Below are 226,563 nucleotides of genomic sequence, written 5' to 3'. Positions count from 1 at the left end.
GCGGGGGAGTTCACCGCCGTCCCGGGCTGGGGCGGGGTCGCGATGGGGGTCAGCGCGGTCGGCGCCGGCGCCATCGCCGCCCGTCAGCCGAGCGAGGCGCGCTGGCTCGCCGTGTGGACGGCCGAGGCGGTGATCGCCGTCGCGATCGGCGCCGTGGCGACCATCCGGAAGGCCGGGACCGCGACCGGGGCCCTCGACACCGGGCCGGGGCGGCGCTTCGCGCTCGCGTTCGCGCCGCCCGTCGTCGCCGGCGCGGTGCTCACCGCACTGCTGTTTCGTCTACATGCTGGCGCCGCGCTGCCGGCCGTCTGGCTCCTGATGTACGGGGCCGGGGTCGTCTGCGGCGGCGCGTTCTCGGTGCGTCCGGTCCCGCTCATGGGGCTCGCGTTCATGGCCCTCGGCGTCGTCGCGGCGGCGGCGCCGCAGGCGTGGGCGGAATGGTGCCTCGTGGGCGGCTTCGGCGTGCTGCACATCGTCTTCGGGCTGCTCATCGCCCGACGCTACGGAGGCTGACCATGCCCGCACCCAAGCGCCGGCCGACGTCCGACACGCCCGAGCCGACCCCGCGCGTGCGCCGCGCGGACCTGTCCGCCGCGGCCGGCCGCTACGCTGCGCCGTCGCCGCTGCCGCCGATCACCACCGGCGCCCACGCCGCGCCGCCGTCCGCGACGTCCGGCGCCGCGGCCGCGCCGGCGGAGCTCGACCGGCTCGTCCACGAGCGCGTGCGACTCGGCATCCTGAGCGCGCTCGCCGCGCGGCCAAGCGCGACGTTCACCGACCTCAAGGCGCTCCTCGGCGCGACGGACGGCAACGTCAGCGTGCATGCCCGGAAGCTCGAGGAGGCCGGCTACGTCGCGTGCACGAAGTCGTTCGACGGACGCGTCCCGCGTACGGAGTACCGCATCACGCCCGACGGGCGGCTCGCCCTCGACCGCTACCTGGACCACATGGAGGCGCTGATCCGCGCCGCCCGCGGTCGGTAGCGCAGACCCGACAGACCATCGGAGACTTTTCGTGGCTGCTGACTTTGTAGGACAGAGTACTTCGTTCCATGTGGGCGTCATCATGGACGGCAACGGGCGGTGGGCCACCCGGCGCGCGCTCCCCCGGCCCGCCGGCCATCGCGCCGGCGCCCGCGCCGTCCGCCGCATCGTCGAAGCCGCGCCGTCGCTCGGCGTCTCCATGCTCACGCTCTACGCGCTGTCCAGCGACAACCTCCAGCGCCCGGCCGCCGAGGTCACCGCGCTCCTGCGCCTGTTCGCCGAGTACCTCGAGCGCGAGTGCCGCACGCTCGCCGAGCGCGGCGTACGCCTCACCGTCATCGGCCGGCGCGACCGGCTGCCCGCGCCGCTCGTCGCCGCGATCGAGCGGGCCGAGTCGAGCACCGCGGGCGGCACCGCGCTCGCGCTGCGTCTCGCCATCGACTACTCCGCACGCCACGAGATCCAGCGCGCGGCCCTCGACGGCACGCTCGCCTCGTGGCCCGACGTCGACCTCCTCGTCCGCACCGGCGGGGAGCAGCGGCTGAGCGACTTCCTGCTCTGGGAGTCCGCGTACGCCGAGCTGTGGTTCACCGAACGGCTGTGGCCCGACGTCACGGCGCGCGACCTCGCCGCCGCGATCGCCGACTTCCGCCGCCGCGACCGCCGCTTCGGCCGCATCTCCGCCTGAGGCGCCGCCGATGACGCTCCCCCTCCAGCTCCAGGCCCAGCTCCAGGTCCTGACGTTCCTCGGGACGGTGGCGCTGGTCGGCATCGGCATGCTGGCCGCCGTCGCGTTCGCGCTCGTCGACCGCCGGCGCCACGTCGCGCTCGCCGCCGGCGGCACCGTCGCCGTCATCGGCGCCTACGCCGCGGCGCTCGTCGCGCTCGGCGCCGCGGGACGCGACCGCGTGCTCGGCCCGGGCGAGCCGAAGGTGTTCTGCGAGGTCGACTGCCACCTCGCCTACACGGTGACGCGCGTGCGCGTGACGCCGACGGCGGCGGGCGATCGCTACACGGTCACGGTGCGCACCCACTTCGACGAGCACAGCGTCGCGCCGTGGCGCGGCGACGACCCGATCTACCCGAACGCGCGTCGCGTCCGCGTCGTCGACGCCGCGGGGCACGCGTGGAATCCCGGAACGCGCGGCGGCACCGCGCTGAGCGCCCCGCTCCGGCCGGGCGAGTCGCACGAGTCGACGTTCACGTTCGACCTCCCCGCCGGCGTCACCGCGCCGCGCCTGGAGCTCACCGAGGCGGCGGCGATCACCCGGCTGCTCGTCGGACACGAGAACTCGCCGCTGCACGGGAAGACGGTGATGGCGTTAGGCAGGGGGTTCGCGGCGGGCGGGTGAGCCGCGTGTCGTGATCCGGCGCGGAAATACGTCTGCTCGAATGGCGCACCACGCCACGCCTTCGACCACGACTCGCCCGGAGACTCTCATGCGACGCCTCGCTCTGCTACTCCTCTCGCTGATCGCCGCGGCCGCCTGCTCCACCCCCACCGCACCGCCCGACGGCGGCGCGAGCGCGAAGGCGCAGCTCCAGGGCGCCACCGGAGGGAGCGGCGGGACCGCGCCGGGCAAGATCGCCATCAACTGAGGCCACGTGCCGGTGTTCCGCGATCGGACGCACGCCGGACGTGCGCTCGCCGAGTCGCTCGGCGCGTACGCCGGCCGCGACGACGTGCTCGTGCTCGGGATGGCGCGCGGCGGCGTGCCCGTGGCGCGCGTCGTGGCCGATGCGCTCGGCGTGCCGCTCGACGTGGCGGTCGCGCGGAAGCTCGGCGTGCCGGGGATCGAGGAGGTCGCGTTAGGCGCGATCGCGGAGGGGGACACGTGGCGCCCGGTGTGCGACGACGTCGCGTGGTTCATCGGCGTGCCGACGCACGTCGTGGCGTGCGTGGCGGCGCGCGAGCGCGCGGAGCTCGCGCGCCGCGCACGGCTGTACCGCGGTGGCCACGCGGCGCCCGACGTGCGCGGGCGCACGGTGGTCCTGGTGGACGACGGGCTCGCGACCGGGTCGACGCTGCGCGCCGCGGTGCGCGCGCTCCGCGCGGCGACGCCGGCGCGCCTCGTCGCGGCGGTGCCGGCGGCGGACGCCACGCGCGCGCGCGCCCTGGCGACCGAGGTGGACGACCTCGTGGCCGTCCACCGTGTGGAGGCGTTCCGCGCCGTGTCCGACTGGTACGACGCGTTCCCCGACGTGAGCGACGCCGAGGTGCTCGCGCTGCTCGGTCGGGTGCCGGACGGCGCGTCCGTCGTCGCGCCGTCCGGCGCATCGGGCGCCACGCGCATCGCGGTCGACGGCGGCGCGATCGAGGCGGACGTCGAGGCGCCGGCCGGAGCGCGCGGGCTCGTCGTGCTCGCACACGGCGGCGGGAGCAGCCGCGGGAGCTACCGCAACCGGTACGTCGCCGGGCGGCTGCGCCTCGCCGGCTTCGCCACGGCGCGCGTGGACCTGCTCACCGCGGAGGAGCAGGCGGCCGACGCGGCGACCGCGGCGGAGCGGTTCGACGTCGCACGGCTCGCGCGCCGGCTCGTGGCCGTGTGCGACTGGGCGGCGCACGAGGGGCTGCCCGGCGCGCACCGCGTCGCGCTCGTCGGCGCGAGCACGGGCGCGGCGGCGGCGCTCGTCGCGGCGACCGAGCGGACGGCGTGCGTGTCGGCGGTCGTCTCGCGCGGTGGCCGCGTCGATCTCGCCGGCGAGGCGCTGTGGCGCGTGTGCGCTCCGACGCTGCTCCTCGTCGGCGGTGCGGACGAGCCCACGCTGCGGTGCAACGGCGACGCGCTTCCCGCGCTGCCGCGGGGGAGCTGCCTGACGGTGGTGCCAGGCGCCGGCCACACGTTCGAGGAGCCGGGCGCGCTCGGCGCCGCGGCGGAGCACGCCGTGGTCTGGCTCGAGCGGCACGCGCTGGACCGCGGGCCCATACGCCGAGCGTGGGCGAGGATGCGATCGGATTCTCAGCGTTAGGCGCTCCGCTGAACGGCGCTGATCACGACGCGGGCGATACTGCGCGGTCGATACGGCGCGATGAGGCGCAAACGACGCTCAGACCGCGGCACTGCGCCGTGCTGCGCAGTCGAGCGGTGTGAGCGTCGTTTGCGCCTCATCGCGCCTCACCGTCAGCGCCGTATCGCCCGCGTCGTGATCAGCGCGGTCAGAGTCCAGCCTGGTCCTTCTGCGTCTCGTCGAGGCGCAGGCGCATCGGCTGCGCGATGCAGCCGTTCACGTCCGTGCCGCACTGCGCCACCGCGTACTGCTCCACCGCCGCCAGCACCTTGTCCGGGTACGTCTTGCAGTTCGGCGTGTTCGTGCCGTGCACGCAGCCGTTGTAGCGCAGGAGCCCCGTGCGCACCACGTCGGTCGGGTTCTGCGTCGCGTCGTCGGCCTTCTTCGCGGCCGTGTACACGTAGTGGCTGAGAATGTGGACGCCGTAGCGCAGGTTCGTCTCGTCGTCGCGCAGGTTCTTGCCGAAGATCTTGCCGAGCGTCGGCACCCACACCTTCGGGTAGACCTGCATCAGCCCCACCGCGCCGACGTTCGACTTCGCCTTCGACTTGAACGTCGAGTTCTCGGTGAGCAGCACGCCGAAGACGAGCGCCGGCGGCAGGTGCTTCTTGTACGCCTCGCGAACCGCGTACGTCGCGATGTCGTTCGCCCGCGTGCTGTCGATGCGTCCCGTGGCGACGAGGTCGTTCGCGAACGCCTTGCGGTCGCGCTCGAACTGCACCGTCGCCACCGCCGAGTCACCGTCGGCGAGCGCCCACGGGGCGCGGGCCGCGGCCGAATCGCGCCACGACGCGGCCACGAGGCGCTGGACCACCGGCGCCTGCGCGACGAACACCGGCTTCACCTGGCTCGCCGCGACGACGATCGCCGCGACCGAGGCGATGCCGAGCGTGAGCTGACCGATGAGCGACGGCTTCTTGGCCATGGGGTACAACCTCCAAGTCGGCGCGGGTGGGCGCGTATGGCGGGCTCGCACCACAGCGGGGGCGCGAGTGGCAGCGGGGCGCTCGACGGATGAGCGCACTGATGTGGTCGACGGTCGGAACGTTTCCGGGTGAGCGCACCGGATCGTATCCCGCCATCCTTGCTCGACGTCGGCCAGCGTCGCGGCCCGTCGTCGTCGTCACGTCTTTGAAGGTAGCCGTCATCGTGTGACGCATGTCGCATTCGAGCGGCCGATTCGCGGCCCTCTCTGACTAAGCGGTCAGATCCGCCGTGCGCGGCCGTGGCGCCGTGGCACGCACCCCGCGCCAGCGACGGGCGCTAAGATTAGACGGCCCCGGCCCTGACCGGCCCCATCCGTCTCACTCGCGCCGCGCACGTGACGTCTTCCGGCCTCGCTCCAGCCATCACCAGCTCGGATCGGCTCGCGCTCCGCACGCTCCAGGTCGGGGCGGTCGCCGTTCCGCTCGCCGTCACGTCGTACAAGATCTTCGAGCTCGACCGCTTCTTCCTGCCGAAGGAGCTCGTCGTGCACCTGTGCGCGGCGCTCTGCGCGGCGCTGTGCATCGGGCGCCGACCGCTGCCGGCGTCGGTGGCTGGGGCGCGCCCGATCGGCGGCGGGGAGCCGTTCCTGAGCGCGCGCCCGGTGTCGCAGGGGCTCACCTGGGTGGACCTCGCGCTCGTGCTGTTCCTCGCGCTGTCGCTCGCGTCGTGCTTCGCGGCGCCGAACCCGTGGCTCGCGGCGCGCGCGCTGTCGATCTCGCTCGCCGGCGCGGCGCTGTTCTGGTCGGCGCGCCACCTCGCGACGCGCGGCATCGGCGATCAAGTGGTAGCGATCGCGGGCGCTGCGTGCGCGATCGCGGCGGCGACGTCGCTCTTGCAGGCGTACGGCGTGCGCACCGACTTCTTCAGCCTGAACCGCGCGCCGGGCGGCACGTTCGGCAACCGCAACTTCGTCGCGCACCTCTCGGCCATCGGCGGGCCGCTGCTCGTGTACACGGTGCTGCGCGCGCGCGGCGTGCCGGGCGCGCTCGGCGCGGCGCTCGGGCTCGCGGCGACGACGGCGGCGCTCGTGTTGTCGCGCAGCCGCGGCGCGTACCTCGCCACCGCCGCGTCGATCCCGCCGCTCGCGATCGGGCTGTGGCGCGCGGGCAAGCTTCCGGGTGCGCGGCCGGGCGTGATGCGCGCGGCGATGCTGGCCGCGGCGATCGGCGTCGGCGCCGCGGGCGCGCTCACCGTGCCCAACACGCTGAACTGGAAGACGAACAGCGACAACCCGTACCTCGAGTCGGTGCGCGGCGTCGTCGACTACCGCAGCGGCAGCGGGAAGGGACGGCTCAAGCAGTACACGAACTCCGTGAAGATGACCGCGGCGCACCCGCTGCTCGGCGTCGGCACGGGGAACTGGTCGGTGCGCTACCCGCGCTACGCGCCCGACGGCGACCCGTCGCTCGTCGACGGCAACATGACGGCGAACCCGTGGCCGAGCAGCGACTGGGTGGCGGTGCTGAGCGAGCGCGGACCGGCGGCGCTGCTCGCGTTAGGCGGCGTGCTGCTCGGCCTCGCCGTGTGGGCGCACGCCGCGGCGTGGCGCGCGCGTCAGGCGGAGGAAGCGCTTGCCGGCGGCGTGCTCGGCGCGACGCTGCTCGCGACGGTGGTCGTGGGGACGTTCGACGCGGTGATCCTGCTCGCCGCGCCGGCGTTCGTGGCGTGGACCGCGTTCGGCGCGCTCGCCGAGCGATCGGGGTCGCCGACGATGGCGGGACGCGTGCTGCGGCCGCCGCGCGGGCTGCGGCGGTTAGGCGCGCTGGCGCTCGCGCTGCTGCTGATCGCGAGTGCGGTGCGCAGCCTCGGCCAGACGATCGCGATGGGGCTGTTCAGCACGGGGAACGCGAGCGCGATCGCGATGGCGGCGCGGCTCGACCCGGGGAGCTACCGCGTGCGGGTGCGGCAGGCGGAGATCGCGAGCGGACGGCGTCGATGCGAGGCGGCGCTCGCCGCGCGCTCGCTGTACCCGGAGGCGGATGCGGCGCGCCGGCTCGCATCGGGGTGTCGCCGGCCGACGTCGACCGCGCGACGGCGGGCGGGCGGTGCGTAGGACGGTGCGGCTCGGTCTCGCGGCGTCCCTCGCGTTAGGCGCGTGCGGTGGCGACGCGGACGCGCCCGCGGGCCCGGCACACGTCACGCACAAGATGGTCGGCACGTACGCGCTGCGGGCGACGTTCCCGACGTTCGTGCCGGACGTCCGGCGCTCGTCGACGACGGAGCCGTCGGAGGCGACGTTGACGGGAACGCTCGTCGTCGGCGACACGGTCGTGGCGACCGACCCGGCGCACATCGGCTTCCCCGACGTGCGGCTCACCGACGTGCTGTGCACCGCGCCCGGCCGCTGCGACCCGTCGGAGAGCTTCACGTCGTTCACGACGCTGTTCGTGGTCGAGAACTCGGTGACGTTCGGCTTCAGCACGTTCGGCGGCGGCCGGACGCTGCACTTCGACGGGCCGTTCGCCGGCGACAGCGTGGCGGGCACCGCGTGGGTGCAGCTCGGGACGTCGCGGTACGACGGGACGTTCGTGGCCAGAAAGCAGCGTTAGGCCGGTCTCACGCGGAGGCGCGGAGGACGCGGAGAACACCAACAGCAAATACCTGGGGATGAAAGGATCCCAGGACCCCTCAGGATCCTTTCATCCCCAGATCTGTTGCTGTTCGAAGAGGCAGTCCTCTGTGAGACGTCACAGCTTGTGCGTCGACAGCAGCAGACTCGTTTCCGAGCTCGCGACCCCTTTGATGAGCCGGATGCGGCGCAGCACCTCGTCGAACGACGCGAGCGTGTCGGTGCCCAGCTCGGCCACGATGTCCCAGCGCCCGTTCGTCGTGTGGAGCGCGCGGACCTCGGGGAAGCCGCGCAGGGTGTGGAGGATCGCCTCGGAGCGCTCCCCCTCGACGGCGATCATCGTCACCGCGCGCACCCGGTGCGCGGCGGCCTCCGGGGCGGTGCGCACCGTGAAGCCGAGCAGCACGCCGCCGGCGACGAGTCGGTCGACGCGGTTCTGCACCGTGCCGCGCGACACGCCGAGGGCCTCGGCGAGCCGGGCCACCGAGGTGCGGGCGTTGTCGCGCAGCAGGGCGATGAGCCGGTGGTCGACGGCGTCGAGCGAGGGCGGGGTGGGCGGCCGGCGGTCTGACATATCGCCAATCGTCGCTGGCAGATCGCCAGAACGCTAGGACATCCTGCGCACTCGGTGGGCTTGTCGCTGGACGCCGCGCGGCACGATCCTCTCGCTCCCGCTCGTGCCGCGCTCACCCGCACCGCGCCGCCGCACTCCGATGTCGACCACCACGCCGCCCGTCACCATGCCCGTCGCCATGCCCGCCACCGCCCCGTCGCCCGCCGCCGTCGTGCCCCGCAAGGTCGATGCGGTGCGCATCATCGGCGTCCCGATGGACCTCGGGGCGAGCCGCCGCGGGGTCGACATGGGGCCGTCGGCGCTGCGGCTCGCCGGGCTCGCCGACCGGCTCGCGCAGCTCGGCTACACCGTCGAGGACTGTGGCAACGTGCGCGTCCCCGACCGCACGACGCTCGGGCCGGCCGGCGAAGGGGGCACGGGCCGTGACTTCCTGCCGTCGATCGCGCTCGTCTGCGAGGAGCTGGCCGCGCTCACCGCGACGACGGTCCGCCTCGGCGCGGTGCCGCTCGTCCTCGGCGGCGACCATTCGTTAGGCGCGGGATCCGTCGCCGGCGTGGCGACGGCGCTCGGGGAACGCGGGCAGCGGCTCGGCCTCATCTGGCTCGACGCGCACGGCGACCTGCACACGCCGGAGACGAGCCACAGCGGCAACGTGCACGGCATGCCGGTGGCGCACCTGTTAGGCAGCGGCGACCCGCGCCTGTCGCACGTGTCGAGCGTGTACCCGGCCGTGCGCGCGGAGAACCTCGCGTTCGTCGGCCTGCGCGACCTCGACCCGCCCGAGAAGGCGTTCATCCGGCAGGCGGGGATCGCCGCGTTCACGATGCGCGACATCGACGAGCGCGGGCTGCGCGCCGTGATGAGCGACGCGATCGAGATCGCCTCGCGCGGCACGGGCGGGATCCACGTGTCGTGCGACGCGGACTGGGTCGATCCGGCGGAGGCACCGGGGGTCGGCACGCCGGTGCGCGGCGGCGCGACGATGCGCGAGGCGCACCTCGCGATGGAGATGATCAGCGACACCGGCGCGCTGGTCGGGATGGACCTCGTGGAGATCAATCCCATCCTGGACCGGCACAACCACACCGCGGAGCTCGCGGTGGACCTGCTCGCCTCCGCGTTCGGCAGGGGAATTCTCTAGAGGCGCCCAACGAGGTTAGGCAGCTCGGCGAGCCCGTCGATGATTGCGGTGGCGCGCGCGGCGTCGGGGTGGAGCGCGTGCGCGGTGCCCCACGGCCCGCGGCGCAGCAGGATGCCCGCCATGCCGGCGTCGAGCGCGGGGAGCACGTCGTTGTCGAGACGGTCGCCGACGTAGACGATCGCCGACGGCGGGAGGGCGACCGAGCCGGCGAGATGCGCGAAGAACGCGGGCGACGGCTTCTCGACGCCCCACCGCTCGCTGGACGCGACGACGTCGATGCGCGCGTCGAGCCCGCGCAGCATCGCCTCGGTCCACGCCGGCTGGTTGCCCGCGATGCCGACGACGTACCCGCGCTCGGCGAGCGCGCGCAGGCTGGGGACCGCGTCGGGGTAGACGTCGTCGGCGGTGAACCGGTCCTCGGGCCACCCCGCGGCGGCGCGCACGCGGCGGGCCGCGTCGACGTCGAACGGCGCGAGATCGGGGCGCACGACGTCGAACACGCGGCGGTGGTGCTCGCCGCGCGCGATCACCGCGTAGAGCGCGTCGAGGAACGCGTCACGCGGCACGCCGAGCCAGTCGGCCCACAGCCGCCAGAGACGCGACTCGTCGACGAGCGTCTCGCCGACGTCGAAGAAGACGGCCGCGACGCTCAACCGTTAGGCGGCGGCTCGGTGAGCCCCGAGCCCTCGGGCGCCGCGCTGCGGACGGCGACCGGCGCGGCGACGTCGCGGTCGAGCGCGAGCGGGACGAGCCAGCGCAGGTTGTCGATCACGTTGGGCGGCAGCGCCGCGGCGTCGGCGAGGAACACCGCCTGGTCCTCGGCGGTGCGCGCGCCATGGGCGGCCGCGTCGAACGCGCGCACGGCGTGCATGCGGTAGACGGGGTCGTCCCAGACGAGGAACTCCTCCCACGTCGCGACGTCGACCCCGGCCTCCTCGCGCACCTCGCGCCGCGCCGCGTCGAGCGCGCTCTCGCCGGGCAGCAGCTTGCCGCCGAGTGCATTCACGCGGCCGGCCTGCCACGCCGGGCGTGTCTTGTGCATGAGCACCACGCGGCGGCGGTCCTCGGTGAACAGCAGGGCGAGCACGTAGGTGAAGTGCGGCATGCCGGAGCACGGTGACGCGTGGCGCGTGACGTGTGACGCGTGGTACCTAGGTCCCGGGGGGCTCCCCCCCCCACGCCCATAATAGATCCGTCCACTCGGCGCCGCGGTACCATTCGAACGCGCCACGTCTCACCGTCACGGCCTTCGCGATGACCAAGCACCTCGCACCCGTTCCCCTCGGCGAGCGTCCCGACCTCGACGACCGTGACGCCGCGCCGCCGCGTTGGGCGCCCGACCGCGACGACCTGCGCGACGCGACGCACGAGCTGCTCGACCGGCTCGGCGAGCTGCAGGCATCGCTCTACGCCGACGGGCGTCGCGCGCTCATGGTCGTGCTCCAGGGACGCGACGCGTCCGGCAAGGACGGCGTCATCCGGCGCGTGTTCTCCGCGCTCAACCCGCAAGGGTCGCAGGTCGCGCGCTTCGAGGCGCCGACGCCGCTCGACCGGCGCCACGATTTCCTCTGGCGCGTGCACGCGGTGGTGCCGCCGCACGGCATCGTCGGGATCTTCAACCGCTCGCACTACGAGGACGTGCTCGTCGCGCGCGTGCGCGGGCTCGTCCCCGAGTCGACGTGGCGACGACGCTACGCCCACATCAACGCGTTCGAGCAGCTGCTCGCCGACGAGGGCGTCGTGCAGGTGAAGCTGTGCCTCCACATCTCGCGCGAGGAACAGCGGCAGCGACTGCTCGAGCGCGTGGACGACCCGTCGAAGAACTGGAAGTTCCGCGAGGGCGACCTCGACGACCGCGCGCTGTGGAGCGAGTACACCGCCGCGTACCGGGACGCGCTCGCGCAGACGAGCACCACGTGGGCGCCGTGGTACGTCGTGCCGGCGGACGACAAGCGCGCGCGGGACTGGCTCATCGCGGACCTCCTCGTGCGCACGCTCGAGCGGCTCGACTACCGTCCGCCCGTGGCCAGGCCGGAGCTCGTCGCGAAATGGCGGCAGGCGCTCACGGGTGAGGCGTGACGCGCGACCAGAGACATTGAACCGCGGGAGGACGCAGAGGGCGCAGAGCACTGCCTTTGTGTGCGCAGTCCTCTGCGGCACTCTGCGTCCTCCGCGGTTAAAACTCGAATGGCGACAATAGACCGGGCTATCCCTCGGTACCCTCGAAGTCGACGTACCCGCGCTCGGGATCGACGGAGAGCAGCCGCACGCGCACGCGTTCGCCGACGTCCATCCCGGCCTCGCCGCGCACGACGCGTCCCTCGGCCGGCGGATCGAGGAGACGCACGAACGTGCCCTTGCGCGCGGCGCCGGTGACGATCGCGTCGAACGTGTCGCCGATGCGCGACGCGAGCAGCAGCGCGGCGGCCGTCTTGCGCACCGTGCGCTCGACGGCGCGGGCGGCGTCCTCGCGCTCGGTGCAGTGCGCGGCGAGTGACCCGAGCTCGTCGTCGGTGTAGGGCTGCGGCGCGCCGGCGAGCACCGCCTTCACGAGGCGCTGCGTGACGAGATCCGCGTAGCGGCGGTTCGGCGCCGTCGCGTGCGAGTAGTCCTCGGCGGCGAGGCCGAAGTGGCCGCCGGGGTCGTGGCCGGGGCGGTCGAGCGCGTACTCGCCGGGACCCATCAGCTTCACGATCGACAGCGAGAGGTCGGGGAAGCGCAGCGGATCGGCGGCGCGGCGGCGCGCCAGGAACGCGGCGAGCGCGCGCGAGTCGGGCGCGTCGGGGAGCGCGTCGCCGTACCGACGCGCGATCTCGACGATGCGCGCCCACCGCTCCGGCTCGCGCACGACGCGGCGAATGCCGGACGAGCCGTGCGCTTCGAGGAAGCGCGCGATGGCGACGTTCGCGGCGATCATGAAGTCCTCGATCAGCTCGCGCGCGGCGTTCTTGTGCACGACGGCGAGGCCGACGACGGCGCCGCCCTTCGTGACGGGGCGCGCCTCGATCGTCTCGAAGTCGAGCGCGCCGGCGCGGTCGCGCTCCGCCTGCAGCCGTCGCGCGGCGTCGTACTGCAGGAGGATCTGCGCGGAGAGCTCGGGGACGCGCGCCACACTCTCGGGCGGCGCGCCGCCGCGCTCCAGCCACGCGCCGACGTCATCGTAGGCGAGCTTCGCGCGGTTGCGCAGGAGCGCGCGATAGACGTCGGCACGCTCGACGGTGCCGTCGGCGGCGACGCGCAGCTCCACGACGATCGCGAGCCGGTCCTCGCCCTCGAGCAGCGAGGTGCGGTCGGCGGAGAGCGCGAGCGGGAGCATCGGGAACACGTCGGCGCCGGCGTACACCGACGTCGCGTTGTGCGCCGCGTCGGCGTCGACGGCGGACCCGCGCGGCACGAGCGCGTCGACGTCGGCGATGCCGACGAGCACGCGCACCGCGCCGTCGTCGGCGCGCTCGGCCCACTCCACCTGGTCGAGGTCTTTCGACTCCGCGTTGTCGATCGACGACCACGGCAGCTCGCGCAGATCGCGGACCGCAGGAGGCGGCGCGGCAGGCGCCGGCGGCGTCGCGGCGACCTCGCGCAGGGCGGCGTCGCTCGGCGCGACGGCGAACCCGCGCTCGGCCAGCGCGCGCGCGCGGCGGCGGCGTGCAGATCGAAGTCGGACATGAGCGCTCCGTCCGGGGACGCGCGAACGCGACGACGCCCCCCGCGGCGGCCGTGTGACCGTCGCGGGGGGCGTCGTCGCGCGATGCGCTGCGGGTCCGTTAGGCCCGGCGCCCGGTCTTCGCGCCGCCCTTCGACGCGCCGCGCGAGGCCGAACGCGTGCCGCGCGTGCCGGCGCCGCCGGACTTCGCCGCGCCCTTCGTGGCGCCACCCTTCGACGCAGCCTTCGTGGCGCCGCCGCTCGCGGCACCACCGGTCGCACCGCCACCGCCCGCGCGGCGCAGCTTGCGGTACTCGTTCAGCACGCGGTCGAGCACGGCCGCGGCGCCCTCGCCGGGGGAGTTGCGCTCACGGGACAGGAAGTCCGCGGCGGTCTTGCTCACCCAGATCGTGGTCTGGTCTTCCCGGTAACGAGAGTAGCGCTCGGCGGTGGGCATGGGTCGGTCTCCTGTGTGTAGGGCGCGTCGTCGCTTCCGTGCCGGAAAACGTACTCGAATGCGTCCAATTTGCAACGGGGGGGCCTAACAGGTGCCCTACGGGTGCCCAACGGGTGCCCAACGGGTGCCCAACGGCGGCACGCGGTCGGCCCAACTGCGGCATGAACGCCGCCGCACGGGGAGCCGTTGGGCGGTCGTTAGGCGGCGCCCGAGTGCCGCGGGGGCTGCCGCGGCGCGCGGCGCGGCGCGAGCTTGCGGGCGTGCCGCGCGCGCCCCACCTCCTGCGCCTCTCGTGGAAGCCGACCGCGGACGCCGCGCGCGCGTCGGGCGTCTACCCGTTCGACGTGCCCGCCGTCCGCGCGCTCGACGCGCTCGACCTCGACGCGCCGGTCGTCTGCTTCGTCGGCGAGAACGGGTCGGGCAAGTCGACGCTGCTCGAGGCGATCGCGGTCGCCGCGGAGCTGCCGACGTTGGGCGCCGCCGACGCGGTCGACGACGCGACGCTCGCCGGCCCGCGCGCGCTCGCCGCCGTGCTGCGCCTCGCCTGGTCGGTGCGTACGCGGCGCGGCTTCTTCCTCCGGGCCGAGGACTTCTTCGGCCACCTGCGGCGCCGGGCGCTGACGACGGCGCGCGTGGCGCGCGAGGAGCGGGAGCGCCGCGCCCGTGCGCCCGGCGATCGCGACGCGTGGAGCGCCGACGAGCCGGACGCCGACGCCGAGGCCGCGGCGCGTCTGCTCCCGCGCGTCGACGCGCGGTCGCACGGGGAGAGCTTCCTCGACCTCTTCGCGACGCGCATGCACGACGGCCTGTACCTGCTCGACGAGCCGGAAGCGCCGCTCTCCCCGCGCCGCCAGCTCGCGCTCCTCGCCATCGTCGACCGCGCGGTGCGCCACGGCGCGCAGTGCGTGATCGCCACCCACTCACCGATCCTGCTCGCCTATCCCGGCGCGCGCATCTACGCGTTCGACGACCCGCCGGTGCGCGAGGTGCCCTACGCCGAGCTGCCGCACGTGACGTTGACGCGGGCGTTTCTGGAGGCGCCGGAACGGTTCCTCAAACACTTGTGAGCGACGGCGGGACACCTGACGGCGGGACGATCGAGGTCGGGCGCGGTCCCTAGGTCCTAGGGGGGCTCCCCCCCCTTCGCCCAAGGTGCTACACGCGCTGCACGCCACGGTACCGATCCGACGCGGACCGGATCCCACTGGATGCATCGCGGCGCCGGCTCACGACGCCTCCCGAGGGAAGGCTCCTCGCGTTTGGTAAGCGGATCGGCGGATTCGCGCATCCGCTGATCCGCGATCCAAGCCTCCAGGAGGGTGGCCCCTCGGGGAGCCACGCGCCCGCGCGCCGAACGCGCGCCGCGCCGCCGCTCGCCGCAGCGCGATCCCGCGGTCGATCGTCGTTAGGATTCCGCGACATGACCGCCTCCACTCGCCGCCCCACGCGCCCGCCCATCGTCGGCGTCACCGCGACGGTGACCCGCGTGAACGATGGCGGCCCCGCGCCGATCGATGCCGCGGTCGTCGACGCGGCGTACCTCGACGCGCTGCGCGCCGCCGGGATGCTCCCGGTGCTCCTCCCGCCGTCGGACCCGGCCCAGGCGGACGCGGCGCTCGACGCGGTGGACGCGCTGCTGCTCTCCGGCGGCGAGGACATCGACCCCGCGCACTACGGCGAGACGCCGCACGCGGCCGCGGGGCCGTTCGCCGAGCGGCGCGACCGGTGGGAGGTGGCGCTCGCCCGCGCCGCGCAGCGACGCCGCGTGCCGACGCTCGCGATCTGCCGCGGCGCGCAGCTCCTCAACGTCGCGTTGGGCGGCACGCTCGCGCAGCACCTCGGCGACGACGCGGCGTGCGGCGCGCGGCACGACCGCATGGCCGACCGCCGCGCCCGCGTCCACCCGATCACCGTCGCGCCGGCGAGCGCGCTCGCGCGGGTGCTCGACGCGACGTCGCTCGACGTGAACTCCTACCACCACCAGGCGATCGCGCGCGTCGCACCGCCGCTCACCGCCGCCGCGTGGTGCGACGACGGTGTGGTGGAAGCGGTGGAGTCGCACGACCCGGCGTGGCCCGCGTTAGGCGTGCAGTGGCACCCGGAAGATCTCGTGCGCGACGCGGAGCCGTGGGAGCGGCGGATCTTCGACTGGCTGCGACAGCGTGTGACGCGTGACGGGTGACGCGCTCACCGGGGGCAGTGCGGCGCCTCCGCGCCCGGCGGCGGCTCGCCGTCGGCCACGGCGAGCTGCACCTGCACGAGGTCCGGATACGGGTTCGGCTTCCAGAACACGATCGACTGGTGCTGCTTGATCCCCCACAGGATGCCGAGCGCGTAGCGGTGGCGTTTTCCCCAGAAGCACTTCCAGCGCACCGAGTCGGGGCCGGCGTACGACAGCTCCGTCGTCTCCCAGATGCTCGACGCGGAGACGTTAGGCTCGCGGATCTGCATCGAGACGCGCTTGCCGCCGCGGTGGATCACGCGGACGTTCGCTTCGAGCCCGCTCAGGCCGATGCGCTGCCACACGCCGGGCTGCTGCCGCAGCACCACGTTCCACACGCCCTGCACTTGCCCGCGCAGGCTGTCGACGTTCGCGGCGATGCTGTTGCCTAACGTCCGCATGGAGTCGAGCACGTGGCCCGACGCGACGCGCGTGTCGCCGAGGTGGTGACTCAGCGTGTCGACGGAGCGCGTGAGGTCGGCGGTGCGGTTCAGCGCGCTCTGCACGCCGGCCTGCGACGACGAGACCATGTCGCGATACGCCGACGAGAGGCCGTTCATCATGTCGATCGTCGCGCGCTCCTGGTCCTGGCGCTCGCGGCGCGCGCCCTCGGCCTGCTCCGCCGCCTCGCGCAGGTGCGACTGGATGTCCTCGACGTCGTGCTTCGCGCTCGCCTGGAACGCGGCCACCGAGTCGCTGAGCAGGTGGACGCGCGCGGCCTCGGCGCGCAGCGCGGCACCCTGCGTCGTGACGTACGTGTACGCCTTCCACGCGCCGGCGAGGTTCACCGCGCCGATGAACGCGAGCCCGCCGCCGAGCCGCCGCCGCCAGCGCGACTTCCACGCGTCGATGCGCTGCTCGGTCTCCTGGCGCAACGCGATCGATTCGGCGCGCGTGCGCGCCTCCATCTCCTCGAGGCGGCGGTCGAGCACCTCCACGACGCGCCGCAGGAACAGCTCCTCCTGCAGGCTCGCCGCCGCCTCCCATCCCGGTGGCGGGCGGTACCCGTCGGTCATCGGCAGGCCGCGATCCGCGGCAGGCGTGGCATGGCTCATGGGCCCGCCCTCCGGAGCGGGTCGCGACCCGTGTCGCGATGCGTCCAGACTCGGAGTCCCGTGACAACCTGTCAACATCGACCGTACGCGACCTCATCCGCGGATGCCTAACGCGCCGCGCCTCACGGGCGCGTTTCTATGGCTGCTCGCGCTCGCCGCGGGACTCTCGGTCGCGAACCTGTACTACAACCAGCCGCTGCTGCCCGACATCGCGCGCACGTTCGGCGTTTCGGCCGCGCGCGTGAGCGCGGTGGCGACGTCGACCCAGGTCGGCTACGCGGTGGGGCTGCTGCTGTTCGTGCCGCTCGGCGACCTCGTGGAGCGCCGGCGGCTCGTGCTCGCGCTGCTCGCCGCCGTCACGGTCGCACTCGTCGCGGCGAGCGCGGCGCCGACGCTGCCGCTGCTCGCGGCGAGCGGTGCGCTGATCGGTGCGACGACGGTGGTGCCGCAGATCCTCGTGCCGCTCGCGGCGGGACTCGCGCCACCGGCGGCGCGCGGCCGCGTCGTGGGACGCGTCGTGTCGGGGATCCTCGTCGGCATCCTCGCGGCGCGCGTCGTCTCCGGCGCGGTGGGGCGACTCGTCGGCTGGCGCGCGATGTTCCTCGTCGCGGCGGCGCTGATGCTGGCGCTCGCGCTCGCCCTCGCGCGCTGGCTCCCGCGCACGCCTCCGGCCGCGGCACGCGACGCCGACGCGCCGACGTCGTACGGCGCGCTCCTCCGCTCGCTCGTCACGCTCGCGCGCGAGCAGCCGGTGCTGCGCGACGCGGCGTCGCTCGGCGCGCTGTTCTTCGCCGCGTTCAGCGCGTTCTGGACGACGCTCGCGTTCCGTCTCGACACGCCGCCGCTCCACTACGGATCGGCGGTCGCGGGCGCGTTCGGGCTGTTAGGCATCACCGGCGCGCTCGCGGCGCCGATCGCCGGGCGCTTCGCCGACCGCGGCACGCCACGGCGCGCGGTGGGGGCGGCGATCGCGGTGAACGCGGTGGCGTGGGTGCTGTTCCTCCTCGCCGGCGACACGCTGTGGGGGATCGCCGCCGGCGTCGTGCTGCTCGATGCGGGGACGCAGGCGGCGCAGGTGTCGAACCAGTCGCGGATCTACGCGCTGCCGGCGCCGCTGCACTCGCGGCTGAACACGGTGTTCATGGTGACGTACTTCGTGGGCGGGGCGCTCGGCTCGGTGGCGGGCGCGGTGGCGTGGGCGGGGTGGGGGTGGGCAGGGGTGTGCGGCGTGGGGTTCGGGACGCTGGTGGTGGCAGGAGTCATGTACGTGGCCGGACCGAAACGGCGGGACGGCTGACGGGGGACCGTCGACCGGCGGGATCGCGACAGACGCAGGTTCGGCGCGCGGGCGCATTTCTCTCCGGAGGGCCACCCTCCGGGGGTTCTGGGTCGCGGATCAGCGGATTCGCGGATCGCGCCGCGTTCCTCGGATCCGGTGCGCGTCGGATTGGTACCGCGACTCGATCGTCGCCTGGCAACCTTGGGCGAAGGGGGGGGAGCCCCCCTGGTAACTACGATCCCGCGCGAGCGATCCCGCGGTATGTCGTCCCGCAGTACGGCGTCCCGCAGTACGGCGTCCCGCAGTCGATCGTCCCGCCCTCAGACATCCCGCCGTTTCACTCCCCGCCGTACAACTGGGCGTAATACTCCCGCGCCGCCTCCACCGAGCGCGGATTCGTGTACCGCTCGGCCGCGGGGTGCGCGACGAGATCCGCGAACACCTCCGCCACCTCCTCCGCCGTCTGCGCGCGCACGCCGCCGGTCACCGGCGCGATCGGCGTGCCGCGCACGTTCTGCGCGAAGTCCGTCGTCACCACGCCGGGGAGCACGAGCGACACGTGGACGCCGGGGTGACGCTCGGCGAGATCCAGGCGGAGGCTCGTCGTCAGCGACGCGAGCGCCGCCTTCGCCGCGCTGTACGCGGAGCGGAACGGCGAGATCGGCACGCGGCCGAGCGTGGACGACACGTTGATCAGATGACCGGCGCCGCGCTCGACGAAGTGCGGCACCGCGGCCTGCATGCCGTACAGCGCCGACTTCACGTTCACCGCGATCATGTCGTCGACGTCCGCGTCGGTGAGGTCGAGCACCAGACGCGTGATGCCGCGCCCCGCGTTGTTGATCCACACGTCGAACCCGCCGAACGCGTCGAGCGCCGCGTCGCGCAGCCGCAGGACGTCGTCGCGGCGCGTGACATCGGTCGCCACGGCGCGCGCGTCGGGCGCCCCGCGCGAGCGCGCCTCCGCCGCCACGCGTTCGAGCTCCGCCACCCGACGCGCGCCGAGCACGAGCCGGTGCCCGTCCGCGCCCAACCGCCGCGCGACCGCCGCCCCGATGCCACCGCTCGCGCCGGTGATGACGATGACCTTCGACGTCACACCCATTCCGCAGACGACACGGTCGCTCGTGTCGGGTGCCCGTCGCTACGGCTGCCGCGTCGCGTCGGATTGGGCTCCCTGACCGCCGCTCGTGAGCACGGCGCGCACGTCGCTCGCCGAATCGCCGAACACCCAGTGCCCGAACCACGCGAGATTGTGCTCCATCACCGCTCGCTGCTCGCGCGGCTTCGTGACGCCGTGGCCGAACCCCTTGTACACGACCATCTCCACCGGCACGCCGCGGTCGACGAGCGCCTGGCGCAGCTCGTACGCGTTCGCGATCGGCACGCGGCGATCGAGCTCGCCGTGCTGGATGAGCGTCGGCGTCTTCGCGCCCATCGCGTACGAGATCGGCGACGTCTTGCGGTAGATCTCCGCGTCGGCCACCGGGTCGGCGCCGAGGTAGTTGATCGTGAACGGCGTGATGTCGGTGTTGTAGTAGTACGTCGCCCAGTCGCTGATCCCCGCGCCGACGCTGATCGCCTTGAAGCGCGTCGTCGTCGTGGTGAGGAACGCCGAGATGTAGCCGCCCTGGCTCCAGCCCATGGCGCCCATGCGCGTGGAGTCGACCCACCCGCGCGCGATCAGCGTGTCGACGCCGCTCAGCACGTCCCACGCGTCGCCGACGCCGAGGTTGCGCTCGTTCAGCCGGCGGAACGCCGCGCCGTAGCCCGACGAGCCGCGGTAGTTCACCTTCAGCACGAGCGCGCCGCGCGCCGCGAACACGTCGACCGGATAGTTGCGGGTGTCCATGAGCGTCGGCCGGTCGATCCCCGTCGGGCCGCCGTGGATGACGACGAGCAGCGGACGCTTCTCGTTAGGCGCCCACCCCGCCGGCTTCACGAGCACGCCCTCGATCGTCGCGCCGTCCTGGCTCTTCCACGTGATCAGCTCGCGCGTGCCCAACGCGAGGCCGCGCACCTGGTCGCTCATCGCCGTCAGCGTGCGCGGCGCGAACGGCCCGCGCCCGGCGAGATCCACCACCGCCACTTCCGGGAGCGCCGTCGGCGAGGAGACGATCGTCGCCGCGCGCCCGGTCGCCGACACCGTCCATGCGCCGCCCATGAAATCGTTAGGCGCGGAGACGCGCGTCACGCGCGCGGTGGCCGGGTCGACGCGGAACAGGTGCGACGCCGTGCGCTCCGACGCCGCGAAGTAGATCCCCTCCGGCCGCCACGCGACGAACGCCGCGTCCTCGTCGACCCCGTCGGTGATCGATCGCGGCGTCGCGCCCTCCGCGTCGGCCGGCACCACGGCGAGGCGCGAGAGGCGCGCGAAGTAGCGGTCCTGGCCCATCGCCGAGGTGATCACGAGCGAGCGGCCGTCGGGCGACCAGTGCGGGTCGCCGTCGGGCCCCGGCTGCGACACGACTCGGCGCACCCGGTCGTCGCCGAGCGACAGCACGTAGATGTCGGCGGTCGCGCCCTGCACGAGATCGGGGTTCGTCGTCGCCGCGAAGGCGATGCGCGTGCCGTCGGGCGACCACTCGAAGCCCTGCACGCTCATCGTCGTGCCGCGCGTGCGCTGCCGTCCCTTTCGCGGGGCGGCGAGGCCCGCCATCGCGCTGTCGACGTCGGCCGTGAAGAGGTGCGCGTACGCGTACTCGGTGCGCACCACCTCGTAATCGCCGTAGCGCTCGCGCCGCGCCTTCACCGTGTCCGGCGGTGGCGCACTCGTGAACGCGACCGTGCGGCCGTCGGGCGACCACGCGTACCCCTGCACGCCCGCCTCCGCGTCGGTGAGCTGCACCGCCTCGCCGCCGTCGGGGTGGATCGCGAACAGCTGCGACCGGCCGCCCACGCGATCGCTCGTGAAGCCGATCCACCGCGAGTCGGGCGACCAGCGGTACGCGCCGACGCTCCGGTCGCCGCTCGTGAGCTGCCGGCGCGCGCCGGTCGCGACGTCGGCCACCCACAGCCGCGTGACGTACGCGTTCTGCTTCGTGTCGGCGGTCGTCACGCCATACGCGACCCATTTGCCGTCCGGCGAGATCGCCGCGCCGGCGAGCGTCGACATGCCGAGCAGGTCGTCGACGGTGGGGGCGCGGCGCGCCGGCTGTGCAGCGAGGGACGTCGACAGCAGCAGGACGAGCGAGGCGAGCGATGCGGTCGGGCGCATGGACCGGGGGCAGGGGAGGGCGGAGCGTTTCACGGGCTCACGCGCGGAGGATCGCTCACTCCGGGGCCGTGTCGGGCGCGGGTTCGTCCACCGCGCAGCGGAGCGGCAGGAGGGCAGCGCCTCCTCGCCACGTCCAGCTTATAGCCCGCCCCGGGGCTTGCGGCAAGCCCGGGGGGCCCCCGTAGAGTCGCCGGCCTCGGTCGGACGGTCCGGCCGACGTGAGAGCCACGGACATCGGAGGAGCGACGTGATGACCGAGCATGCAGTGGTGATCGCCGGCGGTGGTCCGACGGGGCTGATGCTGGCGGGCGAGCTGGCGGTGGCGGGGATCGACGTCGGCATCGTCGAGCGCCGCGCCAACCAGGGTCTCGCCGGCTCGCGCGCGGGCGGCCTGCAGTCCCGCACGATCGAGATCCTCGACATGCGTGGGATCGCCGACCGGTTCCTCTCGGAGGGACAGGTGGCCCAGGTCGGCGGGTTCGCGCAGATCCGCCTGGACATCAGCGACTTCCCCACGCGGCACCCCTATGGCCTCGGTCTGTGGCAGAACCACATCGAGCGCATCCTGGCCGGCTGGGTCGCCGAGCTGGGCGTGCCGTTCCATCGCGAGCGCGACGTCACCGGCTTCACCCAGGACGACGGCGGCGTGACCGTCGAGCTGTCCGACGGCACCGCGCTGCGGGCGGAGTACCTCGTCGGGTGCGACGGGGGACGCAGCGTGGTCCGCAAGACGGCCGGCATCGACTTCCCCGGCTGGGACGCGACGCAGAGCAGCCTGATCGCCGCGGTCGAGATGACCGAGACGCCCCCGCTCGGCATCCACCGCTCCGCGCTCGGCACCCATGCGTTCGGCCGGGAGCACTACGAGATCCGTGACGGCCAGGTGGTGTTCAAGGACGAGGGACCGATCCGGGTCATGGTCCCCGAGCCGCGCGTCGGGGCGGCCGGTGAGCCGACGCTGCGCGATCTCAGCGAGGCGCTCGTCGCCGCGTGCGGGACCGACTTCGGGGTCCACAGCCTGACCTGGCTCTCCAGGTTCACCGACATGGCCCGGCAGGCCGCGACCTACCGCGACCGGCGCGTGCTGCTCGCCGGCGACGCCGCGCACGTGCACTCCCCGATCGGCGGGCAGGGGCTCAACACCGGCGTGCAGGACGCGGTGAACCTGGGATGGAAGCTCGCCCAGGTCGTCCGGAAGACGTCGCCGGAGAGCCTCCTCGACACCTACCACGCGGAGCGACACCCCGTCGCCGCGCGGGTGCTGCGCCACACCATGGCGCAGGTCGCGCTGCTCCGTCCGGACGACCGCACCGAGGCGCTGCGCGACGTCGTGGCCGAGCTCCTCGCGATGGACGAGCCGCGCAGACGACTCGGCGCGCGGATGTCCGGGCTCGACATTCACTACGACCTCGGCGACGGCCATCCCCTGCTCGGCCGCCGGATGCCCGACCTCGACCTGACGACCGCCGATGGGCCACAGCGGGTCTTCACCCTCCTGCACGATGCCCGGCCGGTGCTGCTCGACCTCGGCGATGCCGACGGCCTGGACATCGCACCGTGGGCGGATCGCGTCCGGTCGATCCGGGGCACGTACGCCGGCCCCTGGGAGCTGCCCGCGATCGGGACGGTCCCGGCGCCCGCGGCCGTGCTCGTGCGGCCCGACGGACACGTGGCGTGGGTCGGAGACCGGACCGCGGCGGGGCTCGTCGACGCGCTGACCACGTGGTTCGGGCCGCCTGCCTAGCGCTACCGGATCCACCGCGGCGCCGACACGGTCACCGCCGACCCGTCGGCGATCGATGCCCCCGACGGCGCGCCGGCGAGCGGCGCCACGAACGCCTCGCCCCACAGCCCGGCGACGTCGGCCGAGAGCCGCGGCGCCTCGGCGCGCCACACCCGCCAGACCGGGTGCCGCACCTCGTACTCGATCGTGCGGCCGTCGCGCTGGCGGGTGTACCCCCAGTGACGCCGCGTGACGAACGCCGCCTGCGACCCCGCCGGCGGCTCCGCCGGCTCGCCACTCGGCGTCGCCGACACCGACTGCCAGAGGCCATCGCTGCGCCACTCGTACGACAGTCGGCCGGTCGTCGAGCTGCGCATCGGCACCGCGCGATAGGGCTCGTTGAACAAAGCCCGCGCGACGAGCGCGATCGCGAGCCGGGGGACGAGCTCGCGCACGAACGTGACGCCGTGGCGCACCTCGCCCCCCGCCAGCTCGCGCCGCACGTAGAACCGCAGGTTCACCTCGTCGAAGTCGCGGTGCAGCGGGATCGGGACGCCGAGCACGCGGGTGCGCAGGAAGCGGAAGCCGACGACGGTGACGAGCGCGCGCCCGTCCAGCAGGTCGAGCGCGACGCCCGCCGGGACCAGCGGCCGCAGGATCCCCGGATCGACGTCGTAGTCGAGCATGACGAGCTGCCGCCACTCGGCCGACAGGAATGTGCGGGACGTACGCCACCTCGGGGTTGCCGTGTCGCTCGCCACAGCGCCACGGGGCGCCGGCACATATGGTGCTACCGAGGCCCCGCCGAACCGTTCGCGGACCTCGTGTTCGCGAGCCGCACCGCCTACCCCCAGCGGCTCCCGTCATGCCGACCACCGCCCACATCTGGAACGATCCGCGGTACCGCCACTTCTTCCGGCGCGCGGCGCAGACCATCGCGCACGCCCGGCAGCTCCAGCTCCAGCCGTGGCTCGGCGAGAGGGAGGAGCGGTTCCACCGCGTGATCCTCGAGATCTGCGGGGCGGAGGTCGACGAGCTGGCGGGCGCGCACTAGGCCGCACTCGGGCGCGATAGGCGCCAGACGCTCCACGGCGCGTAGCTCCGCCGCCCCGGCGCCGCGCGCCACCCGGTGGCGGCGAGCCGGCGCGCCAGCAGCCGGCGAAAGACGCCGTGCGTGACCACGACCACCGTGCCGTCGGCGCCGCACGCGTCGTCGCACCACGCGGCCGCGGCGCGCGCCTGCTCGAGCCACTCGGGCAGCGCGTCGCGGCCGCGCGCGATGTCGATCCCCCAGCGCAGCGAGATGAGCGCGCCCCACACCACGAGCGGCGCCCGCCCGGGGAGCCACGTCGGGATCGGCAGCGGCACCTCGCGGAGCAGCGGCGACGCCGTCACCGCGCGGCCGCCCGCCAGCCGCTCGGCCGACGCCACGGCGCGCGGCATGTCGCTCGCCACGATGCGGTCGGCGAGCGCCGCCTCGTGCACGAGCGCGGCCGGCGGCGCGTCGGCGATCCCCGCCGCGTCGTACGCGGTGCGCCATCGCTCCATCCCCTCCCGGTCGAGCAGCGCTCCGCCGTGCACGTGCGCCGAGCGGCCGTGGCGGACGAGGAGGAGATGCGCGGCCAACGCCGTGCCTAACGAGACGCCGGCGGCAGCGAGGCGATGACCCGCTTCGGCGCGACGGCGCGGAAGCTCTCGTCGATCCACGCGCGGAACGTGTCCAGCGGCGCGTCGCGCCCCGCGTCGACGGTGGCCGTCACCCAGCCGTGCCGCCCGAGCCCGTACCCGGTGGGCTCCACGTACGGCAGCTCGAGCGCCTCGGCCGCGGAGTGCGGGAGCTTCACGGAGAAGCTCACCGTCGGGCCGGCGCCGCGGAGGAACAGGAACGCCTTGCCGCCGACCTTGATGGCGCGCTCCCCCCACGGGAAATCCTCCGTGGCGGTGGGGTAGGCGAGCGCCCACGTGCGGAGCGTTCCCTCGAGCGATCGCGGGTCGGGTGGGGGGAGTGACATGGCGGGCTCACGGTGAATCGTCCGGCGGGTCGATCGGCCGCCGCATGCGCGCGAACGGCACGTCGACGCCGCCGGGGAGTGGGGTGGTCACGCGCTCGACCACCTCGAAGCCGAGCGCGCGGTAGAACGGCTCGCCTGGCAACGTGGCCATGAGCTCGAACGCGCGGAAGCCCGCCGCCCACGCGGCCTCGGCGCACGCGGCGTAGATCGCGCGCGCGAGGCCGCGGCGCGCCCACCGGGGGTGCACGAAGAACGCGCGGATCCGGGCCGGCTCGGTCGCCGGATCGAGCCGCGGGTCCTCGGCCGCCTTCATCTGGTCGCCGCCGTAGAGCGTGCGCCGCGCGCTCCAGCCACCCGCCGCCGCGGGTCCATCGGGCGCGTCGACGACGAAGTACGTGCCGTCGGCGACGAGCTGCGTGTCGACCCCGAACACGTACGTCGCGGCGGCGTCGATCTCCGCGGGCGTGTAGAACCCGACGCTCAGGCCGCGCGCCGAGTCGTCGATGAGCGCACGGAGCGCGGGGACGTCGGCCGCGACGGCGACGCGTGGCGGGGGCAGGTCGGCGTCGCGCACCCTCAGTCCAGGATGGAGCCGACGTAGATCGCGGCGACGCGACCGTTCTTCACGGTCACGCGGACCACGTGCATGCCGGGGTTCGCGGGATCCGTGTACTCCCAGTCGTCGCCGTCCGCCGCCGCGGCGCCGTAGAGCGCACGCACGCGGTCCGCGGGATCACCGACGCGCAGCCCGCGCGCGGTGGCGACGCCGGGCCCGTCGAGCGCGATGCCGTACACCGTCTCGTCCGCGAGCTCGATGGCGACGTCGCGGTAGCGCCACGTACGGAGCTTGCCGCCGGGATCGTACGGGTTGTCCTCGACCTTCACCGAGTCGGGGGCGCCGAGCAGCCGGCGCACCGCGGCGGTGTCGAGCCCTTCGTGCAGCTCCCCGACGGCGAAGTCGCCCTCGCCTAACGGCGCCGGCGCGGCGCCCGACGTCGGGACCACGCGCGTGGCGGGCGTCGGGCGTGCCGAGTCCGTGGCGCGCGGGCGCCGGTCGCCGCCGCACGCCGCGCAGAGAACGGCGAGGATGAAGGCACGGCGCGCGCTCACGTGGCCGGCACCTCGCTCACGTGGCCGCCGACGACGCGCCACGGCCCACCCGCCTCGCGCGCCCAGACGCGCGTGTAGCGATACGTGCCGCGCACGAGCGCGCCGGCCACCTCCACCGCGAGCCGCGCACGGAGCGCGACCACGGCGACGTCGGCGCCGACGCGGCGGATGCGGAGCTCCTCGGGCTCGTGCGCGCGGAAGCGCACGACGCCGGAGCCGTGCGCCGCGAGGTCCTGCGCCTTGGTGCCTAACTGTCCGTCGGGCCCCGTGAACAGCAGCTCCTCGGCGATCAGCAGGTCGAGCGCGGCGACGTCGGCGTCGAGCTGCGCGGCGCGGAGACGCGTCTCGAGCGCGACGATCTCGGGGTCGGCCGAGCCGACGAGGACACGCTCCATGTCGTCGACGCGTGAAGTGGTCATGGGCACGTGAGAATGGGCCGCGCCGGCGCGATCATCCAGGTGTGTCGATTTCGGCGGCTGTCGTTCGACGTGACATGGGGGGCCGCAGCGGCGCCCCCCCCGAGATCCGACGGCCAGGCCACTCCCACGAGGATGCGATGAGAACCGATATCTACGTGAACTACGACGGGACCTGCGAGGACGCGTTCCGATTCTACGAGCAGCACCTCGGCGGCAAGGTGACGGGGCTGACGACGCACGCGAACGGTCCGATGAGCGGGCGACTTCCGGAGGCGTGGCGGGACAAGGTACTGCACGCCCGGCTCGAGCTGGGCAACGCGGTGCTGATGGGCGCCGACATCCCGGGGGCCGAGCCGATGCGGAGCGCGTACGTGACGCTCACGCTGGACACGGCGGCGGAGGCGGAGCGCGTCTACGCCCTGCTCGCCGACGGCGGGCAGATCTTCATGAAGCTGGAGACGACGTTCTTCGCGTCGCGCTTCGCCCAGCTCCGGGACCGGTTCGGCACGTCGTGGATGCTCCTCCACGAGCATCCGGCGCGGTAGCCGGGCACGCATCGTCAGGCGGCGGCGGATTCGTTAGGCATCCGGCGGCCGGCCTCAGTGGCTGCGGGCGCGCGCGACGGCGTCGCGCAGCCGGACGAGGAAGTCGGCGCCGGCGTCGGTCGTGAGCGGCGCGCCGCGCGCGAGATGCCGCCGGCCGTCGGCGAAGACGAGCTGGTAGGGCCGCTCGGCGCCGGCGCCGTTCCGCGTGACGTGCACCGTCACCGAGTCCGAGAGGCGAAGGTCCCGCGTGCTGCGCGCCTGCAATCGCGCCGGCTCGCGCATCAGCCGGTCGACCTCGCCGAGCCAGCGCTCCACCTGCGCGGCCGGCGCCCACCCGCAGACCCGCGTCGGTCCGTCGCGCGGCTCGCAGAGCCCGACCGGTCCGCCGGGCGCCGCCACGATCGACTCCGTCCCCGGGCCGAGGGCCGGCCGAGACGCGGGCGCGCGGGTGCGAGCGCCCGCGGCGCACCCGCCGGCGGCGAGCGCCAGGAGCGCCACGAGCGCCGGGAACGTCAGAAACGCTCTGCGGTCTCGCATCTGCTGGAGCCTCAGCTTCGTGGTGCCGGCGCGCCGTGGCCGAGCTCCTCCGCGAGCCCGATGAGAATTCCTTCGGGTCCGCGAATGTAGCAGAGCCGGTACGCCTGCTCGTACTGAACGACGTCGCCGACGAGCTGCGCGCCGCGCGTGCGGAGCCGGGCGAGCGTGTCGTCGATGTCGTCGACGGTGAACATGACGCGCAGGTAGCCGAGCGCGTTCACCGGCGCGCCGCGGTGATCCGCGACGACGGGTGGGGCGAGGAATCGCGAGAGCTCGAGCCGACCGTGGCCGTCCGGGGTGACCAGCATCGCGATCTCGACGCGCTGGGACCCGAGTCCGGTGACGCGCCCGGCCCACTCGCCTTCGATCATGGCTCGGCCCTCGAGCCTCAGGCCGAGCTCGGAGAAGAACGAGATCGCGGCATCGAGGGATTCGACGACGATGCCCACGTTGTCCATCCGCTTCAGAGTCATGTCCGTCAGGCGTCGGCGCTCAGGCGTTATGGAGCGGATCGTAGTTCGCCGCGCCGAGCCGTTCCGCGGCCCACGCAGCGACGAGACCGAGCATGTGGGTAGGTGTCATGAAAGAAGCAGCTTCAACCAGTCGTCAGGCCGTGGGTGCTGACGCAGCGCGGAAGTTTCGGCATGACCGTGAACTCGATCGCGAGTCCGATCGCGATGACGGCGATCATCCCGGTGACGTACAGCCGCACCTGGCGCGCCGAGTACGTACGCCCCGGCATCGGCTTGGCCACCAGCACGGCGCCGAGGCGTGCGAGCCGTTCTGCCCCGGCGCCGAGCCATACCCATGCCAGCAACCCGCCCCAGGCGAGCGCGGTGAGCGCCCACATGGCCAACGCGCCGGGTGCCGACCACGGCTCCGAATAGAAGCACAGGGGGTTCGGCCACCCGGGCGCCAGGACGATGCCTTCCCCCGCCAGCGAGAACACCGCGACGACGATCGCCACGCCCCTCAGAAATTCGCGCGCCTCCTCGCGGGTCGCTTGCCCCGTCGCCACGACCGCCTTCAGGCGCTGCCGCCAGATCACGAGGTTCACGAGCATCACGGCCAGCACGACGAGCCAGAAGTGACGGAGGATCGGAGTATCCGGCATGCGTTCGACGATGTGGATGGCGGCCTAACGCCGAGCATGACCTGCAGGCGAACACAATAAAATGCGGCGAGGGCGCAGCCGCGCCGCTACCGAGACCCGCCTGTCAGGTTCATGCAACGTTAGGCGCCGCGCGAGGAGGCGTCGATCCCGCGGCGTCCCCGAAAGGCCGAAGCACCACCGTGGCGACGAACGCGAACGCCGCCGCCAACGCGATCCACGTCATCGCGTCGATCCAGAGGATGCCCGCGACATTCGAGACGAGGTGGGTCGGCTGGGCAAACGTCGCCGCGACGGCGGCCCACGATGGCACGACGCGCGTCCGCCAAAGCGCGACGCCGAGTACCGTCCCTCCGATCACGTGAAGCGTCGCGATGATGTTGAGCGCGATCACTGGCGGACTGCTCATGATGTGTCGATACAGTTGCACGATGTCGGGCGACGGAGTGCCGCCGTTGACCATCTGCACGGCAATGACGTCTCCCATCACGACCCCGATGATCGCGATCCAACCGATCAAGTGCAGCGCGCCGCCGATCGCGGCGAGTCTCGGAGACCGTGCGTTGAGGACGCGCATCAGGGCGAGCGTCGCCGGAGCCGCGAGAAACGCGCCGGTGAAAACGAAGACGTCCGCCGTCGCGGTACGCGCGGCGTGTCCGTCGATCGCGCGGAGCGTCGCCACGGAATCGAGCAGACCATAGGCCGGATAAAGCAGCCAGTAGGTCAGGATCGAGAGTGGGAACAGCACCAAGCTGACCGCCAACACGATCTGGCTGACGCGGCTTATCGTCATTGCGGGCTCGTGGTGATGTTCGCTAGCGTCGTGTCGCGCGGCTCCGCGGCGGCGGCAGCGGCTAGCGATCCTGATGAAACGACCCGATCAGGATGTGCGCGTATGGGACGAGCCCAGCGCGCTGAAGCGTTCGCCGTGACGCGGCGTTCGTCGGATCGCACCTCGCTCCGGGCACCGCACCGAGCTCGCGACACAGGCGTTTCAGCTCTTGGACGAGATAGCCGCCGTAGCCCCGGCGCCGATGCGGCTCGTCGACCTCCATATAGATGTCGGCGTACGGCGGGTTGTAGTGAAAGAGGAGTCCACCCTTTCCGACGGCGATTCCAGCCACTTCGAGCGCCCACTCACCGCCGCCGGCACGCTCGCTCATCGCCTCCTGGATTTCCGCTGCAGGTGTGAGGCATCGCAGCGTGGCGCCCGGGATCGTGTGTGACGTCGTCTCATCGTCGCGAAAAACCACCTTCTCGGTTGCGAGCTCTCGGGCGAAGGTGACTGCAAGCGTCGTCAGGAGCAGGTCGTTCGACTGGACTTCGAACCGCCGCGGCTTGGTCGCCTCGAGAAACGCCTCGAAGATCGCGAACGCTCGTGACCGCCGGTCAGGCACGACGTAGAGCTCATAGAGGGTTGGCTCATCGCGCCATGGCCCATCGACGGCAAGCGAGGCGTACGCCACCACGCGATCGCCCTCGGCGATTGCGAACTCGCGTGTCCAGCCGCGACGAGTGTGAATCGAATCGTGGACGACCTGGCAGTCCTGCTCCGCGCGATACGCTTCGCGCATCCCGGAGATCGCCGCCAGCTCCACCTGACGAATGGAAATGGGTGGTGCGGTCATGGTGTCGTGAGCGGTGCGAGAGATTCAGCGGCGACGTTGCCATCGTGCCGTTCGGAGGACCGCCTAACGCCAGAGCTCACCGGGGCCGCACGGTAGTGGTGTTCGGTGAATCGACGCCAGCCCGCCTTCGTCTTGGCCTCCACCACCCAGTGGAACCCGCCGTCCTCCGCGGGCCAGTAGGCCATCCGCGCCCGCCCCGCAGGCATGTCGGCTTCGAAGCCCACGGCTTCCGCGTGCAGGTCCGTGACGTCGGCGAGCGTCCCCTCCGAGCGCTTGCCGTCCGACGTAAACGACCAGAAACCCACGGCCCCGTCGGCGCCCTCGCCGATCAGCGCGCGCTCCTCGTATGCCGCGCCCGCGGTCGCGGACCCGAACTCCCAGCGGACATCGAGCTGCAAGTATTTGCCGCCCAGTACCGGAGCGAGCTGTCGATAGCAGCGCAGTGGCCCACGCGGTGACTCCGCCTCAGCGACCCACGCGCCGTGCAGCGGCGCGAGGACGCCGAGCTTCCCGCGGCCCTTCTTCCAGAGACGTGGCATGGAGTTCTCCTGGTCTGCCGAACGCTCATTGGACTGCGTACGCTGAACCACGGCCTAACGCGGAACCTCACGATACACCGCGTTCCACACATTCGCTTCCCACCCCATCGGCACTGCCGCCTACGGCGCCGGATGATCCGCCGCGCCCCGCGCCGCCACGACGCGCTCGATGCGCTGATCCGGCAGGAGCCACATGAGCGCGACGATCGCGTACAGCGCGCCGGAGATCCGCGGGTCGACGAACGCCGACGGGATCGCCGCGGCGTAGAGCACCGGCGACACCTTGCCCTTGCGATCGCGACCGACCGCCGCGGCGAGCACCGAGTGCGGGCCCTGGCTCCGGATGATCGTGCGCTGCAGCACGAAGTACGCGACCGCCGCGAGCAGCAGCACCGCGCCGTAGACCGCCGTCGGCACCGCCGCGAAGTGGTTCTCGCCCATCCACGCCGTCGTGAACGGGACGAGCGACAGCCAGAACAGCAGGTGAAGGTTCGCCCAGAGGATCGCCCCGTCGATGTGACGGGTCACGTGGAGCATGTGGTGGTGGTTGTTCCAGTAGATCCCGAGGTTCACGAAGCTCAGCACGTAGCTCAGGAACACCGGCCACAGCGGCCGCAGCGCGCTCCACTCGGCGGCGTGCGGGGGGCGCAGCTCCAGCACCATGATCGTGATGATGATGGCGAGCACGCCGTCGCTGAACGCCTCGAGTCGGGTCGGGTTCATGGTGCGGGGCGGCGTCGCGGGGGGGGGCGTCAGGCCGCGCGCGCGCGACGGAGCATCCACCCGTACAGCCACACGACCGCGCCCACGAAGCCCAACGCGCCGAGCCACGGGGCCAGCGCGAAGTCCTCGGGCACGATCCCGATCGGCGCGTCCTTCGACAGGCCGACGATGAGGCCCGCGTTGATCACGCCCCACAGGCTCTCGCCGACGATGAGCCCCGACGCGACGAGGGTGCCTAACCGCTCGGCGCGCTCCGGGTTCGGCGCCGAGCGCACGCGGCCGTCGTACCAGTGGGCGAGCACGGCGCCGATGATGACCGCGAACGTCGCCGACATCGGGAGATAGATGCCGATGCCGACGGCGAGCGGCGGGATGCGCAGCTTGCCGGCGGCCCCCAACGCGGCGTCGATCGCGATGAGCGCCACGCCGACGAGCGCGCCGATGCCGATCATCGTCCACTCGAGGTGCCCGCCGATGACGCCCTGCGCGAGCGCGGAGATGAGCGTCGCCTGCGGCGCCGGGAGCGGGTTCGGCGCGACGACGCCGACGTTCGCCGCGCCGGCGAAGCCGTACGCCTTCGCGAGCAGGTTGAGCACCGACGGGATCACCGCCGCGCCGGCCGCGACGCCGACGATGAGCGCGATCTGCTGCCGCATCGGCGACGCGCCGACGAGCTGCCCCGTCTTCAGGTCCTGCAGGTTGTCGTTCGAGATCGTCGCGCACGCGAACACGATCGCCGTCACGAACAGCGCGAACGCGACGAGCGGCAGCCGCGTCGTGTCCGTCGGCGTGACCGCGAGCACGAGCACCGACGCGCACAGTACGATCGAGAGGATGCCGACGCCGGAGATCGGGCTGTTCGACGCGCCGATGAGCCCCGCCATGTAGCCGCACACGCCGGCGATGAGGAAGCCGGCGACGAGCACGAACGGCACCGCGATGAGCGTCAGCGGTACCGCGCTCGGCGCGAGCACGGTCGCGCGCACGAACGTGTACGCGAGGTACGCGGCGACCACGAGACACCCCGCGGTGAGCGCGAGGATCCACGGCGGCGAGAGGTCGCGGTCGCTGTCGTCGCCGGTCTCCGTCGCGCGCGACGCGCGCAGCGTGCTCACGAGCCCACCGACGACGGGCCGCGCGAGGCGGCCGAGCGTGTAGATCGCGGCGACGGCGATGGTGCCGGCGCCGATGAACCGCACCTGCGTCCGCCAGATCGCCGTCGTGTACGCGGCGAGCGACTGCCCGGCCTCGGGCGCGTGCATCGACGTGAGCACCGGCACCGCGATCACCCACGAGATGATCTGCCCGACGAGCATCGCCATGCCGACCGAGAGCCCGACGAGGTGGCCCGCGCCGAGCAGCGCGAGCGACCACGCGATGTTGTAGCCCGTCGATGCGGTCGCGCCGAGTCGGAAGAAGCCGTTCAGCTCTCCCGCGAGCACGCGCGTGCCGGTGAGCACCGCGAGCCCCGACGACGCGACGGACCCGAGGATGACGGCGACCAGTCCCTCGCGTGCCTCGCCGGTGTCGTCCTTCGTCTCGCCGCGCGTGCCGGATCCGACCTTCAGCACCTCCGCCGCCGCGACGCCCTCGGGATACGGGAGGTCCGACGTCGTGACGAGCGCCCGCCGCAGCGGGATCGTGAACAGCACGCCGAGCACGCCGCCGCTCAGGCAGATGAGGAACGACTGCCAGAACGGGAACTGCGTCCACCAGCCGACGATCACGAGCCCCGGCAGCACGAAGATGATGGCCGAGAGCGTGCCGGCCGCCGAGGCGACGGTCTGCACGATGTTGTTCTCGAGGATCGACGAGTCCTTGACGGCGCTCAGGATCGCCATCGACATCACCGCCGCCGGGATCGACGACGCGAACGTGAGCCCGACCTTCAGGCCGAGGTACACGTTCGCCGCGGTGAAGACGGTCGTGATGAGCGCGCCGAGTATCAGGCCGCGCGCGGTGAGCTCTCTGGGTCGCATGACGTCCGGTGATGGGGAGCGAGACGGCCCGAAGCTACACCCTAGGCCGTCGGCGGGCGACGTCGCACCAGCGGCACCATGAGGTGGGTGTAGAGGAGACACCCCACGCAGACGTTGCCCACGCTCTCCAGCAGCGCGAACACGCACAACACGCCCGCCAGTCCGACCGCGACGAGCGGCCAGACCCAGTGCGTCGCGACCATCCCGAGCGTGAGCACGGCACCGACGCGCGCGGCGAACTGCTTCGGCGCGAGGTCGATGAGCACCGGCGGCCGGCGCGACCGCGTCGCGAGCCACTGCGCGGTGCGGCCGAGGGGACTCCACGCGCGCCGGCCGGAGCCGCGCGCGAGGAAGTCGACGAGAAGGACGACGGGGATCCAGCTCGCCCGCGTGACCAGATAGGCCGCCGCGAGCAGCGCCACGAAGAACGCGGTCAGCCGCACGACGTCCCGTCTCGCCCGCTCGAACGACACCGGGCAGACGAGGCTCGCGAACCAGCTGTCGTCGGTCATCGGCCCGACGCCGGCGCGAGCGTCACGATCCCCACCGGCAGCCGCGCGCGCCACGACTCGGGCGAGTGCGTGCCGCCGGGGACCTCGTGGTACGCGACCGCGTATCCCTTCCGCTCGAGCACCGCGCGCAGACGGCGGTTCGCGTCGAGCAACGCGGGCGCCGCGCCGCCCATGGCACCGACCGTCTCCTCGGATCCGACGTCGAGGAAGAAGCGCACGTCCGCCTTCGGCGACTCGGCGTAGCGCCGCGTGAGCGACTCGTACGGCGGAGCGTTCGAGCCCTCGTCGCCGCGCCAGAACGCGCCGCTCTGCGACAGCACGTTGCCGAACACCGCGGGATACGCGAGCGCGACGTATGCCGCGGCGAGCCCGCCCGCGCTGCTGCCGGCGACGATCGTGCGATCGGCGGCGCGCGTCACCGCGTAGTGCGCGCGCGTCCACGGCACCAGCTCCTCGGCCACGAACGCGGCGAAGCGGCGCGAGTTCGCGAGATCGGCGATGCGGCCGGGCGGCGCGCCGTTGTCGAACAGCACCGCCACCGTCGGCGGCGTGCGTCCCGCGGCGACGAGCGAGTCGAGGATCGCCGGCAGCGGCATCGCGCCGAGGTACATCGCACCGTCGAACGCGACGATCAGATCGCACGCGCCGCGACAGGACGCCGGATAGCCGGCGGGCGTGTACACCCACGCGTGACGGCCGCGCGGGTACGTCGTGCTGGGGACGGTGACCTCCGTCGTGGCACCCGTCGTGGACGACGGCTGCGCAGGCGCGAGTTCGGCGGCGCAGAGCGCCAGCGCGGCGGACAGGATCCTGCTCGTGCCGTTCCTTCGGACAGGATGCACAGGACCGACAGGATGAGAACGAACGACAATAGTGGCTTTGGTGGTTGTCATCCTGTCCATCCTGTGCATCCCGTCCAAACGGAAGGTCGCATTCATTTCCCACGCAGCTTCGCGACCGAGCCGTCGACGCCGTTAGGCAGCTGCACGTCCGCGAGCTGGTCGTCGTCGCGCACGGCGCGCTTGAGCCGCGCCAGCTCCGCCTTCAGCGACGCGGTGAGCGCCTCCTGTCCGGGCTCGCCGTACAGATTGTGCAGCTCGTACGGGTCGTGCACGAGGTCGAACAGCTCCCACTGATCCTTCTTCCAGAAGTAGATCAGCTTGTGCGTCGCCGTGCGCACGCCGTAGTGCGCGCGGGTGTTGTGGTCGCCCGGGTCGTGGTAGTAGCGGTAGTACATCGACGTGCGCCAGTCGCGCGGCGGCCGGCCGCGCAGTACGGGGAGCAGCGACCGCCCCTGCATGTCGGGCGACGGCGGGAGCCCCGCCGCGTCGAGGAACGTCGGCGCGAAGTCGACGTTCAGCGCCATGGCGTCGCTGCGCGTGCCGGCGCGGATGCCGCCCGCCGGCCAGCGCACGAGGAACGGCATGCGGATCGACTCCTCGTACATGAACCGCTTGTCGAACAGCCCGTGGTCGCCGAGGAAGAAGCCCTGGTCGCTCGTGTAGATGACGAGCGTGTTGCGCGCGAGGCCGGCGCGGTCGAGGTACGCGAGCACGCGTCCCACGCTCTCGTCCACCGACTCGACGGTGGCGAGATAGTCCTGCATGTAGCGCTGGTACTTCCACCGCGTGAGCGCGTCGCCGGTGAGCGTGACGGCGCGGCCGTCGCGGGTGACGACGACGGTGTCGGGCCGCGCGGCCCACCACGCGGCGCGCGCCGAATCCGTCAGGCCGGGCGGTGGGGCGCGCTTCAGGTCGCGGTTGGTCAGGTCCGTGGCCACACGCTGCCGGTTCTCGTGCAGCGCGTCGGTGCGCGTCTGATAGCCGTCCCAGAACGTCACCGGCTCGGGGATGTGCCGGTCGGCGAAGTGCGCCGCGTGCGACGCCTCGGGCTCCCACGGCCGGTGCGGCGCCTTGTGGTGCATCATGAGGAAGAACGGCTTCCCACGCGGCCGGTGCGCGAGGAAATCGAGCGCGCGCTCGGTGATGACGTCGGTCGCGTACCGCCCGGTGTACGTCGTCTCCGCGGTCGCGCTGTAGAACACGGGGTCGAAGTACGCGCCCTGCCCGGGGAGGATCTCCCACCGGTCGAAGCCCACGGGGTCGCTGCCGAGGTGCCACTTGCCGATCATCCCCGTGTAGTAGCCGGCCGCCTGCAGCAGCCGCGCGACCGTCATGCGCCCGCTGTCGAAGCGGTTGAACACGGTGACGCCGTTCAGGTGCGAGTACTGCCCGGTGAGGATCGCGGCGCGGCTCGGCGTGCAGATGGAGTTCGTCGCGAAGACGCTCGTGAGCAGCGCCCCCTCGCGCGCGATCCGGTCGAGGTTCGGGGTCTCGTTGACCTTGGACCCGTAGGCGCCGATGGCGTGCGCCGCGTGGTCGTCGGTCATGATGAACAGGATGTTGGGCCGCTCGCGGGGCTGCGCGCGGGCGGCCGAGGACAGGAGCACGGCGGCGAGTGCGGCGACGAGCGTTCGCATGTCTCCTCCGAATCGGATGCCTAACGACTCATGCTTCCCCACCGCCGCCGGATCGCGACGGTCCGCTCCAGCTCGTCCGCCCCCTGTAGCACCTTCCGGCGCAGGTCCGCCGGCAGGTCGCGCCGCGCCGCGAGGAACGCGCGCACGATGCCTAACGACTCGGCGCTCGTCTGCCCCGACAGGAACGCGTCGGTCCACGTGTTGACGTAGAAGATGCGCCGGTTGCGCTGCAGCCACGGCAGCGTGTCGAGCGCGGCGCGCAGGTACGGCTGCGACAGCGCCGCGGCGCGCGGATCGTCGAACGCGCCGAGGCTCCCCGTCGCCCACTCCTCGTTCAGCGACGGATCGTCGAGGTAGCGGGAGAAGTACGCGCGCCGCGCCGCCGCGGTGGGGTGCGCCGCGCCGGCGACGAACGCCGACCGGCGTCCGGGGTCCGTCGTGTCGCGCGCCGTCTCCTCGGCCAGCCGTCGCTCGGCGTCCGACGCGTTCGCGGCCACGAGCCGCGTCACGATCGCCCACCGCGTCGGCGCGCGGAGCGGCGCGCCGGCGGCCTCCGGCCGGTCGAGCAGCGAGTCGAGCGCGGCGAGCGCCGCGGGGGTGCCGGCGACGGCGACGAGCGCGTCGAGATGCGCCTTGCGCACGCCGTAGCTGCGGGCGCCGTCGTCGGCCCCCGCGCGGAGCGCGCGCTCGACGGCGGGCAGCAGCCGGTCGCGGCGCGCCGGCGCGAGGTACGCGTTCACGGCGCGCGTCAGGCGGCCGAGCAGGAACGGCACGATCTCCTCGTCGCGCTCGTCGGGCAGCGCCGCGACGACGGACTCCACGAAGCGCGCGGGGTCGAGCCGCGCGTCGCGCACCTCGTCCCACAGCGTGCCCCACAGCATCGCGCGGAGCAGCGGATCGCCGACGGTCCCCGCAAACGATAACGCCCACCGCGCGCTGGCCGAGTCGAGCACCACGCCCGCGTACGCGAGGTCACCGGCGTTCGCGAAGACGACGTCGGGGCGCGGCACCGCCGCGGGGGTCGGCACGCGCGTCGTCGCCGCGCGCAGCTCCACCGGCACGCGCACCTCGCGCCCGCCGCCGGCGAACAGCACCTCCGTCTTGATCGGCCACGGCGCGGCGCCGGAGAGCGACGGCTGCGACGCGCGCTGCGCGAGCGTCACGCCGTCGGTGCCGCGCGTCTGCGTCACGACCGGCATCCCCGGGCGAAGGAAGTACGCCTCGCCCCACGTGCCTAACGATCGACCGGCCGCGGTGCCGACCGACGCGAGCAGGTCGCGCCACGTCGCGTTCGCGTACGCGTGCGCCGAGAGGAAGTCGTGCAATCCGCGCCGGAACGCGGTGTCGCCGACGAGCGCGTCGAGCTGCTTCAGCACCCCCGGCGCCTTGTTGTAGACGATCGGGCCGTACGCGCTCTTCGCCTGGTCGAGGTTGTCGAGCGCCTGCCACACGGGCACGGTGCCCAACGTGCGATCGACGTTGTACGCGATCGGCTTGTTGCGCAGGTAGAACGTCTTCCACGCGTCGGACGCGGGGTCGAGCCCGGCCTGCACCTTCGCCGCCATGTACGTCGCGAACCCCTCCTTGAGCCACAGGTCGTCGAACCAGCGCATCGTCACGAGGTCGCCGAACCACTGGTGCGCGACCTCGTGATAGATCGTCGACGCCCTGCCCAACAGCTGCGGGCGGGTGGGACGCTCGCGGTAGATGAACGAGTTCTCGTTGTAGAAGATCGCCCCCGGGTGCTCCATGCCCCCGAACGGGAACGCCGGCGCGAGCACGACGTCGAGCTTCGGGAACGGGAACGGCACGCCGAACCACGTCTCGAGCCACCGCGCGGCGCGCGCGTTCGCGGCGATGATGCTGTCGGCGTCGGCGCCGAGCTCCTGGAGGCGCGAGCGGCGCACGTAGAGCGTCACCGGGCGCCCCTCCGCGGTGCGCTCGACGCGCGCCCACGGTCCGGCGGCGAACCCGATGAGGTACGTGCTGATCGGCCGCGACTCGGCGAAGCGGAACGTCGTCGTGCGCTCGTCGGCCGCGCTGTCGGCGAGCGTGCCGTTCGACACCGCGCTCCAGCCGCGCGGCACGACGAGCGTGAGCGTCGTGCGCGCCTTCAGGTCGGGCTGGTCGAAGCAGGGAAAGAGCTGGTTCGCGTCGGCGGGGACGAGGAGCGTGTACAGGTAGTCGCTCCGGTCGGCCGCGTCGTGCACGCGGATGACGCTCGCCCCCGCCGGTGCGGCGAGCGCCGAGAAGTCGAACTCGAGGACGCTCTCGCCGCCGACGGCCGAGCGCAGCGCACGCTCGGGGACGCGCACGTGCGCGCCGTTCGCGGTGTACGCGCCGGTGCCTAACGCGACGCCGTCGGCGCGCACGTTCGCGAGCCGCGGGCCGCGGAAGTCGAGGATGACGTCGCCCGGCGCGGCGCGGCGGAATCGGACGACGACGTGGCCGCGCACCGTGTCGGGCGCGGCGCGCGGCGCGCCGTTCGACGCGCGGGCGGCGTCGCCGGTGGCGCTGACGTCGAGGCGCAGCTCGTAGCGGACCTCGGCGACGCGGACGGCGCGGTAGTCGGCGAGCGCGCGGCTGACGCCGGGCGCCATGAGGGCGGCGGGGGGCGGGAGGGGGGCACGGATCGGGATCTAAACGGCGGGACGACTGACGGCGGGATGACTGACGGCGGGACGACTGACGGCGGGACGATCGACGGCGGGACGATCGACGGCGGGACGACTGACGGCGGGACGATCGACGGCGGGATCCCATCGCGTTCTCAGGGATCGGGTCGGCGTCGGAATGGTACGGCGGCGCGTCCGGCGCCTAGCACCTTGGGCGAAGGGGGGGAGCCCCCCTAGGGACTAGGTACGCGCCGCTGGGGTACCCGCGGTCGATCGTCCCGCCGTCGATCGTCCCGCGGTGGATCGTCCCGCAGTCTAGCGTCCCGCCGTCAGTCGTCCCGCCGTCAGTCGTCCCGCAGTGGATCGTCCCGCAGTGGATCATCCCGCCTCACCGCCGATTCTTATCCACCACCGCGGCCAGGATCAGCAGGAACGCCGCGAGCCGCACCACGTACGGCCACACCACCGACGTCGGCCCCTCCGGCAGCAGCGCGAGCGCCAGCCGCTGCGCCCCCAGCAGCACGAACGCCGCCGCGAACAGCGCGAACAGACGGTCGCGGGACTGCCGCCAGAAGCGCACGAAGAACAGCGCGGCCGTCGCGTACGCCGTCACCATCGCCCCCGCGAGCAGGATCACCGCGCGCTCGTCAGGCATCGGCGTCCCACACCAGGCCGTAGAGCAGCAGCGCCAGCCCGGCCGCCGCCGGCACCGAGCGCCAGAGCGAGAGATCCACGTCCGGCGTCCGCACGTCGACGATGAGCAGCACGTTGTTCAGGCAGAAGCCCCAGAAGCACAGCGAGCTCCAGAGCAGCAGCCGCGCCCGCGACCGCCGGTAGCCGCGCCACAGGAGCACCGCGCACGCCGCGCTCGTGAGGGCGCAGAGCAGGTAGACGACGAGGGCCATCACGGCTCGGACCTCACTCCGCCCTCCGGATCCGGAACGCGTCGGCGAACGAGCGAACCGCCCGCGACGGCCCCTCGTACAGCAGACGCACGAGCGACACGGGACGCGTGTCGTACAGCACGCGCAGCTGCTCCACCGCCGCGTGCAGCGACGGCGAGGCCGGCGCGTAGCGGTACGCCGGCGGGTCGTCCTCCGACTGCAGCAGCCGCCCCGCCACGAGCGCCGCAAGATGACGCGCCGTCGTTCGCGCGTCGACGCGCAGCTCGGCCGCGGCCGCCTCCGCCCGCCACGCACGCTCCGGCGTGCGATGCAGCAGAAGGAGCACCTCGACTTCGGCCAGGGGATCCACCTGCCGGCAGAGCAGCTCGAGCAGCTCGGCCGGGAGGCCCAGATCGGACATCTACGAGCGGGACGGCAGGAGGGCGGGAGGTCAGGAGGGAAGGAGGCTGCCCGCAAACATCAGGCCCCTCCCGCCCTCTCGCCCTCCTGCCCTCTTGCCCTCCTGCCCTCTTGCCCTCTCCGTCAGGCAGCGACCGACGACACCCAGCGGCGCGCCGCGGCGCGCATCGCGGGGTCGCGGTCCTGCCGCAGCTCGCGGAGCATCGGCACCGCCGCCGAGCCGCGCGCGTGCACGAGCGCGTCGAGGGCGGCGAGGCGCGCCGCCAGCGGCTGCGGCGGGTGGGCCGAGCCGCTCACGAGACGCAGCAGCCGCTGGATCGCGTCCGGCGTCCCGACGGCGCCGAGGGCGCGGATCTGCTCCAGGAACGTCTCCGGGTCCGTCTCGCGGTCGAGCGCGGCGATGAGCCGCTGCACCGGCTGGGCGCCCGGCGCGATCGGGCCGCCCGCGCCGTCGGTATCGCCGCCGAACGCGCGCGCCGCGATGCGTCGCACCTCGGGCGACTGGTCGGCGGCCATCGTCTGCAGCGCGGCGCGCGCCGTGACGGTGTCGATCTGCTCCAGCGCCGCCGCGGCGGCCACCTGCACCCGCGTGTCCGCGTGGTGCAGCGTACGCTCCAGCGCCCCGCACGCCTCCTCCGCCCGCAGCTCGCCGAGGAGCTGCGCCGCGTTCCGCACGACGTACCACTGCGCGTCGAACAGCGCGGCGGTGAGCGCCGGCACCGCGCCGCCGACCGCGATCAGTGCGTCGAAGCACCGCCGGCGCTGCCGGATCGTGCTCGCCGACGCGAGCAGCGCGACGAGCCCCTGCGGCCCGGCCGGACCGGCCGCCTCGAACACGGTGCGCGCGTCCTGCCGCGTGCGCTCGTCCGTCGCCACCACGGCGTCCGCGAGCGCGACGAGGATCGGCACCGTCGCCGCCTGTGCGCGCAGCGCCTCGCGCACCGCCTCGCGCGCCACCTCGGGTGCGTCGACGAGCGCGCGGGCGATCGCGTGCGCGACGGTGCGCGCGCGCTGCGCCGGGTCGCGCTTCACCGCGTCGGTGAGCGCGCTCACGAGCGCCTGCACCGCGTCCGACACGGCCGCGCCGTTCACGCCGACGAGCCGCTTCAGCGCCGCCTCCACCGCGTCGGGGAGCGGCGCGTCGCTGGCGTCCTCGGTGGGCACGAGGCGCACGCTCCACAGCCGCAGCTCGTCCAGCTCGCGCACGAGCGCGACGCCGCTCTCCGCGGCGCTCCCCGACGGCTGGCGCGCGAGCAGTCCCGCGAGCTGCGCGATGTCGCGCGCGCCGGCATGGCGCCGCACGACGAGCCGCCGGATCCCGTGCGCCCGCATCGCGCGCATCACCGCGTCCTCGCCGAGCGCGAGGGCGGGCGCGAGCTGACCGTCCACCGTCACCTGGCCGCCGCCGTCGCTGATCTCGAGGCTGCCGTGCCGGGCGGCCCGCGCGGCGGCGCGCAGGGCGGCGACGCGGTCCGGCTGCGTCGCCATCGGATCGGCGAACGCCGCCAGGGTCTCGGTCAGCGCGTGGAGAAGCTCGTGAGCGGCCATCGAGGGCATTGAGGAGTGGGTGACAGCCGACAGTCTCGTCGCGTCTTCCCGCGATCTTGAGATCCGCCCACCGGCGCTCGGCGGCGGCCGTTCGCCGGCGGCCGTTAGGCGGCAGCCCCCGCACTCCACGAGAACGTCACGCCGGGCCGGTCCAGCCGGTGCGATCGCGGCCGATACTCGGGGGTGACGCTCTCCCCGCCGCACGATGTCCGACTCGATGCCCGACGCACCGCTCCAGCCGACCGATCCACCGACGCCCGAGGCGCTCCACGCCGCGCTCGAGCGGCTCGCCGCCCACCTTGCCGCTGCGCGCCAGCCCAACACGGAGCTGATGCGGTCCGCGTTGACGGGGTACGTGCGCGCGGCGGTCGGCGCGGGACTCACGCTCGCCGACACCCGGCAGGTCGCGGGCGCGCTCGTGCGATCGGTCGGGCTGGCGCAGGGGTGGGACACGGAGCGCACCGATGCCGTGCGCTCCGCGCTGGCCCGGCTCGTCCGCGCGAGCTACGTCGTCGAGGCTCGGCGGCCGCGCTCCGAAGTCGCGTGACGCGGCGCGGCCGCCGTCAGGCCGCGTTCTCCGCCGCGTCGAGCACCTGCCGCAGCGCGCGCTGCAGATCCGGCGCGACGAACGGCTTCGCCACGAACCGCTCACCATCGCGCGCCGGCCGCGCGTCGCGCGCGTCGCGCGTGTCGCGCGACGGCTCGGGCTCCGCGTAGCCGGAGACGTACACCACCGGGAGCCCGGGCCGCTCGCGACGCAGCGCGGCGGCGAGCTCGCGCCCGTCGAGCTCCGGCATGCGGATGTCGGTGAGCAGCACGTCGATCTTGCCGCGCGCGCCGCCCTGCTCGCGCCACACGAGCAGCGCGTCGGCGCCGTGGCGCGCCTCGTACACGGTGTAGCCGGCGCGCTCCAGGATGCGGCGCGCGATGCCGCGCACCGCGGCCTCGTCCTCCACGAGCAGCACGGTCTCGCGCCCGCGCGGCGCCGCGGCGCTCTCCGTCGTCGGCGCGCGCTCCACGATCTCGTCGGCCCACGGCAGCAGCGCGCGGAACGTGCTCCCGCGCCCGGGCGCGCTCTCCACGCGCACCGTCCCGCCGGACTGCGTGACGATGCCGTACACCATCGCGAGCCCGAGCCCCGTCCCCCGGCCTAACGGTTTCGTCGTGAAGAACGGCTCGAACGCGTGCTGCCGCGTCGCCTCGTCCATCCCCACGCCGGTGTCGCGCACGGTGAGGCACGCGTAGCGCCCGACCGGGAGGCCGAGCCGCGCGGCGGCGTCGGGGGCGAGCGTCGTCATCGCCGTCTCCACCGTCACCGAGCCGTCGGCGCGGTCGGGGCGCTCGGCCACCGCATCGCGCGCGTTCACCACGAGGTTCACGAGCACCTGCTCGAGCTGCACGGGGTCGGCGCGCACGTGCAGCGGCTGCGGCGCGAGCGAGACGTCGAGCGCGATCCGCTCGCCGACGAGACGGCGCAGCAGCCGCTCGGACTCCGTCACCACCGCGTTGAGGTCGAGCAGCTTCGACTCCATCACCTGCCGCCGGCTGAACGCGAGGAGCTGCCGCGTGAGCTGGCTCGCGCGCATCGCCGCCGTGCGCATCACGTCGATGTCGGCCTGCACGCGGTGCGACCGCGGGAGGTCGGCGCGCACGAGATCGAGCGTGCTGAGGATGACGGTGAGCAGGTTGTTGAAGTCGTGCGCCACGCCGCCGGCGAGCACGCCGAGGCTCTCGATGCGCTGCGCGTGGCGCGCCTGCTCGGCGAGCCGCTCGCGCTCGCGGGCCGCGGCGTCGTGCTCGGTGAGGTCGCGGGCGACGCACGCCACCGCCGCCACCTCGCCGGTGTCCGGATCGCGCACCGTGAACCCGAACGCGTCGATGTGCACCGGCGGCCGGCCGTCGAACGGGCGGAGCCGATAGTCGCCGCGCCACGTGCCCGGCCCCTCCAGCAGGTCGCGACGCGCCTGTTCCACGCGCGCGCGGTCCTCCGGCACCACCAGCTCCTCCGCCGCGAGCCCGCGCACCGCGTCGAGGCTCGCCGCGCCGAGCAGGCGCAGGCCGGCGGGGTTCACGTAGCGCACGCGGCCGTCGGGGTCGAAGATCTTCACGACGTCGGCGCTCGCCTCCACGGTGCGGGCGAGGATCTCGCGCGACTCGGCCGCCTGTCGGCGCGCGGTGACGTCGGTGTGCGTGCCGGTGAGACGCAGCGGTGCGCCCGCGCCGTCGCGCTCCATCACCCGGCCGCGCGCGAGGATCCACCGCCAGCTCCCGTCGGCGTGCAGCATCCGGTGCTCCGACTCGAACGCCGGCGTGCGCGCGGCGAGATGATCGAGCAGCGCGGCGCGCGCACGTGGCAGGTCGTCGGGGTGCATGAAGCGCGTCCACGCCTCGGGATCCTCGCGGAACTCCTCCGGCTTGCGTCCGAGCATCGCGCACAGCTGCCGATCGACCCACAGGCGGCCGGCCGCGAGATCCCAGTCCCAGAACCCCTGCGCCGCGCCCTCGAGCGCGAGGGCGAGCCGCGTCTCGCTGCGACGCGCCGCCGCGTACAGCTGCGCGTTCAGCACCGCCTGCGCGACGCGGTGCGCGAGCTCCTGCACGAGCGCCACCTCCGCCGCCGACGGCGCGTGCGGCGTGGTGCTGGTGAGGCTCATCGCGCCGATCGCGCGTCCGCTCGCGCGGAGCGGCGCCACCACCACGTCGCGCGGGTGGAAGCGGCGCAGCAGCGCGAGCTGCTCGGGCGTGCGCGCCGTGATTCGATAGTGCGCGTCGTCCAGGTCGCGCAGCAGCACCGGCTCGCCGTCGGCGAGGCGGCGCGCACGCTCCGGGTCGAGCTCACCGGCCGGATGACGCGCGAGGTAGTCGCGCACCATCGCCTCCCGCTCGGCGTCGAACGCGCTCGCCATGACGGCGCGGCGCGCGGGCTCGCCGGCGCTGCCGGCCGCGAGGTCGAGCACGCACACGTCGGCGAAGCGCGGGACGGCGAGCCGGCCGACGGCGGCGAGGACGTCGTCGAGCTCGAGCGAGTCGGCGAGCGCGGCGCTCGCGTCGGCGATCACGCGCAGCGCCTCGGCGGGCGTCACGGGCGGGACGGTGCCGGCCGACGGCTCTCCGATGGGCTCCGCGGACGTGGGCAGCGCGCGCGGCCGCTCCACATCGTCCGTCTGACCCGCCGCGGCGGCGGGTGCCTGGCCCGGCGCGGACGCCGGTGACGCGGTCGATTCCTGGTCTGCCTTGCGCATGCGGCACCGCCTGTCGGTCGTGCCGGCGGTAGCACCAACTAGACCACCGGCGCCACGACCGCGGGTCAACCGTCGTCGCGAGTGTGCGGCACGCCACGCGTCGGCGCGCGATCGAGCGCCGCGGCGAGCTCTCCCTCCGCGCGCCGCACGTGGCCGATCGCTTCCTCGGCGAGCGCGTGATGCTCGGCGGCGGTCGCATCGCCGTCGTGGCCGCCCCCGGTGGTGCGCTCGAGCTCCTGCAGCGCGGCGTGGGCGGCGATGAGCGCGCCGCGCGTGACGGCGTACGGCGAGTCGTGCGACGACTCGCGGGCTACGCCGAGCCATCGCAGCGCCGGGCCGATCGTGGCGCCCTGCAGCAGGATCGACAGGATGACGACGCCGAACGTGATGGTGACGAGCGTGTCGCGCGCGCCGACGAGCTCCGGGATCGCGAGCGCGAGCACCATCGACAGCGCGCCGCGCAGCCCGCCCCACGCGAGCAGCGGCGTCCAGCCGCTCGGCAGCTCGAGGCGCTTCGGCAGGAGCCGCGCGAGCGCCCACGTGACGATGCCGCGGCTCGCCGTGACGACGAGATACGCGGCGACGATCGCGCGCCACGACGCGAGCAGCGCGGGCACGCGTACGACGAGTCCGATGAGCAGGAAGACGACGGAGTTCAGCGCGAACGCGACGTACTCCCAGAACGTGACGACGGCGACGCGCGCCGGCGCCGAGAGGCCGCGCCGCCCCACGCGGCTGCCGCCCAGCATGCCGGCGGTGACCGTGGCGATGACGCCCGACGCGCGCAGCTCGTCGGCGGCGATGAACGAGCCGTAGGCGACGATCGTCGTCACCATGATCTCGAGCATCGGCTCGTCGACGCGCCGGATCAGCTCCGCCCCGGCCACGCCGGTCGCCCCGCCGACCACGACGCCGACGCCGACGACGTAGAGGAAGTCGAGCGCGAGCCCGCCTAACGACACCGGTCCGGCGAGCGCGCCTAACGCGAGCGTGAAGAAGATGATCGCCGTGCCGTCGTTCAGCAGGCTCTCCCCCTCCACGACCACGGTGAGCCGGCGCGGCGCGGCAAGCGCGCGGAACAGCGCGACGACGGCGACGGGGTCGGTGGCCGAGATGAGCGCCGCGAACAGCAGCACGGCGTGCGTGCCGAGCGCCGCGGTCGTCCCGCCGTCGACGCCGAGCAGGCGCATCGTCGGCACGAGCGCGACGCCGATGACCGCCATCGCGGCGACGACGCCGGGCACGGCGAGCGCCACGAGCGTCACGCGGTCGTGCCAGAACTCGCGCCACTCGAGGTGGAACGCGGCCTCGAACAGCAGCCCGGGAAGGAACAGCGTGAACAGCAGCTCCTTCGTCAGCGGCGGCGCCTCGATGACGTGCGTGGCGCCGAGCCCGAGCCCGGCGATGACAAGCGCCACGGTGTACGGCACGCGCACGCGTCGCGCGACGAGCGCGACGATGGTCGCGACGACGAACAGCAGGACGAGCGTGACGCCGAGGTGCGGCTCGCCGCTCATGCCCCGACGCCGCTCCGTCGGCGGAGCAGCACCACGCCGGTCACCCCGGCGCCGAGCGAGGCGACGAGCACGCCCGTCTTCGCCGCTTCGAGCAGCGGCGAGTCGGGGAACGCCAGCGCGGCGATGAACAGCGCCATCGTGAAGCCGATCCCGCCGAGGAAGCCGACGCCCGTGAGCGCGCCCCACGTCACCCCCGCCGGCAGCGCCGCGACCCGGGCCCGCACGGCGAGCCACGAGAAGAGCGTGATGCCTAACGGCTTGCCGACGACGAGGCCGAGCGCCGCACCGATGGCCGCGGGGCTCGCGACGGCGGCGCCGAGCGCCGCGGCGTCCAGCGACACGCCGGCGTTGGAGAGCGCGAAGATCGGCATCACGCCGAACGTGACCGGGCCGTGCAGCGCGTGCTCGATGCGGACGAGCGGCGGCTGCGCGTGGTCGCACAGCGTCTCCAGCTCCTCGATCGCAGCGTGGTGCGCGGTGTTGGAGAGCACCGTCGTGTCGGGATCCGCCGCCGTGACCATCGCCGCCGCGTCGAAGTCGTCGAGGGCGCGGCGCGCGCCGGCGAGGAACACCGGCTCGTCGACGCGCGTGCGCGCCGGGATCGTGAGCGCGAGCAGCACGCCGGCGATCGTCGCGTGCACGCCCGAGGCGATCATGGCGCACCAGAGCGTGATGCCGAGCGCACCGTACGCCCACGGCCGTCGCACGCCGGCGCGGTTGCAGGCGAGCGCCGCCACGAGGATCGCCGCCGCGCTGGCGAGCGCGCCCCACGAGACGCCGCCGGAGTAGAAGACGGCGATCACGAGCACCGCGCCGAGGTCGTCGACGACGGCGAGCGCCGCGAGGAACACGCGCAGGCCGGTCGGCAGCCCGCGCCCGATCAGCGCGAGCGCGCCGAGCGCGAAGGCGATGTCGGTGGCCATCGGCACCCCCCAGCCCGCCGCGGCCGGCGTCCCGTGCGCGACGAGCGTGTACAGCGCCGCCGGCACCACCATGCCGCCGAGTGCCGCGATCATCGGCAGCGCCGCGGTGCGCAGCGTCGCGAGCTCGCCGGCGAGCACCTCGCGCTTGATCTCGAGGCCGACGACGAAGAAGAACACGGCCATCAGGCCGTCGTTGATCAGATAGTGCAGCGTCGCGCGGAACGTGTGCGTGCCGAGCGTCAGCGCGATCGGTGTCTCCCACAGGTGGTGGTACGCGCCGGCCCACGGCGAGTTGGCCCATGCGAGCGCGACCGCCGTCACGGCGAGCAGCACGACGCCGCCTCCCGACGCACTTCCGGCGAAGCGTGCGAGCGGCGCGAGCAGGCGCTCCGCGAGCGGTGCGGCCCGCTCGACAGGTGTATCTCGGGAGCTCGTCGTCATCGTCACGTCTCGGCGGGGCTCGCGCTATTTCGCCGGAACGTGAGCCGCACACAAGGGGCGATGTCAGTCCGAGCGCAGCACCACGATCGGGTCGACGTGCGTGGCGTGGCGCGCGGGGAGCCAGCTCGCGACGACCGCGATGAGCACGAGCAGCACGGCGACGCCGGCGTACGTCGCGGCGTCGGTGGGCGTCACGCCGTAGAGCAGCGTCGTCATGAAGCGCGACAGCGCGAGCGCGCCGACCACGCCGAGCCCGAGCCCCGCGAGCACGAGCACGAGTCCCTGGCCGAGCACCATGCGCCGGAGCGCACGCGGCGCGGCGCCCAGCGCCATGCGGATGCCGAGCTCCCGGCGCCGCTGCGCGACGAGGAACGACAGCACGCCGAACACGCCGAGCGCCGCCACCGTCAGCGCGACCGCCGCGAACACGGTCATCAGCATCATCGACCACCGTGCCGGCGCGACCGATTCGGACAGCACGTCGTCGATCGCGCGCACGTCGCGCACCGGCACCGACGGATCCAGCGCGCGGATCGCCGCGCGCGCCGCCGACGCGGCCGTCTCCGGGGCGCCCGCGGTGCGCACCACGAACGAGAACGACGGCCACGCACGCATCACCGCGTGCGGGATGTAGACCGTGGGGAGCGGCGCCGCGCCGAGCCCCGCGTCGTGCGTGTCGCCCACCACGCCGACGATCGGCGCGCGGTCGAACAGCCGGTTGTCCGGCGCGCCGAGGTAGATCTCCTTGCCGATGGGGTCCTCGCCCGGGTAGTACTTCCGCGCCAGCGCCTCGTTGATCACCACCGCGGGCCGGTCGCGCGTGTCGCTCGTGCCTAACGAACGACCGCGCCGCAGCGGCAGCCCGATCGTCGTGAAGTACTCCGGCGACACCACGCGGTACGCCTCGCCCTCCGGCTTGCGGCCGGGAGGCGTCGGCCGGTCCAGGCGGTTGAACCACGCGCCGATGCCGCGGCCCGTCACCGGAAGCTGGCTCACGAGCGCCGCCGCGCGCACGCCGGGGAGCGCGCGCACGCGCTCGAGCGCCGCCGCGAAGAACGCCGCGTTGTCCGCGCGCACGTCGCCGCGCGCCGCGTCGAACGTGAGCAGCCGCGTCGCCGCGAAGCCGGGGTCCACGCGCTGCAGCTGCGCGAAGGAGCGGAGCAGCAGCCCCGCGCCGGTGAGCAGCATCATCGCGAGCGCGAGCTCCGAGACGACGAGCGCGCGCCGCGTCCACTCGCGTCCCGCGCTCCCGCGCGTGCCCTGGCGCAGCGCTTCCAGCGAGCGCGTACGCGCGAGCTGCCACGCGGGCACGGAGCCGAAGCACAGCCCGGCGAGCGCCGACACGCCCAACGTGAACGCCAGCACCGGCAGATCGAGCCGGATCTCGTCGGCCCGCGGCAGGTGCGTCGTCGCGCGCGCGGCGAGCAGCAGCGCGAGGAACGCGCGCCCCACGACCGCGCCGAGCGCGCCGCCGACGAGCGCGAGCAGCAGGCTCTCGGTGAACAGCTGCCGGACGAGTCGCCTCGTCCCCGCGCCGACCGCGCGCCGCACGGCGAACTCGCGGCGCCGCGCGGTGGCGCGCGCGAGCAGCAGGTTGCCGAGGTTCGCGCACGTGATGAGCAGCACGCAGCCGACCGACGCCATGAGCACGAGCAGCCGCGTGCGCGCTCCGGCGACGACGGTGTCGAGCAGCGGCCGCGCGACGATGCGCAGGTCCGCGTCGTACTGCGGCCACGCGCGCCGCTGCCGCGCGGCGATCGTGGCCAGCTCCGCGCGCGCCGTCTCCAGCGTCGCGCCCGGTCGGAGGCGACCGACCACGGCGACGAAGTACTGATCGCGGTTCGCGCGCATCTCCGCCGAGAAGCGCGCCGGCATCCAGTACGCCGTGCCGCCGCTCGGGAAGCGGAAGCTCGGCGGCATCACGCCCACGATCGTGTACGCGGTGCCGTCGAGCACGAGCGCGCGGCCCATCGCGGCGCGGTCGCCGCCGAACAGCCGCTGCCACTCGGCGTGGCTCAGCACGACGACCGGCGCCGCGCCGGGTGCGTCGTCCGCCTCGGTGAGCGCGCGGCCGACGAGCGCCGGGACGCCCAGCAGCTCGAACAGCCCGCCCACCGTGATCGCACCCGGCAGCCGCTCGGCGTCGCCGAGCCCCGTGAGCGTGGCGTCGGCGGTCGAGTAGCCGGCGAGGCGCAGCGACGCGGCCTGCCGTCGCCAGTCCGCGAAGCTGCCCGGCGTCGTCTCCGCGAGGTCGTTCGGGCCGCCGCGCGACTCGGCCACGTCCACGAGCTGCTCCGGCGCGCGCAGCGCGAGCGGCTTGAGCAGCACGCCGCGCACGACGCTGAAGATGGCCGTGTTCGCGCCGACGCCCAACGCCAGCGTGAGCGCCGCGACGAGCGCGAAGCCGGGGCTCCGGCGCAGCGCGCGCCACGCGAAGCGGAGATCCTGCCGCGCGCGGTCGGTCATGGTGGAGTCTCCTCGGTCGGTGGACCGCCACTCGGCGCGGCGCTCGCGCAGCGCGAGCGACAGCAGCGGCGGGAGCTCGGCGGCGAGCGCGCGCAGGCCGCCTAACGGGCCGCGCGACGCCGCGCACAGCTCGGCGAACACGAGCGCCATCTCGTCGCCGAACCGGCGGCGGAAGCGCGCGGGCAGCAGCAGCGCGAGCAGCACCCGATACACGCGCGCGCTCACGTGTCCCCCGGCCGGAGCGGCGGCAGCACGCGCTTCGCCCGCGCCATCGCGGTGAGCCGCTCGAGGCGGCGCGCCTCCGTGCGCACCGCGCGGCGGCCCGACGGCGTGAGGCGGTAGTAGCGGCGCCGCGCGTCGTCGTCCGGCGGCCGCTCGCGCGGCGCGAGCTCCTCGATCCAGTCCGCGTCGAGCAGCCGCTTCACGGCGGCGTAGAGCGTGCTCGCGGTGAGCCGCACGTCGCCATCCGTGCGCGCGGCGACGTCCTGGATGATGGCGTAGCCGTGCAGATCCGCGTCGGCGAGCGACAGCAGGATCTGGAACACCGGCGTGGAGAGCGGCGCGTCGCCCACGGGTCCGCGGGAGCGGGTGAATATACCGTCGCGCGGTATAGTTGGTCCCGCGCCGGGCGCGCCGTCAATCCCCGTTCGTCACCGGATCGCGAGCACGCGGATCAGCGTCACGCTCAGCACCACGAGCACGGCGAGCGATCCCGTCACCGTCAGCACCACCGGCCGCCCCACGCGCGAGACGGCGCGCACGTCGACGCCGAGGCCGAGCGCGGCCATCGCGGCGATCGTGAGCCAGCCGGAGAACGACTTCGCCACGTCCGCCATCGGCGGCGGCACGAGGCCGAGCGCGCGGAGCGCGGCGAGCGCGAGGAAGCCGACGATGAACCACGGCACGAGGCGCCCGAGCTGTCCGATGCGGAGCGTGCCACGCTCGCCGCGCTCGCCGCGGTGGCGCACGGCGAAGAACAGCACCACGGGCCCGAGCATCAGCACGCGCACGAGCTTCACGAGCGTGCCCACCTGCCCCGAGAGCACGCTCACCGGGAACGCCGCGGCGAGCACCTGCGGCACCGCGTACACGGTGAGCCCGGCGAGCACGCCGTACTGGTAGAGCGACAGGCCGAGGGGCCGCACGAGCAGCGGCAGGCCCAGCACCACGCACACGCCGAGCACCGCGGTGAACGCGATCGCCGTCGCGACGTGCTCCGGCTCCGCGTCGATCACCGGCGCCACGGCGGCGATGGCCGAGTTGCCGCAGATCGAGTTGCCGCACGCGACGAGCACCGCGAGCCGCCGCGGGAGGCCGAGCGTGCGGCCGAGCGCGTAGCTGCACGCGAGGCCGAGCACGACGAGCAGCACGATGCCGACGGCGAGCGCGGGCCCCGCGCGCACGAGCAGCGGCAGATCCACCGACGCGCCGAGCAGGAACACCGCCGCCTCGAGCAGCTCCTTGGCGGCGAAGCGCACCCCCGCCGCGGCGCGGGCACTCGGCGCGCGCAGGGTGCGCACCACCATGCCGAGCAGGATCGCGACGACGAGCGCCTCGACGACGGGATGCCCGAACGCGCGCTGCTCGACCCACGCGATCGCCCACGACGCGACGCCGATGGCGGCGGTGAGGGCGAGCCCGGGGAGCAGTGGAGCAGGGTACGACGGCGACTCTTCGGCGACGATGGTGGTCATGGCGGTCCCGAACGATCGCCGGTCGCGGGTCATGAGTCCAAGACATTCGACTCATGGGCGCATTACCATTGGTTATGGCGCTCAACCTCCACTACCTGCGCGTGTTCGCCGCGGTCGCCGACCAGCGCGGGTTCACCAAGGCGGCCGCCGCGCTGCATCTGAGCCAGCCGGCGGTGTCGAAGGCGGTGCGCGGCATCGAGCGGCAGGTCGGCGCGCCGCTCCTCGAGCGCGGCGCGCGCGGCGTGCGCCTCACCGATGCCGGCGCCGTGCTGCACGCCCGCGCGCGCGAGCTGTTCGCCGTCGAGCGGAGCGCGGAGGAGGAGCTGCGCGCGCTGCGCGGGCTCGAGGGGGGCACGCTCCGCATCGGGGCGAGCACGACGATCGCGACGTACCTGCTTCCGCGTCTGCTCGGCCGCTTCCGCGCGCGCCACCCGGGCGTCGAGCTGCGCGTCGCCACGGCGAACACGCGCGCGGTCGCGCGGCGGCTCGTGCAGCGCCGGCTCGACGTCGCGCTCGTCGAGGGGCCCGTCGCGCATCCGCGGATCGAGGTGCTGCCGTGGCGCGACGACGCGCTCGTCGTCGTCGCGCCGGTCGACCACCCGCTCGCGCGTCGGCGGCGCGTCGCGCCCGAGGCGCTCGCCGCGGAGCCCTTCATCGCCCGCGAGCGCGGCTCCGGCACGCGCCGCGTGGCCGAGGCGGCGCTGCGCGCGGCGGGCGTCGCGCCGCGACGGCTCCTCACGCTCGGCAGCACCGCGGCGGTGACGCAGGCGGTCGCTGCGGGGCTCGGCCTCGCGATCGTGTCGCGGCTCGCCGCGGCGGACCAGCTCGCGTTAGGCCGCGTCGCCCTCGTGCGCGTCCCCGACCTCGCCATGCGCCGCGCCCTCACCCGGCTCCGCCTCGTCGGGCGCGAGCCGAGCGCGGCGGCGCGAGCGTTCGACGAGCTGCTGGAGGACGACTAGATCTGCGGAAGCTGCGTCATCCGCGGACGACCGGTTCTTAACAGCGGTCGGCCGCAGATCACGCAGATTACGCAGACTCCTCTTCGCGCGAGCTTCCCTATGAGTCTCTCCGGACCGGCCGAGCAGTTCCGCAAGCTGCACGCACGCGGCGGCGACGTGCTCGTGCTGCCTAACGCGTGGGATGCCGCCAGCGCGCGCGTCATCGCCGAGGCGGGCGCGCGCGCGATCGCGACCACCAGCTCCGGCGCGTCGTGGTCGCTCGGCCGCTCCGATGGCGAGGCGCTGTCGCGCGACGAGATGCTCGCCGTCGTGCGCCGCGTCGCGCGCGCCGTGTCCGTGCCGGTCACCGCCGACGTCGAGCGCGGCTACGGCGACGGCTCGCCACGCGCCGTGGCCGAGACGGTGCGCGCGGTGCTCGACGCCGGCGCGGTCGGCATAAACCTCGAGGACGGTGAGGGCCCGGGCGCCGTCACCGGCCTCGCCGCGCAGACCGCGCGCGTCGCCGCGGCGCGCGACGCCGCCGACGTCGCGGGCGTGCCGCTGTTCCTCAACGCGCGCGTGGATCTGTTCCTGTTCGCCGTCGGCGACCCGGCCACACGGTTCGACGAGACGGTGCGCCGCGCGCGCGCGTACGTCGGCGCCGGCGCCGACGGGATCTTCGTGCCCGGCGTCGGCGACGCGGACACCATCGGTCGTCTCGCCGCGGCGATCGACGCGCCGCTCAACGTCATCGCGCGGCCGGGCATGCCGTCGATCCCGGAGCTCCGCGCGCTCGGCGTCGCCCGCGCGAGCCTCGGCGGCGGCGTGGCGCGCGCGGCGCTCGGCGCGGCGTGGCGCGTGGCGACGGAGGTGCTGGGTGCCGGCACCTACGACGCGCTCGCCGCCGGCGTGCCGATCGCGAACATGAACGCGCTGTTCGCGCAGCGTTAGGCACCATGGACACACCCTTCGATCTCGATGCCTACCTCGCGCGCATCGGCCACGCCGGCGACCGCGCGCCGACGCTCGACACGCTGCGCGCCGTGCATCTCGCGCACGCGCAGACGATCCCGTTCGAGACGCTCGACCCGCTGCTGCGCCGGCCGGTGCCGCTCGACGCCGACGCGCTGCAGGCGAAGCTCGTGCGCGGCGGGCGCGGCGGGTGGTGCTTCGAGCACAACCACCTGCTGCTGCACGCGCTCCGCGCGCTCGGGTTCCGGGTCACGCCGCTCGTCGGGCGCGTGCTGTGGAACGCGAGCGTGTCGGTCGGCGGCGTCACGTCGCGCAGCCACATGCTGCTCCTCGTGCACCTGCGCGAAGGCGACCACATCGCCGACGTCGGCTTCGGCGGGCTGACGCTCACCGCGCCGCTCCGGCTCGTGCCCGACGTCGAGCAGCCGACGCCGCACGAGACGTTCCGGCTCGTGCCGATCGAGGACGGACGCGAGCTCGCGCTGCAGGCGCGCGTGGCCGGCGAGTGGCGGCCGCTCTACCGCTTCGACCTGCAGCCGCAGCACCAGCTCGACTACGAGATGTCGAGCTGGTACCTGTGCACGAACCCGCGGTCGTCGTTCCTCTCCAACCTCCTGGCCGGACGTCCGGAGCCCGGCGGCCGCCGCGTGCTGCGCAACAACGTGCTCACCACGCACCGCCTGGGCGCGCCGTCGGAGTCGCGCACGCTGACGACGGCGGCGGAGATCCGCGACACGCTCGAGCGCACGTTCGGCATCGCGCTCCCCGACTCGCCGGACCTCGAGCCGACGCTCGAGCGCATCGCCGCCACGCCACCGCCGCCGCCGTGAGAGTGGTGCTGACGGGCCCCGAGTCCACCGGCAAGACGGAGCTCGCCGGGATCCTCGCGCGCGCGCTCGACGCGCCGCTGTCCGACGAGTACGCGCGCGAGTACGCGGAATCGCATCCGGCGCTGGGCCCGGACGACGTCGAGCCGATCGCGCGCGGGCAGATCGCGAACGAGGATCGTGCTCGCGCCGAGGCCGAGTCGCGCCGCCGGCCGCTCGTCGTGCACGACACGGATCTCGTGAGCACCGTCGTGTACGCGCGGCACTACTATGGCGACTGTCCGGCATGGATCGTGGCCGCTGCGCGCGCGCGGCGGGCGGACCTCTACCTGCTCTGTGTCCCCGACACCCCGTTCGAGCCCGATGCCGTGCGCGACACGCCCGAGGCGCGCGACGCGCTGTTCACGGAGTTCCGCGCGGCGCTCGACGCGTTAGGCGCGGAGGTGGTCGAGATCAGCGGCGACTGGGCGGCGCGCGAGCGTGCGGCGCGGGCCGCGGTGGAGGCGCGCCATCCTGGGCTCCACGTACGTGTTTCCGGAGGACTGAAGGAGGACTGAAGAAGGACACTTGAAAGGCTCCTTCTTCAGTCCTCCTTCAGTCCTTCTTCAGTCCTATACAAACTCGTACGTGGAGTCCGGCGAAGCGCGAGGCGTCCGTGGGCTGGCCGCCGAGGAAACCCGGCAGCACGAAGAGCGGCGCGAGCAGGAGGCGATGGAGGCGCATGGCGGTGACGATGGGCAGGAGTCCGTCTGGAAGGTGTCATTCCGGACCGAGGCGCCGGAAGGCACTATTGCGGCTCTCCTTCCCCCAACCGAGCCCACCTCGATGCGTCTCCATCGCCTCGCCGCGCTGCTGCTGTTAGGCAGCCCGGTCATCTCCGCCGCACAGGGGGTCGACACGACGAAGGTCGACGCCATCCTCGCGCGCCGCGGCTCCGCGCCGGCGCCGGGCTGCGCGCTCGCCGTGGGACGCGACGGGCGCGTGGCGTACGCGAAGGGCTACGGGCTCGCGTCCATCGAGCACGGCGTCGCGATCGGACCGCGTACCGTGTTCGACATCGGCTCCGTGTCGAAGCAGTTCACCGCCGCGAGCCTGCTCCTGCTCGCGCGCGACGGCACGCTGTCGCTCGACGACGACGTGCGGCGATGGATCCCCGAGCTGCCCGACCTCGGCCACACCACGCTGCGCCAGCTGCTGCACCACACGTCGGGCTGGCGCGACTATCTCGACCTCATGTCGTTCGCCGGATGGGACGACCGCGACCACACGACCGACCGCGACGCGCTGGACGCGCTGCGGCGGGTGCGCGCGCTGAACTTCCCGCCCGACAGCGCGTTCCGGTACAGCAACACCGGCTACTTCCTGCTGAGCGAGGTCGTGCGGCGCGCCGGTGGACGCGGGCTCGACGCGGTCGCCGCGACGGGGCTGTTCGCGCCGTTAGGCATGGCCGACACGCACTACCTCACCGACGCGCGCGAGGTGATCCCGCGCAAGGCCACCGGCTACGCCCGCGCCGACTCCGGCCGGTGGACCATCGCGATGTCCGACTGGGAGCAGATCGGCGACGGCGGCGTGCAGACGACGGTGCTCGATCTGCTGAAGTGGGCCGCGGAGCTCGACCACCCGCGCGTGCTCGGCGACTCGCTCGTGCGGCTCATGGAGACGTCGGGGCGGCTGGGCGACGGCACGCCGACGCACTACGGCTTCGGGCTGTTCGTCGACCAGTACCGCGGCGTGACGCGCGTCGAGCACGGCGGGTCGTGGGCCGGCTACCGCGCATCGATCCTGCGCCTGCCGCGCGTGGACGTCGCGGTCATCTGCAATACCGGTGGCGCCGACAACCCGAGCGCGCTCGCGCTGCGCGTCGCCGACCTGTGGCTCGACGCCGACGGCGTCCCCCCCGCGGCGAGGCCCGGCGCCGCGTTCGTCGCGCGCGCCGTGTCGGCGGAGGGCGCCGACGCGCTCGCCGCGTACGCCGGCACGTTCACCGACGGCGCGCTCGCCCTCACGCGTCTCGCCGCGGTGCCGGGAACGCTCGCGATCGCCCAGCCGGCGACGGGACGCGCCGTGCGCGCGCTCCTGCCGTTAGGCGCCGGCCGCTTCGCCGACACGGTGAGCGGGATCGAGTACCGCGTCTCCGCGTCGGAGCTCACCATGCTCGCGCCCGACGTGCCGCCGGCTCGCCTGACGCGCATGCCGCCCGCCGCGACGCTGGATGCGGCGGCGTTGCGCGCCTATGCCGGCCGCTACGCGAGCGACGAGGCCAACGTCGCGTGGACCGTGGCGGTGCGCGACGGCCGGCTCACCGTGGTCCCGCCGCGCGGCGACCCGATCCCGCTCACGCCGCTGTTCCGCGACGGCTTCGCGGGCCCGGGGCGCGTGCGCTTCCTGCGTGACGCATCGGGGCGGGTGACGGCGCTCACGGTCACGACGCGCGGCGTGCAGGCGATGCGGTTCGAGCGGCGGTGAGGGGACGCATCCTTTGCATTGCGTTACCACCGGTGCCATCGAGCGCGTTTCCAAAGAGCGTTCGATGGAGCTGATGGTAACGCAATGCAAAGGATGCGTCCTCAACTACCCTCGGCACCGTCCTCAAACAGCGTCGATCCCCGCCCGCCCGCGCGTGAGCCGCCACCGCGCCGGCGTCTCGAGCGGCGCGTCGGGGCGGCTCACGTAGGGGACCGTGCGGTACTCCGCGGTCCACGCGTCGGGGTCCACCGTGCACGCCACGTAGCCGCGCCGGTTCGCGTGCCACTTGATGTGCGGGTTCTCGTGCTGGATCTGCGGCAGGTTCGTCACCTCGCCGCCGTCGCCGCCGGACGTGATGCTCGTCCCCACGAACTCGGCGGCCACCACCGGACGGTCGGGGCGCGCGAAGCTCGAGCGCAGCTCGTTCACCCAGTGCGAGTGGATGTCGCCCGTGATCACCACCGTTCGGTTCGGCGCCCGCTCGGCGATCGCGCCCAACAGGCGATCGCGCGCCGCGGGATAGCCGCTCCACTGGTCGAGCGGCAGCCGCACCGGCGCACCGGGATCGCTGTCGAACGGCGCGACCATCACCTGGTTCGCGAGCACCTGCCATCGCGCGCGCGAGGCGGCGAGTCCGTCGTACAGCCACCGTTCCTGGCGCGCGCCGAGCATCGTGCGCGACGGGTCGGCCCACTCGCCGCACGGCACGACCTTCGTGCCGTCGCCGCACGGCTGATCGCTGCGGTACTGGCGACCGTCGAGCACCCACACGCGCGCGAGGGCGCCCCAGTCGAGCGTGCGCGTGATCGTGAGGTCGGCCCACGACCGCGCGCGCGGCACGCGCACGGGCTGATGCTCCCACCACGCCTGGTACGCGGCGGCGCGGCGCACGTGCATCTGCTCCTCCGACTCCATCTCGTTCTCGCCGACGCTGCCCGCGTAGTTGTTGTCGACCTCGTGGTCGTCCCACGTCACGATCCACGGGCACCGCGCGTGCGCGGCCTGCAGCAGCGGGTCGCTCTTGTACTGCGCGTAGCGGCGCCGGTAGCCGTCGATCGTGCGCACCTCGGGCCCCTCGTGGCGACGTACGCGTCCGTCGGCGGCGCCGTACTCGTAGATGTAGTCGCCGAGGTGCGCGACGAGGTCGAGCTCCTCGCGCGCCATGTGGCCGTACGCGGTGAACAGCCCCTGCTCGTAGTGCTGGCACGACGCGAATGCGAAGCGGAGCGGGGCGACCGTGCCCGACGCGGGCGCCGTGCGCAGCCGGCCGATGGGACTCGTCGCGCCGCCGGCGGTGAAGCGGTACGCGTACCAGCGGCCCGGCGCGAGCCCGTCGACGTCGACGTGCACCGCGTAGCCCAGCTCCGGGGCCGCCGTCGCGCGTCCCTGCTTCACGATCGCGCGGAACCCGTCGTCCTCCGCCACCTCCCAGCCGACGGCGACGCGCTGCCCGTCCATGCCGCCGTCGGGATCGAGCGGCCGCGGCGCGAGCTTCGTCCACAGCACGCCGCCCCCCGCCGTCGGATCGCCCGACGCGACGCCGAGCATGAACGGGTCGTCGGCGAGCGTCGGGCGGCGCGTCACGCGCCAGTCGTTAGGCACGGCCGCCGCGAGCGCGGCCCAGCGGGCGAGGTCGAGGAGGAAGTCGCGGCGTTCCATGCTGGGGCTGATGAGGCGGCGCTGGACGAGCGGCGCTGGTGAGGCGGCTCTGGAAGGGCGGCGCTGAAACGGCGGCGGCGCTGAACCTGCGCCCCTGATACCGCGCGTGTCCAGCGCCGCTCCAGCGCCGCCTCAGCAGCGCCGCCCCATCAGCCGTCCCGCAACACCTGCGCTGGCGGCACCCGCGCCGCGCGCCGTGCCGGCGTCCAGCTCGCGAGGGCGATGGTCGCCAGCAGCAGCGCGCCGACGCCGACGAACGTCGCCGGGTCGGACGGCGCGACGTCGTAGAGCAGCGACCGCAGCACGCGCGTCGCCGCGAGCGCGCCGAGCACACCGATCGCGCCGCCGGCGAGCGCGATCGCGAGCCCCTGGCGGAACACGAGCCCCGCCACGTCGCGCCGCGTCGCGCCGAGGGCCACGCGAATGCCCATCTCGCGCGTGCGCTCCGCCGCGGCGAACGAGATCACGCCGTACACGCCGATCGTCGCGAGCGCGAGCGCCACCGCGGCGAACAGCGCGAGCAGCACGGCGCTCATCCGCGCGAACGCGAGCGCGTCGCCGAACCGCGAGGCGAGCGTGCGCACCTCGTACACCGGCGCGTCGGGCGCCACGTCGGCCACCGCGCGGCGCACCGCGCCGGCCACGGCGAGCGGGTCGCCGGCCGTGCGCACGTAGAGCATCGCGCGCGACGGCGACTGCAGATACGACAGGTACACGTCCGGCCTCGGCGGCGCGTCGAGCGTCTCGTAGCGCACGTCGCCGACGACGCCCACGACGTACGCGGTGTCCTTCCAGAAGCCGCCCTGGCCGACGCTCACCGGCTTGCCTAACGGATCCTCGTTCGGCCAGAACGTGCGCGCCGCCGTCTCGCTCACCAGCACCACCTTGCGCGCGCCCCGGCGGTCGCCGCGGTCGAACAGGCGGCCGCGCACGAGCGGCGTGCGCATCACCGTGGGCCACGACGGCGAGATCCAGTGCACGCCCACGTCGGGTCCCTCGCCGGGGGCCGGCTCCGGGCGGTCGCGGCGCACCATGGCCGTGCCGTTGCAGCCGCCGTTGAGCGGCGGACAGTCCTGGAGCGCGACGCCCGTCACCCCCGGCACCGCGGCGAGCCGCTCGAGCACCACGTCGTAGAACGCCGGCAGCGAGTCGCGCGCCATGCCGGCGCGGCTGCCGAGCCGCATCGCCAGCAGGTGCGACGGATCGACGCCGGGGCTCACCGCGAGCAGCTTCGCGAGGCTCTTCAGCATGAGCCCCGAGCCGGCGAGCAGCACGAGCGCGAGCGCGATCTCCGACACGGCGAGCGCGCTGCGGCCGGCGTGCGCACGCGCGCCGTAGCCCGCGCGCATGCCGTCGTCCTTCAGCGCGCCGGTGAGCGACGGCCGCGTCGATTGGAGCGCGGGCACGAGCCCGAACAGCACGCCGGTGAGCAGCACGAGCCCCGCCGTGAACGCGAGCGCCGGCAGGTCGAGCCGGATCGACGTGAACGACACCGCGCCGAGCCCGCCCAGGCGGCCGGCGCGCATCGCGTTCGCCGGATCGATCGACGACAGCGCGCGCGTCGCCACCCACGCGAGCAGCAGGCTCGCCACGCCGCCCACCGCCGCGAGCAGCACGCTCTCCGTGACGAGCTGCCGCACGAGTCGCCCGCGCCCCGCGCCCAGCGCGAGCCGCACGGCGATCTCCCGCCGCCGCCCCGTCGCGCGCACGAGCAGCAGGTTCGCGACGTTCGCGCACGCGATGAGCAGCACGAGCCCCACCGCGCCCGACAGCACGAGCAGCGCTCGGCGCACCGCGGGATCGACGCGCGTGCGGTCGAGCGGCCGCACGTCCGCGCCCCAGTGGCCACCGAGGTTCCCCGGGTCCGGGTACGCCGCGTCGACGCGCTTGCCCAACGCCGCGACGACGCGCTCCACCTGTGCGTACGACACGCCCGGCTTCACGCGCGCGACGAGCGAGAAGCTGTGGTTCCACGCCTCGGTCACCATGCTCGGATCCACTGCCATCGTCGGCATCAGCAGGTCCGCCGTGCCGGAGAGCCCGCGGAACCCGCGCGGCAGCACGCCGACGATCGTGAACGGCTCGTTGTCGACGTCGAGCGTGCGGCCGAGCACGTGCGGGTCGGCGTTGAAGCGGCGCGACCAGAGCGCGTCGCTGATGATCGCCACGCGCGGACCGTTCGGCGCGCGGTCCTCCTCGGGCAGGAAGTTGCGTCCGAGCGCGGGATGCACGCCGAGCGTCGTGAGGTAGCGCGCGCCGACCACCTCGCCCTTCACCCGCTCCGCCTCTCCCTCGCCGCGCAGCGTCGACTGCCACTCCGTCCACACGGCGAGGTCCTTGAACACCGTCTGCGCGTCGCGGAAGACGACGAACTTGGGGTACGACCAGATGCCGTCGACGCGCGCCGGCCGGTCGCCCACGGCGGGCGCCGTCGTCCCGACCTGCATGAGCTCCCGCGGCGCGGGGAAGGGGAGCGGACGCACGAGCAGCGCGTTCACGGCGCTGAAGATCGCCGTGTTCGCGCCGATGCCGATGGCGAGCGTGAGCACGGCGACGAGCGCGAAGCCCGGGCTCGCGCGCAGCGTCCGCCACGCGAACCGCACGTCCTGTCGCAGCGCGTCGACCGCGCTCACGCCGGTGCCGTCGACGAGCCGCTCGCGCACCCGCGTGGGATTGCCGAAGCGCGCGCGCGCCGCCGCGCGGCCGTGGTGCATCGCGTCGAGATCGAGGTGGTGCTGCAGCTCCGCGTTCAGCTCGCGGCGGTACGCGTCCCGGTCGAACAGAGCGCGCCACAGGATGCGGGCGCGGTAGGCGAGGCCGTGGAAGGCGGACATGTGCGCTCCCTTCGTGAGACGCGTTAGGCGCGGCCGAGCACGCGCGAGATGGCGAGCGACACCCGGTCGAACGAGGCGAGCTGCGCGCCGAGCTGGCGCCGGCCGGCCGCGGTGAGCGTGTAGTAGCGCGCCTGCCGCCCGGTCGGCGACTCGCCCCACTTCGACGTCACCCATCCCTGCTTCTGCAGTCGGTCGAGCGCGGGGTACAGCGATCCCTGCTCCACCGACAGCACGTCCTGCGACAGCCGCTCGATGTGCTGCGCGATCGCGTAGCCGTGCATCGGCTGCAGCGTGAGCGTCTGCAGGATCAGCATGTCGAGCGTGCCCTTGAGCAGCTCGGCGCGGTCGGGCTCTTTCGCCACGGGTCGGCTCCGATGTGTAGAGATTCTACCTATGATGGGTAGAACTTCTACACGTCGGACACGGACGGCGCAAGAAGGGTTGCATCCGTGGGCTCGCGCGGCCGCAGCGCCGCGGGCACCTCGGCGCCGACGACGTGCGCCAGGATCGCGTGGAGCTGCCGCACCCCCTCGGTGAGCGCCGCGGGGCCGGGCTGCAGGATGAGCGACGACCGGATCTCGTACACGTGTCCGTCGCGCACCGCCGAGATGGCGTCCCACCCGGGGCGCGCCGCGATCGCGCGCTTCCGCACCGCCTTGCCGCACCACGACGCGACGATGACCTCGGGGTCGCGCGCGCGAACCTCCGCAGCGTCGACGACGCGGTCGCGCGACTTGCCGCACCCGCGCAGCTCGGGGAACACCACGTCGCCGCCCGCGATCTCGACGAGCTCCTCCACCCACGCGATGCCGCTGATCAGCGGGTCGTGCCACTCCTCGAAGAACACGCGCGGCCGCCGCGGGAAGCGACGCGCCGACTCGCGGATCGCCTCGAGCCCGGCCGCGAGCGCGGCGGCGAGCGCATCCCCCTCGCGCGCCTTCCCGACCAGCCGGCCCAACGCCCGCACGACGTCGAGGACCTCGGCCACCGTGCGCTGGTTGAAGGCCAGCACCGTCGCGCCGCGCAGCACGAGCTCGCGCGTGATCTCGGCCTGCACGTCGGAGAACGCGAGCACCAGGTCCGGCGCGAGCGCGAGCACCGCATCCGCGTCCGTCGTGCTGAACGCCGCGACGCGCGGCTTCCTGCGTGCCGCCGCGGGCCGCACGGTCAGCTTCGAGACGCCGACGATGCGGTCCTCGGCGCCTAACGCGTAGAGGATCTCGGTCGTCTCGTCGGAGAGGCAGACGATGCGGCGCGGGAAGTCGGTCGCCACGTCACCCGCCCGGCCGCACCGACAGCGCATGCCGGAACACGTCGCGCGGATCCCACCGCGCCTTCACGCGCTGCAGCCGCGGGTAGTTGCCCTGGTAGTACAGCGCATGCCACGGCACGCCCGACGTGTTGTACGCGGGGTCGGCGAGGTCCACGTCGGGGTGGTTGATGAGCGCCCCGTCGTACGCGTCGCCGGGCACCGGCACGCCGCCGGTGTCGTCGAACAGCGCGCCGTAGATCCCACGCGCCCACGCCAGGTTGCGCGCCTCGTCGCGCGGGTCGAGCCAGCCGGTGCTGCACGCGAGATCCACGATCGCCGCGCGCTGCGGGGCGGCGGTCGCGTCGGCGGCGGCGACGTTCACGCGGCCGCCGTACGTCGCGAGGCCGAGCATCCCGCCCGGCACGTCGTGGTCGTCGCGCGTCAGCCACTCGTACGCGACGTCGATCTGCCGGTCGCCGAGCCGCCGCTTCAGCAGCGCGTCCTTCACCTTCACGCTCACGCCGCCCGGCGGCGAGGCGAACAGCTCGGGGAGCGGGTCGAGCGCGAACGCGAGCCACGGCATCCGCTCGACGCGCCGGTTCGACGGAACGGGAAGCCCCGTGCCTAACGCCGCGAGGTGCGCGTCGATCTGCCGCTCGGCATCGTCGTCGGTGCTCACGCCGCGCACGAGGATCTTCCCGAACTGCGCGCGATGGATCTCGAGCAGCGCCCACAGCGTCGCGTTCGGCGAGTCGGCGCCGGCGTGGCGCTCGCACCACTCGCCGTGGTTCCGCAGCAGCCGTGCGAACGCCGCCCGGGCGACGTCGCGCCAGCTCCACTCCGCCTGGAACGTCGTGACCGACGCCGGAGCGCGCGGGAGCAGCGCGGCGGGGTCGTCGCCGATCGCATCGGGCGTGCGGAACCAGTAGCGCGTCACGACCCCGAAGTTGCCGCCGCCGCCGCCCGTATGCGCCCACCACAGGTCGCGGTGCGCGTCGTCCCCATCGCGCGTCGCCACCACCGCGCGCGCACGGCCGTCCGCGTCCACCACCACGACCTCCACCGCGTGCAGGTAGTCGGCGGCGAGGCCGAGCTGCCGGCAGAGGAACCCGAACGCGCCGCCGAGCACGTGCCCGCCGACGCCGATCGCCGGGTGCTCGCCGAGCGGGACGACCGTGCCCCACGTCTCGTGCAGCGCGCGGAACGTCTCGCCGACCGTGGCGCCCGCTTCCACGGCGATCGCGCGCCTCGCCGCGTCGTGGTACACGCGCTTCATCGGCGACACGTCGACGATCACGCGCACGTCCGGGTCGGCGACGAACCCCTCGAGGCAGTGTCCGCCGCTCGTCGGCACGAGGCGACGCTCCTCGCGCACGGCCTCCTCCACCGCCGCGACCACCTCGTCCGTCGACGACACGAGGCGCACGTAGTCGGGGCGCGCGCGGAAGCGCTTGTTGAAGCGCTTCTCGACGGTCGCGGCGTAGCGTGGGTCGTCGGCGAGGACTCGCTCCGAAGGCATGCGTCGGCGCGTGGAAAGTGGTCGGACAATCTATCGCACGCGGAGGCGGAGAACGCGGAGCGCTGCCGTGGCTGTGTGAATGAACCGCCGAGGACGCGGAGGGCCGCAGAGAACATCGACAGCAAAGACCTGGGGATGAAAGGATCCCAGGATCCCTCAGGATCCTTTCATCCCCGGATCTTTTGCCGTTCGAAGAGGCAGTCCTCCGCTGGTGTTCTCCGCGGCTCCGCGTGCGACGTACGGCCGCCGCTCAGAGCGGCACGCGCACCGTCACGTCCACGCTCCGCGGCGAGAGAATGAAGTACCGCGGCACGCCGCTCCCGCTCACGTCGCCCGACGGATACGCGCGCCGGTCGAGCAGGTTGCGGCCCTGCACGAGCAGCGTCCGCCCGCCGCGGAGCGCGAGGCTCGCGCCGCCGTCGAGCACGTAGAACGGCGGCGCCGTGAGCCGCGCGTCGCCGGTCGGGGCGAGGAACGAGCGCCCCTGGTAGCGGCCGTCGGCGGTGAGGGCGAGCTGCGGGCCCACGCGCCACGTGACGCGATGCCCGCCGACGAACGACGGCGTGAGGATCGGCTCCACGTCGCGGTACGTCGCGGCCGTCGCCTCGTCCGTGTACGACGCGATCCGGTTGCGGCTCACCGCGGCCGTCGCGCCGACGTCGAGCGCCGGCGTCACCGCCCACGACGCGTCGAGCTCCACGCCGCGACGGTAGCTGCGGCCGACGTTCGCGCGCAGGTCGTAGCCCAGCGGCGTGGTCGCGCCGGTGCGCGCGATCTCGTCGCGGAAGCGCATGTCGTACGCGTTCGCGGTGAGCGACACCGGGCCGCGCGCCACGGTGAGCCCGAGCTCGAGATCGTTCACGTGCTCGGGACGCACGCGCGTGAGCGGCAGCAGCGCCGGCGCGTCGTCCGGCGTGACGTCGTCGGCGCCGGCGAACAGGTCGCCGCGCGTCGGCTCGCGTCCCGTCGTGCCCCACGACGCGAACAGCGTGACCGCCGGCGCCGCGCGCACCGTGAGCCCCGCGCGCGGGTTCACGAAGCTCCATCGTGCGCTCGACTCGGACAGCCCGTACCCCGCCGTCGGCGTGTAGCGGAACTCCGCCGTGCGTGCCTGCACGTCGCCGAACAGCGTGACCGCGGTGCCTAACGCGAGGCTCGCCTTCGCGAACGCGCTCGCCTCCGTCTTGTGCCCCGTGTTGTCGTACGCCGGGTACTCGAGGTCGGGTCGCGCGCCGAACCGGTGATCCTTGGAGTACAGCGACGCATGCGCGCCGCCGTCGAGCGTGAGCGCGCTCGTCGGGCTCGCGTGCAGCGCCGCGACGAGGCCGCCCCAGCGCGACGCCGAGCGGTAGCGGAGCGGCGCCGCGGTGCCGCCGGCCGGATAGTCGTACCAGCCGCTCGTGAGGAAGCCGTAGCCGGTGAGCCCCGCGGACGCCGTCGGCGAGAGCGAGTGCGTGTAGTTCAGCGTCGCGAAGCTCTCGCGGTAGTGGTCGCCCACGCCGGCGAGCGGGTTGAAGCGCGGGTCGACGCGCAGCACGGAGTCGGGGACCGCCGAATACGCCTGTCCGTTGCGCTCGAGCCCCGTGGAGGCGGTGAGCTTCACGACGTCGCGGGCGCCGAACCAGCCGCCGCTCACGAACGCGCCGTTCGCGGCCGACGTCGCGCCGGCGCGGTAGCCGTCGGAGCGCATCCCCGAGAGCCGTCCGTAGAGCGCCATGCCGTTAGGCAGCCGTCCCGTGCGTCCGTCGAGCGTCGCCCGCGCCGTGCCGAACGACCCGCCGCCGAGCTGCAGATTCGCGTTAGGCGCCGAGCCGGCGAGCGACGGCGAGGCGAAGTTGACCGCGCCGCCGAACGCCGATTGCCCGTAGGTGCTCGTGCCGACGCCGCGCTGGATCTGCACGCTCTCGAGGGAGCTCGTGAGATCCGGGAAGTCCGAGAAGTAGATCATCTGGTCTTCCGGCTCGTTCAGCGGCACGCCGTCGAGCGTGATGTTGATGCGCGACTGGTCGATGCCGCGCAGCCGGAAGTACGAGTAGTTCAGCAGCGAGCCGCTCTCCGAGTACGCCGTGACCGACGGCGCCTGGCGCAGCACGAGCGGCACGTCCTGGCCGGCGTAGTCGCGCTGCAGGCGCGCGCGGTCGAGCGTCGTCTGGGCGACGGGAGCGTCGGCGCGGGCGCGGGCCGCGGTGACGGTGAGCGCCTCGAGCGCCTGCACTCGGCGCGTGCTGTCGGGCGCGGTGGTGTCTGGTGCGGAGCGCGCCGGCTGGGCGGCGGCGCCGATCGGGAGCGCGGCGAGTGCCGACAGGGCGGCCGCGACGAGGTGACGAACGGACACGATGAACCGCCAGGCGGAGGACCATCGACCGGGGCCCATCCTGTCGACGACGGTGCCATGTGCGAACGGCGCCGACGACTCGCGACTCCCTACGCCGGTACGAACCGGATCAGGTTCTACGGGACTCTCTCAGCCCGCGCGGACCATCCGCGTGGGCACCCCGGTCGAGTTACCTCAATGGTAGGAGAGAGGCGGGTGCAGGGGTAGTGGCGGGGACGGGGCGAGGCGAGATCCCCATGGGGATCCCAGGATCGACGCGATCCCGGGATCCCCATGCAGTCCTCGGCACGTCCCGCGCGCGCGACGCCGCCACCTTCCCTGCCACCTGGCCCCTGCGCACTATTGAAGTCCCCGACGGTTCGTCGCCCCCGTGGAGCCCCGATGAGCAATCCGATCCCCGCGACCGCCGACGCGCCCGAAGTCGGCAAGTACGTGTACTGCGTCATCCGCATCGACCGCACGCGGGAGTTCGGCGGCATCGGCATCGGCGGTGGGCAACGGGTCTACACCATCCGGCACGCGGACCTCGCCGCCGTCGTGAGCGACACGCCCATCGTCATCTACGACCCGACGCGCGAGAACGTGCTCGCCCACGAGTTCGTGAACGAGACGGTGATGAAGGAGCACACGCTGATCCCGATGTCGTTCGGCACCGTGTTCCGCTCCGAGGAGGACGTCACCGAGCTGCTGCGCTCCACCTACCAGGCGTTCAGCGACGTGCTCGACAAGATGCAGGACAAGATCGAGTTCGGGCTGAAGGTGCTGTGGGACCGCGAGAAGGTCGTCGCGAACCTGGAGCGCGAGAACGACGAGATCCGCCGCCTGAAGGACGAGATCAGCCGCCACTCCGCGAGCTCCACGTACTTCGCGCGCATGCAGCTCGGCCGGCTGATCGAGAGCGCGCTCGAGGAGATGAGCCAGCGCTACGTCGCCGACATCCACGAGCAGCTGAAGACCGTCGCCGTGGCGAGCCGCAGCAACAAGGTCATCGGCGACCGCATGATCATGAACGCGGCGTTCCTCGTCGAGCGCGCGCAGGAGGCGCCGTTCGACGAGAAGGTGAAGGAGGCGAGCCGCCAGTACGAGGACATCCTCACGTTCAAGTACTCGGGCCCGTGGCCGCCGTACAACTTCGTGAACATCAAGCTCAAGCTCGAGAAGGCGGGCTGAGGGCGTCGCCGTGGGTCTGCTCTCCAACATCCTGTTCTTCCCGATCACGGGGCCGGTCGCCGGCATCCGGTGGTCGTTGAACAAGGTGCTCGCCGTCGCGGAGCAGGAGCTCACCGACGACACGCCGATCAAGCAGGACCTCATGGAGCTGCAGATGCAGCTCGAGCTGGGCGACATCGACGACGACGAGTACGTCGCGCGCGAGGCCGTGCTGATGCAGCGCCTGCGCGAGGTCCGCGCCTGGAAGGAGCGACTCGGCCAGCCGACGGCGGGCGGGCCGGTGCGCGTCGCGCGCGAGACCGACGACGAGTAGCGCCGACACGCTCCTCGCGCGACTCCCGCGGCTGACGTTCGTCGTCGGCAAGGGAGGCGTCGGCAAGACGACGTGCGCGGCGGCGTTGGGCCTGCGCGCGGCGACGCGGGCTCCGACGCTGCTCCTCTCCACCGACCCCGCCGGAACGCTGGGCGACGTGCTCGGCGCCGGCCCGCTCTCCGCGGAGCCGGCGCGCGTGGCCGACGGCCTCGACGCGCTGCAGCTCGACGCGGCGGCGCACCGCGCGGCGTTCCTCGCGCGGTGGCGCGCGGTGCTCGTCACCATCATCGACCGCGGCACCTACCTCGACCGCGACGACATCGAGCCGCTCGTCGACGCCACGTTCCCCGGCGCCGACGAGATCTTCGCCGTGCTCCACCTCGGCGAGCTGCTGCACGACGCGCGCTGGAGCCGGTACGAGCGCCTCGTCGTCGACACGGCGCCCACCGGGCACACGCTGCGGCTCCTGGAGCTGCCGCGCACGTTCGACGCGCTACTCGCGCTGCTCGAGGCGATGCAGGAGAAGCACCGCTTCATGGTGCGCGCGCTCGTCCACCGCTACCGCGCCGACGCCGCCGACGCGTTCCTGCGCGACATGCGCGCGCGCGCCACCGCCCTCCGCGACGCCCTCCGCGACCCCGCCCGCACCGCTGCCGTCGTCGTCACGCGCGACGAGCCCGTCGTCGCCGCCGAGACCGCGCGGCTCGTGCGCGCGTTGGGCGAGCGCGAGATCGCCGTCGCCGCCATCGTCGTGAACGCGGCCGAGGGCGAGCCCGACGTGCCTAACGCGTTCGTCGTGCCGCGGCTCGATCCGCCGCGCGGCGTCGACGGGCTGCGGGCGTGGGCGGAGGCGATGCACGAGCATGAACCGCAGAGGACGCGGAGGACGCAGAGGAAACCACTCGAAGGGTTCTCCTCTGCGTCCTCTGCGTCCTCTGCGGTTCAACTGGAAGCGCTCGTCCGCCCGCTCACCGTCGTCGCCGGCAAGGGCGGCGTCGGCAAGACGACCGTCGCGTGCGCGCTCGCCGTCGCCACCGCGGCGCCCGACCGTCCCACGCTGCTCGTCTCCACCGACCCCGCGCCGTCGGTCGGCGACGCGTTAGGCATCGACGTCCCCGACGCGGAGACGCCGGTGCCCGGCGTGCCGGGGCTCGCGGCGCGGCAGATGGACGCCGGTGCGGCGTTCGCGCGGCTCGTCGCGTCGTATCAGGAGCGCATCGACGAGGTGTTCGGGGGGCTCGTCTCGCACGGTGTGGATGCGGCACACGACCGCGCGATCGTGCGCGAGCTGCTCGCGCTCGCCCCGCCCGGCGTCGACGAGCTGTACGCGCTCGCGGAGCTCGGCGCCACGCTGGAGGAGGGTCGCTGGGCGCAGGTGATCGTCGACCCAGCGCCCACCGGACACCTGCTCCGCCTGCTGGAGATGCCCGCGCTCGCGCTCGGGTGGACGCACCAGCTCATGCGCCTGATCCTGAAGTACCGCGAGGTCGGCGGGCTGGCCGAGGCGGGCGAGGAGCTGCTCCGCTTCGCCCGCCGCACGCGTGCCCTCGGCGCGATGCTCGGCGATGCCGCACGCGCCGGTGTGCTCGTCGTGACGCTCGACGAGCCGGTGGTGCGCGCCGAATCCGCGCGGCTGATCGACGCCGTGCGCGCGCGCGGCATGGACGTCGTCGGCGTGCTCCGCAATCGCGCGGCCGCACCTGGACCCGACATGTCCGCGCCCGCCGTTCCCGGCCTCCTCGGCGTCGATGCGCTGCGCGCGTGGGCCGCGCGGTGGACAATCGCGGTGCGCGACCGAGATTGAGTCTCACGCGGAGCCGCGCGCTCCGCCGCTCCGCGTGCGACTCACACAGCGACGCAATGGATCTTCTTTACGTGTACGGCATCGTCCCCACAGCGCTCGACATGACTGGCGCCCCCGACGGCGTCGAGGACGCGTCGGTGTCGCTCGTGCGCGCGGGCGACCTCGCGGCGCTCGTGTCGCGCGTCGACGCGGACGCGTACGCGCCGGAGCGTCTCGAGCAGGCCACCGCGGACGTGTCGTGGCTCGGCGCGCGGGCCGCGGCGCACGACCGCGTGCTCACGTGGGCGAGCGACCGTGGGCCGGTCGCGCCGCTGCCCATCTTCTCGCTGTTCGTCGACCGGCCGCGCGTCGAGGCGATGCTGCGCGACCGCGCCGAGGTGCTCGCGCGCACGCTCGCGCGCGTGGGCGCGGGGCGCGAGTACGCGCTCCGCGTCTATCGCCTCGACGACGCGCTGCGCGACGCGTTGGGCACCCTGAGCCCCGAGATAGGCGCGCTCGAGCGCGACGCGGCCGCCGCGTCGCCCGGGCAGCGCTATCTCCTGCAGAAGAAGCTCGAGACCGCGCGCAAGTCGGAGCTGCGCCGCGTGGGGCTCGCCGTCGCGCGCGAGGTGCACGCCGCCGCGTCGGCCGAGGCGCTCGCCGCGGTGCTCGACCCAGTGGCCGCGCCGCAGGGCGGCACTGACACGCTCGTGCTGCAGGCCGCCTACCTCGTGGCGCCCGCGTCGCTCGACGCGTTCCGTGCCGCGCTCACCGACGCCGACCGCCGGTACGCGGGACGCGGCTTCCGCTTCGAGTTCACCGGGCCGTGGCCGCCGTACCACTTCGTGCGCGACGGCGCCGACGCGCCCGACGCGAGCGATCCGGTGGGCGCGCCGTGACGCACCCCGCGCCGCTGTACCCCGACGACGACGACCTCGACGCGCTCGAGTCGGACGAGCAGCTCGTGCTCGCCGATCTCCTGAACCACGTGCTCGACAAGGGCGTCGTGATCCACGGCAGCGTCATCATCTCCATCGCGAGCATCGAGCTCGTGTCGGTGGACCTGCGGCTCGTGCTCGCGTCGGTGGAGTCGCTCGTGCGGCGCGAGAAGGAGCGCGACGCCGCGCGCCCGGCGCCTAACGACGCGCCGTGACCGTGCTGCTCTACGGCCTGCTCGCCGCGCCGGCGGACGCCGAGCCACCGCGCGGCGTGCGCGCGCTCGACACGGCCGCGGGCGTCGCGTGGGTCCGCACGCTCGCCCCGGCCGAGACGCCCACGCCCGAGGAGCAGCAGGCCGCGCTGCACGCCGCGCTGCAGGCCGGCCGCACGCCGCTCCCCGCTCGCCCCGGCAGTCGCTTCGACGACGACGCCGCGCTGGTCGCCGCGCTCGCGCGCTCGGCCGACACGTGGCGTTCGGCGCTGGAACGCGTCCGCGATCGCGTCGAGATGATGGTGTTCGTGCCGACCGAGCGTCGGGACTCGGGACTGGGGACTCGGGACTCGGGACTCGGGAACTGCTCCCCCACGAGTCCCAAGTCCCGAGTCCCGAGTCCCGAGTCCCGAGGTCGCGCCTACCTCGAGCGCCTCCGCGCGCAGCTGGCCCCCGCGCCCGAGGCGGAGCGCTGGCGTACCGCGCTGCGCGACGCGGTCGGCGACCTGGCGACGGACGACGCGGTCGTGGTGCATCCCTCGGGGCAGGGGATCCTCGTGTCGCATCTCGTGCCGCGCGACCGCGAGGCGGACTACCGCGCGCGGGTGGCGGCGTGGCGCACGGCGGCCGGCGTCGCGCGCGCGGTCGTCGTCGGGCCGTGGCCCCCGTTCAGCTTCGCCGCCGATGTGTCCCGATAATCAGGATCCCGCGGATGGCGCGCTCCCCGCGGCGGCGCTCGCGGCGCTCGCCCGCGCGCTGCCGGAGCGCATCGACGCCGACCCCGCGCAGGTGGAGCAGGGGCTGGCCAAGCTCGTCTTGACCGTCGTCGAGCTGCTGCGTAAGGTCCTCGAACACCAGGCCGTGCGCCGGATGGACGGCGGCACGTTGAGCGAGGCGGAGATCGAGACGTTGGGGCTCGCGCTGCTGAAGCTCGACGAGCGGATGGGAGAGATCAAGAAAGTGTTCGGTCTCACCGACGCCGATCTGAACATTGACCTCGGCCCGCTCGGGCGGCTCCTCTAGTCCGCCCCCGGCCCGCACGGAGTCCCGGCTTGGCTGATCTCGTTTCTCCGACGCGCAGCAACGGACTGGTCGACATCCTCGATCGGGTGCTCGACAAGGGCCTCGTCATCGCGGGCGACATCAAGATCAACCTGGCGAACGTCGAGCTGCTCACCATCCAGGTGCGATTGCTCGTCTGCTCCATCGACAAGGCGGAGCAGATCGGCTTGAACTGGTGGCGGAACGATCCGCGGCTGAACATGACGGCCCCCGCCGCCGACGCGCTTCCGTCGTCCGAGGTCGAGCACCGCCTGCAGCGCATCGAGGCGCAGCTCGAGCGGCTCCTCACGGGCGGCGCGGCGAACAACGCGCCCGCCGCCGAGTAGTACCGACACCCCCCCCGCAGTCAGCGCCTCGTACCGGAGATTCGAGAATGGCAGTCGAACGCACGCCGAGTGGCAGTTCCCTCATCGACGTTCTCGACCGGGTGCTCGACAAGGGCATCGTGATCGATGCGTGGGTGCGAGTCTCGCTGGTCGGGATCGACCTGGTGACGGTCGAGGCGCGCGTCGTCGTCGCGTCCATCGACACGTATCTGAAGTACTCGGAGGCCGTGGGCATCACGGCGCCGGTGTCGCGGCCGCGCGAGATCGGCGCGGCGTCGACGGGTGACGCGGAGATCGAGCGGCTGACGCGCGAGAACCAGGAGCTGCGTCGGCGGCTCGAGCAGTAGCCGGGTGTAGGGCACTGCAATGACGGCGGGACCGAACGTCATGCCTGCTGCGGCGGCGTTCGACGCGCGGCCGCGCGACGGACTGCTCTCGGCGCTCGCCGAAGCACCCGACTACGCGGCCGCGGCCGCGTTCCTGCTCGCCGAGCTGGCGTCGTCCACCGGGGCGCGCCGCTGCGCGCTGCTCCGCTTCGATCCCGTCGCCGAGGAGCTCGCGCTCGTCGCGCTGCACGGCTTCTCGCCGGCGCCGGACGAGCGCGCCGAGCCGCTCTATCACACGCTCGCCGACAGCGCCCTCGGCTTCGCGCCGCGCGACAGCGACGGCGGGCGCGAGAGCGGGCGCGAGGGCGTCGCGCTGTGGGAGCGCGCGCACCCGCTCATCGTCTCGGCGCTCGCGCTCACGCCCGTCGTCGGCACGACGCCGCTCGCGAGCCCGCCATCGCTGGCCGGCTTCGCGTCGTGGACCGCGCTGCCGATGCCGCAGCCGCATTACCGCGGCGCGCCCGCGCTGTGGAGCGACGCGCACGCGCGCGAGGTGCTCGCGCCGAGCGGGGCGCGCCTCGTGCCGCTCGCCGAGCGGCGGTTCAGCTCCGCGCCCGGCGGCGTCGTCGCGTTCGAGGGCGTGCTCGACGACGCGATGCTGCAGGAGGTCGCGTCGCTCGTCATGCTCGCCGGGCCCGTGCTGGGCCGCCTCGCCGCGCTGGAGACCGCGGAGCGCACCGCCGATCGCGTGGGGCAGGAGCGCGACCGGCTCACGCTGATGATCGACTCGCTCCCCGATCCGGTCGTCATCACGAACGCGGCGAACGACATCGTCCTGCAGAACAAGCGCGCGCTCCACCTGCTCGCCGTGAACGAGGGCGACTCGCCGGGGCGCCGCCGCGCCGTGGAGCTGAACAACCTGCTCTTCACGTCGTTCCTGTCGAAGGCGGTGATGAGCGCGGGGCCCGATTCCGGCGCGCGCGAGCTGAACCTCGTCGACCCCGATGAGGGCGACGACCTGCTGTTCGAGGTGCTCGCGCATCCCATCGGCGAGCGTGTCGGGCCCGAGGACGCGTTCCTCTCCGTGCTGCGCGACGTGACCGACCTGCGCCGCGCGACGCGCGAGCTGGAGTGGCAGGTGCAGCGCGTGCGGCAGGCGGAGGTGAAGGCGACGAGCGAGCGCGATCGGCTCAACCTCATCCTCGAGAACGTCGCCGACCCGATCCTCGTGACCGACGACCAGTCGAACATCATCCTGATGAACGACCAGGCCGAGGGGCTGTTCCAGGTCGGCGAGGCGGGGACGCGGTCGCGGCGCGAGCTCATCGCCGTGCGCGGCAACGACACGAAGTTCACGTCGTTCATCTCCGACTTCATGCTGCAGGAGGACCGCGCGCGCCGCGAGCAGATGTCGCTGCTCGTGCCGTCGAGCGGGCAGGAGCTGCCCGTCGAGGTGGTCTCCGGCAAGATCACGAACGAGCGCGGCGAGCCGATCGCCATCGTGTCGGTGCTGCACGACCTCACGAAGCAGGCGGAGAACGAGCGGCTGTACGAGACGCTGAAGCAGCTCAACGCGCAGCTCGAGGAGCGCGTGCGCGCCGCGGTCGCCGACCTGGCGGAGCAGAACGCGCGGCTGCAGTGGCAGTCGCACGAGGTGGAGCGCGCGAACCGGCTGAAGAGCGAGTTCCTCGCCAGCATGTCGCACGAGCTGCGCACGCCGATCAACGCGCTGCTGGGCTACGCGTCGCTCATGCTGGAAGGCGTGTTCGGTCCGATCACCGACGATCAGCGCGAGGCGATGGAGCGCAGCCGCGCCGCCGCCGACCACCTGCTCACGCTGGTGAACGACATCCTCGACCTCGCGAAGATCGAGGCCGGGAAGATGCCGCTCATCCGGGAGTCGGTGGCGCTCGACGAGGTGATCACGGAGGTCAGCCAGCAGATCGAGCCGCTCGTGCGCAAGAAGGCGCTCGCGTACGAGATCGGCATCGCGCCGGAGTGCCCGGTCATCGAGACCGACCGCACGAAGCTGAAGCAGGTGCTCCTCAACCTGCTGTCGAACGCGATGAAGTTCACGAACCGCGGCGGCATCACCGTCACCGCGGTGCCCGAGCGCGGCGGCGAGCGCGCCGGCGTGCGCATCGACGTCACCGACACCGGGATCGGCATCGAGGAGAAGAACCTCACGGTGATCTGGGAGGACTTCCGCCAGATCGACCAGTCGCGCACGCGCGAGTTCGGCGGCACGGGCCTCGGCCTCTCCATCACACGGCGGCTGCTCGACCGACTCGGCGGCGCGGTGTCGGTGCGCTCGGTGTTCGGTCAGGGGTCGACGTTCTCCGTGCACCTGCCGCTCGCGATCCCGCCATCGCCCGACCTCACCGACGAGGAGACGGCGACGGCGGCCTAACCCCCCGCGTCCCATGGTCGCACGCTCCCTTCTCGCGCTGCTCATGGCCGCCGTGCTCGCGTCGCCGTCGCAGGCGCAGGCGCCGGCGGATCTCGACGCGTTCGTGCTCGCCCAGATGGCGCGGCGGCACGTCGACGGCCTGTCGCTCGCGATCGTGCAGGACGGCCGCGTCGTCTACGCGCGCGGCTACGGCGTGACCGACCGCCGCGAGAGCCGCCGCGTCGACACGACGACGCTGTTCCAGGCGGGATCCATCAGCAAGCCCGTCGCCGCGTTAGGCGCCCTGCGCCTCGTCGAGCAGGGCACGCTCACGCTCGACGACGACGTGAACGCGAGGCTCACGTCGTGGCGCGTGCCCGCGTCCCGCTTCACCGCGACGGCGCCGGTCACGCTGCGCCGGCTGCTCTCGCACACCGCCGGTCTCACCGTGCACGGCTTCCCCGGCTACGACGTCGACTCGGTCCGGCCGACGGTCGTGCAGGTGCTCGACGGCGCGCCGCCGGCCAACACGGCGCCGGTGCGCAACGACACCACGCCCGGCGCGCGGTACAACTACTCCGGCGGCGGCATCACGATCGCGCAGCTGCTGATGACCGACGTCACCGGCCGGCCGTTCGCCGCGTACATGCACGACGCCGTGCTCGTGCCGTTAGGCATGGGCCGCAGCAGCTACGAGCAGCCGCTCCCCGCGGCGCTCGCCGCCAACACCGCCGCGGGGCACTACGACGACGGCCGCGCGGTCCACGGGCGCTGGCACGTCTATCCCGAGATGGCTGCCGCCGGGCTGTGGACGACGGCGAGCGACCTCGCCCGGTTCGCGATCGGCGTGCAGCGCGCATACGCCGGCGTACCGGGCGCGCTCGTCGCGCAAGCCACCGCGCGGCAGATGCTGACCGAGCAGATGGCCGGCTACGGGCTCGGCGTCGGCGTGCGCACGCTCGGCGGCGTGCTGCGCTTCGGCCACGGCGGCCGCGACGAGGGGTTCGACGCGCGCCTCGAGGCGACGACGACGGGGCAGGCGTACGCGATCATGATCAACGCGAACGACGACTCGCGCCTCGTCGGCCGCATCGGCGACTTCATCGAGCGCGCCTACCGCTGGCCCGGCGCGCCCGCCTACCGGCCGCCTAACGCAACGCCGATCGCGGCGGCGGAGCTCGGGGCGGCGACGGGGCTGTACGACGTCGGCGGCGGCGGCTTCCTCACGCTCGTCGCGCGCGACGGCCGTCTCTACACGTCGACCGGCGGCGCCCCCGACGAGGAGTACGTCCCGCTCGGCCACGACCGCTTCGCGTCGGTCGACCGCGACGTCACGCTGGCGCTGACCCGCGACGAGACCGGCCAGGTCGTCGCGCTCGCGCGCACGGCCGGCACGAGCACGCGTGCGCTCCCGCGACTCGGCCCGCTGCTCCGCGGCGCGACGGGCACGCTCGACGCCACGGCCGCGGCGCGCGGCGACAGCGTGCTGCGCGCGCTCGGCACCGGATCGCTGCGCACGGTCGGCGGCGTCACGGCGGGCGCGCGGAGCGACTTCGGCGCGATGACGTGGCCGCCGGTGGCGGGGCTGAAGGACGCGACGCTCGTCGGTGTGGCGCGCGTCACCGGCGGCGAGGTGGTGCGACACGGCAGCGCGGTGGCGCGCGTGGCGTACTACCGCGTGACCACCGACGCCGGGCCGCGGCGGATCGTCGTCTACTTCACGCCGGACGGCCTGGTCACCGACGTCGACGTGATCGACGAGTAGCGCGGCGTCCCGTCCGCCTCAGCGCCGACACGCGCGGCGCACGGCCGCCGCGAGCTGCAGCGTGCGCGCCGAGTCCTCGGGCTGCAGCGGCGGCTCCGGCCCGACCGGAGGGGTGCCGACGACGAACGCGGTGTGGAAGCCGCCCGTGACGCGTCCCGCGCGATCGAGCCGCACCGTCACCCACTCGCCGACGAGCGAGTCGGGTCGGGTCCGCGTCGCCGGCGCCGCGGCGATCACGCTCACCGACCGCACGTGTCCCGCCGAGTCCTCGGCCACCGCGACGCGTCGCCACACGCTGCCGCGCGTCTCGAGCGACCGGAGCACCAGTCGCACGCCGCTCGCCGCGACGTCGGCCGTCGCCGCGACGGTGCTGCACGTCGGCGCGCCGAGCAGTGCGGGCGTCCCGGTCGCCCGCGGCGCGGCGCGGCCGGCGAGGCCGCACCCGATGGACGGCAGCGCGAGCAGCGCGAGGCGAACGGCTCTGGCGAGCACGGTGCGGGGCCTAACGGACACGCCTCTCCGCGTGAACTCGACGACCGGGCTCAGCGCCCCGAAGTCGTCGCGCGGTGCGGCAGGCCGAGCGGCGGCATCCGCGACGCGAGCGTCGACGGCTGGACGGACGACACGCGCACCGACGCGGGCGCGTGTGTGTCCGGGCGGCGCGTCGCTTGGCGAGCCGGCCTCCCCGGCGACGGCGGGGCCGGCTTCCGCGCCTGCGTCATGTGCGGGATGACGCCGAGCTGCGCGGCGAGTCCCCGCGGCGGCGCCGTCGGCGCGGACTTCGCCGGAGCGTTCGCCGGCTTTCCCGGCCCGCGCGGGGCCGGGCGCGTCACGACACGCCTTCGGCGACGGGCGGGCCGATGAGGCGGCGCACCTCGGCCAGCACGGCTGGCGGCGAGATCGGCTTCGCCAGGTACGCGTCGCAACCCGCCTCGAGCGCGCGCAGCCGGTCGGCGGGGAGCGCGTGCGCGGTGAGCGCGATGATGGGCGTGTCGCGCGTCGCCTCCTCCGCCTTCAGCTGGCGCGTCACTTCCAGCCCGTCGAGCCCCGGCAGCGAGATGTCCATGAGGACGAGGTGCGGCGCGCGGGTCCGGCCGAAGTCGAGTCCTTCGTGCCCGTTCGACGCGAGGATCACCTCGTAGCCCGCATGGCGGAGCATCGCCGAGTAGATGAAGCGATTGTCCGCGTTGTCCTCGACGAGAAGGACGCGCTTCGGCAGCATGGAAAGGGCAGGGCGGGGGTGAGGCGGGACGAGGCAATCTGAGGCATGCATCCGAGCCGCGCCAGCGAAGCCGCGCTAGCGACGCATGACCTTCCCGTCATCAACGGCGCGGACCGAGCCTGTCCCGCGCACGCGCCGTGCGTAACCTTCCGGCATGGCATCGACCAGCGAGCGCCCCCGCGCGCGTGGCAACGCCGCCGAGCGCATCCTCGCCGCGGCGGCGGAGTGCGTCGGCCAGCTCGGCGCCGCGCAGGTGAGCCTCCAGACCGTCGCCGACTCGGCCGGCGTGAGCAAGGCGCTCATCCACTACCACTTCCGCGACCGCGACGAGCTGCTCGCGCGCCTCGTGGACTGGGTGACCGTGGAGCTCGTGCACGGCGAGGAGGTCGCGCTGGCCGACGCCGACGCGGCGACCGCGCTCGACGCGCTGTGGCGGTGGCTCGAGGCGGAGCTGACGAGCGGCCGGCTGCGCGCGCTCGGCGAGCTCGCGGGCGAGCGCGGCGAGGCGGTGCGCGACGCGGTGCGTCGCTCGCGCGAGGCACGCCGCGCCCAGGCGACGCTGACCATCGAGCGGCTGTTCGCCGCGCTGTCGCTCACGCCGCGGCTGCCGGCGCCGCTCGTCGGCGACGTCACGGTAGCATTTCTCGACGGGCTCGCGGGCGAGGTGGCGGTCGAGCCGGAAGGCAACCATCGGCTCCGATTCGATGTCTTCTGGCTGTCCGTCCTGAGTCTCGCCGAGTGAGCGCCGCTAGCTTCTCGTCATGCGTGCTCTTCGCATCGTCGCTCGGCTAGTCGGCGCGGTCGTCGCGATCGTGTTCGCGGTGTGGCTCGGCTGCTTCGTGGCCGTGCTGCTCGCCGCGCGGCGCGACCAGGCGGCGACGATGGAGCGTCCCGCGGTCGCCATCATCGTGATGGGCGCGGCGCAGTACGACGGACGGCCGTCGCCGGTGCTGCGCGCACGGCTGGACCACGCGCTCACCCTGTGGCGGCACGGGCTCGCACGTCGGATGATCTTCACCGGCGGACGCGGCACGAGCCCCGGCGGCATCGACTGGACGAGCGAGGCGGCGGTGGGGCGGCGGTACGCGGTGGCGCACGGTGTGCCGGACAGCGCGATCCTCATGGAGAGCGAGGGGCGCACCACCGACCAGTCGCTGCGCGCCGCGGCCGCGCTGCTGCGCGAGATCGTGCGCCAGGACTCGGTGCGCCGCGACTCGGTGCGCGCCGCCGGCGGCGACGGCGCCGCGCCGACCCCGGCCGAGCGCGAGGCGGCGATCCTCGTGAGCGACCCGTTCCACATGCTGCGGCTCAGCGTCGTCGCGCGCCGCTACGGCATCGAGCCCTACACGTCGCCGACGCCGACGAGCCCCATCTCGAGCAACCAGCGGCTCACGTGGCGCTACATGCTCGGCGAGTCGCTGAAGGTGCCGTTCGTCTTCTTCGTGGAGAAGAGTCCCGGTGACTAACGCGAACCATTGGCTCGGCGTGTCGAACCACAGAGGGCGCAGAGAACGCAGAGGTGCTCTCCGTGGTCCTCTGCGTTCTCTGCGTCCTCTGTGGTTGCTGCTCGTGGTGAGCACCGCGGCGCAGGCGCAGAGCGTCCCCGCGCTGAAGCTCGAGCGGTACACGCTGCCTAACGGCCTGCAGGTCGTGCTGCACGAGGACCACTCGACGCCGGTGGTCGCGGTCGACACGTGGTACCACGTCGGCTCCGGCGACGAGAAGCCCGGGCGCACCGGGTTCGCGCACCTGTTCGAGCACGTCATGTTCATGGGCTCCGAGCACGTGCCGACGGGGCGGTTCGATCAGCTGCTCGAGGCGGCGGGGGCGAACAACAACGGGTCGACCACCGAGGACCGCACGAACTACTACGAGTCGATGCCGGCGAACGCGCTGCCGCTCGCGCTCTGGCTCGACGCGGATCGCATGGGCTGGCTGCTGCCGCCGCTCGACCAGGCGAAGCTCGACCTGCAGCGCGACGTCGTGAAGAACGAGCGGCGCGAGCGCGTCGACAACGTGCCCTACGGTCACGCCGACGAGACGATCGCCGCGGCGCTGTTCCCGCGCGGGCACCCGTACTCGTGGCCCGTCATCGGCTCCATGGCCGACCTCTCGGCGGCCACGCTCGACGACGTGAAGCAGTTCTTCCGCACGTACTACGCGCCGAACAACGCGACGCTCGTCGTTGCCGGCGACTTCGCGCCCGACTCGGCGAAGTCGTGGATCGCGAAGTACTTCGGCGCCATCCCGCGCGGGCCCGCCATGCCGCCGCGTCCCACGCCGGCGCCCGTGCGCCTGACGAAGGACACGGTGCTCGTGCTCGAGGACGACGTGCAGCTCCCGCGCTTCTGGTACGCGTGGCCCACGCCGCCCGCGTTCTCTCCCGACGACGCGGTGCTCGACGTGCTCGCGTTCGTCCTCGCCGGCGACAAGAACTCGCGGCTGTACAAGCAGCTCGTCTACGACACGCAGGTCGCGCAGGAGGTGACCGCGTTCCAGGGGAGCCGCCGCCTCGCGAGCGTGTTCGAGGTGATCGTGTCGCCGAAGGAGGGCCGCTCGCCCGCCGTGCTCGCGGCGACGGTGGACGCCGAGCTCCGACGCGTCGCGGAGCAGGGGATCACCGAGCGCGAGCTCGTGCGCGCGCGCAACTCCATCCGCGCCGGCTTCCTCGACCGGCTCGCGAGCGTCGAGGGGAAGGCGGACCTGCTGAACTACTACGACTATCTCGCGGGCACCCCCGACTTCGTGCAGCGCGACGCGGCGCGCTACGACGCCGTGACCGCGGCCGACGTCAGGCGCGCGGCACGCACGTACCTGCTGCAGCCGAAGGTGGTGCTCACCATCGTGCCTAACGGACAGCGGTCGCTGGCGATCGGGGGAGCGGCGATGAAGGTGACGAAATGAGCGACCGGGCCTTCGTCGCGCCGCCCCGGGATTCCTCGGTGGGGACGGCTCCTCCCGGGTGTGGAGCGCGGATCACGCGGATCACGCGGATGGGCCGAGGGCACGAGCCTACACCCTATCCGCGCGATCCGCGTGATCCGCGCTCCACGTCTCACCGAGCCGTGCCTAACGGGGCGCCCCGCGCCGCCACGCGGATCCTCGCCGCGTGCTGCCTCGTGTCGAGCATCGCCGGTGCGCAGATCGACACCGTCCCTCCGCGTCTCGGTCCGCCGCCGGCGCTCACGCCGCCGCCGATGACGGAGCGCACGCTGCCGAACGGGCTGCGCCTGATCGTCGTCGAGCAGCACGAGCTCCCGCTCGCCGACTTCGTGCTCGTGCTGAACGCCGGCGGCGAGGCCGACCCGCCGAACCGATCGGGGCTCGCCACGCTCACCGCCGCGCTGCTCACCGAAGGCACGGCGACGCGCACGTCGCTGCAGATCGCCGACCAGACGTCGTACCTCGGCGTGCAGCTCGGCGCGAGCGCGGCGTGGGACTACTCGATGGTCACGCTGCACACGCCGACCGCGCAGCTCGACAGCGCGCTCGCGCTGTACGCCGACGTCACGCTCCGGCCGACGTTCCCGGCGCGCGAGTTCGCGCGGCTGAAGACCGAGCGGCTCACCGAGCTGCTCCAGATCCGCGACGAGCCCACCGAGGTCGCCGATCGCGCGTTCGCGCAGACGCTGTTCGGGCTGAATCACCCGTACGGCCGTCCGTTGGGCGGCAGCGAGGCGACGACGCGCGCCACGACGCGCGACGACGTCGTCGGCTTCTGGCGCGTGCATTACCGGCCCAACGCGGCGACGCTGATCGCCGTCGGCGACCTCACACCGGACGACGTGGCGCGGCGCGCCGAGCGTGCGTTCGGCGCGTGGACGCGCGGCGAGCTGCCGCCGCCCGTCGCGCCCGCGCCGCCGCCGCGCGGCGCGACGTCGGTGCTGCTCGTCGACAAGCCGGGCGCGCCGCAGACGTCGGTGCGCGTGGGGCTCGTCGGCGCGCCGCGCGCCACGGCGGACTACTTCCCGCTGGAGGTGATGAACACGATCCTCGGCGGGAGCTTCACGAGCCGGCTGAACCAGAACCTGCGCGAGACGCACGGCTTCACGTACGGCGCGGGCTCCGGCTTCGGGATGCGCCGCGCGGCGGGGCCGTTCATCGCCGGCGCCGAGGTCACGGGCGCGAAGACCGACTCCGCGCTCACCGAGTTCGTGCGCGAGCTGAAGGCGATCGGCGACACGGTGCCTAACGCGGAGCTGGCGAAGGCGAAGCGCTACCTCGAGCTCCAGCTCCCGGGCGAGTTCGAGACGACCGGGGACATCGCGAGCCGTCTCGTGCCGCTCGTCGTGTACGGGCTGCCGCTCGACTACTACGGGTCGTACGATCGGCGCGTGGAGCAGGTCGGCCAGGGCGACGTGCAGCGCGTCGCGCGGCAGTACCTCGACACGGGACGGCTGCTCGTGGTCATCGTCGGCGACCGCAAGGCGATCGAGCCCGGCGTGCGCGCACTCGGCCTCGGGCCGGTCACCGTGAAGCAGGTCGTCGACGTGCTGGGCACCGGCACCGTGCCCTGAGTCGGTGCACGCGGAGGCGCAGGGACTGCCTCGTCGTATCGAACCGCAGAGGGCCGCAGAGGGCCGCAGAGGACTGCCTTTTCTTTGAACCACAGAGGACACGGAGGACACGGAGGAAACCAACAAAAGTGGTTCTCCTCTGTGTCCTCTGTGTCCTCTGTGGTTCAAATGAAAGGCTCTGCGGCCCTCTGCGGTTCAATACAAAGAGCCAGAGCCGGAACGGCACGGCGGCCCGAGCATCGCTGCTCGGGCCGCCGTCGTCGTGCTGGTCTCGCTCCGCTGGTCGTGCACTCGCTGGCGTGGCCGGCTCCCATGCACGGCTCACGGGGCACATGATCGGCGCGGACCGTCTCACGATCGTCACCTCGTTGCGGCGCAACGACTTGGGTCAGGCCCGGAGGCCGCCGCGGCGCCGCAGCGTCGTCTCCTCGGCGACCCCCTCGCCGCCCCGCCGCTGCCGGAGGAACGCCGCCGCGTCGTGCGCGCCGAGCGGCCGCGCGTAGTGGAAGCCCTGGCCGAGCTGGCAGCCGAGCAGGCGCAGGCCCGCGTGCTGGTCCGGGCGCTCGATCCCCTCGGCCACCGTGCGCAGTCCGAGCGTCTCGGCCAGCGACACGATCGTCCGCGCGATCGCCGCGTCGTTGCCGCCCTGGGCCACCTGGTCGACGAACGCCTTGTCGATCTTCAGCACGTCGACCGGGAAGCGCTGCAGGTACGCGAGCGACGAGTAGCCGGTGCCGAAGTCGTCGATCGCGACGCGCACGCCGAGCGACTTCACCTCGCGCAGGAAGCGCAGCGTCGTCTCGCTGTCGCGCATGATCACCGACTCCGTGATCTCCAGCGTGAGCGACGACGGCTCCAGCCCGGTGGCGGTGAGCACCGCGCGCAGGTCGTCGACGAACGACGGGTCCTCCACCTGACGGCCGGAGACGTTCACGCTGACTCCCACCGGCGGCGCGTCCGGCGCGTCCGCGCGCCAGCGCACCGCCTCGCTGCACGCGCGCGCGAGCACCCAGCGGCCCAGCGGCAGGATCGCCCCCGTCTCCTCGGCGAGCGGCACGAACACGCCCGGCGGCACGATGCCGCGCCGCGCGTGCGTCCACCGCGCCAGCGCCTCGAAGCCGGTGACGCGTCCCGTCGCCAGCTCCACGATCGGCTGGTACGAGACCGTGAGCTCCTCGCGGCGCAGCGCGTCGCGCAGCTCCGCCTCCAGCTCCACGCGGTCGAGCAGCGCGGCGTGCATCGCCGGCTCGAACACCGTGTGGCGCCCCTTGCCCGACGCCTTCGCGCGGTACATCGCGACGTCGGCGTTCCGCAGCAGCTCCTCGGCGTCCGCGCCGTCGCGGCCCGACGCGATGCCCACGCTCGCCCCGACGTGCACGAGGCGGGTGCCTAACGCGAACGGCGTCCGCATCGCCGCGATCACCCGCTCCGCCACGAGCACCGCGTCGTGCACGTCGTGCACCTGGCCGAGCAGGATCGCGAACTCGTCGCCGCCGAGGCGCGCGACGGTGTCGATGCCGCGCGTCGCGTTCAGCAGCCGCGACGCGACGTCGACGAGCAGCCGGTCGCCGGACGCGTGGCCGAGCGTGTCGTTGATGCTCTTGAAGTCGTCGAGGTCGATGAACAGCACGAACACGTCCTGCGGGCCGTCCGGCTGGCCGAGCGCGCGCTCGACGCGGTCGCGGAACAGCGCGCGGTTCGCGAGCAGCGTGAGCGAGTCGCGGAACGCGAGGTGCGCGAGCTCCTGGTTGCGCGCCTCGAGGTCCAGCCGCGCCTGCGCGAGACGTCCCGCCATCGCGTTCAGGCTCTCGCCCACCTCGTGCAGCTCCTCGCACTTCCTCACCGCGACGCGGTACGCGAGCTCTCCGGCGCCGAAGCGGTCGACGCCCACCTTCAGCGCGCCGATCGCGCCGAGCAGGTCGCGCGACAGCACGTACGAGAGCGCGAAGCCGCACAGCCCGGAGAGCGCGAGGATCGCCCACATCACCGCCGACGACGCGCGGTCCGTGCGCACGAACTCCGCGCTCGCGAGATCCACACGCCGGTGCTGCGCGCGGATCGCCGCCGGCAGGTCGGTGCCCAACAGTCGCTGGGCGAGCGGCTCCGCCGTGACCGCGACCTCCGAGATGGCGACGGCCGGGTCGCGGGCCTGCATCAGGTAGAACCGCGTCCACGACGCGGTGAGCGAGTCCACGCGCGCCTTCACGCCGGGGATCAGCGCGTCGGCGAGGCCGCTGTCCACGAGGTCGTCGTCGTGGTCCGCGGCGGCCGTGGCGGCGACCTCGGCGAGCCGGTCGCGGATGCCGTTGATCGCGCGCACGGTGCCCTGTCGCTCCGCCGTGGTGGCGGACATGCCCTCGACTCCCATCAGGTCGCTGACGACCTTCACGCGCTTGTAGTGGTCCTCGAGCTCCGTGCGCGCCTCGGTGAGCGCGCTGTGTCGGCCGATGGAAGCGTGCAGCACGTTGAACACGCGCGTGCGCTGCCGTGCGCCCCAGTAGTAGGCGCCCATGTTCAGCGTCGCGAGCGCGAGCAGCGCGCCGAACGCGCGCGCGAAGCGGGCCCGCAGCGTGCGCGCGTGGAGCACGTGCATCGTCGGGAGGCGCATGGTCAGCTGCCCCCGCCGATGATGGGATAGCCCGCGTCGTCCGGCGTGTGGCCGTCGACGCGGACGATGCGCACGCTCTCGTCCACCGCGGAGAGCGGGATGACGGCGACCGCGCCCGGGATCGCCGCGGCGAGGCGGCGCGCGAGCGCGCTCGTGGAGACGATCTTCGGACCCGTCGCGACCTCGTCGCGGAACGTCTTGCCGATCCAGTAGCGCTTGAACGCGCTCTCGTCCATCTCGTACACGCGGCGCAGGATCACCCCGCGCTCGTTCGTGCCCGGCGCCTGCACGAGCAGCACGACGCGCGCGCCGCCCGACCAGAACTGCTGCTCGCCGCGGAAGATCCGCCGCAGCTGCGCGAGCGTGACGTCGCTCACCGGCGTCGACGGATGCACGACGACGGCGTACCGCTCCGCGCTCTGCACGACCGCCTGCGGCGCGCCCGGCTCGGCGCCTAACGCGGGACCGGCGGGTCGGGCGAACGCGGATGCGACGAGCAGCGCGGCGACGGCGAGTCGCCGCGCTGCGGGGCGGCGGTCAGTGATGGGACGCACCGCTCGGTGCCGTGTCGTGGCCCTCGTGGCCCTCGTGGCCTTCTTCGTGGCCTTCGTGGCGCTCGTGGCCCTCGTGCGCCGCGGTTCCGTCGTGTCCGTCGTTGCCGTCGTCGGTGATCACCGGGTCCGCGTCGTGATGGCCGGTGTGACCCGACATCGTGAAGGCGATCGACGCCGCGATCGTGCGCATGCGCGGGCCGTGCTCGACGCGCTCGCCGCGGTACTCGAGCTTCAGCCCGATCGTCGGCGCGACGTCGTAGCGCACGCCCGTCGTGTAGCCTGCGTAGCTCAGACGCAGCGGCGCGAACACCGTGTCGCCCGCCGGCACGCGCACCTCGTCGAACCGCACGTACGGCTTCCACGCGCTCGCCCGCCCGGACAGCCGGTAGGCGAGCTGCGCGTAGTAGGCGGTCGTCGTCGTCGGTGCCTGCGCCACCGGCAGCGATGGGTCGTGCCGGATCGCCGTGTACTCGACGATGAGCTCCGGCGTCTCCCGCTCGAGCGCGAAGTGGCCGGAGAGCATCCGCTCGCGCACGTCGATCCCCGCGCTCGGCGTCAGCCGGTCGTTGTAGATCGCGCCGCCGATGCGCGCGCCGGCGAGACTCGGCGCGCGCACGGTCGCGCCCAACACCGTCGCGCGGCTGTTGTTCGCGTCGCCCGCGTCGCCGCCGCGCATGATCGACGTGCCGCGTCCGTTCCCGAGGCCCGTCGAGTACCCGAGCACGAGCGGCCCCGCCGGCACGTTCCCCTCCGCGAACACGCCGACGAAGTGCATCGGGATCAACGGGCTCCCGCCGCGCACCATCTCCGGGCGCGCGATGGTCGACTGGAACCACTGTCCGTGGTGGAACGACGTGTACCAGTAGCTGATCGGCGTGTGCCCGCGCCCGGCGGACAGCTTCAGCCAGTCGCGGGCGTCGTAGCGCAGCAGCACCCGCTCGAACTCGAGCGCGAGCCCCGTAGACTGGCTCGTCGCGGTCGCCTCGGTGAACAGCGTCGTGCGGTCGGACATCCCCCACGTCAGATGCCCGGCGACCTGGCCGAGTCGGAAGCCCTGGGCGATCGGGCGCTGCGACTCCTGGTAGTTGAAGTCGGCGAACAGGCTCGCGTGCAGCGCGCCCTCCCCGGACTGCGCCAGGGCGGCGGCGGGGGTGAGCAGCAGGAGAATGGAACCGGCGAGACGGGCGGCGTGGCGCATCGTGGGGCCGCAGGGGGAATCGCCGGCGGACGTCCGTGTCCGCCGGCGGGGGGTTTCCCTCAGTGTCGGCCGGCACCGGCGCCGGCTTGAGGATCCCGGCGGCCCGGTCAGTACACGCCGAGATCCCTCCCCGACACGACCCGCCCCGCGAACCGCCGCCGCACCTCACCCACGAGCTCCCCCTCGTCGAAGTCGGGCGGCAGTTGGTGGTACAGCACGACCAGCTTCGCCCGCGCCCGGGTCGCCACCTCGCCCAGCGCGGGGCCCGGCGTGTGGTAGGCGCGGTGGTACGCCTGCCAGGCCGAGTCGCGCTTCGCCAGGTGCGCTTCCGCGATGACCTCGTGCACCAGCACGTCGCAGCCGTCGCACGCGCGCGCCACCGCGTCGCTCGCCCGCGTGTCGCCCGAGATCACCACCCGCCGGTCGGGGGTGTCGAAGCGGTAGCCGAACGCGTGCGGCCACCGGCCGTGCGCCACCTCGAACGCGGTGACGGTGACGAGCGAGTCATGGTAGACGACCCCCGCCGCCATGTCGTGCCCCACTCCGCCGTGGCCCGTCGGGTTCGACGGCTCTCCACCGTGCAGCCGGATCTCGACGTCCTCGGCGTACGCGGCGTTCAGGTGGTCGACCATCGCGCGCGTCCCCGGCGGTCCGTAGACGTCGAGCGGCATCGTGCGGCCGAGCACCCACGGCGAGAACATGAGGTCGGGGAGGCCCAGCGTGTGATCCGAATGCAGGTGCGTGAGGAACGCGATCCGCAGCCGGGCGGCGGCCAGCGCGGGGATGGAGTCGACGCGCGCCGCGGCCGCCGCGCGCCGCACCACGCCGGGCCCCGCATCCACGATGTAGGCACTGCCGTCGACGACCACCGCGACGGCGGGGCCGGACCGGTCGGGGTCCGCGTTCGGCGTGCCCGTGCCGAGCAGCACGACGCGCGTGCGCGCGGCCTGGGCGGCCGCGACGAGCGGGGCGAGGAGCGGGGCGACGATCAGCGCCGCGCGACGGACGGTGCGCATGCCCCAATGTACGGCCGGAGTCATCTGGCTTGTTGCTCCGCCGAGCGACACGTAGAATCGGGCCAGGGCGGTCGTCCGCGACCGTCGGCGCACGAGCAGCGTGCTCCAATCTCCGGTCACCGTGGTCCAGTTGCCGCGTCTCAGGACGTTCGGCGGGCTGTGGGTCGACGACCCGGCGAGCGGGCGGTCCGGCGGGGGCCGCGGCCGCGCCCCCTCGCCCTGCTCGCGGTGCTCGCCGCGGCCGGCCCCAGGGGCGTCACGCGCGACCGCCTGATCGGCATCCTGTGGCCGGAGTCGTACGCCGACCGCGCCCGGCACGCGCTCTCCCAGACGCTGTACAGCCTGCGGCGCGACGTGGGCACCGTCGTCGCCTCCACGCCCGACCTGCGGCTCCAGGCGCTCATCCCGAGCGACGTGCAGGAGCTGCGCGACGCGGTCGCCGGCCGCCGGTGGGCCGATGCGGCGGCGCTCTACGGCGGGCCGTTCCTCGACGGGTTCTATCTCGCCGACGCGCCGGAGTTCGAGCGGTGGGTGGAGGGGGAGCGCGCGTCGCTCGCCGCCGACGGCACGCGCGCCATCGAGCTGGCGGCCCGCGAGTCGGCCGCGGCCGGCCGTCACGACGAGGCGAGCGCGCTGTGGCAGCGGCTGACCCGGCTCGATCCGTTCAGCGCCCGCTACGCCGCCGCGTGCATGGAGAGCCTCGGCGTCGTCGGCGACCGCGCGGCGGCGCTCGCCCATGGGCGGGCCTACATGGACCGCATGCGCCGCGAGCTGGGCGTCGAGCCGGACCGCGCGGTGCAGACGCTGCTCGACCGGCTGCGCGATGGTGACCCCACGCTGGCGCCTGCCGCGGCGGTCAGCGTCGCCTCGCGCCCGGCTGTCGAGCCGCCGCCGGTGCCTCCCATCTCCACCATCGCCGCGGTCGCGCCGCTCGAGGCGCCGGCGCCGCCCCGCGCACGCTCGCGCTGGTGGCGCGAGGCGGCGCTCCTCGGCGGCGCCGGGCTGCTCGCCGCCGGCTGGTGGTCGGTGCACGGCACGCCGCGCCCCGCCGCCGCGATCGTTCCCACCGCGCCGTCGCGCACGGCCGACTCGCTCGTCGCGCGCCGCTTCTACGACGAGGGGCTGCGCGCGCTCTATCAGTTCGACGCCGCGGCGGCGGACCGGCACTTCCGCGCCGCGCTCCGCGAGGACCCGACGTCGGCGATGACGGCGTACCGCGCGTGGTACGCGGCGCGGACCGCCGGCGACGCGGACCAGGAGACGCTCGCCGCGCGCGCGCTGTCGCTCGCCCCTCGTGCGTCGCCGCGGGACAGCCTGCTCATCGCCACCCACGTCGCCCTCGCCCGCAACGACGTCGCCGCGCTCGCCACCGCGAACGCGCTCGCCGCGCGCTACCCCGACGACGCCGAGGCGCTCGTGCGCGCCGCCGACGCGATGCCGGACCTCGGCCGCGCCGTGCCGCTGCTCGACCGCGCGGTCCGCCTCGACTCCGCTGCCGCCGACCCGCGTGCCGGGGACGCGTGTCTGTCGTGCGAGGCGCTCAGCCTCCTCGCCTCGCGCTATGGCGCCGCGGACTCGATCGACGCCGCGGAGCGCGTCGCGCGTCGGTGGATCCGCCTGCGCCCCGCCGACGCGCCGCCGTGGCGATTTCTCGCCGAGCTGCTCGTCCTCCGCGGGCGGCGGAGCGAGGCCGTCGCGGCGGAGCGGCGCTTCGAGTCGCTCGGCGGCGCGCGCGACGACGCGGCGGTGCGCGAGCTCGTGTGGGACCTGCAGAGCGACGACCTCGCGGCCGCGAACGCGCGGTGCGACGCGGGGCTCGCCGCGCGCGACAGCGCGACGTTCGTCACGTTCCGCTGGTACTGCGCCATCGCGCTGCGCGCGCAGGGCCGCTACCGCGACGCGCTCGTCCTCGTGCGCGAGGGGCGGGGGCCCGGCGCGCTCGTCTCGCGTCCCACGCTGCTGCCCGACCCGCTGCTGGCGCCCATCCTCGACGTCGAGATGGGGCGGCCGCTGCTCGCCATCGACGCGTGGCGCGCGCTCGCCGACGCCAGCGACCACACCGACGCACCGCCGGGGGTGCGCGCGCGCGCTACGTCACGTGGTACCTGACGCTCGCCGCGACGGCCGCCGTCGCGGGCGGCGACACGGCCGGCGCGCGCGCGCTGCTCGACACGATCGCCAGCGCGGGGCAGCACAGCCTCTACGCGCGCGACCCCCTGCTGCACCACGCGGTGCGCGGGATGATCTTCGCGCGCGCGGCGCAGTACGAGGCCGCCGTGCGCGAGCTGCGCGCCGCGGTGTACTCGCCGACGTACGGCTACACGCGCATCAACTACGAGCTCGGTCGCAGCCTGCTCGCGCTCGGACGCGCGGCGGAGGCGGTGCCCGTCGTGCGCGCGGCGCTGCACGGCGGCATCGAGGGATCGGGGCTGTACGTGACGCGCACCGAGCTGCACGAGCTGCTCGCGCAGGCGTTCGCGGCGGCGGGCGCGCGCGACAGCGCGGCCGCGCACTGGGCGGTGGTGGAGCGCGCGTGGCGCGGCGCCGACCCCGCGCTGCAGGCGCGCTACGAGACGGCGCGCTCGGGAGCGCTCGCCGCGCGGAGCCGCCCATGAGCCGGTGGACGCGCGGGATCGCGGTGTTGGGCGCGTTAGGCGCGTTGGGCGCGTCGGGCGCCTTCACGGCGTGCGCGTCGCGCGATCCGGGCGTCGCCGACATGGACCAGCTCCTGCTCGCCGACGTCGCCGAGGTCACGGAGGCCTCCGTCGCCGCGGCGGCCGACACGGCGGACGCGGCGCTTGGCCGCGCGCTGCTCACCGCGGCCTCCACCGCGCTGCGACAGTGGAGCGGCGTGCGGCCGTATCCGCGCGCGCGGCTGCCGTTCGTCTACCGGCTCATGGGCCGCGACGGCGACGAGGGGACGCTGAGCTACGACGTCGCGCGCGAGGTCGCGGAGCGCGATCACGTGCGGTGGGTGCTCGGCCTGTGGCTCGCGCGCGGCGACCAGGGGTGGCGCGTCACGGCGCGGCTCACCGACGTCCGCCTCCACCGCGAGGTCGCCGCGAGCGAGTCGCCGACCGTGCAGCGTGCCGCGCTCGTCGGCGCGTTGGGCGACGCGCTCGACGGCGTGCGCCGCGTGCTCGGTGGTCGCGGCGGCGCCATCGACATCGGCCGCGCGGAGGCCGGTCCGCTGCCGCGCGTCACCACGGCGTCGCTCGAGGCGCTGCGGTCGTACGACGCGGGATCGCGCGCGTGGCGCGCCGGCGACTATGCCCGCGCGCGCGATCTCTGGCTGCGCGCCGTGGATCTCGACTCCGCATTCTCGATGGCCCTCGGCGCGTTAGGCAGCTACTACTTCTACAACCACGAGCGCGCGCCGGGCGAGCGGTACTACGCGGCGGCGCTCGCGCACTCCGAGCGGCTCACCGACTACGAGCGGCTGCGGCTGCGTGCCCAGCGCGCGGCGTACCGCGGCGAGACGGACACCGCCATCGCGCTCTCCGGCGCGATCGCGCGGCGCTACCCGAGTGCCGCGGCGTGGTACGACTACGGCACGGGCCTCATGCGCGCCGATCGGGACGAGGCGGCGCTCGCCGCGCTGCGGCAGGCCGTCGTGCTCGACTCGTCGCTCGTCAACGCGTGGATCAACATCGCCACGACGTACAAGGGGATGGGCCGCTTCGACGACGCCGTGCGCGCGTACGCCCGCGCCGACGCGGTCGACTCCACCGTGCTGTACCGCGGCAACGTGAACACCGAGTACGGCGGTGCGCTCGTGCACCTCGGCCGCATGGCGCAGGCCGAGTCGGCGTTCCGCCGCATGACCGAGTCGGCGCGCGTCGCCGACCGTGCGCTCGCGCTGCGGTCGCTCGGCTACCTCGCGGTGTGGGACGGGCGGCTCGACGAGGCCGCCGACGCGTTCCGGCGCGCCGCCGAGGCCGCGGCGCAGATCCCGTCGCCGTTAGGCGAGGGACGCAGCCGACTGCTGCTCGCCGGCGCGTACCGCCTCGCCGGCCGCCTGCCGGAGGCCGACTCGCAGATCACCCGCGTGCTCGCGCTCGCGCGCGACCCGACGTTCGAGCCGGTGATGCTGGCGCTCATCGCGTACGACTGCGGCCGCCAGGGGCGCAGCGCCGCGGTGGACACCGTGCTCGCGCTGCTGCGGCCGCGCGTGAACCCGGCGAACCGCGCCGACGTCGCCGCCGCGGCGCTCGCGGAAGCGACGTCGCAGCTCGAGCGGCGCCGGCCGGACGACGCGCTCGCCGCGCTGCAGCGAACCGGCGGTTTCCCGTTCTTCGTGCCGCCGCGCATGCTCGCCGCCGCGGCGCTCGAGGCGTCCGGGCGCCCCGACTCTGCGCGCGCCGTGCTGCGCGACGTCATCGAGCGGCGCCCGTTCGGCTCCGAGGGACAGGACGACGCGCTGCGCGCGCCGCTGCTCCTCGGCGATCTCCTGCTGCAGGTCGGCGACACGACCGGCGCGGCGCGCCAGTACCGCGCCGTGCTCACCCAGTGGCGCTCGGCGCCGCGCGACTTCCCGGATCTCGCCGCCGCGCGCGCGAAGCTCGCGGAGCTCACCGGGCGTTAGGCGCGCGGGGACGACTCCACTGCCAGGGGTTGCAATTCGAGGAATCGGGAGAACTCAAGGAATCCTCTTCGGCTGACGGGTTTTCTTGGATTCTTCCGATTCCTTGTATTGAAGACAAAGAACGTGGAGTCGTGAACGGCGCGCGTCAGTCCGCGCGCAGGAACTCCCCTGCCGCGTCGGCGTCGAGCGGGTGCGAGAAGAAGTAGCCCTGCCCGAGGCGGCAGCCGGCGGCGAGCAGCTCCGCGTGCTGGTCCGCGCGCTCGATCCCTTCCGCCACGGTGTGCAGCTGCAGCATGTCGCCGAGGGGCACGATCGTGCGCGCGAGCGCGGCGTCGTTGCCGCCGTCGGCGATCTGGTCGACGAACGCCTTGTCGATCTTCAGCACGTCGACCGGGAAGCGCTGCAGGTACGCGAGCGACGAGTAGCCCGTGCCGAAGTCGTCGATCGCGACGCGCACGCCGAGCGACTTCAGCTCGCGCAGCCGGGCGAGCGTGGAGACGCTGTCGCGCATGATGACCGTCTCGGTGATCTCGAGCGTGAGGATCCCGGGGTCGAGCCCCGACTCGTCGAGCGCCGTGCGCACGTCGCGCACGAACGCCGGGTCGGCGAGCTGCAGGCCGGAGACGTTGATGCTCACGCCGACCGGACCGCGGCCGTTCCGCTCGCGCTGCCACCGCGCCGCCTCGTGGCACGCGCGGCCGATCACCCACCGGCCTAACGGCACGATCGCCCCGACCTCCTCGGCGAGCGGGATGAACAGCGTCGGCGACACCGGGCCGCGCCGCGAGTGCGGCCACCGCACGAGCGCCTCGAACCCCGCGACACGCCGGTCCACGAGATCGACGATCGGCTGGTACACCACCGACAGCGCCTCGCGCTGCAGCGCGTCGCGCAGCTCCGCGGCGAGCTCCACGCGGTCGAGCAGCGCGGCGTGCATCTCCGGCGCGAACACCGCGTGCTGCCCCTTGCCCTCGGCCTTCGCGCGGTACATCGCGACGTCGGCGTTGCGCAGCAGCTCCTCGGTCGACTGCCCGTCGTGGTGGAACACGACGCCGATGCTCGCCGACACGTGCAGCGTGCGTCCGTCGAGCTCGAACGGGGCACGCAGCGCCCACAGCACGCGCTCGGCCACGGAGATCGCCTCCGCGCGCTCGCGCACGCGGTGCAGCAGGATCGCGAACTCGTCGCCGCCGAGTCGCGCCACCGTGTCGCTGCCGCGCGTCGCCTCGAGCAGCCGCGTCGCGACGTCGACGAGCAGGCGGTCGCCGGAGTGGTGGCCGAGCGTGTCGTTGATGCTCTTGAAGTCGTCGAGGTCGATGAACAGGATCGACATCTCGTCGGCGTGCCCGTGCCGTCCGGCGAGCGCGCGCTCCACGTGCTCGCGGAACAGCGTGCGGTTCGCGAGGTTCGTGAGCGGGTCGCGGAACGCGAGATGGGCGAGCTCCTGGTTGCGGCGCTCGAGCTCCTGACGCGCCTGGCGCAGCCGCTGCGCCATCGTGTTCAGGCTCCGCCCCACCGTCGCGAGCTCCTCGCACGTCGTCACGTCCACGCGGTGCGCGAGATCGCCCGCGCCGAGCCGCTCGACGCCCGTGTGCAGCGCGCCGATCGCGCCGCGCAGGTCGCGCGACAGCAGGTACGCGAGCGCCACGCTGACGCCCACCGACAGCGCGAGCACCGCCCACGCGATCGCCGACGTCGCGCGGTCGGCGCGCTCGAACGCGGCGCTCGCCTCGGCCACGCGCCGCTGCTCGCCGCGGATCGCCGCCGGGAGGTCGGTGCCTAACAGTCGCTGGGCGAGCGGCTCGGCGCGCGTGACGGCGACGAGGATCGCGTCGGCGGGGTCGATCCCCTGACGATCGTAGAAGCGCGACCACGCGTCGGCGAGCGAGTCGGTCTCCGCGCGCACGGTGGCGAGCCCCGGCACGCCGCCCGTCGCGCGGTCCGCCCGGTGACGCAGCGCCGCGACCGACTGCAGCGCGCGTCGTCGCTCGTCGGGATCGATCGGCGCGTGCTCGACGCCCACGAGCTGCACGACGACGCGGATGCGCTTCGCGTGGTCGTCCAGACCGGCGCGCGTCTCGGTGAGCGCGGCGTGGCGGGCGATCGTGTCGCGCAGCTCGCGGAACACGCGCCCGCGCTGCCGCGCGCCCCAGTAGAACGCCGCCGCGTCGAGCGCCGCGAGCGCGAGCAGCACGCCGAACACCCGCGCGAATCGGGCGCGCAGGCTGCGCGGACGGGGCGGCGGCAGTGCGCGGTGGTCGTCGCCGCGCGGGACAGCGGAGGGCATGGTGGGGACGCGCTCAGGGAGCGCCGGCGGCGAGCGGATAGCCCTCGGCGCCGGGCAGCCGGCCGTCGATGCGCAGCACGCGCACGCCGCCGTCCACCTCCGCCGCCGGCACGACCGCGATCGCGCCCGGAATGCTCGCCGTCAGCCGCCGCGCGAGCGCGTCGCTCGACACGAGCGTCGGGCCGCCCGTCCCGCTCTCGCTGCGGAACGTGCGCGCGATCCAGTACCGCTTGAACGCCGCCTCGTCCATGTGATACAGCTCGCGCAGCAGCACCTCGCGCGTGCGCGTCCCCGGCGTCTGCACGATGAGCACGACGCGCGCGCCGTCGTCCCAGTTGCGACGCGTGCCGAGGAACATCGCGCGCAGCTGGGCGAGCGACACCCCGCTCGCCGCGACGAGCGGGTGGACGATGACCGCGTACGACTCCGGGCGCGGGGTGCGCGGCGGCTGGGTGGCGGCCGCGCGCGCGGCGACCGCGGCGGCGACGGCCGACCCGACGGCCGTCAGCGCGCGCGTCATGCGCCGACGCGTCGTCGCGCCGGACCACCGCCCCCGCGTCTGCTCCTGCGGCCGTCGCTGCATGCCCCGCCCGCGTCCCGCATGGATGGAATCCCACCGTGCGGGGGGCGGGGTGCCAGTTTGGTGCCGCCCGGCGTTCGAATGGTGACGGACGCCCGGCGGCGCGGCACTATGCTGGGCGCAGGGGGGGCGCCCCCCTAGGCGCTAGGTACCGCGCCGATCCTCACGGGATCATCCCACGAGCGCCTCGAGCCGCCCCCCGAGCTCGTCGGCCCGCACGTCGAAGTGCGACACCGCCCAGACCGGCTCGCCACGGACGAGCAGGATGAGCTGCGGCGAGTGGTGCACGACTCCCGTCTCGTTCGCCACGTGCCGCGACACGGGCCGGCTGTCGATCACGTCGACGAGGAACACCGGGATGTCCGGGTGATGCTCCTCGAGCTGGGCGACTTCCTGGTACGCGATGAGACTGATCGGGCAGCGCGAGCTGTGCTTGTAGACGAGGACGAGCGGAAGCTCGCGGAGCGTGTCGTAGTCGTCGGCCGAGGTCAGCTGCTGCATCGGAGTATCCGCGAAGGGGTGCAGGGATAAGTCAAACGTCGGACCACTCGGGCGCGGCGGAATCGGATAACGGCGGCCGCCGTCTCCGCTTCCGCCCTCCCTTAGCTTTGACGCATGAGAATCCCGATCGAGACCTACACGTTGGCCAACGGCCTCCGCGTCACGTTGAGCGAGGACCACACCGCGCCCATCGTCGCGGTGAATCTCTGGTACCACGTCGGCTCGGCGAACGAGCGCGCCGGACGCACCGGCTTCGCCCACCTGTTCGAGCACATGCTCTTCCAGGGATCCGCGAACGTCGCCGCGAACGAGCACTTCGAGCTCGTGCAGCGCGCCGGCGGGACGCTGAACGGATCGACGTGGCTCGACCGCACGAACTACTTCGAGACCGTGCCGTCGAACCAGCTCGAGCTCGCGCTGTGGCTCGAGGCCGACCGCATGGCGCGGCTGCTGCCCGCGATGACGCAGGAGAAGCTCGACACCCAGCGGGACGTCGTGAAGAACGAGCGCCGCTGGTCGGTCGACAACCAGCCGTACGGCACGTGGTGGGAGCGGCTGCCGGCGCTCTGCTATCCGCCCGACCACCCGTTCCATCATTCGCTCATCGGCTCGTTCGAGGATCTCGACGCCGCCGCGCTCGAGGACGTGGCCGAGTTCTTCGCCACGTGGTACACGCCCGACAACGCCGTGCTCACCATCGCCGGCGACTTCGACCCCGCGGAGGCGCGCGCGCTCGTCGAGAAGCACTTCGGGTCCATCCCGCGCGGGCAGGGGAAGCCGGCGCTCCCGTCGTTCGAGCTGCCGCCGACGTTCGGCGCGACGCTCCGCCAGGTCGTGCCCGACGACGTCGTGCTGCCGCGCGTCTTCCTCGCGTTCCGCGCGCCGGCCTTCGGCAGCGACGGGTACTACGCCGCGAGCGTGTGCGGCGCGGTGCTCGGCCTGCGCAACGGCAGCCGTCTGCACGAGCGGCTCGTGCGCGAGCGGCAGCTCGCGAGCGAGGCGAGCGCGTCGACGTTCGACCTGCCGAAGGGCGCCGACCTGCTCATCCTCGACGCCGTCGCGCGCCCCGGCGTCGACGCCGACACGCTCGCCGACGCGCTCACCGACGAGGTGGACCGGCTGCGCACGGACGACGGCGCCGTGACGGACGAGGAGGTCGAGCGCGCGCTCGCGCTCATCGAGAGCGGCTTCGTCGTCGCCATGCAGTCGGCCGGCGAACGTGCCGACCAGCTGTCGCGCTTCGCGACGTACTTCGGCGACCCGTCGCTCGCGAACGAGCAGGTGGACCGCTACCGCGCCGTGACGGCGGCCGACGTGAACGCGTTCGCGCGTGACTACATGGGGCCGGACAACCGGGCGTACCTCGTCTACGTGCCCAAGGCATCATCCGACGAGCATGCCGAGCGTGGAGCGGAGAGCGTGGAGCGTGGAGCGGAAACGATGTCGGAGGTTGCGTGATGAGCGACGCCACGAACTCCACGCTCCCCGCTCCACGCTCCCCGCTCGGCGGGCTGCCGCGTCCGGAGCCCGGCGCGCCGCGCCCGTACCACTTCCCTCGCTTCGAGCGACGCACGCTGCCTAACGGCCTGCGTCTCGTCGTCGCCCCGGCGCACAAGCTCCCGGTCGTCACCGTCGCCGCCGTCGTGCGCGCCGGCGCGTCGTCCGATCCCGAGGGGCGCGAGGGGCTGGCCTCGCTCACCGCGCGCGCGCTCACCGAGGGCACCGCGTCGCTCGACGCGGTCGCGCTCACGCGCACCGTCGAGCGGCTCGGCGCCGCGGTCGACGCCGGCGCGGACTGGGACGCGGCGTTCGTCAGCTTGACGACGCTCGCCTCGCGGCTGCCCGAGGCGTTCCGCCTGTTCGCCGACGTCCTCGCCGACCCCGCGTTCCCCGAGCGCGAGGTCGAGCGGCTGAAGCAGGAGCGCATCGCCGACATCCTGCAGCTGCGCACCGAGCCACGCGGCCTCGCCGACGAGATGTTCGCGCGCTTCGTCTACGCGCCCGGCTCGCGCTACGGCCGCCCCGAGGCGGGCGACGAGCGCTCCGTCTCGTCGCTCGGCCGCGACGACGTCGCGCGCTTCCACGCCGAGCGCTACGTGCCCGGCGCGACCACGCTGGTCGTCGCCGGCGACGTCACCGTCGACGACGCGGAGCGGCTCGCGCGCGAGGCGTTGGGCGGCTGGACCGGCGACGCGCCGTCGATGCCGCGCGTGGACGACCGGCCCGCGGCGCGCGAGCGACGCGTCCACCTCGTGACGAAGGCCGACGCCCCGCAGAGCGAGCTGCGCGTCGGCCACGTCGGCGTGCCGCGCGTGACGCCCGACTACTTCGGGATCGTCGTCATGAACGCGATTCTCGGGGGGCTGTTCAACTCGCGCGTGAACATGAACCTGCGCGAGGAGCACGCCTACACCTACGGCGCCGGCTCCGGCTTCGACTGGCGGCTCGCCGCCGGCCCGTTCGACGTGTCGAGCGCGGTGCAGAGCGACGTCACGAGCGCGGCGCTCGGCGAGATCCTGAAGGAGATCGACCGGATGCGCGCCGAGCCGGTGTCGCCGAGCGAGCTGTCGCTCGCCACGAGCTACCTCGACGGCGTCTTCCCCATCCGCTACGAGACGACCGCCGCGATCGCGAGCGCGCTGTCGAACCTCACCATCTACGGGCTGCCCGAGGACTACTTCGACACCTACCGCGACCGCATCCGCGGCGTGACCGCCGCCGACGTGCAGGCCGCGGCGGTGAAGTACCTCAAGCCCGACGAGCTGCAGCTCGTCGTCGTCGGCAATCCGTCCGTTCGTCCGGATCTCGAATCGTTAGGCGCCGGGCCGGTCACCGTGTACGACGCCGAGGGCAAGGCGATCGGCTGAGTAGGAGCTCGTCCGCTCACTTCGTGACCGGCATCCCCTGCTCGAACACGATGTCCACCGGGATCCGCGCGGTGCCTAACTTCGCCAGGTCCGCCTTCAGCTGCGGCCGCACGACGCCCATGTCGCGCATGAACGCCTGCACGCCGGCGTAGTCGCCGTTCCCCTGCAGCATCAGGATCTTCGCCGAGAGCGCCTCCATCCCCGCGCGCATCTTCGGGAAGTCCACGCGGTACGTGCCGTCGCTGGCGCGCGTGAACGCGCCGGCCTCCTGCAGGAAGTTGAACGTCGCCATGTTCGCCCGCCCGTGCGCGTCGCTCGCGCCGAAGCGGACGGAGCGGAACAGCCCCGCGAGGAACGTCACGAAGTTGTCGTTCACCTCGCGGTCCTGCAGCTCGCCCTGCTCGGCCAGCTTCACCGCCATCCACAGGCCGAGGATGTCCGCCTTCTCCTCCTCGAGGCCGCCCGCCGTCTCCTTCAGCGCCTGCCGGACGGTGCCCGCGCCGGTGACCGTGTTCTTGATCCCGAGCCCGTGCGCCACCTCGTGGAACATCGTGTTCTCGAAGAACGCGTCGAAGTTCACGTACTTCCGCTGGTCGGCCGCGATCGTGAGCCCCACGATCGGCACGAGGATCTTGTCGAACTTCGCGCGCATCGCGTTCTTGAGCTGCAGCCGCCGCGATCCCGCCTTGAGCTGCACCTCCTCGTCGTTCGGCAGGTTGATCGCGATCGTCTTCGCGCCGCTGTTCGCCTGCCCCGCGTAGAACAGCGCGTCGTACGCGTTGAGGTCCGAGTCCGTGCCCGGCGACTCCGCACGGTACTTGGCGTCGACCGGCAGCGCGCGCTGCAGCGCCGGGAGCTGCGAGGTGAGCCGCGCGAGCCGCGCGCTCCATGCCTGGTCCTTCACGAGCACGTACGCCTCGTCCGCCGCCTTGTACCCGGCGAGCGCGTCCTCGTACGTCTCGATCGGGCCGATCACCACGTCGAGCGTGTTGTCCTTCATCGCCATCCACGCGAAGTCGCTCGGCTGATAGTCGTCGGTCTCCAGCGCGTCGGCGCGCAGCGTGAGGTACTTCTTCAGCGCCGCGTTCTCGGCCAGCGCGGCCGCCTCGCGCAGCTTCGCCGCGGCGCGCGTGTGCGGCGCCGCGTACGCGACGTGGTACGGCACGGCGACGAGGCCGTTCGGGCCGCGGCGCACGACGGTGTACAGGCCGCGCAGCGAGTCGGCGTGTGCGCCGCCCTTCGCCACCTCGCGCTCCAGCTCCGCCTTCGTGAGGTCGCGCGGATAGAAGTTCGCGCCGGGCGGCTTCGGCCCCACGCCGGCGACGAACGGCGCGTCCTCGTGCAGCCGGTCCCACGGCCCGTAGTTGATCTCCGCGAAGCGCCGCAGCGCGGGATCCGTCAGCGACGCCATGAGCGAGTCGCGGTTCCCATACGTCTGCATCCAGAACCCCTCGTCCATCGCGCGCGCGCCGCCTCGATCAGCAGCGGCAGCATCCGCCGCTCCGACGGCGTGAGCTTCGAGAGGTCGGTGGTGAGCCGGACGGGCGTGTAGTCGGCGATGCGATCCCTCACCGGGGGAGTCGTCTGCGCGCGCATGGGCAGGGCGCCAAGGGTGAGCGCGGCGAGGAGCGCGAAGCGTCTGGTCATCGGTGGCGTGGGTGGACGGCGCCGATGACGGCGCCGGCGGTGATGCGCGGGCGGTGCGGCGCGATCGGGCGCGAAGGACGCCAACGGCGCGGGTACGGCGCCGCACGGCGCCCCGTTAACCTACCCAAGTACAGGGGCACCGTCCGCGCGGTTCCGCGCCGCTCCGCGCCGTTCCGCGCCGTCGAGCGGTGTGAGACGCCGTTCGCGCCGCATCGCGCCGTATCGCCCGCGCCGTCATCCGCGCCATTCCCAGCAAATGTACCTCCAGCCTCCCGCCGTCGTCATCACCATCGACACCGCCCACATGGTGAGGCAGTTCGACCCGCGCTGGTTCTTCGGCGGCGGCGTCGACGGCCGCCCCGAGGGCGACGCGCGGCGTACCTTCACGCCGCCTAACGTCGCCGCCATGCAGACCGCCGGCCTGCCGCGGCTGTCGTACCGTCTGCGCACCGAGCTCGGGATCGAGGCGTGGCACTGGAACCCGCGCGGCACGTGGAGCGACCCCGCCCACCGCCAGGGCTACTGGACGTCGAGCACCGCCGCCGGCGCGCCGATCACCGAGTCGTACGGCTACAACCTGCCGCGCCGCGGCACGACGTACGACCAGGCGAACAACGAGGGCTACTCGCGCCTCACCGACGGCGACACCGCGACGTTCTGGAAGAGCAACCCGTACCTCGACCACCGCTACACCGGCGAGCCCGACTCGCTCCACCCGCAGCGCGCGATCCTCGACCTCGGCGCGGAGCATCCGGTGAACGCCATCCGGCTGCGCTGGGGCGCGCCGTGGGCCGTGCGCTACGTCGTCGAGCGGTGGGTCGGCGACGACTCGCTGCCGCCCGACGACCTGCCGGACGGCGACTGGGAGCCGTTCCCGTTGGGCACCGTGAGCGCGGGGCGCGGCGGCGACGTGACGCTCCGTCTCGCCGACGCGGCGCTCCCCACGCGCTGGATCCGCATCACGCTGCTCGAGGGGAGCCGCACCGCGCCGGCCGGCGCGCGCGACCCGCGCGACTCGATCGGCTTCGCGCTGAAGGAGGTCGGCGCCGGCGCGCTCGACCCCTCGGGGCGGCTCGTCGACGTTGTTAGGCACGCGCCGTCGCACGACCAGACCACGACGTGGGTCACCTCCACTGACCCGTGGCACCGCGCCGTCGACCGAGACGCGGAGACCGAGCAGCCGGGCGTCGACCGCGTGGAGGCGAGCGGGCTCACGAGCGGGCTCCCCATGCTCGTGCCGGTGGGGGTCCTGTACGACACGCCGCAGAACGGCGCCGCGCTGCTGCGCTACCTGCGCCGCCGCTACCGCGCGACGCACGTGGAGCTCGGCGAGGAGCCCGACGGCCAGTACGCGCGTCCCGCCGACTACGGCGCGCTCGCCCTCGAGGCCGCGGACGCGCTCCGCCGCGTCGACTCCGCCGTCGTGTTGGGCGGGCCGTCGTTCCAGAGCGTGGAGCTCGACGTGCGCGGCTGGCCCGACGAGCCCGACTCGACGTCGTGGCTCGCGCGGGTGCGCGACTACGTGACGGCGCGAGGTCGCGCGCGCGACTTCGCGTTCGTGTCGTTCGAGTGGTATCCGTTCGACGCCGTGTGCGACTCCACCGCGCCGCAGCTCCGCGCCGCGCCGTCGATGCTGCGCGACGTGTTCGAGCGGCTGGGCCCCGGCGCGCACGGGCTGCCGTGGGTCATCAGCGAGTACGGCTACTCCGCGTTCGCCGGGCCCGCCGAGGTGCAGATGGGTGCCGCGCTGCTCGATCCGGACATCGTCGGCACGTTCCTCACGTTAGGCGGCGACCAGGCGTACCTGTACGGCTACGAGCCGGCGGACCTGCAGTCCGGCGCGCCGCGCTGCGAGCGGTGGGGCAACAACGCGCTGTTCCTCGCCGACAGCACGGGACGCGCGCGCTGGCGCACCGCCGTGTACCACACCATGCGCATGACGACGCGCGACTGGGTCGATCCCGACGGCGGCGTGCACGCGCTCTATCGCGCCGCGACCGATCTGCGCGACTCGAGCGGCGCGATCGTCACCGCGTACCCGCTGCGGCGCCCCGACGGCCGGTGGTCGCTGCTGCTCGTGAACAAGGACTCGCTGCACGCCTACACGGTGCGGCTGCGCCTCGCCGCCGACACCGCCGCCGACGGCCACGCGCCGAGCGGCCCGCTCGACGTCGTGCAGTTCTCCGCCGCGCAGTACGCGTGGCGCGAGGATGGGCCTAACGGTCGCCCCACGCGCAGCGACCCGCCGGCGCGCTTCCGCCGCGACGCCGACGCGCTCGTTCTTCCCGGCTACTCGGTCACCGTCGTGCGATTCTGACGGCGCGCCGCACCGGTGAGAAGAACCGCCCTCCGGCCGCGTTAATGGGCCAACAGGAGGGCACAACCATGATCAAGGTCATCGAGCGGGTTCGGAGCGCCGCGGCGGTCTTGGCGATCGTCGCACTGCCGCTGGCGCGGGCGGAAGCAGGAGTGGAGTACGTCACGTCGACGTCGAACTGCACCTCGAAGGTCGCCGATATCACCACCGGGGCCACGCTCGAGGTCATCGCGGGGCCGAACATCACGTTCGAGGTGTGGGGCAACTCGGTGGATCTGACCAACACGTCGAGCGGCTTCACGTTCGCGGGTCCGGGCGGCATGACCGCGACGATCGTCTCGGAGCGCAGCGGCCCGTCCAACTTCGCGCGCGGCTGCGGCAACGTCGGATCTGCCGTCGTCCGCATCTCGACCCCGGGCACGCTCGCCTCCGACGCCGGCGCGTCGCTGTCGTTCAAGATGCCGCTCGGCGATCTGTCGCGGCTGCCGATGACGATCAAGGCGCACCCGACGTTCACCACGACGTGGACGAGCGCGGGGCTGACGACGAGCTCCCTGTCGTGCATCGTGAAGACCGGCTCCCTGAGCCTGCTGAACCAGGACTCGCACCTCGTCATCCAGCTCCCGCCGGGGCACCAGCAGGATCAGACGACGTGCAACAGCAACGTCATCACCGTCCGCACCACGCCGGCGAGCATCGGGCACGTCGACGTCGTCGGGCCGACGATCCGCTACAACGTCACCGGGCTGCCCTCGTTCGTCACCGAGAGTCAGGCGACGGCCGTGCTGCCGCAGGTCGGGACGCAGCTCACGTTCACCATCGACGTCGCGGGGATCCGCGCGCTCACCGCGCCGCGCACGAGCACCATCACGATCACGGATCCGATCGCGACGAACCGCACCGAGACGCTCACGCTCGAGGTGCGCCCCGACCTCGGCCAGGGCTTCGCGTCCGTGGCGACGGCGAACCCGACGAGCACCGCGGCCGGCAACCCGATCGACTTCACGATCCGCCTGTCAGCGGCGGCGGGCCCGAATCAGATCGTCACGTGGCGCATGACGACGGCGAGCTGCTTCACGCAGGCGATCACCACGGCGCCGTACAATGCGGCCGCGCCGTTCCAGTTCTTCCTGTTCCCGCAGGGGCAGACGGCGGCGATCATCCGCGTGCGGTCCGTGAAGGGCACCGGGTGCACGAACATCCTCGCCCCCGTGACGCACATCTTCGAGGCGTGGATCGGCGACGCGCGGACGAACGCGCAGGTCACCGCGGTGAGCAGCGGCCCGCTCTATACCCGCACGAACGTCTCGCTGCTGTTCCAGTGACGTTGCGCTCGACGACGACCGGGGCGGCCTCGCGGACGAACGCGGGGCCGCCGCGGTCGCGCGTGCTCACGGCGCGACGTGCGCCGCGGCGAGCTGCGCGACCTGCGCCTCGAGGTTCCCCGTGCTCGTGCAGTGCACCGGCTGTCCGCTGTTCGACGACGGCTGGCCGAATGCCTGCACGAGCGTGGCGACGGTGGCGCGGTCGTCGCTGAGCGGCACCACCTGCGTGGCCACGTTGAACGTGACCGTGTACGAGTCCGCGGCGCGTCCGCCGATGGAGCCCGCGCCGCCGCAGTCCACGTATCGACTGAGGCGCACCTTGTTGAGCTGCACGCGTGCGCGGAGGTTCACCGCCGCGACCGCGCGCTTCTCGGCGTCGACGCCGTTGATCGGCAGGCCGAGCTGATCGTACACGGCGGGGAGCGTGGCCCACAGCTTCGCGGCCGGCGCGCCCACCTCGCTCCCGCGGAACGTGTCGGTGCTCTGATGGATCTCGACGCCGGCGACGAGCAGTCGTCCATCGCGCGTCTCGAGGTTCACCGTCCGCGCGATCTCCGGCGCCCCGACGGTGGGGCCGTTCGCCGGCGTCGGGCTCGGCGACGCGGCGGGAGCGGACGACGGCGCACGGGACGAGGACGCGCACGCGGCGCACAGCATGGCAGCGGACGACAGCACGATGGACGACGAGCGCACGGGCGACGGCTCCTGACGGGGTGTTGATCGCGAAGCAACAGGGGGGACCGGCGGCACGCAAGTCGCGAAGCCGCGACGTCGCGACACCCGCTATCTTCTTGCGTCCCCGCGCCGTGTCGGCCGCGTCCTCCCCATCTCATCCGAACTCCTCGCCGTGCCGAAGGCCACGCCCCGCTCCGATCTGCCGTTCGAGATCCGCAAGTCGACCATCCAGGGACGTGGCGCGTTCGCCACGCGCCGCATCCGCCCTGGTCAGCGCATCATCGAGTACACGGGCGAGCACATCACGCCCGACGAGGGCGACCGCCGGTACGAGGAGTCGGGGATGGGACGCCACCACACGTTCCTGTTCACGCTCGACGACGACACCGTGGTCGACGGGAAGCGCGGCGGCAACGAGTCGCGCTACATCAACCATTCGTGCGACCCCAACTGCGAGGCGATCATCGAGGGGCCGCACATCTTCATCTACGCGAAGAAGAACATCCAGCCAGGCTCCGAGCTGACGTACGACTACCAGTACGAGCGGCGCCCGGATCACACGAAGGAGGACGAGGAGTTCTACGCGTGCCGGTGCGGCACCGCGAAGTGCCGCGGCACCATCCTCGCCCCGCCGAAGCGGAAGCGGGCGAAGAAGAAGTCCGCCGCGAAGCGCGGTCGCGCCTAACGGCGAGGGCAGGAGGGCAGGAGGGCGCGAGGGCAGGAGAGTCCGATGCTCTCCTGCCCTCGCGCCCTCCTGCCCTCCTGCCCTCGTTTCCTGCCCTCCTGCCCTCACCACACATGGACATCGAGCCCGGCCAGATCGCTTCCCGTCGCGTCCACACCGGGCGCATCGTCAACCTCGACGTCGACACCGTGCGCTTCCCCGACGGGTCGACCGGCGAGCTCGAGATCTTCCGTCATCCGGGCGCGAGCGCGGTGGTGCCGTTCCTCAGCGACCCCGCCGGTGACGACCCGCAGCTACTGCTGATAAAGCAGTATCGATACGCGGCGGGCGGCTACATCTACGAGATCCCGGCGGGTCGGCTCGACGCCGGCGAGGATCCCGCCGTCTGCGCTCGGCGCGAGCTCGAGGAGGAAACCGGTTGTACGGCTGAGCGTGTCGAAAAGCTCACGACGATCGTTACAACACCGGGCTTCTGCGACGAACGCATCCATCTCTTCATGGCCGTCGGACTCACCATGGGGGAGACGCGCCACGAGCACGACGAGTTCCTCACGGTCGAGCGCGTGTCGCTGTCGCAGGCGCTGGAGATGGTGAGACGGGGCGACATATCGGACAGTAAGACGGTGTGCGGCCTGCTCTTCGCGGCGGGGTTCCGGGCAGGCCGGTGAGGGTCGGGAATGAACGGACCCGCTCGGGCATTCAAAGGATGAGGGGGTTCGCCGGCTGGGGTGTGATCCTGGGCGAAGGGGGGAGCGCCCCTGGTAACTTCGATCGGCGGGTCCTCGTAGTGTCCTCAGCAGTGTCGCCCAGGGTGGACATTTCGGGAAAGATTCGGTATATTACGTCGTCCGCGCCAGGGTCGTAAGTCATTATGGGAACGCAAGTTAAACGGCCGTTCCCCAATCGACCCGGCGGGCATGCCCCCTGCCTTATCACGGGTGGGAGGCAGGGAGACCCGACCGGGCTCCGATGCCGGACGGACGACCGAGACGCTGGACTCCGAGGGAGCTGACATGGCTGACGTCGCGCGCAAGCAGAAGGTCTCGATGCCTGGAGCCGCGGTGCGGGAGCAGCTGCGCGCGCTCGAGGACGGAGACGTGGTGGCGGCGTTCCTGGGTGGGGAGGAGCGCGCGTTCCAGGAGCTGGTGAGCCGGTATCAGACCCGGCTGCTGAACTTCATCTACCGCACGATCGGCGACCGCGAGAAGGCCGAGGATCTCGTCCAGGAGGTCTTCATCCGCGTGTACCGCCACATCGGGCGCTTCGACCGATCGAAGAAGTTCTCCACCTGGATCTACACGATCGCCTCGAACCTCGCGAAGAACGAGCTGCGCAACCGCTCGCGCAATCCGCTCGTGCTGTTCCAGACGATCAAGAAGAACTGGCAGGAGGACGATCGCCCGCTGCAGTTCGAGGACACGACGTCGCGGCCCGACGACCTCTATCGCAAGCGCCACCTGCGCGAGCTGGTGGAGGAGAGCGTCAACCAGCTGCCGGCGCATCACCGCGAGGTGTTCGTGCTCCGCGAGCTCGAAGGGAAGTCGTACGAGGAGATCGCCGAGATCACCGACTGCAACCTCGGCACGGTGAAGTCGCGTCTCAACCGCGCGCGCACCTCGTTCGCCGAGATCATCGAGCCGCGGCTCAAGTAAGATCGACGCCCCTCCACGCTCCAGGCTCCCCGCTCCCCGCTCCACGCTCGCCCAGCCTGACGGTATGGCGAGCGTGGAGCGGGGAGCGTGAAGCGTGGAGGGGGTCGGTAGTAGCGACGGGTCGGTAGTTGAACGGAACTGCTTGCGCGACGCCGGGTATCGGGACACGTTCACGCGCCCCACGAACGCTTCGTCCGAGCGCTTCGCCCCCCGACCTGCCGTTCCGATGGACTGTCGCAGCTTCCGCAAGCACCACGTGGCCTTTCTCGACGACCTGCTCCCGGGGGAGCTGCTGGTGGCCGCCGAGCGTCACGTGCGGGAGTGCGCGGCGTGCGCGGCGCACGACACGGCGGTGCGGCGCAGTCTCCTGCTCGTGCGCAACCTGCCGAGCATCGAGCTCTCCGACGACTTCTCGGCGCGTCTCGCCGCGCGCCTCGACGACGTACGCTGCGGTCGGTGCGTCGTCCCCGACGACGTCCCCGCCGACTGGGCGCCGAGCCGCGCCGAGCTGCTGCGCACCGCGATCGCGTCGCCCGTCGCGCGCAAGCGTCTCGCCGCCGTCGCCGCGGGGCTGCTCGCGCTGACCTACGCGGGCGACCGGTGGTACCAGCTCCATCGCGACGGCGACGTCGAGCTGCCGCCCGTCATCGCGACGATGCCCGAGACGCCGCCGATGCTCGTCCCGCCGATGCTCGTCACGAGCGCGTCCACCGGCATCCCCGTCTGGCCCGCCGCGCTCCTCGCCGACCAGACGCCCACCAACATGGTGGATGCGCAGCTCATGGTCGCGTCCTGGTAGCTGCGACGGTCGTCGTGCCGTCGTCGTAGTTTCCGCCCCATGGCCGACCTCAAGTCCCTGAACGCCGCGCTCAAGTCCAAGTCGTTCGACCCCGTCTACCTGTTCGTCGGCGATGACGACTTCCGGAAGGACGGCGCGCTGAAGGCGGTGATCGAGGCGGCGGTCGAGCCGGCGACGCGCGACTTCAACTGCGAGGTGCGCCGCGGCTCCGAGGTCGACGCCGAGACGCTCGGATCGCTGCTCGCCACGCCGCCGATGCTCGCCGAGCGACGCTTCGTCGCGGTGCGCGACGTCGGCGGGCTGCGCAAGGACGCCCGCGCGGCGCTCGACCGCTACCTCGCGCGGCCCGCGTCGGACACGATCCTCGTGCTCGTCGCCCCCGCCGGCGCGAAGCCCGACAAGACGCTCGCCGATCGCGCGACGGTGATCGACTTCAAGCCGCTCGACGGCGGCAAGCTGTCCGAGTGGCTCGCCTCCTACGCGCGCCGCGAGCTCGGCGCCGAGCTGGCGCCCGGCGTCGCCGACCTGCTCGTCAGCGCCGTCGGCAACGACCTGCAGCAGCTCACGGGGGAGCTCGACAAGCTCGCGAGCTACGCGCGCGGCCAGGCCGTCGGCGACGCCGCCGTCGTCACCGAGCAGGCGGTCGCCGACGTCGTGGGCGTGCGGCGCGGCGAGACGCTCGGCGACCTGCTCGATGCCGTCGCGCGCCGCGACGCGACGACGGCACTCGGTCTCGTCGACCACGTGCTGTCCCAGCCGAAGGCGTCGGCGGTCGTCGTCGTCATGGCGCTGTCGACGCAGTTCCTCGCGCTCGCGTGGGGGCAGGCGATGCGCGCGCGCGGCACGAATCCCGGCCAGCTCGCACGCGAGTACTGGACGCTGCTGAAGGAAGGGGGCGCGTATCCGGGACGCCCGTGGGGCGAGGCGGTGAACGCGTGGACCGCGACGGTCGATCGGTGGACGGCGCCCGCGCTCGACCGCGCGCTCGACCTGCTGCTCGACGCCGACGCGGCGCTGAAGGAGACGCGGGTCTCGACCGACGAGCAGCTGCTCGCGTCGCTCGTGCTCTCGCTGTGTGCGTGAGGGCTGATGAGGCGGCGCTGATGAACCGGCGCTGGTGAGGCGGCTCTGAAACGGCGGCGCTGATACCGCGCGTTTTCAGCGCCGCCCCGTCAGCGCCGAAGCATCAGCGCCGCCTCACCAGTGCCGCCCCATCGGCTATCTTCTCAGTCCTCTCCCGCCGCTTCCCGCCGTCTCCATGCGTCTCCCTTCCGTCGTCGTCGTCGCGCTCACTCTCGCGGCCACCGCCGTCGGCGCGCAGCCGTCGCGCGCCCCATCGTCCGACAACGACAACGCCGTGCTGTTCGCGCGCGCGCGGCGCCTCGTCACCGAGGGGAACGGGGTGCTCGGCCGCATCCTCGTCGACTCCGCGCTCGCGTCGGCGACGCCGGGAACGCCGGCGTACGCGGAGGCGCTGTACTGGCGCGCCACGCTCGCCGAGCGCGCGTCGGACGCGGAGCGCGACTACCGGCAGATCGCCGTGGAGTACCCGCAGTCGCCGCGCGCCACCGACGCGCTCGTGCGGCTCGCGCAGCTGGACCTCGTGCGCGGGCAGCCGGCCGCGGCGCGCGACCACCTCACGCGGCTGCTCCGCGACCACGCCGACGCCGCGACGCAGGCGCGCGCGCAGTACTGGCTCGCCCGCGCCGCGCTCGACGCACGCGACCCGCGCGGCGCGTGCGACGCGCTGAACGAGGCCGCCGGCGCCGCGGAGCCGGGCGGCGATCTCGCGCGACAGGTCGTCGCCCTGCGCGCGCGGGTGCCGCGGTGCACGCTGAAGGTGGCGGTCGGGAGTCGGGACTCGGGACTCGGGACTCGGGACTCGGGAACTACTCCCCCACGAGTCCCGAGTCCCGAGTCCCGAGTCCCGACTGCCGCGTCCCGCGTCCCGAACGGCTTCAGCGTTCAGGTTGCGGCCTACGACACGCGCGGCGGCGCCGACGCGCTCGCGGCGCGGCTCGTGAAGCGCGGCATCGAGGCGCGCGTCGTGTCGCCGGCTCCCGACACGCCGCCGTTCCGCGTGCGCGTGGGCCACTGGGCGACGCGCGCCGAGGCCGCCGCCGCGCTGCGGGACCTCAAGGCGAAGGGGCTCGTCGGCTACGTCGCGGACGACGTGGTGCCTAACGCTTCGGGACGCCCGTGAGCGCACCGGCGACGCCCCTGATGCAGCAGTACCGCGAGATAAAAGCGCGGCACCAGGGATCCATCCTGTTCTTCCGGATGGGGGACTTCTACGAGACGTTCGAGGACGATGCGGTCCTCGCGTCGCGCGTCCTCGGCCTGACGCTCACGTCGCGCAACAACGGCGGCGCGTCCGACGTGCCGCTCGCCGGCGTGCCGGTGAAGGCGGTGAACGAATACGTGCGTCGGCTCGTCGCGCGCGGCTACCGCGTGGCGATCTGCGAGCAGGTGGAGGATCCGCGGCTCGCGAAGGGGATCGTGCGGCGCGAGGTGATCGAGACCGTGACGCCGGGCGCCGCGTTCTCCGACGACCTGCTCGACTGCACGCGCAACAACTTCCTCTGCGCGGTGCGTCCGGCGCCCGGCGCGCTCGCCGTCGCCGCCGCCGACGTGTCCACGGGCGAGCTGCGCCTCGCCACCGTGCCGTCAGGCGATGCCGACGCGCTGCTCGCGCGCCTCGCGCCGCGCGAGGTGCTGCTGCCGAAGGGCGGCGAGACCACGCAGTGGCGCGCCATGGACGGAGCGCTCGTCACCGAGCGGGAGGCGTGGGAGTTCGATCCCGCCATGGCGCGCGACGACCTCGCGCGGCAGTACGGCGTCCTGTCGCTCGACGGGCTCGGCATCGGCGCCGAGGACGAGGCGGCGTTAGGCGCGGCGGGCGCGCTGCTCCGCTACCTGCGCGAGCTGCAGCCGGGCGGCGTGCCGCACCTCGCGCGCCCGATCGTGGAGCGCGCCGGCGGCGCGATGCCGCTCGACGAGATGACGCGCCGCAACCTGGAGCTCGTGGAGTCGCTGCGACCGGGCGTCGACAACGATCGTGCCGGGACGCTGCTCGGCGTGCTCGATCGCACGCAGACGCCGATGGGGACGCGGCTCCTGCGGCAGTGGATCCTCGCCCCGCTCACCCGCCGCGAGGACATCGACATGCGCCTCGACGCCGTCGCCGCGACGGCGGGCGACGCGATCGGACGCGCGACGCTGCGCGAGGCGCTCGACGGCGTGCGCGACGTGGAGCGCCTCGCGTCGAAGGCCGCCGCGGGGCGCGCCACGCCGCGCGAGCTGCGTGCGTTGGGCGATTCGTTAGGCAGGCTGCCGGCCGTGCATGGAGCGCTGGAGCGTGTGATCGGGACTCGGGACTCGGGACTCGGGACTCGGGTGCCGGACGAGTCCCGAGTCCCGAGTCCCGAGTCCCGGCTCACCGTCATCGCCGCCGCGTGGGACGACTGCGGCGAGCTGTGCGCCGAGGTCACGCGCGCGCTCGTCGAGCGGCCGCCGCTGCAGCTCGGCGACGAGTCCACCATCGCGACCGGCGTCGACACGGAGCTCGACGACCTGCGTGCGCTGCGCGACGGCGGCAAGGACGCGATCGCCGAGATCCAGGCCGCGGAGCGCGAGCGCACGGGCATCCAGTCGCTGAAGGTCGGCTACAACAAGGTCTTCGGCTACTTCATCGAGATCTCGAACGCGCACCGCGAGCGCGTCCCGGACGACTACCAGCGGCGGCAGACGCTGACGAACGGCGAGCGCTACGTCACGCCCGACCTCAAGGCGTACGAGGAGAAGGTGCTCGGCGCCGCGGAGCGGATCGAGGCGCGCGAGCGCGAGCTGTTCGAGTCGCTGCGCGCGTGCGTGGGACGCGAGATCGCGCGGCTGCAGCGCGTGGCCGGCGCGCTCGCGGAGCTCGACGTGCTCGCCGCGCTCGCCGAGGTCGCGGAGCGCGAGGGCTACGTGCGCCCCACGCTCACCGACGGCTACGATCTCGAGATCGTCGCCGGCCGGCATCCGGTGGTCGAACGGATGATGGCGCGCGAGAAATTCATCCCGAACGACGTCACGCTGACGCAGGACGCGCGGCTCGTCATCCTCACGGGGCCGAACATGGCGGGGAAGAGCACGATCCTGCGCCAGGTGGGGCTCGTCGTGCTCATGGCGCAGATGGGGAGCTTCGTGCCCGCGTCGCGCGCGACGATCGGGCTCGTCGACCGGCTGTTCACGCGCGTGGGCGCGAGCGACAACCTCGTGCGCGGTCAGTCGACGTTCATGGTGGAGATGACGGAGACGAGCGCGATCCTGAACACCGCGACGGCGCGCTCGCTCGTGCTGCTCGACGAGATCGGGCGCGGCACGAGCACGTACGACGGCGTGTCGATCGCGTGGAGCGTGAGCGAGCACCTGCACGACCACGTCGGCTGCAAGACGATCTTCGCGACGCACTACCACGAGCTCGTGCAGCTCGCCGAGGAGCTGCCGGCGGTGCGCAACTTCACCGTCGCGGTGCGCGAGGTGGGCGACCAGGTGCTGTTCCTGCACCGCCTGGTGCCCGGCGGCGCGGACCGCAGCTACGGCATCGAGGTCGGGCGGCTGGCCGGGCTGCCGGCGCCGGTGATCGCGCGCGCGAAGGAGGTGCTCGCCCTGCTCGAGGGGGACGCGGCGACGATGGCCGAGTCGTTAGGCAGGGTGCCCGCCGCCGGCAAGCGCTCGAGGCGGCGCGCCCCGCCGGCCGACCAGCTCGCGCTGTTCGCGTCCGCTCCGCCGGCCGCCGCGCCGAACGTCGTGCCACCGCCGCCACACCCCGTCGTGGAGGCGCTGCGCGCCACGGACCCGAACCACGTCACGCCGATGCAGGCGCTGGAGCTCCTCGCCCGCCTCCGCGCCCAGATCCACGCCGATGCCTAACACGAAGCTCCTGCTCGCCGCCGCCCTCCTCGCCGCCTGCAAGGGCGAGCAGGCGCCCGCCGCGGCGGCCGACACACCGGCCGCGACGTCGACGGCCGCCGGCAACACCACCGGCACGCCGACGTACGGCTACACGGTCGTCGCCACGCTGCCGCACGACCCTGCGGCGTTCACCGAGGGGCTGTTCATCAAGGACGGAAAGCTCTACGAGGGTACGGGGATCGAGGGCAAGTCGGAGATCCGGCGCAGCGACCTCGCGACGGGCGCGGTGGAGCTGCGGCGGGCGCTCCCCGCGGAGTACTTCGGCGAGGGGATCTCGGCCGTCGGCGACCGGCTGTACCAGCTGACGTGGAAGCACGGCAAGGCGTTCGTCTACGACCTCAAGACGTTCGCCCCGGTCGACACGTTCTCGTACTACGGTCAGGGGTGGGGGATGACGACCGACGGCACGTCGCTCTACATGACCGACAGCACGTCGCGCATTCGCGTCATCGACCCCAAGACGTTCACCGTCACGCGCACGATCGACGTGCACGACGGCACGTCGCCGGTGTCCATGGTGAACGAGCTGGAATGGTACAAGGGGGAGCTGCTGGCGAACGTCTGGCAGAGCTGGCAGATCGCCCGCATCGACCCGAAGACCGGCAACATCACCGGCTGGATCGACCTCACCGGCATCCTCGCCCCCGCCGACAAGAACGGCGCCGAGGACGTGCTGAACGGCATCGCGTACGACGCGCAGAGCGACAAGCTGTACGTGACCGGCAAGAACTTCAGCAAGCTGTATCAGATCACGCTGACGAAGAGATAGGGCAGGAGGGCAGGAGGGCAGGAGAGTGTCGGACTCTCGTGCCCTCCTGCCCTCCTGCCCTCCTGCCCTCGCAGTTCACCGGCGGACCTCGACGACGATCTGCTGCACGTCGAGGTTCGTGCCGTACGGCGCGGCGAACGACGTCGTCAGCGTGCTCGCGTAGCTGCCCGTGTTGCGGCGGCGGATCTGCAGCGCGCGCGGCGGACGGCCGGACGCGGCTTCGCGGGCCGCGATCGTGTAGCGGCCGAGTGGCACGTCGACGACCGCGTCCCCATCGGCGGTCGCGCGCAGGCGCTGCACGATCGTGCGGCCCGCGCTGCCGTCGATGATCGGGCCGACGGGCGTGAGCGTGAGCTCGACGTCCTCCATCACGAGGTCGTAGTTCTCGGGATCGTGGTACGCGATGACCGGGCTCCCGTAGAAGCCGCCGTCGGGGCGCGGCCCCTGCACGCGCCACGTGAAGTCGCGCGCCGCGCCGCGGTTGCCGGCGAACGTCGACGCATCGCTCGGCTCGAGCACGAGCCGGTACGCGTTGCCGTCGTACGAGCGGAGCAGCGACGCCGACATCGCCCACGTGGCGGGGATCTCGGGGAGCTGCAGACGATATCGGCCGTCGGCATCGCTGCGGCCGACGACGTTCGCCGCGACGAGCAGCTGGTTGTTCGCGACGACCTCCGCGCCGGCGATCGGCCGACCGGCGGCGTCGGTCACCCGCCCGGTGACGACGTACGCCGACGCTGAGCCGCCACCGGTCGAGCCGACGGGCGCAGCGGGCTGGGTGGAGGCGTCGGAGCAGCCGACGAACGCGACGACGAGCAGCGCGGCGCGGGCGCCGCGGACGGTGGCGAGCGACATGAGCGCGGGGGCGAAGGGTGACGCCCGACGTTAGGCCGTCCCCCGCGCCCCTGCATGGGTCGGACGAACCACAGAGGGCAGGAGGGCAGGAGGGCACGCGCGAAACGCGCGAGGGCAGGAGAGACCGAAGCTCTCCTGCCCTCCTGCCCTCCTGCCCTCCTGCCCTTGTCTTACTGCACCGTGCGCGGACTCTTCATCCACCGCTGCAGGAAGTCCCACTGCGTCTCGGCGATGAGGCGCGCGCTCTCGGCGTTGTAGGCCGAGCCGTGGTGCCCGGGTGGGAAGATGCGCAGATCGATGTTCTTGCCCGCGTTCGTGAACGCCGTCAGGAGCTGCATCGTGTTCTGCGGGTGCACGTTGTCGTCGAGCATCGCGTGGATCATGAGCAGGTGCCCCTTCAGCTTCGGCGCGTTCGACACAACGGAGCTCTGCTCGTAGCCGGACGCGTTGTCGTCGAGCGTCGACATGTACCGCTCGGTGTAGATCGTGTCGTACAGCCGCCAGTCGGCGACGCCGGAGTTCGCCATGCCGACCGAGAACAGGTCGGGGTACTGCTCCATCGTGTACAGCGTGCTGTAGCCGCCGTAGCTCGTGCCCATGATGGCGATGTGGTCGCCGTCGACCCACGGCTGCGTCTTCAGCCACTTCGCCGTCTCCGCGAAGTCCATCGACTCGTACCGGCCGAGCTGCTTGTAGACCACCTTCATGAAGTCGCGGCCGTAGTTGTTCGTGCCGCGGTTGTTCACGTTCACGACGACGTAGCCGTTCTGCGCGAGCCACTGGTTCCAGCCCGACGTGCCGAACGAGTTGTACACGCCCTGCGACCCCGGCCCGCCGTAGATCGCGAACACGACCGGGTAGCGCTTCGTCGGGTCGAACGGTACGGGCTTCACGAGCGAGATGTCGAGCTTCGTGCCGTCGGAGGCGCGGAAGCTCGTGAGCTCCGTGGGAGCGTACTCGTGCGTCGCGAGCCACTGCGTCGTCTGCTGGTTCGCCTCGAGCGTGCGCAGCTTGCCCGACGTCGTGGACCACAGCTCCACCTGGCGCGGCTGCGTCGTCGACGACCACGAGTCGATGAAGTACTTCGCGTTCGGCGACATGTCGATGTCGTGCCGTCCCGGCGCCGTGGTGATGCGCTTGAGCCCCGTGCCGTCGAACTTCACCGACCAGAGCTGCCGCTCGAGCGGCGATGGGTTCGTCGACGTGAAGTAGATCAGGCGATTCGCCGGGTCGACGCCCTCGATGCGCGTCACGCTCCACTGCCCCGACGTGACCTGCTTCACGAGCTTCCCGGAGTAGTCGTAGCGATAGATGTGCTGGAACCCGTCGCGGTCGGAGACCCAGTAGAACTCCGTCGAGTGCTCGGGGAACGACAGCAGATCCTGCACGCCGGCGTAGAAGTCGTACACGTCGATCCACGTGTCCGACGACTCGCGCAGCACCTGGCGCGCGCCGCCGGTGTTCACGTCGAAGAAGTACAGCCGCATCTCGTTCTGCCGGCGGTTCAGCGTGACCACCGCGAGCGTGTCGGGGCGGCTCGTCCAGTAGACGCGCGGCACGTAGTACTCGCCGCGGAGGTCGGGCACGAGCCACGTGCGCTTGCCGCTCTTCACGTCGACGACGCCGATCTTCGCGATCGGGTTCGTGTCGCCGGGCTGCGGGATGCGGATGCGGTCCCACGTCTCGTGGCGCCCGCTGTAGTCGGTGAGCTGGACGACCGGCTCCTTGCTCTCGTCGATCTGCCAGAACGCGATGCGCCGGCTGTCGGGCGACCAGTTCCACGCCTGCGCGAGGCCGAACTCCTCCTCGTACACCCAGTCGAAGTGGCCGTTGTAGACCGACTCGGTGGCGTCGCTCGTGAGGCGCGTCTCCTTGTGCGACGCGAGATCGACGACGTACAGATCGCCGCCGCGCTCCTCGCCGAGCAGCGCGCCGTCGGGGGACAGCTCCGCGGTGCGCGCGCCCTTGCCCGCGAGCTGCAGCGACTTCGGCGACAGCGAGTAGACGTAGAAGTCGGACGTGCCGCTGCGCCGGTAGAGCTGCTGGAAGTTCGACTGGAACACGAGGTTCCTGAAGTCGCGGCTGAACTGGAACGACACGTAGTCGAACGGCCGCGTGCTGCCGGGAAGCGAGAGCCCCTCGCTCGTGAACAGCAGCGTGTCGCGCCCGCTCGTCGGGTCGTAGGTGCGGATCTCGGGGCGCCGCGTCTGCGCGTTCGCGCCGATGAACGAGAACCGGTTGCCGCCATCGAGCCAGACGACCCGTCGCGGGCCGCTCCTCCCGCCGAGTATCGCCGACGCCTGCGTGGCGTCGCTCAGACTGGTGAACCGCTGCTTCGCCTGCTGTGCGTGAACGGCGAGCGGGAAGAGGAGGGCGACGAGAAGACGACGGCGCATGGGACTCGGGTCGGGTGAGCCCGAAAGATAGCGCCTGGAATTGGACCGCAGAGGACTGCCGCTTTGTATCGAACCGCAGAGGACGCAGAGGGCCGCAGAGGAGAACCAATCGCTGTCGGTTTCCTCTGCGGCCCTCTGCGTGCCTCTGCGGTTCGATTGTCTTATCTCGTCCGCACCACCGACAGCGCGACGTTCGCCGGCAGCGGCGCGCCGCTGCCCGCCGTCAGGATGCGTGCCTGCTTGCCGCCGCCGACCGTGAAGCGGAAGTACGCCGCCGCGCCGCCGCGCAGCGCGGGGCGCTCGGCCAGACCGTCGCGGAGCGTGTGCGTGACGATCGGGTACGCCGAGTACAGGAGGATGTTGCGCGCCGAGCGGAGCGAGGCCATGACGCTGCGGAAGTTCCAGCTGCGGTACGCGTAGCGCGGGTCGAGCGTCACGCCGGGCACGCCGTCGACGAAGTTCGCGATGCTCCAGTCGCGGAACCACTCGGTGAGCGTCGCCTGGTCGACGCCGAGCGCGGCGCGCAGGTTCGGCATGCCGTTCAGCTTCGTGTTCGTGACGAGCTTCTGCCACAGCGCGGCGTCGTTGCCGTTCACGCGATCGGCCGCGTAGCGCAGGAACGCCCACGTCGCGCCGCGCGTCTCGAGGTCGTCGTTGTCCGCGTACGGCGAGCTCCCCTCCGACGACTGGAAGTACTCGGCGAGGCGCGAGATGTTGCCGCCCTGCATGTAGAAGTTGAACGCCGAGCGCACGCGCGACGCGTTGATGGCCGTCGAGTCGAGGCGCGTGCGCGTCGTGATCCCCGCCTCACGCTGGAACACGAGCTCCTCGGCGACGTGGCTGAGCCCCTCGTTCAGCCACGTGTCCTCCCAGTTGTCCGCGTTGTTGACGTAGATGCGGCGGCTCGCGTTGATCAGGTGCTGGAACTCGTGCGCGAGCGTTCCCACCGTCACGCTGTCGACGAAGCCCTTGCGGAAGACGTTGCCGTTCACGCGACCCGTGGGGTCGGGAACGAGCATGTAGAACATCTCCGCGAAGTTGCTGCCGCCGCAGAAGTCGGAGCTCTTCGGCGCGGAGTTCTGGAACAGGTCGCGCTCGTAGAAGAAGCCCCCGACGTAGTAGTCGGCGTTGCGCGGCGTGAGCAGGTTCACCGCGCTCGTGAAGAAGATGATCGAGCGCCCGTTCTTGTCGACGTCGCTCTCGCCGCCGAAGTTCGCGACGTCCACCGGGTAGGCGAGCGTGTCGAACGCGACGCCGTACGCGCGGTACTCGGCGTCGGTGAAGCCGTTCGGCGGGTTCGCCGTGTCGGCGACGACGATCGCCTTGTCGGTGACCGCGACGACGCGACCCGTGCGCCGGCGGATGCCGCCGGCCTTCGTCGTGTCGCACGTCTCCATGCTCGTGTTGAGCGACAGCAGCTGCCCGACGGCCGGCACCGCGGCCGTCGTCGCGGCGCTCGCCACGCTGAGCGCGAGCCCGGCGGGACGCGGCGCGCGCAGGTGGGCGGCGGCGAGCCGGGGACGTAGCTCGGCGCCGGCGCGCTCACGCAGCGCCTGCTCGAAGCGGACGTCGCGGCGCGGCTCGTCGGCGGCCGCCGGATCGAGCGGCGCGCGCGCGAACGCAGCGGTCGCCGCGTTGATCTCGGCGATGCCGTTGCCCGTCACGGACAGCGACGTGCGCACGTCGGTCGTCACCCGCAGCGAGTCCTGCTCCGTGTTGAACGCGACGAGCACGAACTCGTCGCGGTCGGCGCCGGTGACGCAGAGCGTGCTCCCCTGCCCGGTGGCGAAGCTGCGCGCCTCGCCGACGCCGAGCGCCACGGGGACCGCGGCGCCGCAGGCGCTCACGGTGACGGTGAGCGTGTCGGCGAGCGTCGACGTGCGGGCGATGACGATCGCGGTGCCGTTCGTGCGCGCGCGCACCAGCCCCGTGGCGTCGACGTCGGCGACCGCGGTCGCGGAGCTGGACCAGGTGATCCCCGAGGCGGCCTGCGAGCCGCCCTTGGAGTCGTTCAGTCGGGCCGACATGCGCGCCGAGTCGCCCGGCGCGAGGCCGAGCGTGCGCGTCGCGAAGCCGGGGAGCGAGCCCTCCGCGGGGACGATGTCGAGCCGCATCGTGAGCGGCGGCTCCGTGCCGGGGCCGGTGGAGTCGCCGCCGCACGCGACGAGCGCGGCCGCGGCGAGTCCGCCGAGCGCGAGACGACGAGCGGCGTGGCGAGAGCCGGGGGAGAGAGCGGGGCGCATCCGGGTACGGCCTGGAGGAGAATCGAGCGAGGCGGGGAGGCGGGGCTGACCTCTTACGACGCATGCGCGCGGGCGCACGCAACGGCGACGACGACGTCGGGGGCGTCGGGCACCTCGACGAGCGGGGCGTGTAGATTGCGCGACATGCCGCACCCGCCGTCGTACTCCGGAGAGACTGCTACGGACTCGGAACTTACAGCCCCGGGACGACGGGTCGAGATCGGCGAACGACTGTCGCGCGTCGCGCGCGTGGCGTGTGTCACCGCGAGCGCGGCAGCGTGCCTCGGCGCGTGCGGCGGCGGGGAGCACGCCGTGCTGCGGGACGGCACCGCGCTGCCGCCGGCGCGCCTGGCGAACGCCGCCGACCTGGCCGAGGGTACTGTACCCCGCATGCTGAACGTCGAGCCACCGTTCCGGTATCCGACGGAGCTGTACGCGCGGAAGGTGCAGGGGGACGTGACGCTGCGGCTGCACGTGGACTCCACGGGGCGGGTGCGGCCGGAGTCGACGAGCGTGATCGCGTCGTCCGGCTACGCGGCGCTCGACTCGGCGGCCGTGCGCGGGGCGGCGGCGCTGCGGTTCGCGCCGGCGGTGCGCGACGGCCGGCCGGTGGGGCGGAGCATCCGCTTTCCCGTGTTGTTCCGGCACCCGACGGCACCGCCCCTGCCGACGGACACCTCCCTGAAGCGGTTTTGATGGGGCGGTTCCGATCCTGCGGTTCCGCGACGGCGGGAGGGGCGGGTGCGGCGGGGCGAGTGACGCGGTTCCGAATCGGGGGTTCCGACACGGCGGCAAGCCGCCGCTCCGGCCCCGCCTCGCCTGCCCCGCCGTTTCGGTCCCGCGGTCTCCGCCCCTCCCGCCTCGTCAGGACCGCCGTACCAGAACCGCGGCACCAGAACCGCCTCATCGAACAGACCATATGACGATCGTCGCGACTCCCGAGGTGGTTCGAAACAAGCGGCCGTACGGCAGCGTGCTCGAGACCATCGGCTGGACGCCGCTCATCCGGCTGAGCCGCGTGGTGCGCGGCTGCCGCACGCCGGTGTACGGCAAGGCCGACTTCTTCAATCCCGGCGGCAGCGTGAAGGACCGCATCGGGCTGCCGATCATCGAGGCGGCGGAGCGGTCCGGGGCGCTGAAGCCCGGTGGGACGATCGTGGAGGGCACGAGCGGCAACACCGGCGTCGCGCTCGCGATCGCGGCGGTGATGCGCGGCTACCGGTGCGTCTTCACCATGCCGGACAAGATGTCGCAGGAGAAGGTGCGTCTGCTGAAGGCGTTCGGGGCCGAGGTGATCATCACGCCGACCGCGGTGCCGCCCGACCACCCGGACAGCTACGTGATGATGGCGAAGCGGATCGCCGAGGCGACGCCTAACGCGATCCTCGCGAACCAGTTCTACAACCAGGCGAACCCCGACGCGCACTACGCGACGACGGGCCCCGAGCTGTGGGAGCAGACCGACGGACGCATCACGCACTTCGTGGCCGCGGCGGGGACCGGGGGAACGATCACCGGCGTGGCGCGCTACCTGAAGGAGCGGAACCCCGACGTGAAGATCATCGCCGGCGACCCGCAGGGGTCGATCCTGGCCGAGCTGTTCCGACGCCGGAACAGCGGCGGGGATGCCGGCGAGAAGCCCGTCGGCACGCCGTACAAGGTGGAGGGCATCGGACAGGACAAGCTTCCCGGCACGCTCGACCTCTCGCTCGTCGACGAGTTCCACACCGTGAGCGACCGCGACTCGTTCGCGATGGCGCGGCGGCTGACGCGCGAGGAGGGGCTGTTCGTGGGCGGCTCGTCGGGGCTCATCACGCACGTCGCGCTGCGGCTCGCGCGTCAGCTCGACGACCCGAGAGCGTGCGTGGTGACGTTCCTCTGCGACACCGGCGAGCGGTACCTGTCGAAGCTGTACAACGACGAGTGGATGCGCGAGAACCAGCTGCTGGAGCCGGACCGCGCGACGTTAGGCCACCTGCTCGCGCAGCGCGGCGCCGACGTCCCGCAGCTCGTGAGCACCGCGCCGGGCGCGCTCGTGCGGCAGGCGCTGGGCCTCATGAAGCTGCACGACGTCTCGCAGCTGCCGGTGATGGAGGGCGACCGGTGCGTCGGCAGCGTGACCGAGTACCATCTGACGACGCGCGGCCTCGAGAGCTCGCGCTTCCTCGACGCGACGGTGGGCGAGGTGATGGACGAGGCGTTCCCGACGGTCGACGCGGGGCAGGCGGTCGACGCCGTGACGAAGCTCCTCTCGAAGGCGTCGCCCGCGCTGCTCGTGACCGACCGTGGCCGCGTGACCGGCATCGTCACGCGCAGCGACGTGCTGCAGTTCCTGATGACGCGGTAGCCATCCGAAAAGCATGAACCGCAGAGGACGCAGAGGACGCAGAGGAAACCGACACATCGTCGTGGGCGTTCCTCTGCGATCCCCTGCGTCCTCTGCGGTCCAAAAGAAGAGTCCACGCTGATGAAGATCACGGTTCTGTTAGGCGGCTTCTCCGCCGAGCGCGACGTGTCGTTGAACTCGGGGCTGCGCATCGCCGCGGCGCTGCGCTCGCGCGGGCACGAGGTGACGTGCGTGGATCCCGCGGGAAGCGGCGCGGCGATGACGCGCGACGAGGAGCAGGCGCTGCTCGACGCCGGCGTCGGCACCACGCCGCCGTCTCTCGAGGCGCTGTCGTCGTTAGGCGGCGGGTCCATCCCGCCGGGGCTCGCCGAGTGGCCGGCGGTGCGCGAGGCGGAGGTCGTGTTCCTCGCGCTGCACGGCGGCCAGGGCGAGGACGGCACGCTGCAGGCGCTGTTCGACCTCGCCGGCGTGCGCTACACCGGCAGTGGCCACCTCGGCTCGGCGATCGCGATGGACAAGCACCTGTCGAAGACGCTGTTCCGCGCCGCGGGCGTCGGCACCGCCGACTGGACGATGGCGCCGTCGCCCGACAGCAGCACCGCACGACGCACCCACTTCCACGCGGAGGCCGACGCGCTCGGGCTGCCGCTCGTCGTGAAGCCGTCGAAGCAGGGATCCACGGTGGGGCTCACCGTCGTACGGGACGCGAAGGACCTCGACGCCGCGGTGGCGGAGGCGTTCAAGTACGACGACGAGGTGATGGTCGAGTGCTTCGTCGCCGGACGCGAGCTGACCGTCGGGATACTCGGCGCCGACGCGCTGCCCGTGATCGAGATCAAGCCGAAGCACGAGATCTACGACTACGAGTGCAAGTACACGAAGGGGATGGCGGAGGAGGGGGTGGCCGACCTGCCGGAGGAGTCGGTGGGGCGGATCCAGGAGCAGGCGCGGCTCGCGTTCGACGCGCTGAAGCTGAAGGGGTACGCGCGGGTCGACTTCCGGATGGACGAGCTCGGGAACTTCTTCTGCCTGGAGGCCAATACGCTGCCGGGGATGACGGAGCTGAGCCTCATCCCGCAGGCGGCGGCGGCGGCCGGGATCTTGTTTCCCGAGTTGTGCGAGCGCATCGTGAGGCAGGCGCTCACGGGGCCGGGCCCACGCTCCTGACGGGTCGTTCGGCGGCTGGCACATCTCCCGCAACGCACGCTCTCCCGTCAATCCGCGCCGACGGCTGGGAGCTTCAGTCGGCGCGGACCGCCGCGGCACGGGGCGGGTACGAGACCCGCTGACGTGTCCCCGCTTCACCGCGCAGGTATCGCGCAGGCCCCATGGCTCTTCCCGCGTCGTCCGACGACTACGAGGTCCCGCGCCTGACCCCGGCCGTGCTGTGGCTGGTCGCGGCGAACGTGGCGATCTACTTCGTGCAGCTCACGCTGCAGCGGGATTTCCCCACGCTCCTCGGCTTCCAGTTCGCCGACGTGCGGAACGGCGCGCCGTGGACCGCGCTCACCTACATGTTCGTGCACGCCGGGTTCTGGCACCTGGCCGTGAACATGTACATGCTCTGGGCGCTGGGGCCCCGCGTGGAGCGCGCGATGGGGACGCGCGCGTTCGTGTTCTTCTACGCGTTCTGCGGGCTGGGCGGCGTGGTGTTCCAGTCGCTGTTCGTGCCGCACGAGGCGCTGCTCGTCGGCGCGTCGGCCGCGATCTTCGGCGTGCTCGTCGCGTACGCGATGCGGTGGCCGAACGAGGAGATGTACCTGTTCCTCGTCGTGCCGATGAAGATGCGCTGGTTCGCGCTCTTCCTCGTGGCGCTCAACCTCGCGGCCGGCGCGCTGTCGGCCGGCAGCGTGGACGGCGGCGGCGTGGCGTATCTCGCGCACCTCGGCGGCGCCGCGTTCGGTCTGCTCTATCTGCTCCGGCCGAGCGCCCCGTCGGTCGACCGGCTGCGACAGCGCGTCGCGACGGCGCCCGACCTCGGCGACGAGCCGCCGCGCCCCGTGCCGCGGTCGCTTCCCCGGCCGCGCGAGCGGCAGAGCGAGGTGGACGAGGTGGTGGAGCAGAGCAAGGCGCTGACGATGAACAAGCCGCCGCGCCCCGTCGTCCCCGCGCCGCCGCGTCCGACGACCGTGACCGCCGCGAGCCGGCGCGAGGCGCTCGACCTGGTGCTCGACAAGATCTCGCAGCACGGGCTCGACTCGCTCACGCTCGAGGAGCGGCACCTGCTGGAGGAGATGTCGCGCAAGCTGCGGAACAATTCGACGACACTGTGAGGCGGCGCTGATGGGGCGGCGCTGATACCTCGGCGCTGGAACGGCGGCTCTGATGCCGCGCGGTTCCAGCGCCGCTTTTTCAGCGCCGACTCATCAGCGCCGGCGTCATGGGGCGACCACTGCACCGGCGACGCGCCACGGCGCCGGCGGGCTCGCCGGGGTGAGCGTCGAGAGATGGGCGAGGCCGTTCATGCGCCACACGGCGAGCGCGCTCGTGGCGGCGTCCTGCCAGAGGACATCGGCGTGGCCGTCGCCGTCCCAGTCGGCGACCGCGACGATCGACCAGCTCGTGGGGACGGTGCCGAGCGCGGTCGTGGCGGTGACGGCCGTGCCGTTCATGCGCCAGGCGACGCGATCACCGGACTGCGTGTTCTCCCAGAGCAGCTCCGGGTGGCCGTCGGCGTCGAGGTCGCCCGCCGTGGCGAGGCGCCACTCGGTCGGGACCGCGCCGAGCGAGACGGACGACGCGATGGTCCGGCCGTCCATGAGCCAGACGATGACCGCGCCCGAGGTGGCGTCGTGCCACACGAGGTCGGAGCGGCCGTCGCCGTTCATGTCGGCGACCGCGGCGACGCGCCACGGCAGCGGCGCGCTCGGCATGGCGCGCGTGCTGTCGAGGGTGCCGCTCGTGCCGAAGTACCACGCGACGAGATCGCCCGTAGTCCCGTTGTGCCAGAGGAGCGCGGTCTCGGGATCGACGACGAGATGGCCGGCGCCGACGATGCGCCAGGCAGCGGGGACGTCGCCGTAGGGCTGCGTGGCGACGACGGTCCCGGCGCGGACGACCCAGTACGCGAGGTCGCCCGTGGCGGGTTGCTGGAGCGCGAGCAGGAGGTCGCCGGTGTTAGCGGTGATGTCCGCGTGTGGCCGGGCGGGCGCGCGGCGCGGGGCGGACGGCGCGTCGGCGCAGGCGGCGACGGCGGCTGCCGCGGCGAAGACGACGGCGGCGCGGGCGGCGCGCTGCCTGACGAGCGACGGGGACATTCGACGGGATCCGGCGGGTTCGTCGGAGGACGAGCCACGTCCCACGCGCGATACCTGCCCGTTTAGCTTCCGGCCATGCCGAAGCCAGAGATCCTCGAGACGTTCCCGAACCCGTATCCGGACCGGGACTACGACATCTACATGGAGTCCGCGGAGTTCACGTCGCTCTGTCCGCTTGGCGGGATCGAGGGGGACGCGACGGACCTCAAGGCGCTCGAGGGCGGGGCGCCGGACTTCGCGACGATCCGCATCCGATACGTGCCGGCCGAGGTGTGCGTGGAGCTGAAGAGCCTGAAGCTCTACCTGTGGAGCTTCCGGAACGACGGGATCTTCTACGAGCGGGCGGTGAACCGGATCCTCGACGACCTGGCGGCGGCGGTGCAGCCGAAGCGGATGGAGGTGACGGGGGACTTCAACGTGCGGGGGGGGATCAAGTCGGTGATCACGGCGCGGTGGCCGCTGGAGCGGTGAGCGCGTGCCTTTGGCTGGCTGACTGAGGGGTGTAAGCCGGTTGCGTTCAGGCGTTTAGGTGTCTATCCTTCGCGGACGTTCCGGGACATGGGGCGTGCGGCCAGGTAGCTCAGTTGGTAGAGCAGGGGACTGAAAATCCCCGTGTCGGCGGTTCGATTCCGTCCCTGGCCATCGTTGCAGGACCAGGACTTACGAGACGGCGCCCGGTCATCCCGGGCGCCGTTCGCGTAGTGCATCCGGGGTCGCGGACGGATGAGCGCCCGCCGACCGCCGCTTACCTTGCGGCATGCCCGCACCCTACGCCGCGGCCGCCGACGTCCTCGCCGCCTTCCTCGCTGACGCCGCGCGCGACGCCGCGCTCCCGTTCGTCGACGTCGCCGCCGAGTACCTCGGGTCCGCCGGCACTGGCGAAGGTCCCGTCTCCACCGCGCGAACGCCGCAGGAGCTCGTCGAACGCTTCGACGAGCCGCTGCCCCGCACCGGCCGCCCCATCGCCGACGTGGCAGCGCGACTCGCAAGAGACGTCGTCGCCGACGCGAACCGACTGCACCATCCCATGTACGTCGGCCACCAGGTCGGCGGCCCGCTCCCCGCGGCGACATGGGCGGAGGTCGTCGTCGCGGCGCTGAACCAGTCGATCGCCGTGCAGGAGATGTCCCCGACGGCGACGGCGGTGGAGGCGCGTGTCATCCAGTGGATGGCCGACCTCGCGGGGCTGGGCCCGCACGCCGGCGGGACGTTCACGTCCGGCGGCACCGAGGCGACGTTCGCCGCGCTCCTCGCCGCGCGCAGCCGCGCGATCCCCGACGTGTGGACGAAGGGTGTCGGCGCCGAGCCGCCCGTGATCGTCTGCGGCGAGCACGCGCACTACGCCGTCGCGCGCGCCGCCGGTGAGATGGGACTGGGTCTCGACGCCGTCGTGCACGTCGCGTCGCGCGACCACCGCATGGACGTCGCGGCGCTCGATGAAACGTTAGGCACCCTGGAGCGTGCCAACCGGCGCGTGATGGCCGTCGTCGCGACGGCGGGGTCCACCGCCACCGGATCTTTCGACGACCTGGACGCGATCGCCGACCGGTGCGAGACGCGCGGCGTGTGGCTGCACGTCGACGGCGCGCACGGCGCGAGCGCGCTGCTCGCGCCCGAGCACGCGGCTCGCGTGCGCGGCATCGAGCGCGCGCACTCCATCGCGTGGGATCCGCACAAGATGCTGCTGCTCCCGATGGCGGCCGGCGTGGTGCTCGTGCGCGACGAGCGGTGGCTCGAGGCCGCGTTCGCGCAGCACGCGCCCTATCTCTTCACCGCCGACTTCGTCGAGGGCGCCGATCCCGGCGACCGCGTGCGCGACCAAGGCGTGCGCAGCTTCCAGTGCACGCGACGCGCCGACGCGCTCAAGCTGTGGGTCGCGTTCCAGCGCTACGGCGCCGACGGGCTCGGGGCGCTCTACGCGCACCTGTGCGACACCACGCGCGCGCTGCACGACCTGCTCGCGGCGCACCCGCGGTTCGTGCCGCTGCACGAGCCGGAGTGCAACATCCTGTGCTTCCGCTGGGTGGGCGACGGAGCCTGCGACGAGGACGACCTGGATCTCGTGAACGCGCGGGCCCGCGCCCGCTACAACGCGTCGGGCGCGGGCTGGATCACCGCCACGGTGCTCGGCGGCCGCCGCGTGCTGCGCGCGACGGTGATGAACCCGCGCACGACGCCGGCGCACCTCGCGTCGCTCGTCGACGGGCTCGACGCGGCCGCGCGGGCCGAGGCCGCGTCGGCGCTTCGTCCTGCCTAACGGGCAGCGGCGACCCACCCGAGCCGCTCACTTGCTGGACGAGTCGCCGCTGCTGCTGCCGAAGATGAACTCGGCCAGGTGCTTGATGTCGTAGTCCTTCGCGAGAAACACGATGATCGACGGGTTCGTGTTCGCGAACTCGCCACGCACCTCGCCGCCCAGCTTGAACGAGTGCGCGAAGTCGGTCACGCGGAAGCTGCCCACGTACGACCCCGTGGTCACCGGGCCATAGCTCCCGACGCCGAAGATGAGCTTCGTCCGGAACTCCACCTGCGACCGCTTGATCACCACGAGCGGGCCGGTGCCGAAGAACGCGTCGTACTGCGTGCTGCGGAACGTCCGCGTCGTGTCGGCCAGCGGCGGAACGGTCGTGCCGGCGGGCTGGATGCGGGGCCGCAGCCTGACCGTGTCGGGAAGCGTCGTGCCCGGATACAGCGTCGAGTCGGGCTTCGTCGTCTTCAGCGTGACCGTCGTCGAAAGGTCGCGCTTCGTCGCCTCCGCATGCGCGACCCAGAACAGGCCGGGCGACAGTCGGAACGTCGGTGCGAGATAGAGCGACAGCAGGTCGCTGCTGCGAGCATGCGTCGTCGTCACGCTCTGACGGATGTAGAGCACCGAGTCGGTCTTCCCGGGCTCCTTCCCCGGGTGCGCCACGGCGGCGACCGCGGGATTCGCGGACGTGTCGCTGGTACCGGCGAAGCGGCCGTTCGTCAGCCCCGCGTCGATGCCCCAGCGCGCACGATGGCCGGCCGGCGTGCGGAACGCGTCCGGCAGGAAGATCGTCACGTCGTAGTACAGCTCGACCTTGCTCACGCCACTGAGCGGCGTGAAGCTCGCCCCGACGCCGGCGCGGAACGGGTGCCGCGTCGAGTCGTCGGGCTCGGAGTCGCGCTTGATCGACGCGGTGCAGATGAACATCTGGTCGGCCGTGCGCGTGACGGTGAGCTGCGCGCCGGTCCACGTCTTCCCCTTCATCGGGGCGACGCCAGCGGGCGTATGGCCGCTGTCGACCGTGGCCGGTTTGACGCCGGCGACGCCGAACGAGATCCCACGGGGCGCGGCGACGAGCTGCTCGCGGTCGTCGCCGCGGATCTGCACGAGAAGCGTGTCGCGCGCGGAAGTGTCCTTGACCGCTGGGTAGTCCTTCGCGGTCACCTTGCAGATGACGCCCGTGTCGTTCTTGGCCTCCTCGAGGGTACGCGTCACGGCGGATCGCGGGACGGAGACCTTGTAGAGGATGGTCTGGGCGTGAGCGGCTCGCGGGGCGGTCGCGAGCGCGGTCGCGGTCAAGCCGGCGATGACCGCGCGTCGAAGTGACGTGGAGTTCGAGGGCATGTCCCTGATGGTCGATGACGCGCATCGTGCCCGCGGGGCGGCGTCGCCCGGCGACGGCAGGACGGGACGGCACATCTCGATAGAGAGCCGCGGCGCGGCAGGTTCTCACGCCCGGTGCGGCCCGAGAGTAACGCGCCTCATCGCGCGCTCAGCCGGCGTAGCTCCTCCAGCGTGAGCGAGCGTCGCCCCACCGGATCGTTAGGCAGGAACACCACCCGCCCGTCGACGATCGGCAGCAGCGCGAGCGGCTCGCCGACGCGCACGCTGGCCGGTGCGTCCGCCGTCGCGGGCGGCACCGGGGCGAGCAGCACGATCACCTCCTGCCCGTCCATCGCGCGGTAGCCCGACGCCTCCGCGGCGCGCGTATCAAGAACGAGTCCCTCCGCCCGACCGGCGCCGGCGACATGCGCAGGCACGGCACCGGCGAGCGTCTCGAGCACCTGGAACCTCGGCGCGCCGCTGCCCACGGTTCGCGCGCGCACCACCGCGGCCGCCTCCGCGATCGTCGCCTCGAGCGTGCGGGGCGCCGCCGCGCGTGAGCCGCCGAGGAGAGCGAGGCCGGACACGACGAGCGAGCCGACGAGCAGAGCCCCGACCGCGATCAGCGCGACCACGTGGCGGACGAGCGACGCGCCTAACGGTCGCGTGAAGACGATGGCGTCGTTCCCGTCCCGCGGGTCGGCACCGTCGACGCGGAGCACGTACGCGCCAGGCGAGGGAAGCGTGAGCCGCATGAGCTCCATGCGCGCGCGCATGAACGACGACACGGTGATCGGCGCGACCGCCGGTCGGAGCAGGACCTCGGACCCGTCGGCGGCCGTCAGCGAGAACCGGAGCCCCACGCGTGCCCGCGCGAGGTCGCTCGCTTCGAGGTTCAGCGACAGCGCGCCCCCACGCTCGAACGTCACTCGCTGCTCCGCGCGCACCGGCACCCGCACCACGACCGCGGCGCGCGTCGCGCGCACGAGGCTGAGCGCGACACGTACCAGCAGCCCGATCGCAACCAGCGCGACCGGCAGCGAGACCAGCAGCCACGACCCGGCCGGTGTCATGGTGCCTCCGCGCGCTCAGCGCACGACGCGTCCCAGCGCCCAGCTCCGCCCCACGCGATCGAAGTACGTCCACGCGGCGCGCGCGATCTCCGCGATCCGCCCCTCCGCCGCGCGATCGTCCCCGCCGTACGTCGTCAGCACCGCGATCGCGAACGGCCGCCCCGGCACGAACACCACGGCGGCATCGTTCCGCACCCCGTCGAGATCTCCGGGCTTGTTCGCGACGGTGACGTCGGGCGGCAGCAGGCGGGTGATGTAGCCGTTCTTCCCGGTGCTCAGCATCGCGAAGAACGAGTCCGTCGCCACCCTGCCTAACACTCGGCCGGCGTGCAACGCGCCGAGCAGCGTCACGAGCTCCCGCGGCGTCGCCGTGTTCTCGCGCCCCTCGCGTGCCGCCCGCGTATCCATCATGTGCCGCCGGAGCCGCGTCTTCTCGAGACCGAGCCCGGAGAGCAGCGCGTTCACCCGCTCCATCCCGACGCGGTCGATGAGGACGTTCGTGGCCGAGTTGTCGCTGAGCGACACCATGAGCCGCGCGAGGTCGCGATTGGTGAGCCGCGTGGCGCCCGGCGAGAGCCCGCCCATGATCCCCGCGCCGCCGACCGCGTCCTTGGCGTCGACCGTGTAGGTGTCGCCGAGCTTCGCGCCGTCGCGGCGCTCGTCCTGGCGATAGAGCTCGGCGAGCAGCGCGATCTTGATGGTGCTCGCCGTCGGGTAGGCCGCGTCAGCGTTCAGGTAGAGCGCGCGTCCGTCGGTGAGGTCGAGGATCGCGACGCCGACCACGGCGTCGGTGCGCTCCGCGATCGCGCGCACGGAGTCCTCCATCCGGTGCCACAGCACGTCGTGCTTCGCTCGCGTCGACGCGGAATCGTCCTGCGCCGCGAGCGTCGCGGGCGCGAGCACCAGCGCGGCGACGAGCGCGCGACGGATCCTCACACCGTGCACGTCGCCACCGCCTCCTTCAACGACGTCAGCGGATCGCGCGTCGGCACGAACTCGTGCGCGATGTATCCCGTGAAGCCGAGGTCTGCGATCGCCCGCGCGACGGCGTGCCAGTTCAGCTCCTGCGTGTCGTCCAGCTCGTGGCGACCCGGCACGCCGCCGGTGTGGAAGTGGGCGATGTCCGCGAAGTGGTCGCGCACGGTGCGGATCACGTCCCCCTCCATGATCTGCATGTGGTAGATGTCGTACAGCAGCTTCACGCGCGGCGAGCCGACGCCGCGGATCACCGTGGAGCCGAACGCGGTGTGGTCGCCCTGGTAGTCCTTGTGATCCACCTTGCTGTTCAGCAGCTCGACGCACACGGTCACCCCGTGCTGCTCGGCCAGCGGCGCGATCTGCTTCAGCCCCACCACGCAGTTCTCGATCGACTCGGCGTCGCTCCGGCCCTTCCGGTTGCCGAACATCGCGATGACGTTGGGCACGCCGGCCTGCGCGGCGCGGGGGATCGTCGCCTCCAGCTCGCGCAGCAGCATGGGGTGGTTCGCGCGGTCGTTGAAGCCGGCGGGGATGAAGTCGCGGCGCGGCGTCGGATAGCCCATCGAGCAGACGAGCCCCGCGTCGCGCACGACGGGCCACTCGTCCGGCTGCAGCAGGTCGATCGCCACGATGCCTAACGCCTTCACCGCGCGGCAGAACTCCGGCAGCGGGATCGACGCGTACGGCCATCGCGACACGGACTGCTTCAGGCGTCCCGACATCGGCTGAGCCTCGGTGGTCGTGACGAGTCCGCCGAGCGCGGCGAGGCCGGCGGTGGTGGCGGCGAGCGCCTCGCGGCGCGTGAGGCCGTGCGATGGACGGCGATCGGGGGTGCGCATGAGGGAGGGGGTTCGGGGCCGCGGCGAATGTGACGTCCGGCACACGAGCGGGGAAGACGCCGCGCCAGCCTAACGCGAAGCGCCGCGGACGCGTACCGTATCCCCGTCGCGGCCCCCCCCCCACGGGCCCGCACTCTCACCCGTCGGCATGACTGACGCACCCGAATCGGCGCCTCGACCGAGCGCGGACTGGTCGGAGATCGTGTCGCTGATCGACGCGCTGCTCGACACGCCCCCGGAGCGGCGCGACGAGCGCATCGCCGAGCTGAGCGCCGGCGATCCGGCGCGGCGCGCGCTGCTCGAGGCGCTGCTCGCGGAGTGCGAGCGCGAGTCGGCGCTGCTCGACGGGCCGGCCACGGAGCGCTTCGCCGAGCTCCTCACCGACCCGACGCCGCGCTTCCCGGACGCGCTCGCCGAGCGCTACGTGGTGCACGAGGTGCTCGGCCAGGGGCCGATGGCGACGGTGTATCGGGCGCACGATCGCAAGCACGGACGCGACGTCGCGATGAAGGTGGTCCACCCGGCGCTCGCGTCGGCGCTCGGCGCCGAGCGCTTCCTGCGCGAGATAGAGATCCTCGCGCGGCTGCGTCATCCGCTCATCGTGCCGCTGTACGATTCGGGCGACGCGGAGGGGCTGCTGTACTACACGATGCCGTACGAGGCCGGGCTCTCGCTCCGCCAGCGGCTCGCAGGCGGCAACCCGCTGCCGCTCGACGATGTGGCGCGCATCCTCCGCGACGTGTGCGACGCGCTCGCCTACGCGCACGAGCGCGGCATCGTCCACCGCGACATCAAGCCGGACAACGTGCTGCTCGCGGGCGGACACGCGGTCGTCACCGACTTCGGCGTCGCGAAGGCGGTGACCGAGGCGACGGTGCGCGCGGGCGCGACGGCGAGCGGTCTCGTGATCGGCACGCCGACGTACATGGCGCCCGAACAGATCGCGGCCGATCCCGACGTCGATCATCGCGCCGACGTGTACGCGGTCGGCGTGCTCGCCTACGAGCTGCTCGCGGGCCGGCCGCCGTTCGTCGGCGCGAGTCGGCAGGACGTGCTGCAGGCGCACCTCGCGGAGCACCCGACGTCGATCGACACGCTGCGCCCCGACGTGCCGCCCGCGCTCGCCGCGCTCGTCTCGGCGTGCCTCGCGAAGCGTCCGGCCGAGCGGCCGCAGAGCGCGGCCGAGCTGGTGCGACGACTCGACGCGATCCCGACCGGGCAGGGTGGTGGCCGGGGGCGCCGCGCGCGTACGGCCGTCGTCGCCGCGCTCGCGATCGCGGCGGTCGGCACCGTCGTCGGCGGCGCGGCGTGGTGGCGCGGGCGCGATGCCGCCGCGTCGTGGCGCGCGCGGTGGGCGAACGCGCGCATCGAGCGGCTCACCGACTTCGCCGGCGACGAGGTCGACGCGGCGATCTCCGCCGACGGGCAGTTCGTCGCGTTCCTCGCCGACCGCGACAGCGTGTTCGACGCGCTCGTCACGCAGGTCGGCACCGGACAGTTCGTCGATCTCACGCGCGGCGCCGTGCCGCAGCTGTACAACGAGGACGTGCGCAACGTCGGCTTCGCGCACGACGGCGCGCACGTGTGGCTGCGCGTCGGCGACATCACGTCGCCCGCGCGGCTCGCGCTCGTGCCGACGTTAGGCGGTCCGCTGCGCCCGTTCCTCGGCACGGCGGTGATGGCCGTGTGGTCGCCCGACGGCGCGCGGCTGGCGTACCACGAGGCGACGCCGGGCGACCCGGTCTACGTCGCCGACGCCGACGGCGCGAACGCGCGTCGCATCTTCGTTTCCTCGCCCGGCGTGCACTCGCACTACCTCACCTGGTCGCCCGACGGCCGGTACCTGTACTTCGCGCACGGCGTGCCGCCGGACGAGATGGACGTGTGGCGCGTCGCGGTGAGCGGCGGCGCGCCGGAGCGACTGACGACGCACGCGTCGCGCGTGGCGTATCCCGCGCTGCTGGACGATCGCACGCTGCTCTACACGGCGACGGGGGACGACGGCACCGGCCCGTGGCTGTACGCGATGGACGTCGACGCGCGCGTCGCGCACCGCGTGAGCGTGGGCGTCGAGCAATACGTCTCGATCGCCGCGAGCGCGCCGGTGCCGGGCCGGCCGCGTCGCCTCGTGGCGACGGTGTCGAACGCGAACGTGGAGCTGTGGAGCGTCCCCGTCACGGACAGCGTCGCCGACGAGCGCGCCGCGCTGCGTGTCGCGCTGCCCACCGCGCGCGGCGCGGCGCCGCGCTTCGCGCCCGACGGGTCGGTGCTCTACCTCGCGTCGCGCGGCGGCGCGGACGGCCTGTGGCGGCTCGCCGGCGGCGATCGCGGCGGCGATCGCGGCGGCGCCGCGGAGGTGTGGCGGCCCAACGACGGCACCGTCGTCGGGGCCGCAGCGGTGTCGCCCGACGGGGCGCGGCTGTGCGTCCCCGTGCGCCGCCGCGGCCGCTCGACGCTCCACTGCATGGCCGCCGACGGCTCGGGCGTGCGCGCGGTAGCCGAGTCGCTCGACGTGCGCGGCGCCGCGTCGTGGTCGCCCGACGGCGCGTGGCTCGCCGCCGCGGCGGCCGACGCGCGCGGCGTGCGGATCTACAAGATCCCGTTAGGCGGCGGCGCGCCGGTGCGCCTCGTCGACTCCGTCTCGTCCAACCCGGTGTGGTCGCCCGACGGCCGCTTCATCGTGTACTCGGCCGCGCCGCGCGGGCGGAGCGTGCCCGTCGCCGCGGTCACGCCCGACGGGCGGCCGTACGCGCTGCCGCCACTCGTCGTGGATCGCATCGGCGAGAGCTACCGCTTCCTTCCCGACGCGCGGCGCATGGTGGTGAAGCTCGGCGGGTTCCGACGGCAGGACCTGTGGCTGCTCGACGTCGCGACCGGACGGCGGCGGCCGCTGACCCGGCTGCGCCCCGGCGAGTCGCTGCGCCGCTTCGACGTGTCGCCCGACGGGACGCGGCTGGTGTTCGAGCGCGTGCGGCAGAACTCCGACGTCGTCCTCATCGAGGTCGCGGGGCGTTAGGCATGACGGGCACGCCGCACCCCGATCTGCTCGACGCGCTCCGCGCGCACGAGGAGCTGGAGCAGCTCGTACCACTCGTGTACGACGAGCTGCGCCGGATCGCGCACCGCCAGCTCGCGGCACGCGCCCCGGGCGCCACGCTGCAGACGACGGGGCTCGTGCACGAGGCGTATCTCAAGCTCGTCGACCAGTCGCGCGCCCGGTGGAGCGACCGCGCGCACTTCCTCGCGGTGGCCTCGCTCGCGATGCGCCACGTGCTCGTGGACCGCGCGAAGGCGCGCCTCGCGCAGAAGCGGGGCGGCGGGCGCGTGCGCGTCTCGCTCGACGAGGACCGGATCGCGGCCGACGACCAGCCGGAGGCGCTGCTGCAGCTGCACGAGGCGCTGGAGCGGCTGGCCGCGGTCGAGCCGCGGCTCGCGCGCGTCGTCGAGTGCCGCTTCTTCGGCGGGCTCACGCAGGAGGAGATCGCGGAGTCGTTAGGCATCGCCGTCCGCACCGTGGAGCGCGACTGGGCGAAGGCGCGCGTGCTGCTGCGCCGCGCACTACTTGAGTGAGCCGTTGAGCGCGAGCGCCGCCGCCGCGCGGCCGATGTCGCGCCCCGCGTCGATGTCGAAGCGGTAGTGGATGCCGCCGTAGACGCGCGACATCCCGGCCTCGTCCACCATCGCGTCCAGGCGCGCGCGCTGGTCGGGGAACGCGTTCGCCAGCACGCCGAACAGCGCGGCCGTCATGCACGAGTGCCCCGACGGGTACGACGGGTGGTTCGGGAGCGCGATGGCGAGCGCGATGCCGGGATCGGCCTGCGACGGGCGGATGAACCAGTACGCGAACTTCGCGTCCCAGCACGCGATCTGCGCGTCGAACGCCGCCGCGTTCGCGAACGCGAGGACGCGCGCGGCGTCGAGCTCCGGCGCGCCGTGCTCGCGAATGACGTCGTCGGCGACGAGATTGAGCGCGCCCGCGGTGAACGTGCCGCTCGACGTGTTCCAGTTCGTGGCGATCGCCGTCTGCTCCGCGGTCCGCGTGTCGGCGATGCGGCGCACCTCGGCCAGCGCCTCGACGAACTTCGGCGAGCCGATGGCCGGCGGCGCGGGCGGCCGGAGCTCGTTAGGCGCGCGGAGGAAGAACGGGCGCACGCCGTAGAGCGAGCGGACGATCGCGGCGCTGGACGACACCCACATGCTCGGACCGACCGGCGGCGTGCCGGGCGACGCGGCGAGGTAGTTGTCCCGATCCGCCTGCGCGAGCACCGCGGTGCCGATCCTCCGGCCGAGGGCCTGGCCGCCCACGACGTCCTCGGGCGCCGCGCCCGGCCACGGGGGCACTGCGAGGTCGGCGTTCAGCTGCGCCTCGATCGATGCCACGTCGAGCGGGAAGAACGCGTCGAGCACGGCGGCCGACGCGCCTCCCACCGCCGCGGAGACCGACGGCGACGCGGCGCCCGCGGTGGTCTGGGCGCCCTGCGCCGCGGCCGCCGCGCGGTACTGCGCGAGCGAGAGATAGGTCAGGATGCGGCTCACCGCCGCCTGCCCGTTGCTGGCGGGCTGTCGCGCGACGACGAGGGCGACGGCGCGCTGGTTCCATCGCACGCTCGCCGTCGCGCCGACGCTCACAGTGCGGGCGGCGGTGGAGTCGGGCGTCGCCGTCGCGCCGTCGGAGCAGGCGGCGAGGGCGGGGGACACGACGAGCGCGCACGCGCGCACGAGCGTTCGGATGCTGCTGGTCACGGTCGCCTCCGGGGTTGGGGTCGGCTGCGATCCGCTTAACGACGGACGCGGCGCAAACCCGACATGCGGTCCCAACCCCTTCGGCTCGTGGAGCTTTGCCCCGATGGCTGCGTCCCTTTACTTCGCCGCGTCCTTCGCTGGCTCCTTCGTCTCCGCCACCGCGCTCCCCGGCGTCGGCACGTCGTTAGGCACGGAGACGCTCTTGCCGAGGTAGTTCGGCAGCTCCACGCCGGCGATGTTCTGCAGCACGTCCATCATCGGCGGCAGCGACCGCGCCATGCTCTGGATGAAGTTCGACGTGCTGCCGTTGCCGACGCCGTTGCCGCCCTCCCACACGACGATCTTGTCGATCTTGATGCCGCTGATCGCCTTCGCCGCGGTCTCGGCGAGCATCGGCATCTGCTCCTGCAGCTGCAGCAAGAACGCCTCGCGCGCACCACCCGCCTTCTCGATCAGCTTGCCCAACGCCTCGGCGCGCTGCTCGATGATCGCGGCCTCACCCTGCGCCTGCGCCTCGAGCTTCACGCGGGTCGCGTTCGCCTCGGCCTCCGCGGCGAGCCGCACCTGCTCGGCGGCCGCTTCGGCCTCCACGATGCGACGCGCCTTCTCGGCCTTCGCGGGCGCCTCGAGCGCGGCACGCTTCTCCGCCTCCACGCGCTCCGCCTCGGCGAGCGCGGCGCGCGCGAGCGCACGGTTCTGCGCCTCGGCCACGGCGGCCTCCGCCTCGCGCTTCTTCGTCTCCGCCGTGAGGTAGGCCTCGGCCTGCTTCACCTGCAGCGCGGAGTTCGTGGCGGCCACGCGCGCCTGTGCGTCGGCCTCGCCGGCGACCGCGGTCGCATTCGCCTCGGCGAGCGCGACGCGGCGCTTCTGATCGGCCGACGCCACCGCGGCCTCGCGGCGCGCCTTCGCCTCCGCCTCGCCGGCGAGCGCCGTCGCGTCGGCCGCGGCGAGCGCGATGCGCTTCTTCTGCTCCGCCGACGCGACCTCGGCCTCCCGCTCGAACGCCGCCGTCTGCTCGGCGATCTGCTGCTCCTTGTCGAGCTGCGCGATGCGCGTCGCGCGCTCGCGCTGCGTCTCGCGGAGCGCGATCTCGCGCTGCGCCTCGGCCTCCGCCACCGCGGTGGCCTTCTCGCGGTTCGCGTTCGCGACGCGGATCTCACCGATCTTCTCCTGCTCGGCCACGTCGCCGCGCGCGGTCTGGATCGCCTGCTGCGCGGCCTGCTTGCCTAACGCGTCGAGGTAGCCGGCGCCGTCCTTCAGGTCCTTGATGTTCACGTTCAGCAGCATGAGCCCGATCTTCTTCAGCTCCGGCTCGAGCTGGTGCTGGACCTTGTGCAGGAACCCGTCGCGGTCGCGGTTGATCTCGTCGATGCGCATCGACGCGATGACCTGTCGCAGCTGGCCGACGATGATGTCGTGCGCGGTGCCCTCGATCTGGTCGAGGCGCATGCCCAGCAGTCGCATCGCCGCGTTCTGCCGCACCTCGGGCTCGTTGCCGATGGCGACGGTGAACACCGCCGGCACGCTGATGCGGATGTTCTCCAGCGACAGCGCGTCGTTCAGCGGGATGTCCATCTTGATCGGCTCGAGCGGCAGGTAGTTGTACTCCTGGATCACCGGCCACACGAACGCGCCGCCGCCGGAGACGCACTTCGCCGCGTTGCCGCCGCCGACGGATCCGGAGATCACGAGGATGCGGTTCGCCGGGCAGCGCTTGTAGCGCGACACGAACAGCGTCACCAGCCCGAGCACGACGGCGAGGCCGAGGATCGCGGCGACGAGCGCCGTCGACATCCCGGCGACGGGGTTGGAGACCTGGAGCAGGGCGAGCGGCAGGGACGACATGATCGAGGAGTCCTCAGTCGAGAGGGGTAGCGGGCGTACGAACGACTTCCAGCGTGTCGGGCGCGACGACGTCGACGACGGTCACCGGCGTCCCGGTGGGGAGCGCGCCCTCGCCGGTGACGGCCTGGTATTCGACGAGCCGGCCCTGGAGCGACAGCGTCACCTTGCCCGCCCCCGCGCGCGCGCCGGGGATCGGCACGTACACGGTGGCCGGCTGCCAGACCGCGTTCTCGATGCGCACCGTGCCGTCGGACTCGAGCCGCAGCATGAGCCGGAGCAGCACCGCCACGACGACGAGCGCCGCGACGCCGGCGACGACCGACAGGCCGAGCACCGCCGGCGTGCCCCAGCCGGCGCGCAGCAGCCCGTAGCCGGTGAGCCCGAAGAACGCGAGCCCGGCCGAGAGCGCCCGGAGGCTCCCGAGATGGAGCCCCTGGGCGGCGTCATGTGCGTGCGGCGCGTGGAGGTCGTGCGCGTCGTGGTCGAGGCCGAGCAGCGTGGCCACGAGCTGCAGGAGCACCACGCCGCCGCCGAGGAGGGCGCAGGCGAGGAAGAAGGTGGGCATCGCTCCGTAACACTACGTGTCGGCGGAGAACGGCGCCATATGTTTTTGGCTCACGCGGAGCCGCGGAGGACGCGGAGAACATCAAGAGCCAAGACCCGCGGATGAAAGGATGCCAGGATCTCTCGATCGTTTTCATCCCCAGGTCGTTGCTGTTCGAAGTGGAAGATCTCCGCGTTCTCCGCGGCTCCGCGTGAGACGAACCGCTCCAGTAGCGCGTCGTCGCCCCGCGCTCCAGCTTCGGCCGCCATGAAGCGAGCCCTCGTCATCCTTGCCCTCGCCGCGTGCGCCCGCGGCGCGCCGACGCCACGCGACGTCGACTGGCCGGTCACCGGCGGCGAGCCGGGGAACAGCCGCCACTCGCCGCTCGCCCAGATCGATCGAACCACCGTGAAGCGCCTGCGCGTCGCGTGGATCCACCACACGGGCGACGCGTCGCCGAGTGGCGGGACGCAGATCCAGGCGACGCCCGTCGTCGTGCACGGCGTGCTGTACGCGACGTCGCCGACGCTGCAGCTGCTCGCGCTGCGCGGCGACACCGGCGAGGAACTGTGGCGCTTCGACCCGTGGCAGGGCCAGCGGCGCGAGATCCACGCGAACCGCGGCGTCGCCTACTGGGAGTCGCCCGACGCGTCCGACCGGCGCGTGTTCGTCACCGCGGGCCGTCGGCTGTGGGCCGTCGACGCCGCGAGCGGCAAGCCGGTAGCGACGTTCGGGCACGGCGGGTGGGCCGACCTCGCGGATTCGTTAGGCAGAGACGTCGGCGGCGGGTACCTCATCGCGACGAGCCCCGGCGTCGTGTATCGCGACCTGCTGATCCAGGGCACGCGCGTCTCGGAGAGCGAGGGCGCCGCGCCGGGACACGTACGCGCGTTCGACGTGCGCACGGGCCGCGTGCGGTGGACGTTCCACACCATCCCGCGCCCCGGCGAGCACGGCGCCGAGACGTGGCCCGAGGGCGCGTGGAGCAGCGCCGGCGGCGCGAACTCGTGGCCGGGGATGAGCCTCGACACGCGGCGCGGCGTCGTCTTCGTGCCGTTAGGCTCGGCCACGCCGGACTTCTACGGCGGCGACCGCGCGGGGGCGAACCTGTACGCGAACGCCCTCGTCGCGCTGGACGCGGCGACGGGCCGGCGTCTGTGGCACTTCCAGACCGTGCACCACGACGTGTGGGACCGCGACCTCCCCACGGCGCCGAACCTCGTCACGCTCACGCGCGACGGACGCCGAGTCGACGCGGCCGCGCAGATCACGAAGTCGGGGTTCGTCTTCGTGTTCGATCGCGAGACGGGTCGGCCGCTGTTCCCGGTCGAGGAGCGCCCGGCGCCGCCGTCCGATCTGTCGGGCGAGCGCACGTGGCCGACGCAGCCGATCCCGGTGAAGCCGGCGCCGTTCGCGCGCCAGTCGATGACCGAGGCGGATCTCACCGACCTGTCGCCCGCGGCGCACGACTCCGCGCTGCACCGCTTCCGCACGCTCCGTCACGGCGGTCTGTTCGACCCGCCGAGCCGCGAGGGGACGGTGGTGCTGCCCGGGTTCGACGGCGGCGGGGAGTGGGGCGGCGCCGCGGTGGACCGCGAGACGGGCGTGCTGTACGTGAACGCGAGCGACGTCCCGTGGATCGCGGCGATGCGCGAGGTCCCCGCACCGGCGACATCGACCACGGCACGCACCGGCGCCGACGTCTATGCGGCGAACTGCGTCGCGTGCCACAAGGCCGACCGCCGCGGCGACGGCGACCGCGTGCCGTCGCTCGTCGGCGTCGGCGCGCGACTCTCGACGGACCAGATCCAGCAGGTGATCCGGCGCGGTCGCGGCTTCATGCCCGCGTTCCCGAGCCTCACCGACCAGGAGACGCGCGCGGTGGCGGCGTATCTGTTAGGCGCCACGACGGACGCCGGCGCCGCCTCTCGTTCCACACGCTACCGGTTCGCCGGCTACGAGCGGTGGCGCGGCCCGGACGGCTATCCGGCGATCAAGCCGCCGTGGGGAACGCTGAGCGCGATCGACCTCAACACGGGCGAATATCGGTGGCGCATCCCGTTAGGCGAGCACGCCGCGCTCACCGCGAAGGGGATCCCGCCGACGGGCACGGAGCAGTACGGCGGTCCGATCGTCACCGCGGGCGGGCTGGTGTTCATCGCGGCGACCATGGATGAGAAGATCCGCGCCTTCGACAAGGACAGCGGCGCGCTGCTGTGGGAAGCGCCGCTGCCCGCCGCCGGCTACGCGACGCCGAGCACGTATGCCGTCGGCGGGCGGCAGTACGTGGTGGTCGCGGCCGGGGGCGGGAAGCTCGGCACGCGGTCGGGGGACGCATACGTGGCGTTCGCGCTGCCGGAGTGAACGGCGCGGACCCATGACTGGAGTCGGAGGGTCCGGGGAAAGCACTGTCGAGGGTCGGGTACTAGTCGTCCTCCCACGCGCGGCGGTCGTTCCGCTCCTCGCGCTCGCGCGCGCCGTGTCCGCCGAGACCGACACGCTGCCGAACGCGCCCCTCACCCGATGAACTCCGAGATGACCTGCGGCGTGGCCGCCGGCGCTGTTAGGCACCTGCGTGCTGCCGGGGATCGGCTCGGCCTGCGGCGTGGCACTCGCCGAAGCGAGACGCCGGAGGCGCGACGCGAGGTCGCCAACGTGCTGCGTGAAATCGAACATCGCTCGTCCTCCTGTGAGTCGATGGTGGGTGGATGGGCGGCGCTGTCGCGCCGCGTGGGGCTCCGCGCGTGGCACGGTCCCTCGCGTTCAGGACGCGGATCACGCGGATCTCGCGGATCGGATCGAGGCTCACGCCGTGAGCCTATCCGCGGGATCCGCGTCATCCGCGTTCCAAACGCGAGGTGCCGTGAAGCACACGGAGTCGCGCCCGATCGGATGAAGGGTGCGCTCGGCCCTGGTTCCCCAGGAATTCCAGGTTCAATGGAGGGGTAACCGAGTCGCGGCGACCCGATCGAGCGAGTCGCGAAGGTGGGACCGGGAGCGGCGGGTCTCTCACCCGCATCGCCGCCTCGTTAGGCCCACGGTCGCCGGCCCTCGTCGGGCAAAGGGCTTCCGTGGCGAGGCGATGCTCTGATCGTGCTCGTTGAGCTACGCGTCCCGGCGGCGCGCGGCAATAGCCCATACGCGCCGAACGAAGAGTGGAAGTACCGGCGGGACTCGAACCCGCGGCCTCGAGATCCGATGAGCCTCGACCATCGGCCCGCTCGACCACGTGGTCATGCGGGCAAGGGAACGGTGAGGACAGTCTCGCGCTCTAACCGACTGAGCTACGGTACTTCCGATCGAAGTGGTGAAGACGCGGCAGACCCGGCGGCGGACGCCCACGCGTGGGCGTGAGAACCCGCTACCGGAGCGCCGCGAGTACGTCGTCGCCGAAGTACAGGGCGACGTACTGCTGCTGGAGCGCCGTGAGCCGGCGCACCGGCCACGCCAGCCGTGCGAAGTGCGGCGCGACGAGTGCGACGTCCGCGCGCAGTGGCATGCGCGCCTCCTCGGGCGTGCGGTCCGCCTTCCGGCCGTTGCAGCGGCGGCAGGCGGTGACGCAGTTCTCCCAGCTGTTCGTCCCCCCGCGCGACGTGGGGAGCACGTGGTCGCGCGTGAGGAACTCGCGGACGCCGAGCTCGCGCTCATGGCGCCCGCAGTAGGCGCAGCGGTACTCGTCGCGCGCGAACAGCCACGTGTTCGTCACGCCGCGGCGGTGCCGGCGCGGGACGGCAACGTGACTGACGAGCCGGAGCACCGCGGGGCGCCGGAGCTCGCGCTCGGCGGCGCGCACGGTGCGCCCCTCGTCTTCCACGATCTCCGCCTTCCCGGCGAGCACGAGCCGCATCGCGCGGGAGAGTGTGATGAGCGGGGCGAGCGGCTCGTACGACGCGTCGAGCAACAGACACTGCGCGGGCATTGGCCACCTCCTGGGGCCGTGAGGGATGAAGTACCGTCGGCGAGCGTGCGACGATGCAGGCGCCTAACGGACGGAACCAGCGGGGCTCGAACCCGCAGCCTCCCGGTAGACAGCCGGGCGCTCTGGCCGATTGAGCTATGGCTCCAAGGCGTGGTCCGCCGCCGGCACGACGTCGCGGCGCGCCCGAACGGTGGGAGTCGCGTTTCCGTCCGCACGGGCGTCCGCTCCGCCGGTCGACGGCGGACCACGGTATTGCAGGGAACTGCCAACTGCGTTGTTGCTTTCCCCCGACCTTCACTTGTCAAACAGCGGTCGTGCCGCCGTGCGACGCGCTGAAACGCAACGCGCCCCACCTCGCCGATGGCGCAGGTGGGGCGCGAGTCGTCGCTCCCGATCCGGTGACGGAGGACGACGCGCTACCGCGCGCGGCCTCCGGTCGGAACACCTGCCCATCTTCGATCTCGCGGGCCACCCAGACCTCGCTCGTGGCCCATCCGCGCATGGCGGTCGTACGTCACGACGATCGCCGACCCTCTCGCACGCACGGCTCCCCACGCCGCGCCGAGCGGCGCGGCCGCGACCGCGCCCGACCGGACGACGCCGGTGGGACACGGAGTGGCGAGTGGGAGCTGCGATGCGAGCGCGGTCATCTCGTTCGTCGAATGCGGTCGAGGGTGATTGCCCTGAAACGCGAAAGTCGCGCCTCCGATGGTCTGCCCGACGCGACGTGTGTCGCTTCGGGTGATCCGCTGGGCCGACGCATGCACGTCGGGCAGAAGGATCGTGAACATCGGGACGCGACTCCCAGGGCGCGCAGTGTACAAGCACCCGTATCGCCTGTCAAGCAGGGCGCGCGCGCCGTTAGGAGACCGTCGCGCGGACGCCACACCCCTGGTGCGCTCTAGACGAGTCACGTCCGCGGCCCCACTATGGGGGCCCCAGCAATCGCCGCGTCGTCGTCTCCCCGTCTCCCCGCATGCCCGCCCCCACCCACGCGCATCGGACCGTGCATCGCATCGAGCCCGGCGACCACGTGGTCGTGTGCGGGGCGGGGCCGGCGGGACTCACCGCGGCCTACCAGCTCGCGAAGCAGGACGTCCCCGTCACCGTCCTCGAGAGCGACCACGTCGTCGGCGGGATCTCGCGCACGGTGCAGCACGACGGCTACCGCTTCGACCTCGGCGGACACCGCTTCTTCACGCGCATCGCTCCGGTGCAGGCGATGTGGGAAGAGCTGCTCGGCGACGACCTGCTCGACGTGCCGCGCCTGTCGCGCATCCACTACGCGGGAAAGTTCTTCCACTACCCGCTGCGGGCGGGGAACGCGCTCAAGGGACTCGGCCCGCGCGACGCGATCCGCATCCTCGCGAGCTACGCCCGCGCGCGTCTCCGCCCGTCGCCGGTCGAGGAGAACTTCGAGCAGTGGGTGACGAACCGCTTCGGGCGGCACCTCTACGAGATCTTCTTCAAGACGTACACGGAGAAGGTGTGGGGCATTCCGTGCACGGAGATCCGCGCCGAGTGGGCCGCGCAGCGCATCCAGAACCTGTCGCTCACCCGCGCCGTGCTGTCGGCGAACCCGCTCACGCGCCGCGCGGGCGACGTGCGCACGCTCATCGACTCGTTCAAGTATCCGCGCCTCGGCCCCGGACAGATGTGGGAGCGGTGCCGCGACCGCATCGTCGAGCGCGGGGGCGAGGTGCGCACCGGGCATCGCGTCACGGCGCTCGAGGTGCGCGACGGCCGCGTCGTGGCCGCGCGCGTCGCGGGCCCCGACGGCGAGGAGCGGATCGAGGCGCAGCACGTCATCTCCACCATGCCGCTCGACACGCTCGTCGCCGCGCTCGGCGACGCGGCGACGCCGGACGCGCGCGCCGCGGCGAGTGGGCTGTCGTTCCGCGCGCTGCTCGTCGTCGCGCTCGTCGTCGACGACGAGACGCCGTTTCCCGACAACTGGATCTACGTGCACACGCCGCACTTCCGGGTCGGGCGCGTGCAGAACTTCCGGAACTGGAGCGCGGCGCTCACGCCGGAGCCGGGGCGCACGTGCCTCGGCATGGAGTACTTCTGCACCGAGGGCGACGACGTCTGGTCGCTCGACGACGCGGCGCTCGTGCAGCTCGCGACGCGCGAGTTGGGCGCGCTCGGCCTCGCCGGCGGTGCGCGCGTCGTCGACGGCGTGGTGGTCCGCGTGCCGAAGGCGTACCCGGTCTACGACGCATCGTACCGCGCGCGCGTCGACGTCGTGCGCGGCTGCCTCGACGCGATCCCGAACCTGCACACCGTCGGGCGGAACGGGATGCACAAGTACAACAACCAGGACCACTCCATGTACACCGCGATGCTCACCGTGGAGAACCTCTGCGGCGCGTCGCACGACGTGTGGGCGGTGAACACCGACAGCGAGTACCACGAGGCACAGCGCGTCGTGCCGCGCGAGGCGCGCCGCACGGGGCCGGCCTTCGTGTTCGGGCGCGCGGCGTCGCGCGCGCCGTCGGAGGCGTGAGGGAGGCGTGACGGAGCGCTCGTCGATGTCGCTGCCCCTGCTCTCCGTCGTCGTCCCCGCGCGCGACGCCGGCACGACGCTGGGCCGCTGCCTCGCGGCGCTCGCGGCGAACGACCTGCCGCGCGCGCGGTGGGAGCTCGTCGTCGTCGACGACGGCAGCACCGACGACACGGCGCGGATCGCGGCGCGCTACGCGGACGTCGTGCTGTGCACGACCGGACGCTCGGTCGGGCCGGCGGCGGCGCGCAACCGTGCCGTCGCGGCGTGTCGCGCCGACATCGTCGTCTTCGTCGACGCCGACGTGTGCGTGCATCGGGCCACGCTCCGCCGCTTCCACGAGATCCTGACGCGCGCGCCGGACGTCGCGGCGGTGTCGGGCGCGTACGACACGACGCCCGCGGACCGGGGGTTCGTGTCGCAGTACCGCAACCTGCTGCACCACTGGGTGCACGCGACGCACGGCGGCGCGGCGGAGACGTTCTGGACGGGCTGCGGTGCCGTCAGGCGATCGGCGTTCCTCGACGTCGGCGGCTTCGATGCGCGGCGCTACCCTCGGCCGCAGATCGAGGACATCGAGCTCGGCTACCGACTGCACGACCGCGGCTACCGGCTCGAGCTGCGCCCCGACGTGCAGGGCACGCACCTCAAGCGCTGGACGTTCCGCGGCATGCTCGTCACCGACGTGCGCGACCGCGGCATCCCGTGGATGCGGCTGCTCCTCGAGCGGCGCCGCGCGCTCGCCCGCGGGCCGTTGAACGTCGCGATGACGGAGAAGGCGCTCACCGCGCTCTGCGCCGCGGCGGCGGCGACGTCGCTGCTCGCCGTCGCCACGCGCGACGCGCGCTGGCTCACCGGCAGCGCCGCGGCGCTCGGCGCGATCGTGGTCTCGGACGCGGCGCTGTACCGATGGTTCCTGCGCGAGCGGGGATGGTGGTTCGCGCTGCGCACGGTCCCCATGCGCATCGTGTACTTCGCGGGCAACGCGCTCGCGGCGACCGTCGGCTGCGTCGCGCACGTCGCGGCGCGGGGGCGTTAGGCATGGAGCTGTCGCGTCCGGCGCTGCGCGCGTCTCCGCGGCGGCGCGGCTGGACGCGTCTGTCGGCCGAGGTGCGCCACGCCGGCGGCGACGCCGAGGAGCTGTGGCTGGAGGTGCCCGACGCCCACGCCGCGGCGCTCGCGACCGCCGGCGATCCGTTCCTCGCCTGGCTCGCGCCGCTCGCCGCGGTGCGCGGCGAGCCGCTGCGGCTCGACGCCGAGACCGACCGCGCGCTGCTCGACAACGTGCGCGAGGTGCTGCGCGTCTGGCGCTCGTGGTACCCGCAGCTCGGCGACGTCGCGCTCGATGCGCCGCCGCGTCCGTGTGCACCGGGCGCGCCGCGCACCGCGTCGTTCTTCACCGGCGGCGTCGACTCGTTCTTCACCGCGTTGCGGCACGCGGCGGGCGACGGCACGCCGACGTCGGTGCGGATCGACGATCTGGTGTTCGTGCACGGCTTCGACATCCCGCTCGCGAACGATGCGGGGTTCGCGCGCGCGGCCGCGTCGCTCGAGCGCGCGGCGGACGCGATGGGCAAGCACCTCGTGCTCGCGGCGACGAACCTGCGCGAGACACGCTTCGCGGCGACCGACTGGTCAAAGCTCTCGCACGGCGCGGCGCTCGCCGGCGTCGCGCACGCGCTCGGCGCGCGCTACGGCACAGTGCTCATCGGATCCTCGGCCGGGTACCGCGATCTCCGCTTCTGGGGCTCGCACCCGCTCACCGACCCGCTGTTCACGTCGTCGCGCGTGCGCGTGGTGCACGACGGCCCGGCGTTCATGCGCGTGGAGAAGACGGAGTACGTCGCGCGCTCGCCGATCGCGCTGCGCCACCTGCGCGTGTGCTATCAGTCGCCGACGGGCGACAACTGCGGCCGGTGCAACGGCTGCTACCGCACGATGCTCGCGCTCGAGGCGTTGGGCGCGCTCGACGCGTGCGCGACGTTCGACCGCGCGTGGCTCGACCTCGACCAGGCGGGACGCATCTACTGCCGGCGCGACTTCGACGTGCGCCAGTTCGGCTACGTGCGCGACCTCGCCCGCCGGTGCGGCCGCCCCGACATCGAGGCGGCGATGGATCGCTCGCTGCGCGACTCGGAGAAGCTCACGCGCGGACTGGCGCGCTGGAAGCGCATCGGCCACGTGCCGCTGCTCTGGCGGTTGGGCAAGGCCCGCGAGCGGCGGCTGCTGCGCGGGTGGATCGTGTAAGAGCTTGAACCGCAGAGGACGCAGAGGACGCAGAGGAGAACCACTTTTGTTGGTTTCCTCTGCGTCCTCTGGGTCCTCTGCGGTTCATTCACGCACGAGCCGTCGCCACCAGGGCTCTCGCCGCCGCAGCCGCATCTCCTGGTGCGCGAGCGCGCGGCGAATGACCCGTACCAGGTCATCGCGTCCCTGCGCCGCGAGCGACGGCGTCACCTCGGCGAAGAAGATGCGCGTCGCGAGCGAGTCCGCGTAGGCCACGCGCTCCACCGCCTCCGGCGTGACGTCGCGCGTCGGGAACGGTGCGCGGTCCAGTGCGCCGACGGCGAGGAACTCGAGCATCGTGCGCACGCACTTCTCGCACTGCCCGCAGTTCTGGACCGGTCCGTCGGGGACGCGGATCATGAAGCAGCAGCGCAGCGCCGCGAGCCCCTCGGGCCACCCCGCGAGCAGGCGCACCTTCTCAAGCCGCGGCAGCGTCGCGTGCGCCGAGTGCACGTCCAGCGCGTGCGACGCGTGGAAGGCGTCGACGAGCGCGTTGGGCACCACGGCCGGCGCGAGCCCCGCTCCCGCGCTCGCGACGGCAAGCGATCGGAGGCGCGGCGTCATCGCGTGCCCCACCGACGCGAGCGGCGCCGAGTGCGTCGCGTGGCACCACGCCTCGTACGTCGGGAACAGCGGCCGCACGTTCGTCGCCGCCGTGACCAGCGTGACGCCGGTCGCCTCGCACAGCGCGGCGAGACGCGCGCGCGCTGCACCTCGTACGCCGCGAGTCGCTCCGGCCGCGCCACGCCGTCCGCGTAGTCGTACGTGTTGAGGCCGAACAGGAATAGCCCGTCGGTGAACCGCGCGGGGTGGCCCGCCGGCACGGTGCGTGTGTTCAGGTACAGCAGCGTCAGCGCATCGACGCCGCCGGAGAGGCACACCGCGGCACGTCGCTCGCCGCGCGATGCGTTAGGCACCGGCGGCGTGCGCTCCGTCGCCTCGATCGCGACGGGGCGGAGCTGCGGGTACCATTCGTGCCCGAGCGCCATCGCGGTGCGCACGCCGTCGGCGAGCCGCGGGCAGACGTCCCCCTCGACCGCGAGCCGGCGCTCGCCGAACCACAGCGCGAGCGGGTACGCCGCGAGCAGCGCCGCGTCGGGCGACGCGGTGACGTCGTCGGCGAGCGCCGCGGGCCACTCGTGCGCGATCACGTCGTCGTCGCGCTGCCGGTCCTCCCACGTCACCCGCGTCTCGAATCGCACGACGTCGCCGCGACGCTCGACGGTCGGCCGCGTCAGCCGCACGCGGGGTCTCCCTGCACCCCGGCGTCGCGCAGCGCACGCCAGAGCATGAAGCCGACGAGCAGCTTCGGCCCGAATCCGTCCCTGATCGGATCGCGGTGCGACGCGTCGCGCGCCGGCGGCGGCACCAGCTCGGCCAGCGCCGCGGGGTCGAACCACTCGGCGAGCAGCGGGCGCGCCGGCTCGGCGGCCTCGCGCACCGCGCGCCAGCCGGGATTGTCGAAGTCGTACACGCGCACGTAGTACCGTCGCTCGCGCGCCCAACCCGCGCGGTGGGTGGACGCGGGGCGCAGCCGACCGAGCGCCGCGCGCACCCGCCAGCCTAACGACGGCGTCAGCGGCTGCACGTCGTGCGCGTTGTGGTCGAACGGGAGCCGCGCGAGCTGCGGGAACCGCCGCCGGAACAGCGCGTCCTGCAGCCTGCGCTCGGCGAGCGACGCGCGTGGCAGCGCGAGCGTCGTCGCGAACAGCGCGCGATCGAGCACGGGGAGCACCGGCCACGCGCCGAACGACATCCGCCACGGAACGCTCCCCGCGTGGAAGCGGCAGTACGCGCGCACGAACCACCGCCACGAGCGCTCGCTGGGGTCGGTGGTCGTCGCGTCGTAGTCGCGCGCGATCGCGTGCGTCACGTCGGCCACGCGGGCGCGCGCCGCATCGTCGCGCAGCAGCGCACGCAGCCGGTCGGGAGCGACGGCGCGCGCCGCGGCCCACGCGAGCATGGCGTCGCGCTCCGGCGGACGCGCGCCGAGGTGGCGGATGTCGAACAGGTACCCCGACATGAGCGCCGCATCGTCGCCGAGTGGGGCGAGCGCGTCGAGCGTCCCCCACGTGTGCATGCTGCTCATGCCGCCGCCGAGCTGCTCCCACCGCGCGCTGCGCTCGGCCCATCGCGGGTACGCGTCGAACGGCGCCGCGTGCACGTGGTGCGGGATGCCTAACGCGCGCGCCGCGCCCGCCGCGCACCGCGCCTCGTTGTCCCCCGGCGCGCCGAGCGTCACCGCGCCGACGGGTGACCGCCGCTCGGCGAGGTAGCCGGCGAGCATGCGCGAGTCGCGTCCGCCGGAGAGCAGCACCGCGACGCGCGGGTGCGGCGCGGTGTGCCGCCGTACTGCCTCCGCCAGCGCCGCGTCGAACCGCTCCACCTGGTCGGCGAACGGCGCCGTCTCGGTCGCGTCGTACTCGGGTAGCGCGTACTGCCGCGTCTCGCGCGGCGCCGCGCGCGCCCGCCAGCGGAGCAGCGCGCCCGGCGAGAGTCGACGCACGCCGGCGAGCAGCGCGCGTCCGTCGAACGGCCCGCCCGTGAGCAGGTGGCCGAGCAGCGCGTCGGCGTCGAGCGCGTCGCGGAACGACGGATGCGCGCGGAACGGCTCCGGCGACGAGCCGACGAGCCGCACCTCGCCGGCCGATGCGTGGTACACGGGGAAGAGCCCGAGCAGGTCCGCACCGACGACGATCTCCTCGCCGCGCACCACCGCCGCGGCGTGAAAGCCGTCGAACGCTGCGTTGTGCGCGCCCGGCCCGGTCCACGCGCGCGCGACGTCGGACGCCGAGGCGCGTCCGCGGTCGCCGTCGCCTAACGCGTCGCCCCACACCACGCCCGCCGCGCCGGCGCCTCCCTCGACCGCGGCCCGCCACACGCTCACCGGCGCCGACGCCGCGGCGCGCCACACGATCGTCGCGCACCCGACGTCGACGCGGCCGCCGCGCAGGCCGGGCACGGGCGCGAGCGACGTCGCGGCGCGCGCGAGGAACGCGTCGCGGCGCGCGGGGTCGGGATCCGAGACGAGGAGGAAGGACGCGATGGGCGAGCGCTGCGTGCGCGCCGTGAGAGGGAGGGAGGTGCTCCGAATGTCGGTGCGACGCGCGATCGCCGCAATCAGCGATCCGGTGCGAGCCATCGCCCGAGCGCGTGCAGCACACGCGTCGCGGCGGCGCGCACGCGCGCGCGCGGCGACGTGGCCGCGACGTAGTCGGCGAGGAACGCGGTGGTCCAGAGCAGCCGGCGCCGTCCGCCCACGCCGCGCCGTGCGAGCGCCGCGAGCCGGGCGCGCCGCGCGTTCGCCGCGCCGATGCGCCGCTTCGCCGGGTCGCGGCTCTGCGACCCCGGCACCTCGCGGTAGCGGTACAGCACCGCGTCCACGAACACCGGCGGCGCGAGCTCCTCCAGCTTGTAGACGAGGTCCCGGTCCTCGGCGTACAGCATCGCGTCGTCGAGCCCCGCGGTCCGTCGATACGCGGTGCGGCGGAAGCTGAGGACGTGGCCCACCGTCGCGTGCCAGAGCGACCAGCCCCCCGGCGGCAGCGCCGATCCGTGGACCGCGTGCGTGCGCGTCAGCGTCTCGTCGCACGCGGCGAACCGCGAGTACACGAGCGCCGCGTCCGGGTGCGCGGCCCATGCGTCGAGCAGCCGCGCGGTCGCGTCGGGCGTGAGCGCGTCGTCGGCGTCCACGATCGCGACGACGTCGGTCGGCGCCTCGTCGATCAGCCGGCGCAGCGCGGCGATGTATCCCCGGTTCGTGGTGTGGCGCACGAGCAACACTCGATCGTCGAGGCATCGCGCGATGACGTCGACCGAGTCGTCGGTGCTCCCGTCGTCGAGCACCACGGCGCGCCACCGGTCGTCGGTCTGGCCGCGCAGCGACGCGAGGCAGTCGCCCACGTAGCGCGCCTGGTTGTGGTTCGCGACGAGATAGGTGATCGCGTCAGCCATCCCGGGCCAGATCGCGCGCGGCCGCCACCGCCTCGGCGAGCGACGTGGCGTGCCGCACCCCGACGACGTCGTGCGTCCACGCGGCGTGGAAGCCGGCGAGCTTGCCGTGCGCGTCGTCGAGCAGCACGTGCGGGATGCCGAGCAGCAGGGCGAGGATGTGGCCGTGCAGCCGGTCGGTAATGACCGCGCGGCCGGCGGCGAGCATGCGCAGGCCGCGCCGCAGCCGCTGGCGCGCGAGCGGGCCGTAGGTCGTCCGCGCGAGCATCGCCGCGCCCGGCCGCCGCTTGCGCACCGCGGCGGTGAGCCGCCAGTTCAGCCGCCGCAGCGCGGTCTCCGGCTCGTCCATCCAGTCCACCGTCGGCACGCCCGCGTCGTTAGGCGCCGTCGCCGCCTCGGCGTCGGTGCGCGCGAGGCGCACGACGTCGTGGTCCGGCGCACGCGGCCGACGCAGGGAGCCGAGGCAGAACGCCATGTCCGGGCACAGCCTCGCGTCGGCGCCGAGCTCGCGCCGCGCGATCTCCAGGCTCGGCGCGTCGCGCACGAGCAACGTGAGCGCGGGGTGCGCGCGCACGACGTCGCGCGCGCGGCGCAGCGCGGCGGGGTCGCGGAAGTGGATCGTCTGCGGGAGCTGCACGACGCGGTTCGCGGGGAACGACCGGATCACGTCCTCGCGCACCGCCTGCACCGACGGCCACAGGTCGCCGAAGTTGCCGCCGCCGGCGAGGAGGATGGTGCCGCCGCCCACGCGGCGGGCGAGCGCCGCGCGGTCGTACGTCGCGAGGTCGCACACGTACGCGGGAGCCCCCACGCCTAACGCGCGCAGGCACGCGAGCTGGCCGAGGTAGATCGCCGAGTCGCCGACGTTCGGGTAGTTCGGGAAGTCGACGAGCGCGTGGGGCGCGGAGCCGAGCAGCGGCCCGACGGTCGCGAGCACCGTGTCGCGCAGCGCCTCGACGGCGCGCTGGGGTTGGACGGGGCGCGACACTGCGTCTATAGTAGCCATCGCCCGGCCCAACCTACACCGGGTGCTTCCTCCCGCCACCACACCGACGTCCATGTGCGGCATCGCCGGGCTGCTGTCGTTCGAGGCCGACGCCGCGCGGTGGCGCGCGACGATCGACCGATCGATCGCGCTCGTCGCGCGCCGCGGCCCGGACGACGTCGGTGCGTGGGGCGACGACGCGTGCCTCCTCGGCTTCCGCCGCCTCGCGGTGCTCGACCTCACGCCGGCGGGGCACCAGCCGATGCTCGACCCGAGCGGCCGCTTCGCGCTCGTGTGCAACGGCGAGATCTACAACTTCCGCGAGCTGCGTGCGGAGCTGCGGCGCGACGGCGTCTGCTTCCGCTCCACCGGCGACGCCGAGGTCGCGCTGCACGCGCTGATCCGGTGGGGCCCCGACGCGCTGCGGCGGTTCGACGGGATGTTCGCGCTCGCGTTCTACGATTCGGCATCGCGCCGGCTGCTGCTCGCCCGCGACCACGTCGGCATGAAGCCGCTGTACTACCTGCGCGTCGCGCGGGGGCTCGTCTTCGGGTCGCAGTACGACCAGATCCTCGCGCACCCGTGGGCCCGCGCGAGCGCGCTGCGCAGGGACGCGCTCGGGCTGTTCCTGCGCTTCGACCAGATCCCGGCGCCGTACGCGGTGCACGACGATGCCGCGATGCTCGAGCCGGGCGCGTGGCTCGCCGTCGACGCCGCGGGACGCACGGAGCGCGGCCGCTTCCACGACTTCCCGCGCGACCGCGAGCCCGACCTGCGCGGCGACGACGCGCTCGAAGCGGTGGAGTCGGCGGTCGCCGCGGCGGTGCGCCGCCACGTCGTGAGCGACGTACCGTTAGGCACCTTCCTCTCCGGCGGTGTCGACTCGCCGCTCGTCGCCGCGCTCGCGCGGGAGACGCTCGGCACGTCGATCCCCGCGTTCACGCTCGCGACCGGCGATCCGGCGACCGACGAGTCGACCGACGCCGCGGCGTACGCGCGCGCGATCGGCCTCGCGCACACCGTGCGGCGCATCGACGACGGCGAGGTGCTCGCGCTCGTGACCGAGGCGCACGACGCGTGCGCCGAGCCGTTCGCGGACTACTCGATCCTGCCCACGCTCGCAATCTCGCGGCTCGCCCGCGAGCGCGTGACGGTGATGCTCTCCGGCGACGGCGGCGACGAGCTGTTCTGGGGATATGCCGACCGCTCCGCGTCCGTGCTGCGGATCGCGCGCCACTTCCGCGAGCCGCGCCTGTTGCGAGCGGTCCGGCACGTCGCGTCGGCGCGCGACGACTGGGGGCTGCTGCATCGCACGATCGGCGACGTCTACTGCACCCACCACGGATCCGTCAGGCGTCGGACGCTGCGTGCGGCGCTCCCCGAGCTGCCGCCGCTTCCCGACGACTACACGGCGTTCGACTACGACGACTGGGACGAGGGGCGCACCGCGCGCTGGATGCGCTGGCTCGAGGTGCGCATGCACCTGCCGCGCATCCTGATGAAGGTGGACCGCGCGAGCATGCACCACGCGCTGGAGGTGCGCATGCCCCTGCTCGACCGCGAGGTCGTCGACGTCGCGTCGCGCGTGGACTGGGCGACGTGCCTCGACGCGTCGAGCGGCATCGGCAAGCGGCCGCTGCGTCACGCGCTCGCCCGCCACGTACCGCACCAGACGACGGCGAAGCGCGGCTTCACCGTGCCGATCGACGCGTGGTTCCGCGGCCCGCTCCGCGCGCTGTTCGAGGACGCGGTGCTCGGCCGCGCCGAGATCTGCGGGGTGCCGTTGGGCCGACGTGCGCTGCGCGCGATGCACGGCGAGCACCAGCGCGGCGCCGCGAGTCACGGCTGGCTGTTCTGGCGGCTGTTGAGCCTCGCCTTGTGGGCGGAGCGCCACGGACGGCCGACCACGACGTGAGCCGGCGGATCCTCGTCGCCTGCTACGAGCCGCCGGGCTACGGCGGCGCGAGCACCGCGACGTACGCGCTGTACGAGCGGCTGCGCGCGGAGACGTCGTGCGCCGCGTACGTGAGCCTCGTCGACGGATCGCTCGAGCCGTTCCTGCGCGAGCGGTTCGGCGACGCGTATGGCAACCCGCGCGCGCTCCCCGACGTCCACACCCACGTGCTCGCGCGGCGCTTCCACGATCCGCAGCCGCGGCTCGCGGAGCTCGTGCGCACGGTCGCGCCGGACGTGGTCCTCGCCGTCGGCTACATCGCCGCGCTCGTGCTGAAGCACGCCGCGCCCGACACCCCGCTCGTGTTCCTGACCGCGGGATGCGACCAGATCGACGCGTACCTCGCCCGCTACGGCGACGCGACCGCGGTGCTCGACGCGCTCCGCACGACGGAGCGACCCATGCTCTTCCACGCGCTCGAGCGCGAGGCCGTGGAGCGCGCGGACCTCGTCGTCGCGCACGCGCCGCTCGTGCACGAGCTGCTGCGCCGCTTCTACCCGACACACGCGGGGAAGCTGTACCCCGACGTCGTGTGGATGGCCGAGTGGATCCACGGCGAGGCCGCGCGCCACGCGGACCTCGCGCGCCCGTTCGACGAGCGCGACGTGGATCTGCTGTTCGTCGCCAGCCGGTGGAACCGCCCGGAGAAGAACCTCCCGCTCGTGCGCGCGATCGTCGCCGGCTGCCCCGAGCTGCGGTCGCACGTCGCCGGGCTGCTCGACGATCCGTTAGGCGGCGCGGTCGCCCACGGCCTCGTCGCGTCGCGGCGCGAGCTGTTCGCCCTCATGGGACGCGCGCGGGTGGTCGTCGGCCCGTCCGCGTGGGACGCGGCGCCCGGCATCCTGTTCGAGGCCGCGGCGCTCGGCGCGAACGTCGTGACGTCGCCCAACAGCGGCAACTGGCCGCTCTGCCACCCCGACCTGCTCGTCGAGCCGTACACGGCGGACGCGTTCATCGACCGCGCACGCCGGGCCGTCCGGCGTCCGTACGCGAGCCGCGTCGACGCGATCCTCGGCGCGAGATCCTACCGCACGCTGGTCGACATCCTGGCCGTCGTGTGACGCGGCTTCCGTCGCGCCACGCTGGGCTCCACGTACGTGTTCTGGAGGACGGAAGAAGGACTGAAGAGGGATTGAAGAAGGAGAACACCAACGGAGTTGTTGGTCCTTCTTCAGTCCTCCTTCAGTCCTTCTTCAGTCCCACGCACACTCGTACGTGGAGTCGTGAACCGGCGCACCCGCCGCGCGGCGTCGCCGAGCTTCCCACGCAGCGCCTCGGCCGGCGACGGCAGCAGCGGCCGCAGCACCGCGAGATCCTCGTCGATCGTCGCGCCCCCGCCCAACGCGCCGCGCGCGAGGCCGGCGAGCGCGATCCAGTGCAGCCGGTCGCCGCTCTCCTCGATGTCCCGCCACGCACGCGCGAACGCGTCGAACGCGCCGGCACGGCGGAGCGCGGCGCCTAACACATGGTGCTGCCGGAACAGCGCCTCCGGGCGCGCCGACAGCCACACGCCGCGCCCCCACGCGCGTTCCGGATGCTCGCCGCCCGCCGCGACGAACGCCTCGTAGCTCGCGTATCCCGCGTCGGCCTGCGGGAGGCCGAGCAGATCGGCGTCGCCGCCGGCGAGGATGCCGTGCACCATCGCGACCCGCGCGAGCGTCGCCTGCGGGTGCCGACTCCGCCGCAGCTCGCCGAGGTGCCAGCGGAGCGCCGAGGCGTCGCGGTGGTGGCGGTGGCGCGCGCCCTCCAGCAGGTACTTCGCGTATGTGTAGCGCGCGTCGTACGCCGGCTCGTGCGTGCCGAGCGTGTGCCACCGCCCGCGGTCGTCGCCCGCGAAGTCGAGCACGTACACGTCGCGCCATCCCGCGCGCCGGATCTCGGCCAGGAAGTCGGTGTCCGGCGACACGCTGTCGCGGAACGGCGCCGCGTCGAAGCACGCGCGGCGGAACATCTTCACGCCGCTCACGCGCCCCACGAGCGGGTCGCGCAGGAACGCCACCGCGACGCCGACGGCGGGGTCGGCGTGCATCGCCGCGCGCAGCGTCTCCACGCACCGCGCGTCGAGCGTCATGTCCGCGTCGAGCTGCAGCAGCAGCGGCGTGCGCACGCGCGACACGCCCTCGTTCAGCGCGCGGTGGAACGGGCGCACGTCGCGCACCTCCACCACTGCCGCCGGCGCTGCGGTCTGCCGCCGCACGCTCTCCCGCGCGCGATCCGCCGACGCCTCGCCGAGCGTCAGCAGCACCACCGTGACGTCGTCAGCAGACATCGCGGAACAGCCGCACGTACTCCCGCACGTTCGTGCGGATGTCGAACCGCGCCTCCACCGCGCGCCGCGCCTCCACCCCGAGCCGCGCGCGCCGCTCCGGGTCGTCGAGGAGCGCGAGCATCGCGTCGGTGAGCGCGTCGACGTCGCCGGGCGCGACGAGCACGCCGCTGCAGCCGTCGTCGACGATCTCCGGGATGCCCGTCATGCGCGTCGAGATCACCGGCAGCCCCATCGCCATGGCCTCGATGAGCGCGTTCGGCGTGATGTCCTTCGATCCGTTCGCCGCCTCCACGCACGGCAGCACGAACAGGTCGGCCGTTCGATACGCGTCGAGCACCTTGGCGAACGGCAGCGCGCCGCGGAAGCGCACGTGCGGCGCGAGGTCGAGCTGCCGGTGCAGCACGCCGAGCTGCACGCGGTACGCCGTGTACAGCGGCTCCTCCGGCCCGCCGATCACGTCGCACCGGAACGCGACGCCGCGGTCACGGAGCGCGGCGCACGCGCGCAGCAGCAGCGTGAGTCCCTTCGGCTCGATGAGACGCGCCACCGTGAGGATCCGCGCCACGCCGTCGTCGTTAGGCACGCGGAGCGGCACGAAGTCGGCCAGGTCGATGCCGTTGTGGATGCGGTGCACCTTCGCCCGCTCGCCGTCCGGCAGCAGCGCGCGCACGCCGGCCTCGTTGTACCGCGTGTTCGTCACCACGAAGCGCGCGTGGCGGAACTTCGTCGGCAGCGCGAACGCGGTGTCGTCGCGGTGCAGGTCGTGGGCGCGCGCCTGCACGCTGAAGCCGACACCCATGAGCCGCGACGCGACGAGCGCGACGAGCGCGTTCGCGTTCGCCCACGGCGAGTGCACGTGCCCCACGCCGAGCGCGCGCATCCGCGCAGCGACGGCGACGGCCTTGCCGAACAGCCGCGCGTCGGCGGCGAGCGACTTGTCGCGGTCGTAGCGGGTCACCGCGACGAACAGGGCGAGGCGCAGGAACGTCAGCGGGCGCCGCGCGAGGAAGCCCGCGGCCTGCGCGAGCAGTGCGGGGTATGACACGGGCAGCACGTACGCCGCGTATGGCAGCATGGTGGCGGTGGCGCGGTCGGGCGTCCGCGCGTCGTCGCGCTCGTCGGCCACCACCGCCACCGGCACCCCGGCCTCGACCAGCGCCGCCATCTCCCGACGGATGAACGTCTCGCTCAGCAGCGGGAAGCGCCACAGGTAGTAGCCGACCCGCGTCGGCCCGGCGGCCGCGGATCGCGTCGGCACCCCGCCCGACGTCGCGCCCGGCGTCGGGCCGTCGGGGCTCCAGTCGGCGAAGCGAGCCTCGAGCCGCTCCCGCAGCCGCCGTCGCGCCGCCTCCGCCGCGATGGCGATCCGTCGGCCGAGCGAGCGGCGCCGGGCGCGGGCCGCGCTCCAGAGGGTCGACGGTCTCAGGCGTTTCACGACGCAACGATGTGACGAGGGCCAGGTGAGAGCAATCGCCGCCCGAGACGGAAGTTTGCCCGCATCATGACGGCGCCGTAAGCTTCAGCACGTAACGAGACGTGGTACGGCCTGGAGGCGCATGGAGCAGAACGATCCGCAGGCCGCTGCGGACCTACTGAACTCGGGGGACGCGCTCCGCGCGGCGCTGAAGGGGCGCTACGTCGTGCAGCGCGAGCTCGGTCGTGGCGGGATGGCGACCGTGTACCTGGCCGAGGACCGCGAGCAGGGACGCACCGTCGCGGTGAAGCTCCTGCGCCAGGAGCTCTCGTTCGACACCGGCATCGAGCGCTTCCGGCGCGAGATCGAGCACGTCGGCCGGCTGAACCACCCGAACATCGTCCCCATCTACGACGCCGGGGACGCCGACGGCCGCCTGTTCTACGTCATGCCGTTCGTCGAGGGGGAGTCGCTCCGCCAGCTCCTCGTCCGGCGCGGCCAGCTCCCGCTCGAGGAGGCGGTCCGGTTCGTGGTCGAGGCCGGGGAGGCGCTCGCCTATGCCCACGAGCAGGGGCTCGTCCACCGCGACATCAAGCCCGAGAACCTCCTCATCTCGCGCGGCCACGCGCTCGTCTGCGACTTCGGCGTCGCGCGCGCGGTCGACGAGAGCAACGAGGCGCGTCTCACCGCGACCGGGCTCGCCGTCGGCACCAGCGCGTACATGAGCCCCGAGCAGTGGGGCGAGACGCGGCGCATCGACGGCGCGGCGGACCAGTACAGCCTGGCGTGCGTGCTCTACGAGCTGCTCGCCGGCGAGCCGCCGTTCATGGGGCCGACGCCGCACGCGATCATGGCGCGCCACTTCCAGGCGCCGGTGCCGTCGGTGTGCATCCTGCGCCCCGGCGTGCCGATGGGGGTCGACCAGGCGATCCAGCGCGCGCTCGCGAAGGTGCCGGCCGATCGCTTCCCGTCGATCGGGGCGTTCCTCGACGCGGTGCGGGCCGGGGTCGCGGGAGGCGTGACGTACGCCACGCCGCTCCAGCTGCCCGTCGCCACCGATACGCCTTCCGCGTCCGCCGCGCGCCCGGCGCCCGCGTGGCGTCGGCCGGTGCTCGCCGTCGTCGCCGCGGCGGTGCTCGGCGTCGCCGGCTTCCTTGCCGCGCGGCAGCTCCGGCACGACGCGCCCGCGGCCGGCGAGAGCCCGCGCATCGCCGTGCTGCCGTTCCGCGGCGACGGGGCCACCGCCGACCCGCAGCTCGCCGACGGCACCGCGGAGGCGATCACCGACGAGCTGGCGGGGATCTCGGGGCTGCGCGTGATCGCGTACTCCAGCACGAAGAAGTACCGCGACAGCCAGCTCTCGCACCGCGACATCGCGCGCGAGCTGGACGTCGGGTACCTCGTCGAGGGGACGGTGCGGTGGCTCGGCGCGAACGACAGCGTGCACCTGAGCGCGCGGCTCGTGCGCGCCGCCGACGACGAGCTGGTGAAGACGTTCAGCTTCGACGTGCCGTCGGGGAGCGCGACGCGGATCCACTCGCAGCTCGCGGCGAACGTCGCCGAGGCGCTCGACATCGTGCTCGTCGGCGACGAGCAGCGGCGGCTCACCTCGCGCCAGACGCGCAGCGCCGAGGCGTTCGAGTACCTCGTGCGCGGCAACGCGGCGTACAACCGGAGCTGGTCGCGCGCCGACGTGCTCTCGGCGCTCGACTTCTACCAGAAGGCGGTCGACACCGACCCCACGTTCGCGCTCGCGCAGGCGAAGCTCGCGCGCACGCACGCGTGGATCCACCGGCTGCGCATCGGCCCCGGCGAGGCGCGGCTGCTCGCGGCGAAGCAGGCCGCCGACCGCGCGCTCGCGCTCGACCCCAACCTCGCCGAGGGGCACATCGCGCTCGGCCTGTACTACTACTGGGGACGGCAGGACTACGAGCGCGCGATCCAGGAGTTCACGCGCGCCGGCCAGCTCCAGCCGAGCGACGCCGAGGTGTTCCTGCAGCTCGGGAACGTGAGCCGCCGGCAGGGGAAGTTCCGCGAGGCGATCGAGAGCTACCGTCGCTCCGCGGAGCTCGACCCGAACTCGGCGCGCGCGTGGTTCAACCTCGGCGAGACGCTGCTGTTCATCCGTCAGTACGCGGAGGCGCGCAAGCACCTCGAGCACGCGACGGCGCTGGCGCCCGATTTCCTCGAGGCGTACACGCAGCGCATGCGGCTCGTCCTGAACGAGCGCGGCGACGTCGCCGCGGCGCGCGACATCCTGCGCACCGCTGAGGAGCGCGTGCCGCCTAACGCCTGGCGGCCGCCGATGGTGGAGCTGACGCGCGTCATCCGCCACCCGAACCTGGACGAGTTCCTCGCGAAGCTCCGCCCGGGCGCGTACGGCCTGGACACCGCGCTCTACCACCTCGAGAAGGGGACGATGCTCTGGCAGCTCCAGCGTCTCCCCGCGGCGCGCGTGCAGCTCGACTCCGCGCGCGTGCGCCTCGAGCGGCTGCGCGACGATCAGCCGGATCAGTCGTGGATCTACCAGTCGCTCGCCGTCGCTGAGGCGGGGCTCGGGCACGCCGATGCCGCGGTGCGCGCGGCGTCGCGCGGGGAGGAGCTCCAGCCGCCGAGCAAGGACGCGCTCGAGGGCGTCGGCCCGCTCTCGAACTTCGGCACCGTCTACGCCATGCTCGGCGACGCCCGGAAGTCGGCGGTGTACTTCGACAGCGCGCTCGCGCGTCCGTCGTGGGCGTCCGTCGCGTGGCTGCGCACGGAGCCGATGCTCGCCGGCGTCAGGAACGACCCGGCGTTCCAGCAGCTCTTCGCGCGCTGGGAGCGGCGTTAGGCACCACGACGCGCAGGAAGCGCTCGATGCGGCCCAGCGCATCGTAGTCCTCCGCCGCGGCCCGCCCCGCGGCGGCGATCGCGTCGAGGTCGTCGCGCCGCGACGGCCGCGTCCAGTCGGTGACGAGGTCGGGGATGTCGCGCGGGTCGTCGTACACGAGGTAGTGCACGCCCGCGCGCAGCCGGCAGCCGGGGATCATCTCCACCGCGTCGCAGTCGCGATCGGTGAGCACCGGCTTGCCCGAGCGCCACGCGTCCCAGTGCCGCGCGCTCTGCTCCCCCCACCCGCGCGGACAGACGATGATGCGGCACCGCGCCATGAGCGCGTCGTGCGACGCCGCGTCGAGGAAGTGCCCGCGCACGCACAGCCCCACGCCGACGCGCGCCGTCTCGCGCGCCACCCGCTCGCGGTAGCCCCGGGGCCCCGTCGGCTGGCCGACGAATCCCGCGGCGTACGTGCGGCCGCCTAACGCCGCGCCGGCGGCGCGCGCGAGCTCCGACGCCGTCCCAAGGTTGCCGAGCAGGACCCGCGCGCGTCGCCGGACGCCGAGTCCTCCTCGCGGTCGCGCGCCGTCAACGAAGCGCGGCGCGCCCCACACCTTCTCGTACGCGTGGATCGACTCGGCCGGGAACGGCGCGAGCTCCGCGCGGTCGTACGCCGGCGTGCGGTACAGCACCGGGTCGCCGGGACGCCAGTACGGCGTCGCGTACGGGCGCCGGCTCATGTCGGTGTGGTTCAGCACGATCTGCACGGTCTCCGGGAAGCGCGCGCGGTACGCCGCGTACGCCTCCATCACCGGCAGGATCCGCGACGGCACGAAGCGGCGCGGGTTCTTCCAGTCGAGCCACACGTGCAGGATCATCGCGTCGTACGCGCGGCCGAACGCGTCCGGCGACGCCGCGTCGACGTGCACGATGTCGATCCCGCGCGCGGCGAGCGCATCGTGGTGCCACACCCAGGGGAGCGGTGCGACGTCCACCGATGGCTGGACCGCCGCCGTGACGTACGCGACGCGCACGTCAGCTCTCCGCCCATGGCATCGGCGCCACCGGGCGGCAGGTCGTGCGCAGCGCGCGCGGCGCCGGCGACGGGGTGCGCAGCGCGAGCACGGTCTCGGTGACGTGCACCGCGAGGTCGGCGCCGAGCCGGCACGGCCGCCCGTCGCGAATCGCCGACGCGGCCTCCGCGAGCCCGCGCGCGAAGTCGATCGGGTCGCGGCCGCCTAACGAGATGCCCGGCGGACGCGCGAGCGGCACGCGGCGGCGCAGCGCGCGTACGGCGAGCGGGCGCCGCTCCACGCGCTCGAACAGCCGCGTGCGGCGCGTGAGGTGCACCGGCGACCGCTCGTTCCAGCAGTCCGCCGTCCTCAGCACGCCGCCGTCGCCCACGACGGTCACGGAGCGGTCGCGCGGCGCGTAGATGCCGCACGTGAGCCGCGCCACGACGCCGCTCGCGAACTCCACGCACGCCACGGTGAAGTCGGGCGCCGCGTCGACGAGCGGCGCGTCGGTCCCCTTGTCCGGCACGAGCATCGACGCGAACGCCGACACGCGCGTCGCGGGGCCGAAGAACGCCACGAGCCAGCTCAGATGATACGCCGCGTGCTCCAGCGCGGACCCCGACTGGAACTCGTCGCGCCACGGCCACGACACGCCCGACGCGGTGCGCCACGCACGGTAGTTCATGAGGTGCACCGGCCCGTCGTCGAGCTCCGCGTAGACGAGCCGCGGCCGGCCGATCGTCCCGGAGCGCAGCGCACGCCACATCGTCTGCGCGTTCGCGCCGAGCAGCGTGCACGGCGCGGCGGCGAGCACCAGCCCGCGCGCCTCGGCGCATCGCGCGAGCGACGCGGCGTCGTCGAGCGAGAGCGCGAGCGGCTTCTCGGAGTACACGTGCTTCCCCGCGCCGAGCGCGGCGCGGGACACCTCGGCGTGGCTCGACGGATTCGTGAGGTTCACCACCAGCTCGATCGTCGGGTCGCCGAGCACGTCGTCGAGCGACGGCACGCACCGCGTGCCGTACACCGCGGCGAGCCGGCGCGCGCGCTCGGCGTCGCGATCGGTCACGCACGCGAGGCGCAGCGCGGGATACCGCGCCATGGTCCGCGCGTAGAAGTCCGCCACGTACCCGCATCCGACGAACGCGACGCGCACGCTCAGCTCCAGCGGTACCAGGCGCGGTACAGCAGCCGCCGCGCGGGCGCGAGCAGGCGCGTTCGCGGCGCGGGCGGTGCCTCCCAGGCGCCGTCCGCGTCGGCGCGGCGCACGACGTCCGCGTGCAGCGCGTCGAGCCCGAGCGCGATCACGCTCGCGTCGATCTCGCGCGCGACGTCGGGCTCGACTCGGCGACGCCACCGCGCGGCGTCGGCGCGCGCGGGGTCGCGCATGCGCCGCGCGTACGCGCGCACCGCGGGTGCGATCGGCATGCGCCGCGCGATCGTGTCCAGCAGCGCGTCGGGATCGGTCACGAGCTGCTCGTAGCGCGCGACCACGACGTCGGCGTTCTCGGGCGCGAGCAGCAGGCGCATGTCGCGCGCCCACAGCTCGGCCACCTCGCGCGGCGGCCGCCGGTGTCGCTCGATGCCGCTCACGATCGCGGCGCGCGGCTCGCGCACCATGCACACCGCGGCGACCTCGTTAGGCAGATGTCGGCGCAGCAGGCCGAGCGCGTGCAGGTTGTTCGGCGTCTTCAGCACCAGCGTGTCGCGGTCCGCGCGCAGCGCGTGCAGGAACGCCGCGAACGCCGCGACGCCGTGCGGGCACCGGCCGAACTCGCGCTCGCTCCGCACCAGCCGCTCCAGCGTCGAGCCGAACGCGTCCTCGTCGATGCCGTAGACGCGCTCGTCCTCCACGAGGCTGAGGAACAGGAACGTGTTCCCCGTGCCGGGTGCGCCGCAGACGAACAGGAACGGCGGGCGCTCGCGCGTCGCGGTCACCGGCTCACCCCGCGACCGCGGGCCGCACCCGGCGGGCGAGCGGACGCGCCGCCCGGTCGCGCAGCGCCTCGTACGCGAACCCCAGCGCGTTCGCGCCCTGCCACAGCGCGAGCAGAGCGGCGAGCGTCACCCGGCGCGACGGCGGCGCGTGGTGCAGACGGCGGCGCGCCGCGGCGAGGAAGCCGCGGTGGAACGCGAGGTCGCGCGCGAGCCGGCCGCGCCCCCGCCGCCGCGACTCCGCGTGGAAGCGCCACGCCCCGCGGCCGTACGCGAAGTGCTGCCGCGCGAAGCCGCCGAGCGTGAGGTCGTGCATGTGCGCGACCGTCGCCTCGGGCACGAACGTCAGGCGCCGGCCCGACTCCAGCCATCGCGCGCAGAGGTCACGGTCCTCCGACGCGGTGCGGAACGCGGCATCGAAGCCGCCGAGCGCGCGGAACGCGGCGGCGGGGAACGCGAGATTGTTCGACGCGAAGAACGTGGCGCGCGCGGGATCCACGTTGTGATGCGCGTACGCGAGATCGACGATGAGCTGACTCGCCGCCGCGTACGGGTTCGCGTCGAGCGCGTTCACGACCGCGCCGCCGACGCCGCACTCCGGGTCCGCGGCCGCGCGCTCGGCCAGCGCGGCGAGCCAGCCGGGATCCGGCACGCAGTCGTCGTCGACGAACGCGAGGAAGTCGGCGCTCGTCGCCGCGGCGCCGCGGTTGCGCGCCGCGCCCGGTCCCGCGTTCGCCTGCCGGATCACGCGCGCTGGGCCGCACCCCTCCGGCGGCTCGCCCTCGCCGTCCACGACGACGACGACCTCGAACCGGTCGCGCGGGAACCGCTGCGCCTCGAGCGCGCGCAGGCAGCGCGCGAGCTGCGCCGGGCGGCGGTACGTCGGGACGATCACCGCGAAGGTGAGCTCGCGCGGCGCGGCGTGGGGGGTGGATGGCACGGCTCACGTTGCGGCGCGGTGCGCGGGCGGGCAAGATCCGCGGCCCATGTCCGAACGTGCACCGCTGCGCCTCGCCGTCGTCGGCTGCGGACGCGCCACCGCGAGGCTGCACCTGCCCGCACTGCGGCGCGTGCCGGGCGTCCACGTCGTGGCGCTCGCCGACCGGCACCCCGAGCGCGCCGCGGCGCTCAGCCGCGCGTTCGGCGTCGCGCGCATCGAGGCGTCGCTGGGCGAGGTGCTCGCGCGCGTCGACGTCGACGCGGTGGCGGTGTGCACGCAGCCGGAGTCGCACGTCGACCTCGCGCGCGAGGCGCTCGCCGCGGGAAAGCACGTCCTCGTCGAGAAGCCGCTCGCGCGCACCGTCGCCGAGTGCGATACGCTCGCGGCGGCGCGCGGCGATGCGCCACGTGTCGTGGCCGTGGGGTTCAACCTCCGGCACCACCGGCTGCTCCGACGCGCGCGCGCGCTCGTCGACGAGGGACGGTTAGGCACCCTGCGCGCGATCCGTGGCGCGTTCGTCACCGACGTCGATCTGCGCGGGGACGCGGTGTTCGACCTCGGCAGCCATCACTTCGATCTGTGGCGATGGCTCGCGCACGCGGACGTCGAGTCGGTCGTCGCGCAGACGTCGGCGGACGGCGCGACGACGAGCGTCTCGGCGCAACTCTCGCGCGGCGTGCAGGCGATCGTGATGCTCGGCGAGCGGTCGGCACCGCTGCACGAGCTGGAACTGCTCGGCGACCGCGGGGTGCTCGTCGTGTCGCCGTACGACCCCGACGGGCTGCGAGTGCGATCGGTGGGGCGGGGCAGCCGGGTGCGCGCGCGGCTCGCGGCAGCGGCGCGATCGGCCGCCGCGCTGCCGGCGGTGCTGCGGCAGGTCGCCGGTGGCGGCAGCGACTACGCGCGGTCCTACGCCGGCATGTGGGAGGCGTTCGCCGCGGCCGTCGCCGGCGAGGACGCGGACTCGCTCGCCACGCTGGAGGACGGCCGGGCGGCGGTCGCGATCGCCGCGGCGGCGATCCGCGACGTCGGATTCCGACGTCGCGGCGGCCACCCGGCATGATCGATGCTCTTCATCCGATGTGCGGGCCGCGAGGCCCCCGTGAAGAGCCAAGCGGAGCCGAAGCAGCGGGCGATGTAGCCGGTGAAGCAGCGGTAGCGGAGGACAGAGCTAGAGCTACGTTGGATCGAGAGAAGACAGTCCTGGGTCGCCGGCAATCGCTGGCGGCCCTCACTGTTTTCCGGGGCCCGCGGACGCGAACGCGGGGAGGATGGTGCCGGTATCGGTCACCTGATGGCCGAGCCGCCGGCGGACGTCGAGGTAGCGCCGCTGCGCCCGGCCGAGCGCGCCCGACGCGGCGGTGAACGGCACCTGGCACCGCTGGAGCGACGCCGGGTCGCCGGAGCAGGCGTCGGCCGCGGACACCATGTGCGCGATGGCCTCCCGCGCGTCGCGCAGCGAGGCGATGAGCTCGGCGTGCAGCCGCGCGAGGTCGGCCGGCGGCGCGATGCCCCCGAACCGGTCGGTCATCGAGTCGGCGACGTCGAACGCCGAGGCGCCGAGGCGAGCGAGCTGACCGAACGGGACGGCAGCCGCGCGGCCGGGCTCGAGGAACGCGGTCTGGACGCGGAGCTGGGTGCGCTCGGGGAGCACGTCGAGCTGCCGGATCGCGCTGTCGGCGATGACGGCGACGGCGCGTGCGTAGGCGGCCTCCGCTGCGGCGGTCGAGCCGGGCTGCGCGCTGCGCACGCTGCCGGACAGGAGCGCGGCGGCCGGCAGGGCGAGGAAGAGCCGGCAGGGGAGGATCGAGGGCGCGAGAGGGGGCATGGCCGCGTCACCGGAGCGATCGGGAGAGCGACATGATGCGGGGTGGGGCATGCGGCAGCAACGGGGGGCCTTGCATATACGTGTTGTCACATTAATTTACTTCTGAGATTCGAGTCACCCAGACCAACGGAGACCCCCCAAGATGACCACCACGCTTCAGGACACCGCCGTCAGCACCTGGTCGATCGACGCGACGCACAGCACGATCGAGTTCGCGGTGAAGCACATGATGCTCACGACCGTGCGCGGCCGGGTCGCCGGCGTGCGCGGCACGCTCGTGATCGATGCGCAGAACCCGGGTGCGTCGTCGGCCGAGGTCGAGCTCGACACGGCGAGCATCGAGACCGGCGCCGAGCAGCGCGACGCGCACCTCAAGTCGGCCGACTTCTTCGACGCCGAGCAGTTCCCGACGATCACGTTCCGGAGCCGCCGCATCGAGGGTGCGCGCGCCGAGGAAGGCGCTAGCTTCCGCGTCGTCGGCGACCTCACGGTTCGCGGCACGACGCGCGAGGTCGCGCTCGATGCGACGTACGAGGGGCGCGGCCGCGACCCGTGGGGCGGCGAGCGCGTGAGCTTCAGCGCCGAGGGCAAGATCGACCGCCGCGACTTCGGCCTCACCTGGAACGCCGCGCTCGAGACGGGCGGTGTGCTCGTGGGCAACGACGTGAAGATCCGGCTGGACGTGCAGGCGGTGCGTGCCTAACGAGAAGCATCGACGACCTTTTCGAAGCGAGGAGCCATGTCCACGATCACCGGACTGCACCACGTCACGTGCATCTCGGGCGACGCCCAGGAGAACATCGATTTCTACGTCGGGCTCCTCGGCATGCGCCTCGTGAAGCGGAGCGTCAATCAGGACGATCCGGGCACGTACCACCTGTTCTACGCCGACGCCGAGGGACATCCCGGCAGCGACCTCACGTTCTTCCCGTGGAAGAACATGCCCCGCGGCCGCCGCGGCACGGGGCTGACGAACGAGGTGTCGCTCGCCGTGCCGGCCGGCGCGTTAGGCTTCTGGGCCGATCGGCTGCAGGCGCATGGCGTGACGGCGGAGCGCTCGGTGCGCTTCGGCGAGGCGACGCTCACGTTCGAGGATCCGCATGGGCTCATCGTCTCGCTCGTGGAGACGGCCGACCCACGCGAGTTCACCCCGTGGGCGGACAGCCCGGTCGCCGAGGCGCATCAGATCCGCGGGCTGCACTCGGTGCGCATCGTGGAGCGCGACCTCGAGCCGACGGTGAACTTCCTCACCACGGGCATGGGGCTGACGAAGATCGCGGAGGAGGGCGGCTGGGAGCGGTACGCCGTGGCCGGCGGTGGGTCGGGGCGCGTGATCGACCTGCAGGCGCAGCCGAGCGAGCGGCGCGGCACGTGGGGGGTGGGCAGCGTGCACCACGTGGCGTGGCGCGTGCCCGACGACGCGGCGGAGCGCGCGGCCCAGGAGCAGGTGTTCGGCGCCGGCGCGCACCCGACGCAGGTGATCGACCGGTTCTGGTTCAAGTCGGTGTACTTCAAGGAGCCGGGCGGCGCGCTGTTCGAGATCGCGACCGACGGCCCGGGCTTCGGCATCGACGAGAACCCGGCGACGCTCGGCGAGCACCTCGTGCTGCCGCCGTTCCTCGAGGCGCACCGCGAGGAGATCGAGCGACGCCTGCCGCCGATCACGCTGCCGCACCTGCGCGCGGGGACGGCAGGGGACTGAGGGACGGCTTCCTCACGCGGAGCCGCGGAGGACGCGGAGAACTGCCTTTGCTGTGTGAATGAACCGCAGAGGACGCAGAGGGCCGCAGAGGAAACCAACACCAATCGGTTCTCCTCTGCGGCCTCTGCGTCCTCTGCGGTTCAATGTCTTCGCGTTCTCCGCGCCGCCGCGCGAGGCACGAAAGGAATAAAGTCGGGCCCGGGCGCGACGTGAGGGGGAGTCGCCTCTCCACTCCCGCCCGCGCCCCACCGAAGGATGTCGTCATTCCGGCGTCTCGCCGCCGCCGCCGTGCTGCTCGCGGCCGCGCCGGCGCTCCGCGCGCAGCAGCTCCCGACGCCGGACCAGGCGCGCCGAGTGCTCGAGTCGCGCCCCGACCTCGCCGCGCAGCTGCGCCAGGAGATCTCGGGCAGCGGTCTGACGCCCGACCAGATCCGCGCGCGGCTCCGCGCCTCCGGCTACCCCGAGGATCTGCTCGACACGTATCTCCGCGCGCCGCGCTCCGCGCGAGACAGCGTCGCGGGCGGCCTGCCGAGCGACGACGTGCTGGACGCCGTCGCCGCGCTCGGCCTCGCCGATTCGACCGACACGCTCGCCGGACGCGACTCGCTGCGCAGCGCGCTCCGTCGGCGCCGCCTCGCGCGCGATCCGCGCGACGCGAACCGCCTGGACTCGCTCGTCGACGCACGGGACTCGCTCGCCGACGACACGCTGCCCCGCCTAACGCCGGCGCGTCGCCGCCCGGGTGCGCGGACGGTCGTCGACAGCGGCATGGCCATCTTCGGGCTCAACGTGTTCGCCGGCGCGACGACGCAGTTCGATCCGAACCTCGCCGGTCCGGTGGACGCGAACTACCGCCTGGGCCCCGGCGACCGCCTCGTGCTGCTCATCACCGGCGACACCGAGCGCGCGTTCACGCTCGACGTCACGCGCGAGGGATTCGTCGTCATTCCCGGCGTGGGCGAGCTGCCGGTGGCGAACCTCACGCTCGCGCAGCTCGACGACGTGCTGTACCAGCGGCTCGGGCGACTGTACTCCGGGCTGCGGCGCGGTCCGGGCGCGACGACGCGCTTCTCGATCAACGTCGCGCGGCTGCACACGAACCAGATCTACGTCCTCGGCGACGTCGCGGAGCCGGGGAGCTATCGCGTGTCGAGCGCGGGCACGGCACTCACCGCGCTGTACGCGGCCGGCGGCCCGACGGAGAACGGCAGCCTGCGGCGCGTCGAGGTGCGGCGCGGCGGGCGCATCGTGGACACGCTGGATCTCTATGACTACCTGCTGCGCGCCGACGGCTCGCACGACCCGCGGCTGCAGTCGGGCGACGTGGTGTTCGTGCCGGTGCACGGCGCGCGCGTGCGCGTGCACGGCGAGATCGTGCGCCCGGCGACCTACGAGCTGCGCCCCGGCGAGACGATGGCCGACGTGATGCGCGCCGCCGGCGGTTTCACGGCTGCCGCGGTGCGCCGTCGCGTGCAGGTGTCGCGCATCCTGCCGCCTAACGAGCGCGCCGGCGGCGACGCGGGGCGCGTGGTGATCGACGTAGCGAGCGTCGGGACTCGGGACTCGGGACTCGGGACTCGGGAGGGAGCGGTTCCCGAGTCCCGAGTCCCGAGTCCCGAGTCCCGAGTTCCAGCCTTCCCACTCGAGGATGGGGACGTCCTGCGCGTCTTCCCGGTGAGCGACCGCGTCGCGCGGCGCGTGACGGTGAAGGGCGACGTGTGGAGCCCCGGCATGGTGGGGTTCACGCCGGGGATGAAGCTCGCGGACGCGGTGCGCATGGCCGGTGGGCTGAAGCCCGACGCGTATCTCGGGCAGGTGCTCGTGTCGCGACTGCGCCCCGCCGACTCGTCGCGCGTGCAGCTGCGCACCGCGTTCAAGGACGCGAGCGGCGCGACGAGCGAGGACGTCGTGCTCCAGGACGACGACGAGGTGCGCGTGTTCGCGGTGGGCGACATGCGACCGGCGACGTTCGTCGCCATCACTGGCGCGGTGCGGCGTCCCGGGCGGTACGCGTACCGCGAGGGGATGACGCTGCGCGACCTCGTGCTCGTCGCGGGAGGGCTCGACCGCCGCGCGTACCTCGGCGAGGCCGAGATCGCGACGCCCCCGGCGGACGGCAGCGCGCGCCTCGCCGTCGCGCGACGCGTGCCGCTCGACTCGACGTACCTGCTCGTCGCCGACCGCGGCGCGCAGAACGACGGACAGGCCGGGCCGCGCGCGGCGCCGGAGGTCGCACTGGAGCCGTACGCGAACGTGCTCGTGTTCGCGCAGCCCGACGGCGCGGCGGAGCGCGCGCGGCGCGTGACGCTCACGGGCGAGGTGCGGTTCCCCGGCACCTACACGCTGCTGGCGAAGGACGAGCGGCTGAGCGATCTGCTGCAGCGCGCCGGCGGGCCGACGAAGACGGCGTACGCGGGCGGCATCGTGTTCTACCGCGCACATGGGAACGTGGGTCGCATCGGCGTCGACCTGCCGAGCGTGCTGCGCGACGCGCACTATCGCGACAACCTGTTGCTGCAGGACGGCGACTCGGTGCACCTGCCGGCGTACAGCGGCGTGGTGGAAGTGCAGGGCGCGGTGAACGCGCCGCGGGCGGTGGCGTGGGTGCCGGGCAAGTCGCTCGACTACTACGTGCGCGCCGCCGGCGGCACGACGCGGACCGGCGAGATGCGGCGCGCGTACGTGACGCAGCCGGACGGCGCAGTGGAGAGCGCGGTCGCGCGGCGGATGATGCCCGACGTGGTGCCGACGCCGAAGCCGGGGAGCGTGGTGTACGTGACGGAGCGCGACCCGGCGGACCACAGCGTGGAGTCGGTGCAGAAGCTCGCCGTGCTCGCGCAGATCCTCGGCGCCCTGACGACGATCGCCGTGGTGCTGCGTCGATGACGCCAAGCGAGCGGGCATCGTTAGGCGCGGCGCCGGTGCGGTACACGCCCCCGGCGCTGCCGCCGCGCCAGGCTCCGCCCGACCCCGACGCGCTCGGCCCGTACCTCGACGCGCTGCGGCGCCGGTGGCGGCTGCTCGCCGTGGTGCCCGCCGCGCTCGCGCTCGTCGCCGGCGCGCTTTCGATGATGCGCCCGCGACTGTACGCCGCGCACGCCGCGTTCCTCGCGTCGGAGCCGTCGCCGGGAAGCTCCGCGCTCGGCTCGTTAGGCGCGGTGGCCTCGCAGCTCGGCATCCCGGCGCTCGCCGCGGCGGCCTCGGGGTCGGCGAGCCTGTCGGCGCAGTTCTACGGCGACCTGCTGACCTCGAACGCGCTGCTGCACGAGGCGGTCGTCACGCGCTACGACGCGAGCGCGCCGGGTGAGCACGGCGGCCGCGCGTTCCGCGGCACGCTGCTCGACTACCTCGATCCCGGCGGAAAGACGGAGACGGACCGCGAGCTGGAGGCGATGCGCGGGCTCGCGAAGAAGATCCTCACCGTCACCGTCGACCGGCCGACCGGTGTCGTGCGCCTCGAGGTGCGGACGCGCAACCGGCAGCTCTCGGCGCTGCTCGCCCGCCGGCTGCTCGATCTCGTAAACGAGTTCAACCTGCGGCGGCGGCAGACGCAGGCGGGCGCCGAGCGCGAGTTCGACGCGCGCCGCGCGGGGGCCGCGCTCGACACGCTGCGCGCCGCGGAGTCGGCGCTCGCCGAGTTCCGGACGGGGAACATCGACTTCTCCAGGTCGCCGCGTCTCGCCGCGCGCGAGACGGAGCTGGAGCGGCGCGTGTCGCTCGCGCAGCAGATCTACACGACGATCGCGCAGCGCTACGAGGTGGCGAGCATCGAGGCGGTGCGCAACACGCCGGTCGTGACGGTGCTCGACGCGCCGGAGGGGCTCGTGGAGGCGCGCCCGCGGCACACGGCGGCGATCGCGTTGGGCGCGTTCGTCGTGGGGCTCGTCGCCGCGGCCGGCGTCGCGCTCGTCGGCGAGCGGCGACGCGCCTGAGCGCGGGCGACGCGTGCGGATCGGCGTCGAGGCGAAGTGGCTGCACCGCGGACCGCCGAGCGGCAGGCGGGTCGTGCGCAACCTCGTGACCGCGCTGACCGCCGTCACCGGCCCCGAGGACGAGCTGCACCTCTTCCTCGACGGCCGGTCGCGCGGCGAGCGCGCGCCGAGCGCCGGCGCGGAGCTCGTGCCGCCGGAGCGACGGCACTACGTGTGGGCGGGGAACAACGGCGTGTCGAACGTGTGCGTGGTGCCGTGGGCGGCCGACGCGCTGCGGCTCGACGCGGTGGTCTACCAGAACTTCGTGCCGCCGGCGCGCGCGGCACGCCATGCGCGCGTGGCGTTCGTGCACGACGCGATCTTCGAGACGCGGCCGGATCTGTTCACGTGGAGCGAGCGGCTGTACTTCGCGCCGCTCCGTCGCCTCACGGCCGGCGCCGACCGCGTATGCACGGTGTCGGCGAGCGAACGCGCTCGCCTCGTCACGCTCGGCTACGCGACGCCGGAGCGCGTGGACGTCGTGCCCAACGCGGTCGACGCCGCGTTCGTGCCGCGCGAGCGGCTGTCGCCCGCCGCGATCGCGCGCGTGTGGCTCGCGCTCGGGCTGCACGAGCGGTTCGTGCTGTACGCGGGGCGGGTGAGCGCGCGCAAGAACGTGGCGTCGCTCGTGCGCGGGATGGCGCGACTGCGCGCGCGCGACCTGCGGCTCGTCGTGGCCGGCGCGTCCGACGGCACGGGCGAGGATCTCGCCGACGCCGCGGCGCGCGCCGGCGTCGCCGACCGCGTGTCGCTCGTCGGCGCGGTGGACGACGAGACGCTGCGCGTGCTGTACGCGACGGCGACGGTGTTCTGCTGCCCGTCGCTCGACGAGGGATTCGGGCTCACGCCGCTCGAGGCGATGGCCGCGGGCGCGCCGGTGATCGTGTCGAACGTGCCGGCGCTGGCCGAGACGTGCGGCGGCGCTGCGACGCTCGTGAACCCGACCGACGACGCGGCCATCGCCGCGGCGATCGACGCGATCGCGCTCGACGAGCGGCGCGCCGCGGCGATGCGCGACGCGGGGCTCGCGCGCGCCGCCGCGTTCACGTGGGAGCGCTCGGCGCGGCAACTGCTCGACTCGGTCCACGCCGCGGCCGCGGCGCCGCGCGCCCGCGGACCCGTCGCATGAGCCGCCTCCAATCGCTCGTCGAGCGCGTGGTCGCGCGGCTCAAGCGCGACCCGTCGTACCGGATCGCGACGCCGCTCTCCGACCGTCAGCTCGCCGAGGTGCTGTGGCGGCGCGGGTGGCAGGTCGCGCGCGGGCTGCCGCTGCGGCTGCGCGCGGCGGGTGTGCGCGGCACCGTATTCCGTGGGCGGTGGGTCGTCGTCGCCCACGCACACCAGCTCCGCGCCGGGCCGGGGCTCATCCTCGAGGACGGCGCGTGCGTCGATGCGCTGTCGCGCGGCGGGATCGCGTTAGGCCGCAACGTCACGGTCGCGCGGCGGGCGACGCTCACGTGCACCGGCGTGCTCGCGGAGCTCGGCGAGGGGATGACGCTCGGCGACCGCGTGGCGGTCGGCGCGGGCGCGTTCCTCGGCGCGCAGGGGGGGATCACGATCGGCGACGACGTCATCATGGGGCCGGGCGTGCGGATCTTCTCCGAGAACCACCGCACCGACGACGTGGACCGGCCGATCCGCGCGCAGGGCGTGCGGCGCGCGGCGGTGACGATCGGGCGCGACTGCTGGTTAGGCGCTGGGGCAACGGTGCTCGCCGGCGTGTCGGTGGGCGAGGGAAGCGTGGTCGCCGCGGGCGCGGTGGTGACGCGCGACGTGCCGCCGTACTCGGTGGTGGCGGGGGTGCCGGCGCGCGTCGTCAGGGCACGTCGGCCGGACGTCGCGAGTCTTCCGCGAGCCGGACGTGCGCGCCGAGGAGGCCCATGAGAAGCCATGGCCAGCCTAACGAGAAGCCGGTGGTCGCGAGGAACGGGACGAGCAGGCTGGCGACGGCCGCGGTGAGCGCGAGCGTGCGCGCGGCGAGCGCGGGGTCGGTGTCGCGCGCGACGCGGGCGGCGCGCACGCCGCGGCGAAGCGCGGTCCACAGCATCCCGATCCACAGCGCCGCGCCGACGACACCCGTGTCGTGCAGCGCGAGGAGGAGCCAGTTGCCGATCCACAGATTCTTCCAGTTCTCGAACTGCTGGAAGTCGCTCCCCTGCGCGACGAGCGGCGCGAACGTGAACGTGCCCCATCCGACGATCGCGTGGTCGGCGGTCTGCTGCAGCGCGAGGCCGTAGGTGACCAGCCGCAGCGTCGCGGTCGGCGACTCGAGGTTGACGAGGTTGAGCAGCTTGAAGCGGAACAGCGCGCCCGCGCCGCTCGGCAACGCCCACAGCGCGGCGACGACGACGGCTAACGCGGCGACGGGGATCGCGACCCGCGCCGCATGCCGGCGTGCCGCGCGCACGCGTACGCCCAACGTGCGCCGCGCGCCGAGAGCGAACACGCCGCCGCCGACGAGCGCGCCGAGCCACGCCGCCCGGGTGAACGAGAAGACGAGCGCCGCCGCGGTGGCAGCGCTCACGAGCCGCAGCAAACGAGTGGGCACGTCCGGCGCGCGATGCGACACGGCGAGCAGCGACGCGGCGACCACGAGCCACGCCCCGGAGAACGAGCCGAGGATGTTCGGCTCGACCATCGTGCCGAACGCGCCGTACGCGTTCGTGAGATGCTCCACCGCCGACCGGCTCACCTCCGCGCCGCCGACGGGGAGGCCCGCGACGGCGAGCAGATACGCTCCGACGCCGAGCACGCCGGCGAGCGCCGCGGCCCACAGCGAGCGACGCAGGAACGCGTCGAGATCCGCGCGCGTGTCGAGGAACTGCACGAGCAGCAGGTACATCACCCACACCGACGCGAGGTTGCCGCACTGGCGGAGGCTGTACCCGAGCGTGGGCGAGTGGAGCACGCTCGACGCGACGTTCGCGACGAGGATCGCGGCGAGCCACCACACGACGGGATCGGTGCGCGGCGTGCGCGCGCCGGTGAGCAGCGACGCGGCGAGCGGCACGACGAGCGCACACGCCGCGAGCTGGTCGAGCCGCAGCGACGACGCGCCGACCGGAAGCGCGAGGCCGTTCAGGATCGCGAGGAACGGCAGCGACAGGAGCAGCGCGCGTCGCCACACGACGGCCCCGGTCGCGAGGAGCGGCAACGCGACGACCGCGAGGACGAGGACGACGGTGGGAGACATGGCGTGAGCGCGAAGATAGCGACGGCGCGGCCGACCGCGCGAGCGTCGTACGTCCGGGCGTCGAAGCCGCGCGCGTCGGCCGCAGGGCGCGACGCGGTGCGGTACGGTGCGGCGGTGGCGGTGGCCGTCGCGTTAGGCGCGGTGCAGGTGTTCGTGATCCCGCGCCGGCTCGACGTCGCGTCGTTCGGCGCGTGGCGCGTGTTCCTCGTGTACGCGGCGTACGTCGGCGCGCTGCACGTCGGCCTCGCGGACGGTGCGTTCCTGCGGTGGGCCGGACGCGCACCGAGCGAGATCGGCGGCGAGTGGCGCATCGTGGCGCGGTGGCTGCTCGCCTGGCAGGGCGCGCTGCTCGCCGCGGCGCTCGCGGCGGCGCCGTGGCTTCCGCCGACGATGCGCGCGTTCGCCATCGGGCTCGCGGCGTGTGCGGCGGGAACCAACCTCGCGACGCTCGCGGCGTACGCGCTGCAGACGGCGGGTGACTTCCGGGGCGCGGGGCTCGTCGCCGCGCTGCCGCCGGCGTTGTTCGTGCCCGCGGCGCTCGCGCTCCGCACGCCGACGCTCGCCGAGGTGCTCGGCGCGTACGCGGCGTCGTGGGGCGTCGCGGCGGTGCTCGGGGCGTGGCGCGTGATGCGTGTGCTCGGCGGTGAACCGCAGAGGACGCAGAGGACGCAGAGGAGAGCCAATTCACTCTTGGTTTCCTCTGCGTCCTCTGCGTCCTCTGCGGTTCAAACGAACGGCACCGAGATCCGTATGCGAACGCTTCTGCGCGACGGCCTGCCCGTGCTCGGCGCGAACCTCGCCGCGGGGGTCGCGCTGTTCGCGGACCGGATCGTGGTGAGCGCGAGCGTGCCGGTCGCGCGGTTCGCGCACTACGGCTTCGCGTCGAGCGTGATGGTGGCGGCGAGCGCGGCGACGCAGGCGCTGTCGCGGGTCGCGCTGTCGCACGCGGCGCGGCGTGTGGCGTCGGCGCGTGCGGCGTTCCTCGACGGCTACCACGACGTCGTGGCGACGGTCGCCGGCGCCGCGCTCGCGCTCGTGCCGGCGTTCGAGGCGCTCGTCGCGCGCCTGCTCCCGGCGTACGTCCCCGCGCTGCCGATCGTGCGGGCGCTGGCGTTCGGCGCACCGTTCGCCGTCGCGGTGCACGTCGTGCTCGTCGGGACGCTGCAGTCGTATGGCATGGTCCGGCGCCAGCTCGCGCTGGAGCTCGTGGGGCTCGCGCTCGTGCTCGCGGCGTGCGGCGCGTGCCTCGCCGCGGGGACGCCGCTGTGGGGCGTCGCGGCGGCGGCCAGCGGCGCCGCGACGACGACGTGGGGCATCGGCGTCCTGTTCGTGCGCCGCGCGGTGCCCGCACCGATCCGATCGCGAAGCGCACGCTTCGCGCTCGTCGCGGCCGCGCAGGGTGCCGCGCTGCTCGTCGCGCTCGCGACGTCGGCGCGGTGGGAGACGCGCACGCTCGTGTACGTGCTGCTCGCCGCGGTGCCGACGCTGCTCGCGGCGCGCGCCGCGCGCGAACACGGCTGGCGATGAGGACGGGCGAGGTGACCAACGTGTCCGACGTCGCCGTCGTCGTCGTGAACTACCGCACGCCGGCGCTCACGGTGGCGTGCGTGGAGTCGGTGCTGCGCTCGGAGGGCGGGCCGCCGCGCGTGATCGTCGTCGACAACGCGTCCGGCGACGACAGCGTGGCGCGACTGCGCGCCGCGTTCGGCACCGAGCCGGCGGTGACCGTGTGCGCGCGCGACGTGAACGACGGCTACACGGGAGGCAACAACGCCGGCGTGGGTCTCGCGCGCGCGGCGGGCGCGCGCTGGGCGCTGCTGCTCAACAGCGACACGGAGCTCGACCCGGGTTGCGTGCGGCGGCTCGTCGAGGAAGCGGCGTCCGACGCCGAGATCGCGCTCGCCACGCCGCGGATCTTCTTCGGCGACGACCCGGAGCGGCTGTGGTTCGGCGGCGGGCGCTTCTCGCCGTGGCGCGGCCGGCCGGTGCACGTGGGCTTCCGTCGGCGCGCGGCGCGCGGCTGGCGCACGCGACGCGACCTCGCGTTCGCGAGCGGCTGCGCGCTGCTCGTGCGCCTGGACGCGGTGCGCGGCGATCCGTTCGACGCGTCGCTGTTCGCGTACGCGGAAGACCTCGATCTGTCGCTGCGCCTGCGCCGCGCGGGACGCCGCATCCGCTACGTGCCGGACGCGCTCGTGTGGCACCACGAGGGCTCGAGCCACCGGCGCGCGGGGGGGCAGGCGCTCCGCTTCTACCTCAACACGCGCAACCTGCTGCGCGTGGTGGCGCGGCACGCGCGGTGGTACCACTGGCCGGTGCTCGGCCCGATGCTGGCCGTGAACGTGGTGGCGCGGTACGCCGCGGTCGCCGCGCGCGCGGGGGACTGGAGCGCGGTGGGGGCGGTGGGGCGGGGGGCGGTGGATGCGGTGTTAGGCGTGGGAGGGCCGATGCGGCGGCGCTGATGCGGCGGCGCTGATGAGGCGGCGCTGAACCTTCGGCACTGAAAACGCGGCGCTGACAACGCGCGGTATCAGCGCCGCCGTATCAGCGCCGCCGCATCATTCACTGCCTCTGTGAACAGCCGCTCGTACTGCGCCGTGACCCCGTCCCACGTGTAGCGGCTCGCCGCCCGCGCCCGCGCCGCCTCGCCGAGCCGCATCGCCCCCTCGGCATCCGAATCCACCGCGTCGAGCAGCGCCGCCACGGCCCGCGCGTCGCGCGCGAAGAACCGTCCCGTGTCCGCCAGCACCTCGCGGTTGAATACCGTGTCCAGGGCGAGCACGCTGGCCCCGCACCCCATCGCGCGCAGCAGCGCCGGGTTCGTGCCGCCCACCGAGTGGCCGTGCAGGTACGCGTAGCAGTTGCACCACAGCTCGCGCAGCACCGCCTGATCCGACACGTGCCCGACGAGCTGGATGCGCTCGTCGCGCTCGGCGAGCGCGCGCAGTCGCGCGTGGAACGCGTCGCGGTAGCTCGCGCCGCCGACGACGAGCAGCCGGCGCGACGTGCGCGAGCGTCGGAACCCGTCGAGCATGACGTCGAGCGAGTTCTCCGGGATGAGGCGGCTCACGACGAGGTAATAGCCGCGCGGCATCACGCCGAACGGCGCGATGAGCTCCGGCCGGCGCGCGCGCTCGATGTCCGCGCCGTACGCGATCATCGTCGAGTCGCGCCCCATGTGCTCGAGGTAGTATGCGCGCATCGCGTCCGCGTCCGTCACGAGCGCGGTGCACGAGCGCACCGCGGCGCGCGCGGCGGAGCGGAAGTACGCGCGCGCCATCGGGCCCCACTTGCCGCGCGTCCAATCGAGGCCGTCCACGTTCATCACCACCGGCGCGCCGGCCAGCCGCGCGAGCGCGGCGTGGTGACCGAGCCCCACGTTGACGAAGAACCACACGTCGAACTCGCGCCGCGCCATCGCGTGCAGCACGGCGAGCAGCGTCGAGCCCACGGCGGCGAGGTTCTTCCCGCCCGGCGACGGCACGTACCGCAGCTCCACGCCGTCCTCGCGCGGCACGCGCCGCGCCGCGGAGTGCGCGCCGGCGCGGCAGTAGATCGTCACGCGGTGCCCACGCCGAACGAGCCGCGGCGCGATCTCCGCGAACGCGGTCTCGAAGCCGGTGATCTCGAGGTCGGGACGCAGGCCGCGCAGGCCGAACATCCCGATGCGCAGTCGGGCCGCCTTCGGGACTCGGGACTCGGGACTCGGGACTCGGGACTCGTGGGGGAGCAGTTCCCGAGTCCCGAGTCCCGAGTCCCGAGTCCCGAGTCCCGACAACGTGCTCGCCATCAATAGGCTCCCGACCGCGACATCACCACCGGCAGCGTCCGCGCGAGGATCTGCAGGTCGAGCGCGAGCGACCAGTGCTCGATGTAGTGACGGTCGAGCCGCACGACGTCCTCGAAGTCGAGGATGTCGCTCCGGCCGCTCACCTGCCACAGTCCCGTGATCCCCGGCTTCACCGCGAGCCGACGGAAGTGGTGCGCCTCGTAGTCGTCGAGATCCGACTCGAAGAACGGACGCGGTCCGACGAGCGACATGTGACCCGCGACGACGTTCCACAGCTGCGGCAGCTCGTCCAGGCTCCACCGGCGGAGCACGCGGCCCACCGTCGTCACGCGCGGATCCGACGGGATCTTGAACAGCCGCGCGTCGTCGCTCTGGTTCAGCGCCGCGAGCGTCGCCTTCTCCGCGTCGGCGCCGACGCGCATCGTGCGCACCTTCAGCATGCGGAACGTCCGCCCGCCGCGCCCCACGCGCGTCTGCACGAACAGCACGGGGCCCGGCGAGTCGAGCTTCACGAGCAGCGCGAGCACGGCGAGCAGCGGCGCCACGAGCACGAGCGCCACGAGCGCGCCGAGCAGATCGACGCACCGCTTCGCGGCCGCATGGTGCAGCGCGAGCGTCGGCGACATCGTGTACGCTGCCCGCTGTCGCCACGACAGCACGGATCCGTCGACGCCTACCGGGGCGACGGTGATCTCGTTCTCGGCCAGACGACCCTCCGCGAGGAATAAAGGGACTCAGCAGCGATGTCCCACTGGGCGGAGCGATTATTCCACCCCACCGACATGACCGACGACGTCGCCGAGGTCCAACGACGGCTCGCCGAGTTCGCGCGGACGCGAGACCCCGCCGCGCTGTGGCCAGGCGTGACCGAGCGTGCGCGCGTGGAGGCCGCGCGCGAGCTGCAGCGCGTGACCCGCCTCGTGCTCGCCGGCGAGCGCACGATCGTCGTCGATGGGCGGTGCGACGCGGCGGCGCTCGCGATCGCGGGCCACACGACCGGCATGGGGCCCGTCGTCGGCCGATGGATCGAGGATGGCGTGGTGGACGCGGCGCCCGCGGTGCGCGACCGGCTCGCGCGCCACCTCGACCACGCACGCCGTCGCCACGCGCGCATCGAGCGCGAGGTGATGCCGGCGCTCGACGCGCTGCTCGGCGCCGGCGTGACGCCCGTGCTGCTGAAGGGGTTCCACACCGCGCGCGCGTACTTCGAGGAGCCGGCCGTGCGGCGCATGGCCGACGTCGACGTGCTCGTGCCCCGCGACCGCGTGGCCGACGTCGAGGCGGTGCTGCGCGATGCGCGCTACCGCCCCGACGGCGACGCGCACCGCCCGTACAAGCGCGACTGGATCCGCGACGACGTCGATCCGCGCTACCACTCCGTCGAGCTGTGGCACGCCGAGAGTCGATGGATCCTCGAGGTGCACGCGTCGCTCGATCGCCGGCATCATCCCGGTGCGGTGGCGCGCGTCGACGGCGTACGCCCGCACCTCCCGAACGGCGGCACGATCCCGTTCCCCGTCGCCGGTCGGCCGCTGCGTGCGCTCGACGAGCCGCTGCTCCTCCTCACGCTCGCGTGTCACGGCTCGCAGGAGCTCGACGGCAGCCGCCTGCTGCGCCTCTACGAGCTCGCGCGCGTGATCCGCGCCGACCGCGCGAGCGGACGGCTCGACTGGGACGCGGTGCTCGACCTCATGCGCCGCACGCGCCTGGCGCGCTTCGCCTGGCCGGCGCTCGCGCTGGTCGAGGACCTCGCGCCGGACACCGTCGATCCGCGCGTCCTCGCCCTCGGGCGCCGCGCGTCGACGTGGGCGGCGCGCCACACCGTCACGCGCCTAACACCGGCCGGCGGTGCGCTCGACGCGCGCGGCGTCCTGCGGCAGCTCATGTGGGACCGCGGCCCCGTGGCGCTCGCGCAGCGCTTCCTTCGCACCATGTGGCCCGCCGCCGTCACCCGCCCGGGCGACGCGGCCGTCGGCTGGCGCGTGCGCTGGCGCCGCATCCGCGCGGGCGCGCTCTCGCTCTCGGCGCCGGACGAGCGGCGCTGAGCCGGAATACGGAGGGGAGCCGCGGCGACTACGGGGACATCTCCCGCCGCGCCTCGATGATCCTCCTCGCCAGCTCGTTCTTCCTCCGGCACGACCCCAAGCAGCGCGCCCGGATGAAGCCCTATCCACCGCTCGCGACGCTGCTCGTCGCCGCCGCGCTGCGTGAGCGCGGGCATCGCGTCGCGCTGTTCGACGCCACGCTCGCCGACGACGTCGACGCGTTCGTCGCGCGGCTCGACGCGACGCGCCCCGCGGTGGTCGGCATCCTGGAGGACAACTTCAACTACCTCACGAAGATGTGCACCGAGCGCTCCCGCGAGGCGACGCTCGCCATGGTGCGCGCGGCGCGGGCGCGCGGGTGCCGCGTCGCGGTGAACGGATCCGACGCCACCGACCACCCCGCGCGCTACCTCGACGCCGGTGCGCACGCCGTGCTTCCCGGCGAGGCCGACGCCACCTTCCTCGCGCTCGCCGACGCGTGGCGCGACGACGCCGATGCGTCGCTCGTCGACCTCGCGGGACTCGCGCTCGCCGACGGCGCCGGTGGCGTCGCGTACACGGCGGGCGCGCCGTCGGTGCGCGACCTCGACGCGCTGCCGTTCCCGGCATGGGACCTGGTCGACGTCGAGACGTATCGGCACGCGTGGCGCGACGCGCACGGCCGCTTCTCGTGGAACATGGTGACGTCGCGCGGCTGCCCGTTCGGCTGCAACTGGTGCGCGAAGCCGATCTTCGGCCGCCGCTACGTGCAGCGCGCGCCGGAGCTCGTGGCCGAGGAGCTCGCGCGCCTGCGCGCGACGGTGCGCCCCGACCACGTCTGGTTCGCCGACGACATCTTCGGCCTAACGGCGTCGTGGATCGCCCGCTTCGCCGACGCCGTCGCCGACCGCGGCGCGCGCACGCCGTTCACCATCCAGTGCCGCGCCGACCTGCTGACGCCCGACGTCGCCTCGGCGCTCGCCCGCGCTGGTGCGGAGGAAGTGTGGATCGGCGTCGAGTCGGGGTCGCAGGGGATCCTCGACGCGATGGACAAGGGCACCACCGTCGACGAGGTGCGCGCCGCGACCCGGGCGCTGAAGACGCACGGCGTGCGCGCCGCGTGGTTCCTGCAGCTCGGCTACCCGTCGGAGACGTGGGCGGATCTGCTCGCGACGCGCGACCTCGTGCGCGACGAGCGCCCCGACGACGTCGGCGTGTCGGTCGCCTATCCGCTGCCGGGCACGAAGTTCCACGCACGCGTGCGCGACGAGCTCGGTCGCCGCCAGAACTGGCGGCACACCGACGACCTCGCGATGCTGTTCCACGGCACGTACACGACGCCGTTCTACCGCCGCGTGCGCGACGCGCTGCATCACGAGGTGCGAACCGGCGCGCGCGACGACGGGCGATGGGCCTCGCTGGCACGCGACGAGGTAGCGCACCGCTCCGCCGAGCCGCTCGTCGTGGGGCGCTGAGCGATGCGACAGGATGCGGTGCGTGATGGACAGGAGGCCCCTGCGGTTCTTTTCGACAGGATGAACAGGACGGACAGGATGAGAACCAACAACACGTGCAGTGCCTTCGTTGTTGGTTCTCATCCTGTCCGTCCTGTTCATCCTGTCCAGAACGCAGAGCCACCGCATCCTGTCGGGCTCCTGTCACCGGCCGCTGCGGCGTTCGACGCGGTCGCGCCGCGGTTCGACGCGCGCTTCGGGGCGTGGCTCAGCGTCGCCGCCCAGCGCCGCGCCGTGCGCGCCGCGCTGCTCGACGCGTTCCCCGTCGGCGCGCGCGTGCTGGAGCTGGGCGGCGGCACGGGCGAGGACGCGGCGTGGCTCGCGCGACGGGGCCGCACCGTGCTGCTCACCGACCCGTCGCCGGCGATGGTGCGCGAGGCGGCGGCGAAGCTCGTGCCGTTAGGCATGCCCGAGCCGACGATCGCCCCGGCCGAGCGGCTCCCCGAGCTTTCCGAGCTGCACGCGAGCGGGTCGCTCGACGGCGCGTTCTCGAACTTCGCGGCGCTGAACTGCGTGACCGACCTCGCCGCCGTCGGGCTCGGGCTCGCGCGGCTCGTGCGACCCGGCGGCCGCGCGCTGCTCGTCGTCTTCGGCACGCTCGCCGTCGGCGAGTGGGTCGTGCAGCTCGCGCGCGGCGACGCGCGCGCCGCGTTCCGCCGTCTCGCGCGCGGCGACGTGCCGGCGCGACTCGGCGGCCACGACTTCAGCGTGCGCTACCACCGCGGCGCGGACCTCGTGCGCGCGCTCGCGCCGTGGTTCAGGCCCGTCGCGCGGCGCGGCATCGGTGTCTGCGTGCCGCCGAGTGCCGCCGAGCCGTGGATCTCGCGCCACCCGCGGTTGCTCGGCGCGCTCGAGGCGGCGGACCGCGTGGTCTCGCGCCCACTCGCCGCGCTCGGCGATCACGTGCTGTACGACTTCGTGCGCACGGAGACGGCCGCGTGACGAGCGCGCTCGCCGACTTCCGCGCCGCCTACGCCGCGCACCGCGCGAGCGAGGGACGCGCGTACGACCGGGCCACGCTGCTCGCGCTGCCGTACCTCGCGGACGACTCGTCTCAACTCGCGCACCAGTGGGCGGTGCGCGCGCGCACGTACGAGGCGTTCATGCGCCGCGTGCTGCTTCCCATGCTGGGCGCCTCCACGCTCCACGCTCCACGCTCCACGCTCACTCGGTCCGGAGACCATGCCGAGCGTGGAGCGCGGAGCGGGGAGCGTCGAGGATCGCTTCGCCTGCTCGACCTCGGCGCCGGCAACGGCTGGCTGTCGTGGCGCGCCGCGATGGCCGGCTGCGAGTGCGTCGCCCTCGACCTCCGCGACGACGCCGTCGACGGGCTCGGTGCCGCCGCGCCGTACCTCGAGCGGGCTGACGGCGGGTTCGCGCGTGTCGCCGCGTCGTTCGACGCGTTGCCGGTCGCTGCCGGCACGTTCGACGTCGTCGTGTTCAACGCGTCGGTGCACTACGCCACCGATCTCGCCGCGGTGCTGCGCGAGGCGCGGCGTGTCGTGCGCCCGGGCGGCCGCGTCGTGGTGCTCGACTCGCCGTTCTATCGGCGCGATGCCGATGGCGCGGCGATGGTGGCCGAGAAGCGCGGGCACGCCGCCGAGCGCTTCGGCGACCGCGCCGCGGCGCTGATGGCGGTGCCGGCGATCGAGTACCTCACCGCGGAGCGCCTGGCGCACGCGTCGGCCGCGCTGGGCCTGACGTGGCGCCGCCGGCGCGTACGCTACCCGCTCTGGTACGAGCTCCGTCCGTACGTCGCTCGGCTGCGCGGTCGGCGCGCGCCGTCGCGTTTCGACCTCTGGGAGGCCCACGCGTGATCCTGTTCGTCAACCCGCGGGCGACGCGGCCCAAGAACCGCCGCTTCCCGCTCTCGATCATGGCCGTCGGTGCGGCGCTCCCCGAGGGGACGACGTGGGAGATCGTCGACGGCAACCTCCCCGACGCGGATCCGTTAGGCGACGTGTGCGCGCGCGTCGACCGGCAGGCCGGCACGGCGGATCCCGTGCGCGCCGTCGCGATGACCGTCATGCCGGGGCCGCAGCTCGTCAGCGCGGTGCCGCTCGCGCGGGCGCTGAAGGCGCGCCATCCCGACCTGCCGATCGTGTGGGGCGGCAACTTCGGCAGCCTCTATCCCACGCCCGTGCTGAACGCGCCGTACGTCGACTGGCTGGTGCGCGGGCAGGGCGAGGAGACGTTCGTCGAGCTGCTCCGCGTGCTCGATGGGACACGCGACCCGCGCACCGTGGCGGGGCTCTCGTTCCGCGATGCCGATGGGTCGCACGTGCTCGGCGCGGAGCGGAGGTGGAAGGGGCCCGACGAGCTGCCCGCGCCGCCGTATCACAAGATCCGCGTCGCCGACTACCTGCACCCCACGTTCCTCGGCCGTCGCTCCGGCGTGTACCAAGCGTCGATCGGCTGCCCGTACGGCTGCAAGTTCTGCGGCGTCATCTCCGTCTACGGCAGCCGCGAGCGGCAGCAGGCGCCGGCGCGCACCGCCGAGCACCTCGCGTCTCTCGTCCGCGAGCACGGGATGGACTCCGTGCACTTCTACGACAACAACTTCATCGTCCGCGAGGACCACGCGCGCGAGCTGGCCGAGCGCCTGATCCCGTTAGGCATCCGCTGGTGGTGCGAGGCGCGCGTCGACGCGTTGCTCCGCCTGTCCGACGACACGTGGCGGCTGCTGAAGCGCTCCGGCCTCACGATGGTGTTCTGCGGCGCCGAATCCGGGTCCGACGACGTCCTGCGGCGGATGAACAAGGGGACGACCACCGCGCAGATCGTCGAGGTCGCGGCGCGCGCGCGGGCGCACGGCATCGTCCCCGAGTTCTCGTTCGTCTTCGGCGATCCCGACGAGCCGGCGCGTGAGATCGAGAACACGCTGACGTTCGTGCGCACGCTGAAGCGCGTGAACCCGTCGATGGAGCTCATCACGTACTTCTACACGCCGACGCCGCAGCGCCGCGGCACCTACGGCGACGTCGACGCGCTCGCCGGGACGCCGGACACGCTGGAGGAATGGACGTCGCCGGAGTGGGTGGCGTGGATGACGCACGAGGACCCGCTCGTGCCGTGGCTCGACCGCTCGCTGAAGGCGCGCGTCGAGGACTTCGAGCTCGTGCTGAAGAGCCGCTTCCCGTCGGTGCACGACAGCCGCACCGCGGGGTGGGGCAAGGCGTTGGGCAGCCTGCTCGCGCGGCGCCGCTGGGCGCGGGCCGACTACGGCGATCCCGCGCTGCTGCGCCGCGTGCGCCGCTGGGCGCAGCGCACTCCCGACGACCGTCAGGCATACGGTCACCTGCGCGTGCCCTCTCCGGCGACGGCGACGTGAGCACGCTGCCCGCCCGCGAGGGCTACCGCCTGTGGGCGCCGAGCTACGAGGCCGAGACCGTCGTCAGCTTCCTCGAGCGGCGTGCCGTCGAGGCGTTAGGCGTCCCGACCGCGCGCCGCCGGCTGCTCGACGTCGGGTGTGGCACGGGCCGCCGGTTGCACGACGCCGACGCGGCGACGGTCGTGGGCGTCGACGTCACGCCCGAGATGCTCGCCATCGCACCCGCGCAGCTCGCGCTGGCCGCGGGCGACGTGCGCGCGCTCCCGCTCGCGGACGCATCGTTCGACGTGGTGTGGTGTCGGCTCGTCGTCGGGCACCTGCGCGAGCTCGACGCGGCGTACGCGGAGCTCGCGCGCGTCTGCGTGCCGGGCGGCACGGTCGTCGTCACCGACCTCGCCGCGGAGGCGGCGGCGGCGGGACATCGGCGCACGTTCCGCGACGCATCGGGCACGGTGCAGGAGCTCGAGCACCACGTCCACGCCGCGCACGCGCACGTCGAGGCCGCCTCGCATGCCGGTCTCGCGCTCGCCGCCCACCGGCGCGCCGTCGTCGACGCGAGCGTCGAGCCGCTGTACGCCGCCGCCGGCAGGCTCGATCGCTTCGCCGAGCAGCGCGGGCTGCCGCTCGTCCTCGCGCTCGCGTTCCGGAGGCACGCGCGATGACCACGCTCGCGCCGCGCCCGACACCGGGCCACACGCTCGCCACGCCGCTGCCGCGCCTCGATCCCATCACGCGGCTGCCCATCCTCATCCTGTTCCCGCACAGCCGCTGCAACTGCCGCTGCGTGATGTGCGACATCTGGCGCGACACCACGCGCGCCGAGCTCTCGGCCGACGACGTCGCGCGATGGACCGCGGAGTGGCGCGCGCTCGGCGTCGAGCGCGTGGTGTTGAGCGGCGGCGAGGCGCTGCTCCACTCGCGGCTGTGGGAGCTGTGCGATCGGCTGCGCGCCGCCGGCATCGGCATCACGCTCCTCAGCACCGGGCTGCTGCTGCGCCGCCACGCCGCGGAGCTCGTGCGCCGCTGCGACGACGTCGTCGTGAGCCTCGACGGTCCGCAGCCGGTGCACGACGCGGTCCGCAACGTGCCCCGCGCGTACGAGCGGCTCGCCGAGGGGGTCGCCGCGGTGAAGGCGGCCGATGCGCGCGTCCAGGTGACCGCGCGGTGCACCGTGCAGCGCGCGAACTACGCGTACCTCGGCGCGACGGTCGACGCCGCGCGAGCGTTGGGCCTCGACCGCGTGAGCTTCCTCGCCGCCGACGTCACGAGCGACGCGTTCAACCGGCCCGACGGCTGGGACGACGCGCGTGTCGCGCGGGTCGCGCTCGACGCCGACGACCTGCCGCGGCTCGCCGCGGAGCTCGACGCGCTCGAGCGCGAGCATGCCGCCGATTTCGCGACGGGCTTCGTCGCCGAGCCGCCGGCGAAGCTGCGGCGGCGGCTGCTGCAGTACTACGCCGCGCTCCTCGGCCGCGACGAGTTCGCGCCGAACGAGTGCAACGCGCCGTGGGTGTCCAGCGTGATCGAGGCCGACGGCACGGTGCGCCCCTGCTTCTTCCAGCCGCCGTTAGGCAACGTGCACGCGGCGGGCGGCCTGGGCGCGGTGCTCAACTCCGCGGAGGTCGTCGCATGGCGCCGCGGGCTCGACACGCGCCGCGACGAGATCTGCCGCCGCTGCGTGTGCACGCTCTCCCTCCGCCCGTGAGCGCGCCGAGCACGGTCCTCGAGGGCGCGCGGCTCGCCCACGGCGGCATGATCGTCGACGCGCCGCTCGCGCTCGTCGACGGACGCGTCGCGCGCACGGGCGATCCGAGCGCGTTCCGCATCGACCTCACCGGCCACGTCGTCTTCCCGGGGCTCATCAACGCGCACGACCACCTGCAGCTCAACGGCGTGCGACCGCTGCCGCACGACGCGCCGTTCGCGAGCAGCTACGAGTGGATCGACGCGTTCGCCGCGCACCGGCGGCTCGTGGACGTCGTCGCCGCGGTCGCGGTGCCGAAGCCCGCGCGTCACTGGCAGGGCGCGCTGAAGAACCTGCTCGCCGGCGCCACCACCGTCGCCCACCACGACCCGCATCACCCGGTGCTCGACGACCCCACGTTCCCGGTCGTCGTGCCGCGCGGCCTCGGCTGGGCGCACTCGTTGGGCCTCGGCCACCCGTTAGGCGACGCGCCGCCGCGCTACGGGCCGCCGCTGCGCGAGAGCCACGCCGCCACGCCCGCCGACCGGCCGTGGATCGTGCACCTCGCCGAGGGCACCGATGCCGAGTCGCGCGGCGAGTGCGCGCGGCTCGACGCGTTGGGCTGCCTCACGTCGAACGCGGTGCTCGTCCACGGCGTCGGCCTCACGGACGCCGACGTCGAGCGCATCGTCGCGCGCGGCGCGGCGGTCGTCTGGTGCCCCGCGAGCAACCTCGAGCTGCTCGGCCGCACGATCGAGGCGCGCGCGGTGCGCCGACTGTTCGACGCCGGCCGCCTCGCCCTCGGGACGGACTCGCGGCTCACCGGCGCCCGCGACCTGCTCGACGAGCTTCGCGTCGCGCGCGCGCACAGCGATCTGTCGCCGGCCGAGCTGCTGCGCCTCGTCACCACCGGCGCTGCGCGCGTGCTGCGCCTCGGCGACCGCGGCACGCTGCGTCCCGGCGCGGTCGGCGACTGCGTGATCCTGCGCGCGGGGCTCGATCCGTACGAGGCGCTGCTCTGCGCGCGGCGCGACACGGTGCGTGCGGTCGTGCGCGACGGCGCGCCGGTCCTCGCGGATCCCGATTTCGCGGACTGGTTCGCGCACTGCGGCGTCGAGACGGCGCGCATCGTCGTCGACGGCCGACCGAAGCTCGTCGCGCGCACCGCGCTGCCGCCCGACGTGCTCGGGCTCGAGCCCGGGCTCGTGCTGGAGCGACAGGATGACCGGTCCTATTCGTTTTGACAGGATGAACAGGACGGACAGGATGAGAACCAACAACACGTGCAAGGCCTTTGGTGTTGGTTCTCATCCTGTCCGTCCTGTTCATCCTGTCGAGAGAGAACGGCTCCTGTTGCTCCTGTCGACGCGTCCTGTCCGATGAGCGCGCTGCGCGTGGTGCAGGTGGGCTTTCACGCCGACGCCGAGCGACGGCCGGCGGCGTCGCTGCTGCGCGCGTGGCCCACGCTGTCGGCCGTCGCCGGTGCCGCCTCACGCGCCGGGATCGACGTCAGCGTCGTGCAGGCCGCGCATCGCGACGAGTCGGTGGCGATCGGCGGCGTCGCGTATCACTTCCTCGACGACGGCCATCACCCGCCCGTGCGGCTGCCGGGTGGCGCGAGCGTCGCGCGGCGCCCCGCGCGCATCCTCCGGCGCGTCGCCGAGCTGGCGCCCGACGTCGTGCACGTGCACGGATTGAACCATCCGCTCGCGGCGCGCCGGCTCGCTGACTCGTTAGGCGGCATCCCCGTGCTCGTGCAGGATCATGGGTCCGTCCCGCCCGACGGGTGGCGCCGGCACGCCTGGCGGTGGGCCTACGCGCCGGTCGTCGGCGTCGCGTTCACCGCGCGCGAGCAGGCCGCGCCGTTCGTCGACGCGGGCGCGCTGCGCGGCGACGTCCCGGTGTTCGAGGTGCTCGAGAGCTCCACGGCGTTCACCCCCGGCGACCGCGACGAGGCGCGCCGAGCCACCGGCATGTTCGGCGACCCGTGCCTGCTGTGGACCGGACGGCTCGACGCGAACAAGGACCCGCTCACCGTGCTCGACGCGTTCGAGCGCGCGCTGCGTGAGCTCCCCGAGGCGCGGCTGTGGTGCTGCTTCGGCCACGCACCGCTGCTCGACGCCGTGCGACGCCGCGTCGTGCGATCGCCCGCGCTGCGCGGGCACGTGCGGCTGTTGGGCAGGCGGCCGCACGCGGAGATGGAGCTGCGCTTCCGCGCCGCCGACTTCTTCGTGCAGGCGAGCCACCGCGAGGGCAGCGGCTACTCGCTGCTCGAGGCGCTCGCGTGCGGCACCGCGCCGCTCGTCACCGACATCCCCGCCGCGCGCCGCATCGTCGGCGACGCGGGCTCGCTGACACCCGTCGGCGACGCGACCGCGCTCGCTGCCGCGATGGTCGCGTGGGCCGCTCGCGCGCGCGAGCCGCTGCGCCGGGCCGCGCGCGCGCGCTTCGAGGATGCGCTCACGTTCGACGCCGTGGGGCGCGAGCTGCGCACCGCGTACGAGTCCGTCGCCCGCGCATGAGGCTCGCCCTCGTGCTCCCGGGCGGCGTCGACCGCAGCGGCACCGACCGGGTCATCCCGGCGCGGCTGTGGCTCCTCGAGCGTCTCGCGCGGCGGCACGACGTGCACGTCTTCGCGCTCGGCCAGGACGACGCGCCGGGCGAGTGGGATCTGCTCGGCGCTCGCGTGCACGACGTCGGCTCGGCGCCGCGCAAGCTGCGCCGGCTGCTCGCGTGCTTCGGCGCGCAGCACGCCGTGGCGCGCTTCGACGTCGTGCACGCGTTCTTCGGCTGGGCCGGCGCGTACGCGGCGCTGCTCGGCTGGCGTCACCGGCTGCCCGTCGTCTACAGCCCGTCCGGCGGCGAGCACGTGGCGATGCGCGACATCGGCTACGGCATGCGGTGCACGCTCGTCGGCCGCGCCGGCGCCGCCGTCGCGGCGGCGGGCGCGTCGCGCGTCACCGTCGCCACGCCGCACATGCAGCGGCTCGCCGCCGCGCGCGGCGTGCGCGCCGAGCGCGTGCCGTTAGGCGTCGCCGTCGACCGGTGGCCGGCCGCGCCGCTGCGCCCGCGCGATCGGGCACGTCCCGCGCGGCTGCTCCACGTCGGCGACCTGCGGCCGGTGAAGGACCAGGCGATGCTCCTCGCCGCCGCGCGGCGCCTGCGCGAGGCCGGCGCGCGCTTCACGCTCGACATCGTCGGCCGCGACACCACCGGTGGCGCGCTGCGCCGCTCCGCCGACGCCGCATGGCTGGGAGACATCGTGCGCTGGCACGGCCCGCTCGGCCGCGACGCGCTCCGCACGCTCGTCGACGAGGCCGACCTGCTGCTCGTCTCGTCGCGCCACGAGGCGGGGCCGCTCGTCGTGCTCGAGGCGGCGGTCGCCGGCGTGCCGACCGTGGGCACCGCGGTGGGACACGTCGCCGAGTGGGCGCCGGATGCCGCGGTCGCCGTGCCGGTGGGCGACGCCGACGCGCTCGCCCGCGAGACCGCCGCGCTGCTCGACGACGAGCCGCGCCGGCTCGCGCTCGCTGTCGCCGCGCAGCGCCTCGCGTTAGGCATGGACGCCGATGCGACTGCCGCGGCGTTCGAGCGCATCTACGCCGCGCTGTGACCGCCGACATGGCGCTCGTCGACTTCGTCCCCACGGCGGACCCGCTGCTGCGCGCGCCGAGTCTCGCCCACACGACGATGCTTCCGGTGCTCGGCATCACGACGCGCTTCGAGACGAACAGCGCGTACGTGCTCGGCGTCGCGACCGAGGCGTTCGGCGTGTGGCGCGCGTTGGGCACGTCGGTGGACGCACCGCGCGGCGCGCCCGAGGTGCGCGTCCGCGTCGTCGTGCACGAGGGCACCGAGCACGTCGCCGGCCGCGCGCCCGTGCGCCACGTCTGCCCCGACGGCGCGCGCATCCTCGTGCAGTCGCCGGGGAGCGTCGCCGTCGCGGACCCGGAGCGCGGCGAGAGCGTCGCCTACGTCACCACCACGCTCGCCGCCGACCGCCCGCACTTCCGCGCCGCCATGCTCGAGGCGATCACGCTCGCGCTGCTCGCTCACCGCGACCGCCACCCGATCCATGCCGCCGGCGTCGCGCGCGGCGGCCGCGCGGTGCTGCTCGCGGGACCGAGCGGCAGCGGCAAGAGCACGCTCGCCTACCTCGCGCACGCCTCGGGGCTCGACGTGCTCGGCGACGACCGCGTGTGGGTGCAGCGCGAGCCGGCGCTGCGCGTGTGGGGATGGCCCGGTCAGGCGCGGCTCACGGCGGACACCGTGCGCCACTTCCCCGAGGTCGCGACCGTCGGCACCACGTCCGTCGTCGGCGGCAAGGAGAAGCTCGCCGTGGAGCTGGGCGTCACGCGCGCGCTCGACGCGGCGCGCCACGCGGTCGTGTGCCTGCTCGCCCGCGGCCCGCGCGTCGCGCTCGAGCGGCTGCCGCGCGACGCGATCGTCGACGCGCTCCGCCACGGCGTCGATCCCGGCTTCGACCGCTTCCCCGCGCGTCACGAGGCCGTCGCGCGCGACCTCGCCGGCGACGGCGGGTGGCGGCTCACGCTGTCCGACGATCCGCACGACGCGCTGCCGCTGTTGAAGGCGATGCTCGGCGCCTAACGGATCGCCGCCTCCAGCGCCGCGTCGTCGCCGCGCGCCATCGCCGCGTCCGCCTCGAGCGCGGCGCGGTCGCGACCCACCGTCGCCACCGCGAGCACGCGCCCGCCGAGCCGGTACGCCACCGCCGCGTCGCCCGCCGCGAGGTCGCCGTGCACCTCCACCGCGTCCCACCGTTCGGCGTGTCCGACGTAGTTGACCACCTTGTCGTAGTGCGCGCTCCAGAAGAAGGGCACGTCCGCGAACCGCTCGCGCGCGCCCAACATGTTGCGCGCCGCGGTCTGGCCGAGCCGCTCCGCCACCACCCAGTGCTCGACGCGGATCGCCTCGCCCGTGCGCGCGTCCGGGTAGCGCGCGATGTCGCCCGCCGCGTAGATGCCCGGCACGCTCGTCTCGAGGTACGCGTCCACCATCACGCCGCGGTCGAGCCGGAGCCCGGCGCTCTCCGCGAGCGCGAGCGCCGGCCGCACGCCGACGCCGATCGCCACGAGGTCCGCGTCGATCGTCGCGCCGTCGTCGAGCGTCACGCGGTCGGCGTCGACGCGCGTCGCCGTGCGGCCGAGATGGAACGTCACGCCGTGCGACTCGTGCAGCGCGCGGATCCAGTCGCCCACCTCGGTGCCCAGCACGCGGGCGAGCGGCCGCTCGTCGGGCGCCACGACGTGCACCTCCAGCCCGCGCGTCCGCAGCGAGGCCGCCACCTCGAGGCCGATGAAGCTCGCGCCCATCACCACCGCGCGATGCGACCGCTCCGCGGCGGCGATGATCGCGCGGCTGTCGGCGAGCGTGCGCAGGTAGTGCACGTGCGCGAGGTCGGCGCCCGGGATCGTCAGCCGCACCGGGTCCGCGCCGGTCGCGAGCAGCAGCCGGTCGTACGGCAGCGCGCGGCCGTCGTCGAGCAGCACGCGGCGCCCGGCGACGTCCATCCCGGTCGCGCGTCTCCCGCGCAGCAGCTCGATCCGGTGCTCGGCGTAGAACTCCTCGCCGCGCAGCGGGATCCACTCCTCGGGCGCGTTGCCGGCGAGGTAGTCCTTCGACAGGTTCGGCCGGTCGTACGGCACCGACTCGTCGGCGCCGACGAGCGTGAGCGTGCCGTCGTAGCCTCGGCGGCGCAGCATCTCCACGGCCGCCTCGCCCGCCGCTCCCGCGCCGACGATGACGATCGCGCGCACCGCGGCATCGGGCGCCGGTGTGGTGCCTAACGGCGTCGCGCCGTCCGCCGTCGGGAGCTCGCGCCGTACCACCACGCGCCCGTCGCGCCGCTCCACCTCCCACCGCGCCACCGGGTTGAGCGCCGGCGCGCACGTCGCCTCGCCGGTGCGCACGTCGAAGCACGCGTGGTGCCACGGGCACCGCACCGTGTCGCCCTGCAGGATCCCCTCGGCCAGCGGTCCGCCGTAGTGCGTGCACTGTCCGCCGATCGCGAAAAACTCCTCGCCGCGCCGCACGAGCACCACCGGCTTCCCCGCCGAGTGCCCGCCTATCATCGCCCCGTCGGCGAGATCCGTCTCCGCGATCCCCGCCGCGAGATCCGGCCCACTCAGCTCGGTCGTGTCGCTCATGCTCGTTCGTCGTTGGTCGTTAGGCAGCGGGTACGGCGATGTGGAAGCTGCACCGCGGCCTCTCACCCGTGCGGTCGCAGTGCTCGCGCACCGGCGCGCCCGCCACCGCGCCCACGAGCTCCTCGACCGCCGCGCACACGTTCGGCTCCACGCACACCGCCGCCGACAGCGGGCAGCCGTGGCCGCGGATCGCGAAGCCGTCGGGCGTGCGCTCGAGATCCGCCTCGCCGCCGAGCGCCGAGAGCACCGCCAGCGCGCGCCGCGCGCGCACCTCCGGTCGCGCGGTCGGGCCCGACGCCGCCTCCGCCGCGAGGTCGCGTCCGACGCGCCGCAGCAGCACCTCCACGTCGCCCGCGTCGCCGCGCTTGCGCAGCTCGGCCAGCAGCGCCGTGAGCACCGGCGCGTACGCGCGCGAGAACGCCGGCTCCGCGGCCGGCTCGATGTCGTAGAGCGTCGCCGGCTTGCCCACGCTCCCGTCGCGCCGCTGCTCCGCCGCGCGCGCGATCCCCTCGCGCTGCAGCGTCTGCAGCTGCGCGCGCACCGCGTTGTCGGTGAGGCCGAGCGCCGCCGCCAGCTCCTCGACGCTCCGCCGTCCGCGTCGCAGCAGCGCGACCAGCCGCGCCCGCGTGCTCACCGCACCTCGCTCGTCCGTCCGTCGCATCGGTCCTCCGGTGTCCTCAGACAAGCTAGCACCGGGCGCCAGAATATGTCAAAAATATTCTTGACAAATAGGCGCATGGATCCGATCGTCACGGCCAGTCGTAGCTGCAGCACGTTCACGCTACGACATCACCGATACCGAGAGACCGACCATGCGTACTCGCACCATCTCCCTCGTCGCCGCCCTCGCCCTCGTCGCCGGCACCGCGGTCGCCGCGCGCCCCGCCCTCGCGCAGGTCGACGATCCCACCATCTGCGCCATCTTCGACGCCGCGAACACCTGGGACATCCAGACCGGCCAGCTCGCCGCCGAGCGCGGCTCGTCCAAGGAAGTGCGCGACTTCGGCGCCATGCTCGCGCGCGATCACAAGCAGGTCCGCCAGCTCGGCCGCGATCTCGCCACGAAGCTCCACGTCACGCCCACGCCGCCGAAGGACTTCGCGCTCGCCAAGGCGCACGTCGACGCGATGAAGACGCTGCGCGGCCTGCACGGCAAGGCGTTCGACAAGGCGTTCCTCGACCACGAGGTCGCGTACCACCAGGCCGTCATCGACGCCGTCTCCACGACGCTGCTGCCGTCCACGAAGAACGCCGAGCTGAAGGACCTCGAGCAGAAGGTCGCCCCGGCGTTCGCGGCGCACCGCGACGCGGCGAAGAACCTCCTCGCGAAGGCCAACTAGCACACGACGCGCGCTGCACGGCTCGACGGGCCGGAGCATCTCGTCACGGGATCTCCGGCCCGCCGCCGTTCAGGCCGTTCGTCGGCACGAGAATTGGGAAGGATTCTCGCGCCTGACGCCGACTACCAGGCGTCTCGCGGGAGAAGCGTCGTCACATGTCGTCACCGTCGTCGTTCACGAAGTCCCCGGCGTCGCGCGTCGCGCTGATCGCCCTCGTCGTCGCCGTCGCCGCGACGCCACCCGCCGGTGCGGTGAGCGCGCCCGCCGCCGCGCCCCCCGATCGCGATGCGCCGCAGCAGCTGTGGATGGAGATGCGCAACGTGCGCCTCCACGTCGACGCCAGCGCGGTGATGCAGATCGAGGATCTGCGCGGCGAGGCCGTCCCCACGACGCCCGGCGCCACCGTCGTCCTCGACGATCCACGCTCGTTCGTCGTCCAGGTCAGCTCCGGCAACATCCGCCTCGACGGCGACGCGCTGAGCGCGCTCATGAACGAGGTGGTGTTCGCCTACCACGGCGCGCCCGTGCGCAACCTTCGCGTGCGCGTCGCCGACGGCCAGCTCCTGCAGTCGGGCATCCTGCACAAGGGCGTCGACCTGCCGTTCCGGATGAAGGCGACGGTCGCGCTCACCGACGACCAGCGCGTCCGCGTGCACCCCACGTCGCTCCGCCTGCTCGGCATCGACGGCGAGAAGCTGATGCACGCGCTCGGCCTGCACCTGAAGAACCTGCTCGACGTGCGGGGCGCGCACGGCATCGCCGTCGAGGGCGACGACATGCTGCTCGATCCGCTCGCCATCATGCCGCCGCCCACCGTGCGTGGCCGCGTGGAGGCCGTCACGCTGGACTCCACCGCGATGCACATCGCCTTCGCGCGCACCGACGCGGACGGCATCTTCGGCACCACGGTGCGTCCCGACAGCGGGGCGACGAACTTCGTCTACTTCCGCGGCGGGCGGCTGCGCTTCGGCCGGCTCGAGATGCGCGACACCGACCTGCTCATCGACGACGCGAACACCGCCGATCCGTTCGACCTCTATCTCGCGCACTACGCCGAGCAGCTCACGGCCGGCTACTCGCGCACCATGCCTAACGCGGCGCTGCGCGTCGTGATGCCCGACTGGCGCGTCGTCGCGAGCGGGCAGGGCGTCGCGCCGCCCACCGTCGCGGCTCGTTAGCGGCGGCTTCCGTACATGGCTCCACGTACGTGTGTTGGTGGGACTGAAGAAGGACTGAAGGAGGACTGAAGAAGGACCACCAACACTCTTTGTGTTTGGTCCTTCTTCAGTCTCTCTTCAGTCCTTCTTCAGTCCTACACGAAACACGTACGTGGAGCTGTGAAGGCGCACCGGCGCGCCCCTTGCCCGAACGTGCGGCATGACCGACACCGCCTCCGATCAGACGACGGGCCGCCGCACGGTGCGCGTGCTCGTGTTCGCCGCGTCGCTCCGCCGCGACTCGCTGAACGACCGACTCGCCACGCTCGCCGCGACCGTCGTGGCGGAGAAGGGCGGCGTCGTCGACCGTGCCGCGATGATCGACTTCGACTGTCCGTCGTACGACGGCGACGTCGAGTCGACCGGCGCCATCCCGGCCGGCGCGCAGCGGCTGCACGAGCGCCTCGTCACCGCCGACGCGTTCATCATCGCGAGCCCCGAGTACAACGCGTCGCTGCCCGGGGTGCTGAAGAACGTGATCGACTGGGTGTCGCGCGTCCGCCCGCAGCCGTTCAATGGCCGGCAGGGCCTGCTCCTCTCCGCGTCGCCGTCGATGGTCGGCGGCAACCGCGGCCTCTGGTCGCTGCGCGTGCCGCTCGAGCACCTCGGTGCGCGCGTGTACCCCGACATGTTCTCGCTCGCCCAGGCGCATCAGGCGTTCGACGTGAGCGGCCGCATCGCGAACGCCACGCTGCAGCAGCGCTTCGAGAGCACCATCGAGTGCTTCCTCGACCTCGTCGAGGCCGCGAAGCACTACCGCGCGCTGCAGAAGCAGTGGGTCGAGTTCCTCGGCGAGAAGCCCGACGCGGCGACCGACCGGGTCGAGCACACCCCGGTCGAGGCGACCTGAGAGCCTGACGACTTGACGACCTGACGGCCCGCTCGCCCCGGCCGGGCCGTCCGCAAAAGCGGACTCTTCCGCACGGCGCCGCATGTCCCCATAATAGCGGCCCCGACCATTCGATGCCCCCCCAGACACGCCGGAGACCCCGATGCGTCGGCAACCGCTGCCGCCGCTGATCGCAGCATTCCTGCTGCTCGCCGCCCCCCTGCGCCCTGCCGTCGCCGAGTGGGGCGATCTCGTCCTCGGAGGCGCTCCGGCCGCCTGTGGCCGAGACGCCGTGTGGGGCGTGGCGCGCTGCGACCCGACCCGCGGCCGGCGCGCGTCCGGGCCGACGCTCGATCCGACGACCGTGTCGGCCGCGTTCGTGGCCGGGCGCACCGCACGGAGCGGCAACGAGGCTCCGGGCAGCCTGCGCGTCTTCGCGCCCGACGTCTGGATGCAGCTCGGCTTCCGCCCCGGCGCGCTGCGCCTCCGCGACCTGCGCCTCACCAACCTCGCCCGGGCCGACATGATCGAGCCGTCCGAGGCTCGCCTCCGCGGCGGGGCGGAGCTACCGCCGCTCTACGCGCTCGCCCGACTCCGCGTGCACTGGGGCGGCCTGCAGGTGGTCATGCGTCGCGCAGAGCGTGAGCTGGAGGCGCGGCTGCTGCTCATCGGCGTGAGCGAACGTCATATCTGACCCGGGCTCTCGTCAGCGCCGCGCGCGCCGCCCGAGGAGCGCATCGAGCGAGTAGGCGCCCGGGCCGGCGACGAGCAGCGTGAGCGCGCACGAGAGCAGCAGCAGCACGAACTCCACGCCTGTCGGCAGGAAGTAGCCGTTCTTGTAGTGCACGATCGCGATCGCGCCCGCCATGTCGATGATGAGGCCGAGCGCGGCGAGGCGCGTGAGCAGCCCCGCGACGAGCGCGAGCCCGCCGGCGAACTCCAGCACGGCGATGATCGGCGCCGTCACGCCCGGCATCGGCGCGCCCATCTGCGTGAACGCGCCCGTGACGCCGGCGATGCCGAACCCGAACAGCTTCTGCCCGCCGTGCGCGGCGAACGTCCCGCCCGCGGCGAGACGGAGGATGAACAGCCCGAGATCGGCCTGCGCGAGCGTGGTGCGGAAGAGCTTCATGGCGTCGAACTCCACTTCAGGTCGTGAGCCGCAGAGGACGCAGAGGGCCGCAGAGAACACCAGGAGCTTGAACCACAGAGGGCACAGAGGACACGGAGGAAACCAACAAAAGGGTTCTCCTCTGTGGCCCCCGTGTCCTCCGCGGTTAGAAGCAGTTGAAGTTCTCTGCGGCCCTCTGCGTCCTCTGCGGTTCAATCACCGAGCCGCACAGCGCCGCTACGCACGCCGCCGCCGACGCGCCGCCGCGAGCAGCGCGCCGAGGCCCGTCGCCACGAGGGCCACGCTCGAGGGCTCCGGCGTCGCGGTGATGCGCGCGAACAGCCCGTCCTCCTCGTCGTTGATCCCGGCCGCGATGTACAGCGCGTTCGGGTTGAACCCCACGCCGGCGTTGCCGAACGCGATCCCCCACAGCCCGTCGTTCACGAGCGGCGTGCCGCCGAGGTTCAGCAGCGTGCCGCGCATCGCGCCGGTCGTCGGATCGAACGCGTTGATCGTCCCGTCGCCGAGGTTGCCGACGAGCAGGGAGCCGCCGAACGCGCCGAAGCTCGCCGGCGCGAGGGCGAACCCCCACGGCGCGTTCAGCGCGCCGCCCGGGTTGATCAGCCGACGCAGCAGATTGCCGTTCGTGTCGAACACGTCGACGATCCCGAGCCCGGCCCCCTGGATCTCGTCGCCCGTGTTCTGGTCGAGCAGCGCATAGGCGACGTACAGCTGCCCGCCGATGTTCTGCACGTTGAACGGCGAGTAGCCGGCCGGCAGGTTCGGGTCGTTGAACGACCCGCCGAGGCTCGCCGGGTTCCAGTTGCCGTCGAACGGGTCGATCTTGCCGCTGGCGAAGTTCGCGGCGTACAGGAACGGGTTCCCACCCGTCGCGCCGATCGCCAGCCCGGTGTACGACGCGCCGGCGCTCGACAGGTCGACCATCCGGATGGCGGTCGTGCCGCCGTTCCACCCGTTGATGGTGCCGTCCTCGGTGGCGAAGATGAACCGCGCCGGGTTGCCGTTCACGAGGAGCGACGTCGGGTTGCTCGTCGCGAAGCCGTTGAACACCTGCCCGGTCGGCGTCGAGAGCGTCCCCGCCGGCGCGCCGGCCGCCGGTGGAATCGTCACCACGAGCCCCTGTTTCACGCCGAACCCGTTGTACAGCGTCGTCAGCCCCGTGCCGTTGTCGGAGAGCCAGAACGGCGTCGCGGGACCGAACGAGATCCCCCACGGGTTCCGTAGATCCGGGTCGGTGTTCGGGGCCAGGCCGGGGATGTTCGACGTCAGATTCGTCTGCGCGTACCGGCTCGGCTGCGCCCCGACCACCGACGCGCCGAGCCACAGTGCCGCCCCCAACGGCAAGAACCTGGTCAACAGCGGACGTGGTCGGCCGATGGCGAGGTGGGACATGATCTCCCCCTGTGGAACGGTGTGGGTCCAACTGCTGTGACGTGGACTCCGTGCTCGCGTGGGCACAGACCCGCGGGAGCCCCCCGTAGACGGCGCGAGTCGGCGCCGTCATCCCTCGGTCGAGGTCGTCAGCCGCCCATCCACGTGCGCAGTCGCTCGGCATCTTCCGATGCGCCGAGCTGCTGGAACACCGCCACCGCCGCCTCGGCGTCCGCGCGCGCTGCCGGCTCGTCGCCCTGTGCGCGACGCAGCTCGGCGCGCGTGCGCAGCGCCTCCGCCTCGTGCAGCGCGCTCCCGCGGGCGCGGGCGAGCGACAGCGCCGTGTCGAGCGCCTGGGCCGCCGCGACGTGGTCTCCGCGCGCGAGGCACGCCGCGCCGACCAGTCGCAGCGCGTCCGCGCGGTTGATCGCGTCGCCGAGCGCGGCGAAGCTCTGCGCCGCGTGCCGCGCCCCCGCTTCGGCGAGCGCCGCGTCGCCGCCGCGCAGGCTCACGTCGGCGCGTCCGAGCCGGGCGAGCGCCACGAGGTGCTCGCTCCCACCCTGCCGCGCGAACTCGATCGCCCGCCGCTCGCACTCGTCGGCGCGCGCGAGCTGCCCGAGGTCGCGGAACGTGATCGCCATGTTGTGGAACGCCTGCGCGAGGCCTAACGGGCTGCCGAGCCGCTGGTACACCGGGATCGCGAGCTGGTACAGCGCGAGCGCCTGCTCCCGCTGCCCGCGGATGTTCGCGATCGCGCCGAGGTTGTTCGTCGCCCGCGCGACGAGCAGATCGTCCTCGTCCTCGCGCCCCATCTCCAGCGCCTGCTCGAACGCGCGCCGCGCCGCCTCCAGCTCGCCGAGCGCGAAGTGCGCCGCGCCGAGCAGGTTCGTCGCGCGCCGCAGCGTCGGACGCTCGCGGTGCAGCGCCGCGCCGTCCATGCGCGCCGCGAGACACGCGCGCGCTTCCCGCGGCTGCCCCGTGCGCAGCAGCGACTCGGCCCGCAGCGCCACCAGCTCCGGCACCTCGCCCGCACCGTCGTTCGCGTGCGCGTCGAGCAGCGACACGAGCTCGCCCCATGCCGCCGAGCGGGCGAGCGCCGTGGCGCGGTCGCGCAGCGCCGCGTGCGGGATGGACAGCATCACGCGCGCCTCGCCCGCACGGCGTTAGGCGGCATCGCGTCGTCCGCGTCCGCCGCGAACGATCCGTCGGCGCCCGCGTCCTCGCCGAGCAGCCGGAGCAGCCGCGGGCGCGAGATGCCGAGCCGGCGTGCCGCCTCGCTCTTGTTCCCGCCGCACCGCTCGAGCGTGCGCACCACGGCCGCGTGCACGATCTCGTCGAGCGGCGCCGGGAACGGCAGCGTGCCGTCCACCGTGGCGTGCGCCGTCGCCGGCGACGCGAGCGCGTCGGCGTCGATCACGCTCGCCGTCGCGAGCAGCACCGCGCGCTCCACGGCGTTGCGCAGCTCGCGGATGTTGCCGGGCCAGTCGCGCTCGCGCAGCAGTCGGTCGGCCGCCGGCGAGAACGCCGTCACGCCCACGCCGTACTCCGCCGCGAAGTGCGACAGGAAGTGGCGCGCCAGCACCGCCACGTCCTGCTGCCGCGCGCGCAGCGGCGGCAGCTCGACGGGCACGACGTTCAGCCGGTAGTACAGATCCTCGCGGAACGAGCCGGCGCGCACCGCCGCGGCGAGGTCCACGTGCGTCGCGGCGATGATGCGCACGTCCACCGGAATCGCGCGCGTGCCGCCGACGCGGCGGATCTGCCGCTCCTGCAGCGCGCGCAGCAGCTTCGCCTGCAGCGGCAGCGCGAGATGGCCGATCTCATCGAGGAACACCGTGCCGCCGTCGGCGAGCTCGAAGAGCCCCGGCTTCGACGCGCTCGCGTCGGTGAACGCGCCTTTCTCGTGCCCGAACAGCTCGCTCTCGAGCAGCGTCTCGGGCAGCGCCGCGCAGTTGATGTCGACGAACGCCGCGGCGGCGCGCGGGCCGTTGTAGTGGATCGCCCGCGCGAGCAGCTCCTTGCCGGTGCCGGTCTCGCCGGTGATCAGCACCGTGACGTTCGGGTGCGGGATCACGCGCGCCGCGAGGCCTAACGCCTTCATGAGCGCGGTGCTCTCGCCCAGGATGCCGTCGAACCGGTACTTGTGCGCCTCGACGGCGGCGAACGCGAGTCCCTGCGTGCGCTCGCGCAGCCGCTCCGCGCGCTCGGCGATCCACGCGCGCAGCAGATCGAGATCCTGCGGCACCGCGAAGTACTCCGCGGCGCCGGCACGCACCACCGCGGCGGCGGTGCGGTGCGACGGCAGCGCGCCCACGGCCGCGACCTCGAGGTCACCGCCGGCGACCTGCCGCATCGCGTCGACGAGCGTCTCCTCGGCGCCGCCCGCCGCGATCACCGCCACGACGTTCGTGCGGCGATCGAGCGCGGCAGGCGTGTCCACGGCCTCGAGTCGGAGTCCCATCGCCTCGGCGAGCTGCGCCCACAGCTCGACGAACGAGTCCGAGAGCGTGACGACCACGAGAGCCGCCGTCTGGGGCGCGCCGACCCCGCCGGCCGGCGGTGCCGGCGCGGGGCGGGTGGGGCGGGGAGGAGCCACGAGGCGAAGCTCAGTACGCGATGGCGTAGCCTGTGAAGCCACCGATGTCCGCCTCCACTTCATGCGCCCCCGTCGAGTTGTTGCTGGTGAGGATCGGGAGCCACGGCGACGTCGCCGTCTCCTTGCGCCAGATGAGCAGCGCCTGGGTCAGCGTCTGGTCGATCGCATCGACCGACCCGTCGTCGTTCAGGTCGTCGTCCGTGAAGCCGTAGCTCATCTTCAGGCGCGCGGGATCCTTCGGCGAGAACAGGAGCCCCGACGGCTGGCAGTCGACGATGAGCCGCTCGGCGTCGACGAGCGTGAGCGTGATCTGCACGGAGTCGCCGTCGGCGATCGTGCTCCCGTTGGGGCGCTTCCACAACGACCGTGCGCGCACGCGGATCGAGAAGAACGGCGTCGAGTCGCGGCCGCTCGTCGTCGAGTGGTAGTACATCGTCACCGTCGTGTCCCGGCCCTTCACCGCCCAGAACGTCACGAGCGGGTTCGCGATGGTCGGCGCGCCGACGGCGGCGGCCACGAAGTGCGGATCGTCGTCCAGCACGGCGTCGTTGGCGCTCGGCCCAGCCGTCCGCGGCGTCAGCACGGCGCTGCGCGCGGCAGTGTCGTCGACGCTCGCGAGGCGATCGGGGGCGCACGCGGCGACGGAGACGGCAGCGACGAGAAGCAGGGGGCGCAACACGGACATTGGTGTCTCCAGATGGGAATTCGGATGGGCCGCGTGGGTGGGGTCGCGGCGGGCGTCGGACGCGGTCGATTGCCGGCGGGGGCGCAGGCGGTCCATCCTCGACGTCCGAACAAGGCAGACGGCACGCCGCCGGAATTCCTTCCCGGGCGGCCATGTAAGTGCCAGTCCGACAACGGCCTACAAAGAAACTACCGAATACGTCCGACGGCACTCCCGACACGAATCGATACAGGGGGTGTCACGTTTTGTAGCGGACTCTACCGTAACGAGGTGCCGGGATCCAGTCGAGAAGTCGACCCGATCGGCCGTCGCCGGTACGCGTATTGGAAGGGAGTCGGCGATTCGATCCGCACGGATCACTCGCCACGACGGAGGCACCTCATGCAGCACCGGACCGATTCCAACCGTGTCGACCTCGCCCTCGCGCTGCTGCGCGTCGTCGTCGGCGCGGTGTTCGTCATACACGGCGCGCAGAAGCTGTTCGTGTTCGGCTTCGGCGGCGTCACCGGCGCGTTCGGTCAGATGGGACTTCCGGCCCCCGGGATCGTGGGCCCGCTCACCGCGCTCGTGGAGTTCCTCGGCGGCCTCGCGCTGATCGCCGGGCTGCTCACGCGCCTCGCGGGCATCGGCCTCGCCGTCGCCATGCTCGGCGCGATCGCGTTCGTGCACCTGCCCAACGGCTTCTTCGCGCCGAAGGGCTTCGAGTACCCGCTCTCGCTGCTCGCCGCGGTCGGCGCCCTGGCGATCGCCGGCGCGGGCCGCTACTCGATCGACCACATGATCGCGTCGCGGCGCTTCACCGGCGCCGAGTCGACGTACGAGAGGGATCGCGCGCGCCGAGCGGCCTAACAACCGCCTATTTCGCCGCTTCCACCACGGCACGAATCAACCCCTCGACGTCCGCGCGCGTCGTGCGGTAGCCGAGCACGCAGAGACGCAGCGTGAACGTGCCGCGCAGGCGCGTCGACGACACGAGGTACTTGCCGCCCGCGTTCACCCGCGCGTTCACCCGCTGGTTCAGCGCGTGCGGCCCGCGCACGCGGAAGCACAGCACGCCGAGCCGCGCCGGCGCCGTCACCTCGAGCGACGGCTCGGCGCGCACCAGCGACTCGGCGTGCGTCACGAGATCCATCGCGCGGTCCATCTCGGCGCGCAGCGCGGCGAGACCGAAGTAGCGCACGCCGAGCCACACCTTGAGCGCGCGCGACTGGCGCGTGAGCTGCTCGCCGTAGTCCGCGAAGTTCACGCGCTCCTCGCCGGGCGCCACGTCGCGCAGGTAGTCGGGCATGATGTGGAATGCGTCGCGCAGGCGCGCCGGCTCGCGCGCGAGCAGGCATCCGCACTCGAACGGCACGAACAGCCACTTGTGCGGGTCGAGCGCGACCGAGTCGCAGCGACCGAGTCCGTCGAGCAGCGCGCGGCCACGCTCGGTGAGCGCCGCGAACCCGCCGTACGCGGCGTCGGCGTGCAGCCACAGCTCCTCAGCGGCGCAGAGGTCCGCGATCTCGTGCAGCGGATCCACGGCGCCGGTGTTCGTCGTTCCCGCCGTCGCCACCACGGCGAACGGCAGGAGCCCCGCCGCGCGGTCGGCGGCCACCGCCGCGCGCAGCGCGTCGACGCGCAAGCGGAACGCGTCGTCGGTGGGAAGCACGCGCACGTTGGCCCGCGGCACGCCGGCGATCCACGCCGCGCGCGGCACGGCGGAGTGGGCCTGGTCCGACGTGTACAACGTCAGACGCGTTAGGCGCTCGGCTTCGTCGCCCACCACCGCGTGGCGCGCGGCGACGATCGCGGTGAGCGTCGCGCCCGACCCGCCGTTCGTCAGCAGCCCGCTCGTGCCGGGCGGCATGCCGATCCATGCGCGGAACCACTCCAGCACCGCGAGCTCCAGCGCGTTGGGCCCCTCGGCCACCGGCCACACGCCGGCGAACACGTTGTAGCCCGTGGCGAGCCAGTCGCCGAGCACCGCGGGGAACGAGGGGCAGCCGGGGACGTAGCCCATGAACCCGGGGTGCGGCTCGCGCGCCGCGTACGGCAGCACGTCGCGCCGCAGCGTGTCGAGCAGTGCGTCGAACGGCTCGCCCGATTCGGCCGGCATCGCCGCGACGCGGCGTCGCACGTCGAGCGGCAGCCCGCCGGCGATCACGGGCTGCTCGCGCAGCGTTGCGAGGTGATCGGCCACCGCGTCGGCGACCAGGCGGCCGAGGCGCTGCATGGTGGCGTGGTCGAGATCGAGCGGGGACGGGGCGTCGGGGTGCATGGCGCACAACTTAGATTCGTGCACGATGGCCGAGGAGCGGAGAGGGTTCGGGGGCGGCGCCGAGGCGCGGCGCGCGCGGGTGGAGCGATCGCCGCAGTGGAGCGACGGGCGGTTCCGCAACACGCTGCGGCGCGTGGACGGGCCGTGGACGCGGATAATGCGCGAGTTCTTCTTCGGCGGGTCGGCGCACCGCCGTCCGGAGTCGCCGATACCGGTCGAGCACCGCGTGCGCAGCGACTACGACGTGCCGCCCGCGTCGGGGCTGCGCGTGACGTGGCTGGGCCACTCCACCACGCTGATCGAGATCGATGGCCGACGCGTGCTGATCGATCCCGTGTGGGGCGACCGCGCCGGTCCCGTGCCGCGATTGTCGCCGCGCCGCTTCTACCCGCCGCCGCTGCCGCTCGCCGAGCTGCCGCCGGTCGACGTCGTGCTGCTGTCGCACGACCACTACGACCATCTCCACGTCGACACCGTGCGCGCCCTCGCCGCGCGCGGCGAGCGGTTCGTCGTGCCGTTAGGCGTCGGCGCGCGGCTGGCGCGGTGGGGCGTATCGGAGGCGCGCATCGCGGAGCTGGACTGGTGGGAGTCGCTCGCGATGGACGATCTCACGCTCACCGCGACGCCGGCGCGCCACTTCTCCGGTCGTCTGCTCGTCGACGCCGACCGCACACTGTGGGCGGGTTTCGTGATCGCGGGCGCGCGCCACCGCGTGTTCTACAGCGGCGACACGGCGCTGCACGACGCGTTCGCCGAGATCGGGGCGCGGCTCGGACCGTTCGACCTCACGATGATCGAGGTCGGGGCCTACGACGCGCTGTGGCCGGACGTGCACCTCGGTCCCGAGCAGGCCGTGCGCGCGCACGTGCTGTCGGGCGGGGGCGTCATGCTCCCGCTGCACTGGGGGCTGTTCGACCTCGCGCTGCACGGTTGGACGGAGCCGGCGGAGCGGACGCTCGCGGCGGCCGCGGCGGCGGGGTCCGCGTCGTCACGCCGAGGCCCGGCGGGCGCGTGGAGCCGGCGTCGCGTCCGGCGCCCGAGCGGTGGTGGCCCGAGCTCCCGTGGAAGACCGCCGACGAGGCGCCGGTGCGGTCGACGGGGACGGAGCACCTCATGTAGGTGCGCGCAGGGGTGCCCCGGCCCTTGCTAGTATATGTGATCACATATATGTTACAACATCAACGGAACGACGCCCGACCCACCCCCCAATCCGACCCGATCATGTCCACGCGCGACGACTCCAAGCGCTTCGATCTCGCCCTCGCCGTCCTGCGCGTCCTCGTCGGCGTGGTCTTCCTCGCCCACGGCGGCCAGAAGCTGTTCGTCTTCGGCTTCGAGGGCGTCGCCGGTGCGTTCGGCCAGATGGGCATCCCCGCGGCTTCGATCACCGGCCCGGCCGCCGCGCTCGTCGAGTTCTTCGGCGGCCTGGCCCTCGTCAGCGGCCTGCTCACCCGGCTCGCCGGCCTCGGCCTCGCGGTCCTCATGCTCGGCGCGATCCTGTTCGTGCACCTGCCGGCCGGCTTCTTCAGCCCGAAGGGGGTCGAGTTCCCGCTGACGCTGCTCGCCGCCGCGGTCACGTTCGCGCTCGCCGGCGCGGGCCGCTTCTCCCTCGACCACGCGATCGCCGCCCGGCGCGCGACGCGCTGACGGCGCGGTACCTAGTCCCCAGGGGGGCTCCCCCCCTTCGCCCATAGTAGCGCCGGCGTCGAGCGCCCGATGTACCATTTCTACGCGCTCGGTGCTCGGCCCACGCAACTCCCACGTCCTGGAGGCTCGGCCATGGGAACCACGACCCACGACATCTTCGGCGCCGCGAATGCCGCCGTGCCGGCCACGCCGGGGAGCTACGGCGAGGCGCCCGCCGGCTACCGCCTGCCCGAGAGCACCCGGCTCGGCGCCGTGCGGCTCCAGATCGCGGACCTCGACCGCTCGCTCGCGTTCTACGAGCAGGTGCTCGGCTTGCGCACGGTCTCGCGCCGAGACGGCCGAGCCGTCCTGGCGGCACATGGGGACGATGCGCCGCTCGTGGAGCTCGTCGAGCGGCCCGGCGTGCGACCGGTCGCGAAGCGCGGGCGGCTCGGGCTCTATCACTTCGCCATCCTCCTTCCCGACCGCGCGTCGTTAGGCCGCTTCGTTCGCCATCTCGGCGAGATCGGCGCCCACGCCGGCGCCGGCGACCACCTCGTGAGCGAGGCGTTCTACCTCAACGATCCCGACGGACTCGGCATCGAGGTCTACGCCGACCGCCCGCGCAGCACGTGGAAGCGGCTCGGCCGACAGCTCATGATGGCGACCGATCCGGTGAACGTGCGCGACCTCGTGCGCGCCGCGGGCGACGCGCCGTACACCGGCATGCCGGCAGGCACCGTCATCGGCCACGTGCACCTGCACGTCGGCGACATCGCCGCCGCGGGCGCGTTCTACTCCGAGGCGCTCGGCTTCGACCGCATGGTGTGGAGCTATCCCGGCGCGCTGTTCCTCGGCGCCGGCGGCTACCACCACCACCTCGGCACGAACACGTGGGCCGGCACCGGTGCGCAGCCGGCCGCCGACGACGAGGCGCGGCTGCTCGAGTGGACGATCGTGCTCCCCGATACGGCGAGCGTCGACGCCGCGGCGACGAGCCTGGACGCCGCCGGCTTCACCGCCGAGCGCGCGCAGGATGGCGACCTCGTGGCCGGCGACCCGTGGGGCACTCGCGTGCGCGTTACCGCGGACGTGCGAGCCGGCGCATGAGCGAGACGAGCACGCACGCGCTGTCGCTCGCCCACGTGGTGCGCGAGCCCGCGCCCGGCGCCAACCCGCCGGGCACGCGCGCACCGCTGCTGCTCCTGCTCCATGGCGTGGGCAGCCACGAGGGATCGATGGCCGCGCTCGCGCCGGCGTTCGATCCGCGGTTCCTCGTCGTCAGCGCGCGGTCGCCGATCGTGCTCGGCCCGCGCGCGTTCGCGTTCTTCCACGTCACGTTCACGCCACAGGGCAACGTGATCGACCGCGACGAGGCGGCGGCGGGCTGGGCGCACGTCGCGCGGTTCGTCGACGAGGCGGTCGCGGCGTACGGCGCGGACCCGTCGCGCGTCTACGTCGCGGGGTTCAGCCAGGGCGGCATCATGGCGCTCGCCGCGCTGCTCACCGCACCGGAACGCATCGCGGGCGCGGTCGCCATGAGCGGCCGCCTGCTGCCCGAGGTGCTGCCGCACGCCGCCCCCGCCGACGCGCTGCGCGACAAGCCGGTGCTCGTCGTGCATGGCACGGACGACGAGAAGCTCGGCATTCACCTCGCACGCTCGGCGCGCGACACGTTGAGCCGCTTCCCGCTCGCGCTGACGTACCGCGAGCTCGCGATGGGCCATCGCGTCACCCAGGAGAGCCTCGACGTCGTGTCGGCGTGGCTCACGGCGCGCCTCGACGAGACGGCCTAACGATCGACGATCGGCGGAGGTGCGACCGATGTCCACGAGACCGGTGCTCACGATCGCCGCGCTGCTGCTCTGCGCGACCGCATGCGGCGAGGACGGCGCGGCCGCCGAGTGCATCATCCCGCCGTGCGCGCTGCGGACCGCGGTGCAGCTCACCGTGACGTCGGCCCGCGGGCCCGGCCCCGTTGCCGGCGTGACGCTCGTCGTCGCCGGCGCGGTGAGCGGGAGCGGCGCCTGCTCGCAGGGCGACGTGACGACGTGTCTCGTCCCCGGCACCGGCGGCACGTACGAGATCGACGTGCGCGCACCAGGCTACCAAACGGCCCACCGCACCGTCACGGTCACCGCGACGCCGCGCGAGTGCAGCTGCCCGCTCGTGGACACGCAACGCGTGGACGTCGTGTTGACGCCGGCCGCGTGAGCGGCGTCTCGCATGCCTAACGGCCCCGCGCTGCTGTACGACGCCGACCGTGTCTGGTTCCCGGCGTGGCCGGTGGCGGCGTGGGGGGTCGTCGCGGGGCTCGCCGGCGCGGCGCTGCTGCTCGTGGCACGTCGCGGCGCGCGGCGGTCGTCGGTGATCGTGCGCGCTGCCGGGACGGTGCTCGCGATACTCGGCCCCGCGTGGGCGGTGGTGATCGGCGCGGGGTTCTACGGCGAGCACGCGCGGCTGCGCGCGGCGCTGCGCGCCCGAACGTTCTCGACGGTCGAGGGGATCGTGCACGACCGCTTCGCGCGCGACGGCTCGGCGTGGCTCGTGGAGAGCGGGCGAGCCGCCCACTGGTACGGGTACGCGGCGTCGCGTCTCGCGCCGGGCTACCACCGCGCGGGCCCCGGCACCGGCGGCCTGCGCGACGGCGACTCGGTGCGCATCGCCGACGTTGACGGGCGGATCGCGCGCGTCGAGCGGTATCCGCGCTGAGCGCACTGCTCCTACACAGCCGAGCGCTACTTCATCGGCGAGAAGTCGGTGGGCACGAGGAACACCGACTCCACCTTCTCGACGATCTTCCCGTTCGCCTCGGACGCGGCGCGCACCTGCTGCCACTCCGGATCGGCGTTGAACGCGGCCCAGCTCTGCTGCCGCGCCTCGCGGGTCGGATAGGCGAGCAGGTACACGAGCGTGTTCTGCGCGCGCGCGCGGAGTCCTGCGGCGTCCAGTAGCCGATGTTGGTCATGCCGTGGCGCGCGAAGATCTCCATCGTGTGCTCGCGGAAGCGCCGATGCAGATCCGGCAGGCGTCCGACGGGCGACGTGTACGTGCGCAGCTCGAAGTACCGCGGCTGGTCGGCGGGGCGGACGCCCCGGCCGACGGCGACGCCGGCGGTGAACGTCGCGAGCAGGAGCGCGGCGAGCGTCGTGGATCTCGTCATGTCGGTGGTTGGGCGGGAGTCAGTCGTGGTGGTGCATGCGCATCATGTCGTGGTCGTCGCCGCCCCAGATCGCCTTCGGGTCGTCGCCGGCGAAGAGATACACGTGCGACATCCACCCGAACAGCCGCGGCACGTAGCGGCCGCCGGCGGCGAGGCACTCGTCGCGCGACGTGATGCGGAGCCAGCCTGCGAGGCTCTCGCCGTCGACACGCTGGGTGCCGGCGCGCACGCCCTCCGGCGTGGGGCCGCAGAAGTCGACGTGCTCGTGCCAGTGCGCGAGGCCTAACGGCAGCCGCGCGTCCAGCTCGTCCGGCGTCGCCGACGGGAGCGCGGCGTACATCGCGCCGACGAGCGTCATGGCGCCCGACGCGTCCTTCCGGTACAGCAGCGATACGGGCTTCGTGACGTCGAACGACGACACGGTCGCGAACACGTTCTGGACGTTGTTGTAGTGGTACATCGCCTGGTCGGGGAGCCACGGCAGGAACTTCACGTAGCCCTCGCGCTCCGCCACGGCGACGTCCCGGTACGGCGCGAGCGCCGCGCGGGCCGCGCGCACGAGCTCCATGCCGCGCGCCGAGTCGGCGGGCGTGGCCGGGCGCGACGGGGCCATGCGCATGTGCGCGCTCGTGTCGCTCAGCAGCCCGTTGATCGCCGCGGCGAGCTCCGGGGAGCCGGCGATCTGCAGCGACTGCATGAGGCCGATGAGCCGCAGGTTCATGGCGCGGCTCGCCTCGATGGTGGCGGAGTCGCGCTGGGCGCGCGCGGCGGCGGGTGTCGCGAGCGCGGCCAGGCAGACGGCGGCGAACAACGTGCGGCGAACGGGGTGCATCGGGGCTCCTGGGTACTCCGCATTCTCGCCGCCTGCGCAGCCGCGAGCCAGGGGTGGGAGCGCGCGTCTGTCAGCGTGGCGACAGGTGCGGCGCGCGATCTTGGCGCGGACCGTCCCCTCGACTCCCCTTCCCAGCGGGCACCCATGATCAGACGCGCGCTCGTCACCGCCGCCCTGCTCGCGATCCCGGCTCTCGCCCCCGCGCAGGGCCGCGTGCAGAAGGACGCGTCATCGCCCCCGACGTTCACGGTGCAGAAGTTCGACATCGGCGGCGACGGTGGCACGGACTATCTCACCGCCGAACCGGGGACGGGGCGCGTGTTCGTGTCGCGCGGCACGCACGTGATGGTCGTCGACGGCACGACGGGGAAGGTCCTCGGCGACATTCCCGACACGCCGCGCGTGCACGGCATCGCGCTGGCGCCGAAGTGGAACCACGGGTTCACGACGAACGGCGGCGACTCGACGCTCACGATGTTCGACGTCACGACGCTGGCCGTGCTGCGCAAGGTCCCGACGCACACCGGTGGGCTCGACGGCATCATGTACGACGCGGCGGACGACCGGATCGTGCTCACGAATCACAGCCGTCCGATCGGCACCGTCACGATCGTCGATCCGAACACGGGCGAGGTGGTCGGCGCGGCGGAGCTCGAGGACGACGCGCCGGAAGGCGCCGCCACCGACGGCCGCGGCCGGCTGTTCGTCAACAACGAGGGAAAGAGCACGATCCAGGTCGTCGACCTGAAGACGATGAAAGCGACCGCGTCGTGGCCGCTCGCGCCGTGCGAGGGGCCGACCGGGATCGCGTACGACGCCGCGACCGACCGCGTCCTGTCGGGCTGCGGCAAGAGCTCCGTCGTCGTCGATCCCGCGAGCGGCAGGGTCGTCGCCACGATCACGAACGGCGACGGCGTCGACGCGTTAGGCTGGGACCCGTCGGAGAAGCTGCTGTACATCCCCGCCGGCCGATCGGGCAACGTGACCGTCGCGCGCCAGGACGGCCCCGACGCGTACACGGTCGTCGCGACGGTGCCGACGATGCCGGGCGCGAAGACGATCGCCGTGGATGCCGTTAGGCACGTGGCGTACCTGTTCCAGCCGGAGTACGGCCCGGCGCCGGCGGGTGCTCCGCCGGGCCCCGGCGAGCGTCCGGCGCGCGGGCCCGTCGTGGCGGGCTGGTTCTTCGTGATCAGACACTGAGGAGGCTCACATGCGACGCGCTCATCGCACGCTCCCGATCGCCCTCGCCGCGGCGCTGCTCGCCGTCGGCGCGCAGACCGCACCCGCGCAGCCGATCACCGGCTCCGCCGCGCTGAAGGCGCGCGCGAAGATCCGCGGCGACTCGGCGAAGAAGATCGCGCGGGCGCAGGTGCCTAACGGAAAGATCCGCTCGGCCGAGCTCGAGGAGGAGAACGGAAAGCTGATCTACTCGTTCGACCTCAAGGTGCCGGGCAAGTCGGGCTTCGAGGAGGTGAACGTCGACGCGGTGACCGGCGCCGTGGTCGGCCGCGAGCACGAGACCGCGGCGAAGGAGAAGGCCGAGGCCAAGGCGGAGAAGGCCGAGCGGAAGGCGGCGAAGAAGACGCCGTAGGGTCACGGCCCGCTGAGGCGCGGTGTAATCTGTGGAGGAACCGCCCGAGCCCCAGCCCCGCATCCCATGCTCATCGTCCACGTTCACGTCCGCGTGAAGGCCGACGCGATCGATGCGTTCGCCGCCGCCTCGCTCGAGAACGCGCGCAGCTCCGTGCGCGAGCCCGGCGTCGTGCGCTTCGACGTGATCCGCCAGACCGACGACCCGACGCGGTTCGTGCTGCAGGAGATCTACCGCACCGCCGACGACCCGGCGCGCCACAAGGAGACGGCGCACTACGCCGCGTGGCGCGACGCCGTGGAGCCGCTGATGGCCGAGCCCCGGCGGAGCGTGAAGTTCGAGCCGGTGTTCCCCGACGACGCGCGGTGGGCCATGCCGTGAGCGCGCGCCCGTTCGAGTTCACCTCGCCGCCGCGCATCGTCTTCGGCGAGGGGACGCTCGCGCAGGCCGGGGGGATCGTCGCGTCGTTAGGCACCCGCGCGCTCGTCGTCGAGGGATCGAGCGGGCGCGCGGCCCCGCTCGTCGCGCTGCTGCGCGCGGCCGGCGTCGAGCCCGCCGCGCTGCTCCGCGTCCCCGGCGAGCCGACGACCGCGCTCGTCGAGGAAGGCGTCGCGCTCGCGCGGCGCGCGCGGTGCGACGTCGTCGTGGCGCTCGGCGGCGGCAGCGTGATCGACGCGGGGAAGGCGGTCTCCGCGCTGCTCACGAACCCCGGCGAGCCGCTCGACTATCTCGAGGTGGTGGGGCGCGGCACGCCGCTCGCCGAGCGCGCGGCGCCGTTCGTCGCGATCCCGACGACGGCGGGCACCGGCGCGGAGGTGACGCGCAACGCAGTGCTGCTCGTCGAGTCGGCACGCGTGAAGGTGAGCCTGCGCAGCCCGCTCATGCTCCCCGCCGTGGCGCTCGTCGATCCCGAGCTGACGTACACGGTGCCCCCCGACGTCACGGCGAGCACGGGGCTCGACGCGCTGGCGCAGTGCCTGGAGCCGTTCGTCACCCCGCACGCGACGCCGCTCACCGACGCCGTGGCGCGCGAGGGGCTGCGCCGCGCGGCGGGCGCCCTGCGGCGCGCGGTGGCGGACGGCGCCGACGTGGCGGCGCGGCGGGACATGGCGGTGGCGAGCCTGTGCGGCGGGCTCGCGCTCGCGAACGCGAAGCTCGGCGCGGTGCACGGCTTCGCCGCGCCGCTCGGCGGGATGTTCCCGCTGCCGCACGGGGTGGCGTGCGCGCGGCTGCTCGCGCCGGTGGTGCGCGCGAACGTGAATGCACTGCGGCGTGACGAGACGCGCGCCGGGACCCACGACGCGTTGGCGCGGTATGACGAAGCGGCGCGGCTCCTCACCGGCGACCCGGGCGCGCGAGCGGACGACGCCGCGGCGTGGCTCGCCGATCTCGCCGACGCGTTAGGCATCCCGCCGCTCGCCGCCTACGGCGTGGCGCCGTCGGACGTGCCCGAGGTGGTGGCCCAGGCGCGACGGGCGAGCAGCATGCAGGGCAACCCCGTCGTGCTGACCGATGTCGAACTGGGCGACGTGCTCCGGGCAGCCGTGGGCGCGCGCGGGTGATTCCGCTCGCGTAAAATGCCCGGCCGAGCCATCATAGAGGCTCCCCCTTTTCCACCAGCAGCAGCACATGCGTCTCACCAGCCTTCTGCGTCCGACCGCCCTGGCGCTCGCCGTCGCGGTCGCGCCCCCGCTCTCCGCCCAGGCGACGGCGATCAGCATCCCGAACGAGCGGATGACCCTCCCGAACGGGCTCCAGGTCCTGCTCGCCCCCGACCACAGCACACCGCGCGTGACGGTCGACGTATGGTACCACGTCGGCTCGAAGAACGAGGTGCCCGGGCGCACCGGATTCGCGCACATGTTCGAGCACGTGATGTTCACCGGCAGCGGCCACGTGCCCTACGGCCTGCACGACCGCCTCACGGAAGGCGTCGGCGGCGACAACAACGGCTCGACGACCGAGGACCGCACGAACTACTACGAGAACGTGCCGTCGAACTACCTCGAGAGCGCGCTGTGGATGGAGGCCGACCGCATGGGCTTCCTCCTCGACAAGCTCGACGAGGCGAAGTTCAGCGCGCAGCGCGACATCGTGCAGAACGAGCGGCGGCAGCGCACCGACAACCAGCCGTACGGGCGCGCGTTCGAGATCGTCACCGCGGCGATGGTGCCGGCGGCGAATCCGTACTCGTGGCCGGTGGTCGGCTACATGTCGGACCTGAAGCAGGCGACGGTGGAGGACGTGAAGAACTTCTTCCGCCTCTACTACGCGCCGTCGAACGCGACGCTCGCCATCGTCGGGGACTTCGATCCCGCGCAGGCGAAGGCGTGGGTGCGGAAGTACTTCAGCGACCTGCCGCGCGGCGCCGCGATCACGCGCCCGAGCGTGCCGGCGGTCACGATGCCTAACGAGAAGCGGCTCGTGTACGAGGACCGCGTGCAGGTGCCGCGCCTCTACGTCGCGTGGCCGAGCGTCGGCGAGACCGGCCCCGATCGCCACGCGCTCGACCTGCTCGGCGAGGTGCTGACGTCGTCGCGCACGGCGCGTCTCACGAAGGCGCTCGTCTACGACCGCCAGTCGGCGGCGAGCGTGAACGCGGGGCAGAACACGAACGAGAACGCCGGCGCGTTCTTCGTCCTCGCCACGCCGCGTCCCGGGCACACGCTGGCCGAGCTCGAGGCGACGACGGACTCGGTGCTGGAGCGGCTGAAGCGCGAGGGCCCGACCGCCGAGGAGATCGCGAAGGCGAAGGCGGGGCTCGAGTTCGGCTTCGTGAACGGGCTGCAGTCGAACCTCGGCAAGGCGGAGATCCTGAACTCGGGCGCCGTGTTCCACGGCGATCCGGGCTACTTCCAGCAGGAGTACGCCGCGCTGAAGGCCGTCACCGCGGCCGACGTGCAGCGCGTGGCGAACAAGTACCTCGGCGCCGGCCGCGTCGTGCTGAGCGTGGTGCCGCAGGGCAAGCGCGAGCTGGCGGCGAAGGCCGAGGCCAGCACCCCCGTCGCGGTGAGCCCCGACGGCGGCCACTACATCATGGAGTCCAAGTGATGCGGCACACCCGCCTAACGATTCTGTCGGCGGCGCTGGCCGCCACGCCCGCGCTGGCCCAGCAGCCGGTGACGAAGGACGCGCCGGCGAAGAACACGGTGCCGGCGACGTCGCGCACCGCGCTCGACCGCACCGTCGTGCCGAAGCCGGGTCCCGAGCCGGCCGTGCGCGTGCCGACGTGGACGCGCACCACGCTGCCCAACGGCGCGCAGCTCGTCGTCGTGGAGAAGCACGACCTGCCGCTCGTCTCGTTCACCGTGAACTTCGTCGGCGGCGCGAACAACTTCGAGCCGGCCGACAAGCTCGGCGTCGCGAACTTCACGGCGCAGATGCTGAGCGAGGGGACGGCGTCGAAGACCGGCGAGCAGCTCGCCGACGCGCAGCAGCTCCTCGGCACGCAGATCGGCGCCGGCATCGGCGGCGAGAGCGGGTCGATCGGGTTCACGTCGCTGAAGGACAAGCTGGAGCCGGCGCTCGCGCTCCTCGCCGACATGCTCGAGCACCCGAGCTTCCCCGCCGACGCGCTCGAGCGGATCCGCGGTCGCACGCTCGTCGGGCTCCAGCAGCAGAAGGACAACCCGAACGCGCTCGCGTCGAACGTGTTCTCGAAGGTGACGTACGGCGACGCGCATCCGTACGGCCGCGTGGTGAGCGAGAAGACGGTGCGCACCATCACGCGCGACGACGTGCTGGCGTTCCACAAGGCGTACTTCCAGCCCGGGCGCGCCGTGATCACGGTGGCCGGCGACGTCACGCCGGCACAGGTGAAGGCGGCGGTGGAGAAGGCGTTCGCCGCGTGGCCGTCGGGCGGCAGCAAGCCGACGTTCGACTACCCGCAGGCGCCGGCGCCAAAGGCCTCGGCCATCTATCTCGTGGACAAGCCGGGCGCCGCGCAGTCGGTGTTCGCGATCGGCCTCACCGGCCCCGCGCGCGACACGCCCGACTATTACGCGCTGCAGGTGATGAACACGATCCTCGGCGGGCTGTTCCAGTCGCGGATCAATCACAACATCCGCGAGGTGAAGGGCTACAGCTACGGCGTGAACTCGAGCTTCGCGTTCGGCCGCGGCCCGGGCCCGTTCCGCGCCGGCGGCGGCATCGTCACGGCGAAGACGGACAGCGCGCTCATCGAGTTCATGAAGGAGTTCAAGGGCGCGCGCGGCGACGTGCCGTTCACCGACGACGAGATCGCGCAGGGCAAGGCGGCGCTCGTCCAGGGGCTGCCGCGCCGCTTCTCGTCGGTCGAGGCGATCGGCGGCTCGGTGGCGAGCCTCTACGTGCAGGATCTGCCGGAGTCGTTCTACCGCGACTACGCGCGGAACGTCGAGGCGGTGACGCGCGACGATCTCGTGCGCGTGGCGAAGAAGTACGTCGACATGGAGCACCTCAACATCGTCATCGTGGGCGACCGCGCGACGATCGAGGAGAACCTCCGCAAGACCGGCATCGCGCCGATCGTGGTGCTCGACGCGGAAGGGAAGCCGATCTCCTGAGCGCGCGCTCGACCCGCACGGCTCGACGAGTTGGGACGCGGATTTCGCGGATCACGGGGATAGGAAGCGGGCCCGAGGCTCGAGCGAGTCTCCTATCTATCCGCGGCCTCCGCGAAATCCGCGTCCCACGCTCGAGGAGGCATCCCGGCTGAGGTGCCGACCGCGGCGCGTCGGGGCGGCCCCAAGGGCCCACGCGGAACGGCGCATGCCGACGTGGGGTCCAAGTCAGCGGATCCTCGCTGGAGAAGCCGCATGAGTCGCGTGTCGCGCCGTCTGGTGCTCGCCCTGGTCGTCCTGGTCGCCGCCTGCTCTCGTCACCGGCCGGCGGTGTCGCCGCTCGCTCCGGCGGCACAGCCGGCGCGCGGCGTGGTCGTCGACACGGTGGCCGAGTACGTCGGGTTCTATCGCTGGCCGTTCGAGCACAGCGAGTTCGTCGCCTGCGGCACCACCCCGAGCGACCGGCCGTGGTGGGTGGTGCCGACGGCCGACGCGATGCGGCAGCGCGACTCGCTCGCCGCGATCGTGACGCCCGACGCGAAGGGTCCGGTGTTCGTGCGCGTGCGCGGCATCGCCGGCGCGCGCATGCCGGCGGGCGCGGGGCACATGGGCGGCAGCACGCGCTACTTCCGGCTGTTCGAGGTCCTCGACATGCGGAAGGCCGACGGCGCGAGCTGCCCGGTGAAGGCGTGAGTCGCGCCGGTTTGGACTCCACGTACGTGTGTTCGTTGGACTGAAGAAGGACTGAAGGGGGACTGAAGGAGGACACTTGAAAGGTTCCTTCTTCAGTCCTCCTTCAGTCCTCCTTCAGTCCCATACAAACTCGTACGTGGAGTCGTGCGGCGCGCGCACCGCTAGATTGGGTCATGCGCCACCGCCTCCTCGCCCTCGCCCTCGTGGCCGCGCCCGTCGCCGTGCCCGCCCAGGGACGCGTCTCCAAGGACGCCGCCGCGCCTAACGCCGTCGAGCGCGCCGTCGTCCGTGCGGTCGATGCGCACGACGCCGAGCACCTCGCGCTGCTCGAGCGGATCGTGAACATCAACAGCGGCACGCAGAACTTCGCCGGCGTGCGGCAGGTGGGCGACGTGCTGCGCGCGCAGCTCGACGCGCTCGGCTTCCGCACGCGATGGGTGGACGGTGCGGCGTTCAAGCGCGCGGGCCATCTCGTGGCCGAGCATCCCGGGCCGGGGCCGAAGCTGCTGCTCATCGGGCACCTCGACACCGTGTTCGAGCCGAGCAGCCCGTTCCAGAGATTCGCGCGGCTCGACGACTCGACGGCGCGCGGGCCGGGGATCATCGACATGAAGGGCGGCGACGTGATCATCGTCGCCGCGCTGCGGGCGCTGAAGGACGCCGGAGTGCTCGAGAAGATGAACGTCGTCGTCGTGATGCACGGTGACGAGGAGGATTCCGGCGCGCCGCTCGATCTCGCGCGGAAGACGCTGATCGATGCCGCGCAGGGCGCCGCGGCGGCGATCGGGTTCGAGGACGGCCCCGGGGATCCGCACGTGGCGGTGATCTCGCGGCGCGGCGCCGGCGGATGGACGCTGAACGTGACCGGCGTGCCCGCGCACTCGTCGCAGATCTTCAAGCCGGAGGTGGGTGCCGGTGCGGTGTACGAGACGGCGCGCATCCTCACCGCGTTCTACGAGACGCTGTCGAGGGAGCCGTACCTCACGTTCAATCCCGGCGTCGCGTTAGGCGGCACGCAGGTCGCCATCGACAGCACCGGCACCGTCGGCTCGGCGTCGGGCAAGTCGAACGTGGTGGCCGAGCGCATGACGGTGACCGGCGATCTGCGCACGCTGTCGCCGGAGCAGCTCGCGCGCGCGAAGCAGACGATGACCGAGATCGTCGCGCGCCATCTGCCGAACACACAGGCGACGATCGCGTTCGACGACGGCTACCCGCCGATGGCGCCGACCGACGGCAACCGTCGCCTGCTCGCGCTCTACGACCAAGTGAGCCGCGACCTCGGCTTCTGGCCGGTGGGGCCGGTGGACCCGTCGCGCGCCGGCGCGGCCGACGTGTCGTTCGTCGCGCACATCGTCCCGATGGCGATCGACGGCGTGGGACTGTCGGGGCACGACGATCACACCGAGAAGGAGACGGCGGACCTGCGGATGCTGAGCGTGCAGACGAAGCGCGCCGCGGTGCTGCTGTGGCGACTGACGCAGAGCGGGGCGGCGCCGAAGGCGGCGGCGAAGGCGGCGGCGAAGTCGGCGGCGCGTTAAGTTGCCGGCGGGCCTTTCGGAGGAGAGAGCGATGTTGGACGAATCCCAGCCGACGAACGAGCCGTCCGGCTCACTCGTGCCGCCCACGCCGCCGCCGCCCGGTGCGGACGCGTCGGGGGGGGGACGCCGGAGCCCGACCAGCCGAAGCCGGAGAGCGGCGGGCTGCGCGCGAAGGTGCCGCGGCCGGTCGCGACCGCCGTGGATCGCGCGCTCGACGTCGCCGACGAGTTCGCCGACGAGCTGAAGAAGGTCATCGACCGCGTCCGTTAGCCATGGCCGACGACGCGACGTGGCGAGCGGCCGTCGCGCGGCCGCTCGCGTGGCGCGAGGCGCACGCGACGTTCGACGACGCCGTGGCCGGGCTGTCGAGCGAGCTGCGCGGCCGTCGCGTCGACGGCTTCCCGCACTCGGCGTGGGAGCTCGTGGAGCACGTGCGCATCACGCAGCGCGACATCCTCGACTTCTGTCGCGACGCGCACTACCACGAGCCGCACTGGCCCGACGACTACTGGCCGAAGGACGCCGCACCGCCGTCGGACGAGGCGTGGGAGCGGAGCCTCGCCGACTACCGCGCCGACCGTGCCGCGCTCGAGGCGCTCGCCGTCGACACGTCGCGGGTGCCCGACCTGCACGCGACGATCCCGCCGCCGCGCGGCACGGGGCAGACGTATCTGCGCGAGGTGCTGCTCGTCGCCGACCACACGTCGTACCACGTGGGCCAGCTCGTGATGCTGCGCCGCCTGCTCGGCGCGTGGCCTGCCGCCTGACGGTCGCCTGACGACGGCCCGACGCTCGCCATGCATCCGCGGATCGCCGAGCTGCTGCAGTACGTCGACGCGCAGACCGCGGCGCTGCGCGCGGCGTTCGACGCCGTGCCGGCCGGGCGCCGCGCCGAGCGTCCGACGCCGGAGCGGTGGTCGCCGGCGGAGGTCGTGCACCACGTGGCGATCGTGGAGCGGCGCGTGACGCAGCGGCTGGCCGCGCTCATGGAGCAGGCGCGCGCGCTGCCACCGGAGCGCGAGAGCACGCCGATCCTGCCGACCCGCGCCGCGCAGCGCGCCCTCGACCGCACGAAGCGGTTCGTGACGTTCGAGGCGGCGGAGCCGCGCGGCACCGACCCGGCGCAGGTGTGGGACGACCTCGACGACGCGCGTCGCGCGTTCAGGGACGTCGTCGCGCGTGGCGACGGGCTCGCGCTCGGCGAGGTATCGGCGCCGCACCCGGCGCTCGGTGACCTCACCGGCTACGAGTGGATCGCGTTCATCGGCGCGCACGCGGCGCGGCACGCCGACCAGATCCGGGAGATGCTCGACGGCGTGCCCCCGGCCGGCGCGTAGCGGCTACGGCGCCGTCCCCTTCGGCGTGCCCACCACGCCGGCGGCGCGGCGCAGGAGGTCGAGGAGCCCTGGCTTGTTCTTCCGCCGCCGCTGCTGCGACCACGTCAGGAACACGCCGGCGAGCCCGCCCGCCGTGGGCCACGTCCAGTGCGTGACGGCCAGCCCGGCGACCTGCACGCCGTAGTACAGCGGGTTCACGCGCACGTGCACCGGCACCTTCTCGGGATACGTCGTGGTGTCGGCGCGGCCGCCCGGGAGCGAGTCGACGCGGCGGATGATGAAGTTGAGCTGATGGTCGCCGCTCGCGCGCGGCATGATGGACCACGCCCACGTGGCGTAGTCGCCGCGGGCCGGGCGGCGCGAGGAGTCCGCCTCGACGTTGCGGGTCACGTTCTGCTGCGAGCGCCAGACCGTGAACGCCGTCGTGTCGCCGTTGTCGACCTCGAGGTCCACGAACATGTGCCGCGGCACCCGCGCCAGCGTGCGCGTGAACAGCCGCGTCCCCAGCATCGCTTCCTGGCGTCGCACGAGCGCGGTGTCCATCGCTGTGTCGCCGCGCGCGACGTACACGCTGACGAGATACTTGCGCCCCTGCCACAGCGTCGACGGCACCGTGTGCGCGATGGCGCCCGCGAGATCGGACGCCGCGGCAGCGCGTTCCGCCGAGTCGCGCGCCGCCGCGGCGGAGCGGAGCAGATCCGCACGCATCGAGTCGAGCGGCCACCGCCGGTACAGCGGGCGCTCGGGCGGGGGTACCCTGGCAGGCTTCGTCGAGTCGCCCGGCCGCATGGGCGCCACGGGGATCGTCGGCGCGAACGCGATCGCGAGCGACTCGGCGATGTCGCGCGCGGCCCCCACGCGGAGCAGGGGAGCGTGCTCCCCGATCTTCTCCATCGTGCGCGACTCGCGCGCGAGATCGACGGCGCTCTGGCCGTGATGGTAGAGCCGCGCTCCGCCGAGGCCGAGCGCGGCACCGAGCACCGCGGCGAGTCCGCGAATGGCAGCCGCGCTCATGCGTCCCTCCGTGCAGCGGTCCACCCAATGGTCGCGGGCGACGGCCGCGATCGGACTACGCTGCGCCCCGCTCCGGAGGCGGTCAAGATCCCGTCGTGTCGAGTATGATACCGGCCGTCGCGCCGCACTCCGCCGCTCGTGAACGCTCCATCGCCCGCCATGCCTTCGATCCCCCTGCTCGACGAGGACGCCGTCCGCCGCATGCTGCGCATGGACGCGCTCGTGCCCGCGATCCGCGACGCGCTGGCCGCGCTCTCCGCCGGCCGCGTGATGCAGCCCATTCGCACGGTGGTGCCGGTCGCCGACCACGCCGGCTTTCTCGGGTCGATGCCGGCGTACACGGGCGAGGCGTTAGGCGCGAAGCTCGTGACGTTCTACCCGCAGAACCGCGGCGTCCCGACGCACCACGCGGTGATCGTGCTGTTCCACCCCGAGACGGGCGCGCCGGCGGCGGTGCTCGACGGGCGACTGATCACGGAGATGCGGACCGCGGCCGCGTCGGCCGTCGCCACCGACGCGCTCGCGCGCGACGACGCGCGTGTGTTAGGCATCCTCGGCGCCGGCGTGCAGGCGCGCAGCCACCTCGAGGCGCTGCGTCTCGTGCGGCCGCTCGACGAGGTGCGCGTGTGGAGCCCGCATCGCGCGGCCGCGTTCGCCGACGAGATGGGCGACGGCGTGCGCGCCGTGGCATCACCCGAAGCGGCGGTGCGCGGCGCGGACGTGGTGCTCGTGGCGACGACGTCGCAGGTGCCGGTGCTGCGCGGCGCGTGGCTCGCGCCGGGGACGCACGTGAACGCCGTGGGGGCGACGCGGCCCGACTGGCGTGAGCTCGACGACGACGTCGTGCGCACGGCGCGGTTGTTCGTCGACTCCCGGGTGGCCGCGACGCGCGAGTCGGGCGACGTGATCGCGGCGGGCGGGGAGCCGACGGAGATCGGCGAGGTGCTGACGGGGGAGCGGGCGGGGCGGACGGGGCGCGACGAGGTGACGCTGTTCAAGTCGGTCGGGGTCGCGGTCGAGGACGTCGTTGCGGCGGCGCTGGTACTGGCGGCGGAACGGCGGGACTAAAAGGGCGGGACGACCGACGGCGGGACGACTGACGGCGGGACGACTGACGGCGGGACGTTCGACAGCGGGACGTCGAAGGGCGGGATGGACACGGGGCGGATCGGGATGCGTTCGGAGGGATCCATCCGGCGTCGGATTGGTACGGCCGCTCGAGCGGCGCGTAGCACCTTGGGCGAAGGGGGGGGAGCCCCCCTGGGACCTAGGTACCGCGCCCGCCGTCGACCGTCCCGCGGTCGATCGTCCCGCCGTATCCATCCCGCCGTTCAGCGTCCCGCCGTGCGGCGTCCCGCCGTGCGGCGTCCCGCCGTGCGGCGTCCCGCCGTGCGGCGTCCCGCCGTGCGGCGTCCCGCCGTGCGGCGTCCCGCCGTGCAGCGTCCCGCCGTGCGGCGTCCCGCCGTGCAGCGTCCCGCCGTGATTCGTCCCCCCGTCAGAACCGCGCCCGCACCCCGAGCGTGACCGACCGCCCCGGCACCACCGTCGCGTCGTCCGGCTCCCCCCGCTGGCGGTCCAGCAGATTCTCCCCCGCCACCGTCAGCCCGAACCCGTGCGGCAGCTCCCGCGACACGCTCGCCCGCAGCCGCGTCACCCCGTCGTACGTCACCCGATAGGCGCGCAGCCGCGACCCGACCACCGGCTGCACCAGCACCCCCGCGAGCAGGTCGCGCGTCAGCGCCAGCCGATCGTAGTCCACCCAGTCCGCCGCGTGCGCGAGCCCCGTCGAGAACGACCACCGCGGCGCCGTCCAGCCGAGCGACAGCGTCGCCGTGCGCGCCGGCACGTCGAGCATGCGATCACCCGCCTGCAGCGCGCCGCCCGACATCGCGCCGTCGGCCACGCGCGTGACGCGGCTGTCGACCAGCGACAGCGTGCCGCCTAACGACAGGCGCCCGGCGCGCGCCGTCGCGTCGAGCTCCCAGCCGCGGTTCGCGATCTCGCCCGCGTTCACGAGCACCGCCCGCCGCGCCGTCGGGATCCCGGCCGCCGCGCCGGCCACCGGCGTCCCGAGCGCGAGCACGGGCTGCACGAGGTTCGTCACCCGTTGGTCGAAGCGCGTTGCGCGCAGCGACAGCGTGCGCCCCCACGCCAGGTCGGCACCCGTCTCGATCCCCGACTGCGTCTCGGCCTCCAGCGGCAGGATCGACGCGACCGTCCCGTACGTCGCGCGCGCCGGGCGGATCGCCTTGCCGTACGCGGAGCGCAGCTTCAGCGTCGCGCCGCCGAGCGTCCGCACCACCGACACGCCGAGCGACGGCAGCGCCGCGAGCGTGCTCGACGTGCCGTAGCCCGCGTCGCGCTCGAAGCGCACGCCGCCGGTGGCGAACAGCACGCCGTGGTACGCGACGCTCGTCTGCGCGACGAGGCCCGTGCTCTGGCGCCACGCCTCGGCCACCGGATCGAGCGAGCCGTTAGGCAGCACGGCATCGCTCCACGTCGCCTCGCGGAGCGCGCTGTGCTCGGCCGACAGCGTCACCGTCGCCGCCGCGACGTCGTCGCCGAAGCGGCCCACGTCGGTCACGCGGACCGTGAGGCGGTCGGCGGCGCCGCGCGCCGCGCGCAGCGCCGAGTCGGCGGCCGACACGAACGGCGCGCCCGCGCCCGCCGCGGCGGGGCCCGACAGCCGGTAGCCGTCGAGGCCGACGACGGCCTGCGGCGTCCACCGCCCGCTCGTCGCCAGCGTGCCCGTCGCGCCTAACGTGTACTCGCGCACCGACTGCAGCGCCGTCGAGTCGAGCGCGAGTCGGGCGCCCCCCCCACCGGCGACTGCCCGAGCGTCTCGTGCGACTCGGCGGACGCGCCGCGCCCGTCCGGGGCAGCGCGCCACGAGCGCATGGCCGCGCTGCCCGCGCTCGGGCCGGCCGTCGCGGCGAGGCCGGCGAGGAGCGGGCTCGGCGAGGCGCCGGCGGACTTGTCGAACAGCCGCGCGGTGAGCGCGATCGCGCCGAAGCGGCCGATGACCCGCGCGTCGCCGTGTGCCGACGCCTCCCGGCTCGACCCGTTCGGCACGAAGTCGCCGAGCGAGGCGAGCGACACCGAGAGCCCGGCGGAGCGCGTCGGCGACCCGGCGCGCAGCAGCAGCGCGTGCCGCTGGCCGATGACGCCCGCGCCGAAGTCGCTCCGCGTCGGGCCGACGTCGCTCCGGATCTGGAAGCGCGGCGCGTCCTCGGCCACGCCGTCGTGACGCGTCGTCACCTCGATGACGCCGCCGATCGCGTCCGCGCCGTAGAGCGCCGCGCCCTGCGGCCCGCGCAGCACCGTCACGTGGTCGATCGTCTCCGGCGCGAGCCCGGCGACGAGCAGCGGGTTCGCCGCCTCGACCCCGTCCACGTAGACCTTCGGCGCGCTGACGCCGAACGAGCTCGCGCCGCGCAGGCTGCCGTAGTGCGCGAGCAGCGACGTCGGCGACCGCGACCAGAGCCACGCGCCGGGCACGCCGTCGAGCGCGCTCGCGAGCGCATCGCCGCCGCGCGTCTCCACGTCGCTGCCGGGGACGACGTCGCGCGCCGTCGGCGTCCCGCGCTCGATCGCGTCCGGACTCCCCGTCACGAGCACGCGCGCGAGATGCCCCACCGCGCGTGCGGGGCGCGCGGGGCCCGACGCGGCGGGCCCCGTCTGTGCCGCGTCGGGCGCCGCCGGCGCGAGCACCACCTGGTCGTCGGCGACGACCACCGGCTCCACCGCCGTGGCGCCGAGCAGCGCGACGAGCGCGTCGCCAGCCGGCAGCGCGTCCGCCGGCGGGCACACGCGGTGGTCGAGCGGCAGCAGCTCGGCCGCGTACGACAGGCGGAAGCGCGCCGCCTCCGACAGCCGGGCGAGCGCGTCGCGCAGCGTGCTCGCCCGCGCCGGGAGCCTCACCACGCGGTCGAGCGGCGCCGCCCACCGTCGCGGGGCACGCGACACGGACGCCGAGCAACTGGGGTCGTCGGGCGGCGCGGCGCGCGCCGTCGCCGGGCGCGCCGCCGCGAGGGCGAGCGTGCCGAACGTGCCGGCGAGCGCCGCCCGCCGGCGGCTCACCGCGGCGTCCCCGCCCGCACGACCGCCGTGTCTCCCCGCCGCTCGACGCGGGCGCCTAACGCGAGGCCGAGCACGTGCAGCACTCGGTCGGCCGAGTCGCCGGCGAACGACGCGGTGAGGTGCCGGCCGGCGATCGCCGGGTCGGCGACCCGCAGCTCGATGCCGTACCACCGCCGCAGCTCGTCGCGCACCTCGGCGAGCGGTGCCTCGCGGAACACCAGCCGCCCCTGCGTCCACGCCACGTCGTCGTCCGTCGACGTGCCCTGGCGCGCCACCGTGCTGCCGTCGGCCTGCACGACGCCGACGTCTCCCTCGTGCAGCACCACCCCGCGCGCCGCCCCGTCGTCGTCGCCGTCGAGCAGCACCGCGCCGCTGCGCACCGCCACGCGCACGCGCGGCGCGCCGTTGCCGTCCCCGGTGCGCACGGTGAACGTCGTGCCGACGTCACGGATGACCGTACCGGCCGCGCGCACGGTGAACGTGTGCGCGTCGTCGTGCCGCACGTCGAAGTAGCCCTCGCCGGTGAGCTCCACGACGCGCGCCGGCGCGCCGTAGCCGGCCGCGACGACGAGGCGGCTGCCCGGCGCGAGGACCACGCGGCTCCCGTCGGGGAGGCGCACCGAGTCGCGGCGGCCGGCGGCCGTGGCGTAGGTCGTCGCGCTCCCCGCCGCGCCGTCGGCCGTGCGCCGCGTCGCCCGCCACACCACCGCGCCCGTCGCTGCGACCAGCAGCACCGCGGCCGCGCGCAGGCCATGCGCGCGCCAGCGGGGCGCCGGGAGC

General features: G+C 73.5%; 205 protein-coding genes, 3 tRNA genes, 2 pseudogenes and 1 riboswitch (2 of these 211 only partly in view). Of the genes and pseudogenes, 110 read left to right on the top strand and 100 right to left on the bottom strand.

What is annotated here, in order from left to right:
• The 6 genes from J421_RS05045 to J421_RS05025 all read left to right on the top strand — a co-directional run.
• A protein-coding gene (locus J421_RS05045) for a hypothetical protein (RefSeq protein ID WP_025410078.1) crosses the window boundary here: on the top strand, positions 1–513 show its 3' portion. 102 nt of this gene lie to the left of the window's left edge; the window shows 513 of its 615 coding nt (coding positions 103–615); its start codon lies off the left edge, out of view; the stop codon is at positions 511–513.
• Between the two features lie 2 nt (positions 514–515).
• Positions 516–983 carry a winged helix-turn-helix domain-containing protein gene (locus tag J421_RS05040; RefSeq protein ID WP_025410077.1) on the top strand — a complete coding sequence of 156 codons (468 nt, stop codon included), beginning with the start codon at positions 516–518 and terminating at the stop codon, positions 981–983.
• A 31-nt stretch (positions 984–1,014) separates the two neighbouring features.
• Positions 1,015–1,671 carry a polyprenyl diphosphate synthase gene (gene uppS, locus J421_RS05035; RefSeq protein ID WP_201773104.1) on the top strand — a complete coding sequence of 219 codons (657 nt, stop codon included), beginning with the start codon at positions 1,015–1,017 and terminating at the stop codon, positions 1,669–1,671.
• 10 nt (positions 1,672–1,681) lie between these two features.
• Positions 1,682–2,335 carry a hypothetical protein gene (locus tag J421_RS05030; protein ID WP_025410076.1) on the top strand — a complete coding sequence of 218 codons (654 nt, stop codon included), beginning with the start codon at positions 1,682–1,684 and terminating at the stop codon, positions 2,333–2,335.
• Between the two features lie 88 nt (positions 2,336–2,423).
• Entirely contained in the window at positions 2,424–2,582 is a 159-nt protein-coding gene (locus tag J421_RS32590) for a hypothetical protein (RefSeq protein WP_158508657.1), read from the top strand.
• Between the two features lie 6 nt (positions 2,583–2,588).
• Complete coding sequence (locus J421_RS05025; RefSeq protein WP_025410075.1) at positions 2,589–3,953, top strand: phosphoribosyltransferase family protein; 1,365 nt, start codon at positions 2,589–2,591, stop codon at positions 3,951–3,953.
• Between the two features lie 187 nt (positions 3,954–4,140).
• Here J421_RS05025 and J421_RS05020 read toward each other — a convergent pair whose 3' ends face one another.
• The gene (locus J421_RS05020; RefSeq protein WP_025410074.1) at positions 4,141–4,917 is read right to left on the bottom strand and encodes a transglycosylase SLT domain-containing protein; all 777 of its coding nucleotides are present in this window, start codon (positions 4,915–4,917) and stop codon (positions 4,141–4,143) included.
• Between the two features lie 396 nt (positions 4,918–5,313).
• Here J421_RS05020 and J421_RS05015 point away from each other — a divergent pair, with 396 nt between their 5' ends.
• Positions 5,314–7,032 (top strand): O-antigen ligase family protein, encoded by a 1,719-nt coding sequence (locus J421_RS05015; RefSeq protein WP_025410073.1) that lies wholly within the window; start codon positions 5,314–5,316, stop codon positions 7,030–7,032.
• A gap of 4 nt (positions 7,033–7,036) precedes the next feature.
• Complete coding sequence (locus J421_RS05010; protein ID WP_148306157.1) at positions 7,037–7,528, top strand: hypothetical protein; 492 nt, start codon at positions 7,037–7,039, stop codon at positions 7,526–7,528.
• A 138-nt stretch (positions 7,529–7,666) separates the two neighbouring features.
• Here the strand turns inward: J421_RS05010 and J421_RS05005 are convergent, their stop codons facing one another.
• Complete coding sequence (locus J421_RS05005) at positions 7,667–8,122, bottom strand: Lrp/AsnC family transcriptional regulator (RefSeq protein ID WP_025410071.1); 456 nt, start codon at positions 8,120–8,122, stop codon at positions 7,667–7,669.
• 139 nt (positions 8,123–8,261) lie between these two features.
• On the opposite strand from J421_RS05005, the gene rocF reads away from it, so the two are divergent.
• On the top strand, positions 8,262–9,263 hold the full coding sequence (rocF, locus tag J421_RS05000) for an arginase (protein WP_236646286.1): 1,002 nt from the start codon (positions 8,262–8,264) through the stop codon (positions 9,261–9,263).
• On the opposite strand, the gene J421_RS04995 is transcribed toward rocF, so the two are convergent.
• Positions 9,260–9,916 (bottom strand): HAD family hydrolase, encoded by a 657-nt coding sequence (locus tag J421_RS04995; RefSeq protein WP_025410069.1) that lies wholly within the window; start codon positions 9,914–9,916, stop codon positions 9,260–9,262. The genes rocF and J421_RS04995 overlap by 4 nt on opposite strands.
• Positions 9,913–10,368, bottom strand: a complete 456-nt coding sequence (locus tag J421_RS04990; RefSeq protein ID WP_025410068.1) for an NUDIX domain-containing protein — start codon at positions 10,366–10,368, stop codon at positions 9,913–9,915. Before J421_RS04990 ends, J421_RS04995 begins: the two co-directional genes overlap by 4 nt.
• Positions 10,369–10,517: 149 nt before the next feature.
• Between J421_RS04990 and J421_RS04985 the strand changes: the two genes are divergently transcribed.
• Positions 10,518–11,342, top strand: a complete 825-nt coding sequence (locus J421_RS04985; RefSeq protein WP_025410067.1) for a PPK2 family polyphosphate kinase — start codon at positions 10,518–10,520, stop codon at positions 11,340–11,342.
• Between the two features lie 127 nt (positions 11,343–11,469).
• Here the strand turns inward: J421_RS04985 and J421_RS04980 are convergent, their stop codons facing one another.
• Positions 11,470–12,888: an RNB domain-containing ribonuclease gene (locus J421_RS04980; RefSeq protein WP_425485836.1), complete on the bottom strand. Its 1,419-nt coding sequence runs from the start codon at positions 12,886–12,888 to the stop codon at positions 11,470–11,472.
• 139 nt (positions 12,889–13,027) lie between these two features.
• On the bottom strand, positions 13,028–13,363 hold the full coding sequence (locus J421_RS32585; RefSeq protein ID WP_025410065.1) for a hypothetical protein: 336 nt from the start codon (positions 13,361–13,363) through the stop codon (positions 13,028–13,030).
• Positions 13,364–13,623: 260 nt separating this feature from the next.
• Between J421_RS32585 and J421_RS04970 the strand changes: the two genes are divergently transcribed.
• Together J421_RS04970 and J421_RS04965 are read left to right on the top strand one after the other, a co-directional pair.
• On the top strand, positions 13,624–14,430 hold the full coding sequence (locus J421_RS04970) for an AAA family ATPase (protein WP_201773103.1): 807 nt from the start codon (positions 13,624–13,626) through the stop codon (positions 14,428–14,430).
• A 353-nt stretch (positions 14,431–14,783) separates the two neighbouring features.
• Positions 14,784–15,545 carry a gamma-glutamyl-gamma-aminobutyrate hydrolase family protein gene (locus J421_RS04965; RefSeq protein WP_025410063.1) on the top strand — a complete coding sequence of 254 codons (762 nt, stop codon included), beginning with the start codon at positions 14,784–14,786 and terminating at the stop codon, positions 15,543–15,545.
• 5 nt (positions 15,546–15,550) lie between these two features.
• Here J421_RS04965 and J421_RS04960 read toward each other — a convergent pair whose 3' ends face one another.
• A complete protein-coding gene (locus tag J421_RS04960) occupies positions 15,551–16,639 on the bottom strand; it encodes a hypothetical protein (protein WP_025410062.1) in 1,089 nt (362 codons plus the stop codon).
• 103 nt (positions 16,640–16,742) lie between these two features.
• Here J421_RS04960 and J421_RS04955 point away from each other — a divergent pair, with 103 nt between their 5' ends.
• The gene (locus J421_RS04955; protein ID WP_104022265.1) at positions 16,743–17,936 is read left to right on the top strand and encodes an MFS transporter; all 1,194 of its coding nucleotides are present in this window, start codon (positions 16,743–16,745) and stop codon (positions 17,934–17,936) included.
• A 319-nt stretch (positions 17,937–18,255) separates the two neighbouring features.
• Here J421_RS04955 and J421_RS04950 read toward each other — a convergent pair whose 3' ends face one another.
• The gene (locus tag J421_RS04950; RefSeq protein WP_201773102.1) at positions 18,256–19,017 is read right to left on the bottom strand and encodes an SDR family oxidoreductase; all 762 of its coding nucleotides are present in this window, start codon (positions 19,015–19,017) and stop codon (positions 18,256–18,258) included.
• 45 nt (positions 19,018–19,062) lie between these two features.
• Positions 19,063–21,135 carry a S9 family peptidase gene (locus tag J421_RS04945; protein WP_025410060.1) on the bottom strand — a complete coding sequence of 691 codons (2,073 nt, stop codon included), beginning with the start codon at positions 21,133–21,135 and terminating at the stop codon, positions 19,063–19,065.
• 250 nt (positions 21,136–21,385) lie between these two features.
• Here J421_RS04945 and J421_RS04940 point away from each other — a divergent pair, with 250 nt between their 5' ends.
• Entirely contained in the window at positions 21,386–22,879 is a 1,494-nt protein-coding gene (locus tag J421_RS04940; protein WP_025410059.1) for an FAD-dependent monooxygenase, read from the top strand.
• 2 nt (positions 22,880–22,881) lie between these two features.
• Here J421_RS04940 and J421_RS04935 read toward each other — a convergent pair whose 3' ends face one another.
• Positions 22,882–23,544, bottom strand: a complete 663-nt coding sequence (locus J421_RS04935) for a YqjF family protein (protein WP_025410058.1) — start codon at positions 23,542–23,544, stop codon at positions 22,882–22,884.
• 179 nt (positions 23,545–23,723) lie between these two features.
• On the opposite strand from J421_RS04935, the gene J421_RS04930 reads away from it, so the two are divergent.
• Positions 23,724–23,912: a hypothetical protein gene (locus J421_RS04930; protein ID WP_025410057.1), complete on the top strand. Its 189-nt coding sequence runs from the start codon at positions 23,724–23,726 to the stop codon at positions 23,910–23,912.
• Here the strand turns inward: J421_RS04930 and J421_RS04925 are convergent.
• The 5 genes from J421_RS04925 to J421_RS04905 are packed head-to-tail and all read right to left on the bottom strand — an operon-like array spanning position 23,909 to position 26,399.
• Positions 23,909–24,565: a histidine phosphatase family protein gene (locus J421_RS04925; protein WP_158508656.1), complete on the bottom strand. Its 657-nt coding sequence runs from the start codon at positions 24,563–24,565 to the stop codon at positions 23,909–23,911. The two genes, J421_RS04930 and J421_RS04925, sit on opposite strands and share 4 nt — an antisense overlap.
• Positions 24,493–24,870 (bottom strand): MmcQ/YjbR family DNA-binding protein, encoded by a 378-nt coding sequence (locus J421_RS32580; RefSeq protein ID WP_025410055.1) that lies wholly within the window; start codon positions 24,868–24,870, stop codon positions 24,493–24,495. The genes J421_RS04925 and J421_RS32580 overlap by 73 nt, the downstream gene beginning before the upstream one ends.
• Positions 24,871–24,877: 7 nt before the next feature.
• On the bottom strand, positions 24,878–25,444 hold the full coding sequence (locus J421_RS04915) for a GNAT family N-acetyltransferase (RefSeq protein WP_201773101.1): 567 nt from the start codon (positions 25,442–25,444) through the stop codon (positions 24,878–24,880).
• 2 nt (positions 25,445–25,446) lie between these two features.
• Complete coding sequence (locus J421_RS04910) at positions 25,447–25,980, bottom strand: hypothetical protein (protein ID WP_025410053.1); 534 nt, start codon at positions 25,978–25,980, stop codon at positions 25,447–25,449.
• A complete protein-coding gene (locus tag J421_RS04905) occupies positions 25,977–26,399 on the bottom strand; it encodes a nuclear transport factor 2 family protein (protein ID WP_104022264.1) in 423 nt (140 codons plus the stop codon). The genes J421_RS04910 and J421_RS04905 overlap by 4 nt, the downstream gene beginning before the upstream one ends.
• 137 nt (positions 26,400–26,536) lie before the next feature.
• Here J421_RS04905 and J421_RS04900 point away from each other — a divergent pair, with 137 nt between their 5' ends.
• Positions 26,537–26,944, top strand: coding sequence for a VOC family protein (locus J421_RS04900; RefSeq protein ID WP_025410051.1), 408 nt, complete (start codon positions 26,537–26,539; stop codon positions 26,942–26,944).
• A gap of 54 nt (positions 26,945–26,998) precedes the next feature.
• On the opposite strand, the gene J421_RS04895 is transcribed toward J421_RS04900, so the two are convergent.
• The 16 genes from J421_RS04895 to J421_RS04815 form a co-directional block, all read right to left on the bottom strand.
• The gene (locus J421_RS04895; protein ID WP_025410050.1) at positions 26,999–27,481 is read right to left on the bottom strand and encodes a hypothetical protein; all 483 of its coding nucleotides are present in this window, start codon (positions 27,479–27,481) and stop codon (positions 26,999–27,001) included.
• An 11-nt stretch (positions 27,482–27,492) separates the two neighbouring features.
• On the bottom strand, positions 27,493–27,954 hold the full coding sequence (locus J421_RS04890; protein WP_025410049.1) for a VOC family protein: 462 nt from the start codon (positions 27,952–27,954) through the stop codon (positions 27,493–27,495).
• Positions 27,955–28,076: 122 nt separating this feature from the next.
• Positions 28,077–28,595, bottom strand: a complete 519-nt coding sequence (locus J421_RS04885) for a hypothetical protein (RefSeq protein ID WP_025410048.1) — start codon at positions 28,593–28,595, stop codon at positions 28,077–28,079.
• A gap of 109 nt (positions 28,596–28,704) precedes the next feature.
• Complete coding sequence (locus J421_RS04880) at positions 28,705–29,385, bottom strand: hypothetical protein (protein ID WP_025410047.1); 681 nt, start codon at positions 29,383–29,385, stop codon at positions 28,705–28,707.
• A 61-nt stretch (positions 29,386–29,446) separates the two neighbouring features.
• Positions 29,447–30,220: a GNAT family N-acetyltransferase gene (locus J421_RS04875; RefSeq protein WP_104022262.1), complete on the bottom strand. Its 774-nt coding sequence runs from the start codon at positions 30,218–30,220 to the stop codon at positions 29,447–29,449.
• The gene (locus J421_RS04870) at positions 30,217–30,759 is read right to left on the bottom strand and encodes a hypothetical protein (RefSeq protein WP_148306154.1); all 543 of its coding nucleotides are present in this window, start codon (positions 30,757–30,759) and stop codon (positions 30,217–30,219) included. The genes J421_RS04875 and J421_RS04870 overlap by 4 nt, the downstream gene beginning before the upstream one ends.
• A gap of 120 nt (positions 30,760–30,879) precedes the next feature.
• On the bottom strand, positions 30,880–31,482 hold the full coding sequence (locus tag J421_RS04865) for a TMEM175 family protein (protein WP_025410044.1): 603 nt from the start codon (positions 31,480–31,482) through the stop codon (positions 30,880–30,882).
• A 29-nt stretch (positions 31,483–31,511) separates the two neighbouring features.
• Positions 31,512–33,461 carry an OPT family oligopeptide transporter gene (locus tag J421_RS04860; RefSeq protein WP_025410043.1) on the bottom strand — a complete coding sequence of 650 codons (1,950 nt, stop codon included), beginning with the start codon at positions 33,459–33,461 and terminating at the stop codon, positions 31,512–31,514.
• Positions 33,462–33,502: 41 nt separating this feature from the next.
• On the bottom strand, positions 33,503–33,973 hold the full coding sequence (locus tag J421_RS04855; protein ID WP_025410042.1) for a DUF4395 domain-containing protein: 471 nt from the start codon (positions 33,971–33,973) through the stop codon (positions 33,503–33,505).
• Complete coding sequence (locus tag J421_RS04850; RefSeq protein WP_260525840.1) at positions 33,970–34,866, bottom strand: alpha/beta hydrolase; 897 nt, start codon at positions 34,864–34,866, stop codon at positions 33,970–33,972. Before J421_RS04850 ends, J421_RS04855 begins: the two co-directional genes overlap by 4 nt.
• A 41-nt stretch (positions 34,867–34,907) precedes the next feature.
• The gene (locus tag J421_RS04845) at positions 34,908–36,452 is read right to left on the bottom strand and encodes a sulfatase family protein (RefSeq protein WP_025410040.1); all 1,545 of its coding nucleotides are present in this window, start codon (positions 36,450–36,452) and stop codon (positions 34,908–34,910) included.
• 20 nt (positions 36,453–36,472) lie between these two features.
• Entirely contained in the window at positions 36,473–39,052 is a 2,580-nt protein-coding gene (locus J421_RS04840) for a M1 family metallopeptidase (protein ID WP_104022260.1), read from the bottom strand.
• Positions 39,053–39,455: 403 nt separating this feature from the next.
• On the bottom strand, positions 39,456–39,722 hold the full coding sequence (locus J421_RS04830) for a DUF5985 family protein (protein ID WP_169738638.1): 267 nt from the start codon (positions 39,720–39,722) through the stop codon (positions 39,456–39,458).
• Entirely contained in the window at positions 39,715–39,972 is a 258-nt protein-coding gene (locus J421_RS04825; protein WP_025410038.1) for a DUF5985 family protein, read from the bottom strand. The genes J421_RS04830 and J421_RS04825 overlap by 8 nt, the downstream gene beginning before the upstream one ends.
• Before the next feature lie 13 nt (positions 39,973–39,985).
• The gene (locus J421_RS04820) at positions 39,986–40,372 is read right to left on the bottom strand and encodes a hypothetical protein (protein WP_025410037.1); all 387 of its coding nucleotides are present in this window, start codon (positions 40,370–40,372) and stop codon (positions 39,986–39,988) included.
• Between the two features lie 122 nt (positions 40,373–40,494).
• On the bottom strand, positions 40,495–41,919 hold the full coding sequence (locus J421_RS04815) for a HEAT repeat domain-containing protein (protein ID WP_025410036.1): 1,425 nt from the start codon (positions 41,917–41,919) through the stop codon (positions 40,495–40,497).
• Positions 41,920–42,124: 205 nt separating this feature from the next.
• On the opposite strand from J421_RS04815, the gene J421_RS04810 reads away from it, so the two are divergent.
• A complete protein-coding gene (locus J421_RS04810) occupies positions 42,125–42,466 on the top strand; it encodes a hypothetical protein (RefSeq protein WP_025410035.1) in 342 nt (113 codons plus the stop codon).
• Between the two features lie 16 nt (positions 42,467–42,482).
• On the opposite strand, the gene J421_RS04805 is transcribed toward J421_RS04810, so the two are convergent.
• The 6 genes from J421_RS04805 to J421_RS04775 form a co-directional block, all read right to left on the bottom strand.
• Positions 42,483–45,161: a PAS domain-containing protein gene (locus J421_RS04805; RefSeq protein ID WP_025410034.1), complete on the bottom strand. Its 2,679-nt coding sequence runs from the start codon at positions 45,159–45,161 to the stop codon at positions 42,483–42,485.
• A gap of 65 nt (positions 45,162–45,226) precedes the next feature.
• Positions 45,227–46,678, bottom strand: a complete 1,452-nt coding sequence (locus tag J421_RS04795; protein ID WP_025410033.1) for a cation:proton antiporter — start codon at positions 46,676–46,678, stop codon at positions 45,227–45,229.
• On the bottom strand, positions 46,675–48,042 hold the full coding sequence (gene nhaA, locus J421_RS04790; protein ID WP_104023026.1) for a Na+/H+ antiporter NhaA: 1,368 nt from the start codon (positions 48,040–48,042) through the stop codon (positions 46,675–46,677). The genes J421_RS04795 and nhaA overlap by 4 nt, the downstream gene beginning before the upstream one ends.
• A 63-nt stretch (positions 48,043–48,105) precedes the next feature.
• A complete protein-coding gene (locus J421_RS04785; RefSeq protein ID WP_104022255.1) occupies positions 48,106–50,733 on the bottom strand; it encodes an ABC transporter permease in 2,628 nt (875 codons plus the stop codon).
• Positions 50,730–51,080, bottom strand: coding sequence for a PadR family transcriptional regulator (locus J421_RS04780; RefSeq protein WP_025410030.1), 351 nt, complete (start codon positions 51,078–51,080; stop codon positions 50,730–50,732). The genes J421_RS04785 and J421_RS04780 overlap by 4 nt, the downstream gene beginning before the upstream one ends.
• A gap of 78 nt (positions 51,081–51,158) precedes the next feature.
• Positions 51,159–52,202, bottom strand: a complete 1,044-nt coding sequence (locus J421_RS04775; protein WP_025410029.1) for a YeiH family protein — start codon at positions 52,200–52,202, stop codon at positions 51,159–51,161.
• A 74-nt stretch (positions 52,203–52,276) separates the two neighbouring features.
• Here J421_RS04775 and J421_RS04770 point away from each other — a divergent pair, with 74 nt between their 5' ends.
• From J421_RS04770 to J421_RS04750, 5 genes are all read left to right on the top strand, one after another.
• Positions 52,277–53,161 carry a LysR substrate-binding domain-containing protein gene (locus tag J421_RS04770; RefSeq protein WP_025410028.1) on the top strand — a complete coding sequence of 295 codons (885 nt, stop codon included), beginning with the start codon at positions 52,277–52,279 and terminating at the stop codon, positions 53,159–53,161.
• 99 nt (positions 53,162–53,260) lie between these two features.
• Positions 53,261–54,091 carry an isocitrate lyase/PEP mutase family protein gene (locus tag J421_RS04765; RefSeq protein ID WP_025410027.1) on the top strand — a complete coding sequence of 277 codons (831 nt, stop codon included), beginning with the start codon at positions 53,261–53,263 and terminating at the stop codon, positions 54,089–54,091.
• A gap of 5 nt (positions 54,092–54,096) precedes the next feature.
• Positions 54,097–54,942 carry an arylamine N-acetyltransferase family protein gene (locus J421_RS04760; RefSeq protein ID WP_025410026.1) on the top strand — a complete coding sequence of 282 codons (846 nt, stop codon included), beginning with the start codon at positions 54,097–54,099 and terminating at the stop codon, positions 54,940–54,942.
• Positions 54,939–55,496, top strand: a complete 558-nt coding sequence (locus tag J421_RS04755) for an AAA family ATPase (protein WP_025410025.1) — start codon at positions 54,939–54,941, stop codon at positions 55,494–55,496. Before J421_RS04760 ends, J421_RS04755 begins: the two co-directional genes overlap by 4 nt.
• Before the next feature lie 268 nt (positions 55,497–55,764).
• Entirely contained in the window at positions 55,765–57,408 is a 1,644-nt protein-coding gene (locus J421_RS04750) for a serine hydrolase (RefSeq protein ID WP_025410024.1), read from the top strand.
• Positions 57,409–57,531: 123 nt separating this feature from the next.
• On the opposite strand, the gene J421_RS04745 is transcribed toward J421_RS04750, so the two are convergent.
• The 6 genes from J421_RS04745 to J421_RS04720 all read right to left on the bottom strand — a co-directional run bounded on the left by J421_RS04745 (position 57,532) and on the right by J421_RS04720 (position 67,007).
• Complete coding sequence (locus J421_RS04745) at positions 57,532–59,067, bottom strand: alkaline phosphatase D family protein (RefSeq protein WP_025410023.1); 1,536 nt, start codon at positions 59,065–59,067, stop codon at positions 57,532–57,534.
• 149 nt (positions 59,068–59,216) lie between these two features.
• Positions 59,217–61,901 carry an ABC transporter permease gene (locus J421_RS04740; protein WP_025410022.1) on the bottom strand — a complete coding sequence of 895 codons (2,685 nt, stop codon included), beginning with the start codon at positions 61,899–61,901 and terminating at the stop codon, positions 59,217–59,219.
• A 23-nt stretch (positions 61,902–61,924) separates the two neighbouring features.
• Positions 61,925–62,263 (bottom strand): PadR family transcriptional regulator, encoded by a 339-nt coding sequence (locus J421_RS04735; protein WP_025410021.1) that lies wholly within the window; start codon positions 62,261–62,263, stop codon positions 61,925–61,927.
• Between the two features lie 47 nt (positions 62,264–62,310).
• Complete coding sequence (locus tag J421_RS04730; protein ID WP_025410020.1) at positions 62,311–63,204, bottom strand: ABC transporter substrate-binding protein; 894 nt, start codon at positions 63,202–63,204, stop codon at positions 62,311–62,313.
• Positions 63,176–64,672 carry an FAD-binding oxidoreductase gene (locus J421_RS04725; protein WP_025410019.1) on the bottom strand — a complete coding sequence of 499 codons (1,497 nt, stop codon included), beginning with the start codon at positions 64,670–64,672 and terminating at the stop codon, positions 63,176–63,178. The genes J421_RS04730 and J421_RS04725 overlap by 29 nt, the downstream gene beginning before the upstream one ends.
• Before the next feature lie 250 nt (positions 64,673–64,922).
• Positions 64,923–67,007 (bottom strand): TonB-dependent receptor, encoded by a 2,085-nt coding sequence (locus J421_RS04720; protein WP_025410018.1) that lies wholly within the window; start codon positions 67,005–67,007, stop codon positions 64,923–64,925.
• Positions 67,008–67,076: 69 nt separating this feature from the next.
• Positions 67,077–67,180: riboswitch (TPP riboswitch) on the bottom strand.
• 208 nt (positions 67,181–67,388) lie between these two features.
• On the opposite strand from J421_RS04720, the gene J421_RS04715 reads away from it, so the two are divergent.
• The 11 genes and pseudogenes from J421_RS04715 to J421_RS04665 all read left to right on the top strand — a co-directional run bounded on the left by J421_RS04715 (position 67,389) and on the right by J421_RS04665 (position 77,291).
• Complete coding sequence (locus J421_RS04715; protein ID WP_025410017.1) at positions 67,389–68,177, top strand: GvpL/GvpF family gas vesicle protein; 789 nt, start codon at positions 67,389–67,391, stop codon at positions 68,175–68,177.
• Positions 68,178–68,187: 10 nt separating this feature from the next.
• The gene (locus J421_RS04710; protein WP_025410016.1) at positions 68,188–68,490 is read left to right on the top strand and encodes a gas vesicle protein GvpG; all 303 of its coding nucleotides are present in this window, start codon (positions 68,188–68,190) and stop codon (positions 68,488–68,490) included.
• A gap of 31 nt (positions 68,491–68,521) precedes the next feature.
• Positions 68,522–70,294, top strand: coding sequence for an ArsA family ATPase (locus tag J421_RS33555; RefSeq protein WP_260525847.1), 1,773 nt, complete (start codon positions 68,522–68,524; stop codon positions 70,292–70,294).
• A gap of 56 nt (positions 70,295–70,350) precedes the next feature.
• The gene (locus J421_RS04700) at positions 70,351–71,172 is read left to right on the top strand and encodes a GvpL/GvpF family gas vesicle protein (protein WP_104022251.1); all 822 of its coding nucleotides are present in this window, start codon (positions 70,351–70,353) and stop codon (positions 71,170–71,172) included.
• Positions 71,169–71,426, top strand: a complete 258-nt coding sequence (locus tag J421_RS04695) for a gas vesicle protein (RefSeq protein ID WP_025410013.1) — start codon at positions 71,169–71,171, stop codon at positions 71,424–71,426. The genes J421_RS04700 and J421_RS04695 overlap by 4 nt, the downstream gene beginning before the upstream one ends.
• Complete coding sequence (locus J421_RS04690) at positions 71,423–72,121, top strand: GvpL/GvpF family gas vesicle protein (RefSeq protein ID WP_025410012.1); 699 nt, start codon at positions 71,423–71,425, stop codon at positions 72,119–72,121. Before J421_RS04695 ends, J421_RS04690 begins: the two co-directional genes overlap by 4 nt.
• On the top strand, positions 72,108–72,446 hold the full coding sequence (locus J421_RS04685; RefSeq protein WP_025410011.1) for a gas vesicle protein K: 339 nt from the start codon (positions 72,108–72,110) through the stop codon (positions 72,444–72,446). Before J421_RS04690 ends, J421_RS04685 begins: the two co-directional genes overlap by 14 nt.
• 29 nt (positions 72,447–72,475) lie before the next feature.
• Positions 72,476–72,811, top strand: coding sequence for a gas vesicle protein (locus J421_RS04680; protein WP_104022250.1), 336 nt, complete (start codon positions 72,476–72,478; stop codon positions 72,809–72,811).
• Positions 72,812–72,858: 47 nt separating this feature from the next.
• Positions 72,859–73,068: pseudogene (gvpA, locus tag J421_RS04675) on the top strand (gas vesicle structural protein GvpA); the annotation flags it as partial.
• A 109-nt stretch (positions 73,069–73,177) separates the two neighbouring features.
• A complete protein-coding gene (locus tag J421_RS04670) occupies positions 73,178–75,547 on the top strand; it encodes a PAS domain-containing sensor histidine kinase (protein ID WP_025410008.1) in 2,370 nt (789 codons plus the stop codon).
• Positions 75,548–75,560: 13 nt separating this feature from the next.
• On the top strand, positions 75,561–77,291 hold the full coding sequence (locus J421_RS04665) for a serine hydrolase domain-containing protein (protein WP_025410007.1): 1,731 nt from the start codon (positions 75,561–75,563) through the stop codon (positions 77,289–77,291).
• Positions 77,292–77,309: 18 nt separating this feature from the next.
• Here the strand turns inward: J421_RS04665 and J421_RS04660 are convergent, their stop codons facing one another.
• From J421_RS04660 to J421_RS04650, 3 genes are read right to left on the bottom strand one after another with little or no spacing between them, the layout of a single operon-like run.
• Positions 77,310–77,783 carry a hypothetical protein gene (locus J421_RS04660; RefSeq protein ID WP_025410006.1) on the bottom strand — a complete coding sequence of 158 codons (474 nt, stop codon included), beginning with the start codon at positions 77,781–77,783 and terminating at the stop codon, positions 77,310–77,312.
• 50 nt (positions 77,784–77,833) lie between these two features.
• The gene (locus J421_RS04655; protein WP_025410005.1) at positions 77,834–78,124 is read right to left on the bottom strand and encodes a hypothetical protein; all 291 of its coding nucleotides are present in this window, start codon (positions 78,122–78,124) and stop codon (positions 77,834–77,836) included.
• Positions 78,121–78,513: a response regulator gene (locus J421_RS04650; protein WP_104022249.1), complete on the bottom strand. Its 393-nt coding sequence runs from the start codon at positions 78,511–78,513 to the stop codon at positions 78,121–78,123. Before J421_RS04650 ends, J421_RS04655 begins: the two co-directional genes overlap by 4 nt.
• Positions 78,514–78,667: 154 nt before the next feature.
• Between J421_RS04650 and J421_RS04645 the strand changes: the two genes are divergently transcribed.
• The 4 genes from J421_RS04645 to J421_RS04630 all read left to right on the top strand — a co-directional run bounded on the left by J421_RS04645 (position 78,668) and on the right by J421_RS04630 (position 83,030).
• Positions 78,668–79,255 (top strand): TetR family transcriptional regulator, encoded by a 588-nt coding sequence (locus J421_RS04645; protein ID WP_025410003.1) that lies wholly within the window; start codon positions 78,668–78,670, stop codon positions 79,253–79,255.
• A gap of 19 nt (positions 79,256–79,274) precedes the next feature.
• A complete protein-coding gene (locus tag J421_RS04640; protein ID WP_025410002.1) occupies positions 79,275–79,979 on the top strand; it encodes a YdcF family protein in 705 nt (234 codons plus the stop codon).
• A gap of 103 nt (positions 79,980–80,082) precedes the next feature.
• Positions 80,083–81,417, top strand: a complete 1,335-nt coding sequence (locus J421_RS04635; RefSeq protein WP_158508654.1) for a M16 family metallopeptidase — start codon at positions 80,083–80,085, stop codon at positions 81,415–81,417.
• A gap of 161 nt (positions 81,418–81,578) precedes the next feature.
• A complete protein-coding gene (locus J421_RS04630; protein WP_025410000.1) occupies positions 81,579–83,030 on the top strand; it encodes a M16 family metallopeptidase in 1,452 nt (483 codons plus the stop codon).
• 388 nt (positions 83,031–83,418) lie between these two features.
• On the opposite strand, the gene J421_RS04625 is transcribed toward J421_RS04630, so the two are convergent.
• From J421_RS04625 to J421_RS04610, 4 genes are all read right to left on the bottom strand, one after another.
• Positions 83,419–85,638 carry a putative bifunctional diguanylate cyclase/phosphodiesterase gene (locus J421_RS04625; RefSeq protein WP_025409999.1) on the bottom strand — a complete coding sequence of 740 codons (2,220 nt, stop codon included), beginning with the start codon at positions 85,636–85,638 and terminating at the stop codon, positions 83,419–83,421.
• A 2-nt stretch (positions 85,639–85,640) separates the two neighbouring features.
• Positions 85,641–86,192, bottom strand: coding sequence for a type 2 periplasmic-binding domain-containing protein (locus J421_RS04620; RefSeq protein WP_025409998.1), 552 nt, complete (start codon positions 86,190–86,192; stop codon positions 85,641–85,643).
• Positions 86,176–87,390 (bottom strand): hypothetical protein, encoded by a 1,215-nt coding sequence (locus tag J421_RS04615; RefSeq protein WP_025409997.1) that lies wholly within the window; start codon positions 87,388–87,390, stop codon positions 86,176–86,178. The genes J421_RS04620 and J421_RS04615 overlap by 17 nt, the downstream gene beginning before the upstream one ends.
• Positions 87,391–87,497: 107 nt before the next feature.
• Positions 87,498–88,406 carry an MBL fold metallo-hydrolase gene (locus J421_RS04610; RefSeq protein WP_025409996.1) on the bottom strand — a complete coding sequence of 303 codons (909 nt, stop codon included), beginning with the start codon at positions 88,404–88,406 and terminating at the stop codon, positions 87,498–87,500.
• A 159-nt stretch (positions 88,407–88,565) separates the two neighbouring features.
• Between J421_RS04610 and J421_RS04605 the strand changes: the two genes are divergently transcribed.
• From J421_RS04605 to J421_RS04595, 3 genes are read left to right on the top strand one after another with little or no spacing between them, the layout of a single operon-like run.
• On the top strand, positions 88,566–90,515 hold the full coding sequence (locus tag J421_RS04605; RefSeq protein ID WP_158508653.1) for an AfsR/SARP family transcriptional regulator: 1,950 nt from the start codon (positions 88,566–88,568) through the stop codon (positions 90,513–90,515).
• Complete coding sequence (locus J421_RS04600; RefSeq protein WP_025409994.1) at positions 90,434–91,021, top strand: hypothetical protein; 588 nt, start codon at positions 90,434–90,436, stop codon at positions 91,019–91,021. The genes J421_RS04605 and J421_RS04600 overlap by 82 nt, the downstream gene beginning before the upstream one ends.
• The gene (locus J421_RS04595; protein WP_025409993.1) at positions 91,018–92,991 is read left to right on the top strand and encodes a tetratricopeptide repeat protein; all 1,974 of its coding nucleotides are present in this window, start codon (positions 91,018–91,020) and stop codon (positions 92,989–92,991) included. The genes J421_RS04600 and J421_RS04595 overlap by 4 nt, the downstream gene beginning before the upstream one ends.
• 145 nt (positions 92,992–93,136) lie before the next feature.
• Here J421_RS04595 and J421_RS04590 read toward each other — a convergent pair whose 3' ends face one another.
• The 3 genes from J421_RS04590 to ytxJ all read right to left on the bottom strand — a co-directional run bounded on the left by J421_RS04590 (position 93,137) and on the right by ytxJ (position 96,359).
• A complete protein-coding gene (locus J421_RS04590; RefSeq protein WP_104022245.1) occupies positions 93,137–95,278 on the bottom strand; it encodes a putative bifunctional diguanylate cyclase/phosphodiesterase in 2,142 nt (713 codons plus the stop codon).
• A gap of 13 nt (positions 95,279–95,291) precedes the next feature.
• A complete protein-coding gene (locus J421_RS04585; protein ID WP_025409991.1) occupies positions 95,292–95,861 on the bottom strand; it encodes a type 2 periplasmic-binding domain-containing protein in 570 nt (189 codons plus the stop codon).
• A gap of 168 nt (positions 95,862–96,029) precedes the next feature.
• Positions 96,030–96,359: a bacillithiol system redox-active protein YtxJ gene (gene ytxJ, locus J421_RS04580; RefSeq protein WP_025409990.1), complete on the bottom strand. Its 330-nt coding sequence runs from the start codon at positions 96,357–96,359 to the stop codon at positions 96,030–96,032.
• A 114-nt stretch (positions 96,360–96,473) separates the two neighbouring features.
• Here ytxJ and J421_RS04575 point away from each other — a divergent pair, with 114 nt between their 5' ends.
• Positions 96,474–97,817 (top strand): M16 family metallopeptidase, encoded by a 1,344-nt coding sequence (locus tag J421_RS04575; protein WP_025409989.1) that lies wholly within the window; start codon positions 96,474–96,476, stop codon positions 97,815–97,817.
• Positions 97,817–99,226 carry a M16 family metallopeptidase gene (locus tag J421_RS04570; protein ID WP_025409988.1) on the top strand — a complete coding sequence of 470 codons (1,410 nt, stop codon included), beginning with the start codon at positions 97,817–97,819 and terminating at the stop codon, positions 99,224–99,226. Before J421_RS04575 ends, J421_RS04570 begins: the two co-directional genes overlap by 1 nt.
• A 16-nt stretch (positions 99,227–99,242) precedes the next feature.
• Here the strand turns inward: J421_RS04570 and J421_RS04565 are convergent, their stop codons facing one another.
• Positions 99,243–100,667 carry a dipeptidyl-peptidase 3 family protein gene (locus J421_RS04565; RefSeq protein WP_201773099.1) on the bottom strand — a complete coding sequence of 475 codons (1,425 nt, stop codon included), beginning with the start codon at positions 100,665–100,667 and terminating at the stop codon, positions 99,243–99,245.
• Positions 100,625–100,873 (bottom strand): hypothetical protein, encoded by a 249-nt coding sequence (locus tag J421_RS33550; protein WP_201773098.1) that lies wholly within the window; start codon positions 100,871–100,873, stop codon positions 100,625–100,627. The genes J421_RS04565 and J421_RS33550 overlap by 43 nt, the downstream gene beginning before the upstream one ends.
• A gap of 256 nt (positions 100,874–101,129) precedes the next feature.
• Here J421_RS33550 and J421_RS04560 point away from each other — a divergent pair, with 256 nt between their 5' ends.
• Both J421_RS04560 and J421_RS04555 read left to right on the top strand, forming a co-directional pair.
• Positions 101,130–103,190: a hypothetical protein gene (locus J421_RS04560; RefSeq protein ID WP_025409987.1), complete on the top strand. Its 2,061-nt coding sequence runs from the start codon at positions 101,130–101,132 to the stop codon at positions 103,188–103,190.
• 68 nt (positions 103,191–103,258) lie between these two features.
• Entirely contained in the window at positions 103,259–104,515 is a 1,257-nt protein-coding gene (locus J421_RS04555; protein ID WP_025409986.1) for a hypothetical protein, read from the top strand.
• A 66-nt stretch (positions 104,516–104,581) separates the two neighbouring features.
• On the opposite strand, the gene J421_RS04550 is transcribed toward J421_RS04555, so the two are convergent.
• Complete coding sequence (locus J421_RS04550; RefSeq protein WP_148306151.1) at positions 104,582–105,208, bottom strand: hypothetical protein; 627 nt, start codon at positions 105,206–105,208, stop codon at positions 104,582–104,584.
• Positions 105,209–105,362: 154 nt separating this feature from the next.
• On the opposite strand from J421_RS04550, the gene J421_RS04545 reads away from it, so the two are divergent.
• From J421_RS04545 to J421_RS04510, 8 genes are all read left to right on the top strand, one after another.
• Positions 105,363–105,875 carry an SET domain-containing protein gene (locus J421_RS04545; RefSeq protein ID WP_025409984.1) on the top strand — a complete coding sequence of 171 codons (513 nt, stop codon included), beginning with the start codon at positions 105,363–105,365 and terminating at the stop codon, positions 105,873–105,875.
• 113 nt (positions 105,876–105,988) lie between these two features.
• The gene (locus tag J421_RS04540; protein WP_025409983.1) at positions 105,989–106,543 is read left to right on the top strand and encodes an NUDIX hydrolase; all 555 of its coding nucleotides are present in this window, start codon (positions 105,989–105,991) and stop codon (positions 106,541–106,543) included.
• A 345-nt stretch (positions 106,544–106,888) separates the two neighbouring features.
• A complete protein-coding gene (locus J421_RS04535) occupies positions 106,889–107,527 on the top strand; it encodes a sigma-70 family RNA polymerase sigma factor (RefSeq protein WP_158508652.1) in 639 nt (212 codons plus the stop codon).
• 226 nt (positions 107,528–107,753) lie between these two features.
• On the top strand, positions 107,754–108,326 hold the full coding sequence (locus tag J421_RS04530) for an anti-sigma factor family protein (protein ID WP_025409981.1): 573 nt from the start codon (positions 107,754–107,756) through the stop codon (positions 108,324–108,326).
• Between the two features lie 39 nt (positions 108,327–108,365).
• Entirely contained in the window at positions 108,366–109,409 is a 1,044-nt protein-coding gene (gene holA, locus J421_RS04525; RefSeq protein WP_025409980.1) for a DNA polymerase III subunit delta, read from the top strand.
• A 175-nt stretch (positions 109,410–109,584) separates the two neighbouring features.
• The gene (locus J421_RS04520) at positions 109,585–110,529 is read left to right on the top strand and encodes an SPOR domain-containing protein (protein ID WP_025409979.1); all 945 of its coding nucleotides are present in this window, start codon (positions 109,585–109,587) and stop codon (positions 110,527–110,529) included.
• Complete coding sequence (mutS, locus tag J421_RS04515; protein WP_025409978.1) at positions 110,526–113,243, top strand: DNA mismatch repair protein MutS; 2,718 nt, start codon at positions 110,526–110,528, stop codon at positions 113,241–113,243. The genes J421_RS04520 and mutS overlap by 4 nt, the downstream gene beginning before the upstream one ends.
• A complete protein-coding gene (locus J421_RS04510; RefSeq protein ID WP_025409977.1) occupies positions 113,236–114,054 on the top strand; it encodes a glutaminyl-peptide cyclotransferase in 819 nt (272 codons plus the stop codon). Before mutS ends, J421_RS04510 begins: the two co-directional genes overlap by 8 nt.
• Before the next feature lie 75 nt (positions 114,055–114,129).
• Here the strand turns inward: J421_RS04510 and J421_RS04505 are convergent, their stop codons facing one another.
• From J421_RS04505 to J421_RS04495, 3 genes are all read right to left on the bottom strand, one after another.
• A complete protein-coding gene (locus tag J421_RS04505; RefSeq protein WP_025409976.1) occupies positions 114,130–114,909 on the bottom strand; it encodes a carboxypeptidase-like regulatory domain-containing protein in 780 nt (259 codons plus the stop codon).
• Positions 114,910–115,079: 170 nt separating this feature from the next.
• The gene (locus J421_RS04500) at positions 115,080–117,305 is read right to left on the bottom strand and encodes a S9 family peptidase (RefSeq protein ID WP_025409975.1); all 2,226 of its coding nucleotides are present in this window, start codon (positions 117,303–117,305) and stop codon (positions 115,080–115,082) included.
• Between the two features lie 161 nt (positions 117,306–117,466).
• Positions 117,467–119,548, bottom strand: coding sequence for an Ig-like domain-containing protein (locus J421_RS04495; protein WP_025409974.1), 2,082 nt, complete (start codon positions 119,546–119,548; stop codon positions 117,467–117,469).
• 249 nt (positions 119,549–119,797) lie between these two features.
• On the opposite strand from J421_RS04495, the gene J421_RS04490 reads away from it, so the two are divergent.
• The 4 genes from J421_RS04490 (at position 119,798) to J421_RS04475 (ending at position 124,168) form a co-directional block, all read left to right on the top strand.
• The gene (locus J421_RS04490; RefSeq protein ID WP_025409973.1) at positions 119,798–120,244 is read left to right on the top strand and encodes an energy transducer TonB; all 447 of its coding nucleotides are present in this window, start codon (positions 119,798–119,800) and stop codon (positions 120,242–120,244) included.
• Between the two features lie 223 nt (positions 120,245–120,467).
• The gene (locus J421_RS04485; RefSeq protein WP_025409972.1) at positions 120,468–121,895 is read left to right on the top strand and encodes a pyridoxal-phosphate dependent enzyme; all 1,428 of its coding nucleotides are present in this window, start codon (positions 120,468–120,470) and stop codon (positions 121,893–121,895) included.
• 120 nt (positions 121,896–122,015) lie between these two features.
• On the top strand, positions 122,016–123,062 hold the full coding sequence (locus J421_RS04480) for a D-alanine--D-alanine ligase (protein ID WP_025409971.1): 1,047 nt from the start codon (positions 122,016–122,018) through the stop codon (positions 123,060–123,062).
• A gap of 161 nt (positions 123,063–123,223) precedes the next feature.
• Positions 123,224–124,168, top strand: coding sequence for a rhomboid family intramembrane serine protease (locus J421_RS04475; RefSeq protein WP_025409970.1), 945 nt, complete (start codon positions 123,224–123,226; stop codon positions 124,166–124,168).
• Positions 124,169–124,273: 105 nt separating this feature from the next.
• Here J421_RS04475 and J421_RS04470 read toward each other — a convergent pair whose 3' ends face one another.
• Positions 124,274–125,152 carry an FG-GAP repeat domain-containing protein gene (locus J421_RS04470; RefSeq protein WP_025409969.1) on the bottom strand — a complete coding sequence of 293 codons (879 nt, stop codon included), beginning with the start codon at positions 125,150–125,152 and terminating at the stop codon, positions 124,274–124,276.
• A gap of 75 nt (positions 125,153–125,227) precedes the next feature.
• Between J421_RS04470 and queF the strand changes: the two genes are divergently transcribed.
• The 3 genes from queF to J421_RS04455 all read left to right on the top strand — a co-directional run bounded on the left by queF (position 125,228) and on the right by J421_RS04455 (position 127,409).
• Positions 125,228–125,623: a preQ(1) synthase gene (gene queF, locus J421_RS04465; protein ID WP_025409968.1), complete on the top strand. Its 396-nt coding sequence runs from the start codon at positions 125,228–125,230 to the stop codon at positions 125,621–125,623.
• A 98-nt stretch (positions 125,624–125,721) separates the two neighbouring features.
• Positions 125,722–125,794: transfer RNA gene (locus J421_RS04460), tRNA-Phe, on the top strand.
• A 115-nt stretch (positions 125,795–125,909) separates the two neighbouring features.
• On the top strand, positions 125,910–127,409 hold the full coding sequence (locus J421_RS04455; protein WP_025409967.1) for a pyridoxal phosphate-dependent decarboxylase family protein: 1,500 nt from the start codon (positions 125,910–125,912) through the stop codon (positions 127,407–127,409).
• A gap of 27 nt (positions 127,410–127,436) precedes the next feature.
• Here the strand turns inward: J421_RS04455 and J421_RS04450 are convergent, their stop codons facing one another.
• The 4 genes from J421_RS04450 to J421_RS04435 form a co-directional block, all read right to left on the bottom strand.
• The gene (locus J421_RS04450; protein WP_148306150.1) at positions 127,437–128,615 is read right to left on the bottom strand and encodes a hypothetical protein; all 1,179 of its coding nucleotides are present in this window, start codon (positions 128,613–128,615) and stop codon (positions 127,437–127,439) included.
• A 266-nt stretch (positions 128,616–128,881) separates the two neighbouring features.
• Positions 128,882–129,796, bottom strand: a complete 915-nt coding sequence (locus J421_RS04445; RefSeq protein ID WP_025409965.1) for a hypothetical protein — start codon at positions 129,794–129,796, stop codon at positions 128,882–128,884.
• Between the two features lie 15 nt (positions 129,797–129,811).
• A complete protein-coding gene (locus J421_RS04440; RefSeq protein ID WP_025409964.1) occupies positions 129,812–130,732 on the bottom strand; it encodes a serine hydrolase in 921 nt (306 codons plus the stop codon).
• On the bottom strand, positions 130,729–131,613 hold the full coding sequence (locus J421_RS04435) for a hydroxypyruvate isomerase family protein (RefSeq protein WP_025409963.1): 885 nt from the start codon (positions 131,611–131,613) through the stop codon (positions 130,729–130,731). The genes J421_RS04440 and J421_RS04435 overlap by 4 nt, the downstream gene beginning before the upstream one ends.
• Before the next feature lie 148 nt (positions 131,614–131,761).
• On the opposite strand from J421_RS04435, the gene J421_RS04430 reads away from it, so the two are divergent.
• Together J421_RS04430 and J421_RS04425 are read left to right on the top strand one after the other, a co-directional pair.
• Positions 131,762–134,629, top strand: coding sequence for a protein kinase domain-containing protein (locus J421_RS04430; protein ID WP_104022243.1), 2,868 nt, complete (start codon positions 131,762–131,764; stop codon positions 134,627–134,629).
• Between the two features lie 2 nt (positions 134,630–134,631).
• Positions 134,632–135,183, top strand: a complete 552-nt coding sequence (locus J421_RS04425) for an ECF-type sigma factor (RefSeq protein WP_025409962.1) — start codon at positions 134,632–134,634, stop codon at positions 135,181–135,183.
• Here J421_RS04425 and J421_RS04420 read toward each other — a convergent pair.
• The 3 genes from J421_RS04420 to J421_RS04410 form a co-directional block, all read right to left on the bottom strand.
• Positions 135,172–136,356 carry a vanadium-dependent haloperoxidase gene (locus J421_RS04420; protein ID WP_025409961.1) on the bottom strand — a complete coding sequence of 395 codons (1,185 nt, stop codon included), beginning with the start codon at positions 136,354–136,356 and terminating at the stop codon, positions 135,172–135,174. The two genes, J421_RS04425 and J421_RS04420, sit on opposite strands and share 12 nt — an antisense overlap.
• A 117-nt stretch (positions 136,357–136,473) precedes the next feature.
• Positions 136,474–138,201, bottom strand: a complete 1,728-nt coding sequence (locus J421_RS04415) for a flotillin family protein (protein WP_025409960.1) — start codon at positions 138,199–138,201, stop codon at positions 136,474–136,476.
• A gap of 13 nt (positions 138,202–138,214) precedes the next feature.
• Complete coding sequence (locus J421_RS04410) at positions 138,215–138,766, bottom strand: hypothetical protein (RefSeq protein WP_025409959.1); 552 nt, start codon at positions 138,764–138,766, stop codon at positions 138,215–138,217.
• Positions 138,767–139,012: 246 nt separating this feature from the next.
• Here J421_RS04410 and J421_RS04405 point away from each other — a divergent pair, with 246 nt between their 5' ends.
• Positions 139,013–141,109, top strand: a complete 2,097-nt coding sequence (locus J421_RS04405) for a pyrroloquinoline quinone-dependent dehydrogenase (protein ID WP_025409958.1) — start codon at positions 139,013–139,015, stop codon at positions 141,107–141,109.
• A 792-nt stretch (positions 141,110–141,901) separates the two neighbouring features.
• On the opposite strand, the gene J421_RS31975 is transcribed toward J421_RS04405, so the two are convergent.
• The 3 genes from J421_RS31975 to J421_RS04395 all read right to left on the bottom strand — a co-directional run bounded on the left by J421_RS31975 (position 141,902) and on the right by J421_RS04395 (position 142,809).
• A tRNA-OTHER gene (locus J421_RS31975) sits at positions 141,902–142,039 on the bottom strand.
• A 67-nt stretch (positions 142,040–142,106) separates the two neighbouring features.
• Complete coding sequence (locus tag J421_RS04400) at positions 142,107–142,664, bottom strand: HNH endonuclease (protein ID WP_025409957.1); 558 nt, start codon at positions 142,662–142,664, stop codon at positions 142,107–142,109.
• 71 nt (positions 142,665–142,735) lie between these two features.
• Positions 142,736–142,809 (bottom strand) — tRNA-Asp (locus J421_RS04395).
• Positions 142,810–143,640: 831 nt separating this feature from the next.
• Between J421_RS04395 and J421_RS04390 the strand changes: the two genes are divergently transcribed.
• From J421_RS04390 to J421_RS04380, 3 genes are read left to right on the top strand one after another with little or no spacing between them, the layout of a single operon-like run.
• Positions 143,641–145,170 (top strand): NAD(P)/FAD-dependent oxidoreductase, encoded by a 1,530-nt coding sequence (locus J421_RS04390; RefSeq protein WP_025409956.1) that lies wholly within the window; start codon positions 143,641–143,643, stop codon positions 145,168–145,170.
• Positions 145,171–145,195: 25 nt separating this feature from the next.
• On the top strand, positions 145,196–146,206 hold the full coding sequence (locus J421_RS04385) for a glycosyltransferase family 2 protein (RefSeq protein ID WP_148306149.1): 1,011 nt from the start codon (positions 145,196–145,198) through the stop codon (positions 146,204–146,206).
• Positions 146,207–146,208: 2 nt separating this feature from the next.
• Entirely contained in the window at positions 146,209–147,414 is a 1,206-nt protein-coding gene (locus tag J421_RS04380; RefSeq protein WP_025409954.1) for a hypothetical protein, read from the top strand.
• An 84-nt stretch (positions 147,415–147,498) separates the two neighbouring features.
• Here the strand turns inward: J421_RS04380 and J421_RS04375 are convergent, their stop codons facing one another.
• From J421_RS04375 to J421_RS04355, 5 genes are read right to left on the bottom strand one after another with little or no spacing between them, the layout of a single operon-like run.
• Entirely contained in the window at positions 147,499–148,017 is a 519-nt protein-coding gene (locus J421_RS04375; RefSeq protein WP_148306148.1) for a hypothetical protein, read from the bottom strand.
• Entirely contained in the window at positions 148,014–148,697 is a 684-nt protein-coding gene (locus J421_RS04370; RefSeq protein WP_025409952.1) for a hypothetical protein, read from the bottom strand. Before J421_RS04370 ends, J421_RS04375 begins: the two co-directional genes overlap by 4 nt.
• Positions 148,688–150,595, bottom strand: coding sequence for an asparagine synthase-related protein (locus J421_RS04365; RefSeq protein WP_025409951.1), 1,908 nt, complete (start codon positions 150,593–150,595; stop codon positions 148,688–148,690). Before J421_RS04365 ends, J421_RS04370 begins: the two co-directional genes overlap by 10 nt.
• Positions 150,574–151,407: a glycosyltransferase family 2 protein gene (locus J421_RS04360; protein WP_025409950.1), complete on the bottom strand. Its 834-nt coding sequence runs from the start codon at positions 151,405–151,407 to the stop codon at positions 150,574–150,576. The genes J421_RS04365 and J421_RS04360 overlap by 22 nt, the downstream gene beginning before the upstream one ends.
• Positions 151,400–152,392 (bottom strand): polysaccharide pyruvyl transferase family protein, encoded by a 993-nt coding sequence (locus J421_RS04355; RefSeq protein WP_025409949.1) that lies wholly within the window; start codon positions 152,390–152,392, stop codon positions 151,400–151,402. The genes J421_RS04360 and J421_RS04355 overlap by 8 nt, the downstream gene beginning before the upstream one ends.
• A gap of 70 nt (positions 152,393–152,462) precedes the next feature.
• Between J421_RS04355 and asnB the strand changes: the two genes are divergently transcribed.
• Complete coding sequence (gene asnB / locus J421_RS04350) at positions 152,463–154,304, top strand: asparagine synthase (glutamine-hydrolyzing) (protein ID WP_025409948.1); 1,842 nt, start codon at positions 152,463–152,465, stop codon at positions 154,302–154,304.
• Entirely contained in the window at positions 154,301–155,404 is a 1,104-nt protein-coding gene (locus J421_RS04345; protein ID WP_148306147.1) for a glycosyltransferase, read from the top strand. Before asnB ends, J421_RS04345 begins: the two co-directional genes overlap by 4 nt.
• Positions 155,405–155,514: 110 nt before the next feature.
• Here J421_RS04345 and J421_RS04340 read toward each other — a convergent pair whose 3' ends face one another.
• Together J421_RS04340 and J421_RS04335 are read right to left on the bottom strand one after the other, a co-directional pair.
• Positions 155,515–156,612, bottom strand: coding sequence for a glycosyltransferase family 2 protein (locus J421_RS04340; RefSeq protein WP_148306146.1), 1,098 nt, complete (start codon positions 156,610–156,612; stop codon positions 155,515–155,517).
• On the bottom strand, positions 156,602–158,047 hold the full coding sequence (locus J421_RS04335) for a glycosyltransferase family 4 protein (protein ID WP_025409945.1): 1,446 nt from the start codon (positions 158,045–158,047) through the stop codon (positions 156,602–156,604). The genes J421_RS04340 and J421_RS04335 overlap by 11 nt, the downstream gene beginning before the upstream one ends.
• A 121-nt stretch (positions 158,048–158,168) precedes the next feature.
• Here J421_RS04335 and J421_RS04330 point away from each other — a divergent pair, with 121 nt between their 5' ends.
• Complete coding sequence (locus tag J421_RS04330) at positions 158,169–160,856, top strand: protein kinase domain-containing protein (RefSeq protein WP_025409944.1); 2,688 nt, start codon at positions 158,169–158,171, stop codon at positions 160,854–160,856.
• Here J421_RS04330 and J421_RS04325 read toward each other — a convergent pair.
• Genes J421_RS04325 through J421_RS04310 form a run of 4 tightly spaced genes read right to left on the bottom strand, consistent with a single transcriptional unit; the run spans position 160,804 to position 164,728 of the window.
• Positions 160,804–161,874: a hypothetical protein gene (locus J421_RS04325; RefSeq protein WP_025409943.1), complete on the bottom strand. Its 1,071-nt coding sequence runs from the start codon at positions 161,872–161,874 to the stop codon at positions 160,804–160,806. The two genes, J421_RS04330 and J421_RS04325, sit on opposite strands and share 53 nt — an antisense overlap.
• 1 nt (position 161,875) lies before the next feature.
• Complete coding sequence (locus J421_RS04320) at positions 161,876–163,009, bottom strand: Gfo/Idh/MocA family protein (RefSeq protein WP_025409942.1); 1,134 nt, start codon at positions 163,007–163,009, stop codon at positions 161,876–161,878.
• Between the two features lie 2 nt (positions 163,010–163,011).
• Positions 163,012–163,791: a sulfotransferase gene (locus J421_RS04315; protein WP_025409941.1), complete on the bottom strand. Its 780-nt coding sequence runs from the start codon at positions 163,789–163,791 to the stop codon at positions 163,012–163,014.
• Between the two features lie 4 nt (positions 163,792–163,795).
• Complete coding sequence (locus J421_RS04310; protein WP_025409940.1) at positions 163,796–164,728, bottom strand: glycosyltransferase; 933 nt, start codon at positions 164,726–164,728, stop codon at positions 163,796–163,798.
• 46 nt (positions 164,729–164,774) lie between these two features.
• On the opposite strand from J421_RS04310, the gene J421_RS04305 reads away from it, so the two are divergent.
• Positions 164,775–165,791 carry a Gfo/Idh/MocA family protein gene (locus J421_RS04305; RefSeq protein WP_025409939.1) on the top strand — a complete coding sequence of 339 codons (1,017 nt, stop codon included), beginning with the start codon at positions 164,775–164,777 and terminating at the stop codon, positions 165,789–165,791.
• 168 nt (positions 165,792–165,959) lie between these two features.
• Here the strand turns inward: J421_RS04305 and J421_RS04300 are convergent, their stop codons facing one another.
• Positions 165,960–166,556 (bottom strand): hypothetical protein, encoded by a 597-nt coding sequence (locus J421_RS04300; RefSeq protein WP_025409938.1) that lies wholly within the window; start codon positions 166,554–166,556, stop codon positions 165,960–165,962.
• Between the two features lie 142 nt (positions 166,557–166,698).
• On the opposite strand from J421_RS04300, the gene J421_RS04295 reads away from it, so the two are divergent.
• The 6 genes from J421_RS04295 to J421_RS33830 all read left to right on the top strand — a co-directional run bounded on the left by J421_RS04295 (position 166,699) and on the right by J421_RS33830 (position 174,113).
• Positions 166,699–167,259: a YceI family protein gene (locus J421_RS04295; RefSeq protein ID WP_025409937.1), complete on the top strand. Its 561-nt coding sequence runs from the start codon at positions 166,699–166,701 to the stop codon at positions 167,257–167,259.
• A 36-nt stretch (positions 167,260–167,295) separates the two neighbouring features.
• Complete coding sequence (locus J421_RS04290) at positions 167,296–168,258, top strand: ring-cleaving dioxygenase (RefSeq protein WP_025409936.1); 963 nt, start codon at positions 167,296–167,298, stop codon at positions 168,256–168,258.
• A 255-nt stretch (positions 168,259–168,513) separates the two neighbouring features.
• Entirely contained in the window at positions 168,514–171,144 is a 2,631-nt protein-coding gene (locus J421_RS04285) for an SLBB domain-containing protein (RefSeq protein ID WP_025409935.1), read from the top strand.
• Positions 171,141–172,190 (top strand): hypothetical protein, encoded by a 1,050-nt coding sequence (locus J421_RS04280; protein ID WP_025409934.1) that lies wholly within the window; start codon positions 171,141–171,143, stop codon positions 172,188–172,190. Before J421_RS04285 ends, J421_RS04280 begins: the two co-directional genes overlap by 4 nt.
• Positions 172,191–172,203: 13 nt before the next feature.
• The gene (locus J421_RS04275) at positions 172,204–173,358 is read left to right on the top strand and encodes a glycosyltransferase family 4 protein (protein ID WP_025409933.1); all 1,155 of its coding nucleotides are present in this window, start codon (positions 172,204–172,206) and stop codon (positions 173,356–173,358) included.
• On the top strand, positions 173,355–174,113 hold the full coding sequence (locus tag J421_RS33830) for an acyltransferase (RefSeq protein ID WP_025409932.1): 759 nt from the start codon (positions 173,355–173,357) through the stop codon (positions 174,111–174,113). The genes J421_RS04275 and J421_RS33830 overlap by 4 nt, the downstream gene beginning before the upstream one ends.
• Here the strand turns inward: J421_RS33830 and J421_RS04265 are convergent.
• Positions 174,046–175,422 (bottom strand): O-antigen ligase family protein, encoded by a 1,377-nt coding sequence (locus J421_RS04265; protein WP_025409931.1) that lies wholly within the window; start codon positions 175,420–175,422, stop codon positions 174,046–174,048. The genes J421_RS33830 and J421_RS04265 overlap by 68 nt on opposite strands.
• A 3-nt stretch (positions 175,423–175,425) precedes the next feature.
• Here J421_RS04265 and J421_RS04260 point away from each other — a divergent pair, with 3 nt between their 5' ends.
• Both J421_RS04260 and J421_RS04255 read left to right on the top strand, forming a co-directional pair.
• Positions 175,426–176,949 carry a polysaccharide biosynthesis protein gene (locus J421_RS04260; protein WP_025409930.1) on the top strand — a complete coding sequence of 508 codons (1,524 nt, stop codon included), beginning with the start codon at positions 175,426–175,428 and terminating at the stop codon, positions 176,947–176,949.
• An 11-nt stretch (positions 176,950–176,960) separates the two neighbouring features.
• Positions 176,961–177,884 (top strand): glycosyltransferase, encoded by a 924-nt coding sequence (locus J421_RS04255; RefSeq protein WP_158508651.1) that lies wholly within the window; start codon positions 176,961–176,963, stop codon positions 177,882–177,884.
• Positions 177,885–177,952: 68 nt separating this feature from the next.
• Here J421_RS04255 and J421_RS04250 read toward each other — a convergent pair whose 3' ends face one another.
• Both J421_RS04250 and J421_RS04245 read right to left on the bottom strand, forming a co-directional pair.
• A complete protein-coding gene (locus J421_RS04250) occupies positions 177,953–179,212 on the bottom strand; it encodes a glycosyltransferase (RefSeq protein ID WP_104022242.1) in 1,260 nt (419 codons plus the stop codon).
• Positions 179,212–179,838 carry a sugar transferase gene (locus tag J421_RS04245; protein ID WP_104023016.1) on the bottom strand — a complete coding sequence of 209 codons (627 nt, stop codon included), beginning with the start codon at positions 179,836–179,838 and terminating at the stop codon, positions 179,212–179,214. Before J421_RS04245 ends, J421_RS04250 begins: the two co-directional genes overlap by 1 nt.
• 156 nt (positions 179,839–179,994) lie before the next feature.
• Between J421_RS04245 and J421_RS04240 the strand changes: the two genes are divergently transcribed.
• The 11 genes from J421_RS04240 (at position 179,995) to J421_RS04190 (ending at position 192,373) form a co-directional block, all read left to right on the top strand.
• Positions 179,995–181,257: a nucleotidyltransferase family protein gene (locus J421_RS04240; protein WP_025409926.1), complete on the top strand. Its 1,263-nt coding sequence runs from the start codon at positions 179,995–179,997 to the stop codon at positions 181,255–181,257.
• A gap of 56 nt (positions 181,258–181,313) precedes the next feature.
• Complete coding sequence (locus J421_RS04235) at positions 181,314–182,711, top strand: B12-binding domain-containing radical SAM protein (protein ID WP_104023015.1); 1,398 nt, start codon at positions 181,314–181,316, stop codon at positions 182,709–182,711.
• Positions 182,712–182,789: 78 nt separating this feature from the next.
• Positions 182,790–183,692: a class I SAM-dependent methyltransferase gene (locus J421_RS04230; RefSeq protein WP_025409924.1), complete on the top strand. Its 903-nt coding sequence runs from the start codon at positions 182,790–182,792 to the stop codon at positions 183,690–183,692.
• The gene (locus J421_RS04225; RefSeq protein WP_025409923.1) at positions 183,689–184,567 is read left to right on the top strand and encodes a class I SAM-dependent methyltransferase; all 879 of its coding nucleotides are present in this window, start codon (positions 183,689–183,691) and stop codon (positions 184,565–184,567) included. Before J421_RS04230 ends, J421_RS04225 begins: the two co-directional genes overlap by 4 nt.
• The gene (locus J421_RS04220; RefSeq protein ID WP_025409922.1) at positions 184,564–186,081 is read left to right on the top strand and encodes a B12-binding domain-containing radical SAM protein; all 1,518 of its coding nucleotides are present in this window, start codon (positions 184,564–184,566) and stop codon (positions 186,079–186,081) included. The genes J421_RS04225 and J421_RS04220 overlap by 4 nt, the downstream gene beginning before the upstream one ends.
• The gene (locus tag J421_RS04215) at positions 186,078–186,743 is read left to right on the top strand and encodes a class I SAM-dependent methyltransferase (protein WP_025409921.1); all 666 of its coding nucleotides are present in this window, start codon (positions 186,078–186,080) and stop codon (positions 186,741–186,743) included. Before J421_RS04220 ends, J421_RS04215 begins: the two co-directional genes overlap by 4 nt.
• On the top strand, positions 186,740–187,786 hold the full coding sequence (locus J421_RS04210; RefSeq protein WP_104022238.1) for a radical SAM protein: 1,047 nt from the start codon (positions 186,740–186,742) through the stop codon (positions 187,784–187,786). Before J421_RS04215 ends, J421_RS04210 begins: the two co-directional genes overlap by 4 nt.
• A complete protein-coding gene (locus J421_RS04205) occupies positions 187,783–189,009 on the top strand; it encodes an amidohydrolase family protein (RefSeq protein WP_201773097.1) in 1,227 nt (408 codons plus the stop codon). The genes J421_RS04210 and J421_RS04205 overlap by 4 nt, the downstream gene beginning before the upstream one ends.
• 135 nt (positions 189,010–189,144) lie before the next feature.
• Positions 189,145–190,287 carry a glycosyltransferase family 4 protein gene (locus J421_RS04200; RefSeq protein ID WP_025409918.1) on the top strand — a complete coding sequence of 381 codons (1,143 nt, stop codon included), beginning with the start codon at positions 189,145–189,147 and terminating at the stop codon, positions 190,285–190,287.
• Complete coding sequence (locus J421_RS04195) at positions 190,284–191,378, top strand: glycosyltransferase family 4 protein (protein ID WP_025409917.1); 1,095 nt, start codon at positions 190,284–190,286, stop codon at positions 191,376–191,378. Before J421_RS04200 ends, J421_RS04195 begins: the two co-directional genes overlap by 4 nt.
• Positions 191,375–192,373 carry an HPr kinase/phosphorylase gene (locus J421_RS04190; protein WP_025409916.1) on the top strand — a complete coding sequence of 333 codons (999 nt, stop codon included), beginning with the start codon at positions 191,375–191,377 and terminating at the stop codon, positions 192,371–192,373. Before J421_RS04195 ends, J421_RS04190 begins: the two co-directional genes overlap by 4 nt.
• Here the strand turns inward: J421_RS04190 and J421_RS04185 are convergent.
• Positions 192,370–193,932 (bottom strand): FAD-dependent oxidoreductase, encoded by a 1,563-nt coding sequence (locus J421_RS04185; protein WP_025409915.1) that lies wholly within the window; start codon positions 193,930–193,932, stop codon positions 192,370–192,372. The two genes, J421_RS04190 and J421_RS04185, sit on opposite strands and share 4 nt — an antisense overlap.
• A 19-nt stretch (positions 193,933–193,951) precedes the next feature.
• Complete coding sequence (locus J421_RS04180; protein ID WP_104022236.1) at positions 193,952–194,593, bottom strand: helix-turn-helix transcriptional regulator; 642 nt, start codon at positions 194,591–194,593, stop codon at positions 193,952–193,954.
• 151 nt (positions 194,594–194,744) lie between these two features.
• Between J421_RS04180 and J421_RS04175 the strand changes: the two genes are divergently transcribed.
• The 4 genes from J421_RS04175 to J421_RS04160 all read left to right on the top strand — a co-directional run bounded on the left by J421_RS04175 (position 194,745) and on the right by J421_RS04160 (position 198,012).
• A complete protein-coding gene (locus J421_RS04175) occupies positions 194,745–195,272 on the top strand; it encodes a DUF4142 domain-containing protein (RefSeq protein WP_025409913.1) in 528 nt (175 codons plus the stop codon).
• A 155-nt stretch (positions 195,273–195,427) separates the two neighbouring features.
• A complete protein-coding gene (locus J421_RS04170; protein ID WP_025409912.1) occupies positions 195,428–196,450 on the top strand; it encodes a hypothetical protein in 1,023 nt (340 codons plus the stop codon).
• 199 nt (positions 196,451–196,649) lie between these two features.
• Positions 196,650–197,339 carry an NADPH-dependent FMN reductase gene (locus J421_RS04165; RefSeq protein ID WP_104022235.1) on the top strand — a complete coding sequence of 230 codons (690 nt, stop codon included), beginning with the start codon at positions 196,650–196,652 and terminating at the stop codon, positions 197,337–197,339.
• 142 nt (positions 197,340–197,481) lie between these two features.
• On the top strand, positions 197,482–198,012 hold the full coding sequence (locus J421_RS04160; protein ID WP_025409910.1) for a hypothetical protein: 531 nt from the start codon (positions 197,482–197,484) through the stop codon (positions 198,010–198,012).
• 12 nt (positions 198,013–198,024) lie between these two features.
• Here J421_RS04160 and J421_RS04155 read toward each other — a convergent pair whose 3' ends face one another.
• The 5 genes from J421_RS04155 to J421_RS04135 form a co-directional block, all read right to left on the bottom strand.
• Positions 198,025–198,450, bottom strand: coding sequence for a DoxX family protein (locus J421_RS04155; protein ID WP_104023014.1), 426 nt, complete (start codon positions 198,448–198,450; stop codon positions 198,025–198,027).
• A 216-nt stretch (positions 198,451–198,666) separates the two neighbouring features.
• Positions 198,667–199,806, bottom strand: coding sequence for a TIGR03118 family protein (locus tag J421_RS04150; RefSeq protein ID WP_201773096.1), 1,140 nt, complete (start codon positions 199,804–199,806; stop codon positions 198,667–198,669).
• Between the two features lie 164 nt (positions 199,807–199,970).
• On the bottom strand, positions 199,971–200,960 hold the full coding sequence (locus tag J421_RS04145; protein WP_025409907.1) for a tetratricopeptide repeat protein: 990 nt from the start codon (positions 200,958–200,960) through the stop codon (positions 199,971–199,973).
• Complete coding sequence (locus J421_RS34470) at positions 200,960–202,417, bottom strand: sigma-54 interaction domain-containing protein (RefSeq protein WP_148306144.1); 1,458 nt, start codon at positions 202,415–202,417, stop codon at positions 200,960–200,962. Before J421_RS34470 ends, J421_RS04145 begins: the two co-directional genes overlap by 1 nt.
• Positions 202,418–202,427: 10 nt before the next feature.
• On the bottom strand, positions 202,428–203,102 hold the full coding sequence (locus J421_RS04135; RefSeq protein WP_025409905.1) for a hypothetical protein: 675 nt from the start codon (positions 203,100–203,102) through the stop codon (positions 202,428–202,430).
• Positions 203,103–203,483: 381 nt separating this feature from the next.
• Between J421_RS04135 and J421_RS04130 the strand changes: the two genes are divergently transcribed.
• Positions 203,484–203,951, top strand: a complete 468-nt coding sequence (locus J421_RS04130) for a DoxX family protein (RefSeq protein WP_025409904.1) — start codon at positions 203,484–203,486, stop codon at positions 203,949–203,951.
• 7 nt (positions 203,952–203,958) lie between these two features.
• Here J421_RS04130 and J421_RS04125 read toward each other — a convergent pair whose 3' ends face one another.
• Complete coding sequence (locus tag J421_RS04125; protein WP_025409903.1) at positions 203,959–205,362, bottom strand: pyridoxal phosphate-dependent decarboxylase family protein; 1,404 nt, start codon at positions 205,360–205,362, stop codon at positions 203,959–203,961.
• On the opposite strand from J421_RS04125, the gene J421_RS04120 reads away from it, so the two are divergent.
• From J421_RS04120 to J421_RS04095, 6 genes are all read left to right on the top strand, one after another.
• The gene (locus J421_RS04120; protein ID WP_158508650.1) at positions 205,361–206,512 is read left to right on the top strand and encodes an MBL fold metallo-hydrolase; all 1,152 of its coding nucleotides are present in this window, start codon (positions 205,361–205,363) and stop codon (positions 206,510–206,512) included. The genes J421_RS04125 and J421_RS04120 overlap by 2 nt on opposite strands.
• 71 nt (positions 206,513–206,583) lie before the next feature.
• Positions 206,584–207,009 (top strand): DoxX family protein, encoded by a 426-nt coding sequence (locus J421_RS04115; RefSeq protein ID WP_025409902.1) that lies wholly within the window; start codon positions 206,584–206,586, stop codon positions 207,007–207,009.
• 132 nt (positions 207,010–207,141) lie between these two features.
• Positions 207,142–208,098 carry a VOC family protein gene (locus J421_RS04110; RefSeq protein WP_025409901.1) on the top strand — a complete coding sequence of 319 codons (957 nt, stop codon included), beginning with the start codon at positions 207,142–207,144 and terminating at the stop codon, positions 208,096–208,098.
• On the top strand, positions 208,095–208,784 hold the full coding sequence (locus tag J421_RS04105) for an alpha/beta hydrolase (RefSeq protein ID WP_025409900.1): 690 nt from the start codon (positions 208,095–208,097) through the stop codon (positions 208,782–208,784). The genes J421_RS04110 and J421_RS04105 overlap by 4 nt, the downstream gene beginning before the upstream one ends.
• Before the next feature lie 28 nt (positions 208,785–208,812).
• On the top strand, positions 208,813–209,202 hold the full coding sequence (locus J421_RS04100; RefSeq protein WP_025409899.1) for a PEGA domain-containing protein: 390 nt from the start codon (positions 208,813–208,815) through the stop codon (positions 209,200–209,202).
• 12 nt (positions 209,203–209,214) lie between these two features.
• Positions 209,215–209,700, top strand: a complete 486-nt coding sequence (locus J421_RS04095; protein ID WP_025409898.1) for a hypothetical protein — start codon at positions 209,215–209,217, stop codon at positions 209,698–209,700.
• A gap of 26 nt (positions 209,701–209,726) precedes the next feature.
• Here J421_RS04095 and J421_RS34285 read toward each other — a convergent pair whose 3' ends face one another.
• The 3 genes and pseudogenes from J421_RS34285 to J421_RS04085 all read right to left on the bottom strand — a co-directional run bounded on the left by J421_RS34285 (position 209,727) and on the right by J421_RS04085 (position 210,983).
• Positions 209,727–209,897 carry an NIPSNAP family protein gene (locus tag J421_RS34285; RefSeq protein ID WP_260525839.1) on the bottom strand — a complete coding sequence of 57 codons (171 nt, stop codon included), beginning with the start codon at positions 209,895–209,897 and terminating at the stop codon, positions 209,727–209,729.
• Between the two features lie 89 nt (positions 209,898–209,986).
• Positions 209,987–210,151: pseudogene (locus tag J421_RS34575) on the bottom strand (hypothetical protein); the annotation flags it as partial.
• Between the two features lie 19 nt (positions 210,152–210,170).
• Positions 210,171–210,983, bottom strand: coding sequence for a hypothetical protein (locus J421_RS04085; RefSeq protein WP_025409897.1), 813 nt, complete (start codon positions 210,981–210,983; stop codon positions 210,171–210,173).
• A 144-nt stretch (positions 210,984–211,127) separates the two neighbouring features.
• On the opposite strand from J421_RS04085, the gene J421_RS04080 reads away from it, so the two are divergent.
• The 10 genes from J421_RS04080 to J421_RS04035 all read left to right on the top strand — a co-directional run bounded on the left by J421_RS04080 (position 211,128) and on the right by J421_RS04035 (position 220,689).
• Complete coding sequence (locus J421_RS04080) at positions 211,128–212,186, top strand: YncE family protein (protein WP_025409896.1); 1,059 nt, start codon at positions 211,128–211,130, stop codon at positions 212,184–212,186.
• Between the two features lie 10 nt (positions 212,187–212,196).
• On the top strand, positions 212,197–212,577 hold the full coding sequence (locus J421_RS04075) for a PepSY domain-containing protein (protein ID WP_025409895.1): 381 nt from the start codon (positions 212,197–212,199) through the stop codon (positions 212,575–212,577).
• Between the two features lie 66 nt (positions 212,578–212,643).
• Positions 212,644–212,958, top strand: coding sequence for a putative quinol monooxygenase (locus J421_RS04070; RefSeq protein ID WP_025409894.1), 315 nt, complete (start codon positions 212,644–212,646; stop codon positions 212,956–212,958).
• The gene (locus J421_RS04065; RefSeq protein WP_025409893.1) at positions 212,955–214,139 is read left to right on the top strand and encodes an iron-containing alcohol dehydrogenase; all 1,185 of its coding nucleotides are present in this window, start codon (positions 212,955–212,957) and stop codon (positions 214,137–214,139) included. Before J421_RS04070 ends, J421_RS04065 begins: the two co-directional genes overlap by 4 nt.
• A 67-nt stretch (positions 214,140–214,206) precedes the next feature.
• A complete protein-coding gene (locus tag J421_RS04060; RefSeq protein ID WP_025409892.1) occupies positions 214,207–215,628 on the top strand; it encodes a M16 family metallopeptidase in 1,422 nt (473 codons plus the stop codon).
• A complete protein-coding gene (locus J421_RS04055) occupies positions 215,628–217,121 on the top strand; it encodes a M16 family metallopeptidase (protein ID WP_025409891.1) in 1,494 nt (497 codons plus the stop codon). Before J421_RS04060 ends, J421_RS04055 begins: the two co-directional genes overlap by 1 nt.
• A gap of 252 nt (positions 217,122–217,373) precedes the next feature.
• Complete coding sequence (locus J421_RS04050; protein WP_148306143.1) at positions 217,374–217,811, top strand: hypothetical protein; 438 nt, start codon at positions 217,374–217,376, stop codon at positions 217,809–217,811.
• 173 nt (positions 217,812–217,984) lie between these two features.
• Positions 217,985–219,352 (top strand): M20/M25/M40 family metallo-hydrolase, encoded by a 1,368-nt coding sequence (locus J421_RS04045; RefSeq protein ID WP_025409889.1) that lies wholly within the window; start codon positions 217,985–217,987, stop codon positions 219,350–219,352.
• Positions 219,353–219,624: 272 nt separating this feature from the next.
• The gene (locus tag J421_RS04040; protein ID WP_025409888.1) at positions 219,625–220,119 is read left to right on the top strand and encodes a DinB family protein; all 495 of its coding nucleotides are present in this window, start codon (positions 219,625–219,627) and stop codon (positions 220,117–220,119) included.
• 30 nt (positions 220,120–220,149) lie between these two features.
• The gene (locus tag J421_RS04035) at positions 220,150–220,689 is read left to right on the top strand and encodes a DinB family protein (RefSeq protein ID WP_025409887.1); all 540 of its coding nucleotides are present in this window, start codon (positions 220,150–220,152) and stop codon (positions 220,687–220,689) included.
• 3 nt (positions 220,690–220,692) lie between these two features.
• Here the strand turns inward: J421_RS04035 and J421_RS04030 are convergent, their stop codons facing one another.
• The gene (locus tag J421_RS04030; RefSeq protein ID WP_025409886.1) at positions 220,693–221,703 is read right to left on the bottom strand and encodes a hypothetical protein; all 1,011 of its coding nucleotides are present in this window, start codon (positions 221,701–221,703) and stop codon (positions 220,693–220,695) included.
• 159 nt (positions 221,704–221,862) lie between these two features.
• On the opposite strand from J421_RS04030, the gene J421_RS04025 reads away from it, so the two are divergent.
• Positions 221,863–222,771 carry an ornithine cyclodeaminase family protein gene (locus tag J421_RS04025; protein WP_104022233.1) on the top strand — a complete coding sequence of 303 codons (909 nt, stop codon included), beginning with the start codon at positions 221,863–221,865 and terminating at the stop codon, positions 222,769–222,771.
• A gap of 427 nt (positions 222,772–223,198) precedes the next feature.
• Here J421_RS04025 and J421_RS04020 read toward each other — a convergent pair whose 3' ends face one another.
• The 3 genes in view from J421_RS04020 to J421_RS04010 are tightly spaced (each overlapping or abutting the next) and all read right to left on the bottom strand, a layout consistent with a single transcriptional unit that may run on beyond the window.
• A complete protein-coding gene (locus J421_RS04020) occupies positions 223,199–224,479 on the bottom strand; it encodes a TonB-dependent receptor domain-containing protein (protein WP_025409884.1) in 1,281 nt (426 codons plus the stop codon).
• The gene (locus tag J421_RS04015) at positions 224,461–225,783 is read right to left on the bottom strand and encodes a TonB-dependent receptor plug domain-containing protein (protein WP_025409883.1); all 1,323 of its coding nucleotides are present in this window, start codon (positions 225,781–225,783) and stop codon (positions 224,461–224,463) included. The genes J421_RS04020 and J421_RS04015 overlap by 19 nt, the downstream gene beginning before the upstream one ends.
• On the bottom strand, positions 225,780–226,563 hold the 3' portion of the coding sequence (locus tag J421_RS04010) for a FecR domain-containing protein (RefSeq protein ID WP_025409882.1). 287 nt of this gene lie beyond the right edge of the window; the window shows 784 of its 1,071 coding nt (coding positions 288–1,071); its start codon lies off the right edge, out of view — the gene reads right to left on this strand; its stop codon occupies positions 225,780–225,782. Before J421_RS04010 ends, J421_RS04015 begins: the two co-directional genes overlap by 4 nt.

Origin of the sequence: Gemmatirosa kalamazoonensis (assembly GCF_000522985.1) — a bacterium.
Taxonomy (GTDB): Bacteria; Gemmatimonadota; Gemmatimonadetes; order Gemmatimonadales; family Gemmatimonadaceae; genus Gemmatirosa; species Gemmatirosa kalamazoonensis.
Note: the sequence above shows the minus strand (reverse complement) of the source record. Positions and strands in the feature narration are given on the sequence as shown.

What these genes read in the sequence shown, in the direction of transcription:
- J421_RS04290 (WP_025409936.1), top strand. Translation starts at nt 167,296, where the DNA reads ATGTCCACGATCACCGGACTGCACCACGTCACGTGCATCTCGGGCGAC.
- J421_RS04965 (WP_025410063.1), top strand. Translation starts at nt 14,784, where the DNA reads ATGACCGCCTCCACTCGCCGCCCCACGCGCCCGCCCATCGTCGGCGTC.
- J421_RS04765 (WP_025410027.1), top strand. Translation starts at nt 53,261, where the DNA reads ATGAGTCTCTCCGGACCGGCCGAGCAGTTCCGCAAGCTGCACGCACGC.
- J421_RS04880 (WP_025410047.1), bottom strand. Translation starts at nt 29,385, where the DNA reads ATGACGATAAGCCGCGTCAGCCAGATCGTGTTGGCGGTCAGCTTGGTG.
- queF (WP_025409968.1), top strand. Translation starts at nt 125,228, where the DNA reads ATGCCGAAGCCAGAGATCCTCGAGACGTTCCCGAACCCGTATCCGGAC.
- J421_RS04210 (WP_104022238.1), top strand. Translation starts at nt 186,740, where the DNA reads ATGACCACGCTCGCGCCGCGCCCGACACCGGGCCACACGCTCGCCACG.
- J421_RS04815 (WP_025410036.1), bottom strand. Translation starts at nt 41,919, where the DNA reads ATGGCCGCTCACGAGCTTCTCCACGCGCTGACCGAGACCCTGGCGGCG.
- J421_RS04795 (WP_025410033.1), bottom strand. Translation starts at nt 46,678, where the DNA reads ATGAGCGGCGAGCCGCACCTCGGCGTCACGCTCGTCCTGCTGTTCGTC.
- J421_RS04565 (WP_201773099.1), bottom strand. Translation starts at nt 100,667, where the DNA reads ATGCAGACGTATGGGAACCGCGACTCGCTCATGGCGTCGCTGACGGAT.
- J421_RS05020 (WP_025410074.1), bottom strand. Translation starts at nt 4,917, where the DNA reads ATGGCCAAGAAGCCGTCGCTCATCGGTCAGCTCACGCTCGGCATCGCC.
- J421_RS04425 (WP_025409962.1), top strand. Translation starts at nt 134,632, where the DNA reads ATGACGGGCACGCCGCACCCCGATCTGCTCGACGCGCTCCGCGCGCAC.
- J421_RS04415 (WP_025409960.1), bottom strand. Translation starts at nt 138,201, where the DNA reads ATGTCGTCCCTGCCGCTCGCCCTGCTCCAGGTCTCCAACCCCGTCGCC.
- J421_RS04650 (WP_104022249.1), bottom strand. Translation starts at nt 78,513, where the DNA reads ATGCTGCCGAAGCGCGTCCTTCTCGTCGAGGACAACGCGGACAATCGC.
- J421_RS04160 (WP_025409910.1), top strand. Translation starts at nt 197,482, where the DNA reads ATGCGTCGGCAACCGCTGCCGCCGCTGATCGCAGCATTCCTGCTGCTC.
- J421_RS04560 (WP_025409987.1), top strand. Translation starts at nt 101,130, where the DNA reads ATGTACCTCCAGCCTCCCGCCGTCGTCATCACCATCGACACCGCCCAC.
- J421_RS04155 (WP_104023014.1), bottom strand. Translation starts at nt 198,450, where the DNA reads ATGAAGCTCTTCCGCACCACGCTCGCGCAGGCCGATCTCGGGCTGTTC.
- J421_RS04530 (WP_025409981.1), top strand. Translation starts at nt 107,754, where the DNA reads ATGGACTGTCGCAGCTTCCGCAAGCACCACGTGGCCTTTCTCGACGAC.
- J421_RS04700 (WP_104022251.1), top strand. Translation starts at nt 70,351, where the DNA reads ATGGATCTTCTTTACGTGTACGGCATCGTCCCCACAGCGCTCGACATG.
- J421_RS04250 (WP_104022242.1), bottom strand. Translation starts at nt 179,212, where the DNA reads ATGGCGAGCACGTTGTCGGGACTCGGGACTCGGGACTCGGGACTCGGG.
- J421_RS04775 (WP_025410029.1), bottom strand. Translation starts at nt 52,202, where the DNA reads ATGACCACCATCGTCGCCGAAGAGTCGCCGTCGTACCCTGCTCCACTG.
- J421_RS04390 (WP_025409956.1), top strand. Translation starts at nt 143,641, where the DNA reads ATGCCCGCCCCCACCCACGCGCATCGGACCGTGCATCGCATCGAGCCC.
- J421_RS04265 (WP_025409931.1), bottom strand. Translation starts at nt 175,422, where the DNA reads ATGTCTCCCACCGTCGTCCTCGTCCTCGCGGTCGTCGCGTTGCCGCTC.
- J421_RS04040 (WP_025409888.1), top strand. Translation starts at nt 219,625, where the DNA reads ATGGCCGACGACGCGACGTGGCGAGCGGCCGTCGCGCGGCCGCTCGCG.
- J421_RS04555 (WP_025409986.1), top strand. Translation starts at nt 103,259, where the DNA reads ATGATCAAGGTCATCGAGCGGGTTCGGAGCGCCGCGGCGGTCTTGGCG.
- J421_RS04045 (WP_025409889.1), top strand. Translation starts at nt 217,985, where the DNA reads ATGCGCCACCGCCTCCTCGCCCTCGCCCTCGTGGCCGCGCCCGTCGCC.
- J421_RS04295 (WP_025409937.1), top strand. Translation starts at nt 166,699, where the DNA reads ATGACCACCACGCTTCAGGACACCGCCGTCAGCACCTGGTCGATCGAC.
- J421_RS04280 (WP_025409934.1), top strand. Translation starts at nt 171,141, where the DNA reads ATGACGCCAAGCGAGCGGGCATCGTTAGGCGCGGCGCCGGTGCGGTAC.
- J421_RS04985 (WP_025410067.1), top strand. Translation starts at nt 10,518, where the DNA reads ATGACCAAGCACCTCGCACCCGTTCCCCTCGGCGAGCGTCCCGACCTC.
- asnB (WP_025409948.1), top strand. Translation starts at nt 152,463, where the DNA reads ATGTGCGGCATCGCCGGGCTGCTGTCGTTCGAGGCCGACGCCGCGCGG.
- J421_RS04085 (WP_025409897.1), bottom strand. Translation starts at nt 210,983, where the DNA reads ATGCACCCCGTTCGCCGCACGTTGTTCGCCGCCGTCTGCCTGGCCGCG.
- J421_RS04410 (WP_025409959.1), bottom strand. Translation starts at nt 138,766, where the DNA reads ATGCCCACCTTCTTCCTCGCCTGCGCCCTCCTCGGCGGCGGCGTGGTG.
- rocF (WP_236646286.1), top strand. Translation starts at nt 8,262, where the DNA reads ATGTCGACCACCACGCCGCCCGTCACCATGCCCGTCGCCATGCCCGCC.
- J421_RS04095 (WP_025409898.1), top strand. Translation starts at nt 209,215, where the DNA reads ATGCCTAACGGCCCCGCGCTGCTGTACGACGCCGACCGTGTCTGGTTC.
- J421_RS04080 (WP_025409896.1), top strand. Translation starts at nt 211,128, where the DNA reads ATGATCAGACGCGCGCTCGTCACCGCCGCCCTGCTCGCGATCCCGGCT.
- J421_RS04615 (WP_025409997.1), bottom strand. Translation starts at nt 87,390, where the DNA reads ATGCGCCACGCCGCCCGTCTCGCCGGTTCCATTCTCCTGCTGCTCACC.
- J421_RS04575 (WP_025409989.1), top strand. Translation starts at nt 96,474, where the DNA reads ATGAGAATCCCGATCGAGACCTACACGTTGGCCAACGGCCTCCGCGTC.
- J421_RS04470 (WP_025409969.1), bottom strand. Translation starts at nt 125,152, where the DNA reads ATGTCCCCGTCGCTCGTCAGGCAGCGCGCCGCCCGCGCCGCCGTCGTC.
- J421_RS04825 (WP_025410038.1), bottom strand. Translation starts at nt 39,972, where the DNA reads ATGGCCCTCGTCGTCTACCTGCTCTGCGCCCTCACGAGCGCGGCGTGC.
- J421_RS04885 (WP_025410048.1), bottom strand. Translation starts at nt 28,595, where the DNA reads ATGCCGGATACTCCGATCCTCCGTCACTTCTGGCTCGTCGTGCTGGCC.
- J421_RS04535 (WP_158508652.1), top strand. Translation starts at nt 106,889, where the DNA reads ATGGCTGACGTCGCGCGCAAGCAGAAGGTCTCGATGCCTGGAGCCGCG.
- J421_RS04945 (WP_025410060.1), bottom strand. Translation starts at nt 21,135, where the DNA reads ATGCGCCCGACCGCATCGCTCGCCTCGCTCGTCCTGCTGCTGTCGACG.
- J421_RS04730 (WP_025410020.1), bottom strand. Translation starts at nt 63,204, where the DNA reads ATGCGCTGTCGGTGCGGCCGGGCGGGTGACGTGGCGACCGACTTCCCG.
- J421_RS04480 (WP_025409971.1), top strand. Translation starts at nt 122,016, where the DNA reads ATGAAGATCACGGTTCTGTTAGGCGGCTTCTCCGCCGAGCGCGACGTG.
- J421_RS04505 (WP_025409976.1), bottom strand. Translation starts at nt 114,909, where the DNA reads ATGTCGCTCGCCACCGTCCGCGGCGCCCGCGCCGCGCTGCTCGTCGTC.
- J421_RS04445 (WP_025409965.1), bottom strand. Translation starts at nt 129,796, where the DNA reads ATGACACCGGCCGGGTCGTGGCTGCTGGTCTCGCTGCCGGTCGCGCTG.
- J421_RS04500 (WP_025409975.1), bottom strand. Translation starts at nt 117,305, where the DNA reads ATGCGCCGTCGTCTTCTCGTCGCCCTCCTCTTCCCGCTCGCCGTTCAC.
- J421_RS33550 (WP_201773098.1), bottom strand. Translation starts at nt 100,873, where the DNA reads ATGACCAGACGCTTCGCGCTCCTCGCCGCGCTCACCCTTGGCGCCCTG.
- J421_RS04990 (WP_025410068.1), bottom strand. Translation starts at nt 10,368, where the DNA reads ATGCCGCACTTCACCTACGTGCTCGCCCTGCTGTTCACCGAGGACCGC.
- J421_RS04170 (WP_025409912.1), top strand. Translation starts at nt 195,428, where the DNA reads ATGTCGTCACCGTCGTCGTTCACGAAGTCCCCGGCGTCGCGCGTCGCG.
- J421_RS04665 (WP_025410007.1), top strand. Translation starts at nt 75,561, where the DNA reads ATGGTCGCACGCTCCCTTCTCGCGCTGCTCATGGCCGCCGTGCTCGCG.
- J421_RS04725 (WP_025410019.1), bottom strand. Translation starts at nt 64,672, where the DNA reads ATGCCTTCGGAGCGAGTCCTCGCCGACGACCCACGCTACGCCGCGACC.
- J421_RS04760 (WP_025410026.1), top strand. Translation starts at nt 54,097, where the DNA reads ATGGACACACCCTTCGATCTCGATGCCTACCTCGCGCGCATCGGCCAC.
- J421_RS05040 (WP_025410077.1), top strand. Translation starts at nt 516, where the DNA reads ATGCCCGCACCCAAGCGCCGGCCGACGTCCGACACGCCCGAGCCGACC.
- J421_RS04330 (WP_025409944.1), top strand. Translation starts at nt 158,169, where the DNA reads ATGGAGCAGAACGATCCGCAGGCCGCTGCGGACCTACTGAACTCGGGG.
- J421_RS04145 (WP_025409907.1), bottom strand. Translation starts at nt 200,960, where the DNA reads ATGCTGTCCATCCCGCACGCGGCGCTGCGCGACCGCGCCACGGCGCTC.
- J421_RS04865 (WP_025410044.1), bottom strand. Translation starts at nt 31,482, where the DNA reads ATGAACCCGACCCGACTCGAGGCGTTCAGCGACGGCGTGCTCGCCATC.
- J421_RS04070 (WP_025409894.1), top strand. Translation starts at nt 212,644, where the DNA reads ATGCTCATCGTCCACGTTCACGTCCGCGTGAAGGCCGACGCGATCGAT.
- holA (WP_025409980.1), top strand. Translation starts at nt 108,366, where the DNA reads ATGGCCGACCTCAAGTCCCTGAACGCCGCGCTCAAGTCCAAGTCGTTC.
- J421_RS04900 (WP_025410051.1), top strand. Translation starts at nt 26,537, where the DNA reads ATGAGAACCGATATCTACGTGAACTACGACGGGACCTGCGAGGACGCG.
- J421_RS04110 (WP_025409901.1), top strand. Translation starts at nt 207,142, where the DNA reads ATGGGAACCACGACCCACGACATCTTCGGCGCCGCGAATGCCGCCGTG.
- J421_RS32590 (WP_158508657.1), top strand. Translation starts at nt 2,424, where the DNA reads ATGCGACGCCTCGCTCTGCTACTCCTCTCGCTGATCGCCGCGGCCGCC.
- J421_RS04830 (WP_169738638.1), bottom strand. Translation starts at nt 39,722, where the DNA reads ATGCCTGACGAGCGCGCGGTGATCCTGCTCGCGGGGGCGATGGTGACG.
- J421_RS04845 (WP_025410040.1), bottom strand. Translation starts at nt 36,452, where the DNA reads ATGCGAACGCTCGTCGCCGCACTCGCCGCCGTGCTCCTGTCCTCGGCC.
- J421_RS04930 (WP_025410057.1), top strand. Translation starts at nt 23,724, where the DNA reads ATGCCGACCACCGCCCACATCTGGAACGATCCGCGGTACCGCCACTTC.
- nhaA (WP_104023026.1), bottom strand. Translation starts at nt 48,042, where the DNA reads ATGACGACGAGCTCCCGAGATACACCTGTCGAGCGGGCCGCACCGCTC.
- J421_RS04540 (WP_025409983.1), top strand. Translation starts at nt 105,989, where the DNA reads ATGGACATCGAGCCCGGCCAGATCGCTTCCCGTCGCGTCCACACCGGG.
- J421_RS04520 (WP_025409979.1), top strand. Translation starts at nt 109,585, where the DNA reads ATGCGTCTCCCTTCCGTCGTCGTCGTCGCGCTCACTCTCGCGGCCACC.
- J421_RS04610 (WP_025409996.1), bottom strand. Translation starts at nt 88,406, where the DNA reads ATGCGCACCGTCCGTCGCGCGGCGCTGATCGTCGCCCCGCTCCTCGCC.
- J421_RS04475 (WP_025409970.1), top strand. Translation starts at nt 123,224, where the DNA reads ATGGCTCTTCCCGCGTCGTCCGACGACTACGAGGTCCCGCGCCTGACC.
- J421_RS04365 (WP_025409951.1), bottom strand. Translation starts at nt 150,595, where the DNA reads ATGGCTCGCACCGGATCGCTGATTGCGGCGATCGCGCGTCGCACCGAC.
- J421_RS33830 (WP_025409932.1), top strand. Translation starts at nt 173,355, where the DNA reads ATGAGCCGCCTCCAATCGCTCGTCGAGCGCGTGGTCGCGCGGCTCAAG.
- J421_RS04750 (WP_025410024.1), top strand. Translation starts at nt 55,765, where the DNA reads ATGCGTCTCCATCGCCTCGCCGCGCTGCTGCTGTTAGGCAGCCCGGTC.
- J421_RS04595 (WP_025409993.1), top strand. Translation starts at nt 91,018, where the DNA reads ATGAGCCGGTGGACGCGCGGGATCGCGGTGTTGGGCGCGTTAGGCGCG.
- J421_RS04230 (WP_025409924.1), top strand. Translation starts at nt 182,790, where the DNA reads ATGAGAACCAACAACACGTGCAGTGCCTTCGTTGTTGGTTCTCATCCT.
- J421_RS04105 (WP_025409900.1), top strand. Translation starts at nt 208,095, where the DNA reads ATGAGCGAGACGAGCACGCACGCGCTGTCGCTCGCCCACGTGGTGCGC.
- J421_RS04850 (WP_260525840.1), bottom strand. Translation starts at nt 34,866, where the DNA reads ATGACAACCACCAAAGCCACTATTGTCGTTCGTTCTCATCCTGTCGGT.
- J421_RS04455 (WP_025409967.1), top strand. Translation starts at nt 125,910, where the DNA reads ATGCCCGCACCCTACGCCGCGGCCGCCGACGTCCTCGCCGCCTTCCTC.
- J421_RS04625 (WP_025409999.1), bottom strand. Translation starts at nt 85,638, where the DNA reads ATGCGCCTCCCGACGATGCACGTGCTCCACGCGCGCACGCTGCGGGCC.
- J421_RS04340 (WP_148306146.1), bottom strand. Translation starts at nt 156,612, where the DNA reads ATGTCTGCTGACGACGTCACGGTGGTGCTGCTGACGCTCGGCGAGGCG.
- J421_RS05030 (WP_025410076.1), top strand. Translation starts at nt 1,682, where the DNA reads ATGACGCTCCCCCTCCAGCTCCAGGCCCAGCTCCAGGTCCTGACGTTC.
- J421_RS04175 (WP_025409913.1), top strand. Translation starts at nt 194,745, where the DNA reads ATGCGTACTCGCACCATCTCCCTCGTCGCCGCCCTCGCCCTCGTCGCC.
- J421_RS04510 (WP_025409977.1), top strand. Translation starts at nt 113,236, where the DNA reads ATGCCTAACACGAAGCTCCTGCTCGCCGCCGCCCTCCTCGCCGCCTGC.
- J421_RS04115 (WP_025409902.1), top strand. Translation starts at nt 206,584, where the DNA reads ATGTCCACGCGCGACGACTCCAAGCGCTTCGATCTCGCCCTCGCCGTC.
- J421_RS04185 (WP_025409915.1), bottom strand. Translation starts at nt 193,932, where the DNA reads ATGAGCGACACGACCGAGCTGAGTGGGCCGGATCTCGCGGCGGGGATC.
- J421_RS04430 (WP_104022243.1), top strand. Translation starts at nt 131,762, where the DNA reads ATGACTGACGCACCCGAATCGGCGCCTCGACCGAGCGCGGACTGGTCG.
- J421_RS04935 (WP_025410058.1), bottom strand. Translation starts at nt 23,544, where the DNA reads ATGCTCGACTACGACGTCGATCCGGGGATCCTGCGGCCGCTGGTCCCG.
- J421_RS04590 (WP_104022245.1), bottom strand. Translation starts at nt 95,278, where the DNA reads ATGCCCTCCGCTGTCCCGCGCGGCGACGACCACCGCGCACTGCCGCCG.
- J421_RS04285 (WP_025409935.1), top strand. Translation starts at nt 168,514, where the DNA reads ATGTCGTCATTCCGGCGTCTCGCCGCCGCCGCCGTGCTGCTCGCGGCC.
- J421_RS04030 (WP_025409886.1), bottom strand. Translation starts at nt 221,703, where the DNA reads ATGAGCGCGGCTGCCATTCGCGGACTCGCCGCGGTGCTCGGTGCCGCG.
- J421_RS04570 (WP_025409988.1), top strand. Translation starts at nt 97,817, where the DNA reads ATGAGCGACGCCACGAACTCCACGCTCCCCGCTCCACGCTCCCCGCTC.
- J421_RS04305 (WP_025409939.1), top strand. Translation starts at nt 164,775, where the DNA reads ATGTCCGAACGTGCACCGCTGCGCCTCGCCGTCGTCGGCTGCGGACGC.
- J421_RS04400 (WP_025409957.1), bottom strand. Translation starts at nt 142,664, where the DNA reads ATGCCCGCGCAGTGTCTGTTGCTCGACGCGTCGTACGAGCCGCTCGCC.
- J421_RS04125 (WP_025409903.1), bottom strand. Translation starts at nt 205,362, where the DNA reads ATGCACCCCGACGCCCCGTCCCCGCTCGATCTCGACCACGCCACCATG.
- J421_RS04235 (WP_104023015.1), top strand. Translation starts at nt 181,314, where the DNA reads ATGATCCTCCTCGCCAGCTCGTTCTTCCTCCGGCACGACCCCAAGCAG.
- J421_RS04435 (WP_025409963.1), bottom strand. Translation starts at nt 131,613, where the DNA reads ATGCGCACCCCCGATCGCCGTCCATCGCACGGCCTCACGCGCCGCGAG.
- J421_RS04895 (WP_025410050.1), bottom strand. Translation starts at nt 27,481, where the DNA reads ATGCGAGACCGCAGAGCGTTTCTGACGTTCCCGGCGCTCGTGGCGCTC.
- J421_RS04905 (WP_104022264.1), bottom strand. Translation starts at nt 26,399, where the DNA reads ATGACCACTTCACGCGTCGACGACATGGAGCGTGTCCTCGTCGGCTCG.
- J421_RS04060 (WP_025409892.1), top strand. Translation starts at nt 214,207, where the DNA reads ATGCGTCTCACCAGCCTTCTGCGTCCGACCGCCCTGGCGCTCGCCGTC.
- J421_RS04495 (WP_025409974.1), bottom strand. Translation starts at nt 119,548, where the DNA reads ATGCGCCCCGCTCTCTCCCCCGGCTCTCGCCACGCCGCTCGTCGTCTC.
- J421_RS04100 (WP_025409899.1), top strand. Translation starts at nt 208,813, where the DNA reads ATGTCCACGAGACCGGTGCTCACGATCGCCGCGCTGCTGCTCTGCGCG.
- J421_RS04300 (WP_025409938.1), bottom strand. Translation starts at nt 166,556, where the DNA reads ATGCCCCCTCTCGCGCCCTCGATCCTCCCCTGCCGGCTCTTCCTCGCC.
- J421_RS04050 (WP_148306143.1), top strand. Translation starts at nt 217,374, where the DNA reads ATGAGTCGCGTGTCGCGCCGTCTGGTGCTCGCCCTGGTCGTCCTGGTC.
- J421_RS04890 (WP_025410049.1), bottom strand. Translation starts at nt 27,954, where the DNA reads ATGACTCTGAAGCGGATGGACAACGTGGGCATCGTCGTCGAATCCCTC.
- J421_RS04940 (WP_025410059.1), top strand. Translation starts at nt 21,386, where the DNA reads ATGACCGAGCATGCAGTGGTGATCGCCGGCGGTGGTCCGACGGGGCTG.
- J421_RS04120 (WP_158508650.1), top strand. Translation starts at nt 205,361, where the DNA reads ATGGCGCACAACTTAGATTCGTGCACGATGGCCGAGGAGCGGAGAGGG.
- J421_RS04180 (WP_104022236.1), bottom strand. Translation starts at nt 194,593, where the DNA reads ATGCGACGGACGGACGAGCGAGGTGCGGTGAGCACGCGGGCGCGGCTG.
- J421_RS04385 (WP_148306149.1), top strand. Translation starts at nt 145,196, where the DNA reads ATGTCGCTGCCCCTGCTCTCCGTCGTCGTCCCCGCGCGCGACGCCGGC.
- J421_RS04855 (WP_025410042.1), bottom strand. Translation starts at nt 33,973, where the DNA reads ATGACCGACGACAGCTGGTTCGCGAGCCTCGTCTGCCCGGTGTCGTTC.
- J421_RS04200 (WP_025409918.1), top strand. Translation starts at nt 189,145, where the DNA reads ATGAGCGCGCTGCGCGTGGTGCAGGTGGGCTTTCACGCCGACGCCGAG.
- J421_RS32585 (WP_025410065.1), bottom strand. Translation starts at nt 13,363, where the DNA reads ATGCCCACCGCCGAGCGCTACTCTCGTTACCGGGAAGACCAGACCACG.
- J421_RS04810 (WP_025410035.1), top strand. Translation starts at nt 42,125, where the DNA reads ATGTCCGACTCGATGCCCGACGCACCGCTCCAGCCGACCGATCCACCG.
- J421_RS04870 (WP_148306154.1), bottom strand. Translation starts at nt 30,759, where the DNA reads ATGCCACGTCTCTGGAAGAAGGGCCGCGGGAAGCTCGGCGTCCTCGCG.
- J421_RS04875 (WP_104022262.1), bottom strand. Translation starts at nt 30,220, where the DNA reads ATGACCGCACCACCCATTTCCATTCGTCAGGTGGAGCTGGCGGCGATC.
- J421_RS04805 (WP_025410034.1), bottom strand. Translation starts at nt 45,161, where the DNA reads ATGCGCAAGGCAGACCAGGAATCGACCGCGTCACCGGCGTCCGCGCCG.
- J421_RS04685 (WP_025410011.1), top strand. Translation starts at nt 72,108, where the DNA reads ATGTGTCCCGATAATCAGGATCCCGCGGATGGCGCGCTCCCCGCGGCG.
- J421_RS04380 (WP_025409954.1), top strand. Translation starts at nt 146,209, where the DNA reads ATGGAGCTGTCGCGTCCGGCGCTGCGCGCGTCTCCGCGGCGGCGCGGC.
- J421_RS04740 (WP_025410022.1), bottom strand. Translation starts at nt 61,901, where the DNA reads ATGTCCGCCTTCCACGGCCTCGCCTACCGCGCCCGCATCCTGTGGCGC.
- J421_RS04960 (WP_025410062.1), bottom strand. Translation starts at nt 16,639, where the DNA reads ATGAGCCATGCCACGCCTGCCGCGGATCGCGGCCTGCCGATGACCGAC.
- J421_RS05005 (WP_025410071.1), bottom strand. Translation starts at nt 8,122, where the DNA reads ATGTCAGACCGCCGGCCGCCCACCCCGCCCTCGCTCGACGCCGTCGAC.
- J421_RS32580 (WP_025410055.1), bottom strand. Translation starts at nt 24,870, where the DNA reads ATGTCACTCCCCCCACCCGACCCGCGATCGCTCGAGGGAACGCTCCGC.
- J421_RS04745 (WP_025410023.1), bottom strand. Translation starts at nt 59,067, where the DNA reads ATGGAACGCCGCGACTTCCTCCTCGACCTCGCCCGCTGGGCCGCGCTC.
- J421_RS04640 (WP_025410002.1), top strand. Translation starts at nt 79,275, where the DNA reads ATGCGTGCTCTTCGCATCGTCGCTCGGCTAGTCGGCGCGGTCGTCGCG.
- J421_RS04135 (WP_025409905.1), bottom strand. Translation starts at nt 203,102, where the DNA reads ATGTCCGTGTTGCGCCCCCTGCTTCTCGTCGCTGCCGTCTCCGTCGCC.
- J421_RS04670 (WP_025410008.1), top strand. Translation starts at nt 73,178, where the DNA reads ATGACGGCGGGACCGAACGTCATGCCTGCTGCGGCGGCGTTCGACGCG.
- J421_RS04075 (WP_025409895.1), top strand. Translation starts at nt 212,197, where the DNA reads ATGCGACGCGCTCATCGCACGCTCCCGATCGCCCTCGCCGCGGCGCTG.
- J421_RS04360 (WP_025409950.1), bottom strand. Translation starts at nt 151,407, where the DNA reads ATGGCTGACGCGATCACCTATCTCGTCGCGAACCACAACCAGGCGCGC.
- J421_RS04375 (WP_148306148.1), bottom strand. Translation starts at nt 148,017, where the DNA reads ATGACGCCGCGCCTCCGATCGCTTGCCGTCGCGAGCGCGGGAGCGGGG.
- J421_RS04645 (WP_025410003.1), top strand. Translation starts at nt 78,668, where the DNA reads ATGGCATCGACCAGCGAGCGCCCCCGCGCGCGTGGCAACGCCGCCGAG.
- J421_RS04860 (WP_025410043.1), bottom strand. Translation starts at nt 33,461, where the DNA reads ATGCGACCCAGAGAGCTCACCGCGCGCGGCCTGATACTCGGCGCGCTC.
- J421_RS04840 (WP_104022260.1), bottom strand. Translation starts at nt 39,052, where the DNA reads ATGGCGCCCGGCGTCAGCCGCGCGCTCGCCGACTACCGCGCCGTCCGC.
- J421_RS04025 (WP_104022233.1), top strand. Translation starts at nt 221,863, where the DNA reads ATGCCTTCGATCCCCCTGCTCGACGAGGACGCCGTCCGCCGCATGCTG.
- J421_RS04585 (WP_025409991.1), bottom strand. Translation starts at nt 95,861, where the DNA reads ATGCAGCGACGGCCGCAGGAGCAGACGCGGGGGCGGTGGTCCGGCGCG.
- J421_RS04405 (WP_025409958.1), top strand. Translation starts at nt 139,013, where the DNA reads ATGAAGCGAGCCCTCGTCATCCTTGCCCTCGCCGCGTGCGCCCGCGGC.
- J421_RS04485 (WP_025409972.1), top strand. Translation starts at nt 120,468, where the DNA reads ATGACGATCGTCGCGACTCCCGAGGTGGTTCGAAACAAGCGGCCGTAC.
- J421_RS04245 (WP_104023016.1), bottom strand. Translation starts at nt 179,838, where the DNA reads ATGTCGCCGACGCTCGCGCTGCACCATGCGGCCGCGAAGCGGTGCGTC.
- J421_RS04240 (WP_025409926.1), top strand. Translation starts at nt 179,995, where the DNA reads ATGACCGACGACGTCGCCGAGGTCCAACGACGGCTCGCCGAGTTCGCG.
- J421_RS04055 (WP_025409891.1), top strand. Translation starts at nt 215,628, where the DNA reads ATGCGGCACACCCGCCTAACGATTCTGTCGGCGGCGCTGGCCGCCACG.
- J421_RS04195 (WP_025409917.1), top strand. Translation starts at nt 190,284, where the DNA reads ATGAGGCTCGCCCTCGTGCTCCCGGGCGGCGTCGACCGCAGCGGCACC.
- ytxJ (WP_025409990.1), bottom strand. Translation starts at nt 96,359, where the DNA reads ATGCAGCAGCTGACCTCGGCCGACGACTACGACACGCTCCGCGAGCTT.
- J421_RS04715 (WP_025410017.1), top strand. Translation starts at nt 67,389, where the DNA reads ATGAGCAATCCGATCCCCGCGACCGCCGACGCGCCCGAAGTCGGCAAG.
- J421_RS04035 (WP_025409887.1), top strand. Translation starts at nt 220,150, where the DNA reads ATGCATCCGCGGATCGCCGAGCTGCTGCAGTACGTCGACGCGCAGACC.
- J421_RS04130 (WP_025409904.1), top strand. Translation starts at nt 203,484, where the DNA reads ATGCAGCACCGGACCGATTCCAACCGTGTCGACCTCGCCCTCGCGCTG.
- J421_RS04955 (WP_104022265.1), top strand. Translation starts at nt 16,743, where the DNA reads ATGCCTAACGCGCCGCGCCTCACGGGCGCGTTTCTATGGCTGCTCGCG.
- J421_RS04820 (WP_025410037.1), bottom strand. Translation starts at nt 40,372, where the DNA reads ATGTCCGATCTGGGCCTCCCGGCCGAGCTGCTCGAGCTGCTCTGCCGG.
- J421_RS04770 (WP_025410028.1), top strand. Translation starts at nt 52,277, where the DNA reads ATGGCGCTCAACCTCCACTACCTGCGCGTGTTCGCCGCGGTCGCCGAC.
- J421_RS04165 (WP_104022235.1), top strand. Translation starts at nt 196,650, where the DNA reads ATGACCGACACCGCCTCCGATCAGACGACGGGCCGCCGCACGGTGCGC.